A 183621-nucleotide genomic window follows, 5' to 3' on the forward strand; every position below is an offset into this window, starting at 1 on the left:
AGGAACCTTAGCAACTTCACTACCCTTCTTTTTTAATGTAAACATATCACCCATTATTTTTGGAATATTTGCGATTTTGGGACACACATTTTCAATTTTTGATAAATTTAAAGGTGGAAAGGCTGTTGCAACTAGTGCAGGAATGTTACTAGCTATTCATCCAATTTTATTTTTATGCGCATGTATTTTTGAATTTTCATTCACTTATATAACTAGCATGGTAAGCTTAGCAAGTATGATCTCATTTCCATTAATTGTAATCTTATTATTTTTAGACAATGATCCATGGTTAGGTACAATTGGTTTGTTGCTAACCATTTTTATTTTCATTAGACATAGAAAGAATATAATTCGAATTAAAGAAGGAAATGAAAACTTAGTTCCATTTGGATTAATATATAATCATAGAAATAAATAGCAAAAAAAATAAATAACCCTAAAAGTAAGGTTATTTATTTTTTTGCTATTTAAGTTAAAGTAACTTTTAATTTATGATGGGTTATAAAAAAAGAAGCCCTAATAAAGTAGCTTCTTTAAAAAATTTCAATTGAATAATTAGTATTATATGTTTGTTCTGATAATAAATGTTTGATTCCATTTTTATGAGCTAAGATACCATCAGCATTAATATCATCAGCTACACCCCACCATGGTTCTAAACAAACAAATGGTGCATTTTTGGCTGACCATAATCCTGCATATTCTGGTTTATTAGCTTCAACTTCAACACCATGATCAAAATTTTTATTACCTAAACGACAAATTAGTTTCTTATCATTTATTTTGATAACCTTAGCATCATCATAAAAGATTTCATGTTTTAATTGTAAAAGTTTAGATAAATCAATATCGGAAACATTGTTTAAATCAATATAAGGTGCTTTAAAAGGAACTTGTTTATAAGTTCTTTGTGGAAAAACATTAATATAATATTCACTATAGTCTTTCTCAGATAAGTTATCTAAAGGAACATTAAAGGCAGGATGTGCTCCCACTGAAAACAACATTTCATTTTGACCATCATTAGTAACACTTATTTCAGCTTTCAATTTAGAACCAGATAATAAATAACTAATTGTTAAAGTAAAATGAAATGGGTACATTTCAAATGTTGATGCATTCGATTTTAACTGCATTGTAACAGCATCATTAGTCCTTTTGGTAACTGAAAATTCCATCTCTCTGGCAAATCCATGTTGCCCCATAGAATATTTTTTACCATCATATTCATATTGGTCATCTTTTAGGCGACCAACTATTGGAAATAAAATGGGGGCATGTCTACCCCAAAAATTACTGTCTGCTTGCCAAATATATTCAATGTTTTGATCATTCTTTATACTTGTAACTTCAGCACCTTTTGTGTTGATTATGACTTTCAAGTACTCATTACCTAAATTAACTAGCATCATAACCCTCCGAAAATTCATAATATCTTAAGTTTACAATAAAAATAATTAAAAATAAAACAATTTTTTCACATGCTAAGCTCTGGGAAAGAATTTATTATAATTTTTTAAAAGATTCTCACTAGTAACGTGGGTATATATTTGAGTTGTTGATAAACTACTATGTCCTAATAATTCCTGTACTGTTCTCAAATCAGCACCATTATTAAGCATTTCAGTAGCAAAAGTATGTCGAAGCATATGTGGATGGATTTTTGTTGTTAATGATGTATTTTTTATAATTTCATCCATAGCATATTCAATGCCACGACTAGTAATATGTTTACCATGTTGATTAACGAAAACAAAGTCATGCTGTTGATGATATTCTTGCATCAATGGTCTACGACATTTATTTTCATAATCATCCAATGCTTTAATTAGATACCTCCCGAATGGTAAATATCTTTGTTTATTACCTTTACCAATTACAGTAATAATTCTATTTTCAAAGTCAATTGCATCATAAGATAGATCCGCACATTCACTAACACGCATCCCTGTGTCATAAAGAGTTTCCAATAAAGCATAATTACGATAATTTAACCTTTTGTTATTTCCTAAACTAGCTCCTTTGAAAAGCTCCAATAATTCCTTTTGATAAAAGAACCTAGGTAAATGGCCACTATGTCGTTTTAAATTAACAAAAGAAAATGGATTTTCATTGATCAAATCATTCTTCATCATAAAATTATAAAATGAACTTAAAGATGATATCTTTCTGGCAATAGTATTCCTACTATCATCATTTTTACGTAAATGATTTAAATAAGTTTCAACATCTAAATCATCTATTTGTAGTAATTTACGATTATTATCGTGCATCCCATTAACAAATTGATCTATGTCGTTTTTATAAGCAATAGCTGTATTATCAGAATATTGACGTTCGTCTTTTATATATTCCATAAACCAGTCAATTAATTCTTTATCATTATATTTTTCCATTTTAAATCACTCATTCTAATAAAAAGAGCCCTTAAATAAAATTAAGAGCTACATTATTATTTTTGAACATCCTCTTTATAATCACCATTAGGACAAACTACCTGAATGCCACCTTTAACTTTTTTCTCAACCAAATATTCACCATCTTTAGGACAGTCTCTACCAATTGGTTTATTCCAAGTAACAAAATCACATTCTGGATATCTTGAGCAACCATAAAAGATTCTGTTTTTCTTAGATTTTCGTTCAATAACATCGCCTTTTTTACATTTGGGACAAGTAACCCCAATTTTCTTAACAATTGCTTCTGTATTACGACAATCTGGAAAACGAGAACATGCGTAAAATTTACCATAACGTCCCATCTTAATAACCATTGGGGCCCCACAAATTTCACAATTATAACCGGCAGGTTCATCTTTAATTTGAACATCCTTCATATTTTTCTCAGCATTTGCAACTTCTTTAGAAAATGGTTTATAGAATTTATCTACTACCTTAATCCAATTTTGCTTAGCTTCTTCTATCTCATCAAGATTATTCTCCAAATCGGCAGTAAAATCAATATTAATAACATCAGGGAAATATTGCTCAATAATATCATTAACAATTTCACCTAATTCGGTAGGCTCAAACTTACGGCCCACTAATTTTACATAATAACGACGTTGAATTGTGCCCAGTGTTGGTGCATAAGTGGAAGGACGACCAACTCCGTTTTGTTCAAGCGCATGAATTAGTTTTGCTTCACTATATCTTGCAGGTGGTTGAGTAAAATGTTGATCAGGATTATATTTTAACATGGTAATTTGATCGCCTTTTTTAATCTCAGGCAATATATTATCTTTTTCTTTACCACGTTTATAAACTTTTAAGAAACCATCAAATTTTAATTTAGAACCATTCGCTCTAAAATCTACTCCATTTTGGTTCATATTAACAGTCATTGTATCCATAATAGCTGGAGTCATTTGACTTGCTAAGAAACGACACCATATTAAATTATAAAGTTTATACTGATCATTACTCAAATAGCTCTTTAAACTAGCAGGAGTACGATGCACTGAAGTAGGACGAATAGCTTCATGGGCATCTTGAGCTCCTTCAGGTAACTTACCTTTAATTGGTTTAACTGCAGCATATTCAGCTCCATAATTTTCATGCAAGAAACTAGATGCTTCGTGCTTAGCAACCATAGAAATTCTGGTTGAATCAGTTCTCATATAAGTAATCAAACCTTGATTACCCTCTTTACCAATATTAATTCCTTCATATAACTGCTGAGCATTCATCATTGTCTTTCCAGTTTTGAAGTTTAATTTATTATTAGCATCTTGTTGCATTGTACTAGTAGTAAACGGTTGTTGGGGCTGACGTTTTCGCTCTTTCTTAACAACACTAGTAACATCAAAGGACTTGTTCTTATCAATTTTGCTTAAAATTGATTTAACTTCTTCGTTATCATTAATTTCAGTTTTTTTACCGTTCAAGCCATAAAAGTTAGCTTTAAAGTCATTACTAGCTTTTTTCATATCAGCATCAATTGTCCAATATTCTTTGGGAACAAAATTTTTAATTTCACGTTCTCTTTGAATAATTAGCCATAGTGCTATTGATTGAACACGACCAGCACTTAAACCCTTCTTAACTTTTTTCCATAATAGTGGTGATATTGAATACCCCACTAATCGGTCTAATACTCGACGAGCTTGTTGGGCATCAACCAAACTCATATCAATTGTACGAGGATGCTTAAATGCTTCTTTAACCGCATCCTTAGTAATTTCATGAAAGGCAACTCGATTTTCATCATTTTCATCTAAGCCTAATAAATGTGATAAATGCCAAGCAATAGATTCTCCTTCACGGTCAGGGTCAGATGCTAGATAAACGCTTTTGGCTTTTTTCGCTTCTGAACGTAAGTCTTTAATTGTATCTCCTTTACCACGAATAGAAATGTAATGAGGAGCGTAGTCGTTCTCAATATCAACCCCCATCTTACTTTTAGGCAAGTCACGCACATGCCCTTTACTTGCAATCACACGATATGTTCTACCAAGATATTTTTGAATTGTTTTAGCTTTAGTAGGCGATTCAACAATAACTAATTTTTTCTTGGGTGATCGTCTTTTCTTTTTTTTAGTTGTTTTTGTAGTCATCCATATCCCTCATTAATTTATAATCTTAAATCAAAATATTTTATTTATAATAAAATTCTTCAATAATATCTTTAGCAGATAAAACTGGTTTTGCTCCTGCTAAAATTAACTCATTACATCCAACTGAATGCAAACTATCAATTCTTCCAGGAATTGCCAAAACATTCCGGTTATTTTGTAATGCTAAATTAGCAGTAATTAAACTACCTGATTTATTTTTTGCTTCTATAACTAATAAAGTATCAATTAAACCAGCAATAATACGATTCCTCTCAGGAAAATGAAAACGTAAAGGTTTACTACCAACTGGATATTCACTAATTAATAAATGATTGATGGCAATATTACGTTGTAATTGTTCATTTTCTCTAGGGTAATATATATCTAATCCGGTTCCAATAACAGCAACCGTTTTTCCCCCATTAGCAATGGTACACTGATGGCTTAATTTATCAACCCCAGCAGCTAATCCAGAAACAACTACAATATCTGATTGAACTACTTTGGGAATTAACATATTTAAACTTTTAAAAGCATAATCCGTATTTTTTCTGGAACCAACAACCCCCAACATTTTATTTTCTATTAAAGAAATATTACCAAAATAAAAAATAATGATAGGCGGTAAATAGGATTCTTTTAATCCAATCGGATAATTTTCATCTAAAATGGAAATAAATTTAACATGTTCTAAATGATAATTTAAACTATCATTAACTTCTTTACTATTAAATGATTTACAAAATTTATCATAGTACCTATTGGACAAATTAACGCATTTAGCAATATCTAAGGCGCTAAAATTAATTTTAATGGGTAAAACTGTATATTTATTTCTTAAAAATTTATAAAATGCATATTCTGATTTAATACCAAAACCGCTAGTTAGTTTTAGTTTAAGCAATAAAGTACGTAATTTCATTTTAAAATCTCCTAATTGGGTTTTAAAAATAATTACGTATTTAATAATTAGTTAAATCTAAAACTGGTTTAAAAGATTTACGATGAATAGGTGTCGCACCGTATTCACTAAGTGCTTGTAAATGTTTCTTGGTTCCATATCCGGCATTATGATTAAAATCATATTCTGGATATTTTTTACTATACTCATCCATTAAATTATCACGATATACCTTAGCTAAAATACTTGCAGCTGAAACACTAGCACTTTTGGCATCTCCTTTAATTAATCTAACTTGTTTATTTGAGATGTCGATATTCATTGCATCAACAATTACAATTTCAGGATTAATATCCAAATTATTAATTGCATCTTTCATTGCTACTCTAGTGGCTTCATAAATATTAATTTTATCAATTATTTTATTTGATGCAATACCAATACTATAATATAAAGCTTTTTGTTTAATCATTTTAGACAATTCAAGACGCTTTTTAGGTGATAATTTTTTTGAATCATTAACTTCATAAACATTAAAATCATGTGGTAATACAACTGCAGCAGTTACCACAGGGCCAGCTAATGGCCCCCTGCCAACCTCATCTACTCCAGCAATATAATTAATTCCCTCATTCCAAAAATGATTTTCATATTTAAGCCTTTTTTGAAAATCCATTTTAGATTTTTCTAAATAGTTCAATTGATTTATTCTTTGTTTTAGAGCAACTTGTATCCCCTTACGAGAATCATTTTTATAATCATTAAAAATATCATCAGATAATGTTGTAACTTTAGATAATAACTTTTTAAAATCATTAATAGATAATTTATTGTTCATTTTAATTTTCCTTATCTAATTCATCTACACTATCTAATGTAAATGGTCCTATTTTACCCTTACGACTATCTAAAATTAAACGCATTGATGCTCTTTCGTAATCATCGCGCATTCCAACATTTTTAGTAATCTTTAATAATAGATCAACGTCACTTAATTCCATATCTTCTTCACTTAAACGATATCTTTCAATTAGTCCGTCACGATTATGTTGTCTAAAGAAATTCAATGCAAATAATGCTACATCATCACTAGCATAAATACTATCTTTGATTGCACCTGTTAAAGCTAATTTATTAGCCACTTCTTCATTTTCAAATTTAGGCCATAAGATACCAGGAGTATCCAATAATTCTAATTCACTACCAGCCTTTAACCATTGTTGACCTTTTGTAACACCAGCACGATTACCAACTTGAGCAGCACGTCTTTTAACAATTTGATTCAATAATGTTGATTTACCAACATTAGGAACTCCTACGCAAATTGCTCTAATAACTTTATTATCGAGGCCTTTATCTTTACTAGCAGCAATTTTATCTTTTAATAAATCCTTTACTACTTTGGTAATATATTTGCCAGTTGTATTATTTTTAGAATCAACTGAAATTGCAGCATAACCTTTATTTTTAAAATAGCTTATCCATTGATTAGTAACATTAGGATTAGCTAAATCAGCTTTAGTTAAAATCATTAAACGTGGTTTATTTTTACTAACCTTTTCAACTTCAGGGTTAATAGAACTAAAAGGACATCTAGCATCTACTAACTCAAAAACAATATCAACTAAATGTACATTTTCTTCAAACTGACGAATGGCTTTAGCCATATGTCCTGGAAACCATTGAATCATATATATTCGCTCCTATCTATTATTTTCATTGTACTATATTTTATAGCTTATTATTATAAAAAAATAAACCTAAATAATAATCTAGGTTTATTTTTGTTTAATTATTATAATCTTGAAATAATTGCCAAGCTTCATCAAAGATAGTCATACTAGGCAAATAACTTGCATTTTCTTCTAAATACTGAGAAATTTCATCATAATAAATTGACTGCTTAGGAAATGATTGATCATAAAACGCATTGTTAGCAAATTGAGCGACCGGCTCATTACTACCAGAATTGCGTTCAGTCATCAAGAATTGATAAAAAGTTTTCATTAAAATCCTCCAAATTAACTATTAGGAACTAATGCCTTAAATCTAAAGTCTCCATCACCACTCATATCAATTTTATTAGCTTGATATGAAACTTTATTTTTACCACCTAATTCATTAATGTGTAATATAATTTTGTTTTCTTTACTATTAAGTTCTATCCAATTAGGAATATGATATTTTTTGCCGACATAAGCTATCACAAATTTAGCTGGAATATCAAGATGACCAATTTCTAAGTTATTAGTATCTAATTCAATATTTCCATCATCTAATAATTTAGGATTCATCGATAAAACATAGTTCACTTTAGAACCTAAAATTTTGATATTCCCATAAACATAAGCTTTTTTATCTAAAATAAATTTATAATCCATTGAAGAATTATGGTGTTCGTCAAAATTTTTTAAATAATAAGAAGAAAGTGAATTAATTTGATTTTTATTTAGTTGAACAGAAATAGGTGTCTGGTCTTTAGAAGTATTATTATTTTGAGAAGGATTAACAGTACTACCATGAATTTGAAACCATAAATATCCAAAACCGGATATTATTAATATAATCAAAATAAAAAATAAATACTTAAAAATACTATTTTTTCTAGTTTTATGCATTTAAATATACTCCTCTGATTTTTAATACCAATCGTTGTATTTTTCCATTATTTTAAATAATTTATTAGTCATAAAATCATATCCCTTTGAATTAGGATGAAAATGATCTTTTGAGGACAGGTATTCATTTAATTCTTTTTCATTGCTATATAAATCATCTAAAGATAGCGGATTAAATGAGTCATCACTAGATTCCAATAGCTTATTCTTTTGTCTTTCAGTTCTATATTGTCCATATGATAACGAATTAATATTAACAAAATGAATCCACTTTTGATTACTACTTTCATTATCAATAATATCATTATATTTACTAACATAATTTTCAATTGCATGAACCTTTGGAAAATATACATAAACTGGATTATATATACTAAAAATATAAATAGGTATTTTCTTATTTATATTCCGTATGTGCTTGATTAAAGAACTCAAATTATCTTTATATTTTGCAAGATTAAACGTCATATTTTTATTGAATTCATCTTTATCATTAACCAATGCATTTTTTTGTAATGCTTGTAACAAATCATTACCACCAGAAGTTAAAATGACGGCATTTGAATGTTTAATATTAGTTAATAGGCCATTAGTATTATTAATAATTCTTTTATCAATTTGATCAGTTCGTTGGCCAGCAATACCATAATTATAAACATTTAACTTAGCATTTTTATCATTAACAAATTTGTCTTTGATTCTATTTACATATCCACCACTATTAGTGTTATCACCAACACCCTGTGTCAAAGAATCTCCAACTGAGACAAAGGAAATTTTTTGCTTAGGATCATATTGAATATTAGAACTAGAATAATAATTCTTATATGCATAAACACCAGATATTAATAAAATGAATAAAATAAGGAGTAGCAAAATATATTTTAATATTCTTTTCGTTTTAATCACTCCAGATAAAATTAATATTATTCACTATAATACATTAAAGCAAATGCACCTAATCCGCCATAAGTAGCTATGATAGGGACAGTTTCACGCATTACTACCTGTATATTTGGACAGATGGCTTGTACTTCATCTTTAATTTTATTAGTGAAATCTGTAGAGCCAACATATGAAATACCAATGCTTTTTATATCTTTATGTTTAAGTATTTCCTGCATTTCAGGATAAACATGTTGAGTGAAATATTTATGAATTGACTTTAAGCCACGTCCCTTAGAATCAACTGTTATTTCACCATTAACTAATTTAACGATTACTTTAATATTCAATAAATTAGATATTGCTCCTGCCCATGGTTTTAAACGTCCGCCTTTAACGATATTGTCTAAATTTAAGATTCCCATATAAAGTTTGGTATTTTTACGGACTTCGTCAACTGATTTAATAATTTCATTTATACTTTTACCTTGTTTAGACATCTCAGCTGCTTTTAGTACTTGAAAAGCTAATGAACGATCAGTGTTTAAACTATCAATAACTTTCACGTTAGATTTAGATAAATTGGCTGCTTCACAAGCAGTTTTATAAGTACCACTAATTTTACTGTCTAAATTAATTGACAAAATTTCACTACCATCAGCACCTAATTCATCAAATTTATTAATAAATTTACCCAAAGGTGGCTGACTAGTTTTTGGTAATCCCTTTGCAGTTTTCATTTTTTCATAAAACTCTTCATTAGTTATTGTTTCACGTTCTGTGTAAACAGTATCATCAATCATAACTGATAAAGGAATGATATTAATATCATTCTTAACAATTTCTTCATCAGTTAAACCTGCAGTTGAATCAGTAACAATTTTAATCTTTGACATTATTATCACCTTCATTGAAAGTTAAATTATTTTCTTTCAAATACATCGAATTTATGTGGATATATATTTTTACTATCTAATTTTCCAATTGTTTCTTTATTTAAATTAAATTCATCATAATTAATTTTGGGCATTACTGTATCCCCATCAAATTTATAATCAATTGAGGTACGATATAGCCGATCAACATATGGAAGCAATAGTTTAAATATTTGTGCACCACCAACTACAAATATTTCTTTTTCTTTATTATTATTAGCAAATTGCAAAAAATCATTTAAAGTATGGATAACCATTACCTCATCAGGAAATTTATTATCTTTTTGATGTGTTAAAACAATATTTAAACGATGGGGTAGTGGCCTTCCAAAGCTCTTATAGGTCTTATTACCAGCTAATATTATATTATTCGTAGTAGTTTGTTTAAAATAATGCATATCTGCTGGTAATTTCCAAGGTAAATTACCGTTCATACCAATAACATGGCCTTTTGATTCAGCCCATAAATAAGAAATCATATTAATCTCCCCATTTTAAACAGCAACTGGTGCCTTAATTGGATCATGATGTTTATAATCAATCACTTTAATGTCATCCATATCATAATCAAAGATACTCTTTTTGTCAGGATTCAACCACAATTTAGGAGCTTGATATGGTTCCCTTGATAATTGAGTTTCAATTTGATCAATATGATTAGAGTAAATGTGCGCATCCCCTAAAGTATGAACAAAGTCACCAGGTTTCAATCCACATTCCTTAGCAATTAAAGAAGTTAATAAAGCATAACTAGCAATATTGAATGGAACTCCTAAAAATACATCACCTGATCGTTGGTATAATTGACAACTTAATTTACCATCGTTTACATAAAATTGGAACATAGTATGACATGGTGGTAATGCCATTGAAGGAATATCTTCTGGATTCCAAGCAGAAACAATTAGTCTTCTAGAATTAGGGTTGGTTTTAATTTGTTCAATAACATTTTTAATTTGATCAATAGTCCCACCAGTAGATTTTTTCCAATGACGCCATTGACTACCATAAACTAAACCTAAATCACCATACTTATCGGCAAAATCATCATCATCTAAAATTTTTTGACAGAATTTCTTCTTTTCCGCTAAATAAACTTTTTTAAATTCTTTATCCTCATTTGCACGTAATCCAAAATTAGTCATATCAGGACCATCATAGTCTTTTGATTGCACAAAATTTTTAAATGCCCATTCATCCCAAATATGATTTTTATGTTGTAGCAAATATTTAATATTAGTTTGGCCATGTAAGAACCATAAAAGTTCACTTTTAATCAATCCAAAAGGAACCTTTTTAGTTGTAAGTAATGGAAAACCTTTGCTTAAGTCAAAACGCATTTGATATCCAAATGTACTAATTGTTCCGGTACCTGTTCGATCACCTTTTTTATGACCATTTTCTAAAATATATTTTGCTAAATTTAAATAAGTATCTTCAAGCATTGTATAAACTCCTATTCTGCAAATTGACTTAAATATTCCCAACGCTGCATTTTTTGATTAGATTGTTTGTTTAAATCATCAACCTGTGATTGTAAATCAGCTAATTTATCATAATCATCGCCATAATTTTGCATTTCTGATTGAAGGGATGAACTTTTAGAATCTAATTTATCAATTTCATCTTCTAAGCCATCAAATTCAATCTGCTCAGCATAAGTTAATTTTGTTTTCTTATTTTCATTGTTTTCTTTAGGTTTATTTTCATCTGATTTTTTATGCTTTTTAACATTATCTTTATTACTGTTATCATTTTTTAAACTAGCCAAATAATCAGTAAACAATCCAACATGCTGTTCAATTTTCCCATTACCATCAAAAATAAGTAATTTATTGGCTACTTTATCTAAGAAGTAACGATCATGAGAAACTGTAATAACTGTTCCAGCAAAACCTTTAATATAATCTTCAAGAACTGTCAATGTAGATATATCAAGATCATTAGTAGGTTCATCTAACAGCAATACATTAGGTTGTTGCATAAGTAATTTTAATAAATATAATCGACGCTTTTCTCCACCTGATAACTTACGAATTAAAGTTCCATGCATAAATTTAGGAAACAAAAATTGTTCTAGTAAATCAGTAACACTAATTTTATTCCCATTATTATCAGTTACATTTTCTCCAACATCTGTTAAATACTTAATTACTCGCTTATCATCTGGGATTGGTTCAGTTTGTTGAGTATAATATGCCATCTTAACAGTTTCACCAATTTCAACAACACCACTGTCTGGCTTAATTTTACCAGCAATAACATTTAATAATGATGACTTCCCAGCTCCATTTTCTCCACTTATACCGATTCTTTCATTTGGTTGTACTAAAAGGCTAAAATCATCTAGAATTTTTTTATTATCTAAAGTCAAATTAGTATCTTTTAACTCAATAACCTTTTTACCTAATCGTTGTTGACCAAGCGTGATGTCAACATCTTCATCAGTTTGTAAATTACCAACATCATTTTTTAAATCATTAAAACGATTAATACGTGCTTGTTGCTTAGTAGAACGAGCTTTAGCTCCTTTTTTCATCCAAGCTAATTCTTGCTTATACAATCGTTGTTTTTTATGTTCAGCGTTCACTTCAAAATCAACACGTTCGGCTTTTTGTTGAACATACTTTTCATAATTACCTTCATATTCATATAGTTTTCCAAAAGACAATTCCCAAATATTATTGGCAATATTATCTAAAAAGTAACGATCATGGGTTACAAAGAGTAAAGATCCTTTATATTTAGCTAATAAATCTTGTAACCAATCAATTGAATCAAAATCCAAATGATTAGTAGGTTCATCTAAGATTAATAAATCAGGAGACTGTATCAATACTTGTGCCAAACCTACACGACGTTTTTGACCACCTGATAAGGTTGACACTTTTTGATTCATATCATTAATTTTAAGTTGCGTTAAAATTGTTTTAACGTCACTTTCAGCATTCCAAGCATCCTCTTCATTCATTTTTGCTTCAGCAGCTAAATATTGATGCTCGGCTTTTTCATCATCTGGATGCTTTGAATAAACATCTAAAGTATGTTCATAATATCTAATGATATTAAAAATATCTTGACTACCAGCGAAAACAGCATCAAGTACCGTTAGAGATTCATCTAAAACCGGTTCTTGCTTTAAATATCCGATTGAATATGTTTTAGAGGTAATGATATTACCAGTAGAATCATGATCAACTCCAGAAATAACGTTTAATAAAGAAGTTTTTCCACTACCATTGGTCCCAATTAAACCAATTCGATCATGTTCATTAATAATAAAATTTAAATTTTTAAAAAGTGTTTTTTCACCATAAGTCTTTGTTAAGTCCTCTGCTCTTAAAGTTTGCACAAAATCACTCTTTCAAATATTGTTTTGTAAAATTAATTATATTTTCAGTATTATTATCTAAATTACCAATAACAACTTGTTTTTCAATTGCATTTAATGCTTTACCAAGCATTGGCCCTGGTTTTAAAATTCCATTCTTAATTAAAATACCGCCATTAATTGCAAGTTGCTTTTTATTTTTTATTGGTAAACTACTATATTGCTTTTTCAATAATTCATTATCAATCGAACAATCGTAAAAAGATGCAATATAGTTTGCTTCTAGTAATAAATTTTCACCCGTGAGATACATTAAAAAATCACTCATATTATCATTCTGAATAGCATTTAACGCATAACAACAAGTTTGGGTATTATTTATAACCTCGTTAGATGCTTTCCAAGATTTCAAGAAATTACTAATTTGTTCTCTATTTAAACCAAATTCAAAACAAATCAAACTCCATACTTCTATTTCATTATTTAAGTTCAAATTTTTAAAATGTGAAATATTTGATAATTGTTGTCTATAATCAGCAAACAAAGGGACATGTAAATACATATTGGTGCTTATCATATCATCAATTCCCTGTTTAGGTTTTAATCCTTTCATCATCTTAATAAATTCTACATAAATTCTCTCAATCGCAATTTTTTCTAATAATGAACTATGCTTCTCAATGGCATTAAAAGTTTCTTTTTCAATATTAAAGTTTAATTTACTAGCAAATCTAACTGCGCGCATCATCCTCAAAGCATCTTCATTAAATCTTTCATTAGGATTGCCAACAGCACGAATGATTTTTTTATCTATATCAGCAATACCACCAAATAGATCAGTTACTTCACCATTTTCGCGCATGGCTAAAGCATTAATGGTAAAATCACGACGTTTTAAATCTTCTTTTAAAGAACGCACAAATGTAACTTTATCCGGTCTACGATAGTCTTGATAACCCGACTCCGTTCTAAAGGTTGTAATTTCATACCCCTTATCATTATCGAGAACCATTACAGTCCCATGTTCAATACCAGTATCAACAGTTCTTTTAAATAATTTTTTTATTTCTTCAGGATAGGCACTAGATGCAATATCAACATCATGAATTTTTTCACCTATTATTGTGTCTCTCACGCTACCCCCAACGAAGTAAGCTTCATATCCAGCAGCTTCAATTTTCTGCATTACAGGGCGAGCTTTTTCAAATTCATCAGGTAAATTTTTAATCTTTATCATTGTTTATACCCCTATCTTTACTATATAAATATTAACAGATAAATAGTATTATTTACAAAGTTTTATGTTTTTGTGTTATTATATTAGTTAAAGTAACTTTTGACATCTGAGAGGTGTAAAAATGGCCACAAATAATTATCCTTATCAAAAAAGTTTTGAAAAATATTTAAACGTTAATGGACTAGCTAAAGTCACAATTAAAGAGTATACGAGTACTTTAATTGATATGTTCGAATATTTATCAAACTTTAATATTGGGTATCAAAAAAATCATCATGTTAATCAATTATTTGATCGTGATATACAACAATATATGAACATGTTGGTTGAAAAACGACAAATAAATAATTCAACATATAACAAAGTATTATCACATATAAATATTTATTTTAAATATTTATTTAGTCATGATTTCTCTGAAAAATTACCTACCTTAACCTTAAAAGGAAGAGATCGTAACAAAGAATCTAAAATTAATATCAACTGGATTGAACACATGCCAAAAATTTTAAATGATCCAAATGTTCATCCTTATACTAAAATGACACTGTTGTTAATTAGCAAAGGATTTAAATCTTCAGAATTCTTAAAAAATAATTTTTATAGAGTATTTACAAAAATTAAGTTCAACAATTACGAAACAAAGTTTATTAACCAATTTAATAATTTTATTAAACCAATTCAGGATAAACAATCATCAAATGATTTATTTTTGAAGCAAAGAATTGCAAATGATCCACATTTAACTTTACCTGGATTGCATAAATACCTAAAACCGAGTGAAGAATATTTATCTTTTAGTTTAAATCCGACAGATTTATTTCAAGGCTATATTTTAAATTATGTAATAAAAAATCCAGGAGAAAATGAATTTGAGCTTTCAAATCATCTTAATCTGGATTTAGCATCAGTTATATACTATAAAAAATTATCAACAAAAATTATTAATGATTAATAGTTTCGATAATCTTCTAACATCATTGCAGCTCCATCATCAGAAGGCACTGCTGTAACATACATTTCAAGTAATGATATAGCATTTTTGATATCTCCACTTTCTCTAAAGAATAAAGATGCAGATTTTAAGAAAGTAGTATTATCCATAAAGTATGGTTTAGCAGCTAGATAATATTTATGTGCATTTTTAATATCATCAATTTCATCATAAGATATAGCTAAATTCCAATAAAATTGAGGATCCATCTCATGATCATCTAGATATGAAGATAATAATTCAATATTATCTTCATATTTTTCTTCAGAAACAAATAAGTTAGACAATTCAAGAACAATTTCGATATCATCAGGATCAATCTTATTTCCTTCTTTTAGATAATTTTCTGCAAGTTCCTTATTATCAACTTTAGTTGCAGCACGAGCGCTTAACAAATATAATTTTTCGTTATATTGATCGACACTAAGACCTTCTTGATATACTAATAAAGCATCTTCTGATTTGTTTTGTTCTTCTAAAGCTTGTCCTAAGTATGGATATAAAGTAGCATATTGTGGATCACTTTCACGCAATTCTTGGAACAATTCAATTGCTTTATCATAATCTTTTAGCTGTAAATAGGTAAAAGCTGTTTCAAATTTTACATCAGAAGTCATATCAATAGTCTTAATTTGCTTTAAATATCCAATTGCATGCTCAAATTTACTATCATTAGCATAAGAAATACCAACTCTTTCAACTAAATTAACCGAAGAAATGTTGGTTACTCCTTCTTTAATTAATCCTAAATACAATGGTATCGCTTTATTATATTCACCCATGGTAAACAAAAGTTCCGCTAGAGCAAAAGTGATAACATTTTCATGAGGAGCTAATTCCTTAGCTTTTAGTAGTTTTTCTCGACTTACATCTAATAATCCTTGAGTTTGATATAAATCCGCTTGAGTAACTAAAGATTGTAAATAAGCATCAGATTCAGATGAAATAATACTTAGCTGAGCTAATGCTTCATCTGTTTTACCCTCACTAATTAAAATATCTGAGATGTCCACTCTTAAACTATCCTCATCAGGAAATTTCTTTAATAATTTTTGATATATTTTTTTAGCTTGATCACTGAAACCATATGAATATAATTCTTCAGCTAGTGAATAAAGCATTTCATCACTATCGTGGTGATATGCTAAATCATATTGCTTATTAAAATCATCAATTTTGCCAGATTCTAAAAGATCTAATGCTTTTTCAGAATAACTCATATATAATTCCTCCTATCAACATAATTTGGAGATAATATAAAAAAGAGTCAGTTCGACATAATCAGCCGAACTGGCTCTTTTATCAATAAAGTGAGCTGTTTATTTAACAGCATCCTTTAAAGCTTTACCTGGCTTGAATGCAGGTACTTTACTTGCAGGAATTTGAATTTCTGCACCAGTTTGAGGGTTACGACCCTTACGAGCGGCACGTTCACGTACTTCGAAATTACCAAAACCGATAAGTTGTACCTTTTCGCCTTTAGCCATGTTGTCTTGGATTGAACCAAAAACAGCATCTACAGCAGCAGTTGCATCCTTCTTAGTTAAACCAGTTTTTTCAGCAACATTGCTTACTAATTCTGCCTTGTTAGCCATGTGTTTTCACCTCCCAATAGTTCGGAAAACAATCAATGCTTTTCGACATATGTAATAACAACATGATTGGTGTCATTACATTACTTCAAGATATCACATAAAGCCCTACAATTCAATTATTTAATGGCTATTTTAGTAAAAAAATATGCAAAATTACTTACGTTTTCTAGTAATAATTTTAATTGGAGTTCCAGAAAAGTTAAAATGATTTCTAATTTGATTTTCCAAATACCTTTCATAAGAAAAATGCATGAGTTCTTCATCATTTACAAAGACAACAATTGTTGGTGGAGCAGTTCTAATTTGAGTAGCGTAATAAATCCTAAGCTTCTTACCTTTAATACTAGGTGTTGGTGTCATCGCAATAGCGTCCATAATAACATCATTCAAATTAGAAGAAGAAATTCTTTTAGAATGATTTTCATTAACTTGTTTAATCATACCCGGTAATTTAGTTAATCTTTGCTTAGTAAGTGCTGATACGAATAAAATTGGTGCATATGATAGATATTGAAATTGTGTTCTAATTCCAGCTTCAAATTCGCGTTGAGTAGAACTTGTTTTTTTCAAAGTGTCCCATTTATTAACAACAATGATTACACCTTTTCCGCCTTCATGCGCATAACCAGCAATACGTTTATCTTGTTCACGAATACCTTCTTCAGCATTAATAACAATTAGTGCAACATCACTGTTATCAATTGAACGCATTGCACGCATTACAGAATAACGTTCAGTATTTTCATATACTTTTCCACGTTTTCTTAAACCAGCAGTATCAACCATTGTATACTCCTGACCATCTTGAATGAATTTAGTGTTAATTGCATCCCTGGTTGTACCAGCAACATCGGAAACAATCACTCGTTTTTCACCCAAAATAGCATTTACTAATGATGATTTACCCACATTAGGACGTCCAATCAAGCTAAACTTGATACTATCGTCATCGGCATTATCAGTTTTTTCAGAAAAATTCTTAATAACTTCGTCTAACATATCACCAAGTCCTAATCCATGTGCACCGGATATTGGATATGGATCACCAAAACCTAATGAATAAAAATCATATATATCAGCACGGGCTTCAAAGTTATCTACTTTATTAACTGCCAATACAACCGGTTTATTAGTTCTGTATAAGATTCTGGCAACATTATCATCAGCATTTGTAATACCTTCCTTACCATTGACCATAAATACAATAACATCTGCTTCATCAATAGCAATTTCTGCCTGAGCTGTAATTTGTTTAACAAATGGTTGATCATTTATTTCAATTCCACCTGTATCAATCATGCTAAACTCATGACCTAACCATTCTCCATGAGAATAAATTCGATCCCTTGTAACACCTGGAGTATCTTCAACGATAGATATTCTTTCTCCAGCAATTCTATTAAAAATTGTAGACTTACCTACATTAGGACGTCCAACAATCGCAACAACGGGTAATCCCATTTCAAAGTCACCCTTTCTATTAATAATAAAAAAATATCCTTCAATAAAAAGAAGGATATTTTTAAAGATTATAAACTATTATTGATTATCTTTGTCTAATCCTTTACCTACAATGTCACCTAAAGTAAATCCGTTTTCTTCTTCAGGAGCATCTTCAGTAGAGTTATCAGAAACCTTAGCATTTTCCTTTGAAGAATCATCACCATTTTCAGGTTCTGGTTCAAGTGCTCTCATTGATAAAGCTAAACGATGATTTTCAGGTTGAACATCAAGAACCTTAGCTTTAACAGTTTGACCAACTTTTAATACATCAGCAGGTGTATTAACATGTTCATGAGAAATTTGTGAAATATGAATTAGTCCTTCAACACCAGGAATTACTTCGGCAAAAGCTCCAAAATCAACTAAACGTTTAATAGTAACTTCAACAATACTACCTTGTGGGGCTTTTTCTTCAATTTCATCCCATGGTTGTGGCATAGTTTGCTTAATTGATAATGAAATACGACCTTTATCTTTATCTAAAGCAATAACCTTAACCTTAACGTCTTGACCATTCTTTAATACATCAGAAGGCTTGTTAACACGTTCATATGAAATTTCTGAAACGTGAACTAATCCGTCAACGCCGCCTAAATCAACAAAGGCACCAAAGTTAGTCATACGAGCAACTTTACCTTCAACAACGTCGCCAACATTTAATTTACCCATAACTTCTTCAAGCGCTTTTTCTTGTTTTTGTTCCATTACATCACTATGTGATAGAACTAAACGGTTCTTTTCAGGAATAATTTCAACAATCTTACATTCAAATTGTTGACCATCATATTGATTTAAGTTTCTTACAAAATGATTTGTAATCATTGAAGCAGGAATAAATCCACGAACACCAGCATCAACAACTAATCCTCCACGAACTGCATTTTTAACAGTTACAGTGATAGTTTCATCATTCTTAGATTTTTCTTGTAATTCATCCCAAACTTTACGTTCTTGTAAGCGACGAACAGAAAGTAGAAAACTTCCGCCTTCTTTATCGTCACCAATTCTTGAAAGAACAACAAATTTGCCCTTATCTCCCACTTTGTATTGTGAGTCTTCATCATTGTTAGAACTTGATGAAATTTCGTGACGAGGAACAACACCTTCGACACCAGCATTATCAATTCCAATAATTAATTGATGGTCATTATCAATGGCTAAAACTTCACCACTAACTACATCATTAATATTGACTTGGTCCACACTATCCAAGGCTTCTAATAAATCTTTATTTGTTTTTTCATCTGATTCACTCATCTGATAATTCCTCCTTGAGACAACTATACTTAACATTTTAGACTAACTTTTAAAGAAAATCTAGTTATATGACTAAGTTATCCGTTATTTTTAATAATTTTAGATATTTCATTAACTACATCACTTATTGACATCGAAGTGGTATCAATTTCAATTGCATCATCAGCTTTAACTAAAGGTGAAATTTGACGATGTGAATCCTTATAATCACGATCTTCAATTTCCTTTTTTAGCTGATCTAATGGAACATGAATATTTTTTTCTGCGTTATCCTTCAAACGACGTTCTGCTCGCTCTTGAACACTAGCAATTAAAAATATTTTTACTTCAGCATTTGGTAAAACTGTAGTCCCTATATCTCTACCGTCCATAACAATTCCACCATTACTAGCTATTTGTTGTTGTCTTTTAACTAAATTAGATCTAACACCACTCAAACTAGCTATTTCAGAAACTGAATTGGTTACATCTTCTTGACGAATCTCGTTAGTAACTTCTTGTCCATCCAAAAATACCTTTTGTTGTTCTGCATTAGGTTCAAATGAAATGTCTGTATCTTTCAACATTTCAACCACTCTTATTTCGTCACTTAAATTATATCCCAATCTCATGGCTTTAAGTGTTATAGAACGATACATCGCACCAGTATCACAATAAACATATGAAAAATTATTAGCAACTAATTTAGCAACTGTACTTTTACCAGCGGATGCTGGGCCATCAATTGCTACTTGAATTTTTTTTAAGTTCATTTAATATACCCCAATCAATATTATTTTACTCTAATTTTCTGGTTCACAGAAACATTATCGCTAGTTAAACCATTTAATTGCTTTAATTGATCAACAGTAAGACCACTATTCTTTGCAATTCTATATAAATCATTTTCACCATTTTGACCAACAACAGCGTAATCTCTATCATTACTATTATCAGATGACTGATTGCTTACAGAACTACTACTTGATGAATTAGAATTATTATCGGCTGGTTTATTTGAAGATGAGCTTGCGCTAGATGCTTCAGAAGAACTACTATTGGAAGCTTTTTTATCATCTTCATGACTAGCATTTTCAGTATTGCTAGAACTACTTTGATCAACCTTATTAGAATTTGAAGTAGACTTTTTAATAGCTTTATCTTTCTTGGAAGAAGCCTTTTTACCTTTTGATTTTATCATACTTGAGGATGAACTTGAAGATTGACTCTGACCATTATCACTAGGATTACTCATCATCCCGAAAACAAGTGTAAATAAACCAATAACTACAACAATCGTAACTAATATAATAGCTATTAATTTATGACCTCTGCTTTTCTTCCTTAATTCCATTCTTGATAAACCATTTGATTCATCTTTATTGTTATTATTCAAAATAATAACCCTCCCAATCTTATTGTTAATACAATTCATTATACATTATTTAATGCATTTTGTTGAAAAGAGAATTAATTATGGAATTCCAATCATAATTATGTTTATTATTTGTTTTAATATTAGACCTAATTAAGTTAGCTGCATGTAAATTTAATTTTGTATGATCACCATCACAACAATATTCATTATGAGCACTAAACTTTTCATCAAAATGAGATAATAGTTTTTTACGACGACAATAATTATTCAAAACATAAGATAACATCTCCGATAAACTATTTTTTTGATCTAGCCGTCTTGCCTGAAAAATATTAATAACTTTCTCTTCTGAATAATCATTATCATAGTAATATTTTAATAATTTAGTTTGTTCATCATCATTATGAATTTTTTTATAATTACGATAATAAAAAGAAATAATATCATCATCTGGAATGTTATCCATTAATAAATTGTATTGAAGCATTTCATCATTTTTTTGATAAAGAATAACAGAAATACTTTCTTTCATATCTCGACCAGCACGTCCCATTTCTTGAACATATGATTCAATATTTGAGGGCATATGATAATGAATAACATATCTAATATTACTTTTATCAATTCCCATACCAAAAGCACTAGTAGCACATATAACATCTATTTGATCATTCATAAATTGATGTTGAATACGATAACGATTTTCATTATTCAAATCTGAATGATAAGCTTCAACTTTCAAATGAGCTTTCTGTCTTAAAAAGATTGTAGCCATATTGGCCATTTTTTTACTAGAAAAATAAATAATCCCTGGACTACATAATTTGTTAACCAATGAAAGTAACTTATTGTTTTTATCATTAGTATCATCACAATATTTAACAGATAACATTATATTTGAACGATTAGTAGACTTAACTATATATTTAACATTATGCAATCCTAGTTTATGAACAATTTCAGAACGCACTGTTTTAGAAGCAGTCGCTGTTAACATTAACACTTGCGGATTATTTAAAGATTGAATTATTCTATGTAAATTAAGATATTCAGGTCTAAAATCAGTCCCCCATTGAATAATACAATGAGCTTCATCAATAACAAAAAGACCAATATCTAGTTTATTAAAATACTTTAAAACATCAAGTTGAGATATCATTTCTGGAGAAATGTATATATAATTATATTTATTTAGATTATTCAAAATTCTTTTTTTCTCTACAAAATTTAGTCCTGAAGTAATAGCAACTGTTTTTTTGGATCCTAAATATCTCATGCGATCAACTTGATCTTGCATTAAAGAAATTAAGGGTGAAATAATAACAACTGGCTGATTTATCATTCGACCAAAGAATTGATATATAAGCGTTTTACCAGTTCCAGTTGGCAACATTCCAAAAGTATTTTCACCTTGACTCAAAGACGATAAAACTTCAAACTGTCCAGGGCGAAAATCATCAAAGCCAAACCATTTTTTTAATTTTTGACGTAAATAATTCATAACTATTTACTCCTCATTATTTGATATAATCTAAACTTAAAGAAGTCTATATTGGCAACATCTAACTTATTAAAATTCCAGAAATCAATTGGCTGATTTTGATATTTCTTGTTTAAAATAGCAACTTCATTATCAGATAAAATCATATCATATGGAAATTGTTCCGTATCTAAAAAAATTGCATTTTCTAGTAAATGTTCTTTAACTGTAGATTCCTTAAGATTATATTTTTTAGCAATAGCAAAAATATTAAGACCATTGTTAAATTCATAAAATGTTCTTCTAGCGCTTGCATTGATTCTACTTTGTACTACATTTTCAAGTAAATAATTCAAAAAAGAATTGCTATTTTCAATAAATTTAATCATTAAGATCCATAAATCAATATTAATAAAGTATATTTCCATTTTAGAATAATTATATCGATTGGATAATTGTTCATAAGTTAATCCATAATTATTGTGTCCAATCAATAAATTTGCAAATATATTAGCCTTATCTTCATCTAATGAAGATAAAAAGGACTTAATAAAGCTATAAATGTCATCAATAAAATTATCATTTTTATATTTATGAAACAAATTTTTAATTAAATTGGTATCATAAAAATCTGCCTGAACTGGATAATAACTACTATTATGATAACTATATTCTGAAGTGACTTGAATAAGTAATAAAAACCTATTTTTAAACTTTTCAATATCATAATCAAAACTATATGATAATTCTTTAGGCAAATAAAAGGATTCAAATAATGAATCCTTTTTTTGTTTACCCTTATTAGTTAATTTATATTGATATTTATTATATGAAAAAACATATCCATTATTAATTAATTCATTTATTAATTTATCTTCATTTTGTAAAGAATCAAAGTTCTTCATCATTCCTGAATATTCTAATATATGATAACGACTGCCCCAAAATAAAGTTGAAACAGTTCTTTTACCATCTAATAAATTCTTAATTAACTTTAGTCTTCTCGGTTGTTTATTAGATAACATTAAAAGTAAAAGCTTTTTATTCATTAATCAATCTCTTTTCTTATAAGTAGACCAAACCTTACTACGATTTAAGATTATCACAAATACAATTCCTATAAAAAGCCCTTTAATAATATTAAAAGGAATTACGACATATAGGATTGAATCTGCAAGGCTAAAATTAAAATGGAATCCTGCCAAATTAATATATAAAGGCGTTATAATAAAATAATTTGCCAAGCTCATGATTAAAGTTAAAGAGATAGTTTCAAATAAAACCATTAAAACATACTTAATTTTTTTGGAGAATAGTCTATCAACGAGTGACATTGATAAAACAATTGTTAAACTAGCAAGCAGTAACGAAGAAACCCCTATCAAATTAATTATTGAAGGACCCGTAAAAATAAAATATAGGAAGGCCCTCATAACGGACACAACGATACCACTACTAGTTGATAACAAAATTGTTGCTAATAAAATAGGAATATCACCAAAATCTAATTTCATATAAGGAGCAATGGGGATAATAGAAACTGATATATAAGACAATAAATAAGCTAAACCACTTAATATTGAAATTTGAACAATTCTTTGTAAACTAAATTTATTTGAACTAAACATTAAAAATTCCTCCAAATGAGGATTATCTTCAAAAAAAGTCCCTGCTAAATAAATAACAGGGACTTTTGAACACTAAAAATAAATCTTCTTTATACCAGACTTTACTGTCGGCTTTGGAATTTAACCAAATCAACCATCAAAAGATGGGTAGCGGGCTATACCGCCGGTCGGGAATCTAACCCTGCCCTGAAGATAAACCATATATTATTTTTATTTATAATAATGTACCAAAATATTAAGCAAAAAACAATCATTAAGACTTTTTATCAGTAATCTCATAAAGTCTTTCAACTTCTATTTTCTTTAATGGCCTAAATTCTCCAGATTGTAAACCTCTTAGATTTAAAAAGGAATATGACTCACGTTTTAATTTTTTAACTGAATGATTAATTGCCTTAAACATATTTTTAACTTCATGATTTTTTCCTTCATGAATTGTTAATTGAACAACTGCAGTTTTCTTTTTAGGATCAGTTTCTAATATATTAGTCTTAGCTGGACTTGTTTTTTTACCATGAATTTTAATTCCTAATCGTAATTGCTTAAGTTCATCATTTGTTGGAATACCTTCCACTTTAGCAACATAAGTTTTTTCAACTTCATATTTTGGATGAGTAAGACGATTATCTAAATCACCATCGTTAGTTAATAATAACAATCCAGATGTATCATAATCTAAACGACCAACTGGGTAAATTCTTTCTGGAATGTCTTCAAAGAAATCTACAACTGTCTTTCTATTTTTTTCGTCAGAAACTGATGAAATAATTCTTCTAGGTTTATAAAAAAGAAAATAAACCTTCTTTTCTTTTCCACCAATTGGTACACCATCTACTTCAACTGAATCTGAAACTTTAACTTTAGTACCTAGCTCAGTTACAACTTTATTATTAACACTGACTCTCCCAGAAGCAATAATTACTTCTGATTTTCTTCTAGAAGCGACTCCTGCTTTTGCCATTACTTTTTGTAATCTTTCAGCCATTACTTTTCCTCCTTAGTAATTAAATTCTTATCGATTTTAGGTAATTCTTCTAAACTTGATATTCCGAATAATTTCAAAAAATTTTCAGTAACTTCATAAAGTTTAGGATTCCCCGGTACTTTTTTATGACCACTTACTATAATTATTCCTTGCTTTATTAATTTTTGAATTGTTTTATTACTATTGACTCCCCTTATATCATCGATTTCGACCCTAGTAATTGGTTGATTGTAAGAAATAATGGTTAAAACTTCCAAAGAAGTTTGAGTAAGTGAAATTTCATCATCATCAATTATGTATTTTTTAATAATTGAATCTAATTCCTCTTTGGTAGCAAGAGTATACTTATCATCATATTTTATTATTGTAAAAGGACTATCTGGATCATTGCTTAAATTATAATTGAGCTTATCAATACCATTTATGATGTCAGATTCATTCATTTCTAATAATTTAGAGATGTTAGATGATGAAATCCCGTCATCCCCAGAAACATAAATCAAGCCACTAATTTTGGCTAAATTACTTACCAATCAATATACACTCCAATCTATTTTTTACGAATATATATTCTATTATCAATTTGTTCAACAAAAATCAAATGTTCCTTCATTAACTCTAAGATTGACAAAAAAGTAGTTATAATTTTTTCTAAGTTATCATAAATGTTGAATAAAGAATTAAATTCTAAAATATCTTTGTTTTTTATCTTTTTAAGAATCCAATGAGACTGTTCCTTTACAGTGTAGTGCCATTCATTAATTTCATGTACATAAGGCTTATTGTGCTGATGTTTTTTAATGATTGAATCAAAAGCATCTTTTATTAAATCAACATTCATTATTTTATTACCATTCAGATCTAACATTTCTGTGACAGTAGGTACTTTGGCTGTAATACTATGATGCATACTACTTTTCTTTTGCATCTTTTTTAATACTTTTGAGGCTTCTTTATATTGTTGATAAATAATTAATTGATTAACAAGTTCATTTCTAGGATCTTCATAATCATCATCTTCATCTTCTAAGTCATCTTTTTTTGGTAGCAGCAATTTAGATTTAATCACCATTAAATTTGAAGCCATAACAAAATATTCGCCAATTACATTAACGTTCAATTCTTTCATCTTGTTTAAATAATCAACATACTGATTAGTTATTTTTTCAATTTCAATATCATATATATCCATTTGTGATTGTTTAATTAAATGTAACAATAATTCTAATGGACCATCAAAATCATTTATATGAATATTCATGACATTATTGCTTGGTTCCATTACGTTTCTCCCAAATTTCACAAATTTCAGTCGTATCCATAGTCCCAATTATTCGTTTATTCATATATAAATCTGATAGTTGATTTAACATAATACAACAATTATTCATATTCCAAGAATCAGGAGTTAGTATAATTCTACGAACAACTAATAATGAATTCTTAGATTCAATTGATAGCATTCCAGCCCAGTTATTATTTTCATTTTTCCATAAATATATAACTCGATCATCTGAATTTTTATACCAATTTAACTCAGATTTTAAAATTTCATTATTCATGTCAGGTATTAAGGAAAGCATATCCATAACTATTTTTTCATATTCACTACGATATTTTAATAACATTATAAAATCCTCCCCAATAAAAAATTATGCTCTTGGATGGTACTTATTAAATGACTGATTCAAATGTTCATGAGAAATATGGGTATATATTTGAGTTGTAGAAATATCAGAATGTCCTAATAATTCTTGAACAATTCTTAAATCAGCTCCATTTTCCAAAATGTGAGTGGCAAAAGAATGTCTCAGAGTATGTGGCGTGACATCTTTCTTTATACCTGCCAAGGCCACATAACGCTTTATTTTTTGCCAAATACTTTGACGACTTAAACCACCACCATGAGCATTTAAAAATAAATAATCACTACGACGATTTTTTAATAATTTAGAACGACTACTGCTTACATAGAAATTAATCCACTTAATTGCTTGAGTTCCAATTGGAATAATTCTTTCTTTATCGCCCTTACCTAAAGTTTGAATAATGCCCATCTCTAAATGTAAATTGTCCATCTTTAAATGAACCATTTCACTTACACGCAAACCAGTAGCATACATAACTTCAAATATAGCACGATCACGAATTCCATATTTATCATTAGTATCGGGTGTACTTAACAATCTATCTACTTCTTTTGTAGTTAAAACTGATGGAAAATGTTGAGCTTGCTTAGGCGTGTCTATCTTAATCATAGGATCATTCTTAATATAATGAAATCTTAATAAATACTTAAAGAATTTTCTCATAGTCGAAATAAAACGGATAATTGAATTTCTAGCTTTACCGTTTTCTTTCATATATTTCATATAATCTAAAATAATACGTGAATCAACATCTTTAAAGCTATTTATATGTTCTTTGGAAAGACAATTTGCAAACTCTGCTAAATCTTGATGATAACTTTTAATTGTATTTTCAGATAAGCCACGTTCAATTAATAAAAAGTGTAAATAATCATTAATTGTCTCATTCATAAATTAGTCACCTATTCTTCAATACTAAATTCAATACCCTTTTGAGTCAGTTTTAGTTCACCATTAATTTGTTCAACTAAACGATTCTTTAATAAATGACCTACCGCACGTTTAAATTGTCCCTTACTAATACCGAAATACTTTTTAATATCATCTGGGCTACTTTTGTCAGTATATGGTAACTTGTAATCATCAGAATGTTTTAAAACTGCAAATAACATTTTCGAATCACCATCAATAGCTTCATAACCACGAGGCTTCATTGATAAATTTAACGTTCCATCACGTAATACACCAATGACTCGCACATTAACATGTTTACCAAGATTAGGTTCAACATCGCGTTCACTAGGATGAATAAATCCTAAATGGTAGTCATCAGTAATAACTCTAGTACCTGCTAATTTAAGACGATAAGTTGTAGCTTTTAAATTATGATTCATCAATTCCTTACCACCTGGTGTCGAAATATCCTTAAATATTTGTTCATCAGCTAATTCTCCCCATATACGACCCTTTTTATCTACTTTCAAAGCAATCATAAGATAGTCGCCATGTTTAGGCCACAATTTAGTCAGTTCGGGTAAGTCATCAATTGATACAGCAATATCTTTATTAGGCAAACCAATATCAACAAATACGCCTAGACCATATTTACTTTGTACAACTTGCCCAAAAGCAAAATGGTCAACTTGAACCTTAGGTGCATCTCTTGTAATTTGCATTTTATGGTCTTCATTTTCATAAGCAAAACCACTAAATTTACTTCCAATATGCAATGGTTTAACAATTTCTGATTTATCTAATAAAAATGTTACTCCTTCAATTTGAACAAAATAACTTTTATCATTTTCATCAGTAACTTTTCCAGAAACTATTCTACCCAATATATTGTTCATTAATATACCTCATTTCGATTATTTATATTATAATTTTACACTAATTTTAATAATATTTCGATAGCAAAAAAGGATACGCAAAATGCGTACCCTTTTTATCAAATAATTATTATTTAATTATTATAATGAATTAGCAGCACCACTGTATACAATACCACGACGAGCATCAACAGTGATTGTTTGTCCATCAGAAATTTCTTCAGTTGCGCCAGTTGCACTAACGATAACTGGAATACCTAATGAAATACCAACTACCGCTGCATGTGATGTCATTCCACCATTTTCAACGATAATTGCGCTAGCTTTCTTCATTGCTGGTAAGAAGTCTTTGTTAGTGTTCTTAGCCACTAACACGCCACCGTCTACAGCTTTGCTGTTTGCGTCGGCAGCGTTACTTGCTAAAAAAGCCTTACCAATAACGGTCTTATCACCGATTCCTTGTCCTTGTGATAATTCTGAACCGATTAATTTAACACGCATAACATTAGTAGTACCTTTTTCGCCAACTGGAACACCAGCAACGATTAATACTAAGTCGCCTTCCTTAGATAAGCCTGATTCAACAGCTTTCTTAGCAGCAAAATCAAACATACCATCTGTAGTTTCTGGCTTGTCAACAACAATTGGTTGAACACCCCAGTTAACCATTAGGCCACGACGTACACGATCATCAAAAGTTAATGCTAAAATATCAGCATTTGGATGGTATTTAGAAATCATACGAGCTGAGTAACCAGTAGTAGTAGTAGTAACAATTGTCTTAATGTCTAAGTCTTTAGCCATTTGAGCAACTTGTTTACCAAATGCTTCAGTTACATCACCATTCTTGAATTCAGGACGTGCATCACCGTATTCAGCATAATGGTTTTCAGCTTTAATATCTAATTTGTTCATCATTCCAACAGCTTTAGCTGGGTAAGCACCATTAGCACTTTCACCTGAAAGCATAGTAGCATCAGTACCACTTAATACAGCATATTCAACATCTGAAGCTTCAGCACGTGTAGGACGTGGATTTTCAATCATTGAATCTAGCATTTGAGTAGCAGTGATAACTGGTTTACCCATTTCATTACATCTGTGGATCATATGTTTTTGAACGATTGGAACATTTTCAGCAGGAATTTCAACAGCCATGTCTCCACGAGCAATCATTAAACCATCAGAAACCTTCATGATTTCTTCAAAGTTGTCAATTCCTTCTTGTGATTCAATCTTAGGGAAAATTTGAACATCTTCCATATGTTCTTCTTCAAGTAATTTGCGGATATCTAGGATATCTTGAGGTTTTCTTACGAATGAAGCAGCAATGTAGTTAATGTTCATCTTTGATAAGCCAAAGCGAATATCACTTGAATCTTTTTCAGTGATACCTGGTAAATTAATTGATACTCCTGGAGCATCAACAGTTTTACGTGAACCTAAAGTGGCATTATTTTGAGCAGTAACAACTAATTCTTTGTTATCAGCATCTTTGTCTTCAACAACAGCATCTAAAATACCATCATCAAATAAAACATGTCCACCAACTTTAACATCATCAAATAGGCCTGGGTAAGTAACGGCAATTTTGTCCTTAGTACCTTCTAGACTGCTATCCATTGAAATTCTGAATTGGTCATCGGTATGAAAATCAATCTTACCATCTTTTTGCTTAGAGGTACGAATTTCAGCACCTTTAGTATCAAGCATGATACCCATTGATTTACCTGTCTTCTTTTCAGCTTCATGAACTTTGTCTAAACGACCTAAATGTTCTTCATGATCACCATGTGAAAAATTAAATCTGAAAACATTAGCTCCTGAGTTAATTAAACTAGCAATAGTTTCAACATCATTACTAGCAGGTCCTAATGTACTTACGATTTTTGTTTTTTTCATAAGTAAAATCTCTCCTTTTATTTTGTATCAAATATATAATTCAATACATAATGGATTTCAATGTAAATTGTATCACTTTTTAAAATCTATGTCTGCTATTTTCTTTATAGTTTCTATAATAAATTATCATTTATAAACAACGTTACCATTCCCTAATATATGAATTAGTTTATTAAATAAAGTTGAATTATAATTCAAATCATAATTATGATTAAGTAAAGTTGTTTTTTTATTTTTTTCACGATAAATAATTACCCGATTATTTCCATAATTATTCTTTATTTCTTGATATAGAATATTTATATTATCAGGTGAATCATGATCACTGTCTATTTTTAAATACCACTTTTTATTCGAATTACCCCGATTATTTTTTATTAAATCACTTTTAACATTCGCTGCAGGATATATTTTATTAGCAATAATTTGAGCACCATCTCGGTGTTCAACTTTGCCTTTAATTAAAACTACAATTCCATTTTTAAACCAATCCTTAATCATAGTAAACACATTAGGAAAAATGGTGATACTTAAGCCACCAGATAAATCAGTACCATGAGCAAAAGCCATTTCATTACCATTTTTTGTTCTAATTTGTTTGATGGAATCTAAATACAAAACATTGTATATCTCACCTTTATATTCCAATACACTGTCAGATGAAACAATATTAATACTATTAAAAATATTTATATATTGTTCTACAGGATGTCCAGATAAATATGCACCCAAATATTCATTTTCTTTTTGTAATTTTTCATTTAGAGGCATTTCATCCAAATGTTTTATTTTAGGCTTTAGTGCATCAAATAATTCCATTGAATTACCGCTTAAATTAATGGAGTCGATAAATTCAGGGATTGATGCTAATAATTCCGAACGGTTATATCCAAAGTCATCCATTGCACCCGAATAAATAAGCGAATTAATCAAATCTATTTTTCTATATTTAGGATCAATTCTTTGCAGAAATTGTTCTAAGTTATTAAATAGACCATTAGTATTTCGCTCATCAATTAAATCATTAATAAAATCACTACGTAGTCCCTTAATAGAACCTAAGCCGAATAACACATTATTATGATATATTTTAAATTCCTTATCACTAATATTAATATTAGGGCCATCAACTTTTATATTTCGCTTTTTTAATTCTGTTAAATAAATCTTAGTTTTTTTATTATTATTCAATACTGAGTTTAATATGCTAACAAAAAACTGAATACTATAATGAGCTTTTAAATAGGCTAATTCAAAGGCCATTTTACTATAAGCAACAGCATGTGATTTATTAAAACCATAACTGGCAAATTGATCAATATAATCAAAAGTTTGTTTGGCAGCTGTTTCACTATATCCTTTTTCTAAAGCTCCACTAATAAATTTGGATTTCATTGAATCCATTACATCATGCTTTTTCTTGCTCATAGCCCTTCTAAGTAAATCGGCTTCACCTAAAGTAAACCCACCCATTGTAGAAGCAACTCGCATAACTTGCTCTTGATAAACAATAATACCAAAAGTTGGTCCTAAAATAGGTTTTAATGTGTCATCAGCATAAGTAACATTTTCTTGTCCATTTTTACGCTTAATAAAGGATTCAATATTCCCCATTGGGCCTGGACGATACAAAGCATCAACTGCAGCAACCAAATTAAAATTATCCGGTTGCAATGCTTTTAATACTCTCTTAATACCAGCAGATTCAAACTGGAAAATACCGTTAGTATCCCCCATTTTAAATAACGACAAGGTTTTTGAATCATCTAAATTAATTTTTCTGATAACAAATTTATTGTTTGCTTCGCTTTTTATATGATTAACAATATCTGCAAGTAATGAAAGGTTTCTCAATCCTAAAAAGTCAATTTTTAAAAGACCTATCTCTTCAACGTAGTTTTTAGAATACTGAGTCATCAAAATACCTTCACTACCATTTTGCAGAGGTGAAGTTTTCACTAATTTATCTTTACTTAAAATCAAACCAGCAGCATGCGTTGAATAATGTCTTGGCAGTCCCTCTAATTTTCTAGCAGTATAAAATAAAAGCCGATTAAGATGATTATCACTAACCAAATTTTTTAGTTTTTGTGATTGATCATAAGCAGCATCTAAAGTAATGTGTAACTGATTACTAGGAATTGCATTGCTCCAATCACTCATTTGATAAGGAGACAAGCCAAAAGTTCTACCTACATCCCTTAAAACTTGTTTGGCTGCCATTGTTCCAAAAGTAACAATTTGTGCAACATGGTCATCCCCATATTTATTATGAACATAGTCTAGGACTTGTTCTCTTTTATCATCTGGTATATCTAAATCAATATCTGGCATCTGAGCACGTTCTTCATTTAAGAAACGTTCAAAAAGTAAATCATACCCAATTGGATCTACATCAGTAATATATAAGCAATATGCTACTAAAGATCCAGCAGCTGATCCTCTTCCTGGACCAGTCATAATATTAGCTTTATGTGCATAATTAATTACGTCCCAAACAATTAAAAAATAGTCATCAAAATTCATACGGTCAATAACTGATAACTCATATTTTAATCTTTCATAATATTGTTTTTGATTATCCTTAAGTATATTTAATTTATCAAATCTTGCTAATAATCCTTTTTTACACAACTGTTTTAAATATTCTTTTGATGACAAACCATAATTGTTTTTAAATTTAGGTAATTGTGGTTGTTTCTTATCAATTGTCACATTGGTGGCATGAATAATAGTTTCATTATTTTTTACAATATCTTGATGGCCAGATGAAACAAAATTATTAATAAAATCATTTTTAGGTTTTAACCAGTTATCATCTTTTAAATTACTTTCTTCAAGCGGATTAGAAAACTTTTCACCATTATCTACATATCGCAAAACTTTAAGTGCAAAAGAATCATCTTTATCTATATTTTGCACTTTAGAGAAAGCAACAAGCTTAATATCCAACTTGAGTTTAATTATAGAATCATAATATCCATTATTAAGATCTTTATCACTAATACCAAAATACAAGTTATTATTATAGTCAACAAATTCATTTAAAAAATCAGAAACTTTTTCAAAATTATCTTGTTTAATCAAGGTTGCAATGTTGCCATAATTAGGAATAACAATAAATAAATCATTTAGGAACGATTTTATGTCAGATAATGATATTTTTGCAGATTCATTAGTCATCTTTTTAGTGGATATTTTCATTAAGTTTTGATAACCATTATTATTTTTAGCAATTAAAACTAGTTTAAATTGGTCGTCATTTAATCCATTAAGTTCAATTGTTAAACCGATAATTGGATGAATATTATTTTTTATGCACTTATTATAAAATTCAATAGCACCGTACATAACATTTTCATCAGTTAAAGTTAAAGCATTATAGCCTCTTTGCTTAGCCGCTGAAATTAAATTATCAATTGAAATAGTGCTATCTAATAAACTATATGAACTTATTACATTTAAAGGTACATAATCCATAGTATAATCATCCCTTTCTATTTAAATATTATAACAAATAATTTTATCATGCTCATACGATTATATTTATAATTGTATTTAAAGATAGATATGTGATAAAATTTTTATGAATTGCGAGGTGGATAGTAATGAAATTTCTTACAAAAAATTTAACAGTTGTTTTTTGGTCAGCTATTTTTGGTGAAATTATCGGATATATCGTAAGTCAATTGGAGAGCCAAACTTACTCTTCAATTAGTATCGCAGTTGTAACAGTAATTACTGCACTTATTTTAGTTAACTGTGTAACTTTAATTTCTGGTAATGCAAACAAATAAGCAAACAAAAAAAGAGTTTAAGCTTGATAGCTTAAGCTCTTTTTATTTATTTAAAAGATAGTTTGTCACCATCTAAGTTAATGTTAACAGTGGATTTAGGCTTTATCTTATTGCCAATAATCAATTTTGCTAAAGGTGTTTCAACATAACGAGTTACAAACCTTTGTAATGGTCGAGCTCCATATTGAGGTTCATATCCGTTTTTAGCAATCCAGTCTAGTGATTCATCACTAATTTCAATTTTAATTTGTTGATCTTGTAGACGTAAGGATAATTTATCAACTAATTTTTTGACTATTAACTTCACATCATCCATTGATAATGGTTTAAACATAATTACATCATCGATACGATTTAAGAATTCAGGCTTAAAGCTTGTTTTTAACAAATCATTGACCTGACTTTTGGCTTCACCACTAATATCACCATTTTCATCAGTACCTTTTAATAGCAAATCAGAACCTAAATTAGAAGTCATAATTAAAATAGTATTCTTAAAATCAATTGTACGACCTTGACCATCCGTTAAACGACCATCGTCTAAAACTTGTAATAAGATATTAAATACATCCGGATGTGCCTTTTCAATTTCATCAAATAAAACGATTGTATATGGATTTCTTCTAACCGCTTCTGTTAGTTGGCCACCTTCTTCATATCCTACATATCCAGGAGCAGCTCCTACTAATCTAGAAACAGAAGCTTTTTCCATATATTCTGACATATCAATTCTAACCATATGATCTTCAGAATCAAATAAATTGGCAGCAAGTGACTTGGCCAATTCTGTTTTACCTACACCGGTAGGTCCTAAAAACAAGAAAGAACCTAAAGGCTTACTTGGATCTTGTAAACCTGCACGTGATCTTAAAACTGCATCAGAAACTGCCTCAACAGCTTCATTTTGTCCAATTACACGTTTGTGTAAATTATCATCTAAGTGTAGTAATTTAGCACGTTCGCCTTGCATTAAACGGTTAACTGGAATTCCAGTTTCTCTACTTAAAACATTCCCAATTTCATTTTCAGTAACAGATTCACTAACTAACCAATCATCATTATGATCTTGGCCCTCCATTTGCTTAAGTTCTTCTTCTAACTTAGGAATAGTTCCATGCTGTAAGACTGCGGCCTTATTTAAATCATAAGAACTTTCGGCTTGCTGTAAATCATTTTTGGCCTTATCTAATTCAGATTTCTTATCACCTAATTTTTGAATAGAACTTTTTTCTTGTTGCCATCTAGCGTTTAGATTATTAACTGTTTCTTTTAAGTTAGCTAATTGAGGTTCTAATTCTGATAAACGATTTTTAGATTCGTCATCGCTTTCATTCTTTAAAGCAGCTTCCTCAACTTCAGCTCGGATAAGCTTACGATGAGCTTGATCTAACTCAGTAGGACTAGAATTCATTTCAACCTCAATCGTAGAAGAAGCCTCATCCACTAAATCAATTGCTTTATCCGGCAAGAATCGATCAGTGATATATCGATCAGATAATTTAGCTGCAGCCACTAATGCATTATCATGAATTCTTACTCCATGATGAATTTCAAGACGTTCTTTAATTCCTCTTAAAATAGTAATAGTGTCATCAACACTTGGTTCATTAACGTGAACCCTTTGGAAACGACGTTCTAGTGCTTTATCTTTTTCTAAATACTTACGATATTCATCTAAAGTAGTAGCACCAATTAAATGTAAATCACCACGCGCTAACATGGGTTTTAACATATTACCAGCATCCATACTACCTTCAGATTTACCAGCACCAACAATATTATGAATTTCATCGATAAACATAATAATTTTACCTTCAGATTTTTTAACTGCTTTTAAAACAGCTTTTAATCGTTCTTCAAATTCACCACGATATTTAGCACCAGCAATCAATGAGCTCATATCTAATTCAAATAATTGCTTATCTTTCAAGTTATCAGGAACATCATTTACAGCAATTCTCTTAGCTAAGCCTTCAACAATTGCTGTTTTTCCAACACCAGGATCCCCTAATAAGATTGGATTATTTTTGGTCATTCGAGAAAGAATTCTAATAACATCTAATATTTCTTCATCACGACCAATAATGGGACCTAATTTGCCGGCACGAGCCTCTTTAACCAAATCGACACCATATTTTTTTAACGCTTGGAAATTGTCTTCTTGATTCTTAGAAGTCACTTTTTCACCTCCACGAATTTTTTCTACTTCATTAGTTACTTTTTGTTTAGTAATATCATTTTCTTTTAAATAATCGCTTAATTTGTCACCACTAACATCCATTAAAGCAATTGTTAGTGTATCAACGGCAACATATTGGTCACCTAATTTATCTTTAATTTGATTAGCATTCTGCATTAATTGATACATATTTGATGAAATATTTTGTCCATAAGAGACATTACTGCCCTCAACAGTTGAAATACTATCTAATTCTTTATCAATTTCTGCTTCTAATTTTTTTACGTCTAAACCTAGTTCAGAATAAATTTGACGAGCCAATTCACCAGGTTGAACCAAAAATTTAAATAAATGAGCAATCGTAATTTCTTGATGCTTACGGTTAACTGCAACTTTTTGTGCTTCAGCCAATGCTTTCGTTACCGCTTCTGTTAAATCATTTGGATTCAATATATTCCACCTACTTTATATAATAAAAAATACTTATAAGTTGATTACTCAACTTATAAGTAAATTTTACCAAAACATTAATTTAATTAAAAATAATTTGACCATTATTGACTAATTATTTTTTAACATTTAAATTAGCAATTTCAATTAATAAATCACAAGCTTTTTCCATCGTTTGTAGTGAAACATATTCAAAACGACCATGCATATTTTCACCACCTGCAAAAATGTTAGGTGTGGGTAAGCCCATAAATGAAATTTTAGATCCATCTGTACCGCCACGGACTGGAAAAATATCGGGCTTAATATTTATATTATTCATCGCTTGTTTGGCTAAATCAACCACTGTCATATCTTGATTGATTACTTCTGCCATATTATAATACTGATCTTTTATATCGACTTTAATTCGTGGTTCATCAAATTGTTTATTCATTTCTTCTGCAATTTTATTAAAATATTTTTTTCTGGAATTAAAACGATTTTCGTCATGATCTCTGATAATATAATTTAATTTAGTATGATCTACCGTCCCATTAAAATTAGTCAAGAAATAAAAACCGTCTCGTCCGTCTGTAAATTCTGGACGTTCATACTTAGGTAAACTTTCATTGAATTGCATTCCAATTAATGCAGAATTAATCATAACCCCTTTAGCCTCTGCAGGATGCACATCTGTTCCTTTAATATCTACAGTTGCTGAAGCAGCATTGAAAGTCTCATATTGCAATTGACCTAACGATCCACCATCAACTGTATATGCAATATCAGCTCCAAAATCTTTAGTATCAAAATTGTCAGCACCTGTTCCAATTTCTTCATCGGGACCAAAACCGATTTCAATTTCACCATGCTTAATTTCCGAATGATTAATTAAATAATCCATAGAAGTTATAATTTCTGCAACCCCTGCTTTATCATCAGCTCCCAATAAAGTATTACCATCGGTAGTAATTAAAGTTTGCCCATTATATTTTTTTAAGCTAGGAAATACTTTAGGGTCTAATTTGTATTCTCCATTACCCAAATTAATCACAGAGTTACCATCATATTTTTCAATTATTTGTGGATTTACATTTTCAGAATTAAAATCAGCAGTATCAACATGTGAAATAAAACCAATCTTTTTTACTTTTTTATTAATATTTGAAGGTAAAGTAGCAAATACATAACCACTTGATTCATTGGTTCTAACATGTTCTAATCCAATGGACTTCAATTGTATTTTTAAGTCATTGAGAAAATTAACTTGTTCTTTAGAAGAAGGTATTTTATTAGTGTTTTCATTAGAGCGGGTATTAATTTTCACATAGCTTAAAAATCTTGGTAATAATGATTCATATTTATGAATATTAAGTTAACTCCTTTTAAATGAATGTAAATGGATCTGTATTTATATCAGACTCTATCACTTCTACATTCCAATTCAATTGATTTGCCCATTTTCTAAACATTGCGGCTAAATAAGGCTTACAAATACTTTCAATATGATGTCCTGGATCAACAACTGAAAAATCAGAAGCTAACATGTCATGCCCTACATGATAATATACATCACCGGTAACATAAACATCGGCACCTTTATTCTTAGCGATATTAAAGAATTTACCACCATCACCACCTAAAATGGCTACTTTATTCACTAATTTATCCGGGGTATTACTAATTAATCGAAGACCGCTAATATTAAATTGTTTTTTACAGAATTCAGCAAATTCGTAAACTGTCATGGTATTAGAAAGCATCCCAATTCTACCCATAAAGTATTCATGGTTGTTCATCTTAGTTTGATAAACTAATCCTTTAGTATCTTTTAACTGCAAACTATCTGCTAACCAATCATTCATGCCATCAACAGCATTATCTAAATTAGTATGAGCCGAGTAAACAGTAATATGATGCTCAATTATTTTCGCATACATACTATTTTGTGGATTACTAAGATCTAAATTTTTAGCTGGGCGGAACATCAAAGGATGATGAGAAAAAATAAAATCAACCTGATTATTAATTGCTTCGTCAACTACTTCAGGCCTTACATCTAAAGTTGTCATAATTTTATGAACATCCTGATTTAACGATCCAATTTGTAGTCCAATTGGATCTCCATCAACTGCAATATTTTTAGGAGCAAATTTTTCAAATTGCTTTACTAATTCAATTACCTTCATTTATAAAACTTCCTTAATTTCTTTAATTTCTTTTTTCATTTTGTTAATTTTTATTATTGGCTTTGGTCCCTTAATATTATCCATACTGGAAATAATATTTTCTAAGCGTTTAATCTCATTTTGCCATTTTTCAATAAAAACAGGAGATCTTTTTTCTAACAATATTGGGCCAAATTTTAATTCTTCCAGTGTATAAATGATTTTATCATTAACCTTTTGAGCTTCAATTATTTCATAATTATGTCCATCTTCTCTTAGAATATGTTCATTTATTATTGAGTAATAGTTATCCATTAACCATTTTCTTAAAATATCTTCACCAACATTAGGTTGAAGAACTAGTAATTCCTTACCATTAAGATGACTTTGTCCGTTCTCTAAAATATCGCGAATCAAGATTCCACCCATTCCAGCTATTACAACACAGTTAATTTCATCTTCTTTTTTGATAGAAAGTAGTCCATCAGCTAACCTTGTATCAGTTTTATCTGATAAATTTTCTTTTAAAATTTCATTTTTTGCGTTTTGTAAAGGACCTTTTGCCACTTCACTAGCGATGGCATATTCTATTAAACCTTTTTTTAATAAATAAACAGGCAAGTAAGCATGATCAGATCCAATATCTGCTACACGACTATCATTTGGAACATAATTTGCAACTGCTTTTAAACGTTGTGATAAGTGATTTGCATCCATTTAAACACCTTTTTCTAAAATTTATTTAATAATTAATTATAACAAAAAAACAGGTAGTAATTAATCTACCTGTTTCAATAAATTTTATTCTAAAAAGTCTTTTAATTGTTTACTACGTGAAGGATGACGTAATTTACGTAGAGCTTTAGCTTCAATTTGTCTAATTCTTTCTCTAGTAACACCGAATACCTTACCAACTTCTTCAAGTGTTCTAGTTCTACCATCATCCAAACCAAAACGAAGTCTTAACACATTTTCTTCACGGTCAGTTAATGTATCAAGCACACCTTCTAATTGTTCTTTTAACAATTCATATGCAGCATGATCAGCTGGACTAGTTGCTTCTTGATCTTCAATAAAGTCACCTAGATGAGAATCATCTTCTTCACCAATAGGAGTTTCAAGTGAAACTGGTTCTTGAGAAATTTTAAGAATACCACGAACTTTTTGAGTTGGCATATCCATTTCAGCACCAATTTCTTCTGGAGTAGGTTCACGTCCTAAATCTTGAAGTAATTGACGTTGAATTCTAATTAATTTATTAATAGTTTCAACCATATGAACAGGAATTCTAATTGTTCTAGCTTGATCCGCTATGGCACGAGTAATAGCCTGTCTAATCCACCAGGTAGCATAAGTTGAAAATTTAAAACCTTTACGGTAATCAAACTTTTCAACAGCTTTCATAAGACCCATGTTTCCTTCTTGAATTAAATCTAAGAATTGCATTCCACGACCTACATAACGCTTAGCAATTGAAACAACTAAACGTAAGTTAGCTTCTGCTAATTCTTGCTTAGCTTCTTCATCGCCTTTTTCAATTCTCAAAGCTAATTCAACTTCTTGGTCGGCTGTTAAAAGTGATACACGACCAATTTCTTTAAGATACATTCTAACAGGATCGTTAATTTTAACTCCTGTAGGAGCTGAAGAAGAATGCTTTAATTCTGATTGGGTAACTTTTTTGGCAGCTTCTAACGCTCTTGGATCAGGATCACCATTTTCATCTACAACACTAATTCCTTTATCTTCAACTTTTTCTAGAAGATTATACATTTGTTTCTTTGTTAACTTAAATGGAACCGCAATACTATCATTTAAATCGTCGTAAGTTACATGTCCAACTTTCTTTTGTTTCTTAATTAGTGCATTAACTGATTCTTTTAGTTCTTTTTTGTTTGATTTTCCAGCCATTAAACTGCCTCCTAAATTAAGCTTAATTACTAATTTGTTTTTTACGTTGTAAATTAATAATGTCTGTAGTTATATCAATTTGACGATCTACATCGCCTAGCTTCTTGGCCTCATCTAATTCAGCCTGTTTAGTTTTAAGCTGTTTTTCAATGGGAGCATCATTCATTATTATATTAACATAATCATCTATTTCTGAGTTAGTAGGTTCACCTGATAAGTCAATTAAATCAATATTTATTAATAATTGTTGTAAATCTTCTTCTTTAACAAAATCTTGAAAAGCATCGGCTTTATATTCTGCATGGTTTTTAAAATATTCTTGAGCCAGAATATAAATTAATTGATATTTATCATCAACAAAGCAAAAACCTTCTTTTCCCATTATTCTTAACCACATTTCATGATTATTTAGAATTCGATTTAATAAGCTTCTTTCAGCCATTTCGACTCTTCCAACAGGTTTAACGTTAGCAATTGAAATTGTATCATAACTTTTAGATGAACTATTTGATTTATAAGCGCTAGTTTTATGTCCTAAATTATTTCGATTAACCAATTTATTTAATTGGTTAGTTAAATCAATTTTATTTAGACCAAATTGCTCAGAGATTTGATTAATATATACATCACGTTCAATGGGTTGAGAAATTTTAGCAATTTCACGAATAACATCGTTTATATAATTAATCTTATCATTTTCATTATCTAGGTTGCGATTCAACTTTAAGAAATGCATTTTAAATGAAATTACAGATTCTAAAGCAGAATGCATATATGACTTGAATTTAGATTCACCATTTTGCTGACGATATTCATCAGGATCGATACCACTAGGCATTTGAATAACGCCTAATTTTAATTGTGTTTTTTCAAGAATTCCTATAGACCTATTAATAGCATTTTGCCCAGGTGCATCCCCATCATAACAAACATATAAATTAGTAGTATTTCTTTGTAACAAATATATTTGCTCATCAGTTAAGCTTGTTCCCATTGAAGCTATTCCATTCTGTACTCCAGATTGGTATGCAGAAATAACATCCATAAATCCTTCGTACAAAATAGCTGTTTTTTCTTTTCTAATGGTATTTCTAGCATTAGAAAAATTAAAAAGTACTTTGCGCTTATTAAATATTTTAGTCTCAGGACTATTTAAATACTTAGCTTGATTATCATCTTTATTTAAAATTCTTCCAGAAAATGCAATAACATTTCCAAACTCATTAGTGATTGGATAAATTATTCGATTGAAAAATCGATCTTTCAAATCACCATTGTTATCTTCTAAAAACAAACCAGACTTTCTTAAATCTTGATATTTATATTTTTTCTGAACCAAAAAAGTTTTTAAAATTGAATTACTTGGAGCAAATCCCAATTGATATTTATCAATTGTTTCATCTTTCAAACCACGATTATGAAGATAATCTAAAGCAGATTGCCCCATTTCAGTATTCATTAAAATATGATGATATAAATCTGTAGATTGAGTATGGATGTCAATTAAGATTTGTTCATCAGAATCAATTTTTTTACTATTGTTTGATGATTGTACATATTTATCATCTATTTTAATTCCTTGCATATCGGCAACTTTATTGATTGCCTCAGGATATGATAAATTTTGTAATTCCATCAAAAATTTAAAAACATTTCCACCACGACCACAACTAAAACAATGGAAAATTTGTTTTTGTTCATTTACTGAAAAAGAAGGCGTATTTTCTTCATGAAAGGGACATAATCCAAATAAATTCTTACCAGATTTATGCAAAGATACAAATTGACCCACAACATCAGAAATATTAGTTTGATCTCTGACTTCATCAATAACATCTTCAGGAATCATACTTATCACCCCTTTTTCAGATATAAAAGTCGCACTTAAAATAAAAAGTGCGACTTTTATCATTAATTATTACGTACAAGTATTTAATATTTTAACAATCTATCTTGATTTTGTCTAATTATATTACTTAACAATTAATTTATCTAAATCAGCAAACCAATTAATCATATTAGCAATAATTGTCATTTGTCTTAAATGATTATTTTTAATATTATCATCTTTTGCCATTACCATTGTTTCATCAAAATAATCATTAATAACATCTTTCAATGACATTAATTTATTAAATTCAGCATTTGCACCTAATTGATAGTAGTTTTCACTAATTGTAGAAACTTTTTCATATAATTTCTTTTCAGAATCATTTTCAAATAATGATTCATCAATATTTAAGTCATCATTATTAAAACTTTGTTTGTTGGAAATTCTTAATACACGAGTTAAAGCTTCAATAGATTTTTTAAATTCATCATCATCTTTATGTTGATTTAAAACATTTGCAACTTCAAAAATGAATAAAATGTTATGATTCTTAGTTTCTGAAATTGCATCAATAATATCATGTCTTAACTTATCATCTTTTAACACTTTAATAATACGGTCATTAATAAAGCCAACAATATCATTAAATTCTTTTGTTTGATCTAATGATGGAGCTACTTCATGCTCATTTTCACTCTTAATAAATGAATTCATCATGTTTTCTAAATTAAAGTTCCATTTTTGATTGTTAACAATTCTAACAATTCCGTTTGCTTGTCTTCTTAAAGCATATGGATCATTAGATCCACTAGGAATCATACCAGCAGCAAAGAAAGTTAGAATACTATCAAATTTATCAGCAACGGCTAATACTGCACCAACCTTTGTTGCTGGTAAATCACTATTAGCTGAGATAGGCATGTAATGTTCACGAATTGCAGTTGCTACAGATTTATTTTCACCCTTAAGTAATGCATATTTTTCACCCATTATTCCTTGTAGTTCTGAAAATTCACCAACCATACCAGTAACTAAATCAAATTTATAAATTTGGGCAGCTCTTTTAACATCAGAAAGTTCAGTATCACTTAGACCCACATGCTTACCTAACACTTGAGTAATTACTTCAACACGTTGCATTTTTTCATACATTGTTGAAATTTTATCGTGGAAGCTAACTTTTTTAAGTTTGTTTACATAAAAATCAATATCATTTGATTGATCTTCTTTATAGAAGAACATTGCATCTTCTAAACGAGCAGTTAATACTTTTTCATTACCCACAGCAACATTTTCGAGATAATCTTTATTTCCATTTCTTACAGAAATGAAGTAAGGCAAAATATTTTTATCTTGATCTTGTACATAAAAGAATCTTTGATTATCGCGCATTGAAGTAATCAAAACATCAGCTGGTAATTCCAAATACTTTTTGTCAAAATTACCATAAAATGCAGTTGGCCATTCAACTAAGTTATTAACTTCTTCCAATAAAGAGGGATTAATATTAACAACCCAATTATTATCTTTACTTATTTGTTCAATTTGATCTTTAATCAATTTTTTACGTTTATCGGCATCAACAATAACAAATTGATCATGTAAAGCTTTTTCATAATTATCAGCAGATTCAATAGTAGTATATTGACCTAAGAAACGATGACCCCGACTAACATTACCAGCAGTAACATCTAAAATCTTAATTGGTAAAACTTTATCGTCTAATAATGCAACCATCCATCTAATTGGACGAATAAATTCTAAATCATAAACATTCCATTTCATAAGAGTTGGGAAAGTCATACTAGTAATGACATCTTTCATACCCATTAGCACTTCACTGACAGGTTTACCATCAATATGCTTTTCAACAAATACATATTCAGTACCTTTTACTTCTTTAAAAGTAATATCATCAGTTGTAGCACCTTGTCCTTTAGTAAAACCAATAGCAGCTTTACTCCAATTGCCGTCATCATCTTGAGCAATTTTTTTAGCAGGTCCCTTAACAGATTCATCAATATCTTCTTGTTTATCTGCCAAACCAGTAATTTGAATTGTTAAACGACGTGGAGTTGAAAAAGGTTTAATATCGTCAAATTCAATTCTTTGATCTTTTAAGTAGTCTTTAGTTCTTTTGACTAATTGTTTAATACTTGGAGTAACCACATGAGCTGGCATTTCTTCAAGACCAACTTCTAATAAGAATGTATGTGCCATTATTTTTCCTCCTTGTTATAATCTGCTAGTAATTCTTTACGTTTTTTATCATCTTTAATTAATGGGAATCCACGTTTTGCACGTTCTTTAATAAATGCCTTTGCAATAGATCTAGCCATTTTTCTAATTCTAGATAAATATCCAGCTCTTTCAGTAACTGAAACTGCTCCTCTAGCATCTAATAAATTAAAGGTATGACTACACTTCAAAACATAATCATATGCAGGGTGAACTAAACCATTTGCAATTTGTTTCTTAGCTTCTGTCTCAAAGTTATCAAACATATTTAATAACATGTCTTGATTACTTTCCTCAAAGCTATATTTTGAATGTTCATATTCAGGTTCTTTAAAAATGTCCCCATATTTAACATTGTCATTCCAATTTAAATCAAAAACATTATTAACATCTTGAATATATGATGCTAATCTTTCAAGACCATAAGTTATTTCTGAAGCTACAGGGTTCATTTCTTGTCCACCAACAATTTGGAAGTAAGTAAATTGAGTAACTTCCATACCGTCTAGCCAGATTTCCCAACCAACACCGGCACAACCCATTGAAGGATTTTCCCAGTTATCTTCAACAAATCGAATGTCATGTTCAATTGGATTAATACCTAATTCCTTTAGACTATCTAGATAAAGTTCTTGAATATTTTCTGGTGATGGTTTCATAATAACTTGAAATTGATGATGTTGATATAAACGGTTAGGATTTTCACCATATCTACCATCAGCAGGTCTTCTAGAAGGTTCAACATATGCAGCATTCCATGGTTCTGGTCCTACTGCTCTTAAGAAAGTGTATGGACTCATAGTTCCTGCACCTTTTTCTGTATCATAAGCTTGCATTAACATACAACCCTTAGATGACCAAAATTGTTGTAATTTTAAAATAATTTCTTGCATTGACAACTTCTTTGTCATGAATAATTCCTCCTATTTATTAGGTGAGACACAAAAAATCCCTGCCGTAAAAAAGCATAATAAAATGCAATTTACAGCAGGGACGAATTTATTCGCGGTTCCACCCTACTTCTAGCTCTAATAAGAACTAGCAGCTTAATTAGTTTGGTTCAAAAAGCGCCAATTATTATAGACAATAATGACTAGCTTACACTATCCTAGACTCGCTGATAAATAGTCATATAATAAAATTCTTTTATCTTTACCTATTAATTCATTTAATTTAATAATAATTTAGCAAACTGAAAAAGTCAATTCTATAATTTTAAATCATTAATTTGGTCTAGGAAATGTTTACTCTTTAAATTTATACCAACAGTATCTTGATATAATTTATCTAAAACATTTCTTAGGTTTCTTTTAGTATTTTCATTCACATTGATATTATTAATTTTTTGAATGTCTATCACTGAAAATTTTCTTAAATAAAATACAGTTTTAGCATCTAAATGAAGTCGATGTAGATCCATGTGATAATGTTTAGCACAAATTAAGCCCCCATATGCTTCGGAATAATCCATGGGTAAGTCGTTTCGACCACAAATAGTACAACCTCTAAATTCTGGCTGTACACCAAAAACATTTAGTAATTGTATTTCAATAATATTAGTAATAATTGCTGCATCGATTCCATTATTAATTAGTTTTAAAGCTTCAAAAAGTTTATTAAACCATCCCAAAATTGGAGTGGAATCTGGAAAAGCAACATCAATTAAAGACATTATATAAGTGGCATATGCATTCAAATAAATATCCTGACTAATGTTTTCATAATGGTCTGTATCTAATGCACTATAAATATAAGATAAATTATCTCTACTTATTTTCCCAGAATATAGTCCATAGGTAAAAGGCAAAATATCAGGCATCATTTTAAAGCCTCTTTTACGTGCCCCTCGAATAAAAAACATCTTTTTGCCAGCTTCAGCTGTTAGAAACTTGACCAACATATCGCGTTCTTTAAAATTTTTACGATATAATAAAATTCCGTGAAAATTCATGTATGTTTGTGCATTCATCAATATTCACCAACCAAATCATTAATAATTTTCTTTCTTGTTATATCCTAATGATTTTAAAATCGATGGATTGTCTCGCCAACCGGTTTGAACTTTAACCCATAATTTTAGATAAACTTTGCTACCCAATAAATCTTCAATATCTTGACGTGCCAAAGTACCTATTTTCTTAAGCATCGATCCCTGTTTACCAATTAAGATACCCTTTTGGCCAGGACGATCTACTAAAATGTCTGCTTGAATATCAACATTACCATTATCTTTAGTTTTCATACTTAAAATATCAATAGCTACTGAATAAGGAATTTCTTGACGTGTTAAGGAAAGAATCTTTTCTCTAATCAACTCAGCTACAATAAATCTTTCAGGATGATCTGTTACTTCATCTTCAGGATAATATTGAGGTCCAGCTGGTAATTTATCTTTCAAATTATCCATCAGTTCATCAACATTGTTACCTTGAAGTGCTGAAATTGGAAATACTTCATTCCAATTAAGTGCTTTTTTATAAGTATCCATAATCTCTAATAATTTATTAGGATTAATCTCATCAATTTTATTAATAATTAAATAAACTGGTTTATCAATTTTTTTAAGTTGATTAATAATAAAGTTATCACCAGCACCTCTAGTTTCAGTGGCACTAATCATGAATAATACTGCATCAATATCTTTTAAAGCAGAAAAAGCAGATTTATCCATAAAATCATCTAATTGATTACTTGGTTTATGAATACCAGGAGTATCTAGGAAAATAATTTGTGAATCATCATCTGTATAAACTCCTTGTATCTTGTTTCTAGTTGTTTGAGCTTTATCACTCATAATAGCAATTTTTTGCCCTATAATACGATTTAAAAATGTAGACTTTCCAACATTAGGTCTACCTACAATTGCTACAAATCCTGAATGAAAATTAGGATCAAAATCCATAAAGTACATCCCCTGTTTAATTTAATTTTTGTAAAATAATTGGTAAAAATATAATTAATCCAACCAATATAGAAAATAGTGAAGCAATCAATACACCGCCAGCAGCAACATCTTTTGCTTTTTTAGCTAAATCATTATATTTATCTCCAACAAATAGATCTACCACTGTTTCGATGATTGTATTAATCGTTTCAGATAAAAGAACTAAAAATAAAGCTAACAATATCCAAAGCCATTCGTTTAAGTTTATTTTTAAATAAACTGAAAAGATAATTACTACTAAACTACTAAATAAATGAAACCTAAAGTTACGTTCATCTTTAATTAAAGTTATAATTCCTTGCAAAGCATGTAAAAAAGACACTATGAAATGCTTATTTTTATGAACTTGCTTGTTACCTTTTAAGCCCATAACTATCCATTATCTTTCTTTGTAAAGGAAACATAACGGCTTCATCTTCAGGCTCCATATGATCGTACCCATTTAAATGCAAGAATCCATGCACTACTAAGAAACCTAATTCTCTTTCATATGAATGATTTAAAAATTCAGCTTGTTCTGCTACCTTATCAATAGAAACGAATATGTCACCGATATTTTCAGGTATCTCATTAGCCATTTCGTCATCCATTATTAAAGGAAAATCATCGTCTCCATCTTCAATTGCAAAACTAATAACATCAGTAGCTCGGTCCACACCTCGATATTCTTTATTAATATCTTTAATTTTGTCATTATTCACAAAAGTAACTGACATCTCTGTATTTTCCTTTAAATCAAGATATTTACCAGCATATTCTAAAACATCTTGAACTAAAGATGTGTCTTTATCAGAAACTCCGTTGTTTGTTTTATCATAGATTTCTAAATCCATATAAATTCCTACCTTCACTATTTTTGATTATCAGAATAATTTTCATAAGCATCAATTATCTTAGCAACAACTGGATGTCTTACTACATCATTAGAATTAAATGTAACAAATCTGATTTTCTTTACATTCTTTAAAATTTTCTGTGCTTGAACAAGACCACTACTTGCATGTCTAGGTAAATCAATTTGTGAAATATCACCATTAACAATCATATTTGATCCAAATCCTAAACGTGTTAAAAACATTTTCATTTGAGCAGTAGTTGTATTTTGAGCTTCATCTAAAATGACAAAAGCATTATCTAAGGTACGACCACGCATATATGCTAAAGGCGCAATTTCAATAACTTCTCTTTCCATTAAACGAGCAGTATGTTCACGACCTAAAATAGCATGTAAAGCATCATAAATTGGTCTTAAATATGGATCAACTTTTTCTTTTAAATCTCCAGGCAAGAAGCCTAAACTTTCACCGGCTTCAACAGCTGGACGCGTTAAAATAATTTTATCAACATCTCCATGCTTTAAAGCAGCAATTGCCATAACCACTGCTAAATATGTTTTACCGGTTCCAGCAGGACCTATTCCAAATGTTATATCATTACGTTTTACTGATTGAACGTATTGTCTTTGCCCAAAATTCTTAACCCTTACAGGTTTTCCTTTGGCGTCCTTAATCAAAATTTGATTATACAAATCTCTAAAATATTCTAAAGTACCATTTTTGGACATATTCATAGCACTAACGAAATCACTACTATTTAATGTTATACCATCTTGCAATAACTTTACTAAATTATCTAAAACTGAGATAACCTGATTAACATTATCTTCATTACCTGAAACTTTGATTTTAGTTCCGAAGGCATTAATAGAAACATCCATACCTTCTTCAAGAATTGAAATATTTTTATTTTGTGGACCTAATAATATTGGCTCAAAATCTAAATTATTTAGAGTAAATTCTTTTTTCACTGAAGTATTTTCTGTCAATATAGCGACTCCTTTTGTAATATAATAACCAAATCTTAGCATAGTTTATAAATTTTAAAAAGCTATACATTATGTATGACAAGATTAATCATATTTAATCTTGTTTTAAAAAATTATTTTAAATTATTTTTAACTGATTTTTGCACTAAAGATCCATCAGCTTTTCCTTTGACTTTAGGCATTACTGCACCCATAACTTTACCAAAATCAGACATGTTAGAAGCACCTACTGAATTAATTGTTTCAGAGACAACTTCATCAATTTCTGCTTGTGATAATTGCTTAGGAGCATATTTTTCTAAAACTTTCATTTCGGATTCTTGAGTTTCTACTAAGTCATCACGATCAGCCTTTTTAAAGTCATCAATGGATTCTTTATGTTGTTTAACTTCACGACTAATTACTGTTAATTCCTCGTCTTCTGATAAATCATGACCCAATTTAATTTTTTCATTCATCAAATCAGTTTTAATCATTCTGATAACAGTTAAAGCAACCTTATCGTGTGACTTCATTGCATTCTTTAAATCATTGTTAATACTATTTGAAATACTCATATTTATAATACCCCCAAGTTAGTTGTAGCTAGTAAAAAAACGTTCCTGAAATAACAGGAACGTTTTTTAATTAAAAGCGACGTCTTTTCTTCTTGTTGTTGCGCTTTCTTGCTGCTTCAGATTTTAATTTACGTTTAACACTAGGTTTTTCGTAGAATTCTCGCTTACGGTATTCACGTAAAGTACCGTTTTTGGAAACTGTACGTTTGAAACGACGAAGAGCATCATCAAGAGATTCGTTTTTGCGAACGACTGTTTTTGACATATGAAAATTCCCTCCCTCCGAGCTCGAAATATAACCGCTTTAATTGCTATGTAGCATTGATTAAAACTGTTCTTAATAATTATACAAAACAATGTATAACACGTCAATATCACAATTAAGAAATTATGTAATTATTTTATGATAAAATAATTACAAGCATTTAAATTAATTAAAGGAGCTTGTTGATATGGATAAATTGCCTATATTTGCAATATCTGATTCTAGCGGTGAAACTGCTATGCAAGTAGCAAAAACTGCAGGATCTCAATTCAATGAAACTAACTTAGATTATGAAAGATATCCTTTTATAACAACCGAATCAATACTAAATGGAATTTTAAAAATTGCTGCTGAAAAACAAGCAGTTATTTTTCATACCCTAGTTAATCCAAAATTAAGTGATATTATAGAAAACTTTGCAGAAGAAAATGATTTGCAAAGTGTCGACTGCATACAATCGCCTATGAAGGCCATTAGTAATCGTTTAGGTAGCAAACCTGAAAGAGTTAGCGGAATGGTTCATGACTTAAATGAAGAATACTTTAAAAGAATTGCAGCGATGGAATTTTCAGTAGAGAATGACGATGGTAATAATCCACAAAATTTAAAAGAAGCTGATGTGGTTATACTAGGTATTTCTAGAACTTCTAAAACACCATTATCTTTATACTTAGCAAATAAGAAATTAAAAGTATCAAATGTCCCTATTGGTCCAGAAACTCAACTACCAGAAGAAATTTGGCAAATCGATAATGAAAAAATATTTGGATTAACAAGCGATATATCAAAAATTCAAAAAATAAGAAAAGCAAGAATGCTTTCTTATGGTTTGGAAGAAGATACTCCTTATTCAGATTCTGAAAATATAAAAAAAGAATTAAATTATGCAAAAGATTTATATAATAAACTAAATTGTCTGCAAATTAATGTTGCCGACAAATCAATAGAAGAAACTGCGACTATAATAATGGAAAGTTTAAATATAGATACAAAATAAAAAAGAGCCCTAAGGCTCTTTTTTTATTGATTAATAATATCATCCATTAAGTTTGGATTAAATTTTTCATTCTTTAACATTTGAACCTCAAAATAGTGAGGAGAAACTTTTTTCTTCTTGTCTTTATCAATTGTAACAGCTGGAGTTTCCATGATTTTAGGAACATCAACTAAGCTTTTATGATGAGCTACATAATTAAGACAATCAAATCCTAATTCACCTAACCCAATAATTTCATGTCTATCTTTATGACTTCCCATTGGATTCTTAGAATCATTTAAATGAACAACTTTAATTCTATTAAGACCAATAATATGATCAAATTCATTTAAAACACCATCAAAGTCATTTTTAATATCATAACCGGCATCACTAGTATGACAAGTATCAAAAGTAACCGACAATTTTTCATTATCTTCAACGCCATCAATAATTTGAGCTAGTTCTTCAAAGTTACGACCCACTTCAGTTCCTTTACCTGCCATGGTTTCTAAAGCTATTTGAATCTTTTGATCAGGTTCAATAACTTCATTTAAGCCTGCTGAAATTTGTTTAATAGCAGCATCTGCTCCAGCACCAACATGTGATCCTGGATGCAAAACAATTTGTGTGGCACCTATTGCTTCTGCACGCTTTATCTCGTCATGTAAAAAGTTAATTCCAAAATGAAAATTACGTGGTTTATTAACATTACCAAGATTAATAATATATGGAGCATGGACAACAACTTCTTCTAAGTTATTATCTTTCATATAAGCTTTACCGTCATCGGCTCTCAATTCATTGATTGGTTTTCTTCTAGTATTTTGAGGAGCCCCTGTATAAACCATAAAAGTATTTTCATCATAACTTTTAGCTTCTTCAGCTGATCCCAAAAACATTTTAGAACCATTCATACTGACATGTGAACCAATTAAGAAATTATCTTTCATTATTAATCCCCCTCATAATTTTTACAAAACTTTTAGACGAGTTAGCGGATTCCCAAGAACAAAACTTATCATAAAATAGATTAAATTGATTATCATAATCTTTAAATTTACCAATTTCATTAAATTCATTAATCTTACTATAAAATGAATTAGCATCTTGAACTAGTGGACCAGGTACATCTTTTTTATAGTCAAAATAAAATCCTCTTAATTCTTCTTCATAATGATTTAAATCGTAAGCAAAGAATAACATCGGACGTCTAAGGTTAGCATAATCAAACATTACAGAAGAATAATCAGTAATCAATAAATCAGAAATCAAATATAAATTACTTATATCTTCTTCTGCCATAATTTTGACTCGGCCTTCATATCCACTAATATCAATAGCATCTTTAACTAAATAATGCGGTCTTATTATTAAAATAGTATTATCATCAACATTATCAAAAAATTGCTTTAAACTAAATGGTAATTCAAAGTTATAAACACCCTTTGTTTTATAATCATCATCACGCCAAGTAGGTGCATATGTTATTACTTTAGCCTTTTTGTCACCAATTAAACTATATTTTAATTTTGCAATATTTTCAGAATTGTCACTATTATATAAAACATCATTTCTAGGATAACCAATATCTAAAAACTGATTATTAAAGTCAAAAGCCCTAGCAAAAATTTGATGCGAATATTGATTAGGTGCAATTAAATAATCCCAACGATGAGCTTCATTAACAAAACGTCTTTTGTATTTGTCAGTATCAGTTCCTGGCATTTTAACATTAGCAATATCAATTCCTAATTTTTTTAACGGTGTACCATGCCAAGTTTGCATATAAGTAGTACCCTTGTTTTTTTTCCACCAGTTAGGAGTTCTAGAATTAAAAATCCAAAAATTAGATCTTGCCATTATCCAAACCCATTTAGGTAAAAATCTTCTTACCATTTTGACATCAGGATATTTTTCTTTCAAAGTTTTAAATTCAGAAACCTTGACAGCAAAGTAAGCTAAATTTTTATATTCTGGAAATTCTTTGATCCACTCATCATAGATAGCTGCTGGATTATCGTTAATATCTTTTCCCTTAAAGCTTTCAAAAACAACTAAATTTTTTTTAACAGGAAAAATAATCAATATATCATTCAAAATAATTAAACAAAATCTTATAAAAAGTTTAATCATTTTAATTATTTTGTTTTTTACTTTAATCATAAAGATAATCAATTCCTTTTAGAATTAAATATAGTCAACAAATCTTGCTCTAAACTTATAATGTAGATGTGAACCTACCAGTAAGAAGAACAATACCATTAACCAAAAAATAAGCATCAACAATGGCTTTTGCCAGAACCAATCTTGTCCTAACATTGATTCTCTAAAGCCAGATACAATATAGAAGAATGGATTTAATTGTAAAATTCTAACAAAGAAAGCTGGAAATGCATTTGTTTCAAAATTGAATAGTACCCCAGACATATAGAATAAAACACGCATTAACGATTGTAAGAAAATACGATAATCACGCACTAAAATGGTAACTGTAGAATTGAAAGTTCCAAAAGCTACTAGCCAACATATCATTGCAAAGAAATAATAGAACCATTGTAACCAATAAACATTAGGAACAATGCCACCCTTTACGTATGCTATGAAAATTGAAAAAATTAACATTGCCCAAAATGAACTTAAATTAGAAATAACCTTAATTGTAGGCAAAACACTAACTGGAAACTTCATCTTAGAAACCATACCAACTTGTTGATAGATACTTTTAGATGAATCAAGTGTGGTAGCGTTCATGTAAAACCATGGAGTAATTCCGATTACCATCCATGTTAGGTAATCAATACCATTGGAGGTACCCTTTTTTAAACCAATTCCGAAAACTAACCAATAAATACCAATTTGAATTAGTGGATATAAATATTCCCAAACTAACCCTAAATAATGACTTTGATAATCAGATTTATCTTGATATTTCGAGATTCTAAACATTATTCCTATATTACTAATTTGTTCTTTAATTAATGTAATGACTTCCTTCAAGTCGATCACACTTCCTTTACTTTAAACTTTTTATATATTTCTTTATTACACGATCTGTAGCAAAACCATCATTATACTTATTCCAAATATTATTAAAATTAGTAAAATCGGTTTTTGCATTTTCTTTAATTGCACTTGCTAAAACATCTGTATTTTTAATTGGTTTATTTGGCAACCAATTAATCATATCATCCTGTATTCCTGGATGCCTCTTATATTGATCAATGTCAAACATATAAAACAACATTGAATGGGCATTAGGTAATAGAGAATAATCAAATGCTATTGAAGAATAATCAGTAACCAAAGTATCAGTAACAACTAATAAATCAGTAGTCGATAATTGACTAAAAAATAAAACATTATCAGAGGTCGCTTCTCTTTGCATTTTTTGTTCTATTTTATTTAAAAGCGGATGCAATTTAATAATTACAATTGCATTAGGATCAGCTGTTAAAGCTGAAATAACTTTTTTAGGTGGGTTAAAAGATTTTCCATCATTACGATAAGTAGGTGCATATAAAATAACGCGATTATCTTTTAATTGCGGAGCAAAATGATAAACTCTTCTTTTAGCAATGTCACGCCACTTTTCTTTAAAAAGACGATCAGAACGAGGATATCCTAACATCTTCATTCTATCAAATGGCACATGATAGCTTTTTTCAAATACCTGTCCCATTGTTTTAGAAGCAACTACATAATCATCAAAATGATTATAAACTTTCTGGAAACGACGCTTATCGCTCTTACTACGTTCGTCAGTGGAAGGATCCTCCCAACCAAACTTTTTAATTGCACCATTAGCATGCCATAATTGAACAATTTTAGTTTTACTACTATGAATAATACCACCAATAAAAGCAAAATAATTATCACAAAAAATGATTTGACCAGTCATAATCTTGGGGATCACATTAAATATAAGATTAATTCCATCTTTGAATTGGATAGTTTTAATACCGTAAGCTGCTAAATCAGTTGCAACCGCTTCATTATCAGATTGATAAAAAACAATTAATTTTTTACCTTTTGGCAAATTTCTAGCCATTGATTTAATCAACCCTGGATTATTATCAAAACTCATTATGTAGATAACATTTTCTTTTTTTCTAAATAAACATAATAAAGATACAATTTTTATTAAAAACAAATATATAACTTTCAAAACTTATCCCACCATATTAATGTTAATTGAAACCTTATACAAACAATTATTATAACACATTCGTCAATTAACAATTAATTCAATATTTTATTTTAGCTTATGCTCATAAAAATGGCCTAAAATATTTTCAGCTTCTGTGATACTTGCAAATGCGTGTGGATCAGATTCAGCCAATGCTTCTTCTAATTCAGACATTTCGTATCTAGATATGGTTGTAAATAATATTTCTTTTTTATTGTGATTATAAGCCCCTTCAGCATTATGAATAATTGTAATTCCTCTGGGCATATGGCTTTGAATACTATCAATAACAGTTTTAGGATGATCCGTCACTATTAATACTTGCATTCTTTGTTGCCTAGTATAAGCAAAATCAATAGCCTTGGCATTAACAACAATTCCAATTGCAGAATAAAATGCATAGGGCCAACCATATTCAAAACCAGCAGCCGTAATTATAAAGACATTAAAAGCTATATTAATAGTTCCAATACTACGCCCTGTTTTTCGCCGGATAACTATCCCTAGTATATCCAATCCACCAGTTGAAATCTCATTTTTTAAACTCATTCCAGTACCTAATCCATTTACGACCCCACCAAAAATAGCACATATCATTGGATCATGAGTTAAATAAACAGGATGAATAGCTTTAATCATAAAACTGGCTAAGAAAACAGTTAAAATTGTAAAAAAAGTAAACTGATGACCAATTTGTTTCCAAGCTAAAACAAAGAAAGGAATATTTAACATAAACAAACCAATTGAAGGTGGTATTGTAATTGGAAAATATCTAGTTGATAAAGTATTTATTAATTGTGATAAACCTGTAAAACCAGATGAATAAATATTACCTGGAGTCCAAAAGAAGTTCATAGCAATTGACACCATGATTCCATACATAACTGCTGTAGAAGCTTTTGCTACATATTGATGTCTTTTTAAAATCTGTTGAACATCATCCATAATTTTCATTACCCCTCTTATAAAGATGCAAATAGTATAACATTAATAATAAATTAATCATATTTATTTCAGATAAAAAAGGAACTTCCTCAATAATAGGAAGTTCCTTTTAAAAATTATTCTTTATAAGTATCTTCACTTTCAAGTCCCAAATCGTCTAATTGTTTTTGTGATACGGGAGCAGGAGCATTGGTCATTGGTTCAGTTGCTTTTGAATTCTTAGGGAATGCAATGACATCACGAATATTTTCGGTTTGCGCTAATAATCTAGCAAATCGATCCAATCCAATAGCTAAACCGCCATGAGGTGGAAAGCCATAGTCTAAAGCATCTAAGAAGTAACCAAATCTTGCTTGAGCTTTTTCGCGATCAAATCCTAACGCTCTTAACATCTTTAATTGTAGTTCTTTATTATGAATACGGATAGAACCGCCACCTAATTCCAAACCATTTAGAATAATATCATAACTTTGAGCATGTGCAGCATGTGGATTTTCACCTTCATTAAGGTAATGTTCATCACCTTCATTAGGCATAGTAAATGGATGGTGAGCAGGTACCCATCTTTCAGCACCTTCATCGTATTCAAACAATGGCCAATCAACTACCCATAGGAAGTCAAATACGTTCTCTGGAATCATATCTAATTCTTCAGCAATTGCACAACGTAAGTAACCCAAAGTATCGGCAACAACTTTATCACGATCTGCAGCAAATAGTAATAAATCACCTGATTTTGCACCCATACGGTCCTTAATTGCTTCTTCGGTATCATCATCAAAGAATTTAGCAATTGGTCCTGTAAATCCATCATCAGTAATCTTCATCCAAGCTAATCCCTTAGCACCAAAACGTTCAATGTATGAGGCATATTTGTCTATGTCCTTTCTTGAATACTTTTCAGCACCATCAGGTACAGCGATCGCTTTAACTTGGCCACCATCTTTAATGGTGTTTGAGAATACTTTAAAGTTAACATCTTTCACAATATCTGATAAATCTTTTAGTTCCATACCAAATCTAACATCTGGTTGATCAGTACCAAAACGGTCCATTGATTCTTGCCAAGTAATACGTTTGAAAGGTGCTTTAATGTCTAATCCTAAAGTATCTTTCATTACCTTAGAAATTAAGCCTTCTGTTAGTTCTTGGATATCTTCAGCATTTAAGAATGAAGTTTCCATATCGATTTGTGTAAATTCAGGTTGACGATCTCCACGTAAGTCTTCATCACGGAAACAACGAGCAATTTGATAATAACGATCGAATCCAGCACCCATTAATAATTGTTTAAATAATTGAGGTGATTGTGGTAATGCATAAAATGATCCATGATATAGTCTTGAAGGTACTAAGTAATCACGGGCTCCTTCAGGAGTTGAAACTGTTAAATTAGGAGTTTCAATATCAATAAATCCATTTTTATCAAAATAGCTATGAACAGATTGCATAATTCTGTTTCTTAACATGATTCCCTTTTGTACTTCTGGACGTCTTAAATCTAAGTAACGATACTTTAACTTAGTTTCTTCAGAAGCATTAATATTATTTTTAATATCAAAAGGAGGATTTTTAGCCTTATTGAAGATTTTTACATCATTAACATCTACTTCAATTTTTCCGGTTTTCATGTCTTCGTTAATTTCATTTTCAGCTCTTGAAACTACGGTTCCTTTAACTTGAATGACATATTCATTTCTTAATTGATCAGCAGTGTCCAATGCTTTTTTACTATATTCATCACTGAATACTAATTGAACAAGTCCTTCTCGATCTCTTAAATCAATAAATATTAATTTACCAAGATCTCTTCTTCTTGAAACCCATCCATCTAGGCAAATTTCTTGGTTCAGATATTTTTCATCAACTAGTCCGCAATAAGTTGTGCGTTCCATAATCTTTTCCTCCCCTTGTTATTCGAAGTTTTCTTCGATTAACTTTCCAAAATTATTTTTTACATCTTCTAATTTAAAAGTAACTTCTTTACCAGTTTCCATATGTTTAACGTGAACTGTACCATCTTCAATTTCTTGGTCACCAATGGTTAAAGTGAAGTTAGCATTAAGTTTATTAGCGCTCTTAAATTGAGCTTTAGGTTTACGACTTAAATAGTCACGATCTGCAGCAAATCCATTCATTCTCAATGATTGAACAATCTTTAAAGTTTCTAAATTTGCTTTATCTCCAATACCTACAACATAGGCATCTAACGGATTAAATGCTGGAAATTCTACCTTTTCAGATTCCATAAGAAGTAATAATCTTTCAACTCCTAAACCAAATCCTACTCCTGGCATTTCTGGTCCACCTAATTCTTTAACTAAACCATCATAACGTCCACCAGCACAGATAGTAGTATAACCTTCACCTAAGGCTTTAGAATTAGCCATAACTTCAAAAATAGTATGGTTATAGTAATCTAATCCACGAACCATAGTATGATCAATACTATATTTAATTCCTAATTCATCTAACAAAGTAGTAACTTTATTAAAATGTTGCTTAGCGTTATCTGACAAATAATCCAAAATTGAAGGTGCATTATCAACAAAAGGTTGATCTGCAGGGTCTTTACTATCTAAAACACGCAGTGGATTTTTATTCAGTCTTTCCTGAGAATCTTCACTTAAGCTATCAAAATGAGGAGTTAAATAGTCTATAAGCGCTTTGCGATAGTTTGCTCTAGTTTCTTTATCACCTAAAGTATTAATAGCTAAACGTAAATCATTAATTCCATAATGTTGTAATAAGTCCATTGCCATTGCAATAACTTCTACATCTAATTCTGGAGCTTCACTACCAAAAGCTTCAACACCAATTTGATGGAACTCTCTTAAACGACCTGATTGTGGTCTTTCATATCTAAACATTGGTCCCATATAAAAAACTTTAACTGGTTTTTGTGTATCAGGACCATAAAGTTTGTTTTCCACAAAAGAACGAACTACTCCAGCAGTTCCTTCTGGTCTTAATGTTACGTGACGATCACCTTTATCATAGAAATCATACATTTCTTTAGTTACAATATCTGAAGTTTCTCCTGATGTTCTTGAAAAAACATCAAAATTTTCAAACATTGGGGTTCTAATTTCTTGATAACGATAATCAGAAAATATCATTCTAGCGGTTTCTTCAATATATTGCCATTTTTCTGATTCTCCAGGCAAAATATCTGCTGTTCCTTTTGGACGTTGATATCTCATTAGCAATACCTCCAATTTAAAATTAAAAACAGGGCGAATAAAAAAAGCCCTTGTCTAATATTAAAAAATATAGACAAGGGCGCAAAAAGCACGGTACCACCTTTACTTTGACTATTATGTAACGTATAAAACGAATGATCTAATCATAAAAATAAAGATCATTAGCCTCCAAAGTGTCATTTCTGGAATTTTAACAGTCGTCATTTCACCAAATTGACGCTCTCTTTTTCAGAAAAATCCCGTACTTTTCTTTTTCATCAGCGAACTATTCTATTCAATTTTTAGATTAATGTAATTATGCAAAAAAGTCAAGGATTACTTGTAAGCATTTATAAAATTATTTATTATAATGTAAGTATTGGAGGTAATAATTATGAAAAAATTAAACGAAAAATGGTTATCTCAATTACCCTTTAATAAAATTGAACAATTGACTCCAGTAAGTGGTGGCGATATTAATGACTCATATTCATTATTAGCAGATAATAAAAAATATTTTATGAAAGTACAACCTAACAGAGGTAAAAAGTTTTTTGAACATGAAGCGCAAGGTATTCACCTTTTATCAAAAGCAGCTAGAGTTCCACACATAATACAATATGGACAAATAGAAGAAGATGGCTTTTTAATTCAAGATTGGATTAATGTTAAAAACAATGGTGACCAATACGAATTAGGAAAAATGGTTGCAAATGTTCATAAAATTCATAATTCAAAATTTGGTTTAGATAAAAATTTTGACCTAGGAAAAATCCCCAAAAATAATGAGTGGAATAATAGCTGGACTGATTTTTATATAGATCAAAGATTAAATCCATTAGTGCATATGGCTCAAAAAAATGGTCTATGGAATGACTCTCGGCAAAAAGGATATGAAAAATTAAAAAAGAATTTCATTTCAGACTTTAACGAAAGAAGTATAACCCCTTCTTTATTACATGGAGATTTATGGTCAGGTAACTTTATGTTTAACGAAAAAGGATTACCCTTACTAATTGATCCTGATGTATTTTACGGTGATCGTGAAATGGATATTGGCATCACCACTGTTTTTGGTGGATTTAATAAACAATTCTATCAAGGATATAATGCAGAATATCCATTGGAACAAGGTTGGCAACAAAGATTAATATATTATCAATTTTATTACTTAATGGCTCATTTAAATCTATTTGGGGAAACTTATGGATTTGCAGTTGATAATATTTTAAACAAAATTATTTAAAATATTTTTGCAAAAAATCGTAATAATTATTAATTTCTATTTCAGGGTTACCCTTTGATTCAATTATATTATTATTATCAAATAAGCATCCCTTAATTGATGCATTGTGCGCAGCATCAATATCTAACTTACGATCACCAATCATCATAGCATCTGATCGACTAATATTATGTTTCTGAATTAAATAATTTAATGCTTCTGGATCAGGCTTTCTTTTAAAAGCCTGATTTTTTGTAACAATATCAGCAAAGAAATGTCTTAGGTTAAAATCTTGTAGTAAATTTAAAGCAAAATTATCACGATGAGTTAATAAATAATTTTTACCACCTTGATCATCGACCATTTTTAACACTTTATCAACATTTAAAAATGGTTGGGCATTAACTATATCCTCTTTTTCAAATTTATGATAAATACCAGATAATTCTTCTTTATTAATACTAAACTCAGCAGCAAATTTTTGTAATGCTGTCCCTAGAGAATGTTGACGCATTGTTAATAAAATATCACATTTATCAATTTCCATTTCATCAATATTCATTGCTTCTAACGCATCAGCAAAACTATCAACCATAATTGGATAAGTATCAAATAAGGTCCCATCAAAATCCCAAAAAATATTTTTTTGCATAATTAAGCCTCTCCTATCATAAAAAGGGAGCAAAAAAGCCCCCTTTTAGTATTAGTTATTTTCTGTATCAAAAACAATCGTAAATGGACCATCATTTTGTAAATCAATTTGCATATCAGCACCAAATTGCCCAGTTTTCACTGAATTACCAGCATCTAATAGCTTTTGATTAAATGAATCATACATTTCAGATGCAAAATTGGGTCCTCCAGCATTAACAAAAGATGGGCGATTTCCATGTTTGGTATTAGCATATAAAGTAAATTGAGAAATAGATAATATTTCTCCATTTACAGATGATAAATTTAAGTTTGTCTTTCCATTATCATCTTCAAAAATTCTTAAATTAGTAATTTTACGTACTAAATAGTCAATATCATCTGAAGAATCACTATCCTTGATTCCAACTAATAATAAGTATCCCTTATTTATTTTGTTAAACAAATGATCATTGATTGAAACGCTAGCTTTATTTACTCTTTGTAATACAACTTTCAAAAATAAAACTCCTTTTTATTTAAATGGTCTTTTAACAAAATAAACATCATGAACATTCTTAACATGATTCATAACCATTTCCAATTGTGCTAAATTTTTAACACTTATTTTCAAAGAAATAGTTACGGTTTTGTCATGATCAACTCTTCCCTCAACAGAATTAATTTGCTTACATACACCACTAACATTTTTAATAACATCATTAAGCATACTGTTTCTGTTATATCCTTCAACTTGAACGTATGCATTAAACAAAGTATGTGAATCATCAGGAATATCCCAATTTACATTAACCAGACGATCATCATCTTCTATAACATTAGGACAGTTATCACGATGCACTGAAACTCCTCTACCTTTGGTTATATATCCAACAATTTTATCTCCTGGAACAGGTGCACAACAATGACTTAATCGAATTAATAAATTGTCTACGTCTTTAATAACAACGCCATCAGAAGGTTTATTTAACTTACTATTTTTATTGTTAGGATGATCATTATTTTTTTCAATAGTCTGATGATTTTCTAAAATATCTTTTTGTTCTTGTTCTTGACGTTTTTTCTCAGCATCATCACGAATTTGTAAAGTTAAAATATTAACTAATCCATTGGGTTGCTTATTGCCAAAACCCAATTCGGCATACATATCATCAATACTTTTATAATAAGTTTTATTAAGCAATCTATCCATATTGGGTTTTGTTAAAACATCACTAATATCATAACCATTATCTTTAATAGCTTGATTTAATAAATCTTTACCTATCGCAATATTCTTTTCACGATTTTTATGTCTAAAGAACTGTCTAATTTTGTGTTTGGCTCGACTAGTAGTAACCAAGTTTTCCCAATCTTGACTAGGTCCAGTTGAACTAGTCGATGTCATAATGGTAACTATATCACCCGTTTTAATCTCATAGTCTAAAGGCTCAATCACTCCATTAACTTTAGCACCAGTAGTATGATTACCAACATCTGTATGAATTAAATAAGCCATATCTAAAGGCCCAGCACCCTTAGGTAATTCTAAAACATCACCTTGAGGTGTAAAAGCATAAACATGGTCACCAAAAAGCTCACCTTTAACACCATCCATAAATTCAGATGCATTATCAGTATCTTCTTGAATTTCAATAATGCGTTTAAACCAATTTAAACGATTATTATCAGAAGAAGCTTGAACTTCATCAGTCATCCCTTCTTTATAAGCCCAATGAGCTGCAACCCCATATTCAGCAATTTGATGCATCTTTTTAGTTCTAATTTGTACTTCTAGTGGTTTACCACCTGGACCAAAAACAGTGGTATGAAGTGACTGATACATATTAGCTTTAGGCATTGCAATATAGTCTTTAAAGCGTCCGGGAATTGGTGACCATTTAGTATGAATAGCACCTAATACAGCATAACAATCTTTAATTGAGTCGACTATACATCTAACAGCCAATAAATCATAAATTTGCCCAAATTTTTTATGTTTAATAACCATTTTACGATAAATTGAGTATAAATGTTTAGGGCGTCCATAAACTTCAACATTAGGTAAATTCATGTCACTAACTTGCTTTTTAACTTCTTTAACAGCTTCATTTACATATGCAACACGTTCATTACGCTTAGAGTTCATTAAATGAACTATTTTATAGTATTGTTGTGGATTTAAATAACGAAGTGAGATATCTTCAAGTTCCCACTTAATTGTTCCAATTCCTAATCTATCAGCTAATGGTGCATAAATTTCAAGAGTTTCATTGGAAATACGACGTTGCTTTTCAGGTTTCAAATGTCTTAAAGTCCTCATATTATGCAAACGATCAGCTAACTTAACAATCATTACACGAATATCGCTACACATAGCCAATAAAAGTTTTCTATGGTTTTCGGCTAATTGTTCTTGATTAGATTTATATTTTATTTTGCCTAGTTTAGTTACCCCATCAACAATAATTTCAACATTTTGGCCAAATTTTTCATCAATATCATCTAAAGTCGCATTAGTATCTTCAACGACGTCATGTAATAATCCAGCACTAATAGTTTCCGGGTCCATTCTTAGTTGAGCCAAAATACTAGCTACTTGAATTGGATGAACAATATATGGCTCTCCAGATTGTCTAGATTGCCCTTCATGACAATCAGCAGCATAGTTGTATGCTTTTTTAATAATGTCAACGTGATCTTTATTCATATATTTATTAACTTCATTAAACAAGTCTTCAGCAGACCATACTTTATGTTTAGACATTCTAATCACTTCTTTTTAATCATTTTTATAAATTCTATCATAATTGTTCAATTTTTACTTTAACAAATCAAACCACATTGAAATTGATGAAAGAAAATATAAGGGTGCTGTTTCAGTTCTTAAAATTCTAGGACCTAAACCACAAGTCTTATAACCATTTGCTTTAAGTTTAGATACTTCATCAGGAGAAATACCTCCCTCGGGTCCAAAGAAGGCAGCAATGCTATCAGCTGGTTTAGTATTGTTTAAGGAATTAATTAAATCAGCCTTTTCACCTTTTTTAGCAGATTCCTCATAAGCAATTAACTTATGATCATATGATTCCTTCAATAAATCATTTATAGAATCTAAATATTTAACATCCGGTATTTTGTTACGGTGGGATTGTTCAGCTGCACTTCTAACAATCTTACTTAATCTATTAATTTTTTTAGATGCTTTGTTATTTTTCCATTGTGCAATTGACCAAGCTGTTTGTAAGAAAATAATATGATCAACACCTAATTCAGTTGCTTTTTGAACAATTAATTCAGATTTATCTTTTTTGGGTAACCCACAAATAATTGTCACGTCAACAGGTAACTCCACTGAATTATTTTTTATTTCTATCACTTTAGCTTCACTTGAATCTTTATCAATAACTTCTGCAATAAAAAGTTTATGATTACTATCAACAATTTCAAATTTATCACCATTGTTAGATCTTAATACCGATATAAAATGGTGAGCAATATCATCAGACATTAAAAAAGTTTCATTTAAACCTAAAGTATTATCAGTAAAATAGTGTTGCATCTTATTTATTCACCTTCCTCTTTTAAATGAGCAACAATTCCACGCCAATCACCTAATGTCATTACTTGATCTAAAATAAAATCATTAGATTGGAGCGTTTGTAATGTAATATCTAGTTTTTCATTAATAATTCCAGAAATAATAATAAATCCACCTGCATATAATGTGTCTTTTGCCTGTGGTATTAAAGGTAATACCGCTTCAGGTAGCATATTTGCCAAAATAACATCACTTTTTTCATTTAAACCATCTAATAGACTATTTTTAGTTACCTGAATTTCATTTTCATAGCCATTAAGTTTAATGTTGATTTTTGCAGATTCAATAGCATCATCATCATAATCATAAGCTTTAACTGAATCCGCCCCCATTAATTTTGCAGCAATACTTAAAACTCCAGAACCTGTTCCAACATCCAAAATTGACTGATTCTCTCTTAGATAAATTTCCATAGCTTGCATACATAATTTGGTTGTTGGATGAACTCCCGTTCCAAATGCTTTTTGGGGATTTAATTTAATAACCATTTCTTGTTCAAAAGATTTTTTATATTTCTCCCATACCGGAGAAATTGTAAGATATTTTGTAATTCTAGTTGCATGATAATATTTTTCCCATTCTTTACTCCAATTATTATCACTTAATTCTTTAGAAATGACTTTACCTTTACCCGGATTTAATCCATATTCATTTAATTTTTCCACTCTCTTTTGAATTAATGGAATCTGATCATTAATATTAAAATTCTCTGGAAAATAAGAAGTAATTACTGTTTCATTATTTTGTTCTTCAACTTCTACTCCTAGTGAACCAAAATCCATTAAAATATTTATTACTGCATCTTGTGATTCATTATTAGTTAATACTGAAAGTTTTGTCCATTGCATTTTAAATTCTCCTTATTCGTCCATCCGTACGTTTTGAAATTACAATTATTCATTTTGATTTTTGAAACATAGGGATTAGCAGATACATAAAATCGTAATTTTTTACTATCCCACATACCTTTATTTTTAATGCCAATTCTAGCTGATGAAATAATGTGTTCAGGTATAGCTCCATTAGTAATATCTAAAGATAATTGGCCATCATCTAATTTTTTACCATTTAAATTGAGGTTAATGTTAAAAGCTTGGGTTAATTTACCAGGGCCATTAGTAACTTCATAATTGTTTTTATTTCTATTATTAATCATAGCATCTGTTATTTTAATCGGTTGAACTGCTCTAATCAATACTCCTTCTGGTATCCCCTCAGATTGAGTGATTATATTCAACAGATTATGCCCAAACATAGAATAAATATAAATAGTCCCTGCCCTTAAATACATAGAATTATTTTTGCTTGAATGATAATTATTATAAGAATGACAAGCTCTATCATTTATCCCTAAATATGCTTCATCTTCAACTATATATCCACTAAAAATATTACCATAATTATCTTTAACATTTATTATATTGCCTAGTAATTTTTAGCAATTTTTTCAGTAGAATCATTTGATAAATAATTAATAATATCCAAATTGATGCTCCTATCAAATATACAAAAATAGTGCATCCAACTAATCGGACGCACTATTTTCAGCTTCTTTTCTTTTTTGTTCCTTTATTTGTTTTAATTTTTCTTCATGTTGCTTTAAGTGTCCCTCTAAATATATCAGCAAAGAATTTTCATCCTTGAAAATTCGAGGATGCTTTTGTTTATGAAGTCTTAAATCAATCTCATTAATTTTTTGTCTTCCAGTCCAACGATGACCGTATCTAATAATCAATCGATTATTTAATCGTTTTTTTCCGAATCTAAAAACATAAACATTATCGGGTGTAAGTAGTGGTCTGATATATGTTTTTTTATAATAATATCCATTATCTCTTAAAAACTTTTTTGTTCTATTTAACATCTATCACACCTCCCAACTAAAAATATTAAATAAAATATCCATGACAAATAATATACTTAATATAAAGTTTATATTAAGTTATTTAAATTGTCCACCAATTAATAAAAAAAGTCTTGCTACTAAACATTAAACAAGACTTTTGAATCAATTATTCTTTTGTTGATCCAACATCAATAGCTTGATGTTTTAAGTTTCTAAATACAAAAGCATCTGCAATACCTGTAATTCCACCTTGGAAGAAGAAGGCAAATACAGTTCCTAAACCAAAATTAGTAAATTGATGAGTAATAATAATAGCGATAATTGCCATTATTGTAGGTGGAATATATGAGAACCACATTGCTTTGGCAGCATTACCACCACAATATTTAAATCTAAGAATTTGCATTAAGTCATCAGCTGGATGTAGAGCAATATTTACTCGTTGGTAAATAGAAATGGCAATTGCAATTAAAGCAACTCCAAAGAAGTTTAAGAAAACATATAGTAAAATCATACCAATGTTATGAGCTTCTGGTAACCATTGAGTAACTAATCCATTAAAGTAATTTATTAACAATGAAAATGGTCCTAAGAAGGCAGCATTACCAATAATTCTGCTCCAACTCCAATGTCCAACTAAAATGGCATTGAATACAGCAATCAACATTCCTAACCCAAAGAATGCCCAAAACAAAACCCATTGTCCGTTTCCTAGAACTGCAAATCCTAAATTATTTTCAGCAGCTGTCCAATAAGCTGATCCTAAAAATGAAGGATGAATTTTAACACTTGTAACTAGTGTTAAAACATTTCCCATCGCATTAATAACTAATGAAATAACAAAGTACATAATAGTACTAGACCAAGAAATAGTTCTTGGCGTCTTTGTTGATTTTTTTACATCTGCAGACTTTTGCATAATATCAATACCCCTATCTATAAAATCAAATCATCATATTGTGAATTATTTATCTATCAAATTTATAATCAACATTTAAATATTTTCACTTAATACAAACACAGCCACAAAAATAATGTAAACAGCCAATTAATCAATTAAACAATACTTAATATAATGATTAATAAGCATTTTTTAATTGTGAACTTCATAACAAAATAAATTATAACCTATTTAATTAATAAAATAAAGGGTATTTTTAAAAAATGTAAGCGATTTTATTAATTATAATATACATTTTAATTAAACAAGTGAAATATATATCAATAAAAAAGTCATTAAAGCAATTAATATACTTTAATGACTTTTTTATTTTTAATAGAGATCTTCAATATTGACCCATAGATGTTTTCCATTAGGTTGTATTAAGACATACTTCATTCCAATTTTTTCCTTAAAATCAGGATCCATTAATTGCATAACTTTAATAACTCTAACAGTACTACCTTTATCATTATAATTATGAGAAAAGTCAACATCTTCATGGTCTGCAAAATTTTTTCCAGAGTTCCATAATGAAGCTCCATCATGAATTTTCATTTCATTTTGTAGATTATATTTAGAAATATCATCGTCAAAATTCTCATTCATATTATCTTCATTTAGGAATTGATTAACAGCACGTTCAGATGATTTTCCATCCATCCATGGAGTAAATTTATCAATGAATTTTTTATAATTTTCATTCATAGTCCAATTACCAGATAAGATATGATCAAGTTCATCTATAACCCCATCATTAGTTTTAACTATTTTACCAGGAGCATCTTTAACAAAATCAAAGTAAAAGCCTCTAATTTCATTAGCATAATCATCTAAATCATAAGTAAAGAAAATCATTGGACGTTTTAGAACAGCGTAATCAAACATTACTGATGAGTAATCTGTGATCAAAACATCACTAATTAAATACAATTCAGCAATATCTGGATATAAACTAACATTTAAAGCAATATCTGAATAATCAGATAAGTCTAAATTATTGGCAATTAAATAATGAGTTCTAACTAAAACAATTATATTGTTACCAAAATGTGCTTTAATTTTTGCAAGGTCCAAATGTAATTTTGCAGTAAATTCATTAGCCTTAACATATTCATTATCACGCCAAGTCGGTGCATACAATATAACCTTCTTATCTGCAGATATATTTAAATCTTCTTTAATTGAAGCAATATCCTTCCATGAAGAATTAACTAAAACATCATTTCTTGGATAACCGTCTAACATCATTTGATTAGCATTCATTCTAAATGCTCTTTGCATAATATTAGCAGAATACATATTAGGAGCAATCATTTTATCCCAACGACGATTATCTTTAAATACATCTTTATGATATCTAGCAGCGTTAATTCCAGGCATCGTAACCAAATTAACATCAGCAGCTAATGTCTTTAATGGCGTTCCATGCCAAGTTTGAATTAATTTAGTGCCCTTGCCAGGTTTCCATCTAAATGGTCTTCTAACATTAGTAACAAAATATTTTGCTTTAGCTTGTTTTAATATCCCACTATAACTAAATCTAATAACATAAGGAATATTATTTTCTTTAAAGTAATCAACATACTCCCTATTTACATTCCAATACATTTTATATTCAGAATGATTCTTTTTCATGTATTCATAAATGGCTTTAGGGTTATCTGAATATTGAGTTCCAAAGAAACTTTCAAAAATAATAATATTCTTTTTAGTAAGCATATTAGATAATCTATTAAGGATAGAAGCCTGTAAATAATTAACCTTAAATAAATGACCAAATTTTCTAGAAATTAAACGTTTTTCAGGGACCTGATCTAATTCACTATTTTTAGTAGACAATATCTTTTCTACTACTTCTTTTGAAGCATCACCATTTTGTCCATATTGAGCAAATTTATCATAAAAATCAATCAATTTATCATGATAATTATCTGCAACCGCATCTAAATGTTGAATACGATTAATCAAGTCATCTTCAGTTTTTATAATTGGCCCTGGGATCTCTTTATCATAATCTAAATAAACACCACGATTTTCATCATCCAAGTACCAATCTTTATCATAAGCATAAAATAACATTGGACGTTTTAGATGTGCATAATCAAACATTACTGATGAATAATCTGTAATCATTGCATCACTAATCAAATATAGATCATTAATATTATTATAATCACTAACATCAAAAACAAACCCAGGATTACTATAAAAACTATTTGAGTGCGCCACAAAATAGTGCAATCTAACTAATAATACATACTTATCAGAAAGTTTGGCTTGCATCTTATCAAGATTTAATTGAAAGTCAAAGCCTTCGTTTTCACGATAAGTTGGTGCATATAAAATTACTTTTTTATCTAATGGAATCCCCAATTTATTTTTAACTGAATTGATATAAGCATCATTGTTATTGGTATATAATTCATCATTTCTAGGAAAACCTGACTTGATTAGTTTTTGATCATAATCAAAAGCTTTGGTAGCAATTTCACCCATATAATCAGAAGGTACTACCATATAATCCCAGCGACGATTTCTCTTAGCAAAACGACTTTGAACTCCATGACTAGCAAATTTAAAATGAGGCTCATCAAACCCCATATGTTTCAAAAAGGTTCCATGAAGTGTTTCTACTTCAATTTGACCCTTACGTTTAGCATATCGATTTGGCATATTAGTATTTTGAATAATGTATTTAGAAACAGCTAAATAATACCAATACATAAAGCTATTTACTTTAACTTTAATGGCTTCACCATTAATAGGTGTTTGAGTATTTTTAAAAAACCAAACTGTTTTAATTTCAGGATGACTTTTTTGCATATATTCATACATTAATCTTTCATTACTATCAAACTTACTAGACCAATAACAATCAAATACCATAATTTTTCTTAATGGTAGAAAACGCATAAATGGATATAATAACGAATATGAAAGTGATCTAAATACCTTTTTAGAATCAATAAAATTTGAAAAAGGTTGATTGATTTTAAGTTCTAAATCATTATTATTACTATTCTGGATTTGATAATATATCTTATCTTTACCATTAAAAGATAGATCCTGTTTAGGAACTAAATGTGATTCATCAGTTAATAATCTAAAGACTTTAATTTTATCATTAACATATAAATAAACTTTAAAAATATATTTACCTGATAAAATATTTAATTGGTTCTTTTCTTTATTAGTTATTTGAACATTTAAAGATAATAAATCCCCATTTAATTGAAAATCATTATTACTGTTATCAAAAACTTTTCTAACGGTTTTATCACTACTTATCATTTCAATTTTACTATTATTAATATTCAAATTTTCATTTTTCAGATAATCAGGAATATTAATGGATAATTTTAATAAATTAGATGAATTAAGATTAATACTATTAGTAATAAAAGGTGTATTTTCATAGATAATTTCAATACCATCTCTATTATTATAAAATACAGTGTAACTCATATTATCATCAGTATTAATTTGAGCACTTGGTTTATTTTGATCAAATACATAGTTAATCTGACTATTAGTAAAACTATCTTTCATAACTAACAAAGCTTTTTGATTAAACATGTTTGTATTCCAACCAGCGTTATCAAAAACAATGTTATTTTCATTAACCTTACCAATAATATTCGTTTCATCTGGCATTATAAGCTCAGCCTTAATATGTTTGTTGCCAGTATTTATAACATCAAAGACTAAATTATTTCCTGATTTTAAAACATTAGAAATAATAGGTGCTTTAATATCTTCTTGATATAAACTATTTGATTTAATTACAAAATCATTAACACTATTAAAACGAGCACTAATTTTTGTATGCTTGTCTTCATTTACATAAGGTAGAATGAATTTATTCCTAGTCTTTTTATTAGGATATGAAACATAACGACTAACCAAATACTTGTTAGCAATCAAATCAGTTATTAGAACTTTCCAAGTTCCTAATCCCAGCTTTTCAATAGCATCATTAATATCAAAACTAAATTGATATCTAGCATTGGTCCATTTACCACGAGCATTTAATAATCTTTGAGGCAATGATGTTTTCGGCCTATTTATATTGATTTTCATTTCTTTATCACTATCAATATTAACTAACTTAGCTGAAAACAATTCATTAACATTACCTAAACTAAGTAAGTGCTTAGACAATCTCATATTTCTAATAATAAAGAAACCACGACCAATAAACTGGCCGTCTTCGTCAATTTTATAATTGGTCATTTTTTGATTAATTTTTGCATTATCATTACCTAATTCAATTGCCGAAGATATTTCATCACTATAATCAAATATTTCTGGCATATAATATTTATACGATAATCCATGAAAACCTTTTTTAAAGTGTCCAACTGATTGACGATAAGTATAAGTGTCAAGAATATTAAATTCACCATGTCTTAATGCATAATAAACAACTTGTTGTTTAACTGGTAAATTATTCATTGGTTTAGAATCCCACAGATTCCAATCACGTAAAAATTTATAAACCATTTCTTGCGCTTTATAAATATAGCTTTCTTCATTGTCACCAATATTTTCAATAAATATAAAAATGTCTAAGAATAAAATCTTATATTTAAAGTCTTTAAATAAAGGACTATTTGCACCTTGGCCAACTTTTTTTAGCATATCTCGACATATATCTAAAGCATCTAGTCTACTTTGAAAGTTAGATAATGCACTTCTACTTTGAGTAATTGAATCATTACTTTCACGCCAACGCCACTTATAAACAACATCTTCAATTATATTAGTAACTTTAGATTTTAAATGTACTTGTAAGGTAAAAGGTATATCTTCATAGATAATACCTTCAATAAATTTAATATCATTGTCTAATAAAAAATTACGACGATATAATTTATTCCAAACTGTAGTATCATATAACAAATCATGATTATCATAAATGTTAGTATTATTAGCGTTATCGTGGATAGCAAAGGAATGTAAGTAAGAATTCTTATAACGATTTTTATCAAAACGTTTAACGAATCCCACAACTACATCTGCATTATTTTGATTTGCATTATAAGATAACTTAGAATATCCATCTGCTGGAACTAAATCATCCCCATCAACAAAAGCAATGTATTCCCCTTGGGCATGTTTTATTCCATAATTTCTAGTAGAACTAATTCCACCATTGTCTTTATGTAATGCCTTAAAAGAATCATATTTTTTTGCATATTGATCAACAATAGCTGATGTATCATCAGTGGAGCCATCATCAATCATCAATACTTCCATATTTTCTTTAGGAAAATCGGTTTGTGCAATAGATTCAAGACAAGCAGCAACGTAATCTTGAACGTTGTAGCAAGCTACTATTACAGATAAATATGGTTTATTCATATTTAATACCTCTCCTTAATTTTTTCATATACTATTTCAATAAAAAATACCCATTAAAAATGATTGGGTATAATTATACATGTAAACATACATAATAATTATATCATTAATATCACCATTTTTAATCGGTATTTAAAGCAAAATTATTTATTTTCTTTTGGTAAAACTAAATTTAACATAATTCCTAACAAAGTTGCGATTGCTAATCCATTCAGTGGTAATGTTCCAATTTTTAGCATAAAGCCACCTACCCCAATTACTAAAATAGATGAAACAATCATCAAATTACGTTTAATATTCATATCAATATCATTTTCAATTAAAATTTTAATTCCACTTGAAGCAATTGTACCGAACAGCAAAAAGCTAATTCCACCAATCACCGGTAATGGCATTTGCATAATAATAACATTTAATTTATTTACAAATGAGAAAATAATTGCAAATAAAGCAGCTCCAATCAGTACATAAACACTATGAATTTTAGTAATAGCCATCACACCAATATTTTCACCATAACTAGTTACTGCTGGGCCGCCTACTAAACCAGCAAAAATAGATGCCATCCCATCACCACTTAAAGTACGGCTTAAGCCTGGATTCTTAAAATAGTTACGACCCGTTAATTCGTTTAAGACCATTATGTGCCCTAAATGTTCAGTAATTGTAACAAAAGCGATTGGAGCAATGGCCAATATAGCACCCCATTCTAAGTGAACATTATATGAAACAAATGGAATTTCAAATTTAGGCATAGCAAACCAAGGTGCACTAGAAATTGTATTTAAATTAACTTCACCCATAAAAATAGAAATTATATATACACAAGCAATCGCTAACAAAATTGGCATGAATCCTAAGAACCCTTTTAAATAAATATTAAATGCTATAGCCAATAATAATGTAGTTAGAGCAATAAAAACAAATTTTAAATCATATTTGCCATTATTCATCATTGCATTATTTGCGGCACTACCAGCTAAAGATAAACCAATTACAATTACAATTGGTCCTACTACTACTGCTGGTAAAATATGATCAATCCAGTTAGAACCAAAGAAGCAAATAATAAGTGCAACTGTTAAATAAATTAATCCAACTGCAATAACACCTTGAGCAATACCAGGATACCCAGTTGCCTGCATTAAATATTTCATTGGAACAATAAAGGCAAAACTAGATCCCATATAAGCAGGAATTTTCTTTTGGGTAATTAAAATATGAAGCAAAGTCCCTATTCCTGATGCAAACAATGCAATGCTAGGGCTAAGTCCCACTAGTAGTGGAACAATCACTGTACTACCGAACATTGAAAATAGGTGCTGTATTGATAACATTAACCATAAAAAGAATCCTGGTTTTTCATCAACATCTAGAACAACATCTTTATTTTTCATTTAAAAATACCACCTTAATTAAAAATTAAGAGTAGTTTTAACTTAGCAAAAAAGCCTACTTAACCGTGTATGGGTAAGTAGACTTAATTAAGATTCGCCGTATCTTACTAGCCTCACGGGACTAAGTTAAAGACTCTTTATTAAATATAATAATATATAATTTTTAAATCATCGTCAAATTATTTACTACCTTTTTCTTCTTCATCAGTTTGTAAGACTGCCATGAATGCTGCTTGAGGAATCTCAACTTTACCAACAGACTTCATACGTTTCTTACCTGCTTTTTGCTTTTCTAGCAACTTCATTCTTCTAGTACGGTCACCACCATATAAATGAGCGGTAACATCTTTTCTATATGCTTTAATATTAGTTCTAGCAATTACTTTTGCCCCAATAGCAGCTTGGACCGGAATTTCAAAGTTTTGTCTAGGAATAATATCTTTTAACTTAGTTACGATTACTCTTCCACGACTTGCGGCAAAAGAACGATGAGAAATAAAGCTAAGTGCATCTACTTTTTCACCATTTAATAGAATATCAATTTTCACTAAATCAGATGGTTTGTAATCAGAAATTTCATAATCTAATGAGGCATAACCTCTGGTTGCAGATTTTAATTTATCGAAGAAGTCAAAAATAATTTCTGACAATGGAATATAATAAACAACATTTACTCGATAGTCATCAATATATTCCATAGTATCAAATTGTCCTCTGCGATCTTGACATAGTTCCATCACTGGACCTACATAATCATTAGGAACCATTACTGTTGCTTTAACAAATGGTTCTTCAACGCTTTTAATTTCAGATGCATCTGGCATTTCAGAAGGATTTTCAACATCTTTTACGCCATCATCCGTAGTTTCAACATGATAAGTAACAGATGGAGCAGTAGTAATTAAGTCAAGATTAAATTCACGTTCTAAACGTTCTTGAACCACATCCATATGCAATAGACCCAAGAATCCACAACGAAAACCGAATCCTAGAGCTTGTGATGATTCCGGTTCAAATTCCAAAGCTGCATCATTTAACTTAAGTTTTTCAAGCGCTTCTCTTAAATCACCAAATTTGGCATTATCAGTGGGATATAATCCAGAATAAACCATAGGTTCCATTTCACGATATCCAGGTAATGCTTTTTCAGCAGGATTATCAACTTTAGTAATAGTATCACCCACTCTAGTTTGGGTAATATCTTTAATACTTGCAGTAATATATCCCACATCACCTGACATAAGATAATCTCGCTTAACTGGATGAGGAGAATTCACACCTACTTCGGTAACTTCATATTCGCTACCACTATTCATTAGACGAATTTTATCTCCTGGTTCAACAGTACCATCGTACAAGCGAACACTTAATACAACGCCACGATAATCATCATAAACAGAGTCAAAGACCAAAGCTTTAAGTGGATCTTCAACATTACCCTGAGGGGCAGGAACTTCATGAACAATTTTTTCCAATAGTTCTTCAATTCCAATTCCCTTCTTAGCACTTGCCAAAACAGCATCGTCTGCATCCAATCCAATAACATCTTCTACTTCTTTTTTTACCATATCTGGTTGTGCAGATGGTAAATCAATTTTATTTATAACTGGTACAATCTCTAGATCATCATCAATTGCTAAATAAACATTGGCTAATGTTTGAGCTTCAACTCCCTGTGCAGCATCTACAACTAAAATGGCTCCTTCACAAGCAGCTAAACTTCTAGATACTTCATATGAAAAATCCACGTGCCCAGGTGTATCAATTAAATGAAATTCATAATCATGACCATCTTTGGAATGGTATTTTAATTCAACCGCATTTAGTTTAATAGTAATTCCACGTTCTCTTTCAAGATCCATATCATCAAGCAATTGATTCTGCATATCACGTTTAGCAACTGTATCTGTCATTTCTAAAATACGATCAGCTAAAGTTGATTTACCATGATCAATATGCGCTACAATCGAAAAATTACGAATGTATTTTTGGTGCTCCTTCATTTTTTTGATATCCATTTTTATTCCTACTTTCAACTGATTAATTATTATATTTAATTATAACAACCAGTAACATAATGCACAAATTAAAAAAGAGTTGATGCTAATGACATCAACTCTTTTTATTATTTTTTACCATTAATGGCATCTTTCATTTTTTCAAAGAAGCCACCATTTTTATAACCTTTTTCGCCACTAGCTTCAGCAAAAGCTCGTAAAGCTTGTTTTTGATCACGGTTCAAACTCTTAGGTGTATCAATTTTGACATGAACTAATTGATCACCCTTACTGCTGCTATTTAATCTTTGAACACCTTTTCCTCTTAGTCTAAAGGTTGTTCCAGATTGAGTTCCAGCAGGAATGTTAAGTTTAACGTCACCATAAACAGTCTTAACATCAATTTCACTACCTAATGTAGCTTGAACAAATGATATAGGTTGATTATAGTCTAAATTGTAACCATGACGTTCAAAATCTTTGCTTGGTTTTACTTGGAAAATAATGAATAAGTCACCATAAGGGCCACCATTAGTACCAGCTTCACCTTGATTTTGTAATCTCATTTGTTGACCATCATCAACACCAGCAGGAATATTAACTTCTACTTCATGGCTTTCTTGTTTATGACCAGAGCCACCACAAGTAGGACATTTTTCTTTAATTTCCTTACCAGTTCCATTACATACAGGACAAGGATGTTGAGTTTGCATTCTACCTAGAGGTGTATTTTGTACAGAAGTTACATAACCGCTTCCACTACAATTATGACATGTTTCAGGTTTGGTACCTGGTTTAGCACCTGATCCCTTACAAGTATTACATTGTGCTTGACGATTATATTTAATAGTAGTTTTCTTACCAAAAATAGCATCTTCAAATTTAATTGACATTTGGTATTGTAAATCACGACCAGGTTTTGGAGCATTTGGATCACGACGTGCTCTTTGACCACCGCCGCCAAAGAATTGACTAAAGATATCATCAAAGCCACCGCCTCCGGTGCCACCAAAGCCACCGAAGCCGCCAAAACCGCCGCCAGAACCACCGGCGCCGCCAAAGCCACCGCCAGCAGGTCCATCGGCTGAACCAAATTGATCATAATTTTGACGCTTTTGAGGATCACTTAAAACTTCATAAGCCTCATTAATCTCTTTAAACTTTTTTTCAGCACCTGGAGCCTTATTAATATCGGGATGATATTTTTTTGACATTTTACGATAAGCATGTTTAATGTCATCTTGACTTGCATCTTTGGATATTCCAAGAAGACCGTAATAATCTTTTTCAGCCATTTTTATCCCCCATAAAATTATTATATATTCAATAAAAAGCCAAAGCCCAACGAGTCAGACTTTGACTTTTCATTTAGTAATCAATGATTACTTATTGTTTTTGTCATCATCATTGTGAACTTCGTGGAAATCACCATTTACAGTGTCACCATCGTTGCCATTTTCTTTTGATGAGTCTTTACCATCAGCTTGACCATCTTTTGCTTGGCCTTGTTGATCGGCAGCTTGTTGTTGATATAACTTAGTAGCTAATTCTTGAACTTGTTTGCTTAATTCGTCTTTCTTAGCTTTCATATCGTCTAAGTTATTATCTTCTTTAGCCTTCTTCAATGCATCTTCTGCATCTTTGGCTTTCTTGATTTCATCTTCAGAAACCTTACCGTCAACTTCTTTCAAAGTCTTATCAGTTTGGAAAATTAGTTGATCTACTTCATTCTTTAGATCTACTTCTTCCTTACGTTTATTATCGGCTTCTTCATTTTTCTTAGCTTCGTCCATCATCTTGTTAATTTCGTCATCTGATAGACCGTTAGAATCCTTAATGGTAATCTTTTGTTCCTTACCAGTACCTTTATCCTTAGCAGAAACATTAACGATACCATTCTTATCAATATCAAATTTAACTTCGATTTGAGGGACACCACGAGGAGCTGCAGGAATATCAGTCAATTGGAAATTACCCAATGTCTTGTTATCAGCTGCCATTGGACGTTCACCTTGTAGTACATGAATATCAACAGCAGGTTGATTATCAGCAGCAGTTGAGAATACTTGTGATTTTGAAGTTGGAATTGTAGTATTTCTGTCAATTAACTTAGTGAATACTCCACCCATAGTTTCAATACCTAATGATAATGGGGTAACATCTAATAGTACAACATCCTTAACATCACCAGTTAAGACACCACCTTGTACAGCAGCACCTAAAGCAACAGCTTCATCAGGGTTGATTGAATGGTTTGGTTCTTTACCAGTCCAGCTCTTAACAGCTTCTTGTACAGCTGGAATACGAGTTGAACCACCATTTAAGATAACTTCATCAATATCTGATGTACTTAAACCAGCATCTTTAAGAGCTTCGTCAAATGGTTTCTTAGTCTTATCAACTAAGTCAGAAGTTAATTCATTAAACTTAGATCTGCTTAGTTTAGTTTGTAGATGTAGTGGACCATTTTCACCTGAAGCGATGAATGGCAAGCTAATTTCAGTTTCAGAAACACCTGATAAGTCTTTCTTAGCTTTTTCAGCAGCATCCTTCAAACGTTGTAATGCCATCTTATCATTTGATAAGTCAACACCATTTTCATCTTTAAATTGTGCAACTAAGTAATCCATAATCTTCTTATCAAAGTCATCCCCACCTAAGTGAGTATCACCATTAGTAGATAGAACTTGGAATACACCGTCACCTAATTCAAGAACGGAAACATCAAAAGTACCACCACCAAGGTCATAAACAAGAACTTTTTCATCTTTATCTTGTTTGTCTAGACCATAAGCTAATGAAGCAGCAGTTGGTTCATTAATAATACGTTTTACATCTAAGCCAGCAATTTTACCAGCATCTTTAGTAGCTTGTCTTTGAGCATCATTAAAGTAAGCAGGGACAGTAATAACTGCTTCGCTAACAGTATCGCCTAAGTAATCTTCGGCGAATCCTTTAATGTATTGTAAGATCATTGCTGAAATTTGTTGTGGTGTATATTTCTTACCGTCAACATCAACAGTGTACCCTTCTTCACCCATGTGACTCTTAATTGATGAAATAGTGTTAGGGTTAGTGATCATTTGACGCTTTGCAACTTCACCAATTTGTGTTTCGCCATCTTTAAATGCAACTACAGATGGTGTAGTACGTGATCCTTCTGGATTTGTAATGATTTTTGGTTCTTTACCTTCAAGAACAGCAACGGCTGAGTTAGTTGTTCCTAAATCAATTCCGATAATCTTATTACTTGCCATAATTATCTTTCCCCTTTTTGTTTATTATTGTGCAACTACAACCATACTTGGTCTAATTACTCGATCAGCTAGTTTGTAGCCCTTTTGTAAAACTTCTACAACTGTATCTGCAGGATGATTGTCATCTGCATCAACAGTTTGGACAGCTTGACAAAGTGTTGGATCAAACTTTTGTCCTTCAGCATCAATTTCCTCAATACCATTTTCAGACAAAGCCTTATTCATATGACTAAGAACTAATTCAACACCTTGTTTAAGTTGTTTTCCAGCATCATCAGTAACTTCAGTACTTAAAGCACGTTCTAAGTTATCAACTACTGGCAAAATACTTGTGGCCAATTTTTGACCATCATATTTATAAATATCAGCACGTTCACGTTTGAAACGAGTTTGCATATTTTGCATTTCGGCTTCTGCTCTCAAATATTGATCAGAAACTTCATCCACTTTTTGTTCAAGCTTTTCTATTTTAGCTTGATTAGCATCTTTCTTTTCCTTTTTTGCATCTTTTTTGGCAGCTTTAGCTTCCTTTTTGGATACATCTTTTTTAGAGTCAGATTGCTTTAAGTCTTTCTTTTCGTCTTTATTTGACAAGTGAATACCTCCCTTTACTGATCATATTTATTATAATAGTTTAATAGTTTCTTTGATAATTCGTCTCGGAAGCTTTCTACTATTCCAATAATTCTTGAATATGGCATTCTAGTAGGACCTAATACAGCAACTACTCCTTTACCATATTCACCAACATCATAAGTCCCAGTAATAACACTATAGTCTTTTAATAAACTATTGCTTATTTCAGGACCTATTTTCACTGAAATTGATTTCCCAGAATTATTTATAAATTGAGAAATATCATCAGTATCATTCAATAATGAGTATATTGGCTTTAGATAACTGATATCATTATTATCAGTAAAACTTAACAAATTCAATTCACCGCCGATATAGAATTGATTTTTAGAAGCTTCGGTTAATATATTATTAAGCGTAGCCAATATTCCTTTTGGATTATTGATATACTTAACAATTTCTTTAGTAAAATCACCTTTCAATAATGATTTTAAAATATCTGATAAAGATTTGCCAACCATTTTATCATTGATTAACCTCACAACGGCATCTAATTGTTCACCATTAATATCATCAGAAATATGAAAAATTTGATTAATGACGTCTTGACTATCAGTAATTAAAATTGCCATTACCTGTCTATTGCCAAGAGGAACTAAATGAAAGCTTCTTAATCTACGGCTTACTTGCTGCTCAGGTTTTAAAGCTAAAGCAGTATAATTTGTTAAATTCGATAAGATATTAGCAGATTGCTCAACAATCTCATCTATCTTTCCAAAATTACCACCTAATGCTGTTTTAATAATTCTAATATCACTATTATCAATAGGATTAGGATTAAGTAAATTATCGACATAATATCGATATCCTTCAATAGATGGAATTCTTCCAGAAGAAGAATGCGTTTTGGAAATTAAACCAACCTTTTCAAGATAAGCCATATCATTTCTTACGGTAGCTGAACTGACATGTATGGGTAGTTGATTCGATAATGCTTTGGAACCGACAGGTACACCAGATTTTGTATAATCACTAACGATTACTTCTAAAACGGTTTTTTGCCTTTCGCTGAGCATATATCAATCACTCCTTTAATAGTTAGCACTCTTAGCAGTCTTATTAACTAAGTGCTAACTACAATATATAATTTAACAAAGCATCATATATAAGTCAAGAAAACTACCCTCGTTTTTTATTAAAAAAATCTCTAGTGAATTTTTCATCCATCGATAGCTGATTAATCAAGGTATCAACTCCATCAAATTTAACTTCACCACGGATTCGATATAACCAATCTATAGATACATTTTCTCCATAAATGTTATGATCAAAATCTAAAATATTAATTTCAACTGTAATTGGGTTCTTATCTCCAAATGTAACGTTTCTTCCAATTGATGCCATTCCATTATAAGCTTTATCACCGATAGTTATATTAACTACATAAATTCCAATACTTGGCAGCCATTGAAATTCGCTATGCTCAATATTAGCGGTGGGATATCCTAATTCTCTACCCCTGGCTAATCCATGAACTACTAAACCAAAAGTTTTAAAAGGACGCCCCAAAAGATTATTTACAGTTTTAATATCTCCTTGATCGAGATTATGCCTAACAGCAGTAGAACTAATTTTTTTATCATTAAAACTACTTAAATCAACCGCACAGACATCAAAACGACCATCAGAGTATCCAATCATATTCTTCATATCAGCATCTTTAGAACCATAAGTATGGTCCACACCAGCAACAACAGTGTCAACATTGAATCTTATTAAATAATTATTAACAAATTCTATTGGTGATTGATTTTGAAAATCGAAACTATAATTTACTAAGAATACTTTTTTTACACCAAGATTTTTAAATAATTTCATTTTATAATCATTAAGAGTTATGCTTCTTCTTTCATGACTGCTAATTTGTTTATATACAATTGAAGGCTTGTGATCATAAGTAAGAATTGCTAAATCTAAATTTTTCTTTATAGCAATCTCTTTTGCTTTTTCAATGACTTTTTGATGTCCTAAATGAATACCATCAAAATATCCCATAGCAAGTACACATTTATTATTGTTTTTAAAATTATTATCTATTGGATGGTGAATTTTAATAATTTCCATTAGAAAGTATCCTTTCTATTTATTACTAAACATTTTTTCTGGCTTGAATGCCTGTTTGTCTTTGCTGAAATAATATAAAGCTTTTATATCTTTTTTATAGGTAAGAACACATTTTTCATCATTAATATCTAATTCATCTGGACGTAACCATACACCATTTTGTACTAATTTCCACTGTGAATCTGACATTTCAACATGTTTGTATTGTAGTAAAGCATGATCAATAGAATACATCACACTATCAATATTATCTTTATGCATTGCATCTTCAACATCAGATAGTTTAACAGTTTGATCAATTGTAAAGTTACCACTTTTAATTCTAGTTAAATTAGACATTACAGCAGGAATTCCTATTTTTTTACCAAAATCAACTGCTAGGGTTCTAACATAGGTACCTTTCCCACAGCCGACTTCAAAATAAATGGTTTGTTCATGCTTTGTACTATCATAAAAACTATCTTTTATTTGTTTAAAATAGTTAATCTGAACATGATGCTCTGGTCTTTCTACTTTTTCATTATTTCTAGCATATTCATACAATCTTTTACCATTTACTTTAATAGCTGAATACATTGGTGGAATTTGAATTAAATCATCAGATACAAAACTATTTAGCAATTCATTTATTTTTTCATCCGATAACTTTTTTTTCAAAGATTTACGCTCAACAACATCGCCATCTAAATCTTCAGTGGTTGTTGAAAAGCCCAAAGTTATACTCCCACGATAAACTTTTCCCGATGACATTAAATAATCGACAACCTTAGTTCCCTTTCCTATACATATTGGTAAGACACCATCAACATTAGGATCTAGCGTACCACTATGTCCTATTTTTTTCATTTTGAGTATGCCACGCATCTTCCTAATACAATCAAAACTTGTCATACCCTTTTCCTTAAATAAAGGAACAATTCCATTTAACATACTTTTTCTCCTAAAATATAATTATTAACTAAAATTATATCATAATGAAATTATACTAATAAATTGAAAAAACAAAAAAGGCAGATTCAAATCTGCCTTTTTTGTTTATCTATCTGATTTTTTTAATTTATTAATAAGTTGATCAATTTTACTTCCATATTGAATGGAACCATCTAATTTAAAAATTAGTTCAGGTGTTCTATAAATACTCAAACGAGAACCCAGCTCACCTCTTATTAAAGAAGTTGCTTTATCCAATCCTTTTTGTGTTTTATCTTCATCACTTTCTTGATCAGATAAAATACTGTAATAGATTGTTGCATGTTGCAAATCACCAGTTACATCTACACCAGTAATAGTAACTCCTTGAACACGAGGATCTCTTACTCTCTTTAACAAAATATCGTTAACTTCACGTTGAATTTCTTGTTCCAATCTACCAACTCTATATTGCGCCATTAAAGTTCACCTCTTATTTAACAGGTATTTGTTCCATCTTGTAGGCTTCTATAACGTCGCCTTCTTTGATGTCATTGTAGTTTTCAATTGTAAGTCCACATTCGAAACCTTGTTTAACTTCTTTAGTATCATCTTTGAAACGTTTCAAACTATTTAATTCCCCATTGTAAACAACAACATTATCACGAATCAAACGAATCTTACTATCACTTCTAACATAACCGTTAGTTACCATACCACCGGCAATAGTACCAACTTTAGATGCTTTATATAGTTGTCTTACTTCAACTTCACCAGTAATAACTTCTTTATATTTAGGTGCTAACATACCCTTCATGGCTGATTCAACTTCGTCAATAGCATCATAAATAACTTGATGTAAACGAATGTCTACTTTATCAGTATCTGCTTGTTCTCTAGCTTGTGAAGTAGCACGTACATTAAATCCTAAAATAATAGCATTACTTGCTTCTGCTAAAGCAACATCACTTTCATTAATAGCTCCAACTGAACTATGAACAATGTTTACCTTAACACCTTCAACATCAATTTTTTGTAAACTGGATGCTAAAGCTTCAACTGAACCTTGAACATCAGCTTTAATAATGACGTCGACTTCTTTCTTTTCGCCTTCTTTAATTGAATCAAATAGATTGTCTAATGTTACACTATTATTTTTCTTACGTTCTTCCATTTGAGCTTCTTTGGCTCTTTCTTCACCAGCTGCACGAGCAGTCTTTTCATCATCAAAGACAATGAAACGATCACCAGCTTCTGGAACATCATTTAAACCAGTAACCTCAATTGGAGTAGAAGGAGTAGCTTTATCTAAGTTTTTACCCTTTTCATTCATCATTGTTCTAACACGACCAAAAGTATCACCAACAACAATTGGATCTCCAACATGCATTGTTCCTTGTTGAACTAGTAATGTTGCAACTGGTCCACGTCCACGATCCAAACGTGCTTCAATTACAGAACCAGCAGCATTTTGATCTGGATTAGCTTTTAATTCCATAACGTCTGATTCAAGTAAAATCATATCGATTAATTCGTCAACATTAGTTCCCATCTTAGCTGAAATTTCAACGAAGATAGTGTCACCACCCCAGTCTTCTGGGACTAAGCCATGACCAGTTAATTGTTCAATCACATGATTAGGATTTGCACCTGGCTTATCAATTTTATTAATAGCAACAATAATTGGTGTCTTAGCAGCTTTAGCATGATCAATTGCTTCAATTGTTTGTGGCATAACACCATCATCGGCTGCAACTACTAAGATTGTAATATCAGTAATATCAGCACCACGAGCACGCATAGCAGTAAAAGCAGCATGTCCTGGAGTATCTAAGAAAGTGATAGTTTTGCCATCTTTCTTCAATTGATAAGCACCGATTGCTTGAGTAATTCCTCCTGCTTCACCAGCAGTAATATGTGAATTTCTCAAATAATCTAATAATGTAGTTTTACCATGATCAACATGTCCCATAATAGTAACGACAGGCGCACGATCTTCTTGATGTTCCTTATTATTTTCTTCTTCTTCAAAGAACTTATCAAGATCTGATACATTAACAACTTCTTTTTCTTCTGCTTTAATACCATAATCAGCAGCCAAAAGTTCAATTGTATCTTTATCTAAGGATACGTTTTGATTAACCATAACCCCTAGCATAAATAATTTTTTCACAATTTCAGCTGGTTCTCTATGAAGAGCTTTACCAATTTCTTGTGCATTCATTCCAGCATTGTAAACAAATGTTTCTGGTAATGGACGTTCCTTTCTTTCTGGTGCTTTGTTTTTCTTATTATTTTGTCTAATTCTTTGATTCTTGGTATACATTCCAGCGAATCTATTATGACGATTATGACGCTTATTAAATTTTTTCTTGTTCTTTTTACCTTGCTTAAAATTATTATTAAAGTTTGATTTTTGATTATTATTACTGTGATTATTGTTTACATGATTATTAGCATGATTACTATTACCATGGTTATTATTTACATGGTCATTGCTATGATTATTATTAGATTGTTGATGTTGATTTGAATTGTTATTCATTGAATTATTATTGTGATGTCTTTCTGAAGGCTTTTTAGAATGATTAGTATTTTTACCAAATATATTTCTGATTACTTTTTCATCACTATCGCTTAAAGTAGACATATGGTTTTTTACATCCATACCCTTTGATCTAGCAGTATCTAAAATTTTCTTACTGGCTACTCTCATTTCTTTTGATAGTTCATAAATTCTCTTTTTACCCATACCATCACGTTCCTTTACAATTATTTGTCATTTCATTCAAACGTTTGGCAAATCCGGAATCTGAAATTCCAATAATTGTTCTCTTCATCCCTATTGCGTTACTTAGGTCATTTTTAACGAACATATTATTCACCGGAATACCATAATAGTTTGACTTATCCATAAACTTTTTATAACTTGCCTTACCAGCATCAGATGGAATAAATAGAAATTTTATTTTATTTTTTTTAATTGCATTTAATAAAATATCCTCTCCAGTTGTAACCTTACCTGCACGCTTAGCAAGTCCTATAAAATTTAAAATTTTCTCTTTATTTTCCATTTTTAAATAGTTCTTTTCTAGCTTGTTTATGATCAACATATTCGATTAATTCATCATAAAATGAGTCATCAAGATCAACAGAAAATACTTCATTAAAAGTTTTATTCTGTTTAGCTTTTTTAGCAACATCTACATTGATTGAAACATAAGCACCTCTACCGGATTTCTTACCAGTTTCATCAATTGAAACGTTTCCTTCTTTATCTCTTACAACTCTTATCAATTCTTTTTTTGGAGCCATTTCTCCGGTGACAATGTCTTTTCTCATCGGAATTTTTCTACGTTTCATCGAATTATCACTCCTTAAAATTAAAATTCTTCATCTGAAGAGTCATCATCAATTGTATCAGATGAATCTTTAGATACCTCTGATTCTGACTTAATATCAATTTTGTATCCAGTTAATTTAGCTGCTAAACGAGCATTTTGTCCTTTTTTACCAATAGCCAATGATAATTGATAATCAGGTACAATTACAGTACATGCATTTTCATTTTCTTCATCGAATACGACATCAACAACTTCTGAAGGATTTAAAGAATTGGAAATAAATTCAGCAGGATTATCTGTCCATTGAACAATGTCCATATTTTCTCCACCTAGTTCATTAACAATAGTTTGTACTCGTTGTCCTTTAGGTCCAACTGTAGTACCAACAGGGTCAATATCATCATTAGTAGAACGAACAGCTACTTTAGCACGATCCCCGGCTTCTCTAGCAATTGAAACAATTTCAACAGTTCCATCATAAATCTCAGGAACTTCTTCTTCAAACAATCTCTTCAATAATCCAGGTGCAGTACGGCTAACAAAAATTTGAGGACCCTTAGTAGCATCTTCAACCTTATTAACATAAACTTTAATACGGTCTTGAGGACGATATTCTTCATTTTGCATTTGATCATTACGAGGCATAACTGCTTCCACTTGACCTAAATCGATATATACAAAACGATTATCTTCTCTTTCAACTTCACCAGTCATTAGTTCATCTTGGTATTTACTATATTTATTATAAACAATAGTTCTTTCTGCTTCACGAACTCTTTGCATAATAACTTGCTTAGCAGTTTGAGCAGCAATTCTACCAAAGTTTTTAGGAGTAACTTCAAATCTAATATCGTCACCTAATTCGTAACCACGATTAAGTTGTAGAGCATCAGATAAGCTGCATTCCAAACGATTATCCACAACATCTTCAACCACTTGTTTTACGGCGTAAACATGAACCTTACCTTTTTTATCATCAAATGAAACTTCAACGTTTTGTGCTTGATTGTAGTTACGTTTGTAAGCAGAAGTTAAAGCCGCTTCCAAAGCATCAATAATCGTTTCTTTTGCAATTCCTTTATCGTTTTCTAAAGCGTCTAAAGCGCCTAAGAGTTCTTTACTCATGTTAATTTTCTCCCTTAATTAAAATTTAATTGCTAATCTAGCTTTAGCAATAGATTTTTTAGGAATCGATAAATCTTTAAATCGACCCTTCATATTAATGTTAATAACTAAATCATCGTCGTTATATTCTTTTAAAGTACCTTCATAAATCTTATTTCCATCAATTGGTGCATAAAGAGAAACATGAATATATTCACCAATTGCATTTTCAAAATCAGAAGGTTTCTTTAGAGGTCTTTCTGCTCCTGGAGAGGAAACTTCAAGAAAATATGCTTGTGGGATTGGATCTGGTTCAATGGAATCTAGTTTTTCACTTAGTTCATCAGATACAAGTGCACAATCTTCAATATTAATTCCATTTTTCTTATCAATATATACTCTTAAATACCAACTTTTACTTTCTTTAACGAATTCAATGTCATATAAATAAAAGTCATGCTCAGCAAGAATTGGATTTACTAAATTCTCAACTGTCTCTGTAATTTCACTCAATGAAACGCCTCCTAAAAAAACCAATAAAAAGAGCGAGCATTTCTGCTCACTCCCTTCCATGGATACTAATCAAATTTCATAATACCACACATACATATATAATTCAATTTTAACTACATCATGTCAAATAAACTTAATTGGTTTTCATCAGGTAAATCATCAATAACATGGTTATCAGTCATAAATTCGATTATCTTTTTAGAAACTTTTCCTCGCTTAGATAAATCTTCTTTAGAAATAAATGGTTTATCAGCCCTAGCAGCAACAATTTGTTTTGCAACATTTAATCCCAGACTAGGAATAGCTCTAAATGGTGCAATTAATTTTTTACCATCTATTAACCATTTTTCAGCATCAGACTTTTCTAAGTTAACCATTTCAAAATCAAAACCACGTTCTACCATTTCATTGGATAATTCCAAAACTGTTAGTAAATTTTTGTCTTTGGATGATGCATCATTACCCTGATCATTAATTTCCTTCATTTTATTTTTTATTGCTTCTTTCCCATTGCACATAGATACTAAATCAAAGTCATCAGCACGAACTGAGAAATATGCACAATAATATACTAAAGGAAAATAAACTTTAAAGTATGCAACACGTAAAGCCATTAGGACATAAGCAGCGGCATGCGCACGTGGGAACATATACTTAATTTTCAAGCAAGAATCAATATACCACTGTGGAATATTGGCTTCATGCATTTGTTTTTGCCATTCATCTGGAATTCCTCGACCATGACGAACAGATTCCATGATTTGGAAGGATGTTTCTGAATCCAATCCCCAATTAATTAAATCAGTCATAATGTTATCACGACACCCAATAACATTGGCAATAGTAGCTTTACCATCCCTAATTAGTTCATCAGCATTCCCTAACCACACATCAGTTCCATGTGATAATCCTGAAATTTGTAATAACTGTGAATAATTATTAGGTTTAGTTTGTTCTAACATTCCTCTAACAAATTTGGTCCCAAATTCTGGAACACCAAGAGTCCCAGTTTTAGATTGTATCTGTTCAGGAGTAACTCCGATTGTATCAGTACCAGAAAATAGTCCCATAACTCCAGGATCATCCATTGGTATAGATTGAGGATCAACTCCTGATAAATCTTGGAGTGTTCTAATCATAGTTGGATCATCATGTCCCAAAACATCCATCTTTAAAATGTTGTCATGAATTGAGTGGAAATCAAAGTGAGTAGTTTCCCATGCTGCATTTTGATCATCAGCAGGATATTGAATTGGAGTGAAATCAAAAATATCCATGTCATCTGGAACAATAATAATACCAGCTGGATGTTGTCCAGTAGTTCGCTTAACACCAGTATCACCTTTAGCTAAACGATCAATTTCAGCACCTCTAATTACCTGTTCTGTATCACGCTCATATGCTTTAACGAATCCATAAGCAGTTTTATCAGCAACTGTCCCAATCGTTCCAGCACGATAAACATTCTTTTCACCGAAAAGCACTTTTAAATAATTATGAGCAATTGGTTGATAATCTCCAGAGAAATTTAAATCAATATCAGGAACCTTATTTCCTTTGAACCCTAGGAACGTTTCAAAAGGAATATTATGTCCATCCCCAACCATTAAAGTTCCACAATTAGGACATTTTTTATGTGGCAAATCATAACCAGAACCATATTCACCTTTAGTAAAGAAATGAGAATATTTGCATTTAGGACAACGATAATGTGGTGGTAAAGGATTAACTTCAGTTATTCCTGCCATGGTAGCAACTAAACTAGATCCTACAGAACCACGAGAACCTACTAAGTAACCATCCTTATTACTTTTAGATACTAATCGTTTAGCAATTAGATAAATAACGGAAAATCCATTTCCAATGATACTTTTTAATTCTCGATCCAAACGCTTTTGAATTATTTCAGGTAACGGATTGCCATACAATTCGTGAGCTTTGTCCATTGTACTATTCTTAATTTCATCTTCAGCACCATTCATGTGTGGTGTATACAATTTATCAAGAACTGGATGAATATCATAATCAATCATCTCAGCAATTTTGTTGGAGTTGTCAACTACAATCTTATTATCTAAATCTTCGCCTAAGAAATTAAAATTATCTAACATTTCGTTAGTTGTAAGGAAGTGTACATCTGGTAATTCTTGACGATTTAATGGATTAGCTCCACCTTGAGAATTAATTAATATTTTTCGATAAATATAATCATGTGGATCTAAATAATGAACATCACCAGTAGCAACAACTGGCTTTTCTAGTTCTTGACCAGTTTCAACCATATTAGAAATAATTTCTTCTAGATGATTTTCATCATGAATTAATTGTGAATCAATTAATGGTTGATAAGCTGCTTTTGGCTGTACCTCTAAATAATCATAAAATTTCGCCTTTTCAGTAGCTTCTTGTTTACCTTTTTGCATCATTGAAGTAAATACTTCACCACTAGAACAAGCTGAACCAACCAAAATTCCTTCTCTGTATTTTTCTAACACACTTCTAGGAATTCTAGGTACTCGATAAAAATATTTAACATTAGATAAAGAAATTAGCTTAAACATATTTTTTAGTCCAGCTTGAGTTTTAGCTAGTAAAATTGCATGAAATGGGCGAGCATGCTTATATGCATCATGTTCACTCATATGAGCATTAAACTCATTTACTTTTGTGATGCCATATTTATCTTCAGCCTCTTTAACAAAAATATAATTTAAATGGCCTGTACTTTCAGCATCATAGACCGCTCTATGATGGTGTTCAAGAGAGACATCAAACTTCTTAGCTAAAGTGTTTAAGCGATAACTTTTAAAATTAGGATATAAAAAACGTGCTAAAGGTAACGTATCAATAATAGGATTTTGAATTTTTTCCATACCATATCGAGCGTAGCCAACATTCATAAAACCAACATCAAATGTAACATTATGACCAACAACAATTGCGTCACCACAAAAATCTCTAAATAGTTTGAAAACTTCTTCTTCGGATTTAGATCCCTGGACCATTTCATCAGTAATAGAAGTTAACTGTGTTGTAAAGTCAGATAAATGAAATCCGGGATCAATAAATTCTTCAAATTGATCAATTACATTATCGTGTTGCATTTTAACAGCTGAAACTTCAATTACATTATCATAAATAGCAGATAACCCTGTCGTTTCAATATCAAATACTACATATGTTGCATCATATAATTCTCGATCATCAGCATTAAAAGTAATTGGAACTCCATCGTCTACAACGTTAGCCTCAACCCCATAAATCATTTTCATATCATTCTTTTTGGCAGCTGTATATGCAAAAGGAAAGCCCTGAACAGCAGCATGATCTGTGATTGCTATTGCTGATTGTCCCCATTTTTTAGCTCTTGAAACAAAATCACCAATACTATTAGTTGCATCCATTTGACTCATTTGAGTGTGTAGATGCAGTTCAACACGTTTCTTTTCAGCAGTATCTTTTCGTTCCTCATGCTTCAAAGGATTAATATCATAAGCATTTAGGGTCAATTCATGAGTATAATTATCCTCTTGTACTCCACCACGTGCTTTAATCCAATCGCCTTCTTGAATAGCAGCAAATTGATTTTCGTCATCTTCATTATTCGAGAATTTTTTAATTTCAATAGAAGAAGAATAATCTGTAACTTTTAAAATCATTAACTGACGACCAGAACGTAAAGATCTAATTTCCTTATCAAAGATATGCCCATTAATAATTACTAATCTTTCTTCTTGAACAATATCACTCATTTTAGTAATTTCAGCATCATCTTTAATTGGTCTGCCAATCATTACTTTACCTTTAGGCACAGCTTTATTACTATTTTTTTGTCTTTTAGCAGTTGATTCTTTAATTGCTTTCACTGCTTTTTGTGCTAATTGGGCATCACGTTTTTCTTTTTGGATTTGAAAGTCTTTTATTTTTTCTTGTGAAGCACTTTCATCAACATAAACGTGAATATTAAATTTAGGAAAACCAAGTCTTTGATAAGTTTCTTCAATTGGTGCCAAAGCTTTGCTAACCAAAAAGTTTTTTACAATTTCATTTTCAGCAACATATTCAACTCTTTGATTATTTAATTTTAAATCATTATGTTTCAGTAATTCTTGTTTTAAAGACTCTGAAATATTAGTATTCTTAACTACCCAATTCCAATATTTTCCTAAAATATTATTATCAAATTCATTATTTTGTGTCGATATGTTTACAGAAGAATGAGCAATCTCATCAAAGGTTGCATGAAATCGATTATAAAAATCAACAAAAGCTTCATAGGGTAAAATATGGGGTAAATTTAAGAAAAATTCCCAAATTTTTGATTTTTTATGAATTTCAATTTGCTCAATTCGACCATTTTTAAAATAAGACTCATCCCCATTTAATTGGAGTTGATTTATTAACTTTAAAAATAGTTTTTCTTTATCTAACAAAGATTAAACCTCCAATATTATAAAAGATGAAAAAAGACCAGTTATATATTTTAAACTGATCTTTAATCTAACTATTTCAAATCTTTAAACAGAATTTGAACAGTATTAACAACTTCTTCTTTTTTAACTTCGATAGTTTCACCAGTTTTTCTGATTTTAATTTCAACTATTCCATCAGTAGCTTTTTTACCTACAGTAATTCTTATAGGAATACCAATTAAATCAGAGTCAGCAAATTTAACACCTGCTCGTTCTTTTCTATCATCGGTTAATACTTCATATCCATTATCCAATAATCCTTTTTCGATTTCATTGGATACTTTAACTTGATCATCTTTTTTAACATTAACAGGAATCAAGTGAATATCAAATGGAGCAATATTTTTAGGCCAAATTAATCCATTATCATCAGATTGTTGTTCAGCAACTGCTGTTAATAGTCTACTAATACCGATTCCATATGATCCCATAACAACTGGCTTTTGACGACCATTTTCATCTAATACATTAGCACCTAAAGCCTTTGAATATCTAGTTCCTAATTTAAAAATATGGGCAATTTCAATTCCACGAGTAAATTTTAATACTCCAGAACCATCAGGAGAGATTTCTCCTTCTTTAACGGTTCTTAAGTCGTTATAAGAAACATTTTCAAAATCTCTGTTTGGATTTACGTTAGCAAAATAATTGCCATCTTCATTAGAGCCAACATAAGCATTATGCATATTTTTAATATTATTATCAGCTAAAACAATAATATCGTCTTTTAGATTAAATGGACCAACATAATTAATGTTAGTACCCATATATTCTTTAATTTGTTCTTCACTAGCCAATGACAATTGAGAACCATCAAAATAATTTTTAACTTTAACATCATTAATTTCATCATTACCGCGAACCATCACTAGTACTGGTTTTGAATCAATCATAAATAAAACACTCTTAATAACATTTTCTTTATCAGTATCAAACAATTGAGCAACATCTGAAATATTCTTAATGTTTGGAGTAGAGACTTTGGTGATATCTTTTGCTTCAGGATGACTTTGACCTGGTTCTAACATACTTTTAGCCATTTCTAAGTTAGCAGCATAATCACTATCATCTGAATAAACAATTGTATCTTCACCAACAGCAGCAGGAGCAGAAAATTCAATAGAATCTGATCCCCCCATAGCTCCACCATCACCAATAATAGTTCTATAACTTAAACCTATTTGATTAAAAATTGAACGATAGGCATTTTCCATATTATTATATATTTTATCTAAGTCTGTATCGTTAATAGAAAATGAATATCCATCTTCCATAATAAATTCACGGCCACGTAATAATCCATAACGAGGACGATTTTCATCACGATATTTAGGTTGAATTTGATATAAAATTAGAGGTAATTTTTTATACGATTTTATAGAATCTCTAATTAAACTTGTAAATGTTTCCTCATGAGTTGGTCCTAAAATAAAATCTGTATCATGTCGATTCTTTAACTTAAACAACTCAGGACCATATGTTTCTAAACGTCCTGATTCTTCCCATAATTTTGCTGGTAAAACTGCAGGCATTAATGTTTCGTTTGCATCAATACCATTCATTTCTTTTCTAACTATATTTTCAATTTTAGAAATAACACGATATGCCAATGGTAAGTAAGCATACATTCCTGCTGAAACTTGTTTAATATATCCAGCTCTTAGCATTAATTTATGGCTTAATGCTTCAGCCCCTTTTGGAGCTTCTTTTAAGGTAGGGATTAACATTTTAGACTGTTTCATAAAAATCTCCTTTAGTTTTACTTAATTAATGTAAAAAGTATCTTTGTATATCATTTAGAGTAACCAAAATCATAAGAATAACAATAAAGGCAAAGCCAACCAAAGTAACAATCGTTTCGACTTTTTCTGATGCTGGCTTTCTTCTAATTGCTTCAATAATGTTCAATAATATTTTACCACCATCTAAAGCAGGAATCGGAATAAAGTTAATAATGGCTAAATTAATTGATAGGAAAGCTATAAAATAAACTATTCCATCAATACCCAATTTAGCAGCTTGCGAAGTGTTAGCAAAAATAGCAACAGGTCCGCCCAAATCATTTAAACTGAAATGTCCAGAAAACATAGATATTAACTTAGTAACTAATAATTTAGTAAAATTCCATGTTTGATTAAATCCGGACAATGCTTTAGCAATAAATGAGTGATTTAAAGTTTGGGTTACCCCAATAACTCCATATTTAGTAGAACCACTTTTAGCAGATTGTGTTTTTAAAGAAATATTTTTTTCAGCATCATTATTAGCAATTTTTAAATTAACTTTTTGATTAGGTTTAGATTGAATAGCAACCGTCAAATCTTTCCAAGTATTCGTTTTTTGTCCATCAATACTTAATATCTTATCTCCATTTTTAATACCAGCATCTCTAGCAACAGAATTATTTGGTGTAACATTAACAGTATTAGTATTTGAAGGGGCACCACCCTGTAAGAAAGATAAAATAGAAAAAGCAATAACTGCTAAAAGAATATTATTAAAAATACCTGCAAAGTTAGTAATTAATTTTTTCCACACTGGAGCATTTTGAAATTGAACATCATTAGGAGCTATTTGAACAGCTGTTCCATCATGCTCAATTATGACAGCATCATGACTAACTGTATATCTTTTTTTAGATTCTTCATTTCCGTTTTCAAAGCCTTCAATGAAAAGATTCTTTTCTAAATCACAGTTTGTTACTTCAAGGGGTAGTCCTTGATATAAAGTTTGTTTTTTACTAGTGTTAATTGAATTTACAACTTGATTATCATCAAATTGTAAACTAACAGGCGTTCCTGGTTCTAATTCTTGTGATTCATTATCAGCAGATCCAGCCATACGGACATATCCACCCAATGGTAACAATCTAACAGTATAGGTCGTTGAATTGTGCCGATAATAAAATAATTTTGGTCCCATTCCAATAGAAAATTCGCGAACCATAATACCAGATTTTTTGGCTACTATGAAATGTCCAAATTCATGAACAAATACAAGAATTCCAAAAACTATTATGAAAGCTATGATAGTTATAATCAAAAAAATCGCTCCTTTAAATAATTAGCTAAATAATACCAAACAAATGTAGTATTGGTAATACAAAAAGCAAGCTATCAAAACGGTCTAGAATCCCACCATGTCCAGGTAAAATTTTACCGGAATCTTTGACTCTATAAAAACGTTTTAATGATGATTCTACTAAATCACCTAATTGTCCAACAATAGAAAGCAATAATGTTATAAGAATTGCTGATAAAATAGAAACATTCCCAATGTTATAAATTAGCATCCAAACAGTTCCTATTACAGTAGCTATTAAAGAACCACAAATGGATCCTTCCCATGTTTTATTAGGACTAACATGCGGAGCTAATTTATGTTTGCCTAATTTCTTACCAAATATGTAGGCTCCACTATCAGTTAGCCAAACAATAAATAGCGCATAAAATAGAGTAGCTATACTATCAGATCTTGCTGAAACAAAATAATGAAATCCAACACCTACATATAGCATGCTCAAAGTCATTACTCCTGTATCATCAAACGAGAATCTATTTTTAGTAAACACGTTTCTAAGTAATAACAACATAACTACTAAATAAAATAAAAACTGTGATGATAAGAAGCTTGGTAAATGTGCATACCATTGATCAGGTGCTATAACTATTGATACACCTAAAAATGATAGCATTGCTTCAGGAGAAACAACCAATTTCTTTTTCATAACTAAAATTTCAGATACAGCGACTATTCCTAATAATAAGGCCGCAATATCTATAAATATTCCACCAATTAAAACAATTGGAATAAAAATTATTAATGCGATAATCGCAGTTAAAACTCTTTGTTTCATTTTTAATTCCTCTATTTATTTATTTTTTAGACCACCAAATCGACGATGACGATTTTGATATTCATGAATACATTCTTTTAAATTAGAATCCTTATAATCAGGCCATTTAGTTTTATCAAAAACAAATTCACTATAGGCCACTTGCCATAGAAGAAAATTTGATAAACGTTCTTCCCCACTAGTTCTAATTAATAGATCCGGATTAGATAGATCCCTCAAATTAGATGTCATTAAAGATTCTTCAACAACATTATCATTAATATCATCAACATTTAAGTTACCATTTTTAACACGACTAGATATTTTTTTAATTGCTGAAACAATTTCGTCATGGCTACCATAATTCAAAGCAAAATTTAGAATCATTCCATTACAATCTTTAGTATCATAGATGGCCTTTTGAACCGCATTTTTTGTACTATTAGGTAATTTGTCAATTTCTCCCATAACGTTTACTTTAACATTATTTTCTATCAACTCTGGAACAAACTTATTAAAGAAACGTTCCGGTAATCCTAATAAATACTTAACCTCTTTTTCAGGTCGATGCCAATTTTCAGTAGAAAAGGCATATAGAGTTAATACCTTGACTCCAAGATTACTGGCTGATTTAGTTATCGTTCTAACAACTTCCATACCTTGTTTATGGCCAGCAATTCTAGGCAAATGCCTTTGCTTAGCCCATCTGCCATTTCCATCCATAATAATAGCAATGTGAGCAGGAATGTTATTAGGATCTAGTTGATGGTCTTCTAATGAATTATTTTTATTAAACATATTATCACCTATAAATTAACTATAAACAAATAAAGGATGAGTGGTATCCTCATCCTAAATTGCCAATTAAATTTTATTGAATTAGTCTCCATTCTCCACGTTTAGTATCAACTAATGTTTGGAAATATTTCAATAATTGGTTTGCATCTGCTGCGCTTTGTTCACCAAGCATGTTTAAACCTTTACCTGTAGGAATTGGATCAGTTAAATCAGTGATTTCATTCTTATCTTCTATAGTAGCTTGGGTAAAGGCAACAATCCAATCATCTTCAATTAATTTAGAAATAACAAAGAATAAATTAAAATCGTCAGTAACATAAGCAGGCATTACATATACATTATCTTGAATTTCTTGTAATTTGTTACCGTTGTATTCTAAAGCTTGGATATTTGAATTATCCATATCTTTGTTTAATTTAAAAATCATTTTTTCAAATTCTTTTGTACCTGGGGTTAATTCTTGTTCTGACATAAATATCTCCCTTATCCGTTCATTACTTCGTTTTCTTTATCAGAAACGATTTGATCAACATGTTTAATTTCCTTATCAGTTAATTGTTGAACTTGATCTTCTAAACGATGTGCTTCATCATCGTTAAAGTCATCACTCTTATTACCTTTTTTAACTGCGTCCATTGCTTCACGTCTAACATTTCTAATAGCAACTTTATTACTTTCACCAGTTGCTTTAACTTTTTTAGATACTTCAGCACGACGTTCTTCAGTTAATTGTGGAATAACCATTCTAATTTTATCACCATCATTAGCTGGATTAATTCCTAAATCAGCTTCTAAAATACCTTTTTCAATATTATTTAAGGCTGATTTATCATAAGGACTAACCATAATAACTCTAGCTTCAGGAACAGTAATTGCAGCAATTTGGTTTAATGGAGTGGTAGCCCCATAATAATCAACTGTAACACCTGACAATAAACTAGGGTTGGCGCGACCAGCACGAATTCCACCTAAATCATGTTTTAATGCTTCGGTAGTCTTTTGCATTTTACTTTTTGCATTATCTAAAACTTCTTTTGAAGTAACCATTATTTATTTCCCCCTAACAGTTGTTCCAATTTTTTCACCTTGAACAACCTTTTTAATGTTCCCATTTTCATTTAAATTAAATACTACTAACGGAATATTATTATCCATTGATAATGAACTTGCAGTAGTATCCATAACATTTAAGTTTTTATTAATGATATCCATTTGAGTTAATTCATCATACTTAACTGCATTGGGATCTTCATTAGGATCAGCTGAATAAATTCCATCTACACCATTTTTAGCCATCAAAATAGCATCAGCATGAACTTCAGCAGCTCTTAAAGCAGCTGTAGTATCAGTTGAAAAGTATGGATTACCAGTACCACCAGCAAAAATAACTACTCGATTTTTTTGCAAATGACGAACAGCCTTTCTTCTGATATATGGTTCAGCAATTTGTCTCATTTCAATTGAAGTTTGTACTCTGGTGGGAACATCAATTGATTCTAAATTATCTTGTAATGAAAGTCCATTCATTATGGTTGCAAGCATTCCAACATAATCAGCTTGAGTTCTTTCCATACCCATTTTTGCACCAGCAACACCACGCCACATGTTACCACCACCGACAACAATAGCAACCTGGATGCCTAATTTATATACTTCTTTTATTTCTTCAGCAATTTTTTTAATAACTGGAGGATTAATTCCAAATCCCTTATCCCCAGCTAAGGCTTCACCACTTAGTTTCAAGACGATACGTTTGTATTTTACGTCTGACATTGAACTTCCTCCATTAAAATAATTCATTAATATAATTTTAGCATAACATAAATAACAAAAACAGATTAATAAACTAAAATTAAATAAATTATAAAAAAAGGAGTGCCAAAATATAGCACCCCCTCCTTATCTTAATAATTAAATTATTTAATTTGACTATTTACTTCATCAGCAAAACTTTGTTCTTCTTTTTCGATACCTTCTCCAACTTCGTAACGAGCAAAGGCTTCAAGTTCTCCACCATTATCTTTAACAAATTGAGCAACAGTTTTATCTGAATCCATAACGAATTCTTGGTCAGCTAAACTAATTTCTGATAAGAATTTGTTTAAACGACCTTCAACCATTTTTTCAACAATTTTTTCAGGCTTACCTTCATCTAAGGCTTCCTTCTTCAATTCTTCACGTTCTTTATCTAAACGATCAGCAGGAACTGAATTTCTGTCTAAATATTCAGGGTTAGTAGCAGCAATATGCATAGCAACATGCTTAGCAACTTCTTCATCAGCACCCTTAATTTGTACTAAAGCACCAATTAAACCACCATTATGCAAGTAAGCACCAAAGTTGGCATCGTCATCCTTATTAAAGATTTCAAAACGACGTAAAGTAATCTTTTCACCGGTGATTTGAGTTGTATTAATAATCTTATCATTGATAGTTTCACCATCAACATCTAACTTAAGTGCAGCTTCAACGTCAGCTGGTTGTTCTTCAACAATCTTAGCTGCAACCATATCAATTAAGTCTTTGAAATCATCATTACCTGAAACAAAATCTGTTTCAGCGTTGATTTCAACAATAGCAGCTGCATTACCATTAGTAACAACACGTGTTAAACCTGCATTAGCAACACGGTCACTCTTCTTTTCAGCTTTTGCGATACCTTTTTCACGTAAAAATTCTAAAGCAGCTTTTTCATCACCATCAGAAGCAACTAAAGCTTTTTTAGCATCCATCATACCTACACTAGTTTTGTCACGTAAGTTTTTTACTTGAGCAGCAGTAATTTTTGCCATTTAAATGGCCTCCTTAAAATATTTAATTCTATTTTATAAAAAAAGGCTGACTCTGCATTAGGCCTTTCGGTCCAAACACATGAGTCAGCCTAAGTGCACAAATGTAAATAATTATTTAATTAATTATTTATTTTCACTTTCATCTTTTGAATCATTGCCATCTTTGAAAGTGTTTTCGTCAACTTCTTCTTCACCTTGGTTACCTTCAACAATAGCATCAGCCATCTTAGAAGTAATTAAGCGAACAGCACGAATAGCATCATCATTTGATGGGATAATTACATCGATATCGTCTGGGTTAGTGTTAGTATCAACCATAGCAACGATAGGAATATTTAATTTGTGAGCTTCGTTAACAGCAAGTTGTTCTTTACGAGGATCAACAATAAACATAACATCAGGAATCTTAGGCATATCTTCGATACCACCTAAGAATTTTTCTAACTTGTCAGTTTGTTTCTTTAATAAAGAAACTTCTTTCTTAGGTAATCTTTCAAAAGTACCGTCTTCAGCCATTTTCTTAAGATCTTTTAAGTACTTAATACGACTTTGAATAGTATCCCAGTTAGTTAAAGTTCCACCTAACCAACGGTGGTTAACATAAAATTGACCAGCACGAGTTGCTTCTTCTTGAATTGAATCTTGTGCTTGTTTTTTAGTACCAACAAATAAGAATACAGCATTCTTTGATGCTTCATCCTTAACAAATTTGTAAGCATTATCAATCATTTTTACAGTTTTTTGTAAATCAATGATGTAAATACCATTACGTTGAGTAAAGATGTACTTCTTCATCTTAGGATTCCAACGACGAGTTTGGTGTCCAAAGTGAACACCTGCTTCTAACAATTGTTTCATAGAAATAACAGCCATTATAATAGCCCTCCAAATAGTTTTTTCCTCCTCAATGATCAACTAATATGGTGACTTATTAAAAAGCACTAGCCAAATTATCACATTGAGTGTGAATTAGTAATTAAATTACCATATACAATGATAAATCATTAACAATAATTAATCAATATTAAAATTAAATAATTATCTAAAAAGCTTTCCATTCACACCATTATTCAATAAATATTTTATTTTTTGATTTCTAGGTTGATGCTTAAATGCATATTCAGCTTTTAAAGCATCCCCTTTATTTTCAAAAGACTCATAATATATCATCTTTACTGGTAAATGAGATCTAGTATATTTTGCTCCCTTACCTGATTGATGTTTTAATAAACGTTGCTGTAAGTTATTAGTAAATCCACCATAAAGAGAATTATCACCACACAATAGTACATACATATAATATTTATTCACCATATAGTAGTTTCCTTACATAATCACTATATTCATTACTATTGTCTTTATATGTAATTATTGGTGGTAAAATTTTCATCCCATATTTTTTGCCTTTGTTAATTCCTTCAATTAGAACCATATTAGAATCTTTATTTTTTCGTGGATATATAAATTGTAATTTCTTTGGTGCTATATCATGCTTTAACATAGTATCCATAATTTCTAGCAAGCGATCTGGACGATAAACCAAATAAATTTTCGCATTAGTTTTTAGCATCTCACTACTTGCCGACATTATCGATTCTAAATTGGTAGTTATTTCATGCCTAGCAATTGCTAAATATTTATTAGGATTCTTCTTACTTGTAGGCAAATCAGGAAAATATGGTGGATTACAAGTTATAACATCGATAGAATCTTTAGCGAGATAGTTATTAAATTTTGATAAATCAGAGTTAATTACCCTTATCTTGTCTTCTAAATGATTTAATAAAACACTTCTTTTAGCCATATCGGCCAATTTATTTTGAAGTTCAATTTCAAATATTTCCCCATTAGTTTTATGTGACATAAATAGTCCCACTGCACCATTTCCAGCACACAGATCCACTGTTTTAGATTTATTTTTATTAGGTAGTTTAGCAAAGTTAGCCAGAAGCACTGCATCCAGAGAAAATGAGAAAACTTCAGGATTTTGAATAATTTTAATGTCGTTACTATATAATTGATCTATTCTTTCATTTTCGTGTAATAATTTGTTCAATTTAATTTCCACCTTAATTTTAGGTTGCATATAGTAATAGTAATAGAATATTATTATTTTATAAAGTATTGAGAGGAGAAACAGTATGTATTCTTTTTTAAGAGTATTAGCTAGAGTCATTTTATATACGATAAATGGTAAACCAAAATTTAAAAATAAAGATAGAATTCCTAAAGGAAATTATGTTTTAGTTGCCCCACATAGGACTTGGTTTGATCCATTATATTATGCATTAGCTGCTAGCCCTAAAGAATTCGCATTTATGGCAAAAAAAGAACTATTCAAAAATCCAATTTTAAGATATATTTTAGTCCATGCAAATGTTTTAAGTGTCGATAGAGAAAATCCTGGTCCATCAGTTATAAAGGAACCCGTTAGAATTTTGCAAAAGTCGGATAAATCATTAATTATCTTTCCATCTGGAACTAGACATTCACAAAGTTTAAAGGGTGGCGCAACTTTAATTTCAAAATTATCTAAGATACCTTTGCTACCAGCAACCTATCAGGGACCGCTAACATTTAAATCCTTGTTTTCTAGAAAACAATCTACTATTAATTTTGGTGAACCAATATATATTGATAAAAAACTAAAATTAAATGAAGATGGGCAAAGTAAGATTGAACAACAAATGCAAGATGCTTTCGACAAATTAGATGACGAAATAGATCCTAATTTTAAATATGTAGATCCAGCTAAAAAAGAAAAATAAAAAGGATTAAAATCTAATTGATTTTAATCCTTTTTATTTTATTTAGCATGAGCTTTCATACTATTCATCATTTGATTTAACTTTTTGGTAGATGGTTTTTGTCCCATTTGTAACATCATTGCTCTTAATTGATCTTTATTAATTGGTGGATTATCTTTAAGATATTTTTCCATATACTTACGAGCCATAAAGAAACCACCGATTAATCCTAGGATTAATGCTACTAAAACAACTACAATCCATAGAAATGTATTCACAGATATCCCTCCTAGCTTCATATACGAACATATATTTTATTTTACACAAAGTATAAATAAATTTCAAAATTATTTTTAGTGTATTAGTCGTCACGTAGGCCTTTTTTACGTTGAATATTTTTAACCTTATCAGAGGTTATTTCTTTTCCCTTTTTATTATAAACCTGAACCATCTCAATCTGGCTTCTCATATTTTCTTTAAAGCGCTTTAGATATTTTTTGTGCAAATCTTTTCTTTCAGCACTTTCAGCTTCAGTCAAGCCTTGTTCTTTTTTCTTTTTTGATAATTCATTAATTCTTGGAATAAGTTCTTTTAACACTTTGTCTTCTGCCATTTTAAAGTCTCCTTTTTATAAAATTGCGAACGTTTGTTTACATTTCCTTATTATGCTAATATTAAAGCTAAATAAAATCAAGAATTGGGGCGTCGTATATGACCTTACCAAAGGATAAAGTATCTTCTAAACAAATAAATATATTAAAATTAATTTGGAACTCAATCAATAATCAAGGTTATCCACCAACAGTAAGAGAAATTGCTAAAGAAATGTGTTTAGCATCTACATCAACTGTGCATGGATATTTAAGTCGTCTCTCACAAAAAGGTCTTTTAATCAAAAACAATGCTAAACCAAGAGCAATTGAAATTACCGAAGATGGATTGAAACAGTTAGGGGTTAACTCCCATTCCAATCAAATACCAATATTAGGAAATGTTGCTGCTGGTGAACCCATTCTTGCAGTAGAAAATTCAAATGAATATTTTTCTTTACCTGACCAATATAATAATGACAGCGATATATTTATGCTGAATATAAAAGGCGAAAGTATGGTTAATATTGGAATATTTAATAATGATAAAGTTATTGTTAAGAAGCAGTCAATTGCTGAAAATGGTGACATTGTAATTGCAATGAACGATAAAAGCGAAGCAACATGTAAGAGATTTTTCAAAGAAAGTGATCATTATAGATTACAACCAGAAAATGAATATATGAGTCCAATTATATTAGATAACGTTAAAATATTAGGTAAAGTAATTGGATTGTATAGAGATAATATTAGTTAAAATACTTTCCCCTCATAATAAGATTCTGGTAAATTATTAAAATCATAGTTTTTAACTTCTTCAAACTTAGTTAAATAAGCGATCGAACTATTACTTAACATTAAATTAACATTATTATCTTTTTCGTGAAAAATAATAATTGGTTTATTTATAGCTTTAGCATACCCAATTTCAAAAGCTGTACCACTATCTACATTATCTTCAACATAGTCGATAATTGCGATAATGGCATCAGCTTTTTTTATTTCATCAGTATCTAATTTAAATACCTTTTTAGACCATTTCTTAGTGCCAACTTCACAATCTTTAACTTCTGATTTTCTTGGACTAAATACACTATTTACGGTATTATTTTTCGCTAAAGCAGTCTCTATTCTAGAAATTCTGTCGATTTGTTCATCATCAAAAAACGGACTAGCTAAATATAAATTCATATTAAATTCCCCTATTTATGGTCATAAATTCTTTGATTATCTTTTAGTGCTTTTAAGAAAAATTCAGCATCATCAGATTGCCAATTTAAGTTCCTATTAACATTTTTAATAGGAATCCAGTTATTAAACATTTTTTCATATTCATCAATTGTTAATTTTTCTCTATTGTTAAGCATCGAGTTAATATCTTCTACTGAATCATTATTCTTGAAATTTTGTTCTAATTTCATTGAGAAAAATTCACCTTGAGCTCCAGAACCATAACTAAATAAACCAATTCTATCTCCGCTTTGTAAATCATTTGAATTATTAATTAATGATAAGAAACTTAAATATAATGATCCTGTATATAAATTACCAATATTTTCACTATATATCTTGCTAAAATTAAATTCATTCTTTAATTCTTCTTGTTTTGATTCAGAAGCTTCAGGCAAAACTGCTCTTAATCCTTTAATCCCCATTTTTACATATGGTAGATGGAAAGTTAGTGCTTTATAGTCATCAACCGAAAGTTGATTCATTTGGTTATACTTATCCCAAGTATCTTTAAAGAAATCAACATAAACATTATTAGAATAATGGCCATCTACCACCGCTTCTGTACGATATAATGGTCGCCAAAAGTCCATAATATCATCTGAATGAAACGCACTTTCACCATCAAAAGAAGCAATGGAAGGACTAGATGAAACTACCATAGCAATAGCTCCACCACCTTGTGTTACTTCACCAGGAGTATTAAGACCATATCTAGCCACATCAGCACCAATCACTAAAGCCTTTTTATTAGGATGATTGGTTACGTACTCTTTAGCCATTTGTAACCCTGCTGTGGCACCATAACATGCTTGTTTGATTTCAAAAGCACGAGCAGATGCATTCAACTTTAATAAGTTTTGTAAATATATAGCTGCTGATTTTGAATTATCAACACCAGTTTCTGTCCCAAAAATGATTAAGTCGATACTTTTCTTATCATCATCATTAATAATTTTTTTACTAGCATTTGCAGCCATTGTTACAACATCTTGAGTATTAGGAATTACAGCTTGTTTTTTTTGACCAATTCCAATTAAATATTTATTTGGATCTTCATTTCTAGCATTTGCTAAATCCACCATATCAATGTATTTATTAGGTGAATAAAAACCAATTTTATCAATTCCAACCTTCAATTTACTCACTCAACTTTCATAAAAGAATAATATTATTTTACTATCAATCACTTTAATAACAAAATATATAGAATAAAAAGCACACATAAGTGTGCTTTTTATTATTTTTCTAGATGAATTTTATATTGGTCTGAATTATTCATAGAATTAATAATTTGACCTTCTGATAATTGACCTGTATATACAAAGTTTTCATGTTTTTGACCAGTTGAAATAAATGTCCATTGAACCACTTGTTGTCCCATGCCAACAGGAATTCTAACTCCTGATAATTGACCTGTACTATTATCAGATAATTTAATTTCTTGGTTACCCAAATTGGTATTTACGTTTAATTTTAACATTATAAACTCCTTAAAAATTATGTAATACAATATAAATATAATATAAATATAACATAATTTATCTAATTAATTAATTTACTTTAATAATTACGTGCTTTTTTAAGAAAATATTTAACAAAATATTCAGTATTTTTATAGGTACTATTTCCATTATATTTATTTGGATATTCTCCCCAAATAGATAATGAAGCACCTATATTATTCTTACTCTTTGTTTTTTGTTTAAGTGATTCATCATTCCACATATTCATCTTCCATTTATTAATATCATCTCGCCATTCTTTAATTGACGACTTAGTAAAAGAAAGTGGATCAGTAATTATATATAAATAATAACTATTATAATTAATAGTTTTAAAACCAGCAGCATTTAATTGTGGTAATGTCGCTCTTAATTTAATATTGGCCTTATAATCTTCTTTATCACTAACATCACCACTAAGACTCCAATAATTAATTAATATATTTTTATGATACTTTTTAAGAACTGCTTTATGGAAACTATCATTCCACATTTCTAATTTTAATCCCTTAGAATTTATATAATCATCAATACTATTTATATATTTCACAGCTGCATTTTGATCTTTTCTATTGTTAATAGTAATCTCATCAGCACCTACGCTAAAGTAGAAGCCTTTGGGCATCATCCCTACATATTCGCTTAATATTTTTTTAGATAGGTTAATAGTTTCTTTCTTACCATAAAACATCTCATTGTATCCATCAGAATTTCTTACTATTTTAACTAATTTATTACCATTCTTTGTATAAGATAATAATTTAAATAAAGACTGAGCATGTCCAGGTAAATCTATTTCTGGTACAACTTGAATTCCTTTTTCATAACCATACTGAATAACGTCTAATAATTGATCTTTACTTAAAAAAGGTAAATGTGTCTTTTTATTATAATAAACATCACCCTTTTTAGTAGCATTATCAACGGTTTGATTTAATGTAAAATTTTCAATTCCAAAATTTTCATTATCATTTAAATGCAATTGTAAATAAGTGGCTTTGTTTTCACTTAATAAATTAATGTATTGTTTTATTTTATCGGTAGAGTAATAAACTCTTGAACAATCTAAAGTTAAACCAATTCTTTTATTATCAGCCGATGCATTAATATTATTTTGAGCTAAGCCAAATAATTGAAAAGACAAGATAATAAAAGTAAAGAGGATTGTAAATATTGTTATAACTTTTTTCTTCATAGACTAAAACTCTTTTCTTTAAAAGTTATAAGCTAATTATAGCATTTATATCCATAAATATCCTAATACTAGGATATAAAAAAAGTACTAATGAAAATATTAGTACTTATAAAACGTTATAAGGAGAGTACAGGAGTCGAACCTGCCCGCCGGAAAAACCGGTTCGTCGGATTTCGAGTCCGATGCATTACCGCTCTGCCAACTCTCCATAATAATGATGTGAACAATTCACATCATAAATAATTTTAATATTGTAAAAGGCTTAAAAGATCATAGTCTTTAATTTTATCTCGACCCTTTAATTCAGAAATTTCGATGATAAAGGCTGTTCCCACAACAATACCACCTAATTTTTCAACCATTTCAATGGTAGCCTTGATAGTTCCACCAGTTGCTAATAAATCATCGGTAATTAAAACTCTTTGACCAGGTTTAACAGCATCAGCATGAATATATAAAGATGATTTACCATACTCTAATCCATAAGATGCTCCTACAACTTTGCCTGGAAGTTTACCCTTTTTTCTTGCAGGCACAAATCCAATTCCTAAATCATAGGCTACCGGACAACCAACAATAAATCCACGAGCTTCAGGACCGACAATTAAATCTACTTTCTTATCTCTTGCATATCTGACAATTTTATCTGTAGCCTCGTGATATGCTTCACCATTTTCCATCAATGGAGAAATATCTCTAAAAGTAACTCCCTTTTCTGGAAAATTGTCATAACTAGCAACATATTTATACAAATCAAGTGCCATTGGCTAAATAACTTCCTTTCATCCCATCAAAAACAACTACGAATAACTTGATTCAAAGTTGTAGTATCAACATCTAACAATTTTTCTTTAACCGTTAATTGATGCTTTCTAAGAATATAACTTTTAGTTAAAGTTATATCGCTTGATTCAGGATTACGATTACCATTCATAATACCATTTTCAATTGAAATAAACTTCAATTCTTTGAATACATTAATCATAAAAGCTAAATTGCTTTTATCAATTTTTAAATAATCACTTAATAGATCAATATCATCATATATCTTAATGTCTTTATGACCTTCAACAAACCTAAATAAATCAGCATATTGTGATCTAGTAGGCATTTTTTGTGAAAGATTATTACTATAAAGATAAAAAATTAATTTATCTTTTTTATTAATAACATTCAAAACTGAATTAAACGTTTCAAAAGAATCTGGACAATCAACAAATATTATATTATCAAAATTATCTTCTAAAGACAAATTATTATATAAACAAGCTTTAGAATCTTTTCCTATAAAAGGTAATATTTGTTTATAAACATTTTCATGAAAGAAAACATATAGTGAATTACTATACTGAAACATAGATTTATTTAGTTGATTAGACCTTAAATCAACTATTTCAATATCATCACTATAAATATCATCGTTCATGACTTGAATTGTGGTTCTACCTTTCCAAGTATTCTTTTCTAAATGGCCTGCAACATGAACGCAATCAAATAATGATTCTAAGTGACTAGCTAATTTACCATTTTTAAAAGCTAAAACATTAATTTTTGAATTATCATCAAGCATCTGAAATTTCAAGTGTTCATTACTTTTTCCCATTGTCTTAACATTAGTAACCGTCTGTGGTTCAAATTCAAAAATTGGATATTCATTATCAGTTCCAAATGGTGCTAACATTTGCAAATTATCAAATAGTTGTTGGTTAACATCACTAACTTTAATTTTTTTAGCAATTGATAATTTAGGTTTCTGCAACTTTTCAATACCATTACTAACCGCATAATCTTCAAAATGATTAATTAGGATATTTAAGTCGTCACTGCTAATACTTAATCCAATTGCCATACTATGTCCACCAAATGAAACCATATTATCACGAATGCCATTTATGGCCTCAAATAAATCAAAACCTTCAACACTCCTACCTGAGCCTTTATATATACCAGTTTCAGGATTATGACTCATAACAATAGTTGGTTTATTATATTTTTCAACTAATCGACTAGCAACAATTCCAACAACACCTTCATGCCAATTATCACCATACACGATAATTGTACGCTTATCCGTATTGTTTGATGCCATTTTCGATGCTTGTAGAAAAATGTCATCAACTAGCTTTCTTCTTTTTTTATTTTCGTTTTCAGTATCATGACTTAAATCATCGGCTACCTCATCATCAAATGTGGTCAATAATTTTACACCAGTTGTTGCATCACTAATTCTACCTAAAGCATTTAACCGAGGTGCTAAACCAAAACTAATACTGTGTTCATTAATATTATCAGCTTTCAAACCTGCTAATTGTTCAAGATGCATTAATCCTGGACGCTGAGTATCCGATAATTCTTGTAAACCATACTTTACTAAAATACGATTTTCATCTGTTAAAGATACTAAGTCCGCTACAGTCCCAATTGCAGCTAAATCAAAATATTCTTCAGGTATTTCTTCTAATAATGCAGTTGCTACTTTGAATGCTATGCCTACTCCTGAAAAGTCTCCAAAAGGATATTCATCTCCTGGATATCTGGCATGAACAATTGCATATGCCTCTGGAATATCATCAGGAATTTTATGATGATCAGTAATAATCACATCACAATTCATATTATTTGCTAATTCAACTGATTTATTACCAGATATTCCATTATCAACCGTTACAATTAGACTTGTCCCATCATTAATAATTGCTTCGTACTTTTGAGGATTAGGACCATATCCATCTTTAAAGCGATTAGGAATAAAATATGTTACATTAGCACCTAAATTAACTAGAGTTTCATACATAACAGAAGTACTAGTAATGCCATCAGCATCATAATCACCATAAATTGTAATTTTTTCATTATTTTCAATCGCTTTTTTTATCCGATCACATGCTTTTTGCATATCATGCATTAAATAAGGATCACGCAAATTTTCAATTTGTGGGGTTAAGAATGACTTAATATCATCTATGTTTTTATAACCACGACTAAACAAAATGGAAATTATTAATGGACTAATCCCTAATTTCGTAGCAATATCTTTTTGTTCATCACTTAATACATTTTGATTTAATTGCCAATCGAATTTTGCAGGTATCATTATATTTCATCCTTTAATTGTTTTTTTCAAAGGGTACATCTATTACGTCAAAATCCTTAACTACTCTAGTATTGTTAAAGATACTTTGTGCTTGTTTTTGTAATTCTCTAGCCATTTTTCCAGTGTACCTTGCTGAAATATGTGTCAAAAGTAGTTTATCGACATTGGCTTTTTTAGCTAACTTAGCAGCTTGCATGTTAGTTGAGTGATAATAATTATGTGCTAATCTGCTCTCACCTTTACCAAAAGTACTTTCGTGAACTAAAACATTAGCATTTTCAGCTAATTTATAACTATTAGGATTACTTCTAGTATCACCTATGATAGTAATAATTCTTCCTTTTTGTGATTCACCAATAAAGTCGTTTCCATCAATGGTTCTACCATCATCTAAAGTAACTGTTTCACCGTTTTTTAATTTACCATAAACAGGCCCCGAAGGTATTTTAGCAGCTTTTAGCTTATCCACTAATAGTTCTCCTTGATGATCTTTTTCCACGACACGATAGCCAAAAGATTCAATTTGATGATCTAAACTATCAGCATAAACTTCAAATTGTTTATTATTTAATAAAACGCCTGGTTCATCAAATTCTTCATAATTTATTTTATATGATAATTTAGTTTGAGAAACCCCTAAACTAATTTCAACAAAGTCTTTAACTCCCTTAGGGCCATAAATTGTAACAGGTGTATTCCCACCTTGAAACGAACGAGAACTTAATAAGCCTGGTAACCCAAAAATATGATCACCATGTAAATGAGTAATAAATATTTTGTTAATTTTACGAGGTTTCAAATTTGAACGTAAAATTTGTTGTTGAGTCCCTTCTCCACAATCAAATAGCCAAACTGAATTACATTCGTCTAATAATTTTAAAGCTGTTGCTGAAACATTTCTAAATTTACCTGGTACACCAGAACCAGTTCCTAAAAATTCTAATTGCATAAAGATCTATTCCTTTTTAATTATTCGTATCTAAAAAAAATCACTAATATAAATTGTAGCATATAAAGATATATTTCAATACATAAAAAAAGACGGGAATAATTCCCATCTTTAAATATTAGTCTACATAAGAGAATGTGAAATCAAGAATTGAAACTAAATCACCATTTTCAGCTCCAGCTTTTCTTAAAGCATTATCAACACCCATACCACGAAGTTGTCTTGCAAATCTTAACATACTTTGATCATGCGTAGTATCTGTCATCTTGAATAACTTTTCAATTTTCTTACCAGATAAAATCCAAGTACCGTCTTCATCTCGGCTAATTTCAAATGGCTTTTCATCAGCATCAAATTTGTATTCTGATTCATCTTCAACTGGTTCTTCAGTATCAGTAATAGGGAATTTAGGAGTCTTTTCTAATAGTTCAGCTGTTTCACTTATTAGTTTACTCAAACCACTATGTGTTACAGAAGAAATTGGAATTACCTCATAAACATTATCATTGTTTTTGGATAAAGCATTTTTAAATTCTTTTAAATTTTCCTCAGAATCTGGTATATCCATTTTAGTTGCGACAATAATTTGTGGTCGTTTTAATAAATTATTATCATATTTAGATAATTCATCATTAATTTTTTGATAGTCCTCAATTGGCGTTCTGCCTTCTTGTCCACTCATATCAACTAAATGTAAAATTACTCTAGTTCTCTCAACATGACGCAAGAATTGAAAACCTAATCCAACTCCAGAAGATGCTCCTTCAATTAATCCAGGTAAATCAGCTATAGCAAAGTCTCTACCATTATCTAATTTAACCATTCCTAAATTAGGAACTAAAGTCGTAAAATGATATTGAGCAACTTTTGGTTTAGAACTAGTAACCGTTGATAATAATGTTGATTTACCAACTGAAGGAAAGCCAACTAATCCCACATCAGCTAGAACTTTCAATTCTAATCTAATACTACGTTCTTCACCAGGTTCACCATTTTCAGCAATTTCTGGTGCAGAATTTTTAGCTGAAGCAAAGTGAGTATTACCACGACCACCACGGCCACCAGCGGCCACTGTATAACTATCACCCTTATCAACTAAATCATAAAGGAGTTTATTAGTATCATTGTCATAAATAGAAGTTCCTTCAGGTACATATACAACTAAGTCATCAGCACTACGACCAGTCATTTTTTTATTTCCACCATCTGCACCACGTTCCGCAACAAATTTACGTTTATAATGAAAATCCATTAGTGTACTCATTCCAATTTCAACGGCAAAAATGACACTTCCACCGTGTCCACCGTCACCTCCGGCAGGTCCACCATTAGGAACAAATTTTTCTCTTCTAAAGGCAACGATTCCATTACCACCATTACCAGCTTTTACATTTATTTTAACTTGATCAACGAACATATTTTATATCAACTCTACTTTTTATTTTATTTATTGAGTATAACGGCATTTATATTTAACGTAAAGCACTCAATATAATTCATAATTATTTTTTTACCTTGGTCAAAGTGAATTTTATATTTTGAGCCACCTTATGTGATATCCCTAATGCTTCAATTTTTGAAATAGGTGAGTCTGAAATGTTATTTAAGGATCCAAATTCTCTTAATAACTTATTTCTGGTTTTAGGACCAACCCCATCAATATTATCCAACTCTGAGCTTAATGAATGCTTAGTATGAACTTTTCTATGAAAATTAATGGCAAACCTATGAACCTCATCTTGAACTCTTTGAACTAAGTAAAACGCTTGGCTCTTAGGATTTAAATAAACATGTTCATCTAACTGACCAAATAATAAATCAGCAGTCTTATGTTTATCATTTTTGACCATCCCAGCAACTGGAATTTGTAAATTTAGTTCATTTTCTAAAACATCTTTCACTGCATTTAATTGAATTACCCCACCATCCATCAATATTAAATCTGGTAATGGAAGATGAGACTTTAGAAGATAGCTATATCTTCTTCTAATAACTTCACGTGTGCTAGCAGCTTCATCAGCATGATCTTCATTTTTAAGTTTATATTTACGGTATTCATTCTTATTAGGCTTACCATCATCAAAAACGACCATCGCAGACACTAAGTCAGCACCCTGAATATGAGAATGATCAAATGACTCAATTCGATGACCATTAGGAATGTTTAATAAATTGCATAAATCTTCCATTGCACCTACAGTTTTTATATTATCTAGTTCCATTAGCCTAAATTTTTCATCTAACACTAGCTTTGCATTTTTATAGGCCATATCTAATAAATCCTTTTTTTGCCCACGTTTTGGTACTCTAACTGGTGCATCCAAGGCTTCTGCAATCATGTCTTTATCTAATTTTTCAGGAATAAGAATTTCATTAGGTAATGGTTGGTTTTCTTGAGAATAAAATCCAGCAATAAAATTATCCATTTCTTCTTCTGGAGAATCAATAATTGGAAAAGTCCTTTTAATTCGCTTAAGCAGTCTGGCTTGTCGAATAAAGAATATTTGGATAGAAATCCAACCATCATTCACATAGTAATTAAAGATATCACGAGGAGTTGTATCATTAGAAATAATTTTTTGCTTTTCGACCGTAATTTCAATATATTTTAATTGATCCCTTATTTCAGCAGCTCTTTCATACTCCATATTTTCAGATGCTTTTAGCATTTTGGAAGTGAGCATTTTTTTAGCAATCCCAACATTCCCATTTAAAAATGATTTAATATGTTTAATTTGTTCATTATATACAGACTTAGGAACTTTCTTAAAACAAGCTCCTAAACATTGCCCCATATGATAATACAAACATGGCCTATTCTGATAACCATTACATCTTCTCAAAGGATATACTTTTTGTAAAAAATGTAAAGTTTCATCGGCAGCATATACATTAGGATAAGGACCAAAATAATATCCACCATCACGTTTGATATGGTTAACAATTTTAATTTGTGGATCTCTTTCTTTAGTAATATTAATATAAGGATATCCACTATTTCCTTGTTTTAATTGAATATTAAAATGAGGACGATGCTTATGAATTAAAGTAATCTCTAATAAAAAGGCTTCCTTATTGGTAGAAGTTATAATCGTTTCAAAATCACGAATATTAGAAACTAATTTAGCTGTTTTACCTTCATGACTACTTTTAAAATAAGATCTAACTCTATTTTTTAAATTTTTTGCTTTTCCAACATAGATGATCTTACCCAGTCTGTCTTTCATTAAGTAACAACCAGGCAAGTCTGGTAATAATCTTAGTTTATGTTCAATATGTGGAGTAGCCAAATTTATCACCTCAATTAATTAATCCAGTTAATATGACAAATAAACAATAATTTGATAGTATATAGTTATAAAAGCAAGGAGATGTATACTTATGAGTTTAAATATACAACGTAATAACGACTTAAATGCTATGTTCGATAAAATTGCAAAAGTCGACTCAAATGACAAAAAGCGCGATAAATTCCTTAAAAACGGAAATAAGAATTCTAAAAACAAGAAAAAAGAAAAATAATCTAATTAGGCTTCACAATAATATTATTGTGAAGCCTTTTTTAATCTTTTAACATTGCATCTTTTCTTTTATTCAATCGTTTAATGTTAAAATCGGCTACCTCCTCAAAAGGAACGTTATTCCATTCGGCTATCTGTGATAGATACCATAAAACATCGCCCATTTCTTTAACTAATTGTTCACGATTTAATTCTTCACCATGAAAGGTATATTTCTTAACCAGATCCACTACTTGTCCAGTTTCACTACCTAAGCCTAATGCACAGTTAGTTAAAACTTGTTCGTTTCCACGAAGTGTTTTATTAGCAGCCTTTTGATATTCATTAAAATTCAATTATTTTACCCCCGTATGTTTTTCAATCCATTGCCAAACTTCATCTTTACCGTATTTAGTTTGAGCAGAGAATAACATAATTTCATCGTCTTCATTCAATTCAATGGTTTTATTTAACAAACTTGTTTCCTTATTCCATTTACTTTTAGGAGTTTTATCCATCTTAGTGGCTAAAATTAATGTAGGAATATTATAATATTTTAAGAATTCATACATTTGCAAATCATCGTCACTTGGCTTTCTTCTACCATCAATTAATAAAATAACACCGTTTAATTGGCGACGAGTGGTCAAATATGTTTCAATCATTTGGCCCCATTTTTCACGTTCTTTTTTAGAAATTCTAGCATAACCATAACCAGGAATATCGACAAAAAACATTTTATCATCAACATTATAAAAGTTTAAAGTCTGAGTTTTACCTGGGGTATTTGAAGTTCTTGCATAACTATTACGATTAATCAAAACGTTAGTTAATGAAGATTTTCCTACGTTTGAGCGACCAACTAAAGCAATCTCAGGATATCCATTTGAAGGATATTGTTTAGGCTCTACTGCACTAATATCAATATTCACATTGTTTACGTCCATTGGTAGTACTTCCCCTTATCATTTAAAGTTCTTAATGTATTTTAACACATTTTGTCATTATTTATTTAAAAGAAATTAAAACGCCTTACCTAAAATAATTAGGAAGGCGTTTTTGATTTTAGTTATTTATTATCATAAATAAGTTCAGGTTCTTTTTCGCCATCAACAGCTTCTTTAGTAACAACAACTTCTTTAACATTATCGTCACTTGGCACATTATACATAACATCTCTCATTGTATCTTCAACAATAGATCTTAATCCACGAGCACCAGTATTTCTAGCGATAGCTAATTTGGCCATTGCCTTTAAAGCTTCCGGCTTAAAGGTTAAATCTACACCATCTAAGTTCATCAACTTAGTATATTGTTTTACTAAGGCATTCTTAGGTTCACTTAAAATTCTAACTAAATCATCCTCGTTTAATTTCTTCAATGCAGTTAGAATAGGTAAACGACCAATAAATTCAGGAATCAAACCAAATTGTAACAAATCACTTGGGATAACGTGTTGCATAACATTATCATCAGTAATTTCAGTTGCCTCTGCAGAATCTGTTCCAAAACCAATAGTCTTATCACCTAAACGATGTTTAATAATATCCTGGATTCCGTCAAATGCACCACCAACAATAAACAAAATATTTTTGGTATCAATTTGAATATTTTCTTGTTGTGGATGCTTTCTACCGCCCTGTGGAGGAACACTAGCAACAGTACCTTCAAGAATCTTTAAGAGTGATTGTTGAACACCTTCACCAGAAACATCTCTAGTAATAGAAACATTTTCTGATTTTTTAGCAATTTTATCAATTTCATCAATATAGATAATACCTTTTTCAGCACGTTCTACATCAAAATCTGCATTTTGTAGTAATTTCAATAGAATATTCTCTACGTCATCTCCTACATACCCAGCTTCAGTTAATGTAGTAGCATCAGCAATTGCAAAAGGTACATTAAGGATTTTGGCTAATGATTGAGCTAAATATGTCTTACCTGAACCGGTAGGTCCAATGACAGAAATATTACTTTTTTGTAAATCGGTTCCATCATCACTATCCAAATTGTTTACTCGTTTATAGTGATTATAAACTGCAACAGCCAATGTTTTTTTAGCATCGTCTTGACCAATTACATATTCATCAAGCTTTTCAACAATTTGTTTAGGACTTAATGCCTTAATAGTTTTATCATTATCTTCTTGCGCAAGTTCTTCATCAACTATTTCCTTACACAAATCAATACATTCATTACAAATATAAACACCTGGCCCAGCAACAATTTTCTTTACTTGATCTTGTGATTTACCACAAAAAGAACAAGTTACAGGACCATCTTTTTTATCATCTTCGAACAAATCATTCACCTCTTTAAGCTATAAGTCTAACTTAATAAATAATATCACACTTATAACCCTTAACAAAATAAAGAGTCCAACTAACAATTAAGTTAATTGAACTCCTTTTTTAATCAAAAATTATTTTTTCATTTTTGATTTTGGTTCTTTCTTAGCATTATCTGTAATCATCTTAACAGCATTTTGTATAGAAATATCATGTTTCAACATGTCATCAGTCAAAGCACCACGAACAGCTTCTTCTTTCATACCATATTGAGTAGCTAAGTCTTTAACTTGTTGATCAATTTCTTCCTTAGTAGGTTCAATCTTAGCATCTTTAACAATTGCTTCTAGAACTAAGTTAGTTTTTACTCGTTCTTCAGCACCTGAAGCAAATTGTTTCTTCAAATCTTCTGGCTTTGTACCAGTTAATTGGAAGTACATTTGTGAATTAATACCTTGTTGTTGCATGTTTGCAAGATATTGATCCATTTGGCGTTGAACATCTTCATCAATCATTGCTTGAGGAATGTCCTTAACAGTAGCATTAGCAACTACAGCCTTAATAGCTTCATCTTCTAATTGGTTTTCGCCATCAGTTTTCTTTTGGTCTTTAAGTTGAGCTTTTACCTTGTCTTTTAATTCGTCTAAGCTATCAACGTCTTCGTCAACATCTTTAGCAAATTCATCATCCAACTTAGGTAATTGTTTTGCCTTAACTTCGTGTAACTTAGTCTTAAAAGTAGCTTCCTTACCAGCTAATTCTTTAGCTTGGTAATTTTCAGGGAATGTAACTTTAACATCAACATCATCGCCAGCTTTATGACCAACTAATTGATCTTCAAAACCAGGAATAAATGAATTTGAACCTAATTCAAGTGAATAGTTAGTTGATTTACCACCATCAAATGCTTTGCCATCAACATATCCATCAAAGTCAATTACTACAGTATCGCCTTTTTCAGCTGCTTTACCTTCTTTAAGGACTAATTCAGCTTGGTTTTGACGTTTCTTTTCGATTTCAGCATCGATATCTTTTTGGTATACACGGGTGTTTGGCTTTTCAACTTCAACACCTTCATATTCACCAAGTTCAACATCTGGTTTTACAGTTACTTTAGCTTTTAGAACCCATGGTTGACCCTTTTCTAATGAATCAATGTTCACTTCTGGTTGAGCAACTGGTTCAATACCAGCTTCTTTTACAGCATTACTGTAAGCTTCTGGTAATAAAATATTTAGAGCATCTTGGTATAATGCTTCTTCACCATACATTTCATTAAAAATTTGGCGAGAAACTTTTCCCTTACGGAAACCAGGAATACTAATATTTTTCTTATTTTTATTAAAGGCTTTATCTAAACCTTCTTTAATTTTGTCAGTACTAATTTCGAATGTTAATTCTCCATCATTAGTACCTTTCTTTTCCCATTTTGCAGACATTATTTTCCCTCCGACATGAAAATATAATTTAATACAATTTTCTTCTAATTGCGCACATACGTATTTTAACGTATGAACAGTAAAAAGTAAATATTTAAAGGGAATTTGACCCATTAACAATAAAAAAAGATTCGAAAAGCGAACTTTTCGAATCTTTACAAAAGAATAAATTCTTTTTATTCGTCAATACCAGAAACAACACCAGCACCAACAGTGTGTCCACCTTCACGGATAGTGAACTTAGTACCGTTTTCAATGGCAACAGGCTTAGTTAACTTAACGTTAAACTTAGCATTATCACCAGGCATAACCATTTCTACACCATCTTCAAGTGTAATAACACCTGTAACATCAGTTGTATGGAAGTAGAATTGAGGACGGTAGTTTGAGAAGAATGGAGTATGACGTCCACCTTCTTCTTTACTTAAAGCATAAACTTGTGCTTCAAATTCAGTATGAGTCTTGATTGAACCAGGAGCAGCAACAACTTGTCCACGAACAACTTGTTCACGATTTACACCACGAAGTAACATACCAACGTTATCTCCAGCTTCACCTTCATCAAGAGTCTTACGGAACATTTCAAGACCAGTAACAGTAGTCTTAATAATGTCTTCTACAAGACCAATAACTTCAACATCGTCTCCAACCTTAACAACACCACGATCGATACGACCAGAAGCAACAGTACCACGACCAGTAATAGTAAATACATCTTCAACTGGTAATAGTAATGGCTTAGTATCGTCACGTTGTGGAGTTGGAATGTATTCGTCAACGATATCCATCAAGTGTAAGATAACATCTTTTTGTTCTTGGTCATCTTGTAATGCCTTAAGAGCTGAACCACGAACAACAGGAATATCATCACCTGGGTAATCGTATTCTGAAAGTAATTCACGTACTTCCATTTCAACTAAGTCAACTAATTCGTCATCATCAACTAAATCAGTCTTGTTTAAGAATACAACAATGTGTTCAACACCAACTTGGCGAGCAAGTAAGATATGTTCACGAGTTTGTGGCATAGGACCATCAGTTGCAGCAACAACTAAAATAGCACCATCCATTTGAGCAGCACCAGTAATCATGTTCTTAACGTAGTCAGCATGTCCTGGGGCATCAATATGAGCGTAGTGACGTTTTTCAGTTGAATATTCAACGTGGGCAGTATTAATTGTAATACCACGTTCTTGTTCTTCTGGAGCAGCATCAATTTGTGCATAATCTTCAGCGTTAGCTAAACCTTTTTCTGATAGCACTTTAGTGATAGCTGCAGTTAAAGTAGTTTTACCATGATCAATATGGCCAATAGTACCAATATTTACATGGGGTTTTGTTCTTTCATAATGTTCTTTTGCCATTTATGAAAACCTCCTATAAATTCGAAAGATTTACATTGAATTAATACAATGTATCTTTATGAGTTATTATACTACATCTTCTCAAAAAGACAAAATAACATATCAATCTCAAGAAGAATTCTTTTAATATTATAGCTACTGTATTTTTATTTGTAAATACTTAAATAGCAATTTTACTGTAAGTTTAACTATATTTTAACTAATTTCACTAAATTTATTAATTATGAGGGATATTAGCTTATAATAATTGCTCTTTTTATTGAAATTATTATTTTGACCGTATAAATATAAATCAATAGACAATTTATACCAATCATTTACATTATTAATTATTTGGTCATTTAATGGATATAAAGTAATACTTTGATATTCAAAATAAGCTTTAACCCTTAAATATAGGATTGGATCATTATTAGCATAATCCGCATCAACTCTAGACATAATATTATTATATGTTTTTAACTGAGATAAGGGCTTTAATTCTCCCATATTAATTGAATATACATCATTATCTATCCATTTAATTTTTACAATATCTTGATAATTAGTTTTTCTTAAAGTATCCACTAATTCTGATTTAATAGTTTCTTGCACAAAAGGATCCAATAATAAATATTTTGTATAACTAATAAATTTATTAAATGGTAACTTTTCACCTTTTAATAAAGTCTCTTTTTGTTCATATAAATTATTGTTAAAGCTCATATGATAAAATTCATTCGAAATATTTTGTAAATATGCAGGTTCGTTTTCCAAAACAAGCCCTTCTTCTTTACTAATAATATCTATGGAAATCTTATACCATTGTTTTGAGATTTTACGAATTTGTTCAGTTATTTCCCTTGCTTTAATAAATTCCCTATTTTTCACTAAAACCAAGATCAATAATTTAAAATCAGAAAGCGAATGTAAGAAGTCATTAAGATTATCATAAGCAATTTTTTTAGCATCAATCAATTTTTCACTCAAAAAATAACATTTTGTTAGTAATGTTGTTACTGGAAATCCCTCTTCTTCATTATAAATGGGCAACAATTTATTGATGGCTTGTTGGATATTATTTTGCTTAATATCTAATTTAGATTCATTAATGACTTCTTCATTAGATGAATAATTTTCGTTCATTTAAAACACCTATTTTTTGCTCTCATTTGAATGCTTTTTAAAACTATGTTTATTTTTTCTATGATGTTGATTTACTTCCATAATAACTGGCAATATAACTGGTCTTCGTTTGGTCTTATCAAATAAGAAATGACTAATTTGTTCTCTCACTGCTTGCTTCAAATGACTCCAATCAAACTCTTTATTATCTAGATTTAGTTGAATTGTCTTAGATACAATTTGAGATGCTTCATTCATCAATTCTTTATTAGATTTAACATAAATAAAACCTCTAGATGTGATTTTTGGCCTAGATATAATTAACTTTTTCTTGCGATCAATTGTAACAACAATAATAAAAATACCATCTTCAGAAAGTACTTTTCTATCACGCAAAACAATGTTCCCAATATCACCTATACCGATACCATCAATCATTGTGTTGCCAGCTTCAACTGAACTACCTCGATGCATTTTAGATCCATCATATTCAGCAACATCACCTTTATTCATTAAAAGAATATGTTGATTATCAATCCCTAATTCATTAGCGGTTTGTCTATGAGCTTCCATCATCATGTACTCACCACCAACGGGAATAACATATTCTGGATTTAATAAATCAATTAACATTTGCAAATCTTCATCACTAGCATGATTAGAAATGTTTAAATCATCAGAAATAGTTTTAACTTCACCATCAGCTCGATAAACCATATCTCTAGTTTTAGCCATAGTATTATCTAATGCTGGAGATGGAGTAGTTGTAATTAAAACAATGTCACCAGGAATTAAGTTAACACTTTTTTCTTTTTGAGATGCCATTCTTTGAATCACTTTAATTGGTTCGCCAACAGGATTTGTTTCTAAAATAACAATCTCATTTTCAGATAAATCATTCATCTCTTTAACAGAATGAATAATCATATCTTTATCAGGTAATACAAGATATCCCATATCAAAAGCAGTAATCACTTTTTTAGATAGGTCATGACCAATATATATCTTGCGATTAGACTTATAAGCTGCATCAAATACTTGTTGTAGTCTTAAAATATTAGCAGAATTAGCAGCTACAATGATTCTTTCGTCATTATCTTTAAATACATCAAAAATATATTTTTCAACTTTTAGTTCACTATCCATTGGATAAGGATTATCAGCATTACCAGAATCACTCAAAAGAGCAATTACGTTCTTATCACCGACTCTTGCAATATCACCATATGCAGTTTTATATTCACCCTTCAAAGCAGGATCAAATTTAAAATCTCCAGTGTATACAATTTGCCCATCATCAACAGAAAGCACAATTCCCATAGAATCTGGGATTGAGTAACTAGTCTTAAAGAAAGTAACAGTCACATCATCAAAGATAATTTCACTCTTTGAGTTAATAACGTTATAGTCATCAAAGTTTCTTGAGTTTGGATTTTCATTTATTGCATTTTTAGCTAGTTCAATAGTTAATTTTGAGCCAAAAACTGGCACATTAAATTTGCTCAAAAAATATGGCAAAGCACCAATAGAATCAGCTTGTCCATTAGATAAAAAGATTCCCACTATCTTATCCTTATTATCTTCTAAATATGAAAAATCAGGAATAACTACATCAATACCTAGCATTCCATTATCAGGATATTTTAAACCGCAATCTAAAATATAAATTCCATCATTAATTTCTATGGCATATAAATTCTTACCATCTTCCCTAACGCCACCTAAAGGAATAATTTTTATACTACTTTTCATAATTCACCTCATGATGTAACAAAATTTTTTAACTTTTATTTTTGGAAATTCCAATATCCAAATACGAACAAAATATAACTTCTTACAGTGTATCATATTTTATGTTTTTTAATAACTGTTTTCAATTTACAAAATAATATGTATAAAAAAAGATGGAACTAAAAATAGTTCCATCTTTCTTTTTATTAACGACGTAAACCTAAACTCTTAATTAAGTCACGGTAACGAGTAACGTCTTTGTTACGTAAGTAACGTAATAAATTACGACGATGACCGATTTTCTTCATCAAACCACGTTGTGAATGAAAATCTTTCTTGTTAGCCTTCATATGCTTGTTGATTTCAGTAATATCTGCAGTTAATACAGCAATTTGTACTTCAGCAGAACCAGTATCACCATCATGACGAGCATATTTCTTGATAATATCATTTTTGTTAGCTTGTGTAAGTGCCATTTGCATTTCCCACCTTTCGAATTTTATAAAATATACCTTAAACTGAGTAATACGTAAAGTGAGATAACGTTAAAACTAAGTTTAGGTAATAATTTACATAAGTAATATTACTATGTTATAAATAAATAATCAAGGAAAATAATAAATTTCAAAAAATGTAATTATGATAATACTATTGCATTTGTATACTGTATTTTGTATAATAAAAGTCGTTGAAATTTGAGGATTTTTTGTTAAAATTCGATATTTTATGGAGGTGAATTTCATGCCTGTTATCAAATCTGCTATTGAACGTGTAAAAACAAACGAAAAAGCAAATAAACGTAACGCATCTCAATTAAGCGAAATGAGAACTGCTGTTAAGAAGTTTGAAAAAGCTGAAGCTAAAGGTGCTGACAATCTTGAAGAATTATTCAACAATGCTGTTAGTGCTTTGGATCATGCAAGCTCTAAAGGTTTAATTAAACCTAATAAGGCTGCACGTAACAAGTCTCGTTTAGCTGGAATGATGAAATAATAAAGAAAATATAATATATATTTTCAAAAAAGGACGACTATATTAATATAGTCGTCCTTTTTTAATTAACAAATTTAATCATAAACATCTCAAATAATAAATCGGCCGATTTTTGAGTAGATTTCATTTGTGATTCCATATCAACGAGTCCCAAATAGGCCATTGACAATTTTTTATAATTATAATTTCTAACTTTTTGTAGTGCTAATTTAATTCTATATGGATGAATTCTTAATTTACTTGCTAGTTTTCCTTGACTATAACCTTTATCAGACATAACTTTCACTTGAATTAATAATCTAAATTGGCTTAGTAATATAGCGTTTATTTGTAAAGGTTCATTACTACTGTTAATTAACTCATGATATAAGTTAATTGATTCATTAATATTATTATTTATTACATAATTAACCAAATCAAAAACGTTTTGATCTAAAGACTTGGTAACAACATTATTTACATCATTAACACTAATTGATTTTTGATTATAACAATAAAGAAACAACTTAGATAACTCACTCATTGCACTAGATAAATCATTAGAAGTTCTCTGTATCAATTGATTTAAGGCTTCATTATCTATTGTGTAGCCATTATTGTTAATTTTAGATTTTAAATAGTTTTTAATTTCTGAATCAGACATATTACTTAAGTCAATGATCTCAGAATTTTTTTTAATTATTTTAGTAATTTTTTTTCTAGAATCCAATTTATCATAAGGAGCGATGATTAGCATAATGGTACTATTTTGTGGGCTCTTTACATAGTTTACAAAACTATCTATATCCTGATCAATCTTCTCTTTACTACGATTACCAGTTAAGAAATAAGGGTTATTAACAATAACTAAACGTTTTTCACCAAAAAAAGGTAATGACATTGCATCTTCAACAGCATTCGATATATTGGTAGTCTCCATATCATAATTAGCATAGTTCATTGTTCTTTCGCTTTCAGGAATTAGTGAAAGAAAATTATTTCTAATTTTTGTTATTAAGTAATCTTGATTCCCCTGAATTAAATATATAGGCTTAATATTTAATTCTTTTAAAGACTTAAGTAATTCATTAATTTGCAAAATCATTCTCCTTTTAAAGCTTTCGACCAATAAGTACCAAAAATACTATATTTATATGATATCATACCTGAATCTTGTGTATTAAAATATGATAAATTATATTTTTTAAGCTTATCTAACACCTCTTTATTTGGATGATTATATCGATTCTTTTTACCAGCAGATATTATAGAGATTTTAGGATTAATATATTGCAAAAATTCATCACTACTAGAGTTTTTGCTCCCGTGATGTCCTAACTTTAAAACATCAGCTTTTATATTAGGATATCTTTTGATTATATCTTTTTCGCCTTCTTGACCTAAATCACCCATAAACAAAAATTTTAGTCCACCTTGCTGAGTGCTAAGAACAACAGAATCTTCATTAGTTCCTAATCCTGGATTAAATGGATGATAAATATAAAAAGGAAAATTAGGTATGCGCATATCATTTTTTATGAAATATATTTTAGTATCTCTTATATTTGGCAATATTTTTTTCATAAAATTTTGATTATTATTAGTACCAATACCGACAAATATTCTTTTAACTTTTAAATTTTTAAGAATACTAGGTACATCCCCAGTATGATCTGCATCTTGATGTGTTAAAACTAAATTATCGACATGATTAATACCAATACTTTTTAAGTAATTAATAGAAATTCTCGGGGCTTGATATTTAACTTTATTAGATTGATTAAATCTTATTTTACCCCCTGTATCAATCATATTAATAGACTTATTAAATGGTTCTCTGATTAAAAAACTATCACCTTGTCCTACATCAAAAGTTGTAACTTCACCATAAAATGGAAAATGTATCGATAAATATGATAATAAATAAATAGATATCAATAAAAATAATTTTTTATTAGAATAATTAGAAACTAAGAGTAAAGTAATAAAAAATAAAATTAAACATATAAATATATTTGGTTTTCCAAATGTAATATTTCCGGGTAATGATCCTATAAAATTAATTATATTATCAAATAATTGTAAAAACATTGCGGTAAAGGTTCCTAAAAACGGAAACAGCGGATACAAAATTGCAGTTATAGTAATAATTGGCATAATAAAGATAGAAAAAATTGGTATAACAATAAAATTAGCTAACATTGTTAAAAAGTGCCACTCAAACAATTTATAAATAATAACAGGTAAGCTAATTAAATTCATAAAGATTGTCTGTTTTATTGTAGAAAATTCATTGGTATAAATTAGACTAAAAGATAACAAATAACTCAATTGACAACCAAACTGTAGCAACATTTGTGGTTCTAAAAATAAATTAATTATAATCGTTATACTCCATATATCCAATGACCCCATTTTATTTTTAAATAGTCCAAAAATCAGTCCTATTTCAACAGATATTATAGATCTAAGTAATCCAATTGATGCTCCTGCAATAATAAAAAATATTGGTAATATAATTATTAAAAAGATTAAATAACGTTCTCTACTAATCCTTAAATGAATTAGTATCATTGTTAAAACACTAACTATATAAAATACATGTAGCCCTGAAACACTAAATAAATGGATTAGACCTAGAGTTTTAACTCCTGACAGTTCTTCACTAAAGGAATCATTCATCTCTCCTAAGAAGAGACTATTAAAATATAAATTAAGCGGTTTTGGTAATGAATCGCCATAACATAGTAATTGTTTCCTAAAATCATGTAAAAAACTAAACAAATCGCTTTTATTCAACAAATTAATCTTAACCAATTTTTTAATATATATAATCCTATATACATTATTTGATTGATAATATTCTTTAGCATCAAATTCATTAATATTAGTTGGTTCATTAATGTCGGAAACTTCACCTTGAACATTCATATAAAAACTTTTTTTCATATTCCCCAAATAATCAGCGCTAATATTTCCATATAATAAATATTTCTGATTTGAGTAAGTATCTGTAAAAACACCACTATAAGTATTATCTTTAAATTTTATTTCATCTGGATATACCAAGAAGTTAAAATTATTTGTGTTAGCATCTGAATAAGTATCTTTATTATATTCATTAAAACATAATAAACAAAAAAATATTGATAATATTATGCAAAATAAACATACTTTTATCTCTTTCAAAGAAAAAATACGTATTAACAATAATAATATCAATATCATCCCTAAAATTTTATTGCCAAAAAATAAAATACTTATACATATACACAGCATCGCAGGAAATATATATAATTTTTCGATTTATTTTGGTAAATAAGAACTAAATTTAATTTGATTAATAGTTTCAGAATTCAATTCTACTTTATGTAACTTAACGTTTTTCATTTTAATTAACTCTTTCGCATATTCATCATTATGATAGTTCCTTAAATAATTAATCTTAACAATTCCAGCTTGTAACAAAGTTTTAGTGCATTGTAAGCATGGAAAATCAGTCACATAAATTTCAGCTCCATCAGTAGCTTCACCAAACTTTGCACATTGAGAAATTGCATTCATTTCAGCATGAATCGTTCTAATACAGTGTCCATCACGCATATAACACCCAACATCTATACAATGATCATCACCTGAAACAGAACCATTATATCCACCAGCAATAATTCTACGATCCCTTACTAAAGTGGCACCAACTGACAATCGATTACAAGTACTTCTAGTTGATAATAAAACTGCCTGTAACATAAAATATTGATCCCAAGGAATTCTTTTTTTACTCATTTTATGTTCACCCCTAAATAATTATTAATTATCATTATATCAAATAATTATACTTCTAAATAATCTTTTAATTTTTCAAAAGTTTTATCACCAAACCCACTAATTTTCTTTAGCTCATCAATACTTTTAAAGCCATTATGTTGATTACGATAATCTATAATTTTATCAGCCTTTTTTTCACCAACACTGTCTAATTCTTGGAGCTTTTTATTATCTGATGTATTTAAATTAACTTTTTTAGAATTAGTAGTCGATACATCATTAGGTGAATCGGAAATGTCACCATTTGGACTTATTTTATTTACAATAATAACCTGCTGATCATTTACTTTTTGAGATAGATTTACGCTTTTTTGATCTGCATGTTTTTTAAAACCACCAGCAGATTTAATAACATTGGTAACTCTATCAGCAGATTTAACTTTATAAACACCTGGATGTTTAACTTCTCCTTTCAAATCAACATAAATTTCACTATTAATATCATTATTCAAAGAACTGTTACTAGCATCAGATTTATTATTCTGCAAACTTAGTGAATTATTGTATGAAACCTTTTTATTACTTTTCTGTACATAAACTATAAAAGATAATCCTAAAGAAATTAATAACAATAATAAAACAATCATAATTTTATGAATATTATCATTTAAAATCTTCTTTATGTTAATAATTATGAATTCTAACTTCGTCTTATTCACCTTTTCCTCCCTTTCAATTATATATACGAAAAAAGAACACAAAAATGTGTTCTTTAAATATTATTTAATTTGTTTAATGCATCTTTAAAATTAGTTACTGGTATAACTTTCATATTAGGTGCATACTTTTTAGCGGTTTTAACTGCAGATTGATAATTGGTCATATTGTTTTCTTCGAATTTCAAAATATCTTTAGTTGGTTTAACATAAGGTGCTAAGAAATATTTAGCTCCTGCATTCTTAGCAGCGATAATTTTTTTATCAATTCCACCAATTTCTCCAACATTTCCATTTTTATCAATGGTTCCAGTACCAGCAATACTTTCTCCATGTCTAATATTTTCACCAGTTAACTGTTCATATATCTGTAAAGAAAACATTAAGCCGCCTGAAGGCCCCCCAACAGCACCTGGATTAATTTTAATTGGTATTTCTGGTTTAACTGAATCATTATCAATTAAAATGATACCAATTCCAGGATGTTTGGATCCCATTAAATTAATTAATGGTTCTTTGGCATTCATTAGTTTTCCATCATGATTAAATTCAATATTAACGCGCTGACCAATTTTTTTATCATTAATATACTTTCTAAAATTATAAGAACTACTAAATTTATGTCCATCAACACTAATAATTGTGTCACCAACAGATAGTTTATTCTTAAATTTAGATTTATCATCTATGTTCAAAACATATATCCCATTATACTTCATAGTTACTTTTTGATTGGCATAATGATAAGCATTATATATAGCTTCATTAATAGAATTCATCATGTAAAATGTTTGGACCTTCATATAAGTTTGATCATTTTCGCCATTGGTTATGTCATCAATATTTTCAATAGAATAATGAGGATTGATTTTAGCATAAAGGTAACTAGCAGGAGATGCTTTAGATTCTCTAACTGTAGTCAACATAAATTTACCTTTATTTTTATCATAATGATGATCAACATTAACAATCGGTTTCAAATTTATAGCGTCTCCTGGGCCTTCTATATATTTAGGTAAGAATGGAGTAAACATTACTATTATTCCTAAAATTAATACGATGGAAAATATTAATATATTTCTGTTGTTTCTATTTTTAAACAATTATTTCATTTTCTCCTTCAAACTTTTTTCCACATTACTAGGGACATAATTAGATATATCACCATTAAAATAACAAATTTCTTTAATTAAGCTTGAAGACACTGCTTGAAATGAAGGCTTTGCAATTAAAAACATTGTTTCAATGGAATTATATAAATTATGATTCATATTTGAAATTGCATTTTCAGAGTCAAAATCTTTAACATTTCTTAAACCACGAATAATTACACTTGCTGAAACTCGTTTGGCAAAATCAACCATCAATCCATCAGCTATCATTACTTCAACATTATCTATCTTATCAACATTATCTTTTACCATTTTCATTCTTTCATCTAGAGAAAACAATCCATTTTTACTAGTGTTTTTTCCAACAGTAACAATAAGTTTGTCAAAATTTTTACTAGCTCGCTTAATTAAATCCAAATGCCCATTGGTAATTGGATCAAAGCTACCTGGAAAAATAGCAATTGTCATAACATTAATCACCCCTGTAATTTATATATAGAAATAATTGTAATTCCATATTGTTTTTGCTGAGATAAGCGATAATGATTAACATCATCAATTAAAGAAACATTATCATCGGTTTCACAAATAACCATACCATTTTCATTAAGTAATTTTAATTCATATATTTCTTGCAATTGTTTTATCATTTTCTGATCCTTATATGGTGGGTCAAGAAATATAATATCAAATTTTTCATTTTGATTTGATAATGATTGCAATGCATTTTCAGCATTCATTTTTAACACATTGAATGACTGATCTTGTTTTGTAATATTAACATTTTCATTAATGGTTTTAATAGCAGCGTATTGTTTGTCAACCAAAGTAGCTTTATCGAATCCTCTTGAAACTGCTTCTATAGCAACAGCACCAGAACCCGAAAACAAATCTAAGAAGTTACCACCATTAAAATAAGGACCTATCATATTAAATAATGATTCTTTAACCTTGTCAGTAGTAGGTCTCGTTTTATTACCAGGAACTGATTTTAAATTTCTACTACCAAATTTTCCAGATATAACACGCAATTAAAAGGACTCCTTTTTTTAATATTCCTCATCATCTTTTTGTTCATCAATATCTTCTTTTTGAGATAATTGATTATACAGATTGATATATGGAGAATCTACAACTGATTTAACTATCCTTAATTTTTTAAGCTTTTCTTTAACCATATTAAAATTTGAGGAATTAACATACATAACTAAATAATGCATTTTATATGATACATAATAAATCAGTCCATATTTTTTAAGTTGTCTAATTTGTTTTGTTGAATAAACATAAACAATTAATGATTTTCTTTCTTCCAAAATATTATCCAAGACAAATCACCACCCATTAAATATTTATAAGTTAGGTCTTGTTTTCTTCTGCTTTGAACTAATGACAAGTACCATTCCTATACAAAGTGCTAATGTAACCATACTTGATCCTCCATAACTAATAAATGGAAAAGTAACACCAGTAATTGGTAACATTCCGGTTACACCACCAACATTAACAAAAGCTTGAACAGTTAAATAAGAAGCAAGTCCATAGCATATTAATGAATCGTAAGTATTATGAGACCTAATGCCTAGTTGGAAACATCTAACTATAATCACTAACAATAAAAACAAAATAAATAATACACCAACTAAGCCTAATTCTTCTGAAATTATTGACATAATAAAATCAGTATTAGGTTCAGGCAAATAACCTGTCTTTTGGATACTATTACCTAAGCCAACACCAAAAATTCCACCATTACTTAATGCATAATATGAATTAACCAACTGAGCACCACTACCCTGGGTAAATTTAAAGGGATTAGTAAAAGTTATAATTCTTTGTAGTTGATAGTTATCAGTACCATTTCTAAATATAAAAGCTAATATTCTAACAATGATATAAGAAAATACAAAGGATAGAGATAATAGCAAAGATGCTCCTCGCCAATTTACTCCACTAGAAAGTAATAATATAAACAATATCGTAAAACAAATAATGGTTCCACCAAGATCAGGCTGTATAACAACTAACAAAAGTAAAATCATAGTAGTAATAACTTGTCCTCTCATTATTGGCCACCAATGATTTTCTAGATACGGCTCTTTCTTGGTAATAAATGAAGCAAATCTTAATATTATATATATTTTTACAACTTCAGCAGGTTGAATATGTATAGGACCTAAATCAATCCAACCAGCAGCACCATTAATACTGTGTCCAAAGAATTTTAGATAAATAAGTGATATAAAAAGTAAACATAAAAATATTCCTAAGAATTTAGGATTCCTTACAATTTTATTATTACCCATTAAGCAAAATAATATTAGAATCAAACTAACAATTACATACATACCTTGCTTAATCAAATATCCCATAGGAGAACCACCATTTTGGGTTGCAATATTTGAGCTTGAAGAATATACCATAATAATTCCAATAAATGATAGTAAAATATATGGAACAAAAATATAGTAATCCATCGTCGATAAACTAATTCTCAAGTTCGACATATGTCGTTTAAAAAACATAAATACATCTCCAAAAATTTACTAATATTAATCATATTATAGCATAGTAAACATATTGCATTTAATAATAAACAAAAAAAGAGTGAGCTTATCGCTCACTCTTTAAAATATTTTTAATTGTTATGACGATTACGTTTTGATTGTTTTTCACGTTCATTAGTATTTAGAATACTCTTTCTTAAACGAACATTTTCAGGTGTAACTTCACAAAGTTCATCTTCATTTAAGAATTCTAGAGATTCTTCTAGAGTTAAATGTTGTGGTTCATTAATCTTAGAAGTGTCATCTGAACCAGCAGCACGAACGTTGGTTTGTTTCTTACCTTTAGTGATATTAACTGAAATATCATTGTCACGACTGTTTTTACCAACAATCATACCTTCATATACTTCAGTACCTGGATCAACAAAGATAGTACCACGATCTTCAATACCCATTGTAGCATAGGTTGTAGTCTTACCCTTATTAATTGAAACTAAAGCACCATTCCTTCTACCTGGGTTCCAGTTCTTAACAACTGGCAAGTATTTTTCAAAGGTATGGTTCATAATTCCATATCCACGAGTAAGTGATAAGAATTCAGCTGAGTAACCAATCAATCCACGAGAAGGAGCTAGGAATGTCAAACGAGTTTGACCATTACCAACATTTTCCATGTTTTGCATATTACCTTTTCTTTCAGATAATGTTTGAATGATTGAACCTGAGTATTCTTCTGGAGTATCAATTTGAACTGATTCGAATGGTTCACATTTTTCGCCATCAATTTCACGGATGATAACTTGTGGACGTGAAACTTGTAATTCATAACCTTCACGACGTAAGTTTTCAATTAAAATTGATAAATGTAATTCACCACGACCAGAAACTGTCCATGAACCTGGATCATCAGTTTCATCAACACGTAATGAAACATCGGTATGCAATTCACGTTCTAGTCTATCAATTAATTGACGAGCAGTAACAAATTTACCTTCTTGTCCAGCAAATGGTGAAGTATTTGTACCAAAAGTCATTTGTAATGTTGGCTTATCAATTCTTAAAATTGGTAATGCTTCTTTAGCAGAAGGATCAACAACAGTTTCACCAACATTAATATCTTCCATACCAGAGATAGCAATTAAATCTCCAGCTTTTGCTTCATTAATGTCTAATTTCTTAAGACCAAAGAATCCCATAAGTTTAGTAACACGGAAATCTTGAGTTGAACCATCAAGTTTCATAACAGTAACACTGTCACCTACTTTAATCGTTCCACGGAAAATACGACCAATTCCAATACGACCAACGAAATCATCGTAATCAAGCATTGCAACTTGGAATTGTAATGGTTCATCTGAATTATCGATAGGTGCTGGGATAGCATCAACAATAGTATCGAAAACAGGTTTCATAGTGTGTTCTTGAGTTGATAAATCATCATCATAACTTGAAGTTCCGTTCATAGCTGAAGTGTAAATAATAGGGAAATCTAGTTGTTCTTCATCAGCACCTAATTCAATAAATAAATCAAGAACTTCATCAACAACTTCACTAGGACGTGACCCAGGACGATCAACCTTATTAATAACTACAACCGGTGTTAAATGTTGTTCTAAAGCTTTTTTCAAAACAAAACGAGTTTGAGGCATAGTACCTTCAAAAGCATCAACAACTAATAATACACCATCAACCATTCGCATGATACGTTCAACTTCTCCACCGAAGTCAGCATGTCCTGGAGTATCCAAAATATTAATTTGTTTATCTCCATATCTAACAGCAGTATTCTTTGAAAGAATTGTAATACCACGTTCACGTTCGATATCATTTGTATCCATGGCACGATCTTCAATTTGAACGTGTTCATCTAAAGTATCTGATTGTTTTAGTAATTCGTTAACCAAAGTTGTTTTACCGTGGTCAACGTGGGCAATAATAGCAATATTTCTAATATCGTCTCTTGTCTTCATATGTTTACCTTCCTTTCGAAGTATCCACTTATCTCTTACTTAGCAACTCGGACCAAGTTATTAATTTATATAAATTTACACATAAGGCATTACTTTACTAAATCAAGTATTTCCTTATGTGCAATCTTCGTCGCTACCAATACAGTTTCTGATGATACCATATCGAGCTTATTCCCGTCAATAGTGGTAACAGTGAGACCTAAGCTTTCACACATTACTCTACCGGCAGCAATATCCCATGGCTTTAAATGGGAAATATATCCAACTAATTCCCCCTTTATAACAGATATTAATTGAATTCCTGCGCTACCATATATTCTAACTCCTTCGCTTTGTTTAGCGATTGTTTGCATATTATATGCATTTTCAATTAATAATGGTGCACTCATCCCCATAAGTCCATAATCAAGATGAATATCATCTGGTTTATTCAATAGCTCATTATTTCTGTAAACTTTTCCAAATATACCATGATATAAATCATTATTAACAACGTCTAAGATATATCCTAATACGCCTTTTCCATCCACATACAATGAAACCATTATCGCAAAATAATTTCGTTCTTTAACAAAATTCATAGTTCCATCAATAGGATCTATTATCCAAACATGTCCTTCCATTGAATTAAATTTGTCACCAAATCCTTCTTCTCCAAGGATTTTGGAATTAGGATCATTTTCTCTAATTTTTCTTACCAAAAATTGTTCATTATCCTTATCAACGTTTGTAACTAAATCTTTTCTACTAGTTTTAGTATCAACTTTCAAGTCTTTATTAACCGATTCTAAAGCATTTTTTCTAGCTATTTGTAACCAAGATTGAATTTTTTCATCCATAATTTTGAGCCAGTCTTTATTCAAAATAACATCTCCAATAATTACTAATTCATTCTGACATTCTTCGATTTATTATTTTTAGCAGCTTGCCAAGTTTTATATAAACTATAGCCAGAAATTTGATAGAAATCTCTGTCTAATTGTTTTTGTTCCATCTTAGAAGGATTAATGGATCTAAAATTGTTATAAAGCTTAATAATTAAACTTTTATCAACCCCATTTTTATCTTCATAAGCTTTTTCTACAGATGTATATAAATTCATCATTGTTAAAACTTCATCCCTATTCCAACTTTCAAACATTGGGTATGAGTAGTTATTATTCATTATTTTTTGCTCCCATTAATTATTTCATTTATAACAATATCTGATTTGTCAACTATCGAATTAAGAGTAGACTCCTCATTATCAGATAATGAAACCTTTATGTATTGATATAATCCTTTATTATTAACAATAACTGGAGAACTTAATGATGACAATTTACCATTACTTAATTTTAAGTTCGATAAATCCATAATATGTGGCAAATCTAAATATAAAGAATCTAAAATATCCTTTATTGATTTAAATTGTAAAATCTCATCTTCTGACATAGATTTTACGTCTAAGCGATAATTAATATCATCTAAAACATCATCTTTAAATAAGTTGTTCTTATCAGATAAATAAGAGAGAATTGGTGTTTGCCCAATATAAGATCTACTCCAAGATATAAAATTATTGATATTATTACCAAAGGTACTAATTGTTATATCTGATGATCCAACATTAAAATATCTTTTTAAGATATTTTTTAAAACCAAAGTACTAGGCAATGTACCAGTACCTATTAAATAATTGGATGACTTACCAGTAAATTTACTAGCAAAATAATTCAATAAGTCGTCTCTAAATCCATTAAGAATAATTGTTCCAGTAAAGCCTTTCTCAATTATATCATTAACAGACAATCTAAAATTAGATATCTTTTCCTTTAAAAATTCAATATTATCATCCTTAATATTTTCTGGAAAATCATATAAGTAAATGAAGCCATCAATATTGCTATAATCACTTTTATCAGAGATTGATACATTAAATTGATCACATAAAACTGTAGATATTAACTTATTAATACTGCCACTTAAATCCGTGTTTAAAATATGTAAATGAATTGGATAGTCAATACTGATTAAGAACTTAACAAAAGCTAAAATCCGCTTATTATCTCCACTTATTAATAAATTTTTTAACATTAAATCACCTCTAAATGATATTATATATCAATGAAACGATTGATAAAAATTATAAAGAACAAATATGAATTGCTTATGATATAATTTATCTAATAACAAAGGAGGTAAATGATTTGTTTTTAATGAAAGATATTGTTAGAGATGGAAATAAAGTACTTAGACAACAAGCGAAAAAAGTTAATTTCCCTCTAAGTAATGAAGACAAACAACTAGCAAAAGATCTAATGGAGTACCTTGAGGTTAGTCAAGATCCTAAATTATGTAAAAAGTATGGACTAAGAGCTGGAGTAGGTCTTGCAGCACCACAAGTTGGCGAGTCAAAAATGATGGCTTCTGTATTAGTCCCTGCAGAAGATGAAGATGAAAGTCCTATATTCAAGGATGTAATCATCAACCCTGTCATTTTGTCTAACTCAGTTCAAAGATGTGCTTTAATTGAAGGTGAAGGTTGCTTATCAGTAGACGAAGATTTTGAAGGATATATTCATAGGTCTGCTAGAATTACTTTAAAATATCAAGACGTTAATGGTGAGGAACACACAATTAGGCTTAAAAACTACCCTGCAATTGTTTGCCAACATGAAATTGACCATTTACACGGTACATTATTCTATGATCATATTGATAAAGAAAATCCTTTCTCCAAGAAAGACAATGATTTATTTGTTGAATAATAAAAAGCTTGAGAATCTAAATGGTTCCCAAGCTTTTTATTTATCTACTTTCTTCATATCTAATACATATTCATAAGTTGCAGAATTTAATAGGTAAGCTAAATCGATATGAATTAAATTATCTCTAATAAAAAAATCAGTTACAACCAGGTCATGATTGAATTTTTTACTATCATTAAAAGTTTTTATTAAACTATTTATATTTATTCTTAGGTACTCTTCACTAAAATGATTGTTATATTTTAAAACATACTCATAGTCATATATATTTCTTCCCCATACTACAGAATTATTATTTTTTTCAACAATCTTCAAAGTATTATCTAAATTTTCGCTTAAGTGATGAATAAAATCATCTAAAACATTTATAGTTTCTTTATTACCTATATCAATAGGCCTTATAATAAAAAAATGATGAATAACATTATAAATAATAATTGCTATGATAAAACCAACTATCATTTCAAAAATTAACATTGATTTCACCTCTTAATTCATTTTAATATAGATTAAATTTTAACATTATTATCGTTTTTCTGCTTACTATACTTATTAAAATTTCTATGATAAAATTAACTTAATCATTTGTGCAGTCGCACAATCGTACGGTTAAAAAACATAAAAGGAGTTATTAAAATGATATTCAAAGTTTTATATCAAGAAAACACAAAATCTAATCCAAAAAGGGAATTTACTAATGCTCTTTATCTAGACTGTGAAACAGAAGTTGAAGCAAGAGAATTGGTAGATAAGAATACTGATCATAACATTGAATTTATTGAACCTTTAGAAGGAAATCACTTGGCTTACGAACAAAAAAGCCCAGATTTTAAAATTACGGAGTTTAAATAATTATGAATAAACTAAACGTCAAAAATAATGAAACTGCTATTTATGGCGTTGGTGGACTTGGCGAAATTGGTAAAAATACTTACGGAGTTCAATTCCAGGATGAAATTATTTTAATTGATGCTGGAATTAAGTTCCCAGAAGATGATTTATTGGGAATAGATTATGTTATTCCTGATTACCAATATCTAGTTAAAAATAAGGATAAGATTAAAGCTTTAGTTATCACCCATGGTCACGAAGATCATATCGGTGGTGTGCCTTATCTAATCAAAGACTTAAACGTTCCAATTTACGCTGGTCCATTAGCGCTAGCATTAATAAAAAGTAAGCTAGAAGAACATGGCCTATTAAGAACAACCGAATTGCATGAAATTACGCCTAAGAGTGTGCTTAAATTTAATAAAACCAAGGTTTCGTTTTTTAGAACTACACATTCAATTCCTGATACAATTGGAATCGCTGTGCATACACCTTCTGGTGTAATTGTTGAAACTGGTGATTATAAATTTGATCTTACCCCTGTCACAAGACAGCCACCTGATTTACAAGAAATGGCTCGACTTGGACAAGAAGGCGTACTATGTTTAATGTCGGATAGTACAAATGCCGAACGTCCTATCTGGACTAAGTCTGAAAACTGGATTGGTCATGCGGTTAGACATATATTTGATGAAGAAACTGGCAGAATAATATTTGCTACATTTGCATCAAATATTTCCAGAATTAAAACTGCATGTGATGTTGCCATTAAACATGGTAGAAAGATAGCTGTTTTTGGTCGTAGTATGGAAGCGGCAATTGTGAATGGTAAAGAATTAGGATATTTAGATGTTCCAGATGATACATTTGTTGATGCATCAGAACTTCAATCATTACCTGCTGAAAAAACATTAATATTATGTACAGGTTCACAAGGTGAACAAATGGCTGCCCTTTCAAGAATAGCAAATGGAACTCATAGACAAATTTCAATACAACCTAATGATACTGTTGTATTTTCAAGTAACCCTATTCCTGGAAATAAAATAAGTGTAAACAGAGTTATTAATGAGTTAGAAGAAGCTGGAGCCAAAGTTATTCATGGTAAGATTAATAAAATCCACACTTCTGGACATGGTGGTCAAGAAGAACAAAAGTTAATGCTAAGATTGATGAAGCCTAAATTCTTCATGCCTATTCACGGTGAATACCGTATGTTAAAAATTCATACAAAATTGGCTGAACAATGTGGAGTACCATTAAAGAACAGTTTTATTATGCAAAATGGTGATGTTCTTGCCCTGACTAAGGATTCAGCAAGAATAGCTGGTCATTTCACTTCCGGAGATGTTTATGTTGATGGAAACGGTATAGGTGATGTTGGCAATGTGGTTCTTCGTGATCGTCAATTATTATCTGAAGAAGGTCTTGTAGTTGTTGTTGCAACTATTAATTTAAAAGATCAAGAAATTCAATCAGGCCCCGATTTATTATCAAGAGGATTTGTTTATATGAGAGAGTCTGGTCAGTTATTAGATGAAGGTCGACGTCTAGTATTTAGAACTATTCGAAGAGCTATGCGTAATAGAAATGCAAATGAATCTAGTATTAGAAATGCAATTATAGAAGACTTGCAAGAATTCTTATATAATAAGACTGAAAGACATCCATTAATTTTACCAATGCTTATAATGAATACAAAATAATTGTCTAATCTTATTTAAAAGGCGAATTCTTAATAGAATTCGCCCTTTTTAATTAAACAAAAAAGGAGAAAATAAATTGCCTTCAGATTACCTAATAATTTTGAATCCCAAAGCTAATAATGGAAAAGCTCAAAAGAATTGGCCTAAAATAAAAAATATATTAGAATCTAATAAAACTAACTATAAACTTAGAATTACAAGAAAAATAAATCATGCAAAATCAATTATGAATTATTATTTAAATAAATGGTACAAAGAAAACAAATTTCCTAAATGCATAATTATAATTGGTGGAGATGGGACCATCAATGAAGTGTTAAGTTCAATCATTAATGATAAAAAAACTCCTAATATTCCAATAGGAATCCTACCATTTGGAAAAAACAATAAATTTGTTAAAGCTAATAATAATAAATTGGATTGGAAAGAAAATCTTCTAAATATAATAAAAAGCGATAAATATAATAAAATTAATATTGGAAGCTTTAAAGAAAACATAAAACAAGAAAATGGTATTTTTATCAATCAAATAATTATAGGACTTGATACAAATCCTAAAAATGGTAATAATAAGCTGCATAGATTAAAACACTTAATTACTTTGATTCCAATGCTATACAATATTGATTTTTTTAATACAAATGTAAAAGTGGATTCAACAAAATATAGTTTTAAAAAGGCAATATTTTGTTCAGTAGAAAACACAATGCAAAATAATGATAAAGAAAAGTCATTAAAATTATCAATAATAGAAAAAAGAAATATATTTAAATTAATATACACAATTCTAATAATATTACTGGGTAAGAAACATAAATCAAAATCAATTCATAATTTTTATGGAAATAACATCCACCTATCTATTCCCTCATTAGAATATGGTAAAGTAGATGGCGATAATCTTGGCAGTCGCTTTTATGATATTGATTATAAAATAATAAAATATCCTTTTATTATATAAAAAAGCATCTTCGATAATAATTGTCGAAGATGCTTTTATTTATATTTTTATTAAACCATTTAACAGACAAATTATAGATATAATTGCTAAAATAAATAATAATATAGCAATTAATCTCTCTAATTTGTTAAATACAAATTTTTCTTTATTATCGATTTTTTGTAAATAATAGTATATGGGTATTCCTGCAGCAAACATAATTGTAGCTAGTAATATATAACTCATTCCGGCAGCATATAACAACCAACAAGAGTAAATGCTAGCAACAATACCTAAAAAGATATTCTTATTTCTATCATGACCTTGATGATCCAAATAAGAATACTTTAATTGATAAAATGCTGAAAAAGCATATGGTACTAAAACAGCCGCACTAGAAATTGAATAAAAGAAATGATATACCTCCGAAGAAATTAAGAAAGAAATCATAAATATTTCAACTAGAATATTAGTAAAAATTAGTGAGTTAACTGGTGCCCCGTTTTTATTTGATTTAGCAAATAGTTTGGGAAACGATCCTGATTTAGCTGCAGCATATGGCACCTCAGATGCAAACATAGTAAATGATAACCAAGCTCCAATTACAGAAACAATTAAACCAAGATTAACAATAATTGCTCCCCATTTACCAACAACACTTTGTAATAAATATGCCATAGCTGGCTGATGTAAATTAGACAATTGTGCCTGTTTCATTACACCAAATGATAGCAATGTAACTAACATATATATTAATGAAACAATAACTATTCCTAGAACGGTTGCTCGACCAATATCTTTCCTTTTTTTAGCATATCCAGAAAAGATAACAGCGCCTTCAATTCCTGAGAAAACCCAAACAGTCACTAGCATTGTGCTTTTAACTTGTGCTAAAACATCACCAAAATTAAAAGGTTTATCACCCATTAACCAAAAGTCACTAGTAAAAATTTTCAATCTGAAAGCAACAATCATAATAACAATAAATAAAAATAATGGTATTAATTTTGTAATAGTAATAACTGTATTAATAAAGGATGCTGATTGAATTCCTCTTAAAATTAAGAAATGACAAATCCATAGAAAAATTGATCCTACTATAAAAGATATCCAATTATGACCATCACCAAATATTGGGAAAAAATAAGTCAAAGCACTCATAAGTAAAGTTGCATAACTAATATTACCTAGCCAGACTGACAACCAATATCCCCATGCAGAATTAAATCCCATGTACTTTCCAAATCCTGCTTCTGCATAACTATAAACTCCCGCTTGTAAGTCTGGTCGTTTATTTGTTAAGTTTTGAAAAGTGAAAGCTAATGATAACATTCCTATTCCAGTTATAATCCAACCAATAATAACTGCCCCTGCTCCAGCATTGGCAGACATATCATTCATTAAATTAAAAACTCCCCCACCAATTATTGAACCTATAACTAAACCTATTAATTCATATAGATTTAATTTTTTTGAGGAATCCCCCATTTTATCTCTCCTTTAACTTTATATAAAAATCACATAACTTTAATTATAACGTAGTAAAGAATGATTTGTATATAAAAAAAGTTATGTCTAAAAAGACATAACTTTAATTAAAACCTATTTTTTTAAAATGTTATTTATTTCATCTAATTCATCAGGAGTAAAATGCAAATTATCTAAAGCTTTTAAATTAGAATCTAAGTGTTCTGGCTTAGAAGCACCAGTAACAACACTAGTTACTACCGGATCATGTAATAGCCAAGCTAAACTCATTTGAGCAAGACTTTGATCACGATTTTTAGCTAAATTATTAAGTTTATTAAGCTTTTCAACTACATTATCTTTATCATTCAACATAAAACTATTTGTAAAGTGTAATTTAAGATCTTCAGGCATTCCATTTAAATATTTATCAGTTAATACACCTTCTGCAAGTGGACCATAAGCTATCAAACCATCTTTATTTTCTTTTAATGCATCAATAGTCCCATCTTCTTCAACTTGTCTATTTAATAAGTTGTATGACATTTGATTAACAACAAATGGTGTATGCAATTCCTTAAAGTATTTAATAATTTCTCTAGTTTGTTCGCCATTATAATTAGAAATACCAGCATATAAAGCTTTACCTGACTTTACAATTCCATCAAGTGCTTCAGCAGTTTCTTCTAAGCTAGTATTAGGATCAAATCTATGACTATAATATATGTCAACATAATCCAGTCCCATACGTTTTAATGAGCGATCAATTGCAGCAACTAAAGTCTTTTTAGAAGAGAATGATCCATATGGTCCAGGCCACATATGATAACCAGCCTTAGTAGTAATAACTAATTCATCACGATAAGGTTTTAAATCAGCACGATAAACTTGACCAAACATTCTTTCGGCTGCACCAGAACCAGGTCCATAATTATTAGCTAAATCAAAACTAAAGATTCCTTTATCAAATGCATTAAGCACTGCTTTTTCACTATCTTTAAAATTGGCATTGTCTCCATAACTATGCCACATTCCAAATGATAATGCAGGTAATTGTAATCCAGAATTACCTGCTCGACGTACTTTCATATTATCATAGCGTTTATCTGAAGCTTTATACATAATAATCACCCTCATTTATTAATTAGAGACTATAAACAGTTTAAAATGATTTTTTATCTAAAGTCAAGAAAAGCCCTTAACAATAATATGTTAAAGGCTTTTTATTTACTTAATTTTAATATTAATCCAATTTCTACTCATGCCGGCTGGATTCCAAATATACCCATCAATATGTGTATTCCATAATTCTGCAGTAGCAGGTTGATACAATGGAATAACTCCTTGATTTTGCATTAATATTTTCTCAGCGTTTACTAAATCATTAAAGCGTTTTCCAGAATCATTAGCATCACGATTATTAGACATATTTATATAGTTATCATAATCACGATTACTCCATTTAGAAAAGTTCATTGAATTATTAGATTCAAATAATTGTAAAAAGTTAATTGGATCTGAGAAGTCAGCTCCCCATTTATTAACAGCAATATCAAATTGACCATTATCTTGACGACTCATTCTAGTCTTATCAGGAATTGAAGTAACATTAATTGATAATCCTGGTAATTTATTTAATTGAGTTTGTAAGAACTCAGCATTAGCTTTTGATTGATCGTCATCTGCAGTTAATAATGATAATTTAACAGAAGACATTTTTTCCTCTTTCATAGCTTTTTGCCAAAGAGATTTGGCCTTATCTAAATTATATGAAACCGCGTCTTTAACATAAGATTTTTCACCAAATGTTTTATCTCTATTATCGCCTTTCATACTTGCAAGTTTAGATGGAACTAATCCCTTGGCTGGAACTGAACCATCACGTAAAACATTATTAGATAATTCATCTCTATTGATTGCCATAGATAATGCTTTTCTAGCATTTTCATTTCTTAAAATAGGATTTTTCTTTTGGTTTAACATCATGTAAACTGTTGCTCCACCAGTAAATGATTTAAACCCTTTAGAGTTCTTATAATTAACTACTTGATCACCATTTAGTGGAGTAATATCTAGTTTACCTTGTTGGAATAAGTTTAATGAAGTACTTGGGTTCTTTACAACAGAAACATTTATCTTTTGTAAATGAACATTTTTTGAATTCCAATATTTATTATTTTTAACTAACTGCCAATTTTCATTAGTTCCGTTCCATTTTTTTAAGATAAATGGACCATCAGAATTAGTTTTCAAACTATTTTCACCATATGATTTACCATATTTATCAACTACCGATTGTTGTAATGGGAAAAATACTGGGAATGATAAAAGCCTTCTAAAATAAGGGACCGGTTTATTTAAGTTAACTACTAATTTATAATCACCATCGGCTTTAACACCTAAACTATCAGGACTCATTTGACCTTTTTGAATAGCATCATAATTTTGGATTTGTCCAAATAAATATGCATATTGAGAAGCTGATTTTGGATCAGCTGCTCGACGCCATGAGTACACAAAATCATTAGCAGTAACATGTTTTCCATTTAACCATTTTGCATTTTCTCTTAAATTAAAAGTGTATTGCTTACCATCATTAGATACTTTATAACTTTTTGCTAAGGCATTATCAATACTATCATTCTTGCCTAATCGATATAATCCCTCAGTTGTATGATATAACATAGTCAAACTAGAAGCATCCGAAGCCTTAGTATTATCCATTGAAGATATTTCAGTTGGATAACTTAAATTTAATTCTTTATTACTAATTTGCTTATCTTGAGCATTTTGGCTACCACATGCTACCAAGACTAATGCCAAAGCAGCAGTTGCCATTCCTACAATTGATTTTTTCCACTTCACTATTTATCACCTACCATAATTTATAACAAAAAATATTATAGCAGAAAATCATATCGAATTAAAATAAAAAGCACCCGATTTAATCAGATGCTTACAAAACTTTATTTAAATAATTTACCTACTGACTTATTTTCATGAATTCTAGTAATTGCATTTCCAATTAAATCAGCAACTGAAACAATATCTAACTTGTTAGTCTTTTTGGAATCATCAAGATATATAGAATCAGAAACAATTACCTTTTCAATAGGTGATTGTTCAATTCTTTCTAAAGCATCTTTGGCAAAAACTCCATGCGTACTAACAACATAAATTTTAGCAGCTCCATGCTTTGCCAAAACATTAGCAGCTTTAATTGCACCATTACCCGTATCAATCATATCATCAGCAATAATTGCAACCTTATCTTTAACATCACCAATCACAAACGTAGGAATATGCTTTACATTGCCAGGATCACGGTCATCAACAATCGCAATTGGTGAATCTATTAAACCTGCAAAGCCCCTAGCACGAGCAACTCCAGCATGATCTGGTGATACAACTACTGCATTATCTAAATCATAATTTTTTTTCATATGATTAGACATAATTTTATCCATTTTAAGATTATCAACAGGCTTATTAAAGAAACCTTGAATTTGTGGAGAGTGTAAATCTAAAGTTACAACACGATCAATGCCATCGTTTTCCAAAACAGATGCAATTAATTTAGCAACAATTGGCTTACGTTCACGCTTTTTAGCTGTATATCTAGCATATCCATAGTAAGGAATAACAACATTGATAGACTTAGCACTAGTTCTACGAACAGCATCAATCATAATAAATAATTCCATGACATTAGCATTGATAGGATCAGACATTGACTGAATAATATAAACAGAGTCACCTCTGATACTCTCATCAATTTGAATTTTAATTTCGCCGTCACTAAATTTGTTAATTGTAGCTTTCCCTAGTTCAACTCCACATGTCTTGGCAATTTTTCCAGCCAAAGGCCTATTGGAACTTAAAGAAAAAATTTTAATTCCTTTATTATCAGAATTTTCTGTCATGGAATTTTCCTCCTAATCGATCAAATAATTCAATGATTAATTTTAACATAAAATAATAAATAAAGCATGAATTTTTAAGGCTTAATACCTTCCATGCCAATCATTGGATCAACTAATTCATCCCTAATCATACTACTAGTTAAATGATAATCTTTAGAACCTTTATTATGATCATTTTTCTCAACAGATTCCACTTTATTATTAGCAGCAGGTTTGATACCACTGTTCAATAACTTTTGAATTCTTTCTTTTAAACTAGTATTTCGGTTATCAGACTCGCTTTTAGCACAACTTAAGAAGGAATTATAATCGCCAATCATGATTAAAACATCTGTTGATCTAGTAATCGCAGTATATAAAAGATTCTTTTTTAACATTTTAGAAAATTGTGGAACTATTGGTAATATAACCATTTTGAACTCACTACCTTGAGCTTTATGAATAGTAGTACAGTAAGCTAAAGTTATTTGTAACCAATCTTTTCTACTATAAGTTACCTCACTTTGATCAAAGGCAATCTTAATCTTATCATTACTAGATTTTGCATCGTCCTTAATAATTTCAACTATTTGGCCGATATCTCCATTAAAAACATTATCTTCAGGACTATTTACCAGTTGTAATACTTTATCTCCCTCACGATATACTATACCTCGATAATCAACCTCGACTATTCCTTCAGCTTTTGGGTTCATAATAGATTGAATAACATCATTAAGTTTGTTAACTCCGGCTGCTCCACGATACATAGGAGCCAACACCTGGATATCATTAGCAGTAAATCCCTTGAGTTTAGCCTTAGTAACAATTTGTTCAATCACATTACTCATTTGATTAGGAGTACAAGGTATAAAACTACGGTCAGGTTTTTTATCTGTAAAATCATCAGGCAGTGTTCCCTGCTGAATACTATGGGCTAAAGGAATGATAGTAGAATTACTATCCTGTCTATAGATAGTATTTAAATGCATCTTATTTATGCAATCAGATTTTAATAAATCATTAAATACTTGCCCAGGTCCCACTGATGGCAATTGATCTTTATCCCCAACAAGAATTACTTTCATGTTGTTTGGAATAGCACGAACTAATGATTGAAAAAGAAAAGTATCCACCATTGAAACTTCATCAACGATCAACAAGCCACCATCTAAATCTTTGGTAGGCTCTTCATTGTCTCCTTCATGACCATTTAATCCCAACAATCGATGAATTGTACTAGCAGGAATCCCAGTTGCTTCATTCATTCTCTTAGCAGCACGACCTGTAGGTGCAGCCAAAAGGATTGGAAATTCTTTGTCCTTATATGAATTTAAATCCAAAGAATAATCATTTAAATAGGCATAAAGATAGGTAATCCCTTTAATAATAGTAGTTTTACCAGTTCCTGGACCACCAGTTAATAAAAACATTTTGGAATTAACCGCATCTTTTAAAGCGGCAGTCTGTGAATCATCATATTGAATATTGAGTTTTTGCTCTACTAATCTAATTTTTTTATTAACATTTTCATCACTATAGTTACTAGAATCAGAGTTTTTAATAATTCGATTAAGATGTTCAGCAATATTCCATTCATCATCATATAGGGATTTTAAATAAACTCGATCATCTTCACCAACTATTTTTTGGTTCCTAGCCAATTCAATGAATTGACTAGATAAGTCTTCACCATTTATAAGTTGGGTATTCCCATTGTTTAATAGTTTTAAGGTTTCATCAACAATTGGCCCTGTAAAAGTATAAGTATCTCCATTTTTAATGGATAAATTTTGTAGAGCAGAAATCAATCCTGCTCTTATTCTAGCAGGATCATTTGATGGCATTCCAATTTTTGCAGCAATTTCATCCGCTTTTTTAAAACCAATTCCATTAATATCTTCCACTAAACGATATGGATTTTCATTAATGACTTCTAAAGTGTCATTTTTATATTTATTATAAATTGTCGAGGATAAATCACTACCAAATCCATAACTATTTAATCCAATTATAACCTGTTCCATCCCATTGTTTTTATTAATGGCACTAGTAATAGTAGCTTTTTGATTACTGTTTAAACCAGCTTTATCTAAACTATTAGAATCATTTAACACTTCTTGAATTAAGTTAGTTCCAAGTGCATCAACAACCCTTTTTGCAGTTTTTTTACCGATTCCAGAAAAATCTTCACCAGACAAATAAGATATAAGGCCTTCACGAGATGTAGGAACATTACTTTCATAATTTAAAGCTTTAAATTGCTTACCGTATTTTGGATGTTCTATAACTTCACCATAGAAGCAATATTCATTATCTTCAACCACATCAGCAAAATTACCGGTAACAACTATTTCATCTTCATGCCAGTCATTAATATTAGTATCAATTATCTTAACCAGAATAACTTTATAAAAGCTATCTTTACTTTCAAAGAAGGTCGCCGCAACTTTTCCTTTGACATATAGTTGATCATCATCAGAATTATCATTAACGTCTGAAAATAAACTTATAGATTCTGACACAGGCTTAATCCTCCTTACTTTTTACCTTGCTTTGCTTGAACAAATTTTTCAATATCAGCTAAACGTTTTTGTCCATTATCAAAATATTTCTTATCATATTTTTTTGCATTTTCAAAGTAATAATCAAAGTCTTCTTCTAACACCATTGCTACAATTCCACGATCAAAATTTGCTTTTCCATTTTTAGGTTGAGCATGTAATGTATTATCCAAAAATTGTGCAGCTTCAGAGAAATTAGCCAGTGCTATCAAACTACTACCTAAAAGATAATTAACATCTGGATCTTGTTTTCTAAATCCTTGAGCAGTTAATGCAAATACTACTGCTTTTTTATAATCTTTTTTACCCATGTAACTTTGAGCTAGCATAATGTAAGCGTCAGCTTTCATATCACTGCTACTTAAAGAGTTAAATTGCTCAATAGACTTATCGAACTCACCTGCTGCATAGTAAACATTGCCTAACCCATAAGTAAGTACTTCTTTTGCTTTTTTATTCTTATCGGCAAATAAACCTAGCGCTTTCATTATTAATTCTTCAGCTTGCGTAAAATTATGCAATTCTACTAAAAAAGCTCCTAAATCATAGTAAGTACGATAATCATTAGGATGTTCATCAATATCATTAACCAATTTGTGTAAAGTTTCGTCTGCTTTTTTTTGTTTTTCTTCGTGTTCTTTTTGAATCTTTAATTGCGAATTTTTTAGATTTTCATCATTTTTTACCATAATTAACCACCTATATTAAATCAGTAGATTTTAAATGTTTATTTAAATATTCAGTATCATTCCATTTAATTAGATTAAAATTCTTGCCACAGTCATTAGTTTCCAAAATAGTGGTACTAGTATTGGCAAGGCCACCACGCTGTTTAATATTTTTAATTGGTGTTCCTAACAACGAATTTATTAAGGCTTTTAAAGCTGCTCCATGACTAAAAATAATTACGTTATCGTCATTATTGTGATTTTTAACTATATAATTAATAGCTGGTCTCATTCGATCAATAACATCTTGGAAACTTTCTCCACCGATATCTTTAGAATCATATTTTTCAGGGTGATTTCTAAAATTATCAAATGATTGTGGATATTTAATTTTTACATCATCAAACTTTTGACCTTCCATTTTTCCTAGGTTAAATTCTTCTAAACGACTCCATAAGGTTAGGTCTGGACGATGCTTCAATTGTGAAATAACTCTTTCAGCAGTTATTCTAGCTCTTTTAATTGGACTAGAATAAGCATGCGCAAAATTAATATTTTCTAAATAACTTCCAAGTTGTTCCATTTCTTTATAACTTTGTGGTAGTAAATCAGAATCACCACCTGAACCTTGGTATCTACTTTCTAAATTCCATTTAGTTTTTCCATGTCTTATAAAATATAATTTCAATTTTATCCCTCGTTCAAAAATGATTATGTATATTATCTCAATTTATTGATATAAATTCAAAGTATTAAATAAAAAAAGTCTTTAAAAAACTTTAAAGACTTTTTTCGTTAAATATATTGTAATTCTTTATCATTTTGAAATGCAGCATCAATAATACCTGATCCTAGACATTCATCACCGTCATAAAAAACAACTGCTTGTCCTGGGGTAACTGCTCTAGCAGGTTCATCAAAATCAACTTTTAAGGATTTACCATCATCATTAAGATGAACAGTAACACCAACATCCTTTTGACGATAACGGAACTTAGCAGTACAACGGAAATCATTACCACGATTAGAAATATCATTTATCCAAAAAATATCGGAAGCTTCTAAATAGTCAGCATACAAATGCTTATTTTCATATCCTTTACCTACGTACAAAATATTCTTAGATAAATCTTTTCCTACAACAAACCAAGGACGATTATCAGTTCCATCTCCACCGATACCTAATCCACGGCGTTGACCAATTGTGTAATACATTAATCCATCATGGGTACCTTTAACTTCTCCATTAAAGGTCATCATTTTACCAGAAGTAGCAGGTAAATAATTACTTAAGAAAGATTTAAAGTTTTTTTCTCCAATAAAGCAAATTCCCATTGAATCTTTTTTATCAGCAGTAGCTAAACCGGCTTTTTTGGCAATTTCTCTAACCTTAGGTTTTTCCATATCACCAATTGGAAACATAACACGATCCAACTGTTCTTCTGAGAGTTGACTTAAGAAATAAGTTTGATCCTTGTTATCATCACTACCTCTTAGTAAATGATTGTTCCCGTCACTATCTCTTTCTAAACGAGAGTAATGACCGGTAGCAATATAATCAGCACCTAATTCTAATGCATAATCTAAAAATGCTCTAAATTTAATTTCTTTATTACAAATTACATCAGGATCGGGTGTTCTTCCCTTTTTATATTCATCTAAAAAGTAAGTAAAAACACGGTCCCAATATTCTTTTTCAAAGTTTACAGAATAATAAGGAATCCCAATTTCAGAAGCTACTTTAGCAACATCTTTATAATCTTCAGTTGCAGTACATACTCCATTTTCATCAGTATCATCCCAATTTTTCATAAAAACTCCAACAACATCATAACCCTGTTGCTTTAATAAGTAAGCTGAAACAGATGAATCAACACCACCTGACATTCCAACAACAACACGAGTATTACTATTGTCTGTCATACAAAAATCACCATCATTTCTTCTAGATTCATAGAATCTACGATTTGAAGGTCGCATATCCCATAATTGATATAATACATATTTTAATTATTAATTGCAACAAAAAAGAAACACCTGGAGTGTTTCTTTTTTGTTAGTTTTGAATAAATACTTCTCTGTCAATAAAATTATTCATTAAATAATGAAATTGTTCGACTAATTTATCTTTATTAATATTTTTAAAAATATTAACTTTGTTTAATCCATTACCACTTACAGTAGACATTTTGAATGATTTTAAATCTGATTTAAAGGTTATTTTTAATTTAATACCATTATATGGATCTTCAGTATCAAGAGATTGTTCAAAAGCAAAATTACCAGCATTAGTTTTATTAAAACCAGTATCGCTTAAAGTATAACGTTTAATTGCTGGATTAATCGAATAAATTTGATTATCGCCATCAATTTTGTTTTCTGTTGTAAATGCCATTAAATATATTCCCCCAACTATTATTTTTTAATTCTTTTAATGATTTTAATTGTTGAATCAATAAACTTATTAATGTCATCCATAGTGGTAAACTTACCAAAACTAACTCTAATTGATTGATTAATTCTAGGACTATTTTTACCATACATTGCAATTAACACATGTGATGGTTCAATACTTCCAGCAGTACATGCTGAGCCAGATGAAACTGCAATATTATCTAAGTCTAAATTTGTCTGTAATAAATCAGTAGGAACTCCCTTAATCCATAGATTAAAGACATGTTGCAAATTAGTTTCACTCATTGAACCATTAACTTCAAATTCAATATTATTTTCATTAAATTGATTAATAATTTGATTTTTAAAAGAAATATAACGATCATGTAATTTTTGTTTCAAATCGGGGGTAGTTAAAGAAACCGCAGTGGCAAATCCAGAAATAGCTGGAATATTTTCTGTACCTGCACGTCTCTTATCTTCTTGATCCCCACCTTTGATAAAACTTGGAAAGTTAATGTCATAATTTTTATATAAGAAGCCCATCATTTTAGGACCATTAAGCTTATGTGCTGATGTCGATAACATATCAATATGGTCAGCTTTTACATCTATATCAGATAATCCATAGGCTTGCACAGCATCAGTATGAAACCATGCTTGATGATTTTTTAATAATTCACCTATTTCATGAATAGGTAAATGTGAGCCAACTTCGTTATTGCCAGTCATAATGGTAACTAAAATTGTTTCATCATCTAGAGCATCTTTTAAGTCATCTAAGCTAATTTGACCATCTTCATCTACTGGAAGATAAGTAACTCTAAAGCCCTTTTTTTCTAAGAACTCTAATGGCTTTAAAACGGCTTCATGTTCAATAGCAGTAGTAATGATATGATTACCTAAATTTTTTCTAGCTTCAACGGTTTGCATAATTGCAGTGTTATCACTTTCGGTACCACCACTAGTAAAGATAATTTCATCAGATTGGGCATTAATGCTTTTTGCAATTATATCTCTACTATTTTCTAAAATAGTATGTGCCTGTCTGCCTATTCCATATAGGGTTGAAGCATTACCATATACATTTTTGAATTTATCATACATATCTGCTAAAACTTCATTATCCATCTTGGTTGTAGCAGCATTATCCAAATAAATTTCTTTCAAGTATAACTAACCCTCTCTATTTTTGATTATTAAACAAGTCTAATAGCATCTTGGCAGAACGCTTTCCAGCTTCAAGAATAAATTCATCAAAACTGTTATCAGCATCTTCATCGCCAACGTCAGACATTGCTCTTACAACAACATAAGGAATATCAAATTGGTTAGCAATTTGTCCAACAGCAGCTCCTTCCATCTCACATGATAATGCGTCAGGAAATTCTTTTAATATATTATCTGTGTCAGCTTTTGATGCAACAAACTGATCTCCGGTAACAATTAATCCACTCTTTACATTCATACCTACATCTTTTGATGCTTCAGCAATCTGCTTACCCCATAATTCAGATGCTTTAAATCTGGCTGGTTGTCCAGGTAATTGACCATAAACATATCCAGCAGGACGAGCATCTACATCATGATAAGCCGTTTCACTAGAAATTACTACATCCCCTACAGAAAGGCCTGATCCAATTCCACCGGCAGATCCAGAATTAATTACAATATCCACATTAAAATTGGTAATTAACATTGCAGTAGTTGATCCCGCTTCTACTTTACCAATTCCCGATTTAACTAAAACAACTTCTTGTCCAAGAATATTTCCTTCATGAAAAACGACTCCATGAATATCTGTTTGTTTATCATTGTCTAACTGAGTAATTAAAGTTTTAATTTCTTCATCCATTGCACATAAAATTCCAAATTTCATAATTAGCACTCCATATTCTAAGGATTAAAAAAGAACAATACTAAATAGACAATTATTATTCCAATAATTAGTAAAAAAATTGTCCAATTTAATTTTCTTTTTAATCCACTATTTGTATATTCAAATTTTTGTTTATCTTCTTTATTAATATGTTTGTTGTGGGAATCTTTTATGTGTTTTTTATAAGCTTCCCTAGTTAAATTATCAGTATCATTTTTCATAACACTAAACACCTACTTTTTCTGCAACAATTTCCAATAAAAAATTGCAGTAATAGTTTTAGCATCTTCAATTTTACCATCTTCAATTAATTGCATAGCTTCTTCTAAACTATATTCATTAATATTTAAATATTCACCTTGATCTCTAGGCAATTCGTCACTAACAGGTTCTAGGTCTGTTGCCATATAAAGATCCATGTATTCATCAGAAAAGCCAACTGTTGAATAAAAACCCGTAATTCTCTTTAAATTTCTAGCATGATATCTAGTTTCTTCATTAAGTTCTCTAATAGCAGCATGCTTAGAAGATGCATCATCCCTACTATCAACTTTACCAGCTGGAATTTCTAAAGTAGCTTTAGCAATTGGAGCACGCCATTGTTTTTCTAATAACATCTTATTGTTTTTAGTCACAACAAGAATCCCAACTGCTTTAGCATGATGAACTACATCTCTAGTTGCAGTTTCTCCGTTAGGTAATTTAACAGTTTGTTTCTCAACATTGATAATTGAGCCTTTATATTTAGGCTCATTTTTAATCACTTTTTCTTCCAAATCCATAAAATAATCACCTTTATCCTAATAGTTTTATTCTATCGATATTTAAATGTTTTTTCAATTATCAGATTCAATAAAAGTTATTTTTACAGCTTGAGGACCTTTTTTTCCTTCAGCGATTTGGTATTCAACAAGATCACCAATATTAATATCATCGGCCTTTTTATTAGTGACTGAAGATGCATGGAAAAAAACTTTATTTTTATCTTGTCCCTTTAAGAATCCAAAATCATGTTCTGGATTAAAATTATTTACTTTACCTTTTATCATAATATGCTCCTTAAAATAAAAATTCTGGGATAAAAACATCCCAGAATTTTTTTATTATTTCTCTTCAAATCCTTCAGTTGCAGTTTCTGGGAAATTTGCACGAACAATTTTAGCACAACGTCCACAGAATTTAGGATAATCAGAATCGGTTCCTACATCAGTACTAATTAAACGACAACGTTCACATGTGTCACCATCTGCATGATCAACCTTAATTGAAATTTCATCTTTAAAGTTTTGAGCATCACTAGGTGCATTTTCGATATTATCAGTAGACAATTGAGATACCATTAATATTTGTTGAATATTAGCATTTAATTCATTCATTAATGTTTTATTATCATCATTTAAATATAATGATAATTTTGCTTCTGATGGTTTACCAATTAGTTTATTATCACGAGCTTCTTCTAATGATTTTAGAACATCATCACGAAGATTCATGAATTTTGACCATTTATCTAAAATATCATTTTCATTTGGATAATTTTCTACTTCTGGCATTTCAGATAGTTGTGCAAAATCTTCGGATTCTTTCAAGAATGGCCAGATTTCTTCAGCAGTATGTGGAAGAATTGGAGTAATCAATTTTGTGATTGATACAACAGCTTTGTATAGAACTGTTTGCATTGATCTTCTAGTCAAACTGTCTTTTGGATCAATATATAGAATATCTTTAGCAAAATCTAAATAAAATGCTGATAAATCAGAATTAATAAATGATTGTAATTTACGATTTAAGCTTAAGAAATCATAGTTATCATAATCATTCTTAATTTCACTAACAAATTTGTTCAATTTAATTAGCATATATTTATCAACTGATGGCATTTCATCAAAACTAACTGCATTTTCTTTAGGATCAAAATCGCTAGTATTAGCTAACATATATCTAATAGTATTTCTAATTTTCTTGTATGAATCAGAAACTTTCACAAAATTTTCCATTGATACACGAACATCAGCAGATGTATCAACTGATGTTACCCATAAACGAACAATTTCAGCACCCATTTTCTTAATTACATCAATAGGAGCAATTGTGTTACCAAGTGATTTACTCATTTTGTGACCATTACCATCTAGAGTAAATCCTTGTGATAACAATTGCTTGTATGGAGCTTTATTAGCATAAGCCACACTAGTAATTAAACTTGAATTAAACCAACCACGATATTGGTCAGAACCTTCAAGGTATAAATCAGCTGGATAGTTTAAATAATCACGTTCTGCACAAACACCTTGGTGTGATGAACCTGAATCAAACCAGACATCCATAATATCATTTTCTTTTGTGAATTTACCATTTGGAGAATGTTCACTAGTGAAACCTTCAGGTAATAATTCTTTAGCCTCTTTTTCAAACCAAATATCAGAACCATATTTAGCAAATAAATCAGCAACATGATCCGTAGTTTCCTTAGTGATAATTGCTTCACCATCTTCACCATAGAAAATAGGTAGTGGAACTCCCCAAACACGTTGTCTAGAAATTACCCAGTCACCACGATCTTTAATCATATTGTGTAAACGTTTTTTACCCCAACTAGGTTTAAAATCAACGTCTTCAATTGCATTTAAAATGTTGTCTTTAATTTTATCAACAGAAGCAAACCATTGATCAGTAGCACGATAAATAACTGGCTTTTTAGTACGCCAATCAAATGGATAACTATGAACAATTGGTTCTTGTTTAAGTAATAAATCCGCCTCTTTTAATTTATTTAAAGCAATTTCATTAGCATCATCATAAAAGACACCTTCAAAATCCTTACCAGCATCTTTAGTTAAATATCCTTGTGCATCAACATCCACAAAAATATCTAATCCATTAGCTTTACCAACATTATAGTCATCTTCACCAAATCCAGGCGCAGTATGAACTAATCCAGTACCAGTATCGATAGTAACAAAGTCACCTATCATAGTAAGAATCTTACGATCCATAAATGGATGCTTTGCAAGTACCCCTTCAAGTTCTTGACCTTTAACAGTTTTAACAATATTATAGTTGTCCCAACCAAATGCTTCAGCATTTTTTTCAACTAATTCAGTTGCTAAAACAAATTTACGATTATCACCTTCAGGTTGAACTACTGAATAGTCAAAGCCACCATCAATAGTAATACCTTCAGATGCTGGAATAGTCCAAGGAGTAGTAGTCCAAACAACCATGTAAGTGTTATCTTCGTCTAATACGCCTTTACCATCAATAACTTTTTCTGCATAAAAAGCAGTCTGTGAAGTAATATCATGATATTCAACTTCTGCTTCGGCTAATGCTGATTCAGAAGACCAAGACCAAATAACTGGTTTTTTACCACGATAAATTAAACCTTTTTCAGCCATTTTACCAAAAACACGAATTTCAGCTGCTTCAAATTCAGGTTTCAAGGTTAAATATGGATTATCCCATTCAGCAGAAACACCTAATCTTTCAAATTCCTTACGTTGACGATTAACCTGTTTCAACGCATAATCATGACACAATTTTCTAAAGTCGTTAGTAGACATTTTTTTACGATCATAACCTGCTTGGGTTAACTTTTGTTCAATAGGCAATCCATGAGTATCCCAACCTGGAACATATGGTGCTCTAAAACCATTCATTGACTTATATCTAACAATAAAATCTTTGGAAATTTTATTCATAGCATGTCCCATGTGAATATCACCATTGGCATATGGAGGGCCATCATGAAGAATAAATGATGGCTTTCCTTGGTTTAACTTTTGTCTTAATTCATAAACATGATTATCTTCCCATACTTTTTGACGCTCAGCTTCTTTAACTGGTAAATTACCGCGCATCTTAAATTTAGTTTTGCCTAAATTTAGAGTATCTTTTACTCGCATGAACAAACAACTCCTTTAAAATTTAATAAAAAAAGAAGACTTCATCACAAGGGACGAAATCTTCCGTGGTACCACCCAATTTTAGAATAATAATTCTATCTTGATTAATTTTAAGTATAACAAAGAGATGATCTGTAATATATTGATTAACAACTAACCTCACACCATACATTAGCTCGCTTATGTTTCAATATAAACTTTCTGTTCTCTAACTTAATTATCTATTTAATTATTTTAGAAGAACCATCTGGATAAAATACTTCAATGTTTTTATCATTTGATTCATCATTATTTACTGATTTTACGCCTGCAGATTTACTATTGTCAAGTTCATTTACTTTTTTCAAAACGTTATCATAATTATCATCTGAAGAATTAATTACTTGATCCCATTTATCGTTATTTAATAATTCAATTTGACTATTTAATAAATTTTGAATTTTTTGTTTAAATTGAGCAGTACTCTTATGCAAATCATCATTAACTGTTAATAAAGATTTTGCTCGATTTGAAGCATTTTTAATAATTAGGTCAGCCTTATCACTAGCATCATCCAAAATTTTATCAGCTTTTTTATGAGAAGTTTGATATATTTCCTTGGAATCTTTTTCAGCATTGCTTTTCAAGTTATCAGCAGCATTTTGTGCAACAATAATTGATTGATTTAATGAGTCTTTCATCCCATTAAAATGTTCTAATTGTTCATTAGCTGAAGACAATTTTTTCTTTAATGATTCATTATCCTCCAAAGTTAATTGATAGTCTTTAATAATCCTATCTAAATAATCATTAACTTCATCAATATTATAGCCTCTCATTTTAACTGAAAATTCTTTATTATGAATATCTTGTGGGCTAAGTACCATTTTATCAATTCCTCCAAATCATTTTCTTAATATTGAAACAAGCGCTCTCTTTTTACCCTTTTTTGTTTCTCCATTTTGACCTTTTAATTTTATCCTACCATATCGTCTAACAGATATAACATCATTTACAGAAATTTCATTATCAGGATGATCATAAAGCGTCCAATTTAAATGAACACGTTTATGGCTAACAAGTGTTTTAGCATCATTCCTTGAAATATTAAAAGAACTAGCAATAACATTATCTATTCTAAAAGAAGATAAAGTAAGAGACCTATCTTTCCATTCATCTTCCGGAACTATAATATCAGAAAAATTAATTTGTTTAATAGAAACTTTAGTTTTGCCAATTTTATCAATAGTCATTTTTAAGTAATCAGAAATTTCCTCGGTACATAAGAATTGCCAATTTTCACCATCTGTTAAGATATCACCAATTGTAGATCGTTCAATTCCTGCACCCATAAGTGTCCCTAAAATTTTACTATGCTTTAGTTTAGAAAACTTAATTGGATATATTATTTGATAGGCCACGATATTAAAATCGTCATAGTTAGGAGAAAAATACTCAGGATATATAACTGCTCTCTTCATTTCAGAAGTTCTATAACCACCAAAACTAGTAATCTCTAAATCATTATAACCATTAACAATAGTAGTTAATATATATATTTCTCTAGGATTTAAAAACTTTGTCAAAATTGGTCGATACTGATTAATAGCTTCATTTGCTAAATCATCACATGATTCCACAAATGGAAGTTCTTCTTTTCTAAAATGTTGTTTAACATTAGAGTTCATTTAATTAATCAAATCCCTCAATCAAATAATTTTAATTTAATCTGCGATTTATCTTTTTTTTAAATTCACCATCTATAGCATAACTATGTGGTGAAAACAAGAACACCATTTCAGAAATTCTTTCAATTCTGCCATCAATAGTAAAAATAACACCATTTAAAAAGTCTATGATTCTTTTAGTAGTTTTATCGTCTGCACTATCAAAATTAATAATAACCGCAGAATTATCAATAAGTTTTTTAGCGATAGTTTTAACATCAGTGTAAATTCTAGGTTCAAATACAGCAATTTTGCTATCACCTTTTTTATTATCACTGATTGAAACTATCTTTTGATTAGAAGTCATTTCCTGATCATTAGGATTAGATAAATCCTCGTCATCAGTTCCAAAAAATTTACTAAAACTAAATTTAGATGTCATTTAATTCATTCCTTTCAAGAAATGTAAACATAAAGATTATTCTTTCTTGTGGCGGAATTTAAAGAATGGTGGTAAATCATCATCTGCTGAACTATCATCACTTTGATTATCTGAAGAATTGTTAGCATCAAATGGATCAAATTCTTGTTTTTTAACATTAGCAAATCGATTATTATTAGGTTTTGAATTTACCGGTTCTCCGCCATCTTTATGATTAGTATCATTATGATCAGATTCTTTGTGTCTTCTTGGACTTACAACTTTTCCAGGTTGATCCATAACACGACTATTATTAGATGAGGATTGTCTTACATTACTCTTATTCCCCATTAATTCTTCTGGTGTGGTTTCGATACCAGTAGCAATAACAGTAACTCTAATTTCATCACCTAAGTCTTCATCAATTGATGTACCAAAAATAATATTGACATCACTAGTTGCTGCTTGAGATACAATATCAGAAGCATCTTGAGCTTCAAATAATGACATATCTGGTCCACCAGTAATATTCAATAGTACTTGCTTTGCACCATCGATTGAAACTTCTAGTAATGGTGAAGAAATAGCTTTCTTGGTTGCTTCAGCAGTTCTATTTTCACCATTAGCAGCACCAATTCCCATTAATGCAGAACCTTTATTTTGCATAACAGTTTTAACATCAGCGAAATCCAAGTTAACATATCCAGGACTAGTAATTAAGTCTGAAATACCTTGTACACCTTGTCTTAGAACATTATCTGCTTCTTGAAAAGCTTCCATCATTGGTGTCTTTTTATCAACAATTTCTAGTAAGCGATTATTTGCAATCACAATTAGAGTATCAACATTTTCCTTTAAAGCAGCTACACCTTCAGCTGCATATTTAGATCTCTTAGGACCTTCAAAAGTAAATGGTCTTGTAACAACCCCAACAGTTAAAGCTCCTGAATCTTTTGCAATTTTTGCAACAATTGGGGCAGCACCGTTACCAGTACCTCCACCCATTCCAGCTGTAACAAAAACCATATCTGATCCTTCAAGTGCTTGAGCAATAGCTTCTTCACTTTCTTCAGCTGCTTTAGTACCAACTTCGGGGTCAGAACCTGCACCAAGACCTCTAGTCAATTTAGGTCCTAATTGAATTTTAGTTTCAGCTTGAGATGTACTTAGAGCTTGCACATCGGTATTGGCAACAATAAACTCTACACCTTTAACATCCTCAGCAATCATACGGTTAACGGCATTACTTCCACCGCCACCTACACCAATTACTTTAATCTTTGCTCCACGATCTTCTGTAGAATCTAATGAAAATTCCATGTAAAATTCCTCCGTTTAATCCTTTTTTATTTATTCAAAAAAGTCTTTGTAAAAGCCACGCCATTTATTTTTAGCACCACTTTTGAATTTAGACATAATACCTTTTTTATTTTTACTATCGGCATTTTTATTTTTATCATAAACTTCATCAGATTGCATGTCATCATCTGAAACATCATTTTGAATAAAACTATCATCTTCAACATCATTACTATCTTCACTAACAATCTTTCCTTCTAGTGAAGAACGCACCAATACTTGTATTTCACTCATGTTAGCACGATAAGTCACTAAGGACAAAGGTAATGAAAAGGAAGGGTGCCTTAATCCCATTTGATTAGGGATATAAACCCTAACATTAGAATTAAAGCGGTCAGCTGCTAATTCTGAAATACCTGGCAATGCAGCAACACCTCCAGTTAAAACGATGCCTCCAGGTAAATCTAGAGCAGAAATACCACTTAAACTTTTAGCAATGCGATTAAATATTTGATCAATTCTAGCTTGTATGATTTCTGCCAAATACTTTTCGGAAAGTTTTACTGGCTGGCTTTGACCAACAACTTCAATTGGAAATTCATTACTTTCAGATGCTTCAAGTGCATCAGCAAATCCATAATCTCTCTTTACTTTTTCTGAACTTTCAACTGAAGTATTAAGCACCACTGAAATATCTTTGGTAATATATTCTCCACCTTCACTATCAACAGTCGTAAATTTAAGCTGATGATCATGAATAATAGAAGCAGTAGTTTGTCCACCACCCATATCAATTAGGATTGTACCAAAGTCTTGTTCCCCATCATCAAGAATTGTTTTTCCTTGAGCTAAGGGACTATTAATAATTGAAGAAGGGTTTAAGCCAGCTTGAATAACTGATTTTCTGATATTATGGATAATAGTTTTAGGCCCTGTAATAATACGGCCCTTCATTTCAAGCCTTACACCTACCATACCTCTTGGATCTTTAATACCATCAAAGCCATCAACAACAAATTCATCAGGTAAAGTATCCACAATTTCTCTTTCAGGTGGTAAATTTTTAATCATAGCAGAAACTGTAACATTTTTAACATCTGCATTTGAAATTTCTCTAGATTGATCTGAAATAGCTACCATCCCACTGCATGGTTCAATTTTCAATTGATTAGCAGGAATACCAACTATTACATCATTAATCTGGATACCAGATTTTTCTTCTGCCTGGTCTACAGCTCTTCTAATAGATTCAGAAGCCTTATCAATATCAACAATTATTCCTCTGTCAATTCCATCAGAACGTTCGTTTCCTAAACCTAAAACGTTCATCTGTCCCTTAACATTTTCAGCAACAATCACCTTTATTGATGTAGTTCCGATGTCTAATCCAACATACATTTCCGAATTCATTGTCTAAGGGAACCCCCATTAAAATTTTTTATTAGAAAAACGTTTTTTTACCTATTAATTATAAATTAATTTTAACACATTACTTTTTAACACTAAAGAATACAATTATCCTACTTTTTTATAGGATATGAATATGCTCCAACTTCCATATTAATAATACTTCTAGATTTCAATTTAGTTGCTATTGAACGATAAAATTGCATTTTATAACTGAAATTACTTAATAATATTATTATCTTATTACCATCTCTCATATACACATGTAATTCATCTGGATAAATCTTTGTTGGTGAATAAGATATAACTCTTATATTATCACGTATATCTTTAGGAAGTTTTAAATATTTATCAATAATTGTATTTAAATTCTCACGATTATCAAAGTTAACGATGTAAGGATATTTATTATCATTAGGATTATTAACCGGATTATTAGAAACACTACCATTTTCTAAAATCAAATATTGACCAGATTTTCTTGTTTCATATCCAATTTGCTTATATGGATTAACATTAACAACTAATTTATTAAAAGAAGTAAGAGAAAATGATATCGATTTTATTCTATGATCTTCACTTAAAATGTATTTTGTTAAATTTTTCCGATGTCCTATTACTTTAAAAACACTGTCACCTTTTTCAATATTCATTTTACTTGATATATGAGATTTTGAAATATAACCATTACCATTAATTGTAATTGAATCAATCTTGCTTAATGGTGATATGAAATATGAAAGAATCAAGATAAAAAATAATAATGGTAAAAATAATAACAAAGATTTTTTTAAATTTTGTTTAAACTTACCACCATTTATTTTTTCAAAGTTTTTAGAGTTAATTTTAAATTTATCAATAACATATTTATATAATTTAACCATACGACTCTTAAATGAACTATTTTTAAAAAAGTTTAGAATAGAATTTTTTATTTTATTAAAGTAATTCTGTAAAAAGTCCTTCATAAAATTATTTCCTCTTATTTAATAATTGACTTAGCTAAATTGAATAATCTACTTGATGAATCTCTACATCCCATATTTCTAGAATTATTAGCCATTTCATCTCGCTTATCCTTATCATGCATAACAAAATCAATATTTTTCATCAATGTGTTAGTAGATAAATCATTTTCGGTAATAATAAGTGCCGCATCATTTTTCACTAAACTAAGTGCATTTTTAGTTTGATGATCTGCAGTGACATATGGACTGGGAATAAGAATAGATGGAATTCCTAATGAAGTAATTTCAGCAAGACTAGTAGCCCCTGCTCTACCAACAATTAAATCAACCTTAGGTAATACATTAGGCATATCAGAAATATATTTTTTGATAATAATATTACTAGAAAGTTTTACATTAGAAAGTGTCTCCATCACAGAATCATATCTTTTAGCTCCGGTAACGAATACAACTTGGTAGCTACGTTTATTAAATTGATTGATTGAATTAGACACAACTTGATTAATTTTTAAAGCACCTTGACTACCTCCAAAAATCAATACTGTTGGAACATCATTTTTAAGTCCATATTCAGACCAATTAAAATCACTTTTAATATTAGCGACTTGTTGTGCTCTTGGATTACCAGTATATGTAGTTTTATCTTTAGGAAACTGTTTGATGGCGTCTTCAAATCCTACCGCAATTTTATCAACATATTTACTTAAGAAACGATTAGTTAGACCAACTACACTGTTCTGTTCATGAATCATTGATGGCACATGAAGTTTAGCAGCTGCATATACAACAGCTCCGGATACATATCCACCCGTACCGATAACTACGTCTGGTTTAAAATCTTTAATGATCTTTTTAGATTTATGAACACTTTTTAGGAAAAGGGCAACTGTCTTAAAATTATATAAAGATATTGATCTTTTAAATCCTTGAATTTCTAGTTCTTTAAAATCAATTCCTTTTTTAGGAACAATATCTTTCTCAAGTCCCCTAGTAGACCCAACATAAAGGATTTTGGAGTCTGGTTCCTTTTTAATTACTTCTTCAATCAGAGCCAAGGCTGGATAAATATGCCCTCCGGTTCCTCCACCAGAAACAATTAATCTCATTGTTCTTCCTTCTTTCCTGTTATTTTTTCAATGTCTTTAATAAATTGGTCTCCACGAACTTCAAAAGTAGAAAATTGATCCCAACTTGCATTAGCAGGTGAAAGTAAAACAATATCACCAGGATGACTAAATTTATATGCAAAAGGCACTGCCTCGTCTAAATTATCAACCAATTTAATATTCTTAATTCCCGCTTTTTTAGCTGCATCTTCTAGCAGATGTTTAGTTTCACCAAATAAAACAATTGAATGAACATGTTTTTTTAAATCTGGAACTAATTTATCGAACTTATATCCACGATCTAATCCACCTGCTAGTAAAACAACTGGTTCATTAAACCCACGCAAGGCCATTTGAGTTGCTTCAATGTCAGTTGCTTTAGAATCATTGTATACTTTTCTACCATCAGAAGTTAGGACGTATTGAACACGATGCCTAACACCACCAAATGTTGTTAAAACATGTTTAATCGCATCGTTAGAACGGTGTTTAATTTTAGCAACAGCAATTGCAGCTAGAGCATTTTCAACATTTTGTTCTCCTGGAATTTTGATTTCATTAGCATCCATAATATATTCATCTTTAAAATATAATTTACCGTCTTTTTCATAAGAACCAGCTTGTGAAATACCTTTTCTAGAAAACGGAACTACTTGGGCTTTACTGCGTTCGCTTAGTTTTCTCCATTCTTCACTGTCAAAATTAATTATAAAAAAGTCATCACTATTTTGATTCATAGTAATACGCATCTTAGCTTCTACATAATTTTTACGAGTTTTATGATAGTCTAAATGATTAGAAAAAATATTAGTTAAAACTGCAATATGTGGATGTAATTCAGTAATTCCTAACAACATAAAACTAGACAATTCCATTACTACATCATCATCTTTGGATGCTTTTTCGGTAACAGTGCTAGCCGGAATGCCAATATTACCAGCAACATGTGATTTCCCATTATCCCTTTCCATATTCAGCATCTTACTAATCATAGTGGTTGTAGTAGTTTTTCCATTACTACCAGTTACACCAATCAACTCTGCAGAATTAATTTCGCTGGCTAATTCTACTTCAACAATAATGGGTAACCCTAATTCTTTAGCCTTTTCAACTATGGGCGTATCATATGGTATTCCTGGATTTTTCACAACTAAATCAAACTGATTATCTTTAAATAATTGAACAGATTGTTTACCACCGATAACATCAACACCGATTTTTTCTAGTTCATTTTTATCAGTAATTTGATCTAAGGGCTTTGAATCACTTAATAAAACTTTAGCACCTAATTTTACTAATAATTTTGCAGCGTTAGTTCCACTCTTTCCAGCACCTAACACTAATACATTTTTATTTTCATACTTGCTTATTTTTTTCATAACCAAAAGCCCTTTCAATCATTAATATTTTAAATAATAAACATTATTCCAGTAATTGCTGTAAATAATGCGACTAACCAAAAAGTAATATCAATTTTCCATTCAGACCATCCTAACATTTCAAAATGATGATGAATTGGGGACATTAAAAATACCCTTTTACCAGTTAATTTAAATGAAGTAACTTGAATCATTACACTTAAAGTTTCAACAACAAAAACTAACCCAATCCAAATCAATGACAATTCATGATGTAAAAGAATTGATACAGCAGCTAGTGAACCTCCTAGGGCTAATGATCCCATATCGCCCATAAATATTTTTGCTGGTTTATGATTAAAAATTAAAAATGCTAGCAAACCACCAACAACTGCAAAACAGAAAATAGCAACATCGATTTGGCTTTGACAATATGCAATTATTCCATATGCTGCAAAAGAAATTATCGATAATCCTGCAACTAATCCATCTAAACCATCTGCTAAATTAACAGCATTAGAAAAACCGGTTAAATAAAAAATAACAAAAATTACATAAAACCAGCCCATGTTAATATCACCATAAAAAGGTATTCTTAAAGCCATAGGAAAATTTTGAGAATATACCCATGTAAATATAACTCCACCAACAATTTGGCCTAACAATTTTTGCCAAGCCTTTAGTCCTTCATTTTGTCTTCTGAATAATTTTATACTATCATCCCACATACCTAACAGGCCATATAGAAATAATATAAAAAGTAGAATTAAAATTGTTGGATTCAAATTATGCATGAATATTCCATTAACGATGCTTGCAATAATAATTGCAAGAATAAAAAGTAAACCACCCATTGTAGGAGTTCCTGATTTTTTTTCATGCCATCTAGGTCCTTCTTCTCTGATCATTTGACCTTCATGTTTACTTCGAAAATAACTAATCAAACTTGGCATAAATATTAATGTTATTAAAAAGCTTAAAATAGCTGGTAAAAAAATGTTTATCATAATATAAAATACATTCCATTTCTATTTAAATTTGACGCTTAATTTAGACATATCATAGATTGAACTATTTGGTAAAATACTTTGTTGATATGCATATCCATCACCATCTAAATCAACTGATATGCCAGCCATCCTACAATAAGTTGCAACGTCATACCTAGACCAACCCTTTAGATTAGCCATTTTTTTATCACCATTAGTTTGCAAAATGACAAGACGATTTTTATTTATTTTTTCATTTGAATCAACAGACTGATCCAATATTTTGTCACCATTACCAATCAAGATATATTTAACACCTGTTTTATTTAGTTTAGCTTTGGCTGCATCTGTACTTACATTATGAAGATCTGGTATTTCAATATTATTTTCTTCATTTGAATTAACATTTTCTTCAAGTGCTAAACGCATAACTGGATTAAATATTTGTGACATCAATTGAGAAGCAGTTTTACCTGCTGGTAATTTAGGTTGTTTCATAGTTAGATATAAAATATATTTTGGATTATCAGCTGGAGCAATCCCTGCAACTGAATATAGATAGCTATCATCTCCAGAAGCATAACCTGCTTTACCATCACTAACTTGAGCAGTACCAGTCTTAGCAGCAATTTTATATCCTGGAATTTTATAATCAGCACCAATTCCATATGGTTTATAAACAACATCTTCCATATGTTTTATAACTTTTTTAGAAGTATCTGCTTTAATTGGATTGCCAACAACTTCCGGAGCAAAAGATTTGATGGTCTTCTTATTTTTTGGATTTACAATTTTAGATATAAATCTAGGTTGTAACATTTTACCATCATTGGCAATCGATGTTAGTCCACGAATCATTTGTAAAGCGTTCACTTGAATTCCTTGTCCAAAGGCAGTATTAGCCTGTTCAATTGGATATTGGAATTGTAAACCACCAGTTTCTTCTCCAGGAAAACCAGTGTTAGATGATTGGAAGAATTTAAATCTGTCCATATATTTACGCCATGTTTTTGGTCCCATATTTTGTTCCAAATGAGCCATAGCAACGTTACTAGAAAGAGCAAATCCTTTATCAAAATTGATAACTCCCCAACCATTAGTGTTCCAATCAGGTACTAACTTTCCATCAATGAAGTATTTACCAGATGCATAAGTAGCATTTCCATTATAATTTCCACTATCAATAGAAGATGCCATTGTAAATACTTTCATAGTTGATCCTGGTTCATAAGAATCTTGAACCAAAGTATTTCTCCAAATTTTATCTAACCCTTGTTTGGTTGTTGCATTAAATGTAGGTCTTTGCGTAGCTGCTAATATATTACCAGTTTTAGCATTAGCAAGTACGGCATTCATCGTCGAAGGATGCGCTTGCTTATAAACACTATTCATTTCAGTTTCTAATAATGATTGAAGTCTATAATCTAAAGTAGTATAAACATCATCACCATTTTTTACTTTTTTGTTTTTATTATTCTTATCTGGAATCTTAACTCCAGAATTACTTAATTGTTCTTGACTAAAGCCATCTTTACCAGTTAAAAGATTATTATATATTTTTTCAATCCCCATTTGTCCGATAAGGCTAGTATTTCCAATTTTATTAGTCTCAGAAGATGCATATCCTATAATGTGAGAAGCAAATTCTCCATTAGGATAGATTCTAGATGGTTGTTGAATAAAGCCCATTCCATTCAACTTATGTGCTTCTAATTTTTGCTTAGTAATAAGCGATATATTTGAACCAGCACTTCCAAACTCTACTTGAAAAGTATTATTTTTTGGTGTTAGATCTTTGTATGCGTTCTTATAGGAAATAGGTATAATTGATGAAATCGTTTTGGCAAATTTCTTTTTGTCGGTAACATACATAGGCTTATTATTATTAGCCGTATCAATCTGATGCTTATCCAAAACAGCGTACAAAGTATATGTACTTGTGTCTTCAGCTAGAGGTTGACCATTAGCATCATAAATAGTCCCACGTTTAGCTGGAATAACACTACTTTGAGTATAAAGATTTCTGGCTAGCTGACTTAGATTAACTCCTTGAACATTTTTAAAAACGGCTATATAAGAAAATCTTAGACCAATACACAAAAAAACGCCCATACATAGCAATAATAAAAATTGTCCTATATGGCTACGATTTCTTTGGCGTTTTTTTAATTTAGGATTGTTATTCAATTTCTTACTCATTTGTTTACATTCCTTACATTTTTATTAGACAAAGAAAGATTGGCTTTTTTAGCAACAGATTGAAGCCTATTACCACTTTCTAATTCCCCAATTTCTTGCTTTAAATAATTATTATCAGAGTTAACCTTATTTAAAGAATTTTCTACTGATTGCAAACTAGTCGAATGGTTACTTAAACTTATTTTTTCACCAACTAAACATAACATCAATGTAAATACAACTACACTTCCGGTAACCAAAAGCACCTTTTCAAATTTAGACAAAGAAAGACTAATTTTTTCTGTGCTGTTAATATTTTTCTTTTTATTGGTATTACCATTATAAAAATTATTATATTTCTTTCTGGCTAAATTATTTTGTGACATCCCAATTACTCTTTTCTATATTATTTACTTATCCTTTGTATTATTCTTAGTCTAGCACTATGCGAACGATGATTTTCTTTAAGTTCTTCATCACTAGGTAAAATAGGTTTTCTACTAACTAGTTTATAATCTGGTTCCATTTCTGGCGGAATGATAGGTAAGTTATGTGGTAAATCCATAATAGTAGTCTGTTCTTTAAACATATTTTTAACTAATCTATCCTCAAGTGATTGAAAAGTAATAACACATATTCTTCCATTAAATCCAATCAGTTTAATTGCATCTTCTAATGAGCTTTCCAATGAACCAAGCTCATCGTTAACAGCAATTCTTAATGCCTGGAAAACCTTTTTAGCAGGATGTCCACCATGTCTTCTAGCAGCAGCAGGAATTCCCTGTTTAATAATTTCTACTAATTCTTCAGTAGTATCAATGCTATGTCTTTCACGATTGTTTTCAATAGCTCTAGCAACTTGTTTTGAAAACTTTTCCTCACCATATCTAAAGAAAATTTTGACTAACTTATTATATGGCCATTCATTAACTATCTGCCAAGCATCTAATGAATTCCTTTGATCCATCCGCATGTCTAATCGAGCATTATGTTGATAACTAAAGCCACGACTTGCATCGTCAAATTGAGGTGATGAAACACCCAAATCATAAACAATACCATCAACAGAATAGATTCCTAATTCATTTAAATTCTTAGTAATATTTTTAAAATTATCTCTAATAAATGATAATTTGCCATTATCTATGTATTCTTTTAAATTTTCTTTATTATAGTCAATCGCAACTTGATCTTGATCAAATGAATACAAATGGCCTTTATCTAATTTTTCTAAAATTTTACGGCTATGTCCACCTCCACCTAATGTACAGTCAACATAAATGCCATCTGGATTAATATCTAATCCATCCACTGCCTCGTTAAGTAGTACCGTTTCATGATTAAATTTAACCATATAACTCACCTCTTTATTCTTTAATAAAATTTTTTATTGTTAATATTTTGTTTATATATAATATAAAGTTTACTTAATTAAATTTTAACACTCAAAAAGACTTTGTTCCACCACAATATCACTATTAATTATAATAAAAAAGCCATCTTAAAAAAGATGACTTTTTATAAGATTTGATATCCGTAAAAAATAATTGTACCAATCCAAGCAACAAACATGTATATAATACCCATTTTCCAGAATATTTTATAATATTTTAATATACTGGATTTTTGAAATCTAATTAAATAAAATATTCCAAATATGATACCTAAAATTAGCCAAAATATCAAAATTTGCGGTAAACAAGAAATTAAATGTTTGTCCAAAGATATTTGGTATATATATAATCCAAAAATAAATGGAAATAAATCACTTGAATTAAAATTAGCTGGAAAATATTTGCCAAAGGATTTTTTAATCGCATTAAAAACCAGAGATATTATAAAAATTAAGATTGATTGAAATAATATTAATGCTAAAAACTTAAAAGGACCGATTATATTCAACTCCTCTCATATTATTAATTGAATTTGCAATATAAAGATATCAAATGTAAACTTGATAATATATATTTTAAGAAAGTGGTGCAATTAATGGCTAAAAAGAAAAAATCTAGATTTCAAATCATTACAATGATTTTCGTTTGGATCATGATTATTTCCACTTTAGGTGGATTAGTTCTAGGTTCATTATACACAGTGCTACAATAAAAATTTAATAAATAAAAAATGGAATCATTATAATGGTTCCATTTTTTATTTAATCAGAATCATCATTTGATTGCTTATAAACTTGTCGTGGCTTGCTACCCTCTTGAGGTCCAATATAACCACGTTGTTCTAAATCATCTATAATCCTAGCAGCTCTATTATAGCCAATTCTAAAATTACGTTGTAATAATGAAGTACTTGCTTTTTGCTCATGAATAACAAATTTTAAAGCATCACCAAATAATTCATCTTGATCTTCAACCTCTTCTTCTTTTTTAATATCTTCATCAGAAACCATCATTGAATCATCATAATCTGCAGTTTGCTGTTCTTTTATATAATCAACAACATTTTCAACATCATCATCTGAAATGAAAGCCCCTTGAATACGAACTGGTTTGTTTTTGTCCACAGGTAGATATAACATATCACCACGTCCAAGTAGCTTTTCAGCACCATTTGTATCAATAATAGTTCTTGAATCAACACCACTAGAAACAGCAAATGCTATCCTAGATGGCACATTAGATTTAATTAAACCAGTAATAACATCTACTGAGGGACGTTGAGTAGCTAATATCATATGAATACCAGCAGCACGCCCCATTTGAGCTAATCTAATGATTGCACTTTCCACTTCATTAGAAACAGTCATCATCAAATCAGCCAATTCATCAACTACTACCACAATATATGGTAATGTTTGACGGTCTCCACCATCTTCTTTGTTTAATTTTTTAACATATTTATTATAACTACTTATTTTTCTTTGATTATTTTTAGCAAATAAATCATATCTATTTTCCATTTCAGTAACAACTTTATTCAATGATCTTGCTGCTTTTTTGGGTTCAGAAACAACTGGTGTTAATAAATGAGGAATCCCATTGTATACACCTAGTTCAACTTTTTTAGGATCAATAAGCATCATTTTAACTTCGCTAGGCTTAGCATTTAATAAGATGCTAGTAATAATTCCATTAATAGCAACAGATTTACCACTCCCAGTAGATCCTGCAATTAATAGGTGCGGTAGCTTAGTTAAATCAGTAGATATAACATCCCCATTAACATTTCTTCCTAAAGGAACACTCAGTAAACTATGATTTTTATCTTGAGAATCTACAACATCTTTAAAAGACACTGTTGAAACATTTTTATTAGGAACTTCAATTCCTATCAAAGATTTTCCAGGAATAGGCGCTTCAATTCTAATATCTTTAGCGGCAAGGGCCAATGCCAAATCATCAGCCAAATTAACAATTTTACTAACTTTTACACCAATTGCAGGATGAAGTTCATATTCAGTTACCGATGGTCCTAAACTAACATTCTTTATCTCTGCATCAACGCCAAAACTATTAAGCGTTTTTTTCAATATAACAGTATTTTTATCGATGGCCTTATACTCGTCAGATTGATCAGTTTGTTTAATTTCAGATAATAGATTAGACGATGGTAAATCATATTCTTCGTCGTTAGTTTCACTATTATTTTCTATAATAGGATCATCAAAATTATCTTTTTGTTTATTAATAACATCAGAAACTTTTTCAGATTTTTTATTATCATTATTATATTCACTAGCTAATTTGTAATCTTTATCATTGTCTTTAAAATCATCACTTGGTTCTTCAATATTTTCTTTTTTGGATACAGATTTTGTATCTTTCTTTGATGAATCCATCCAACCAGATAATTTAGGCTTAGGAGTCTTATTATCTGGCTTTAAATTTTTATCATCAGTATCTTCTTTAACTTGTTTTTTATTATTTATATCATGAACCTTTTTACCTATTTTTTGTGAAGATTCACCTATTTTTTCTGATAATTTTTCTGAATGCTTTTGAAATTTATCAAATATTTGATTCATTGATACGTTAAATGAAATCAAACCACCAATAATTATCATGATAATAGAAATAATTTCAGATCCTAGAATAGAAACTAAAAAGTTAAAAATCGTCAATAAGGAAGCTCCAATGATTCCACCACCAACAGAACTATTAGATTTCATTCCTATAAAGTCGTTAGAAATTATATTCAATGTTTGTCTAATAAAATCGCTGTTATTATATCCAGAAAAATAAAGTGCAGATAAAAACATTAATATACCTAAATATGTAACAATCACGCCTGATATAACTCTCTTATTTAAACTAAGATTGTTTCCTTTTATTAAAAATATGATGCCAGTAATTAAAGTAATTAAATAAAAAATAACAACACTGTCACCTACAAAGAAACGAAAAAAGTTATTAATAGTAATACCTAAAAATCCTAATTGTAAGTAGCTAAATAAACTAATAAATATCATAAATAAGCCAAATAAATAATTATTATATTTGTTATCAATTGAGAATAAATTTTTATTTGATCTTTTTGTATGCGAATTATTTTTTCGTTTTCTAGCCAAATATATTACTCCTTTAAATTATTTATTTTAATTTGTCATGTTCATATTCATGACTTCTTTCTAAATTTGGAAAATCTTGTTGTCTAAGTGCTTCATAAATAACGATTGCACAAGTATTAGACAAATTAAGAGCTCTAATATGAGTATCATCTTGAGGTATACGAATAGCTTTATCACTATTTTTTCGCATAAATGGTTCAGGTAAACCTGTAGTTTCTTTGCCAAACATAAAGTAATTATTATAATTATCGTCTGAATAATCACAATCAGTATAATCTTTACTAGCAAATTTTGAAACTAAGTGTAATTTATCCTTATCACCTAATGTCTCCATAAATTCAGGTAAACTTTCATGATAATTAATATTAACTTTATTCCAATAGTCTAATCCAGCTCTTTTTAAGTGTTTATCGTCAACAGAGAATCCAAGTGGTTTGATTAAATCTAAAGTAGTATCAGTTCCTGCACAAGTTCTGGCAATATTACCTGTATTAGCAGGCATAAGTGGTTCAAATAAAACAATATGATTAGTCATTTATACTATCTCCTATATTAAAATTTATTATCTAATATTGTTACATCAACTGTAATTGAATTTAAATTCTCTATTTCATCTGTTTCTAAATTAATAGCATTTTTACCCCAATGCATAGGTGTCATTAAAATCATATCTTGTCTAATACTTTTAGGTAAAGCAAAAGTATATTTAACATTATGTTTAACAGCATTAGGATAGTGTTCCATAAATAAATCTAAAACTTTAGTATTATCATAATCTTGCTTTTTATGATCATCTTTATACAATTTTCTTCTCAACTCAATTAAATAATTAGAATTAGGAATCACTTTTATTAAGTGACCATCTTTTTTGATAATTCGATTAAATTCTTCATAAGAAGATGGAGAAAACATATCCATAACAACTGAAATACTTTTATCATTAAATGGTAATTGTGCTAAATCAGCAACACAATAAAATAAATTTTTGCTTAATTCACTAGTTGATAAATTAACCCCTGGTTTTGATATATCAAAACCAATTGCACTATCTTCATTGTTTCTATTTTCCTCAAGTTTTTTTATAGGAGTTCCTTCACCACTACCAATATCTAAAATGGTTTGTTTCCCACTAGGTATTAAATCAGATATTTTATTGATAATACCATCAAATAATCCTGCATTAATCAATTTTCTTCTAGAAACTAACATTTTCTTATCATATTCAGTGTTAACTTTATGATTGATAAAATATAAAGTTCCTTTTTTAGATATATCCATAGAATGGTTATTAGGACAAACAATAGAAAAATCATTGATTTTTTTATAACCTTTACCACATGTAGGGCATTTAAATAAATTAATATTGTCTGATAAAAATTGCTTAGCAATTTCTATTTTTTTCATAATTAAATCTCCTTCTATTCAATATTATAGTATATCATATAAGCAAAATTTTAATATAGACAACAATAAAAGCTCCTTTATAAAGGAGCTTTTATTTAATAATTTTTTTCATATCTTCTGGTAATGGTGCATCACACTCAACATATTTATCAACAAACGGATTATAAAAAATGGTTTTATAGCAATGTAAAGCTTGTCTATTCATAATGTGATTATCAGGATTATATAGCCAATCACCAATTAAAGGGTGCCCAATTGCTTTACAGTGAACTCTAATTTGATGAGTCCTTCCTGTATGTAATTTAACTTTAAGCACGCTTAAACCATTTATCCTTTTATTAACCCAAAATTCTGTCCTAGACATCTTTCCACCATCACTAATGGTTCGTTTAACAAATGAATCATTTTGTCTACCAATAGGTAAATTAATATCAACATGTTTAGAGTAAATATTACCCTGTACAATAGCAATATAATATTTTTGAATACTGTCATCTTTAAATTGTTTATCTAACACTGAGTGTGCAAAATGATGCTTTGCAAAAATGACTAGGCCACTAGTATCCATGTCCAATCGATTAACAATATGTATTTTTTGATTTTCATATTGTTTTCTTTGAAAATACCCCTTAACACGATTAACTAATGTATCATCAGTGTAAATTCTTGAAGGAATTGACGGTACTCCTGCTGGCTTATTAACTACCAAAAAATGTTCATCTTCATAAATAATGTCTATGGGTAAATTAGAAACATTAAAGTAATCACCACTAATTTCAGGAGGCAAAATTAATTTAATTTTGTCATTATTTTTTAACATGAAATTAGCGTATCTTTCACTATTGTTTACAAACATCATCCCACCGTGAAACTTAACTTGTTTTAGTAATGTTCTAGTGACACCCTTAGACCCAAGAAAAGTTCTTAACCTTATTGGTTCAATGTTATGGTTCACCCAATTAAATTCAGTCATTATCATGTACCCCAATAAACGAATTGCTTACTCTTTTCCAAAAATGAGTATGTCGATATTGAGCAAAATAAATTCGATCATTTGAAATGGAATAAGTAATAGATTGAATTGGTCTATTTTGAACTACCAATTGATCACAAGTCAAAATATTATGATATGGATTATCAGGAATAATTGTGATCCATTCATCGGGAGGAATAATAATTGGAGAACCTAACGTCCTAAAAACCCTATTATTTATAGAAGCCATTTCAGAAACTTGAACAGCATCAAATTCAGGACTAATAATTGCTCCACCTACTGACTTATTATATGCAGTAGATCCAGTTGGAGTAGCAACACATAATCCGTCACCTCTAAATTTCTCAAAAAATTCATTCTTAATATTTATGTCAGTAACCATAGTTCCATTTATTCTTTTAAGCGTTGATTCATTTAAGGCAACCATACTATCAGATGGTCCACCATCTTTATAATTAATATTTATAGACAATAGTGGATAACTAACACTTTGACCATTATCATTTTCTAAACTATCTACCAATTGTTGAACTTCATAGTCTCTCCAATCGGTATAAAATCCTAAATGCCCAGTATGAATTCCAACAAATCTAATATTATTAATTGAATCATTATAATGATGAAATGCAGATAATAATGTACCATCACCACCAACAGATATTACAATTTGAGGATTTAATCCATCATATTGTAATTTTGAGGAATTATCAATTTTCTCTTTTAGTTGACTTGCAACTTCATTAGAAGTTGAACCATCATTACTATATATTGAAACTCTCATTATTAATCATCCCTATTATTTTTGTGGTTTTCAGATTGTTTTTCAATTAGTTCATCGCGAATTTCTGACATACCTTCATCTAATTTAAATGCAGTTTCGGCCGATTCCTGTAGACGTTTTTTTAATTCTTCTGGAAAAACACCATTATATTTATAATTTAAAGAATGTTCAACCGTTGCCCAGAAGTTCATAGCTAAAGTTCTGACTTGAATTTCCGATAATATCTTATGTTCTCCAGTTGACATTTCAACTGGATATTCAAAGACAATATGATATGAACGATAACCACTAGATTTTTCTTTATTAACATAGTCACGTTCTTCTAAAATATTTATATCTGTTCTTTTACGCAAAATATCTACTACTTGGTAAATATCTTCAACAAAAGGACACATTATCCTTAAACCGGCAATATCTTCCATGTCTTGAGATAAGCGATCTTCAGATATATACCTTCGATTCATTTTTTCTTTAATACTTGATACAGGCTTAACACGACCAGTAACAAACTCTACTGGACTTCTTTTACCAAATTGCAAGAATTCTTTTCTTATTCCTCGTAATTTTATTTTAAGTTCCCCTACTGCTTGTTCATAAGGAAATAAAAAATGTTCCCAATTTTTTACCACTAGGAAAACCTCCTCTATTTAAGCCATTCATTGAATTATTTTACCATAATTTAATATAAGTAAAAAATTTATATATATAAAAGCAAAATTATTGTAATTAGTAAATAATTTGGTATGCTAAGTGTTGTATATATTTGTAAAGATGTTTTGATTATTTGAGGGAGGTAAAATTTTGTTTGAAATATTTCTTTTTGTAGATCCTTTATGCAAAGAATGCGAAAAGTCAGAAAAAACTGTCTTAAAGTTATCAAAAGATATTGATTCAAAATTTAAGATTCAATTCATTCCTATATATAACCTAAAAGTAATCCAAACTGATTTTTGTCATTCGAATAATAAAATAAAAAAAGTATTATCTTCAAATGAATTGTATAATTTATATCATGATGTAGTTTTAGATTATAAAGCAGCATTATTCCAAGGTATGAAAAATGGAAAATCATTTTTCATGGATATGCAAAATAAAATCTTAGATCAAGGTATAAAATATACAGACAGTTTGTCATTAGAAACAGCTAAAGAACATAATTTAGATATACCAATGTTTGAAGAAGATCGTAGATCTAGTCTTGCTAAAAATACTGTGGAAGAAGATCAAAAGATTGTTAAAAACATGAAAATTAAAAAACCCGCTTCTGCTGTTATATTTAATTGTAATAAACCAAATAGTGGTGTTTTAACCAGTAATGTTTGCTATTCTGGACTATTTGATGCTTGTTGCAATCAGGATTTAACAAAAGATAGTTTAAAAGATATGATGAAAGAATCTCAAAAAAAATCAGTCAAAAATTCTGGATTTCATATAGTTAAGTAAAGACCTTTTTATTTAAATTTTAAAGGTCTTTTTTATTTTGAATATTTTCTCTGTCTAAATAATCTTTAAACCATATGGGATCTTTTAATAAATGAATAATATTGCTTTCAATTTTAATAATATTTTCATTAACCAGAATATTAATAAAAGTTTTAAATTCATGTTTATAAAAAATATTTATATTTTCTATTAAAGGAAATGTAAACTTAAACAAAGTTTTGAATAAATATTCCAAATTAATTCCATCTTCAATGTTATTTAAACAAATAATTTTCCATAAAAAGAATTTATTATCAAAAATTGGGTAAGAAAAATACTTTTCGTTACATAATAATGGAGCTCCATCAATATTATGACCTTTTAAATAAAAATCATTTTGAAGATTAAGAATTGTTTTGTTTCCTAATATCATATTTTTTCTAAAATTTCTTAATAAATAATTGATTCGTCTTAGATTATTATTGTATTGCAATAAAGCTTGTCTACTTTTTATAAAAGATAAAAGTTCTTTGAATGAATATATCATTTTAGATTGATAATTGATTATTCCATTTATTTCTAAACAATTGTATCTAATTTCTACATAACCACTATTGTGCAAGAATAAAATATAAAAACCAATGTTAAAAGAATAATAAAAAAATTTAGTAGTGTTTTTACTACTAAATTTTTTTCTATAATTTTGTCCTAGTATCCATAATGAATGTATTCCTAAACTTTTATAGCCATTAATTCTTTCAAGAAGTCTTTTTTTAGTTATGGGACTACATTGAAACTCAAATGCTATTTTATTATTAATGAGATCTGGCTTTTGATTAATTTTAGTAATAAAACATTCAATTTTCGTGCTGTTATTATTAATAAATTTAAATAAATTTATTTTTCCAGTTAAATGTTCATCCGTTTCATGTTCACCAAGATTGGGACAATCGTTATTTTTAGAGTGAGCAAAATGACTTATCTTTTCAGTACCTCTTTTTAAAATAACTACTGATTTACATATTGGACAAAGATATTTTTTGTTTTTAGATGAATTAATAGCTAAAACTAATTGATTATTATAAATTGCTGTTAATATTTTTATCGCCCTATTATTTTATATACGCAAAAAGCCAGCAGAAAAATCTACTGGCTTTAAATTATGCAAAGTATTTTTTTATTGTTTGTAATGCACTAATTGAAATCATTAATTTACCATTATCTTCCAAATTAGATAAAGAAATATTACTCTTTGATGAATATTCCAGTGCTACCGCAACATCTCTTTGAAAAACAAGAGCATCGTCTTCGTTATAACCTTCTGGTAACGACATATATAAATAATAACTACCTTCATATTTGTATAAATATGTTTCTGGCATATTATTATTTAAGGCTTTAGATAAACTAACCAAATCATCAAATGAATTCAATTTAAGGACAATATTATTAACCATATGATTAGATGGCTTACTATTTTTATCCATACCTTTTGCAGCATTAACTAATTGAGATATAGAACTGTTGACCATATGATTTTCATTCTTACCTTCTAATTCATCAACCTTGTTTTTTAGTGTTTTTAAATAATTTAATATATTGTTTTTACTTTCATCGGTTAATGATAGTTTACTAAATTCGTCAATTTTGTTTTTGATATTATTACTTATACCTTCTAAAGAAGGATCTTCAAACTTTTTATCTTTATCAGTAATTTCAGAAAGTTTTTCTTTGCTAATTTTACCACTGGATAAATTATTTTTATCAATATCATTTTCACTTAAATGATTGTTTTTGATAAACATTTCCAATCCAGATTTATTAGGAACTACCTGAAATGTAACAGCAGAAGTATCTTTAAATTCTTTGTCAGCATCAATTTCTTCTAAGATTCCATACAAAAAAGACTCAATACGATCTTCATCACCAAGTAAAGATAATACATCAACTCCACGTTCAGACAATTCGTCATTACTTATCATAACTTTGATTGTATCTTCATTTATACGTTGCATTTCCATAATTAGGCACACCTCTTCTACATATAAATTTTATATCATATTGTTACTATAAGTAAACAATATTAACTTAAATATTAAATTGTAACCCTAACTTAGCAATCTTTACGTTTATATTAGAACCAGCTTCAGCTCTTGTTTCATATAATAACTGATTAAGGCTACCATATTGTGGTAGATGACTAATGATAACATTTTTAGCATTAGATTGCTTGGCTAAATATCCAGATTCTTCAGAAGTCATATGCCATTTAGTTCCTTGCTTATTTTTATAAAAATTAGTATCAGTAATTAATAAATCAGCATTCTTACAAAAATTAATTAAGCCATCAAAGTATTTTGTATCAGCAGTAAAGACAAATATTTTATTAGTGCTTTTCTCAATGATTTTAACCGCATAAGCAGAAACTGGATGTTGAGTTTTCATAAATTCAATTAACAATGGTCCTAAATTTAATGTATCATTTTCATGATATGGAATACCTTTTGTGTCATCATTCCAAGTAAGTCCATCAAAATTTATTTTGTCATCTATATTTCCATAAATCGGAAGAGTATTTTCTTTTCTATTTTCAGAATGCAATTGCCAATAATATTCTAGAACTCCAACATCAGCTTTATGATCATGATGATAATGTGATAATAAAACTGCATCTAATCGTAAAGGATCCAAGTATTTTTCTAGTTCTAATAAAACGCCACTGCCACAATCTAACAATAAATTAAAATTTCCACTTTGAACTAAATAACCGCTAGTTCCAACTCCATCGTATGGATATCCACCATAATATCCTAATATTCTAATCTTCATATTTTAACTCCTCTTACTTGTTTAAATATACTTTTAGTGTAAATATATAAATGTAGTTTGTAAAACATTTAACAACTAGGAGCAAATAATGACAAATAACATAAAAGTAACTTTTGGCAGTAAAAATATTCTTGAAAAAATATCTAATAATCACCCTGATAGAAAATTATCAATTTTTAAGTCAATGAATACTTATGGTCAATATCAAATAATAGATGAGAGTAACAAGCCCTCAATATTTCATAATACAATTAAATATATAATTATTTTAGAAAAAAGCACTAATAATATAAGTAATTTTATTAATTATCTTTATTTTAATTTAGATAAAAACAACGAAAAAATATTTAATTCAAAACTAAAGGAATTAAGTAATAATATAAACTTAAATATCAATTCAGTTAAACTTTTGCAAGAAGTTTCGGGTAAAAAGCAATTGATAATTATGACTGAATGGAATAATGCTTTAGACTTCAGTAAATGGTTTAATAAATGTAATATAAAGGATTTAAGTAATATGTCGCTGAGTTACAAAAAAGAGTAGATACATATTTATATGTATCTACTCTTTTATTATTAAGGAGAATGAGAGATTCGAACTCTCGCGTGGTTTGACCCACCTAGCGGTTTTCAAGACCGCCCCCTTCAGCCACTTGGGTAATTCTCCATATAAATAAATGACCCGTACGGGATTCGAACCCATGTTACTGCCGTGAAAGGGCAGTGTCTTAAACCACTTGACCAACGGGTCTAAAAAATTTAAAACAAAAAAGATTATCCATAAGGATGATCTTTTATAAATACGGTTCGTACGAGACTCGAACTCGTGACCTCCTGCGTGACAGGCAGGCGTCCTAAACCAACTAGACCAACGAACCATAATTGCGGGAGATGGATTTGAACCAACGACCTCCGGGTTATGAGCCCGACGAGCTACCAGACTGCTCTATCCCGCGATAATATAAATGATGACCCGTACGGGATTCGAACCCATGTTACTGCCGTGAAAGGGCAGTGTCTTAAACCACTTGACCAACGGGTCGCAACGGAGAAGGAGAGATTCGAACTCTCGCGCCGGAAAACCGACCTACACCCTTAGCAGGGGCGCCTCTTCAGCCACTTGAGTACTTCTCCAAAATGGGCCTAAATGGACTCGAACCATCGACCTCACGCTTATCAGGCGTGCGCTCTCAACCAACTGAGCTATAGGCCCATTACAAAAGCGGGTAACGAGAATCGAACTCGCGACAATAGCTTGGAAGGCTATGGTTTTACCACTAAACTATACCCGCATAATAATATTTGAATAAATGGCGCGGGACAGAATCGAACTGCCGACACACGGAGCTTCAATCCGTTGCTCTACCAACTGAGCTACCGAGCCATATTAAAGCGGTTCGTACGAGACTCGAACTCGTGACCTCCTGCGTGACAGGCAGGCGTCCTAAACCAACTAGACCAACGAACCATAATTGCGGGAGATGGATTTGAACCAACGACCTCCGGGTTATGAGCCCGACGAGCTACCAGACTGCTCTATCCCGCGATAATAAGGAGAATGAGAGATTCGAACTCTCGCGTGGTTTGACCCACCTAGCGGTTTTCAAGACCGCCCCCTTCAGCCACTTGGGTAATTCTCCATGTAAATAATAAAATCAAAGACCCATCATATGGACCTTGTAGGACTCGAACCTACGACCGGACGGTTATGAGCCGTCTGCTCTAACCAACTGAGCTAAAGGTCCAAGCCCTAAATCGCGGCGGAGGGGATCGAACCCCCGACCTCCCGGGTATGAACCGGACGCTCTAGCCAGCTGAGCTACACCGCGAAACACAATTAAAAACAAGAGCACTTTGACCCTAATCGGGAAGACAGGATTCGAACCTGCGACCCCCTGGTCCCAAACCAGGTGCTCTACCAAGCTGAGCTACTTCCCGAAATATGCACCCAGTAGGACTCGAACCTACAACCTTCTGATTCGTAGTCAGACACTCTATCCAGTTGCGCTATGGGTGCAATATAAATGCCGAGGACCGGGATCGAACCGGTACGGTTATTACTAACCGCAGGATTTTAAGTCCTGTGCGTCTGCCAATTCCGCCACCCCGGCATATTAATGAATTGACAAAGCGGAAGACGGGATTCGAACCCGCGACCCCCACCATGGCAAGGTGATGTTCTACCACTGAACTACTTCCGCATAAATGCCGACTAGAGGATTCGAACCTCCGACCCCCTGTTTACAAGACAGATGCTCTGCCAGCTGAGCTAAGTCGGCATAAATAAAAACTATTTAGTTTTATGAGCCGTGGCAGGTTCGAACTGCCGACCCTCTGATTAAAAGTCAGATGCTCTACCAGCTGAGCTAACGGCTCGATATATGGAGGATACAGGGCTCGAACCTGTGACCTCCTGCTTGTAAGGCAGATGCTCTCCCAACTGAGCTAATCCTCCATAATATAGCGCGGCAACTTCCTACCCTTGCAAGAGGCGATCCTCTAACTACTCTCGGCGTTTAGAAGCTTAACTGCTGTGTTCGGCATGGGAACAGGTGTATCCTTCTAGCTATCGCCACCACACTATTTATCTGAAAGAACTTCGTTCTTTCAAAACTAGATATTATTATTTCTTTAGAGAACAACCTTACTTGGTTAAGTCCTCGACCAATTAGTACTAGTCCGCTCCATACATTGCTGCACTTCCACTTCTAGCCTATCTACCTAATCATCTCTTAGGGGTCTTACTTCCATAAAGGAATG

General features: G+C 30.0%; 173 protein-coding genes, 22 tRNA genes, 2 rRNA genes, 2 pseudogenes and 1 riboswitch (1 of these 200 running past the window's edge). Of the genes and pseudogenes, 16 read left to right on the top strand and 183 right to left on the bottom strand.

Annotated elements, in window-relative coordinates:
• Nucleotides 1–418, top strand: the 3' portion of a protein-coding gene (gene plsY, locus DY123_RS02725; protein ID WP_108982215.1) for a glycerol-3-phosphate 1-O-acyltransferase PlsY. The gene continues 203 nt to the left of window position 1, outside the view; the window shows 418 of its 621 coding nt (coding positions 204–621); its start codon lies off the left edge, out of view; the stop codon is at nucleotides 416–418.
• A gap of 115 nt (nucleotides 419–533) precedes the next feature.
• Here the strand turns inward: plsY and DY123_RS02730 are convergent, their stop codons facing one another.
• The 14 genes from DY123_RS02730 to DY123_RS02795 form a co-directional block, all read right to left on the bottom strand.
• The gene (locus DY123_RS02730; protein ID WP_165807704.1) at nucleotides 534–1409 is read right to left on the bottom strand and encodes an aldose 1-epimerase family protein; all 876 of its coding nucleotides are present in this window, start codon (nucleotides 1407–1409) and stop codon (nucleotides 534–536) included.
• A 75-nt stretch (nucleotides 1410–1484) separates the two neighbouring features.
• Nucleotides 1485–2396, bottom strand: a complete 912-nt coding sequence (locus tag DY123_RS02735; RefSeq protein WP_108982153.1) for a tyrosine recombinase XerC — start codon at nucleotides 2394–2396, stop codon at nucleotides 1485–1487.
• Nucleotides 2397–2452: 56 nt separating this feature from the next.
• Complete coding sequence (gene topA, locus DY123_RS02740) at nucleotides 2453–4555, bottom strand: type I DNA topoisomerase (RefSeq protein WP_140924054.1); 2103 nt, start codon at nucleotides 4553–4555, stop codon at nucleotides 2453–2455.
• A gap of 40 nt (nucleotides 4556–4595) precedes the next feature.
• Nucleotides 4596–5477, bottom strand: coding sequence for a DNA-processing protein DprA (gene dprA, locus DY123_RS02745; RefSeq protein ID WP_140924056.1), 882 nt, complete (start codon nucleotides 5475–5477; stop codon nucleotides 4596–4598).
• A gap of 40 nt (nucleotides 5478–5517) precedes the next feature.
• Entirely contained in the window at nucleotides 5518–6294 is a 777-nt protein-coding gene (gene rnhB / locus DY123_RS02750) for a ribonuclease HII (protein WP_140924058.1), read from the bottom strand.
• 1 nt (nucleotide 6295) lies between these two features.
• Entirely contained in the window at nucleotides 6296–7147 is an 852-nt protein-coding gene (gene ylqF / locus DY123_RS02755) for a ribosome biogenesis GTPase YlqF (RefSeq protein WP_140924060.1), read from the bottom strand.
• Nucleotides 7148–7244: 97 nt separating this feature from the next.
• Nucleotides 7245–7463 carry a YozE family protein gene (locus DY123_RS02760; protein WP_105987658.1) on the bottom strand — a complete coding sequence of 73 codons (219 nt, stop codon included), beginning with the start codon at nucleotides 7461–7463 and terminating at the stop codon, nucleotides 7245–7247.
• A gap of 14 nt (nucleotides 7464–7477) precedes the next feature.
• Entirely contained in the window at nucleotides 7478–8074 is a 597-nt protein-coding gene (locus DY123_RS02765; RefSeq protein WP_140924062.1) for a YpmS family protein, read from the bottom strand.
• A 21-nt stretch (nucleotides 8075–8095) separates the two neighbouring features.
• A complete protein-coding gene (locus tag DY123_RS02770) occupies nucleotides 8096–8983 on the bottom strand; it encodes a GDSL-type esterase/lipase family protein (protein ID WP_181400427.1) in 888 nt (295 codons plus the stop codon).
• A 17-nt stretch (nucleotides 8984–9000) separates the two neighbouring features.
• On the bottom strand, nucleotides 9001–9855 hold the full coding sequence (locus DY123_RS02775; RefSeq protein ID WP_140924066.1) for a DegV family protein: 855 nt from the start codon (nucleotides 9853–9855) through the stop codon (nucleotides 9001–9003).
• Between the two features lie 26 nt (nucleotides 9856–9881).
• A complete protein-coding gene (locus DY123_RS02780) occupies nucleotides 9882–10373 on the bottom strand; it encodes a dihydrofolate reductase (protein ID WP_140924068.1) in 492 nt (163 codons plus the stop codon).
• A 15-nt stretch (nucleotides 10374–10388) separates the two neighbouring features.
• The gene (locus tag DY123_RS02785) at nucleotides 10389–11339 is read right to left on the bottom strand and encodes a thymidylate synthase (RefSeq protein WP_108982162.1); all 951 of its coding nucleotides are present in this window, start codon (nucleotides 11337–11339) and stop codon (nucleotides 10389–10391) included.
• A gap of 11 nt (nucleotides 11340–11350) precedes the next feature.
• The gene (locus tag DY123_RS02790; RefSeq protein ID WP_140924070.1) at nucleotides 11351–13246 is read right to left on the bottom strand and encodes an ABC-F family ATP-binding cassette domain-containing protein; all 1896 of its coding nucleotides are present in this window, start codon (nucleotides 13244–13246) and stop codon (nucleotides 11351–11353) included.
• Nucleotides 13247–13250: 4 nt separating this feature from the next.
• Entirely contained in the window at nucleotides 13251–14459 is a 1209-nt protein-coding gene (locus DY123_RS02795; protein WP_140924220.1) for a CCA tRNA nucleotidyltransferase, read from the bottom strand.
• Nucleotides 14460–14583: 124 nt separating this feature from the next.
• Here DY123_RS02795 and DY123_RS02800 point away from each other — a divergent pair, with 124 nt between their 5' ends.
• Nucleotides 14584–15417, top strand: a complete 834-nt coding sequence (locus DY123_RS02800) for a phage integrase N-terminal SAM-like domain-containing protein (RefSeq protein ID WP_140924072.1) — start codon at nucleotides 14584–14586, stop codon at nucleotides 15415–15417.
• Here the strand turns inward: DY123_RS02800 and DY123_RS02805 are convergent.
• The 17 genes from DY123_RS02805 to dnaE all read right to left on the bottom strand — a co-directional run bounded on the left by DY123_RS02805 (nucleotide 15414) and on the right by dnaE (nucleotide 34061).
• Nucleotides 15414–16676: a tetratricopeptide repeat protein gene (locus DY123_RS02805; protein WP_140924074.1), complete on the bottom strand. Its 1263-nt coding sequence runs from the start codon at nucleotides 16674–16676 to the stop codon at nucleotides 15414–15416. The genes DY123_RS02800 and DY123_RS02805 overlap by 4 nt on opposite strands.
• A 99-nt stretch (nucleotides 16677–16775) precedes the next feature.
• Entirely contained in the window at nucleotides 16776–17051 is a 276-nt protein-coding gene (gene hbs / locus DY123_RS02810; RefSeq protein WP_105956075.1) for a non-specific DNA-binding protein Hbs, read from the bottom strand.
• Between the two features lie 153 nt (nucleotides 17052–17204).
• Nucleotides 17205–18512 carry a ribosome biogenesis GTPase Der gene (der, locus tag DY123_RS02815; protein WP_140924076.1) on the bottom strand — a complete coding sequence of 436 codons (1308 nt, stop codon included), beginning with the start codon at nucleotides 18510–18512 and terminating at the stop codon, nucleotides 17205–17207.
• Between the two features lie 78 nt (nucleotides 18513–18590).
• Nucleotides 18591–19811 (bottom strand): 30S ribosomal protein S1, encoded by a 1221-nt coding sequence (gene rpsA / locus DY123_RS02820; protein ID WP_105964640.1) that lies wholly within the window; start codon nucleotides 19809–19811, stop codon nucleotides 18591–18593.
• A gap of 77 nt (nucleotides 19812–19888) precedes the next feature.
• Nucleotides 19889–20563 (bottom strand): (d)CMP kinase, encoded by a 675-nt coding sequence (gene cmk / locus DY123_RS02825; RefSeq protein ID WP_140924078.1) that lies wholly within the window; start codon nucleotides 20561–20563, stop codon nucleotides 19889–19891.
• Nucleotides 20564–20583: 20 nt separating this feature from the next.
• A complete protein-coding gene (locus DY123_RS02830) occupies nucleotides 20584–21186 on the bottom strand; it encodes a LysM peptidoglycan-binding domain-containing protein (RefSeq protein ID WP_165807707.1) in 603 nt (200 codons plus the stop codon).
• Nucleotides 21187–21235: 49 nt separating this feature from the next.
• The gene (locus DY123_RS02835; protein ID WP_140934377.1) at nucleotides 21236–22669 is read right to left on the bottom strand and encodes a RecQ family ATP-dependent DNA helicase; all 1434 of its coding nucleotides are present in this window, start codon (nucleotides 22667–22669) and stop codon (nucleotides 21236–21238) included.
• Nucleotides 22670–22671: 2 nt separating this feature from the next.
• Nucleotides 22672–23697: a helix-turn-helix domain-containing protein gene (locus tag DY123_RS02840; RefSeq protein WP_140924083.1), complete on the bottom strand. Its 1026-nt coding sequence runs from the start codon at nucleotides 23695–23697 to the stop codon at nucleotides 22672–22674.
• Between the two features lie 3 nt (nucleotides 23698–23700).
• A complete protein-coding gene (locus tag DY123_RS02845; RefSeq protein ID WP_108982169.1) occupies nucleotides 23701–24276 on the bottom strand; it encodes an ECF transporter S component in 576 nt (191 codons plus the stop codon).
• A 78-nt stretch (nucleotides 24277–24354) separates the two neighbouring features.
• A riboswitch (FMN riboswitch) is annotated at nucleotides 24355–24474 on the bottom strand.
• A 55-nt stretch (nucleotides 24475–24529) separates the two neighbouring features.
• Entirely contained in the window at nucleotides 24530–25261 is a 732-nt protein-coding gene (locus DY123_RS02850; protein WP_140934378.1) for a pseudouridine synthase, read from the bottom strand.
• Nucleotides 25261–25794: an SMC-Scp complex subunit ScpB gene (gene scpB / locus DY123_RS02855; RefSeq protein ID WP_108982171.1), complete on the bottom strand. Its 534-nt coding sequence runs from the start codon at nucleotides 25792–25794 to the stop codon at nucleotides 25261–25263. The genes DY123_RS02850 and scpB overlap by 1 nt, the downstream gene beginning before the upstream one ends.
• 17 nt (nucleotides 25795–25811) lie before the next feature.
• Nucleotides 25812–26543, bottom strand: a complete 732-nt coding sequence (locus DY123_RS02860; RefSeq protein ID WP_140924087.1) for a segregation and condensation protein A — start codon at nucleotides 26541–26543, stop codon at nucleotides 25812–25814.
• Complete coding sequence (locus DY123_RS02865; RefSeq protein WP_105964649.1) at nucleotides 26527–26889, bottom strand: reductase; 363 nt, start codon at nucleotides 26887–26889, stop codon at nucleotides 26527–26529. Before DY123_RS02865 ends, DY123_RS02860 begins: the two co-directional genes overlap by 17 nt.
• A gap of 24 nt (nucleotides 26890–26913) precedes the next feature.
• Entirely contained in the window at nucleotides 26914–27801 is an 888-nt protein-coding gene (gene xerD, locus DY123_RS02870) for a site-specific tyrosine recombinase XerD (protein ID WP_140924089.1), read from the bottom strand.
• Nucleotides 27802–27812: 11 nt separating this feature from the next.
• On the bottom strand, nucleotides 27813–28700 hold the full coding sequence (locus DY123_RS02875; RefSeq protein ID WP_140924091.1) for a CvfB family protein: 888 nt from the start codon (nucleotides 28698–28700) through the stop codon (nucleotides 27813–27815).
• 120 nt (nucleotides 28701–28820) lie between these two features.
• Nucleotides 28821–30581 carry a pyruvate kinase gene (gene pyk, locus DY123_RS02880; RefSeq protein ID WP_108982175.1) on the bottom strand — a complete coding sequence of 587 codons (1761 nt, stop codon included), beginning with the start codon at nucleotides 30579–30581 and terminating at the stop codon, nucleotides 28821–28823.
• Nucleotides 30582–30707: 126 nt separating this feature from the next.
• On the bottom strand, nucleotides 30708–34061 hold the full coding sequence (gene dnaE, locus DY123_RS02885) for a DNA polymerase III subunit alpha (RefSeq protein ID WP_140924092.1): 3354 nt from the start codon (nucleotides 34059–34061) through the stop codon (nucleotides 30708–30710).
• A 128-nt stretch (nucleotides 34062–34189) separates the two neighbouring features.
• On the opposite strand from dnaE, the gene DY123_RS02890 reads away from it, so the two are divergent.
• Nucleotides 34190–34378, top strand: a complete 189-nt coding sequence (locus tag DY123_RS02890) for a DUF2929 family protein (RefSeq protein WP_108982177.1) — start codon at nucleotides 34190–34192, stop codon at nucleotides 34376–34378.
• Between the two features lie 46 nt (nucleotides 34379–34424).
• Here DY123_RS02890 and clpB read toward each other — a convergent pair whose 3' ends face one another.
• From clpB to rpsU, 15 genes are all read right to left on the bottom strand, one after another.
• On the bottom strand, nucleotides 34425–37007 hold the full coding sequence (gene clpB / locus DY123_RS02895; RefSeq protein ID WP_140924094.1) for an ATP-dependent chaperone ClpB: 2583 nt from the start codon (nucleotides 37005–37007) through the stop codon (nucleotides 34425–34427).
• Between the two features lie 115 nt (nucleotides 37008–37122).
• Nucleotides 37123–38358: a peptidase T gene (pepT, locus tag DY123_RS02900; RefSeq protein ID WP_140924096.1), complete on the bottom strand. Its 1236-nt coding sequence runs from the start codon at nucleotides 38356–38358 to the stop codon at nucleotides 37123–37125.
• A gap of 16 nt (nucleotides 38359–38374) precedes the next feature.
• The gene (locus DY123_RS02905; RefSeq protein ID WP_140924098.1) at nucleotides 38375–39178 is read right to left on the bottom strand and encodes a Nif3-like dinuclear metal center hexameric protein; all 804 of its coding nucleotides are present in this window, start codon (nucleotides 39176–39178) and stop codon (nucleotides 38375–38377) included.
• The gene (locus DY123_RS02910) at nucleotides 39179–39874 is read right to left on the bottom strand and encodes a tRNA (adenine(22)-N(1))-methyltransferase (protein WP_140924100.1); all 696 of its coding nucleotides are present in this window, start codon (nucleotides 39872–39874) and stop codon (nucleotides 39179–39181) included.
• An 84-nt stretch (nucleotides 39875–39958) separates the two neighbouring features.
• Nucleotides 39959–41068 carry an RNA polymerase sigma factor RpoD gene (rpoD, locus tag DY123_RS02915; protein WP_105964659.1) on the bottom strand — a complete coding sequence of 370 codons (1110 nt, stop codon included), beginning with the start codon at nucleotides 41066–41068 and terminating at the stop codon, nucleotides 39959–39961.
• 22 nt (nucleotides 41069–41090) lie between these two features.
• The gene (dnaG, locus tag DY123_RS02920; RefSeq protein ID WP_225426743.1) at nucleotides 41091–42917 is read right to left on the bottom strand and encodes a DNA primase; all 1827 of its coding nucleotides are present in this window, start codon (nucleotides 42915–42917) and stop codon (nucleotides 41091–41093) included.
• A gap of 123 nt (nucleotides 42918–43040) precedes the next feature.
• A complete protein-coding gene (gene glyS / locus DY123_RS02925; RefSeq protein WP_140924102.1) occupies nucleotides 43041–45119 on the bottom strand; it encodes a glycine--tRNA ligase subunit beta in 2079 nt (692 codons plus the stop codon).
• The gene (gene glyQ, locus DY123_RS02930; RefSeq protein ID WP_105987629.1) at nucleotides 45119–46048 is read right to left on the bottom strand and encodes a glycine--tRNA ligase subunit alpha; all 930 of its coding nucleotides are present in this window, start codon (nucleotides 46046–46048) and stop codon (nucleotides 45119–45121) included. Before glyQ ends, glyS begins: the two co-directional genes overlap by 1 nt.
• 296 nt (nucleotides 46049–46344) lie before the next feature.
• Nucleotides 46345–47106 carry a DNA repair protein RecO gene (gene recO / locus DY123_RS02935; protein WP_140924104.1) on the bottom strand — a complete coding sequence of 254 codons (762 nt, stop codon included), beginning with the start codon at nucleotides 47104–47106 and terminating at the stop codon, nucleotides 46345–46347.
• Between the two features lie 21 nt (nucleotides 47107–47127).
• The gene (gene era / locus DY123_RS02940) at nucleotides 47128–48039 is read right to left on the bottom strand and encodes a GTPase Era (protein ID WP_105964663.1); all 912 of its coding nucleotides are present in this window, start codon (nucleotides 48037–48039) and stop codon (nucleotides 47128–47130) included.
• Nucleotides 48040–48055: 16 nt separating this feature from the next.
• On the bottom strand, nucleotides 48056–48451 hold the full coding sequence (locus DY123_RS02945; protein WP_140924105.1) for a diacylglycerol kinase family protein: 396 nt from the start codon (nucleotides 48449–48451) through the stop codon (nucleotides 48056–48058).
• The gene (ybeY, locus tag DY123_RS02950; RefSeq protein ID WP_105964665.1) at nucleotides 48435–48914 is read right to left on the bottom strand and encodes an rRNA maturation RNase YbeY; all 480 of its coding nucleotides are present in this window, start codon (nucleotides 48912–48914) and stop codon (nucleotides 48435–48437) included. Before ybeY ends, DY123_RS02945 begins: the two co-directional genes overlap by 17 nt.
• Nucleotides 48915–48931: 17 nt before the next feature.
• A complete protein-coding gene (locus DY123_RS02955; RefSeq protein WP_225426744.1) occupies nucleotides 48932–49906 on the bottom strand; it encodes a PhoH family protein in 975 nt (324 codons plus the stop codon).
• A gap of 113 nt (nucleotides 49907–50019) precedes the next feature.
• Nucleotides 50020–50463, bottom strand: a complete 444-nt coding sequence (locus DY123_RS02960; protein WP_105987624.1) for a GatB/YqeY domain-containing protein — start codon at nucleotides 50461–50463, stop codon at nucleotides 50020–50022.
• A 70-nt stretch (nucleotides 50464–50533) separates the two neighbouring features.
• Nucleotides 50534–50728, bottom strand: coding sequence for a 30S ribosomal protein S21 (rpsU, locus tag DY123_RS02965; RefSeq protein ID WP_105956104.1), 195 nt, complete (start codon nucleotides 50726–50728; stop codon nucleotides 50534–50536).
• Nucleotides 50729–50915: 187 nt separating this feature from the next.
• Between rpsU and DY123_RS02970 the strand changes: the two genes are divergently transcribed.
• On the top strand, nucleotides 50916–51725 hold the full coding sequence (locus DY123_RS02970; RefSeq protein ID WP_140924107.1) for a pyruvate, water dikinase regulatory protein: 810 nt from the start codon (nucleotides 50916–50918) through the stop codon (nucleotides 51723–51725).
• Between the two features lie 23 nt (nucleotides 51726–51748).
• Here DY123_RS02970 and DY123_RS02975 read toward each other — a convergent pair whose 3' ends face one another.
• The 7 genes from DY123_RS02975 to hisS all read right to left on the bottom strand — a co-directional run bounded on the left by DY123_RS02975 (nucleotide 51749) and on the right by hisS (nucleotide 60041).
• Nucleotides 51749–52657: a deoxyribonuclease IV gene (locus DY123_RS02975; protein ID WP_140924109.1), complete on the bottom strand. Its 909-nt coding sequence runs from the start codon at nucleotides 52655–52657 to the stop codon at nucleotides 51749–51751.
• Nucleotides 52647–53870, bottom strand: coding sequence for a CDP-glycerol glycerophosphotransferase family protein (locus tag DY123_RS02980; RefSeq protein ID WP_140924111.1), 1224 nt, complete (start codon nucleotides 53868–53870; stop codon nucleotides 52647–52649). Before DY123_RS02980 ends, DY123_RS02975 begins: the two co-directional genes overlap by 11 nt.
• Nucleotides 53871–53894: 24 nt before the next feature.
• Nucleotides 53895–54704, bottom strand: a complete 810-nt coding sequence (locus DY123_RS02985) for an ABC transporter permease (protein ID WP_105956107.1) — start codon at nucleotides 54702–54704, stop codon at nucleotides 53895–53897.
• A gap of 16 nt (nucleotides 54705–54720) precedes the next feature.
• On the bottom strand, nucleotides 54721–55872 hold the full coding sequence (locus tag DY123_RS02990) for a CDP-glycerol glycerophosphotransferase family protein (protein WP_140934379.1): 1152 nt from the start codon (nucleotides 55870–55872) through the stop codon (nucleotides 54721–54723).
• A gap of 87 nt (nucleotides 55873–55959) precedes the next feature.
• The gene (locus DY123_RS02995) at nucleotides 55960–56838 is read right to left on the bottom strand and encodes a YitT family protein (protein ID WP_105964672.1); all 879 of its coding nucleotides are present in this window, start codon (nucleotides 56836–56838) and stop codon (nucleotides 55960–55962) included.
• Between the two features lie 116 nt (nucleotides 56839–56954).
• Nucleotides 56955–58733 carry an aspartate--tRNA ligase gene (gene aspS / locus DY123_RS03000; protein ID WP_140934380.1) on the bottom strand — a complete coding sequence of 593 codons (1779 nt, stop codon included), beginning with the start codon at nucleotides 58731–58733 and terminating at the stop codon, nucleotides 56955–56957.
• A gap of 18 nt (nucleotides 58734–58751) precedes the next feature.
• Complete coding sequence (hisS, locus tag DY123_RS03005) at nucleotides 58752–60041, bottom strand: histidine--tRNA ligase (RefSeq protein ID WP_140924116.1); 1290 nt, start codon at nucleotides 60039–60041, stop codon at nucleotides 58752–58754.
• 373 nt (nucleotides 60042–60414) lie between these two features.
• On the opposite strand from hisS, the gene DY123_RS03010 reads away from it, so the two are divergent.
• Nucleotides 60415–61266 carry a fructosamine kinase family protein gene (locus DY123_RS03010; RefSeq protein ID WP_140924118.1) on the top strand — a complete coding sequence of 284 codons (852 nt, stop codon included), beginning with the start codon at nucleotides 60415–60417 and terminating at the stop codon, nucleotides 61264–61266.
• On the opposite strand, the gene DY123_RS03015 is transcribed toward DY123_RS03010, so the two are convergent.
• The 35 genes and pseudogenes from DY123_RS03015 to DY123_RS03185 form a co-directional block, all read right to left on the bottom strand.
• Complete coding sequence (locus DY123_RS03015; protein ID WP_140924119.1) at nucleotides 61259–61897, bottom strand: HAD-IA family hydrolase; 639 nt, start codon at nucleotides 61895–61897, stop codon at nucleotides 61259–61261. The two genes, DY123_RS03010 and DY123_RS03015, sit on opposite strands and share 8 nt — an antisense overlap.
• 51 nt (nucleotides 61898–61948) lie before the next feature.
• Nucleotides 61949–62395 (bottom strand): D-aminoacyl-tRNA deacylase, encoded by a 447-nt coding sequence (dtd, locus tag DY123_RS03020; protein WP_140924121.1) that lies wholly within the window; start codon nucleotides 62393–62395, stop codon nucleotides 61949–61951.
• A gap of 15 nt (nucleotides 62396–62410) precedes the next feature.
• Nucleotides 62411–64642: a RelA/SpoT family protein gene (locus tag DY123_RS03025; protein WP_140936191.1), complete on the bottom strand. Its 2232-nt coding sequence runs from the start codon at nucleotides 64640–64642 to the stop codon at nucleotides 62411–62413.
• Nucleotides 64643–64696: 54 nt separating this feature from the next.
• Nucleotides 64697–65437: a 16S rRNA (uracil(1498)-N(3))-methyltransferase gene (locus DY123_RS03030; protein ID WP_108982195.1), complete on the bottom strand. Its 741-nt coding sequence runs from the start codon at nucleotides 65435–65437 to the stop codon at nucleotides 64697–64699.
• Nucleotides 65438–65442: 5 nt separating this feature from the next.
• Entirely contained in the window at nucleotides 65443–66324 is an 882-nt protein-coding gene (gene prmA / locus DY123_RS03035) for a 50S ribosomal protein L11 methyltransferase (protein ID WP_108982196.1), read from the bottom strand.
• Nucleotides 66297–66899: pseudogene (locus tag DY123_RS03040) on the bottom strand (DNA-3-methyladenine glycosylase); the annotation flags it as partial. The pseudogene DY123_RS03040 and the gene prmA, both read right to left, overlap by 28 nt.
• A gap of 102 nt (nucleotides 66900–67001) precedes the next feature.
• The gene (locus tag DY123_RS03045) at nucleotides 67002–67340 is read right to left on the bottom strand and encodes a hypothetical protein (protein ID WP_105987609.1); all 339 of its coding nucleotides are present in this window, start codon (nucleotides 67338–67340) and stop codon (nucleotides 67002–67004) included.
• A gap of 148 nt (nucleotides 67341–67488) precedes the next feature.
• Nucleotides 67489–68241 carry a DUF6198 family protein gene (locus tag DY123_RS03050; RefSeq protein WP_108982197.1) on the bottom strand — a complete coding sequence of 251 codons (753 nt, stop codon included), beginning with the start codon at nucleotides 68239–68241 and terminating at the stop codon, nucleotides 67489–67491.
• 354 nt (nucleotides 68242–68595) lie between these two features.
• Nucleotides 68596–73629, bottom strand: a complete 5034-nt coding sequence (locus DY123_RS03055; protein WP_140924125.1) for a bifunctional glycosyltransferase/CDP-glycerol:glycerophosphate glycerophosphotransferase — start codon at nucleotides 73627–73629, stop codon at nucleotides 68596–68598.
• A 143-nt stretch (nucleotides 73630–73772) separates the two neighbouring features.
• Nucleotides 73773–75026, bottom strand: a complete 1254-nt coding sequence (locus DY123_RS03060; protein WP_140924126.1) for a solute carrier family 23 protein — start codon at nucleotides 75024–75026, stop codon at nucleotides 73773–73775.
• Nucleotides 75027–75205: 179 nt separating this feature from the next.
• Nucleotides 75206–77044, bottom strand: a complete 1839-nt coding sequence (gene lepA / locus DY123_RS03065; RefSeq protein WP_105964685.1) for a translation elongation factor 4 — start codon at nucleotides 77042–77044, stop codon at nucleotides 75206–75208.
• A gap of 107 nt (nucleotides 77045–77151) precedes the next feature.
• Nucleotides 77152–78318: a molecular chaperone DnaJ gene (dnaJ, locus tag DY123_RS03070; RefSeq protein ID WP_105964686.1), complete on the bottom strand. Its 1167-nt coding sequence runs from the start codon at nucleotides 78316–78318 to the stop codon at nucleotides 77152–77154.
• An 87-nt stretch (nucleotides 78319–78405) separates the two neighbouring features.
• Nucleotides 78406–80280: a molecular chaperone DnaK gene (gene dnaK / locus DY123_RS03075; protein WP_105964687.1), complete on the bottom strand. Its 1875-nt coding sequence runs from the start codon at nucleotides 80278–80280 to the stop codon at nucleotides 78406–78408.
• 24 nt (nucleotides 80281–80304) lie between these two features.
• Nucleotides 80305–80874, bottom strand: coding sequence for a nucleotide exchange factor GrpE (grpE, locus tag DY123_RS03080; protein ID WP_108982200.1), 570 nt, complete (start codon nucleotides 80872–80874; stop codon nucleotides 80305–80307).
• A 14-nt stretch (nucleotides 80875–80888) separates the two neighbouring features.
• Complete coding sequence (gene hrcA / locus DY123_RS03085; protein ID WP_108982201.1) at nucleotides 80889–81932, bottom strand: heat-inducible transcriptional repressor HrcA; 1044 nt, start codon at nucleotides 81930–81932, stop codon at nucleotides 80889–80891.
• Between the two features lie 103 nt (nucleotides 81933–82035).
• Nucleotides 82036–82980: a riboflavin biosynthesis protein RibF gene (gene ribF, locus DY123_RS03090; RefSeq protein ID WP_108982202.1), complete on the bottom strand. Its 945-nt coding sequence runs from the start codon at nucleotides 82978–82980 to the stop codon at nucleotides 82036–82038.
• A gap of 15 nt (nucleotides 82981–82995) precedes the next feature.
• Nucleotides 82996–83910 carry a tRNA pseudouridine(55) synthase TruB gene (gene truB, locus DY123_RS03095; protein WP_108982203.1) on the bottom strand — a complete coding sequence of 305 codons (915 nt, stop codon included), beginning with the start codon at nucleotides 83908–83910 and terminating at the stop codon, nucleotides 82996–82998.
• Between the two features lie 105 nt (nucleotides 83911–84015).
• A complete protein-coding gene (rbfA, locus tag DY123_RS03100) occupies nucleotides 84016–84369 on the bottom strand; it encodes a 30S ribosome-binding factor RbfA (protein ID WP_140924128.1) in 354 nt (117 codons plus the stop codon).
• Nucleotides 84370–84382: 13 nt separating this feature from the next.
• Nucleotides 84383–86641, bottom strand: coding sequence for a translation initiation factor IF-2 (infB, locus tag DY123_RS03105; RefSeq protein WP_140934383.1), 2259 nt, complete (start codon nucleotides 86639–86641; stop codon nucleotides 84383–84385).
• A gap of 4 nt (nucleotides 86642–86645) precedes the next feature.
• Nucleotides 86646–86963 (bottom strand): L7Ae/L30e/S12e/Gadd45 family ribosomal protein, encoded by a 318-nt coding sequence (locus DY123_RS03110; RefSeq protein ID WP_108982205.1) that lies wholly within the window; start codon nucleotides 86961–86963, stop codon nucleotides 86646–86648.
• Nucleotides 86953–87252 (bottom strand): RNase P modulator RnpM, encoded by a 300-nt coding sequence (gene rnpM / locus DY123_RS03115; protein WP_108982206.1) that lies wholly within the window; start codon nucleotides 87250–87252, stop codon nucleotides 86953–86955. The genes DY123_RS03110 and rnpM overlap by 11 nt, the downstream gene beginning before the upstream one ends.
• A 20-nt stretch (nucleotides 87253–87272) precedes the next feature.
• Nucleotides 87273–88358 (bottom strand): transcription termination factor NusA, encoded by a 1086-nt coding sequence (gene nusA, locus DY123_RS03120; protein ID WP_140924132.1) that lies wholly within the window; start codon nucleotides 88356–88358, stop codon nucleotides 87273–87275.
• An 18-nt stretch (nucleotides 88359–88376) separates the two neighbouring features.
• Entirely contained in the window at nucleotides 88377–88850 is a 474-nt protein-coding gene (gene rimP, locus DY123_RS03125) for a ribosome maturation factor RimP (RefSeq protein WP_105964697.1), read from the bottom strand.
• Between the two features lie 113 nt (nucleotides 88851–88963).
• Entirely contained in the window at nucleotides 88964–93283 is a 4320-nt protein-coding gene (locus tag DY123_RS03130; protein ID WP_140924133.1) for a PolC-type DNA polymerase III, read from the bottom strand.
• Nucleotides 93284–93354: 71 nt separating this feature from the next.
• On the bottom strand, nucleotides 93355–95064 hold the full coding sequence (locus DY123_RS03135) for a proline--tRNA ligase (RefSeq protein ID WP_140924135.1): 1710 nt from the start codon (nucleotides 95062–95064) through the stop codon (nucleotides 93355–93357).
• Nucleotides 95065–95089: 25 nt separating this feature from the next.
• On the bottom strand, nucleotides 95090–96364 hold the full coding sequence (rseP, locus tag DY123_RS03140; RefSeq protein ID WP_140924137.1) for an RIP metalloprotease RseP: 1275 nt from the start codon (nucleotides 96362–96364) through the stop codon (nucleotides 95090–95092).
• A gap of 25 nt (nucleotides 96365–96389) precedes the next feature.
• On the bottom strand, nucleotides 96390–97178 hold the full coding sequence (locus tag DY123_RS03145; protein ID WP_140924138.1) for a phosphatidate cytidylyltransferase: 789 nt from the start codon (nucleotides 97176–97178) through the stop codon (nucleotides 96390–96392).
• A gap of 15 nt (nucleotides 97179–97193) precedes the next feature.
• Entirely contained in the window at nucleotides 97194–97955 is a 762-nt protein-coding gene (gene uppS, locus DY123_RS03150; RefSeq protein WP_140924140.1) for an undecaprenyl pyrophosphate synthase, read from the bottom strand.
• 73 nt (nucleotides 97956–98028) lie between these two features.
• A complete protein-coding gene (locus DY123_RS03155; RefSeq protein WP_105964703.1) occupies nucleotides 98029–98427 on the bottom strand; it encodes a hypothetical protein in 399 nt (132 codons plus the stop codon).
• 11 nt (nucleotides 98428–98438) lie between these two features.
• Nucleotides 98439–99002: a ribosome recycling factor gene (gene frr, locus DY123_RS03160; protein WP_108982211.1), complete on the bottom strand. Its 564-nt coding sequence runs from the start codon at nucleotides 99000–99002 to the stop codon at nucleotides 98439–98441.
• A 3-nt stretch (nucleotides 99003–99005) separates the two neighbouring features.
• Nucleotides 99006–99728, bottom strand: coding sequence for a UMP kinase (pyrH, locus tag DY123_RS03165; RefSeq protein ID WP_105964705.1), 723 nt, complete (start codon nucleotides 99726–99728; stop codon nucleotides 99006–99008).
• Nucleotides 99729–99871: 143 nt separating this feature from the next.
• Nucleotides 99872–100747 carry a translation elongation factor Ts gene (tsf, locus tag DY123_RS03170; RefSeq protein ID WP_140924142.1) on the bottom strand — a complete coding sequence of 292 codons (876 nt, stop codon included), beginning with the start codon at nucleotides 100745–100747 and terminating at the stop codon, nucleotides 99872–99874.
• Between the two features lie 123 nt (nucleotides 100748–100870).
• Nucleotides 100871–101620 (bottom strand): 30S ribosomal protein S2, encoded by a 750-nt coding sequence (gene rpsB / locus DY123_RS03175; RefSeq protein WP_105964707.1) that lies wholly within the window; start codon nucleotides 101618–101620, stop codon nucleotides 100871–100873.
• 165 nt (nucleotides 101621–101785) lie between these two features.
• Entirely contained in the window at nucleotides 101786–102061 is a 276-nt protein-coding gene (locus DY123_RS03180) for a GIY-YIG nuclease family protein (protein WP_105964708.1), read from the bottom strand.
• Nucleotides 102051–102833: a tRNA1(Val) (adenine(37)-N6)-methyltransferase gene (locus tag DY123_RS03185; RefSeq protein ID WP_140924144.1), complete on the bottom strand. Its 783-nt coding sequence runs from the start codon at nucleotides 102831–102833 to the stop codon at nucleotides 102051–102053. The genes DY123_RS03180 and DY123_RS03185 overlap by 11 nt, the downstream gene beginning before the upstream one ends.
• Nucleotides 102834–102888: 55 nt before the next feature.
• Here DY123_RS03185 and DY123_RS03190 point away from each other — a divergent pair, with 55 nt between their 5' ends.
• Nucleotides 102889–103515 (top strand): lysophospholipid acyltransferase family protein, encoded by a 627-nt coding sequence (locus DY123_RS03190; RefSeq protein ID WP_140924145.1) that lies wholly within the window; start codon nucleotides 102889–102891, stop codon nucleotides 103513–103515.
• A gap of 38 nt (nucleotides 103516–103553) precedes the next feature.
• On the opposite strand, the gene DY123_RS03195 is transcribed toward DY123_RS03190, so the two are convergent.
• Together DY123_RS03195 and DY123_RS03200 are read right to left on the bottom strand one after the other, a co-directional pair.
• Complete coding sequence (locus tag DY123_RS03195; protein WP_108983179.1) at nucleotides 103554–103772, bottom strand: YneF family protein; 219 nt, start codon at nucleotides 103770–103772, stop codon at nucleotides 103554–103556.
• 83 nt (nucleotides 103773–103855) lie between these two features.
• Nucleotides 103856–104107: a DUF896 domain-containing protein gene (locus DY123_RS03200; RefSeq protein ID WP_105964712.1), complete on the bottom strand. Its 252-nt coding sequence runs from the start codon at nucleotides 104105–104107 to the stop codon at nucleotides 103856–103858.
• A gap of 98 nt (nucleotides 104108–104205) precedes the next feature.
• On the opposite strand from DY123_RS03200, the gene lexA reads away from it, so the two are divergent.
• Nucleotides 104206–104841: a transcriptional repressor LexA gene (lexA, locus tag DY123_RS03205; RefSeq protein ID WP_140936396.1), complete on the top strand. Its 636-nt coding sequence runs from the start codon at nucleotides 104206–104208 to the stop codon at nucleotides 104839–104841.
• On the opposite strand, the gene DY123_RS03210 is transcribed toward lexA, so the two are convergent.
• The 10 genes from DY123_RS03210 to uvrC all read right to left on the bottom strand — a co-directional run bounded on the left by DY123_RS03210 (nucleotide 104838) and on the right by uvrC (nucleotide 115347).
• Complete coding sequence (locus DY123_RS03210) at nucleotides 104838–105275, bottom strand: nucleoside 2-deoxyribosyltransferase (RefSeq protein ID WP_140924149.1); 438 nt, start codon at nucleotides 105273–105275, stop codon at nucleotides 104838–104840. The genes lexA and DY123_RS03210 overlap by 4 nt on opposite strands.
• Nucleotides 105276–105286: 11 nt before the next feature.
• Nucleotides 105287–106453 (bottom strand): hydroxymethylglutaryl-CoA synthase, encoded by a 1167-nt coding sequence (locus DY123_RS03215; protein ID WP_140924224.1) that lies wholly within the window; start codon nucleotides 106451–106453, stop codon nucleotides 105287–105289.
• A 101-nt stretch (nucleotides 106454–106554) separates the two neighbouring features.
• Nucleotides 106555–106797: a hypothetical protein gene (locus tag DY123_RS03220; RefSeq protein WP_105956153.1), complete on the bottom strand. Its 243-nt coding sequence runs from the start codon at nucleotides 106795–106797 to the stop codon at nucleotides 106555–106557.
• 80 nt (nucleotides 106798–106877) lie between these two features.
• Nucleotides 106878–108014, bottom strand: coding sequence for a family 20 glycosylhydrolase (locus DY123_RS03225; protein WP_140924152.1), 1137 nt, complete (start codon nucleotides 108012–108014; stop codon nucleotides 106878–106880).
• A gap of 121 nt (nucleotides 108015–108135) precedes the next feature.
• Nucleotides 108136–108222: transfer RNA gene (locus DY123_RS03230), tRNA-Ser, on the bottom strand.
• Between the two features lie 37 nt (nucleotides 108223–108259).
• Nucleotides 108260–108778: an adenine phosphoribosyltransferase gene (locus DY123_RS03235; protein WP_108983173.1), complete on the bottom strand. Its 519-nt coding sequence runs from the start codon at nucleotides 108776–108778 to the stop codon at nucleotides 108260–108262.
• Between the two features lie 26 nt (nucleotides 108779–108804).
• The gene (recJ, locus tag DY123_RS03240) at nucleotides 108805–111108 is read right to left on the bottom strand and encodes a single-stranded-DNA-specific exonuclease RecJ (protein ID WP_140924154.1); all 2304 of its coding nucleotides are present in this window, start codon (nucleotides 111106–111108) and stop codon (nucleotides 108805–108807) included.
• A 13-nt stretch (nucleotides 111109–111121) separates the two neighbouring features.
• Complete coding sequence (gene rnz, locus DY123_RS03245) at nucleotides 111122–112057, bottom strand: ribonuclease Z (RefSeq protein WP_140924156.1); 936 nt, start codon at nucleotides 112055–112057, stop codon at nucleotides 111122–111124.
• A 118-nt stretch (nucleotides 112058–112175) separates the two neighbouring features.
• Nucleotides 112176–113474: a GTPase ObgE gene (gene obgE, locus DY123_RS03250; protein WP_140936397.1), complete on the bottom strand. Its 1299-nt coding sequence runs from the start codon at nucleotides 113472–113474 to the stop codon at nucleotides 112176–112178.
• Between the two features lie 85 nt (nucleotides 113475–113559).
• Nucleotides 113560–115347: an excinuclease ABC subunit UvrC gene (gene uvrC / locus DY123_RS03255; protein WP_140924160.1), complete on the bottom strand. Its 1788-nt coding sequence runs from the start codon at nucleotides 115345–115347 to the stop codon at nucleotides 113560–113562.
• Between the two features lie 91 nt (nucleotides 115348–115438).
• Here uvrC and DY123_RS07585 point away from each other — a divergent pair, with 91 nt between their 5' ends.
• On the top strand, nucleotides 115439–115579 hold the full coding sequence (locus tag DY123_RS07585; protein ID WP_165807772.1) for an SPJ_0845 family protein: 141 nt from the start codon (nucleotides 115439–115441) through the stop codon (nucleotides 115577–115579).
• Between the two features lie 40 nt (nucleotides 115580–115619).
• Here DY123_RS07585 and DY123_RS03260 read toward each other — a convergent pair whose 3' ends face one another.
• From DY123_RS03260 to rpsO, 8 genes are all read right to left on the bottom strand, one after another.
• The gene (locus DY123_RS03260; protein WP_105956231.1) at nucleotides 115620–115913 is read right to left on the bottom strand and encodes a nucleoside triphosphate pyrophosphohydrolase family protein; all 294 of its coding nucleotides are present in this window, start codon (nucleotides 115911–115913) and stop codon (nucleotides 115620–115622) included.
• The gene (yihA, locus tag DY123_RS03265; protein WP_105964722.1) at nucleotides 115914–116504 is read right to left on the bottom strand and encodes a ribosome biogenesis GTP-binding protein YihA/YsxC; all 591 of its coding nucleotides are present in this window, start codon (nucleotides 116502–116504) and stop codon (nucleotides 115914–115916) included.
• Between the two features lie 122 nt (nucleotides 116505–116626).
• Nucleotides 116627–117862, bottom strand: a complete 1236-nt coding sequence (gene clpX, locus DY123_RS03270; protein WP_105964723.1) for an ATP-dependent Clp protease ATP-binding subunit ClpX — start codon at nucleotides 117860–117862, stop codon at nucleotides 116627–116629.
• 120 nt (nucleotides 117863–117982) lie between these two features.
• A complete protein-coding gene (gene tig / locus DY123_RS03275) occupies nucleotides 117983–119287 on the bottom strand; it encodes a trigger factor (protein WP_105964724.1) in 1305 nt (434 codons plus the stop codon).
• A 176-nt stretch (nucleotides 119288–119463) separates the two neighbouring features.
• Nucleotides 119464–120651, bottom strand: a complete 1188-nt coding sequence (gene tuf, locus DY123_RS03280) for an elongation factor Tu (protein ID WP_105987570.1) — start codon at nucleotides 120649–120651, stop codon at nucleotides 119464–119466.
• Between the two features lie 195 nt (nucleotides 120652–120846).
• On the bottom strand, nucleotides 120847–121776 hold the full coding sequence (locus DY123_RS03285; protein ID WP_140924162.1) for a hypothetical protein: 930 nt from the start codon (nucleotides 121774–121776) through the stop codon (nucleotides 120847–120849).
• A gap of 9 nt (nucleotides 121777–121785) precedes the next feature.
• Nucleotides 121786–123507 carry a ribonuclease J gene (locus DY123_RS03290; RefSeq protein ID WP_140924164.1) on the bottom strand — a complete coding sequence of 574 codons (1722 nt, stop codon included), beginning with the start codon at nucleotides 123505–123507 and terminating at the stop codon, nucleotides 121786–121788.
• A gap of 185 nt (nucleotides 123508–123692) precedes the next feature.
• Nucleotides 123693–123962, bottom strand: coding sequence for a 30S ribosomal protein S15 (gene rpsO, locus DY123_RS03295; RefSeq protein ID WP_105964728.1), 270 nt, complete (start codon nucleotides 123960–123962; stop codon nucleotides 123693–123695).
• Nucleotides 123963–124227: 265 nt separating this feature from the next.
• Here rpsO and rpsT point away from each other — a divergent pair, with 265 nt between their 5' ends.
• Nucleotides 124228–124479, top strand: coding sequence for a 30S ribosomal protein S20 (rpsT, locus tag DY123_RS03300; RefSeq protein WP_105964729.1), 252 nt, complete (start codon nucleotides 124228–124230; stop codon nucleotides 124477–124479).
• A gap of 61 nt (nucleotides 124480–124540) precedes the next feature.
• Here the strand turns inward: rpsT and holA are convergent, their stop codons facing one another.
• The 13 genes from holA to DY123_RS03365 form a co-directional block, all read right to left on the bottom strand.
• Nucleotides 124541–125563 (bottom strand): DNA polymerase III subunit delta, encoded by a 1023-nt coding sequence (gene holA, locus DY123_RS03305; protein ID WP_306418656.1) that lies wholly within the window; start codon nucleotides 125561–125563, stop codon nucleotides 124541–124543.
• Nucleotides 125560–127737 (bottom strand): DNA internalization-related competence protein ComEC/Rec2, encoded by a 2178-nt coding sequence (locus DY123_RS03310; protein WP_108982413.1) that lies wholly within the window; start codon nucleotides 127735–127737, stop codon nucleotides 125560–125562. Before DY123_RS03310 ends, holA begins: the two co-directional genes overlap by 4 nt.
• A gap of 27 nt (nucleotides 127738–127764) precedes the next feature.
• Nucleotides 127765–128244: a ComE operon protein 2 gene (locus DY123_RS03315; protein ID WP_105964732.1), complete on the bottom strand. Its 480-nt coding sequence runs from the start codon at nucleotides 128242–128244 to the stop codon at nucleotides 127765–127767.
• Nucleotides 128245–128291: 47 nt separating this feature from the next.
• Nucleotides 128292–128945 carry a helix-hairpin-helix domain-containing protein gene (locus DY123_RS03320; RefSeq protein ID WP_140924166.1) on the bottom strand — a complete coding sequence of 218 codons (654 nt, stop codon included), beginning with the start codon at nucleotides 128943–128945 and terminating at the stop codon, nucleotides 128292–128294.
• Nucleotides 128946–128998: 53 nt separating this feature from the next.
• Nucleotides 128999–130045, bottom strand: a complete 1047-nt coding sequence (locus DY123_RS03325; RefSeq protein ID WP_225427135.1) for a SepM family pheromone-processing serine protease — start codon at nucleotides 130043–130045, stop codon at nucleotides 128999–129001.
• Nucleotides 130046–130522, bottom strand: coding sequence for a pantetheine-phosphate adenylyltransferase (coaD, locus tag DY123_RS03330; protein WP_108982417.1), 477 nt, complete (start codon nucleotides 130520–130522; stop codon nucleotides 130046–130048). It lies immediately after the preceding gene.
• An 8-nt stretch (nucleotides 130523–130530) separates the two neighbouring features.
• Nucleotides 130531–131085, bottom strand: a complete 555-nt coding sequence (rsmD, locus tag DY123_RS03335) for a 16S rRNA (guanine(966)-N(2))-methyltransferase RsmD (protein WP_108982418.1) — start codon at nucleotides 131083–131085, stop codon at nucleotides 130531–130533.
• 18 nt (nucleotides 131086–131103) lie between these two features.
• Nucleotides 131104–131382: a DUF2129 domain-containing protein gene (locus DY123_RS03340; protein WP_105964737.1), complete on the bottom strand. Its 279-nt coding sequence runs from the start codon at nucleotides 131380–131382 to the stop codon at nucleotides 131104–131106.
• Nucleotides 131383–131406: 24 nt separating this feature from the next.
• Entirely contained in the window at nucleotides 131407–132579 is a 1173-nt protein-coding gene (locus DY123_RS03345) for an FtsW/RodA/SpoVE family cell cycle protein (RefSeq protein ID WP_225426747.1), read from the bottom strand.
• Between the two features lie 113 nt (nucleotides 132580–132692).
• Nucleotides 132693–134531 (bottom strand): translational GTPase TypA, encoded by a 1839-nt coding sequence (typA, locus tag DY123_RS03350; protein WP_105964738.1) that lies wholly within the window; start codon nucleotides 134529–134531, stop codon nucleotides 132693–132695.
• Between the two features lie 89 nt (nucleotides 134532–134620).
• A complete protein-coding gene (locus tag DY123_RS03355; RefSeq protein ID WP_108982419.1) occupies nucleotides 134621–135394 on the bottom strand; it encodes an inositol monophosphatase family protein in 774 nt (257 codons plus the stop codon).
• A 20-nt stretch (nucleotides 135395–135414) separates the two neighbouring features.
• Complete coding sequence (locus DY123_RS03360; RefSeq protein WP_105964740.1) at nucleotides 135415–135696, bottom strand: UPF0223 family protein; 282 nt, start codon at nucleotides 135694–135696, stop codon at nucleotides 135415–135417.
• The gene (locus tag DY123_RS03365; protein ID WP_140924171.1) at nucleotides 135696–136607 is read right to left on the bottom strand and encodes a Rossmann-fold NAD(P)-binding domain-containing protein; all 912 of its coding nucleotides are present in this window, start codon (nucleotides 136605–136607) and stop codon (nucleotides 135696–135698) included. Before DY123_RS03365 ends, DY123_RS03360 begins: the two co-directional genes overlap by 1 nt.
• Nucleotides 136608–136720: 113 nt before the next feature.
• On the opposite strand from DY123_RS03365, the gene def reads away from it, so the two are divergent.
• The gene (gene def / locus DY123_RS03370) at nucleotides 136721–137281 is read left to right on the top strand and encodes a peptide deformylase (RefSeq protein WP_105964742.1); all 561 of its coding nucleotides are present in this window, start codon (nucleotides 136721–136723) and stop codon (nucleotides 137279–137281) included.
• A gap of 36 nt (nucleotides 137282–137317) precedes the next feature.
• On the opposite strand, the gene DY123_RS03375 is transcribed toward def, so the two are convergent.
• Nucleotides 137318–137758, bottom strand: coding sequence for a hypothetical protein (locus tag DY123_RS03375; protein WP_140934385.1), 441 nt, complete (start codon nucleotides 137756–137758; stop codon nucleotides 137318–137320).
• Between the two features lie 159 nt (nucleotides 137759–137917).
• Between DY123_RS03375 and DY123_RS03380 the strand changes: the two genes are divergently transcribed.
• The 3 genes from DY123_RS03380 (at nucleotide 137918) to DY123_RS03390 (ending at nucleotide 140779) form a co-directional block, all read left to right on the top strand.
• Nucleotides 137918–138133, top strand: coding sequence for a DNA-directed RNA polymerase subunit epsilon (locus DY123_RS03380; protein ID WP_108982423.1), 216 nt, complete (start codon nucleotides 137918–137920; stop codon nucleotides 138131–138133).
• 2 nt (nucleotides 138134–138135) lie between these two features.
• Nucleotides 138136–139818, top strand: a complete 1683-nt coding sequence (rnjA, locus tag DY123_RS03385; RefSeq protein ID WP_108982424.1) for a ribonuclease J1 — start codon at nucleotides 138136–138138, stop codon at nucleotides 139816–139818.
• Nucleotides 139819–139894: 76 nt separating this feature from the next.
• Complete coding sequence (locus DY123_RS03390; RefSeq protein ID WP_140924175.1) at nucleotides 139895–140779, top strand: diacylglycerol kinase family protein; 885 nt, start codon at nucleotides 139895–139897, stop codon at nucleotides 140777–140779.
• A gap of 39 nt (nucleotides 140780–140818) precedes the next feature.
• Here DY123_RS03390 and arcD read toward each other — a convergent pair whose 3' ends face one another.
• From arcD to DY123_RS07710, 28 genes are all read right to left on the bottom strand, one after another.
• The gene (arcD, locus tag DY123_RS03395) at nucleotides 140819–142246 is read right to left on the bottom strand and encodes an arginine-ornithine antiporter (RefSeq protein ID WP_140924177.1); all 1428 of its coding nucleotides are present in this window, start codon (nucleotides 142244–142246) and stop codon (nucleotides 140819–140821) included.
• Nucleotides 142247–142360: 114 nt separating this feature from the next.
• Nucleotides 142361–143347, bottom strand: coding sequence for an aldo/keto reductase (locus tag DY123_RS03400; RefSeq protein ID WP_140936398.1), 987 nt, complete (start codon nucleotides 143345–143347; stop codon nucleotides 142361–142363).
• Between the two features lie 105 nt (nucleotides 143348–143452).
• Nucleotides 143453–145090, bottom strand: coding sequence for a peptide ABC transporter substrate-binding protein (locus tag DY123_RS03405; protein WP_140924180.1), 1638 nt, complete (start codon nucleotides 145088–145090; stop codon nucleotides 143453–143455).
• Between the two features lie 101 nt (nucleotides 145091–145191).
• Nucleotides 145192–146148, bottom strand: coding sequence for a ribose-phosphate diphosphokinase (locus tag DY123_RS03410; RefSeq protein ID WP_140924182.1), 957 nt, complete (start codon nucleotides 146146–146148; stop codon nucleotides 145192–145194).
• Between the two features lie 74 nt (nucleotides 146149–146222).
• Nucleotides 146223–148652, bottom strand: a complete 2430-nt coding sequence (gene recD2, locus DY123_RS03415; RefSeq protein ID WP_140924183.1) for an SF1B family DNA helicase RecD2 — start codon at nucleotides 148650–148652, stop codon at nucleotides 146223–146225.
• 14 nt (nucleotides 148653–148666) lie between these two features.
• Entirely contained in the window at nucleotides 148667–149380 is a 714-nt protein-coding gene (locus DY123_RS03420; RefSeq protein ID WP_140924185.1) for a tetratricopeptide repeat protein, read from the bottom strand.
• A 10-nt stretch (nucleotides 149381–149390) separates the two neighbouring features.
• On the bottom strand, nucleotides 149391–150047 hold the full coding sequence (locus DY123_RS03425; protein ID WP_108982429.1) for a histidine phosphatase family protein: 657 nt from the start codon (nucleotides 150045–150047) through the stop codon (nucleotides 149391–149393).
• A 107-nt stretch (nucleotides 150048–150154) separates the two neighbouring features.
• Entirely contained in the window at nucleotides 150155–151282 is a 1128-nt protein-coding gene (gene mnmA, locus DY123_RS03430; RefSeq protein ID WP_140924226.1) for a tRNA 2-thiouridine(34) synthase MnmA, read from the bottom strand.
• Between the two features lie 133 nt (nucleotides 151283–151415).
• Nucleotides 151416–151754, bottom strand: a complete 339-nt coding sequence (locus DY123_RS03435) for a cysteine desulfurase (RefSeq protein ID WP_108982431.1) — start codon at nucleotides 151752–151754, stop codon at nucleotides 151416–151418.
• A 20-nt stretch (nucleotides 151755–151774) separates the two neighbouring features.
• Nucleotides 151775–152923, bottom strand: coding sequence for a cysteine desulfurase family protein (locus DY123_RS03440; RefSeq protein WP_140924187.1), 1149 nt, complete (start codon nucleotides 152921–152923; stop codon nucleotides 151775–151777).
• A gap of 16 nt (nucleotides 152924–152939) precedes the next feature.
• Nucleotides 152940–153632, bottom strand: coding sequence for a 5'-methylthioadenosine/adenosylhomocysteine nucleosidase (locus tag DY123_RS03445; protein ID WP_140924189.1), 693 nt, complete (start codon nucleotides 153630–153632; stop codon nucleotides 152940–152942).
• A 17-nt stretch (nucleotides 153633–153649) separates the two neighbouring features.
• Nucleotides 153650–153853, bottom strand: coding sequence for a hypothetical protein (locus tag DY123_RS03450; protein ID WP_140924191.1), 204 nt, complete (start codon nucleotides 153851–153853; stop codon nucleotides 153650–153652).
• Between the two features lie 12 nt (nucleotides 153854–153865).
• Nucleotides 153866–154414 carry an NUDIX hydrolase gene (locus tag DY123_RS03455; protein WP_105964758.1) on the bottom strand — a complete coding sequence of 183 codons (549 nt, stop codon included), beginning with the start codon at nucleotides 154412–154414 and terminating at the stop codon, nucleotides 153866–153868.
• 54 nt (nucleotides 154415–154468) lie between these two features.
• On the bottom strand, nucleotides 154469–154681 hold the full coding sequence (locus DY123_RS03460; RefSeq protein ID WP_105964759.1) for a cold-shock protein: 213 nt from the start codon (nucleotides 154679–154681) through the stop codon (nucleotides 154469–154471).
• A gap of 54 nt (nucleotides 154682–154735) precedes the next feature.
• On the bottom strand, nucleotides 154736–157537 hold the full coding sequence (gene ileS / locus DY123_RS03465; RefSeq protein WP_140924192.1) for an isoleucine--tRNA ligase: 2802 nt from the start codon (nucleotides 157535–157537) through the stop codon (nucleotides 154736–154738).
• Nucleotides 157538–157758: 221 nt separating this feature from the next.
• A complete protein-coding gene (locus DY123_RS03470) occupies nucleotides 157759–158403 on the bottom strand; it encodes a DivIVA domain-containing protein (protein WP_108982437.1) in 645 nt (214 codons plus the stop codon).
• A gap of 18 nt (nucleotides 158404–158421) precedes the next feature.
• Nucleotides 158422–159204: a YlmH family RNA-binding protein gene (locus DY123_RS03475; RefSeq protein ID WP_140924194.1), complete on the bottom strand. Its 783-nt coding sequence runs from the start codon at nucleotides 159202–159204 to the stop codon at nucleotides 158422–158424.
• A gap of 31 nt (nucleotides 159205–159235) precedes the next feature.
• Nucleotides 159236–159625, bottom strand: a complete 390-nt coding sequence (locus tag DY123_RS03480; protein WP_140924195.1) for a cell division protein SepF — start codon at nucleotides 159623–159625, stop codon at nucleotides 159236–159238.
• 36 nt (nucleotides 159626–159661) lie between these two features.
• Complete coding sequence (gene ftsZ, locus DY123_RS03485; protein WP_140934388.1) at nucleotides 159662–160924, bottom strand: cell division protein FtsZ; 1263 nt, start codon at nucleotides 160922–160924, stop codon at nucleotides 159662–159664.
• 30 nt (nucleotides 160925–160954) lie between these two features.
• On the bottom strand, nucleotides 160955–162313 hold the full coding sequence (ftsA, locus tag DY123_RS03490) for a cell division protein FtsA (protein WP_140924199.1): 1359 nt from the start codon (nucleotides 162311–162313) through the stop codon (nucleotides 160955–160957).
• 110 nt (nucleotides 162314–162423) lie between these two features.
• Nucleotides 162424–163278 (bottom strand): cell division protein FtsQ/DivIB, encoded by an 855-nt coding sequence (locus DY123_RS03495; RefSeq protein ID WP_140924201.1) that lies wholly within the window; start codon nucleotides 163276–163278, stop codon nucleotides 162424–162426.
• A 14-nt stretch (nucleotides 163279–163292) separates the two neighbouring features.
• Nucleotides 163293–164384: an undecaprenyldiphospho-muramoylpentapeptide beta-N-acetylglucosaminyltransferase gene (gene murG, locus DY123_RS03500; RefSeq protein ID WP_105964767.1), complete on the bottom strand. Its 1092-nt coding sequence runs from the start codon at nucleotides 164382–164384 to the stop codon at nucleotides 163293–163295.
• Nucleotides 164381–165763, bottom strand: coding sequence for a UDP-N-acetylmuramoyl-L-alanine--D-glutamate ligase (gene murD, locus DY123_RS03505; protein WP_140924203.1), 1383 nt, complete (start codon nucleotides 165761–165763; stop codon nucleotides 164381–164383). Before murD ends, murG begins: the two co-directional genes overlap by 4 nt.
• Before the next feature lie 29 nt (nucleotides 165764–165792).
• Complete coding sequence (gene mraY, locus DY123_RS03510; RefSeq protein ID WP_140924204.1) at nucleotides 165793–166749, bottom strand: phospho-N-acetylmuramoyl-pentapeptide-transferase; 957 nt, start codon at nucleotides 166747–166749, stop codon at nucleotides 165793–165795.
• A gap of 21 nt (nucleotides 166750–166770) precedes the next feature.
• A complete protein-coding gene (locus tag DY123_RS03515) occupies nucleotides 166771–168930 on the bottom strand; it encodes a penicillin-binding transpeptidase domain-containing protein (RefSeq protein WP_140924206.1) in 2160 nt (719 codons plus the stop codon).
• Nucleotides 168927–169295, bottom strand: coding sequence for a cell division protein FtsL (ftsL, locus tag DY123_RS03520; protein ID WP_140936399.1), 369 nt, complete (start codon nucleotides 169293–169295; stop codon nucleotides 168927–168929). The genes DY123_RS03515 and ftsL overlap by 4 nt, the downstream gene beginning before the upstream one ends.
• A gap of 20 nt (nucleotides 169296–169315) precedes the next feature.
• Nucleotides 169316–170263, bottom strand: coding sequence for a 16S rRNA (cytosine(1402)-N(4))-methyltransferase RsmH (gene rsmH, locus DY123_RS03525; protein WP_140924207.1), 948 nt, complete (start codon nucleotides 170261–170263; stop codon nucleotides 169316–169318).
• A gap of 164 nt (nucleotides 170264–170427) precedes the next feature.
• On the bottom strand, nucleotides 170428–170811 hold the full coding sequence (locus DY123_RS07710) for a DUF3397 family protein (protein ID WP_140924209.1): 384 nt from the start codon (nucleotides 170809–170811) through the stop codon (nucleotides 170428–170430).
• 87 nt (nucleotides 170812–170898) lie between these two features.
• On the opposite strand from DY123_RS07710, the gene DY123_RS03535 reads away from it, so the two are divergent.
• On the top strand, nucleotides 170899–171015 hold the full coding sequence (locus DY123_RS03535; protein WP_105964773.1) for a DUF4044 domain-containing protein: 117 nt from the start codon (nucleotides 170899–170901) through the stop codon (nucleotides 171013–171015).
• Nucleotides 171016–171064: 49 nt separating this feature from the next.
• Here DY123_RS03535 and DY123_RS03540 read toward each other — a convergent pair whose 3' ends face one another.
• The 6 genes from DY123_RS03540 to yjbM all read right to left on the bottom strand — a co-directional run bounded on the left by DY123_RS03540 (nucleotide 171065) and on the right by yjbM (nucleotide 177239).
• Nucleotides 171065–173431, bottom strand: coding sequence for a DNA translocase FtsK (locus DY123_RS03540; RefSeq protein ID WP_404799061.1), 2367 nt, complete (start codon nucleotides 173429–173431; stop codon nucleotides 171065–171067).
• Between the two features lie 22 nt (nucleotides 173432–173453).
• Nucleotides 173454–173966, bottom strand: coding sequence for a tRNA (cytidine(34)-2'-O)-methyltransferase (locus tag DY123_RS03545; protein WP_105964774.1), 513 nt, complete (start codon nucleotides 173964–173966; stop codon nucleotides 173454–173456).
• 17 nt (nucleotides 173967–173983) lie between these two features.
• Entirely contained in the window at nucleotides 173984–174835 is an 852-nt protein-coding gene (locus tag DY123_RS03550) for a methyltransferase domain-containing protein (RefSeq protein ID WP_108982446.1), read from the bottom strand.
• 91 nt (nucleotides 174836–174926) lie between these two features.
• Nucleotides 174927–175808 (bottom strand): RluA family pseudouridine synthase, encoded by an 882-nt coding sequence (locus tag DY123_RS03555; RefSeq protein WP_108982447.1) that lies wholly within the window; start codon nucleotides 175806–175808, stop codon nucleotides 174927–174929.
• Entirely contained in the window at nucleotides 175801–176610 is an 810-nt protein-coding gene (locus DY123_RS03560; protein WP_105964777.1) for an NAD kinase, read from the bottom strand. Before DY123_RS03560 ends, DY123_RS03555 begins: the two co-directional genes overlap by 8 nt.
• A 2-nt stretch (nucleotides 176611–176612) precedes the next feature.
• Nucleotides 176613–177239 (bottom strand): GTP diphosphokinase, encoded by a 627-nt coding sequence (gene yjbM / locus DY123_RS03565; protein ID WP_105964778.1) that lies wholly within the window; start codon nucleotides 177237–177239, stop codon nucleotides 176613–176615.
• A gap of 172 nt (nucleotides 177240–177411) precedes the next feature.
• Between yjbM and DY123_RS03570 the strand changes: the two genes are divergently transcribed.
• Nucleotides 177412–178053: a DsbA family protein gene (locus DY123_RS03570; RefSeq protein WP_165807735.1), complete on the top strand. Its 642-nt coding sequence runs from the start codon at nucleotides 177412–177414 to the stop codon at nucleotides 178051–178053.
• A 19-nt stretch (nucleotides 178054–178072) separates the two neighbouring features.
• Here the strand turns inward: DY123_RS03570 and DY123_RS07770 are convergent, their stop codons facing one another.
• From DY123_RS07770 to DY123_RS03585, 4 genes and pseudogenes are all read right to left on the bottom strand, one after another.
• The gene (locus DY123_RS07770) at nucleotides 178073–178579 is read right to left on the bottom strand and encodes a hypothetical protein (RefSeq protein ID WP_225426748.1); all 507 of its coding nucleotides are present in this window, start codon (nucleotides 178577–178579) and stop codon (nucleotides 178073–178075) included.
• A pseudogene (locus DY123_RS07775) lies at nucleotides 178580–179137 on the bottom strand (competence protein CoiA); the annotation flags it as partial.
• Between the two features lie 55 nt (nucleotides 179138–179192).
• Nucleotides 179193–180053, bottom strand: a complete 861-nt coding sequence (locus tag DY123_RS03580; RefSeq protein WP_140936400.1) for an adaptor protein MecA — start codon at nucleotides 180051–180053, stop codon at nucleotides 179193–179195.
• 67 nt (nucleotides 180054–180120) lie between these two features.
• Entirely contained in the window at nucleotides 180121–180861 is a 741-nt protein-coding gene (locus DY123_RS03585) for an MBL fold metallo-hydrolase (protein ID WP_140936401.1), read from the bottom strand.
• Between the two features lie 88 nt (nucleotides 180862–180949).
• Between DY123_RS03585 and DY123_RS03590 the strand changes: the two genes are divergently transcribed.
• Nucleotides 180950–181405, top strand: a complete 456-nt coding sequence (locus tag DY123_RS03590) for a hypothetical protein (RefSeq protein ID WP_140924213.1) — start codon at nucleotides 180950–180952, stop codon at nucleotides 181403–181405.
• A 35-nt stretch (nucleotides 181406–181440) separates the two neighbouring features.
• Here DY123_RS03590 and DY123_RS03595 read toward each other — a convergent pair.
• From DY123_RS03595 to DY123_RS03705, 23 genes are all read right to left on the bottom strand, one after another.
• Nucleotides 181441–181528, bottom strand: a tRNA-Ser gene (locus DY123_RS03595).
• Nucleotides 181529–181539: 11 nt separating this feature from the next.
• A tRNA-Glu gene (locus tag DY123_RS03600) sits at nucleotides 181540–181612 on the bottom strand.
• 52 nt (nucleotides 181613–181664) lie between these two features.
• Nucleotides 181665–181739, bottom strand: a tRNA-Asp gene (locus tag DY123_RS03605).
• A 4-nt stretch (nucleotides 181740–181743) separates the two neighbouring features.
• Nucleotides 181744–181817 (bottom strand) — tRNA-Met (locus DY123_RS03610).
• Nucleotides 181818–181830: 13 nt separating this feature from the next.
• Nucleotides 181831–181903 (bottom strand) — tRNA-Glu (locus tag DY123_RS03615).
• 4 nt (nucleotides 181904–181907) lie between these two features.
• Nucleotides 181908–181995 (bottom strand) — tRNA-Ser (locus tag DY123_RS03620).
• A gap of 4 nt (nucleotides 181996–181999) precedes the next feature.
• Nucleotides 182000–182074 (bottom strand) — tRNA-Ile (locus tag DY123_RS03625).
• A gap of 8 nt (nucleotides 182075–182082) precedes the next feature.
• Nucleotides 182083–182153, bottom strand: a tRNA-Gly gene (locus tag DY123_RS03630).
• Nucleotides 182154–182172: 19 nt separating this feature from the next.
• Nucleotides 182173–182245, bottom strand: a tRNA-Phe gene (locus tag DY123_RS03635).
• Nucleotides 182246–182254: 9 nt separating this feature from the next.
• Nucleotides 182255–182329: transfer RNA gene (locus DY123_RS03640), tRNA-Asp, on the bottom strand.
• A 4-nt stretch (nucleotides 182330–182333) separates the two neighbouring features.
• Nucleotides 182334–182407, bottom strand: a tRNA-Met gene (locus DY123_RS03645).
• Nucleotides 182408–182413: 6 nt separating this feature from the next.
• A tRNA-Ser gene (locus DY123_RS03650) sits at nucleotides 182414–182501 on the bottom strand.
• A gap of 31 nt (nucleotides 182502–182532) precedes the next feature.
• Nucleotides 182533–182606 (bottom strand) — tRNA-Ile (locus tag DY123_RS03655).
• Between the two features lie 10 nt (nucleotides 182607–182616).
• Nucleotides 182617–182690, bottom strand: a tRNA-Met gene (locus DY123_RS03660).
• A 35-nt stretch (nucleotides 182691–182725) separates the two neighbouring features.
• A tRNA-Pro gene (locus DY123_RS03665) sits at nucleotides 182726–182799 on the bottom strand.
• A 5-nt stretch (nucleotides 182800–182804) separates the two neighbouring features.
• A tRNA-Arg gene (locus DY123_RS03670) sits at nucleotides 182805–182878 on the bottom strand.
• Between the two features lie 8 nt (nucleotides 182879–182886).
• Nucleotides 182887–182972 (bottom strand) — tRNA-Leu (locus tag DY123_RS03675).
• A gap of 18 nt (nucleotides 182973–182990) precedes the next feature.
• A tRNA-Gly gene (locus DY123_RS03680) sits at nucleotides 182991–183062 on the bottom strand.
• Nucleotides 183063–183067: 5 nt separating this feature from the next.
• Nucleotides 183068–183140: transfer RNA gene (locus DY123_RS03685), tRNA-Thr, on the bottom strand.
• 24 nt (nucleotides 183141–183164) lie between these two features.
• Nucleotides 183165–183237: transfer RNA gene (locus tag DY123_RS03690), tRNA-Lys, on the bottom strand.
• 6 nt (nucleotides 183238–183243) lie between these two features.
• Nucleotides 183244–183316, bottom strand: a tRNA-Val gene (locus DY123_RS03695).
• An 8-nt stretch (nucleotides 183317–183324) separates the two neighbouring features.
• Nucleotides 183325–183441 (bottom strand): 5S ribosomal RNA (gene rrf, locus DY123_RS03700).
• Nucleotides 183442–183509: 68 nt separating this feature from the next.
• A 23S ribosomal RNA gene (locus DY123_RS03705) occupies nucleotides 183510–183621 on the bottom strand; the annotation flags it as partial.

It is taken from the genome of Apilactobacillus micheneri, from assembly GCF_006493595.1.
GTDB lineage: Bacteria > Bacillota > Bacilli > Lactobacillales > Lactobacillaceae > Apilactobacillus > Apilactobacillus micheneri.

Coding starts and splice junctions, on each gene's coding strand:
- DY123_RS02800 (WP_140924072.1), top strand. CDS start 14,584: ATGGCCACAAATAATTATCCTTATCAAAAAAGTTTTGAAAAATATTTA.
- DY123_RS02850 (WP_140934378.1), bottom strand. CDS start 25,261: ATGGCTGAAAGATTACAAAAAGTAATGGCAAAAGCAGGAGTCGCTTCT.
- rpsU (WP_105956104.1), bottom strand. CDS start 50,728: ATGTCAAAAACAGTCGTTCGCAAAAACGAATCTCTTGATGATGCTCTT.
- ybeY (WP_105964665.1), bottom strand. CDS start 48,914: ATGGATTTAGAAATCTATGATAAAACAAACAACGGAGTTTCTGATAAA.
- coaD (WP_108982417.1), bottom strand. CDS start 130,522: ATGACAATTGCTATTTTTCCAGGTAGCTTTGATCCAATTACCAATGGG.
- DY123_RS03555 (WP_108982447.1), bottom strand. CDS start 175,808: ATGACTGAATTTAATTGGGTGAACCATAACATTGAACCAATAAGGTTA.
- DY123_RS03535 (WP_105964773.1), top strand. CDS start 170,899: ATGGCTAAAAAGAAAAAATCTAGATTTCAAATCATTACAATGATTTTC.
- nusA (WP_140924132.1), bottom strand. CDS start 88,358: ATGAGTAAAGAACTCTTAGGCGCTTTAGACGCTTTAGAAAACGATAAA.
- DY123_RS03445 (WP_140924189.1), bottom strand. CDS start 153,632: ATGAAATTTGGAATTTTATGTGCAATGGATGAAGAAATTAAAACTTTA.
- DY123_RS03480 (WP_140924195.1), bottom strand. CDS start 159,625: ATGACATCTAAATTTAGTTTTAGTAAATTTTTTGGAACTGATGACGAG.
- DY123_RS03190 (WP_140924145.1), top strand. CDS start 102,889: ATGTATTCTTTTTTAAGAGTATTAGCTAGAGTCATTTTATATACGATA.
- DY123_RS02975 (WP_140924109.1), bottom strand. CDS start 52,657: ATGAAAGATAATTTCTTAATTGGTTCACATGTCAGTATGAATGGTTCT.
- dnaK (WP_105964687.1), bottom strand. CDS start 80,280: ATGGCAAGTAATAAGATTATCGGAATTGATTTAGGAACAACTAACTCA.
- DY123_RS03550 (WP_108982446.1), bottom strand. CDS start 174,835: ATGAAAAAAATAGAAATTGCTAAGCAATTTTTATCAGACAATATTAAT.
- typA (WP_105964738.1), bottom strand. CDS start 134,531: ATGAAGACAAGAGACGATATTAGAAATATTGCTATTATTGCCCACGTT.
- pyrH (WP_105964705.1), bottom strand. CDS start 99,728: ATGTCAGACGTAAAATACAAACGTATCGTCTTGAAACTAAGTGGTGAA.
- DY123_RS03220 (WP_105956153.1), bottom strand. CDS start 106,797: ATGTTAAAATTAAACGTAAATACCAATTTGGGTAACCAAGAAATTAAA.
- topA (WP_140924054.1), bottom strand. CDS start 4,555: ATGACTACAAAAACAACTAAAAAAAAGAAAAGACGATCACCCAAGAAA.
- rbfA (WP_140924128.1), bottom strand. CDS start 84,369: ATGGCGCAATATAGAGTTGGTAGATTGGAACAAGAAATTCAACGTGAA.
- DY123_RS02995 (WP_105964672.1), bottom strand. CDS start 56,838: ATGGATGATGTTCAACAGATTTTAAAAAGACATCAATATGTAGCAAAA.
- DY123_RS02890 (WP_108982177.1), top strand. CDS start 34,190: ATGAAATTTCTTACAAAAAATTTAACAGTTGTTTTTTGGTCAGCTATT.
- truB (WP_108982203.1), bottom strand. CDS start 83,910: ATGTTAAATGGAATTGTTCCTTTATTTAAGGAAAAGGGTATGACAAGT.
- DY123_RS03400 (WP_140936398.1), bottom strand. CDS start 143,347: ATGTATAAAGCTTCAGATAAACGCTATGATAATATGAAAGTACGTCGA.
- ylqF (WP_140924060.1), bottom strand. CDS start 7,147: ATGATTCAATGGTTTCCAGGACATATGGCTAAAGCCATTCGTCAGTTT.
- DY123_RS03060 (WP_140924126.1), bottom strand. CDS start 75,026: ATGAAAAATAAAGATGTTGTTCTAGATGTTGATGAAAAACCAGGATTC.
- DY123_RS03145 (WP_140924138.1), bottom strand. CDS start 97,178: ATGAAACAAAGAGTTTTAACTGCGATTATCGCATTAATAATTTTTATT.
- dnaE (WP_140924092.1), bottom strand. CDS start 34,061: ATGGATTATGTACCTTTAAATGTAATAAGTTCATATAGTTTATTAGAT.
- obgE (WP_140936397.1), bottom strand. CDS start 113,474: ATGTTCGTTGATCAAGTTAAAATAAATGTAAAAGCTGGTAATGGTGGT.
- holA (WP_306418656.1), bottom strand. CDS start 125,563: ATGATTTTGCAAATTAATGAATTACTTAAGTCTTTAAAAGAATTAAAT.
- recO (WP_140924104.1), bottom strand. CDS start 47,106: ATGAATGCACAAACATACATGAATTTTCACGGAATTTTATTATATCGT.
- ftsL (WP_140936399.1), bottom strand. CDS start 169,295: ATGTCACAAAATAATTTAGCCAGAAAGAAATATAATAATTTTTATAAT.
- hbs (WP_105956075.1), bottom strand. CDS start 17,051: ATGGCTAACAAGGCAGAATTAGTAAGCAATGTTGCTGAAAAAACTGGT.
- DY123_RS03450 (WP_140924191.1), bottom strand. CDS start 153,853: ATGAAAAATGATACTGATAATTTAACTAGGGAAGCTTATAAAAAACAC.
- DY123_RS03110 (WP_108982205.1), bottom strand. CDS start 86,963: ATGGAAAATAAAGAGAAAATTTTAAATTTTATAGGACTTGCTAAGCGT.
- xerD (WP_140924089.1), bottom strand. CDS start 27,801: ATGAATGAGACAATTAATGATTATTTACACTTTTTATTAATTGAACGT.
- pyk (WP_108982175.1), bottom strand. CDS start 30,581: ATGAAAAAAACAAAAATCGTAAGTACATTAGGACCTGCTAGTAATGAT.
- recJ (WP_140924154.1), bottom strand. CDS start 111,108: ATGATACCTGCAAAATTCGATTGGCAATTAAATCAAAATGTATTAAGT.
- yihA (WP_105964722.1), bottom strand. CDS start 116,504: ATGGACGTAAACAATGTGAATATTGATATTAGTGCAGTAGAGCCTAAA.
- dnaJ (WP_105964686.1), bottom strand. CDS start 78,318: ATGGCTGAAAAAGATTATTACGGTCTTCTTGGAATATCCAAAGATGCA.
- DY123_RS03200 (WP_105964712.1), bottom strand. CDS start 104,107: ATGGCAGAAGACAAAGTGTTAAAAGAACTTATTCCAAGAATTAATGAA.
- dprA (WP_140924056.1), bottom strand. CDS start 5,477: ATGAAATTACGTACTTTATTGCTTAAACTAAAACTAACTAGCGGTTTT.
- DY123_RS03180 (WP_105964708.1), bottom strand. CDS start 102,061: ATGGTGAATAAATATTATATGTATGTACTATTGTGTGGTGATAATTCT.
- DY123_RS03310 (WP_108982413.1), bottom strand. CDS start 127,737: ATGCTGTGTATATGTATAAGTATTTTATTTTTTGGCAATAAAATTTTA.
- DY123_RS03055 (WP_140924125.1), bottom strand. CDS start 73,629: ATGAATAAACCATATTTATCTGTAATAGTAGCTTGCTACAACGTTCAA.
- DY123_RS03135 (WP_140924135.1), bottom strand. CDS start 95,064: ATGAAACAGTCTAAAATGTTAATCCCTACCTTAAAAGAAGCTCCAAAA.
- lepA (WP_105964685.1), bottom strand. CDS start 77,044: ATGGATATCAAAAAAATGAAGGAGCACCAAAAATACATTCGTAATTTT.
- arcD (WP_140924177.1), bottom strand. CDS start 142,246: ATGGGGGATTCCTCAAAAAAATTAAATCTATATGAATTAATAGGTTTA.
- DY123_RS02905 (WP_140924098.1), bottom strand. CDS start 39,178: ATGAAGGTAATTGAATTAGTAAAGCAATTTGAAAAATTTGCTCCTAAA.
- DY123_RS03475 (WP_140924194.1), bottom strand. CDS start 159,204: ATGAACTCTAATGTTAAACAACATTTTAGAAAAGAAGAACTTCCATTT.
- DY123_RS03025 (WP_140936191.1), bottom strand. CDS start 64,642: ATGTCTAAACATAAAGTATGGTCTGCTGAAGACTTGTTTAATGAAGTT.
- dnaG (WP_225426743.1), bottom strand. CDS start 42,917: ATGATTCCTGAAGATGTTATTGATGAAGTCAGAGATCAAACTAATATT.
- DY123_RS03515 (WP_140924206.1), bottom strand. CDS start 168,930: ATGAGTAAGAAATTGAATAACAATCCTAAATTAAAAAAACGCCAAAGA.
- DY123_RS03495 (WP_140924201.1), bottom strand. CDS start 163,278: ATGAAGGACTTTTTACAGAATTACTTTAATAAAATAAAAAATTCTATT.
- DY123_RS02840 (WP_140924083.1), bottom strand. CDS start 23,697: ATGAATAAAAAGCTTTTACTTTTAATGTTATCTAATAAACAACCGAGA.
- DY123_RS03360 (WP_105964740.1), bottom strand. CDS start 135,696: ATGAATAATAACTACTCATACCCAATGTTTGAAAGTTGGAATAGGGAT.
- rpsO (WP_105964728.1), bottom strand. CDS start 123,962: ATGGCACTTACACAAGCTAACAAAAATGATATTATCAAGAAATATGCT.
- DY123_RS07770 (WP_225426748.1), bottom strand. CDS start 178,579: ATGATATATTCATTCAAAGAACTTTTATCTTTTATAAAAAGTAGACAA.
- DY123_RS03010 (WP_140924118.1), top strand. CDS start 60,415: ATGAAAAAATTAAACGAAAAATGGTTATCTCAATTACCCTTTAATAAA.
- DY123_RS03050 (WP_108982197.1), bottom strand. CDS start 68,241: ATGCAAAAGTCTGCAGATGTAAAAAAATCAACAAAGACGCCAAGAACT.
- murD (WP_140924203.1), bottom strand. CDS start 165,763: ATGAAAAAAATAAGCAAGTATGAAAATAAAAATGTATTAGTGTTAGGT.
- DY123_RS03585 (WP_140936401.1), bottom strand. CDS start 180,861: ATGAAGATTAGAATATTAGGATATTATGGTGGATATCCATACGATGGA.
- tsf (WP_140924142.1), bottom strand. CDS start 100,747: ATGGCAAAAATTACTGCTGCTCAAGTAAAAAACTTACGTGACAAAACT.
- DY123_RS03030 (WP_108982195.1), bottom strand. CDS start 65,437: ATGCAACACTATTTTACTGATAATACTTTAGGTTTAAATGAAACTTTT.
- rpsT (WP_105964729.1), top strand. CDS start 124,228: ATGCCTGTTATCAAATCTGCTATTGAACGTGTAAAAACAAACGAAAAA.
- DY123_RS03460 (WP_105964759.1), bottom strand. CDS start 154,681: ATGATAAAAGGTAAAGTAAATAATTTTAATCCAGAACATGATTTTGGA.
- tuf (WP_105987570.1), bottom strand. CDS start 120,651: ATGGCAAAAGAACATTATGAAAGAACAAAACCCCATGTAAATATTGGT.
- DY123_RS03560 (WP_105964777.1), bottom strand. CDS start 176,610: ATGAGAGTTTCAATATATAGTAATGATGGTTCAACTTCTAATGAAGTT.
- rnz (WP_140924156.1), bottom strand. CDS start 112,057: ATGCAATTAGAATTTTTAGGAACTGGTTCTGGTGTACCAGGTAAATTT.
- DY123_RS03365 (WP_140924171.1), bottom strand. CDS start 136,607: ATGTTAAAAAATTTATTAATAAGTGGAGATAATAAGCGGATTTTAGCT.
- uppS (WP_140924140.1), bottom strand. CDS start 97,955: ATGTTTAATAAAAATAATTCATTAGAAGACCATCAACTAGATCCTAAT.
- rsmH (WP_140924207.1), bottom strand. CDS start 170,263: ATGGTTAAATTTAATCATGAAACGGTACTACTTAACGAGGCAGTGGAT.
- hrcA (WP_108982201.1), bottom strand. CDS start 81,932: ATGCTCAGCGAAAGGCAAAAAACCGTTTTAGAAGTAATCGTTAGTGAT.
- DY123_RS03045 (WP_105987609.1), bottom strand. CDS start 67,340: ATGTTAAATAGAACAAAAAAGTTTTTAAGAGATAATGGATATTATTAT.
- DY123_RS02775 (WP_140924066.1), bottom strand. CDS start 9,855: ATGTCAAAGATTAAAATTGTTACTGATTCAACTGCAGGTTTAACTGAT.
- rnhB (WP_140924058.1), bottom strand. CDS start 6,294: ATGAACAATAAATTATCTATTAATGATTTTAAAAAGTTATTATCTAAA.
- rpsB (WP_105964707.1), bottom strand. CDS start 101,620: ATGGCTGTTATTTCTATGAAACAATTGTTAGAAGCAGGTGTTCACTTT.
- cmk (WP_140924078.1), bottom strand. CDS start 20,563: ATGAACTTAAAAAAAATTCAAGTAGCAATTGATGGCCCAGCATCCGCT.
- DY123_RS02760 (WP_105987658.1), bottom strand. CDS start 7,463: ATGAAAACTTTTTATCAATTCTTGATGACTGAACGCAATTCTGGTAGT.
- DY123_RS03225 (WP_140924152.1), bottom strand. CDS start 108,014: ATGAAGAAAAAAGTTATAACAATATTTACAATCCTCTTTACTTTTATT.
- rpsA (WP_105964640.1), bottom strand. CDS start 19,811: ATGAGTGAATCAGATGAAAAAACAAATAAAGATTTATTAGAAGCCTTG.
- DY123_RS02765 (WP_140924062.1), bottom strand. CDS start 8,074: ATGCATAAAACTAGAAAAAATAGTATTTTTAAGTATTTATTTTTTATT.
- DY123_RS02845 (WP_108982169.1), bottom strand. CDS start 24,276: ATGTTTAGTTCAAATAAATTTAGTTTACAAAGAATTGTTCAAATTTCA.
- DY123_RS03420 (WP_140924185.1), bottom strand. CDS start 149,380: ATGGTAAAAAATGATGAAAATCTAAAAAATTCGCAATTAAAGATTCAA.
- DY123_RS02865 (WP_105964649.1), bottom strand. CDS start 26,889: ATGTTATTAAAATATCGTAGTGAATATGAAAAAATAGTTATGGATATG.
- DY123_RS03155 (WP_105964703.1), bottom strand. CDS start 98,427: ATGTCAGAACAAGAATTAACCCCAGGTACAAAAGAATTTGAAAAAATG.
- infB (WP_140934383.1), bottom strand. CDS start 86,641: ATGGGTAAAAAGAGAATTTATGAACTATCAAAAGAAATGAGAGTAGCC.
- DY123_RS03435 (WP_108982431.1), bottom strand. CDS start 151,754: ATGGCATTTACAACAGAAAACAAAATTGATGGCGATAATCAAATTTAT.
- DY123_RS02805 (WP_140924074.1), bottom strand. CDS start 16,676: ATGAGTTATTCTGAAAAAGCATTAGATCTTTTAGAATCTGGCAAAATT.
- DY123_RS03285 (WP_140924162.1), bottom strand. CDS start 121,776: ATGAACGAAAATTATTCATCTAATGAAGAAGTCATTAATGAATCTAAA.
- DY123_RS02970 (WP_140924107.1), top strand. CDS start 50,916: ATGGATAAATTGCCTATATTTGCAATATCTGATTCTAGCGGTGAAACT.
- rnjA (WP_108982424.1), top strand. CDS start 138,136: ATGAATAAACTAAACGTCAAAAATAATGAAACTGCTATTTATGGCGTT.
- DY123_RS03545 (WP_105964774.1), bottom strand. CDS start 173,966: ATGACTAATCATATTGTTTTATTTGAACCACTTATGCCTGCTAATACA.
- DY123_RS03580 (WP_140936400.1), bottom strand. CDS start 180,053: ATGGAAATGCAACGTATAAATGAAGATACAATCAAAGTTATGATAAGT.
- DY123_RS03235 (WP_108983173.1), bottom strand. CDS start 108,778: ATGGCACTTGATTTGTATAAATATGTTGCTAGTTATGACAATTTTCCA.
- DY123_RS03470 (WP_108982437.1), bottom strand. CDS start 158,403: ATGGTACTTAGCCCACAAGATATTCATAATAAAGAATTTTCAGTTAAA.
- ftsZ (WP_140934388.1), bottom strand. CDS start 160,924: ATGGAATTTTCATTAGATTCTACAGAAGATCGTGGAGCAAAGATTAAA.
- DY123_RS02960 (WP_105987624.1), bottom strand. CDS start 50,463: ATGAGTATTTCAAATAGTATTAACAATGATTTAAAGAATGCAATGAAG.
- ftsA (WP_140924199.1), bottom strand. CDS start 162,313: ATGAATTCGGAAATGTATGTTGGATTAGACATCGGAACTACATCAATA.
- tig (WP_105964724.1), bottom strand. CDS start 119,287: ATGTCTGCAAAATGGGAAAAGAAAGGTACTAATGATGGAGAATTAACA.
- DY123_RS03015 (WP_140924119.1), bottom strand. CDS start 61,897: ATGCAAAAAAATATTTTTTGGGATTTTGATGGGACCTTATTTGATACT.
- hisS (WP_140924116.1), bottom strand. CDS start 60,041: ATGAGATATCAACGTCCAAAAGGAACAGCAGATATTTTGCCTGGAGAA.
- era (WP_105964663.1), bottom strand. CDS start 48,039: ATGGATTTTGATCCTAATTTTCATTCAGGATTTGTAGCAATTGTAGGT.
- DY123_RS03375 (WP_140934385.1), bottom strand. CDS start 137,758: ATGTTAATTTTTGAAATGATAGTTGGTTTTATCATAGCAATTATTATT.
- murG (WP_105964767.1), bottom strand. CDS start 164,384: ATGAGATTAATTGTTTCTGGTGGAGGAACCGGAGGGCATATTTATCCA.
- DY123_RS02785 (WP_108982162.1), bottom strand. CDS start 11,339: ATGCTTGAAGATACTTATTTAAATTTAGCAAAATATATTTTAGAAAAT.
- DY123_RS03455 (WP_105964758.1), bottom strand. CDS start 154,414: ATGGATTTGGAAGAAAAAGTGATTAAAAATGAGCCTAAATATAAAGGC.
- DY123_RS02945 (WP_140924105.1), bottom strand. CDS start 48,451: ATGGGCTTAAAAGGTAACAAGCAAGTTCATAAAAATAAGCATTTCATA.
- DY123_RS02910 (WP_140924100.1), bottom strand. CDS start 39,874: ATGGATGCAAATCACTTATCACAACGTTTAAAAGCAGTTGCAAATTAT.
- mraY (WP_140924204.1), bottom strand. CDS start 166,749: ATGATAAACATTTTTTTACCAGCTATTTTAAGCTTTTTAATAACATTA.
- ileS (WP_140924192.1), bottom strand. CDS start 157,537: ATGCGAGTAAAAGATACTCTAAATTTAGGCAAAACTAAATTTAAGATG.
- DY123_RS03345 (WP_225426747.1), bottom strand. CDS start 132,579: ATGTTTTTTAAACGACATATGTCGAACTTGAGAATTAGTTTATCGACG.
- DY123_RS02860 (WP_140924087.1), bottom strand. CDS start 26,543: ATGGAACCAAGCAATAATGTCATGAATATTCATATAAATGATTTTGAT.
- frr (WP_108982211.1), bottom strand. CDS start 99,002: ATGGTTACTTCAAAAGAAGTTTTAGATAATGCAAAAAGTAAAATGCAA.
- lexA (WP_140936396.1), top strand. CDS start 104,206: ATGACCTTACCAAAGGATAAAGTATCTTCTAAACAAATAAATATATTA.
- DY123_RS03410 (WP_140924182.1), bottom strand. CDS start 146,148: ATGACAGAAAATTCTGATAATAAAGGAATTAAAATTTTTTCTTTAAGT.
- DY123_RS02730 (WP_165807704.1), bottom strand. CDS start 1,409: ATGCTAGTTAATTTAGGTAATGAGTACTTGAAAGTCATAATCAACACA.
- glyQ (WP_105987629.1), bottom strand. CDS start 46,048: ATGACAAAGAAGTTGTCAATGCAAGAAATTATTTTAAAATTACAACAA.
- DY123_RS03380 (WP_108982423.1), top strand. CDS start 137,918: ATGATATTCAAAGTTTTATATCAAGAAAACACAAAATCTAATCCAAAA.
- prmA (WP_108982196.1), bottom strand. CDS start 66,324: ATGCAATGGACAAAACTTTCAGTATTAACTAATAATGAATCACAAGAT.
- DY123_RS03290 (WP_140924164.1), bottom strand. CDS start 123,507: ATGAAAAGTAGTATAAAAATTATTCCTTTAGGTGGCGTTAGGGAAGAT.
- rnpM (WP_108982206.1), bottom strand. CDS start 87,252: ATGAAACGTAGAAAAATTCCGATGAGAAAAGACATTGTCACCGGAGAA.
- mnmA (WP_140924226.1), bottom strand. CDS start 151,282: ATGACAGACAATAGTAATACTCGTGTTGTTGTTGGAATGTCAGGTGGT.
- ribF (WP_108982202.1), bottom strand. CDS start 82,980: ATGGAAATTATTAAAATTCACCATCCAATAGATAATAATTTTAAAAAC.
- DY123_RS02875 (WP_140924091.1), bottom strand. CDS start 28,700: ATGAACAATATATTGGGTAGAATAGTTTCTGGAAAAGTTACTGATGAA.
- DY123_RS02980 (WP_140924111.1), bottom strand. CDS start 53,870: ATGATTAAAGTAAAAAACAAAATAATTAAAATGATTAAACTTTTTATA.
- glyS (WP_140924102.1), bottom strand. CDS start 45,119: ATGGCACATACATTCTTATTAGAAGTTGGTCTTGAAGAAATGCCAGCT.
- DY123_RS02780 (WP_140924068.1), bottom strand. CDS start 10,373: ATGATTTCTTATTTATGGGCTGAATCAAAAGGCCATGTTATTGGTATG.
- der (WP_140924076.1), bottom strand. CDS start 18,512: ATGGGATTACCCGTTGTTGCGATTGTTGGACGTCCTAATGTAGGTAAG.
- rpoD (WP_105964659.1), bottom strand. CDS start 41,068: ATGGCTGGAAAATCAAACAAAAAAGAACTAAAAGAATCAGTTAATGCA.
- DY123_RS07585 (WP_165807772.1), top strand. CDS start 115,439: ATGAGTTTAAATATACAACGTAATAACGACTTAAATGCTATGTTCGAT.
- DY123_RS03315 (WP_105964732.1), bottom strand. CDS start 128,244: ATGAGTAAAAAAAGAATTCCTTGGGATCAATATTTTATGTTACAGGCA.
- DY123_RS02735 (WP_108982153.1), bottom strand. CDS start 2,396: ATGGAAAAATATAATGATAAAGAATTAATTGACTGGTTTATGGAATAT.
- DY123_RS03590 (WP_140924213.1), top strand. CDS start 180,950: ATGACAAATAACATAAAAGTAACTTTTGGCAGTAAAAATATTCTTGAA.
- aspS (WP_140934380.1), bottom strand. CDS start 58,733: ATGGAACGCACAACTTATTGCGGACTAGTTGATGAAAAATATCTGAAC.
- DY123_RS03210 (WP_140924149.1), bottom strand. CDS start 105,275: ATGAATTTATATTTAGCTAGTCCGTTTTTTGATGATGAACAAATCGAC.
- DY123_RS03185 (WP_140924144.1), bottom strand. CDS start 102,833: ATGCAACCTAAAATTAAGGTGGAAATTAAATTGAACAAATTATTACAC.
- DY123_RS02835 (WP_140934377.1), bottom strand. CDS start 22,669: ATGAATTATTTACGTCAAAAATTAAAAAAATGGTTTGGCTTTGATGAT.